Origin of the sequence: Jiangella endophytica, assembly GCF_003427025.1 — a bacterium.
Taxonomy (GTDB): domain Bacteria; phylum Actinomycetota; class Actinomycetes; order Jiangellales; family Jiangellaceae; genus Jiangella; species Jiangella endophytica.
On record NZ_QVAI01000001.1, the window covers coordinates 681020 to 911705 of the forward strand.

Annotated in this window: 186 protein-coding genes, 1 other RNA gene and 1 pseudogene (2 of these 188 cut by a window edge); 111 read left to right on the forward strand and 77 right to left on the reverse strand. The window is 71.9% G+C overall.

Annotated features, from left to right (window positions below; translation table 11 throughout):
- Positions 1-756 carry the 3' portion of a class I SAM-dependent methyltransferase gene (locus DZA62_RS03115; RefSeq protein ID WP_157987433.1) on the forward strand. 435 nt of this gene lie to the left of the window's left edge, so 756 of the gene's 1191 nt are visible here — the last part of the coding sequence; the start codon falls outside the window, past its left edge; its stop codon occupies positions 754-756.
- Here DZA62_RS03115 and DZA62_RS03120 read toward each other — a convergent pair.
- A complete protein-coding gene (locus tag DZA62_RS03120) occupies positions 733-3168 on the reverse strand; it encodes a glycosyltransferase (RefSeq protein WP_116947279.1) in 2436 nt (811 codons plus the stop codon). The two genes, DZA62_RS03115 and DZA62_RS03120, sit on opposite strands and share 24 nt — an antisense overlap.
- 10 nt (positions 3169-3178) lie before the next feature.
- Entirely contained in the window at positions 3179-4969 is a 1791-nt protein-coding gene (locus DZA62_RS03125) for a glycosyltransferase family 4 protein (protein ID WP_116947280.1), read from the reverse strand.
- A 75-nt stretch (positions 4970-5044) separates the two neighbouring features.
- On the opposite strand from DZA62_RS03125, the gene wecB (DZA62_RS03130) reads away from it, so the two are divergent.
- The 7 genes from wecB (DZA62_RS03130) to DZA62_RS03160 all read left to right on the forward strand — a co-directional run bounded on the left by wecB (DZA62_RS03130) (position 5045) and on the right by DZA62_RS03160 (position 17412).
- On the forward strand, positions 5045-6157 hold the full coding sequence (gene wecB, locus DZA62_RS03130) for a non-hydrolyzing UDP-N-acetylglucosamine 2-epimerase (RefSeq protein WP_116947281.1): 1113 nt from the start codon (positions 5045-5047) through the stop codon (positions 6155-6157).
- Positions 6150-8249: an acyltransferase family protein gene (locus DZA62_RS03135; protein WP_198663355.1), complete on the forward strand. Its 2100-nt coding sequence runs from the start codon at positions 6150-6152 to the stop codon at positions 8247-8249. Before wecB (DZA62_RS03130) ends, DZA62_RS03135 begins: the two co-directional genes overlap by 8 nt.
- Positions 8246-10111, forward strand: coding sequence for a glycosyltransferase family A protein (locus DZA62_RS03140; RefSeq protein ID WP_116947283.1), 1866 nt, complete (start codon positions 8246-8248; stop codon positions 10109-10111). Before DZA62_RS03135 ends, DZA62_RS03140 begins: the two co-directional genes overlap by 4 nt.
- Before the next feature lie 75 nt (positions 10112-10186).
- Positions 10187-12397 (forward strand): glycosyltransferase family 4 protein, encoded by a 2211-nt coding sequence (locus tag DZA62_RS03145; RefSeq protein WP_116947284.1) that lies wholly within the window; start codon positions 10187-10189, stop codon positions 12395-12397.
- A gap of 118 nt (positions 12398-12515) precedes the next feature.
- Complete coding sequence (locus DZA62_RS03150) at positions 12516-13235, forward strand: MIP/aquaporin family protein (protein WP_157987434.1); 720 nt, start codon at positions 12516-12518, stop codon at positions 13233-13235.
- A gap of 15 nt (positions 13236-13250) precedes the next feature.
- A complete protein-coding gene (locus DZA62_RS03155; protein WP_116947286.1) occupies positions 13251-15356 on the forward strand; it encodes an acyltransferase family protein in 2106 nt (701 codons plus the stop codon).
- Positions 15357-15531: 175 nt separating this feature from the next.
- On the forward strand, positions 15532-17412 hold the full coding sequence (locus DZA62_RS03160) for a hypothetical protein (protein ID WP_116947287.1): 1881 nt from the start codon (positions 15532-15534) through the stop codon (positions 17410-17412).
- A gap of 37 nt (positions 17413-17449) precedes the next feature.
- Here the strand turns inward: DZA62_RS03160 and DZA62_RS03165 are convergent, their stop codons facing one another.
- A complete protein-coding gene (locus DZA62_RS03165; RefSeq protein WP_116947288.1) occupies positions 17450-18652 on the reverse strand; it encodes a hypothetical protein in 1203 nt (400 codons plus the stop codon).
- Between the two features lie 89 nt (positions 18653-18741).
- On the opposite strand from DZA62_RS03165, the gene DZA62_RS03170 reads away from it, so the two are divergent.
- Positions 18742-19050: a hypothetical protein gene (locus DZA62_RS03170; protein WP_157987435.1), complete on the forward strand. Its 309-nt coding sequence runs from the start codon at positions 18742-18744 to the stop codon at positions 19048-19050.
- Between the two features lie 19 nt (positions 19051-19069).
- Here the strand turns inward: DZA62_RS03170 and DZA62_RS03175 are convergent, their stop codons facing one another.
- A complete protein-coding gene (locus DZA62_RS03175; protein ID WP_116947290.1) occupies positions 19070-19621 on the reverse strand; it encodes a hypothetical protein in 552 nt (183 codons plus the stop codon).
- A 2-nt stretch (positions 19622-19623) separates the two neighbouring features.
- Positions 19624-21819 carry a glycosyltransferase gene (locus tag DZA62_RS36200; protein WP_198663356.1) on the reverse strand — a complete coding sequence of 732 codons (2196 nt, stop codon included), beginning with the start codon at positions 21817-21819 and terminating at the stop codon, positions 19624-19626.
- A 139-nt stretch (positions 21820-21958) separates the two neighbouring features.
- Between DZA62_RS36200 and DZA62_RS03185 the strand changes: the two genes are divergently transcribed.
- Both DZA62_RS03185 and DZA62_RS03190 read left to right on the forward strand, forming a co-directional pair.
- Positions 21959-22576, forward strand: coding sequence for a hypothetical protein (locus DZA62_RS03185; RefSeq protein ID WP_116947291.1), 618 nt, complete (start codon positions 21959-21961; stop codon positions 22574-22576).
- A gap of 385 nt (positions 22577-22961) precedes the next feature.
- Complete coding sequence (locus tag DZA62_RS03190) at positions 22962-23348, forward strand: glycosyltransferase family protein (RefSeq protein ID WP_116947292.1); 387 nt, start codon at positions 22962-22964, stop codon at positions 23346-23348.
- On the opposite strand, the gene DZA62_RS03195 is transcribed toward DZA62_RS03190, so the two are convergent.
- Positions 23326-24057, reverse strand: a complete 732-nt coding sequence (locus DZA62_RS03195) for a TIGR03089 family protein (protein WP_116947293.1) — start codon at positions 24055-24057, stop codon at positions 23326-23328. The genes DZA62_RS03190 and DZA62_RS03195 overlap by 23 nt on opposite strands.
- A 105-nt stretch (positions 24058-24162) precedes the next feature.
- Between DZA62_RS03195 and DZA62_RS03200 the strand changes: the two genes are divergently transcribed.
- Complete coding sequence (locus tag DZA62_RS03200; protein ID WP_408618071.1) at positions 24163-25068, forward strand: DNA-3-methyladenine glycosylase family protein; 906 nt, start codon at positions 24163-24165, stop codon at positions 25066-25068.
- 64 nt (positions 25069-25132) lie between these two features.
- Here DZA62_RS03200 and DZA62_RS03205 read toward each other — a convergent pair whose 3' ends face one another.
- Both DZA62_RS03205 and cofD read right to left on the reverse strand, forming a co-directional pair.
- Positions 25133-26353 (reverse strand): coenzyme F420-0:L-glutamate ligase, encoded by a 1221-nt coding sequence (locus DZA62_RS03205; protein ID WP_116947295.1) that lies wholly within the window; start codon positions 26351-26353, stop codon positions 25133-25135.
- A complete protein-coding gene (gene cofD, locus DZA62_RS03210; protein WP_116947554.1) occupies positions 26350-27339 on the reverse strand; it encodes a 2-phospho-L-lactate transferase in 990 nt (329 codons plus the stop codon). The genes DZA62_RS03205 and cofD overlap by 4 nt, the downstream gene beginning before the upstream one ends.
- Before the next feature lie 1310 nt (positions 27340-28649).
- On the opposite strand from cofD, the gene DZA62_RS03215 reads away from it, so the two are divergent.
- From DZA62_RS03215 to DZA62_RS03225, 3 genes are all read left to right on the forward strand, one after another.
- Entirely contained in the window at positions 28650-28913 is a 264-nt protein-coding gene (locus DZA62_RS03215; protein ID WP_111256351.1) for a WhiB family transcriptional regulator, read from the forward strand.
- Positions 28914-29093: 180 nt separating this feature from the next.
- Positions 29094-33188, forward strand: coding sequence for a glycosyltransferase (locus DZA62_RS03220; RefSeq protein WP_198663357.1), 4095 nt, complete (start codon positions 29094-29096; stop codon positions 33186-33188).
- Positions 33185-34720, forward strand: coding sequence for a DUF5719 family protein (locus tag DZA62_RS03225; protein ID WP_116947297.1), 1536 nt, complete (start codon positions 33185-33187; stop codon positions 34718-34720). The genes DZA62_RS03220 and DZA62_RS03225 overlap by 4 nt, the downstream gene beginning before the upstream one ends.
- Before the next feature lie 31 nt (positions 34721-34751).
- Here the strand turns inward: DZA62_RS03225 and DZA62_RS03230 are convergent, their stop codons facing one another.
- Positions 34752-35213: a metallopeptidase family protein gene (locus DZA62_RS03230; RefSeq protein WP_116947298.1), complete on the reverse strand. Its 462-nt coding sequence runs from the start codon at positions 35211-35213 to the stop codon at positions 34752-34754.
- A 68-nt stretch (positions 35214-35281) separates the two neighbouring features.
- Between DZA62_RS03230 and DZA62_RS03235 the strand changes: the two genes are divergently transcribed.
- The 7 genes from DZA62_RS03235 to ahcY all read left to right on the forward strand — a co-directional run bounded on the left by DZA62_RS03235 (position 35282) and on the right by ahcY (position 42331).
- Positions 35282-35641 (forward strand): DUF3499 domain-containing protein, encoded by a 360-nt coding sequence (locus DZA62_RS03235; protein WP_408617957.1) that lies wholly within the window; start codon positions 35282-35284, stop codon positions 35639-35641.
- A 51-nt stretch (positions 35642-35692) separates the two neighbouring features.
- Positions 35693-37078 carry a phosphomannomutase/phosphoglucomutase gene (locus tag DZA62_RS03240; RefSeq protein ID WP_116947300.1) on the forward strand — a complete coding sequence of 462 codons (1386 nt, stop codon included), beginning with the start codon at positions 35693-35695 and terminating at the stop codon, positions 37076-37078.
- Positions 37075-37251, forward strand: a complete 177-nt coding sequence (locus DZA62_RS03245) for a Trm112 family protein (RefSeq protein WP_116947301.1) — start codon at positions 37075-37077, stop codon at positions 37249-37251. The genes DZA62_RS03240 and DZA62_RS03245 overlap by 4 nt, the downstream gene beginning before the upstream one ends.
- Entirely contained in the window at positions 37248-38273 is a 1026-nt protein-coding gene (locus tag DZA62_RS03250) for an SIS domain-containing protein (RefSeq protein WP_116947302.1), read from the forward strand. The genes DZA62_RS03245 and DZA62_RS03250 overlap by 4 nt, the downstream gene beginning before the upstream one ends.
- A 244-nt stretch (positions 38274-38517) precedes the next feature.
- A complete protein-coding gene (gene manA / locus DZA62_RS03255) occupies positions 38518-39684 on the forward strand; it encodes a mannose-6-phosphate isomerase, class I (RefSeq protein WP_198663358.1) in 1167 nt (388 codons plus the stop codon).
- 42 nt (positions 39685-39726) lie between these two features.
- Positions 39727-40677: a cation diffusion facilitator family transporter gene (locus tag DZA62_RS03260; RefSeq protein ID WP_116947303.1), complete on the forward strand. Its 951-nt coding sequence runs from the start codon at positions 39727-39729 to the stop codon at positions 40675-40677.
- A 205-nt stretch (positions 40678-40882) separates the two neighbouring features.
- On the forward strand, positions 40883-42331 hold the full coding sequence (gene ahcY / locus DZA62_RS03265; protein WP_116947304.1) for an adenosylhomocysteinase: 1449 nt from the start codon (positions 40883-40885) through the stop codon (positions 42329-42331).
- Between the two features lie 6 nt (positions 42332-42337).
- On the opposite strand, the gene DZA62_RS03270 is transcribed toward ahcY, so the two are convergent.
- Positions 42338-43192 (reverse strand): GNAT family N-acetyltransferase, encoded by an 855-nt coding sequence (locus DZA62_RS03270; protein WP_116947305.1) that lies wholly within the window; start codon positions 43190-43192, stop codon positions 42338-42340.
- The gene (locus tag DZA62_RS03275; RefSeq protein ID WP_232827231.1) at positions 43189-44034 is read right to left on the reverse strand and encodes an RDD family protein; all 846 of its coding nucleotides are present in this window, start codon (positions 44032-44034) and stop codon (positions 43189-43191) included. Before DZA62_RS03275 ends, DZA62_RS03270 begins: the two co-directional genes overlap by 4 nt.
- A gap of 106 nt (positions 44035-44140) precedes the next feature.
- On the opposite strand from DZA62_RS03275, the gene DZA62_RS03280 reads away from it, so the two are divergent.
- On the forward strand, positions 44141-47932 hold the full coding sequence (locus tag DZA62_RS03280; protein ID WP_198663359.1) for a S8 family serine peptidase: 3792 nt from the start codon (positions 44141-44143) through the stop codon (positions 47930-47932).
- 273 nt (positions 47933-48205) lie between these two features.
- Here DZA62_RS03280 and DZA62_RS03285 read toward each other — a convergent pair whose 3' ends face one another.
- Complete coding sequence (locus DZA62_RS03285; protein ID WP_116947307.1) at positions 48206-49201, reverse strand: helix-turn-helix domain-containing protein; 996 nt, start codon at positions 49199-49201, stop codon at positions 48206-48208.
- 82 nt (positions 49202-49283) lie between these two features.
- On the opposite strand from DZA62_RS03285, the gene DZA62_RS03290 reads away from it, so the two are divergent.
- Positions 49284-50285 (forward strand): stage II sporulation protein M, encoded by a 1002-nt coding sequence (locus tag DZA62_RS03290; RefSeq protein ID WP_116947308.1) that lies wholly within the window; start codon positions 49284-49286, stop codon positions 50283-50285.
- A 171-nt stretch (positions 50286-50456) separates the two neighbouring features.
- On the opposite strand, the gene DZA62_RS03295 is transcribed toward DZA62_RS03290, so the two are convergent.
- The 5 genes from DZA62_RS03295 to DZA62_RS03315 are packed head-to-tail and all read right to left on the reverse strand — an operon-like array spanning position 50457 to position 56146.
- Complete coding sequence (locus DZA62_RS03295) at positions 50457-51752, reverse strand: DUF58 domain-containing protein (RefSeq protein WP_116947309.1); 1296 nt, start codon at positions 51750-51752, stop codon at positions 50457-50459.
- On the reverse strand, positions 51752-52762 hold the full coding sequence (locus DZA62_RS03300) for an AAA family ATPase (RefSeq protein WP_232827232.1): 1011 nt from the start codon (positions 52760-52762) through the stop codon (positions 51752-51754). Before DZA62_RS03300 ends, DZA62_RS03295 begins: the two co-directional genes overlap by 1 nt.
- Positions 52759-53979: a DUF4350 domain-containing protein gene (locus DZA62_RS36710; protein WP_232827233.1), complete on the reverse strand. Its 1221-nt coding sequence runs from the start codon at positions 53977-53979 to the stop codon at positions 52759-52761. Before DZA62_RS36710 ends, DZA62_RS03300 begins: the two co-directional genes overlap by 4 nt.
- A complete protein-coding gene (locus DZA62_RS03310; RefSeq protein ID WP_116947310.1) occupies positions 53976-54647 on the reverse strand; it encodes a DUF4129 domain-containing protein in 672 nt (223 codons plus the stop codon). The genes DZA62_RS36710 and DZA62_RS03310 overlap by 4 nt, the downstream gene beginning before the upstream one ends.
- On the reverse strand, positions 54644-56146 hold the full coding sequence (locus tag DZA62_RS03315; RefSeq protein ID WP_116947311.1) for a proline-rich domain-containing protein: 1503 nt from the start codon (positions 56144-56146) through the stop codon (positions 54644-54646). The genes DZA62_RS03310 and DZA62_RS03315 overlap by 4 nt, the downstream gene beginning before the upstream one ends.
- A gap of 236 nt (positions 56147-56382) precedes the next feature.
- Here DZA62_RS03315 and mtrA point away from each other — a divergent pair, with 236 nt between their 5' ends.
- The 6 genes from mtrA (at position 56383) to DZA62_RS03345 (ending at position 63830) form a co-directional block, all read left to right on the forward strand.
- On the forward strand, positions 56383-57060 hold the full coding sequence (gene mtrA, locus DZA62_RS03320; RefSeq protein ID WP_046769651.1) for an MtrAB system response regulator MtrA: 678 nt from the start codon (positions 56383-56385) through the stop codon (positions 57058-57060).
- A gap of 4 nt (positions 57061-57064) precedes the next feature.
- Positions 57065-58867: an MtrAB system histidine kinase MtrB gene (mtrB, locus tag DZA62_RS03325; protein ID WP_198663361.1), complete on the forward strand. Its 1803-nt coding sequence runs from the start codon at positions 57065-57067 to the stop codon at positions 58865-58867.
- Positions 58860-60608: an LpqB family beta-propeller domain-containing protein gene (locus DZA62_RS03330; RefSeq protein WP_116947312.1), complete on the forward strand. Its 1749-nt coding sequence runs from the start codon at positions 58860-58862 to the stop codon at positions 60606-60608. Before mtrB ends, DZA62_RS03330 begins: the two co-directional genes overlap by 8 nt.
- 221 nt (positions 60609-60829) lie before the next feature.
- A complete protein-coding gene (locus tag DZA62_RS03335) occupies positions 60830-61690 on the forward strand; it encodes a ComF family protein (protein WP_116947313.1) in 861 nt (286 codons plus the stop codon).
- A gap of 186 nt (positions 61691-61876) precedes the next feature.
- Positions 61877-62515, forward strand: coding sequence for a ribosome hibernation-promoting factor, HPF/YfiA family (hpf, locus tag DZA62_RS03340; RefSeq protein ID WP_116947314.1), 639 nt, complete (start codon positions 61877-61879; stop codon positions 62513-62515).
- A gap of 100 nt (positions 62516-62615) precedes the next feature.
- The gene (locus tag DZA62_RS03345; RefSeq protein WP_116947315.1) at positions 62616-63830 is read left to right on the forward strand and encodes a winged helix-turn-helix domain-containing protein; all 1215 of its coding nucleotides are present in this window, start codon (positions 62616-62618) and stop codon (positions 63828-63830) included.
- A 354-nt stretch (positions 63831-64184) separates the two neighbouring features.
- On the opposite strand, the gene DZA62_RS03350 is transcribed toward DZA62_RS03345, so the two are convergent.
- On the reverse strand, positions 64185-65306 hold the full coding sequence (locus DZA62_RS03350) for a GNAT family N-acetyltransferase (protein WP_198663362.1): 1122 nt from the start codon (positions 65304-65306) through the stop codon (positions 64185-64187).
- 149 nt (positions 65307-65455) lie between these two features.
- Between DZA62_RS03350 and secA the strand changes: the two genes are divergently transcribed.
- Positions 65456-68341, forward strand: a complete 2886-nt coding sequence (gene secA, locus DZA62_RS03355; protein WP_116947317.1) for a preprotein translocase subunit SecA — start codon at positions 65456-65458, stop codon at positions 68339-68341.
- A gap of 477 nt (positions 68342-68818) precedes the next feature.
- Complete coding sequence (locus tag DZA62_RS03360; protein WP_157987436.1) at positions 68819-69781, forward strand: SGNH/GDSL hydrolase family protein; 963 nt, start codon at positions 68819-68821, stop codon at positions 69779-69781.
- On the opposite strand, the gene DZA62_RS35480 is transcribed toward DZA62_RS03360, so the two are convergent.
- Positions 69742-70938 carry an Rv3235 family protein gene (locus DZA62_RS35480; RefSeq protein ID WP_157987437.1) on the reverse strand — a complete coding sequence of 399 codons (1197 nt, stop codon included), beginning with the start codon at positions 70936-70938 and terminating at the stop codon, positions 69742-69744. The genes DZA62_RS03360 and DZA62_RS35480 overlap by 40 nt on opposite strands.
- 241 nt (positions 70939-71179) lie before the next feature.
- Between DZA62_RS35480 and DZA62_RS03370 the strand changes: the two genes are divergently transcribed.
- The 3 genes and pseudogenes from DZA62_RS03370 (at position 71180) to DZA62_RS03380 (ending at position 73059) form a co-directional block, all read left to right on the forward strand.
- Positions 71180-72163, forward strand: a complete 984-nt coding sequence (locus DZA62_RS03370; protein WP_116947320.1) for a patatin-like phospholipase family protein — start codon at positions 71180-71182, stop codon at positions 72161-72163.
- A 23-nt stretch (positions 72164-72186) separates the two neighbouring features.
- Positions 72187-72447 (forward strand): annotated as a pseudogene (locus DZA62_RS37475) (L-glutamate gamma-semialdehyde dehydrogenase); the annotation flags it as partial.
- Between the two features lie 33 nt (positions 72448-72480).
- Entirely contained in the window at positions 72481-73059 is a 579-nt protein-coding gene (locus DZA62_RS03380; protein WP_116947321.1) for a hypothetical protein, read from the forward strand.
- A 1021-nt stretch (positions 73060-74080) separates the two neighbouring features.
- Here DZA62_RS03380 and DZA62_RS03385 read toward each other — a convergent pair.
- Complete coding sequence (locus DZA62_RS03385; protein ID WP_116947322.1) at positions 74081-74578, reverse strand: DUF2505 domain-containing protein; 498 nt, start codon at positions 74576-74578, stop codon at positions 74081-74083.
- A gap of 31 nt (positions 74579-74609) precedes the next feature.
- Between DZA62_RS03385 and DZA62_RS03390 the strand changes: the two genes are divergently transcribed.
- Positions 74610-75413 (forward strand): tryptophan 2,3-dioxygenase, encoded by an 804-nt coding sequence (locus DZA62_RS03390; protein WP_198663363.1) that lies wholly within the window; start codon positions 74610-74612, stop codon positions 75411-75413.
- Positions 75414-75543: 130 nt separating this feature from the next.
- Positions 75544-80430 carry an NAD-glutamate dehydrogenase gene (locus DZA62_RS03395; RefSeq protein WP_116947324.1) on the forward strand — a complete coding sequence of 1629 codons (4887 nt, stop codon included), beginning with the start codon at positions 75544-75546 and terminating at the stop codon, positions 80428-80430.
- Positions 80431-80499: 69 nt separating this feature from the next.
- On the opposite strand, the gene DZA62_RS03400 is transcribed toward DZA62_RS03395, so the two are convergent.
- On the reverse strand, positions 80500-83058 hold the full coding sequence (locus DZA62_RS03400; RefSeq protein ID WP_157987438.1) for an MMPL family transporter: 2559 nt from the start codon (positions 83056-83058) through the stop codon (positions 80500-80502).
- Positions 83059-83210: 152 nt separating this feature from the next.
- Between DZA62_RS03400 and DZA62_RS03405 the strand changes: the two genes are divergently transcribed.
- Complete coding sequence (locus DZA62_RS03405; RefSeq protein ID WP_116947326.1) at positions 83211-83996, forward strand: TetR/AcrR family transcriptional regulator; 786 nt, start codon at positions 83211-83213, stop codon at positions 83994-83996.
- Here DZA62_RS03405 and DZA62_RS03410 read toward each other — a convergent pair.
- The 4 genes from DZA62_RS03410 to DZA62_RS03425 are packed head-to-tail and all read right to left on the reverse strand — an operon-like array spanning position 83993 to position 87562.
- A complete protein-coding gene (locus DZA62_RS03410; RefSeq protein ID WP_116947327.1) occupies positions 83993-85183 on the reverse strand; it encodes an NAD(P)/FAD-dependent oxidoreductase in 1191 nt (396 codons plus the stop codon). The genes DZA62_RS03405 and DZA62_RS03410 overlap by 4 nt on opposite strands.
- Complete coding sequence (locus tag DZA62_RS03415) at positions 85180-85320, reverse strand: ferredoxin (protein ID WP_408618073.1); 141 nt, start codon at positions 85318-85320, stop codon at positions 85180-85182. Before DZA62_RS03415 ends, DZA62_RS03410 begins: the two co-directional genes overlap by 4 nt.
- A gap of 47 nt (positions 85321-85367) precedes the next feature.
- Complete coding sequence (locus tag DZA62_RS03420) at positions 85368-86582, reverse strand: cytochrome P450 (protein WP_198663364.1); 1215 nt, start codon at positions 86580-86582, stop codon at positions 85368-85370.
- On the reverse strand, positions 86579-87562 hold the full coding sequence (locus DZA62_RS03425) for a C-terminal binding protein (protein ID WP_157987439.1): 984 nt from the start codon (positions 87560-87562) through the stop codon (positions 86579-86581). Before DZA62_RS03425 ends, DZA62_RS03420 begins: the two co-directional genes overlap by 4 nt.
- A 282-nt stretch (positions 87563-87844) precedes the next feature.
- On the opposite strand from DZA62_RS03425, the gene prfB reads away from it, so the two are divergent.
- The 8 genes from prfB (at position 87845) to DZA62_RS03465 (ending at position 95538) form a co-directional block, all read left to right on the forward strand.
- Positions 87845-88963 carry a peptide chain release factor 2 gene (gene prfB, locus DZA62_RS03430; RefSeq protein WP_116947330.1) on the forward strand — a complete coding sequence of 373 codons (1119 nt, stop codon included), beginning with the start codon at positions 87845-87847 and terminating at the stop codon, positions 88961-88963.
- A 205-nt stretch (positions 88964-89168) separates the two neighbouring features.
- Positions 89169-89858 (forward strand): cell division ATP-binding protein FtsE, encoded by a 690-nt coding sequence (gene ftsE / locus DZA62_RS03435; RefSeq protein WP_116947331.1) that lies wholly within the window; start codon positions 89169-89171, stop codon positions 89856-89858.
- Between the two features lie 40 nt (positions 89859-89898).
- Positions 89899-90804: a permease-like cell division protein FtsX gene (ftsX, locus tag DZA62_RS03440; protein WP_116947332.1), complete on the forward strand. Its 906-nt coding sequence runs from the start codon at positions 89899-89901 to the stop codon at positions 90802-90804.
- Between the two features lie 671 nt (positions 90805-91475).
- Positions 91476-92921, forward strand: a complete 1446-nt coding sequence (locus tag DZA62_RS37135; protein ID WP_269813840.1) for a M23 family metallopeptidase — start codon at positions 91476-91478, stop codon at positions 92919-92921.
- Positions 92922-92963: 42 nt separating this feature from the next.
- On the forward strand, positions 92964-93437 hold the full coding sequence (smpB, locus tag DZA62_RS03450; RefSeq protein WP_116947333.1) for an SsrA-binding protein SmpB: 474 nt from the start codon (positions 92964-92966) through the stop codon (positions 93435-93437).
- A 7-nt stretch (positions 93438-93444) separates the two neighbouring features.
- Positions 93445-94455, forward strand: a complete 1011-nt coding sequence (locus tag DZA62_RS03455) for a DUF3048 domain-containing protein (RefSeq protein WP_198663365.1) — start codon at positions 93445-93447, stop codon at positions 94453-94455.
- 86 nt (positions 94456-94541) lie between these two features.
- Complete coding sequence (locus tag DZA62_RS03460) at positions 94542-95027, forward strand: hypothetical protein (protein WP_157987440.1); 486 nt, start codon at positions 94542-94544, stop codon at positions 95025-95027.
- 22 nt (positions 95028-95049) lie between these two features.
- The gene (locus DZA62_RS03465; protein WP_116947336.1) at positions 95050-95538 is read left to right on the forward strand and encodes a tetratricopeptide repeat protein; all 489 of its coding nucleotides are present in this window, start codon (positions 95050-95052) and stop codon (positions 95536-95538) included.
- On the opposite strand, the gene DZA62_RS03470 is transcribed toward DZA62_RS03465, so the two are convergent.
- On the reverse strand, positions 95535-97433 hold the full coding sequence (locus tag DZA62_RS03470) for an acyl-CoA dehydrogenase family protein (RefSeq protein WP_116947337.1): 1899 nt from the start codon (positions 97431-97433) through the stop codon (positions 95535-95537). The genes DZA62_RS03465 and DZA62_RS03470 overlap by 4 nt on opposite strands.
- A gap of 339 nt (positions 97434-97772) precedes the next feature.
- Here DZA62_RS03470 and DZA62_RS35485 point away from each other — a divergent pair, with 339 nt between their 5' ends.
- The 9 genes from DZA62_RS35485 (at position 97773) to DZA62_RS03510 (ending at position 109462) form a co-directional block, all read left to right on the forward strand.
- Positions 97773-97943 carry a hypothetical protein gene (locus DZA62_RS35485; protein ID WP_157987441.1) on the forward strand — a complete coding sequence of 57 codons (171 nt, stop codon included), beginning with the start codon at positions 97773-97775 and terminating at the stop codon, positions 97941-97943.
- Between the two features lie 54 nt (positions 97944-97997).
- Positions 97998-98368: a transfer-messenger RNA gene (gene ssrA, locus DZA62_RS03475) on the forward strand.
- Positions 98369-99374: 1006 nt separating this feature from the next.
- Entirely contained in the window at positions 99375-100331 is a 957-nt protein-coding gene (locus tag DZA62_RS03480; RefSeq protein WP_116947338.1) for an AAA family ATPase, read from the forward strand.
- Positions 100328-102940 carry a S8 family peptidase gene (locus tag DZA62_RS03485; protein WP_116947339.1) on the forward strand — a complete coding sequence of 871 codons (2613 nt, stop codon included), beginning with the start codon at positions 100328-100330 and terminating at the stop codon, positions 102938-102940. The genes DZA62_RS03480 and DZA62_RS03485 overlap by 4 nt, the downstream gene beginning before the upstream one ends.
- 228 nt (positions 102941-103168) lie before the next feature.
- Complete coding sequence (locus tag DZA62_RS03490; RefSeq protein WP_116947340.1) at positions 103169-103603, forward strand: hypothetical protein; 435 nt, start codon at positions 103169-103171, stop codon at positions 103601-103603.
- Positions 103604-104581: 978 nt separating this feature from the next.
- Positions 104582-105829 carry an ABC transporter substrate-binding protein gene (locus tag DZA62_RS03495; protein WP_157987442.1) on the forward strand — a complete coding sequence of 416 codons (1248 nt, stop codon included), beginning with the start codon at positions 104582-104584 and terminating at the stop codon, positions 105827-105829.
- Between the two features lie 3 nt (positions 105830-105832).
- Positions 105833-106840 (forward strand): carbohydrate ABC transporter permease, encoded by a 1008-nt coding sequence (locus DZA62_RS03500; protein WP_198663367.1) that lies wholly within the window; start codon positions 105833-105835, stop codon positions 106838-106840.
- Between the two features lie 40 nt (positions 106841-106880).
- Positions 106881-107666, forward strand: a complete 786-nt coding sequence (locus DZA62_RS03505; RefSeq protein WP_232827236.1) for a carbohydrate ABC transporter permease — start codon at positions 106881-106883, stop codon at positions 107664-107666.
- Positions 107667-107692: 26 nt separating this feature from the next.
- Positions 107693-109462, forward strand: a complete 1770-nt coding sequence (locus DZA62_RS03510; RefSeq protein ID WP_116947343.1) for a sulfatase-like hydrolase/transferase — start codon at positions 107693-107695, stop codon at positions 109460-109462.
- Here DZA62_RS03510 and DZA62_RS37140 read toward each other — a convergent pair.
- Entirely contained in the window at positions 109449-110993 is a 1545-nt protein-coding gene (locus DZA62_RS37140) for a helix-turn-helix transcriptional regulator (RefSeq protein ID WP_116947344.1), read from the reverse strand. The genes DZA62_RS03510 and DZA62_RS37140 overlap by 14 nt on opposite strands.
- A gap of 455 nt (positions 110994-111448) precedes the next feature.
- On the opposite strand from DZA62_RS37140, the gene DZA62_RS03520 reads away from it, so the two are divergent.
- The 10 genes from DZA62_RS03520 to DZA62_RS03565 all read left to right on the forward strand — a co-directional run bounded on the left by DZA62_RS03520 (position 111449) and on the right by DZA62_RS03565 (position 126512).
- Positions 111449-111628, forward strand: coding sequence for an LPXTG cell wall anchor domain-containing protein (locus DZA62_RS03520; RefSeq protein ID WP_116947345.1), 180 nt, complete (start codon positions 111449-111451; stop codon positions 111626-111628).
- Positions 111629-111631: 3 nt separating this feature from the next.
- On the forward strand, positions 111632-112228 hold the full coding sequence (locus DZA62_RS03525) for an exosortase/archaeosortase family protein (RefSeq protein ID WP_157987443.1): 597 nt from the start codon (positions 111632-111634) through the stop codon (positions 112226-112228).
- A complete protein-coding gene (locus DZA62_RS03530) occupies positions 112225-113634 on the forward strand; it encodes a glycosyltransferase (protein WP_198663368.1) in 1410 nt (469 codons plus the stop codon). Before DZA62_RS03525 ends, DZA62_RS03530 begins: the two co-directional genes overlap by 4 nt.
- Positions 113631-115316, forward strand: a complete 1686-nt coding sequence (locus DZA62_RS03535; protein ID WP_157987444.1) for a cadherin-like domain-containing protein — start codon at positions 113631-113633, stop codon at positions 115314-115316. The genes DZA62_RS03530 and DZA62_RS03535 overlap by 4 nt, the downstream gene beginning before the upstream one ends.
- 104 nt (positions 115317-115420) lie before the next feature.
- Complete coding sequence (gene wecB, locus DZA62_RS03540; protein WP_116947564.1) at positions 115421-116599, forward strand: non-hydrolyzing UDP-N-acetylglucosamine 2-epimerase; 1179 nt, start codon at positions 115421-115423, stop codon at positions 116597-116599.
- A gap of 184 nt (positions 116600-116783) precedes the next feature.
- A complete protein-coding gene (locus tag DZA62_RS03545) occupies positions 116784-117959 on the forward strand; it encodes a substrate-binding domain-containing protein (protein ID WP_269813843.1) in 1176 nt (391 codons plus the stop codon).
- Between the two features lie 227 nt (positions 117960-118186).
- Entirely contained in the window at positions 118187-119140 is a 954-nt protein-coding gene (locus tag DZA62_RS03550) for an ABC transporter permease (protein ID WP_116947349.1), read from the forward strand.
- 88 nt (positions 119141-119228) lie between these two features.
- Positions 119229-120089: a carbohydrate ABC transporter permease gene (locus DZA62_RS03555; RefSeq protein WP_198663371.1), complete on the forward strand. Its 861-nt coding sequence runs from the start codon at positions 119229-119231 to the stop codon at positions 120087-120089.
- A gap of 81 nt (positions 120090-120170) precedes the next feature.
- Positions 120171-121793 (forward strand): extracellular solute-binding protein, encoded by a 1623-nt coding sequence (locus tag DZA62_RS03560; protein ID WP_157987445.1) that lies wholly within the window; start codon positions 120171-120173, stop codon positions 121791-121793.
- Positions 121794-121808: 15 nt separating this feature from the next.
- Positions 121809-126512 (forward strand): stalk domain-containing protein, encoded by a 4704-nt coding sequence (locus tag DZA62_RS03565; protein WP_116947351.1) that lies wholly within the window; start codon positions 121809-121811, stop codon positions 126510-126512.
- A gap of 18 nt (positions 126513-126530) precedes the next feature.
- On the opposite strand, the gene DZA62_RS03570 is transcribed toward DZA62_RS03565, so the two are convergent.
- Positions 126531-127268 carry a polysaccharide deacetylase family protein gene (locus DZA62_RS03570; protein WP_116947352.1) on the reverse strand — a complete coding sequence of 246 codons (738 nt, stop codon included), beginning with the start codon at positions 127266-127268 and terminating at the stop codon, positions 126531-126533.
- Positions 127265-129070: a hypothetical protein gene (locus DZA62_RS03575; protein ID WP_157987446.1), complete on the reverse strand. Its 1806-nt coding sequence runs from the start codon at positions 129068-129070 to the stop codon at positions 127265-127267. Before DZA62_RS03575 ends, DZA62_RS03570 begins: the two co-directional genes overlap by 4 nt.
- 251 nt (positions 129071-129321) lie before the next feature.
- On the opposite strand from DZA62_RS03575, the gene DZA62_RS03580 reads away from it, so the two are divergent.
- The 12 genes from DZA62_RS03580 (at position 129322) to DZA62_RS03635 (ending at position 142816) form a co-directional block, all read left to right on the forward strand.
- Positions 129322-131763 (forward strand): glycoside hydrolase family 3 C-terminal domain-containing protein, encoded by a 2442-nt coding sequence (locus DZA62_RS03580; protein ID WP_116947354.1) that lies wholly within the window; start codon positions 129322-129324, stop codon positions 131761-131763.
- A 148-nt stretch (positions 131764-131911) separates the two neighbouring features.
- Positions 131912-132691, forward strand: coding sequence for a maleylpyruvate isomerase family mycothiol-dependent enzyme (locus DZA62_RS03585; protein WP_116947355.1), 780 nt, complete (start codon positions 131912-131914; stop codon positions 132689-132691).
- Positions 132692-132798: 107 nt separating this feature from the next.
- Positions 132799-133692, forward strand: a complete 894-nt coding sequence (locus DZA62_RS03590; RefSeq protein WP_116947356.1) for a phosphodiesterase — start codon at positions 132799-132801, stop codon at positions 133690-133692.
- 121 nt (positions 133693-133813) lie between these two features.
- Entirely contained in the window at positions 133814-134695 is an 882-nt protein-coding gene (locus DZA62_RS03595; protein WP_116947357.1) for a MurR/RpiR family transcriptional regulator, read from the forward strand.
- A gap of 31 nt (positions 134696-134726) precedes the next feature.
- Positions 134727-135734, forward strand: coding sequence for a BMP family ABC transporter substrate-binding protein (locus tag DZA62_RS03600; RefSeq protein WP_157987447.1), 1008 nt, complete (start codon positions 134727-134729; stop codon positions 135732-135734).
- The gene (locus DZA62_RS03605; protein WP_116947359.1) at positions 135734-137263 is read left to right on the forward strand and encodes an ATP-binding cassette domain-containing protein; all 1530 of its coding nucleotides are present in this window, start codon (positions 135734-135736) and stop codon (positions 137261-137263) included. The genes DZA62_RS03600 and DZA62_RS03605 overlap by 1 nt, the downstream gene beginning before the upstream one ends.
- Positions 137260-138363 (forward strand): ABC transporter permease, encoded by a 1104-nt coding sequence (locus tag DZA62_RS03610; RefSeq protein ID WP_116947360.1) that lies wholly within the window; start codon positions 137260-137262, stop codon positions 138361-138363. The genes DZA62_RS03605 and DZA62_RS03610 overlap by 4 nt, the downstream gene beginning before the upstream one ends.
- Entirely contained in the window at positions 138363-139301 is a 939-nt protein-coding gene (locus DZA62_RS03615; protein ID WP_116947361.1) for an ABC transporter permease, read from the forward strand. Before DZA62_RS03610 ends, DZA62_RS03615 begins: the two co-directional genes overlap by 1 nt.
- 86 nt (positions 139302-139387) lie before the next feature.
- Entirely contained in the window at positions 139388-140659 is a 1272-nt protein-coding gene (locus DZA62_RS03620; protein ID WP_116947362.1) for a metallophosphoesterase, read from the forward strand.
- Positions 140656-141285: an HAD family hydrolase gene (locus DZA62_RS03625; protein WP_116947363.1), complete on the forward strand. Its 630-nt coding sequence runs from the start codon at positions 140656-140658 to the stop codon at positions 141283-141285. Before DZA62_RS03620 ends, DZA62_RS03625 begins: the two co-directional genes overlap by 4 nt.
- Positions 141286-141311: 26 nt before the next feature.
- A complete protein-coding gene (locus DZA62_RS03630; protein WP_232827237.1) occupies positions 141312-141995 on the forward strand; it encodes an MgtC/SapB family protein in 684 nt (227 codons plus the stop codon).
- Between the two features lie 17 nt (positions 141996-142012).
- Positions 142013-142816, forward strand: a complete 804-nt coding sequence (locus DZA62_RS03635) for a nucleoside phosphorylase (protein ID WP_198663372.1) — start codon at positions 142013-142015, stop codon at positions 142814-142816.
- Positions 142817-143036: 220 nt separating this feature from the next.
- On the opposite strand, the gene DZA62_RS03640 is transcribed toward DZA62_RS03635, so the two are convergent.
- From DZA62_RS03640 to DZA62_RS03650, 3 genes are read right to left on the reverse strand one after another with little or no spacing between them, the layout of a single operon-like run.
- Positions 143037-143729, reverse strand: a complete 693-nt coding sequence (locus DZA62_RS03640; protein WP_116947365.1) for a response regulator transcription factor — start codon at positions 143727-143729, stop codon at positions 143037-143039.
- The gene (locus DZA62_RS03645; RefSeq protein ID WP_116947366.1) at positions 143726-144904 is read right to left on the reverse strand and encodes a sensor histidine kinase; all 1179 of its coding nucleotides are present in this window, start codon (positions 144902-144904) and stop codon (positions 143726-143728) included. The genes DZA62_RS03640 and DZA62_RS03645 overlap by 4 nt, the downstream gene beginning before the upstream one ends.
- Positions 144905-144947: 43 nt before the next feature.
- A complete protein-coding gene (locus DZA62_RS03650) occupies positions 144948-147140 on the reverse strand; it encodes an MMPL family transporter (protein WP_157987448.1) in 2193 nt (730 codons plus the stop codon).
- A 242-nt stretch (positions 147141-147382) separates the two neighbouring features.
- On the opposite strand from DZA62_RS03650, the gene DZA62_RS03655 reads away from it, so the two are divergent.
- The 11 genes from DZA62_RS03655 to DZA62_RS03705 all read left to right on the forward strand — a co-directional run bounded on the left by DZA62_RS03655 (position 147383) and on the right by DZA62_RS03705 (position 158211).
- Positions 147383-148417, forward strand: a complete 1035-nt coding sequence (locus DZA62_RS03655) for a LacI family DNA-binding transcriptional regulator (protein ID WP_116947368.1) — start codon at positions 147383-147385, stop codon at positions 148415-148417.
- Positions 148414-150018 carry an FAD-dependent oxidoreductase gene (locus DZA62_RS03660; protein ID WP_198663373.1) on the forward strand — a complete coding sequence of 535 codons (1605 nt, stop codon included), beginning with the start codon at positions 148414-148416 and terminating at the stop codon, positions 150016-150018. Before DZA62_RS03655 ends, DZA62_RS03660 begins: the two co-directional genes overlap by 4 nt.
- Before the next feature lie 15 nt (positions 150019-150033).
- The gene (locus DZA62_RS03665; RefSeq protein WP_198663374.1) at positions 150034-151320 is read left to right on the forward strand and encodes an ABC transporter substrate-binding protein; all 1287 of its coding nucleotides are present in this window, start codon (positions 150034-150036) and stop codon (positions 151318-151320) included.
- Between the two features lie 71 nt (positions 151321-151391).
- Positions 151392-152270 (forward strand): carbohydrate ABC transporter permease, encoded by an 879-nt coding sequence (locus DZA62_RS03670; RefSeq protein WP_198663375.1) that lies wholly within the window; start codon positions 151392-151394, stop codon positions 152268-152270.
- The gene (locus DZA62_RS03675) at positions 152260-153114 is read left to right on the forward strand and encodes a carbohydrate ABC transporter permease (protein WP_116947370.1); all 855 of its coding nucleotides are present in this window, start codon (positions 152260-152262) and stop codon (positions 153112-153114) included. Before DZA62_RS03670 ends, DZA62_RS03675 begins: the two co-directional genes overlap by 11 nt.
- A gap of 31 nt (positions 153115-153145) precedes the next feature.
- Positions 153146-155482 (forward strand): hypothetical protein, encoded by a 2337-nt coding sequence (locus tag DZA62_RS03680; RefSeq protein ID WP_198663376.1) that lies wholly within the window; start codon positions 153146-153148, stop codon positions 155480-155482.
- Between the two features lie 42 nt (positions 155483-155524).
- A complete protein-coding gene (locus DZA62_RS03685; RefSeq protein ID WP_157987449.1) occupies positions 155525-156376 on the forward strand; it encodes a hypothetical protein in 852 nt (283 codons plus the stop codon).
- Between the two features lie 68 nt (positions 156377-156444).
- Positions 156445-156756 carry a helix-turn-helix domain-containing protein gene (locus tag DZA62_RS37480; protein WP_116947569.1) on the forward strand — a complete coding sequence of 104 codons (312 nt, stop codon included), beginning with the start codon at positions 156445-156447 and terminating at the stop codon, positions 156754-156756.
- Positions 156665-157003 carry a HipA N-terminal domain-containing protein gene (locus DZA62_RS03695; RefSeq protein WP_157987450.1) on the forward strand — a complete coding sequence of 113 codons (339 nt, stop codon included), beginning with the start codon at positions 156665-156667 and terminating at the stop codon, positions 157001-157003. The genes DZA62_RS37480 and DZA62_RS03695 overlap by 92 nt, the downstream gene beginning before the upstream one ends.
- A 169-nt stretch (positions 157004-157172) precedes the next feature.
- Positions 157173-157745, forward strand: coding sequence for a HipA domain-containing protein (locus DZA62_RS03700; protein WP_116947374.1), 573 nt, complete (start codon positions 157173-157175; stop codon positions 157743-157745).
- A gap of 88 nt (positions 157746-157833) precedes the next feature.
- Positions 157834-158211, forward strand: a complete 378-nt coding sequence (locus tag DZA62_RS03705) for a VOC family protein (RefSeq protein ID WP_116947375.1) — start codon at positions 157834-157836, stop codon at positions 158209-158211.
- Positions 158212-158280: 69 nt separating this feature from the next.
- Here DZA62_RS03705 and DZA62_RS03710 read toward each other — a convergent pair whose 3' ends face one another.
- Complete coding sequence (locus DZA62_RS03710; protein WP_157987452.1) at positions 158281-159375, reverse strand: glycoside hydrolase family protein; 1095 nt, start codon at positions 159373-159375, stop codon at positions 158281-158283.
- Positions 159376-159581: 206 nt separating this feature from the next.
- Here DZA62_RS03710 and DZA62_RS03715 point away from each other — a divergent pair, with 206 nt between their 5' ends.
- The 5 genes from DZA62_RS03715 to DZA62_RS03735 all read left to right on the forward strand — a co-directional run bounded on the left by DZA62_RS03715 (position 159582) and on the right by DZA62_RS03735 (position 164534).
- The gene (locus DZA62_RS03715) at positions 159582-160493 is read left to right on the forward strand and encodes a nucleoside hydrolase (RefSeq protein WP_116947377.1); all 912 of its coding nucleotides are present in this window, start codon (positions 159582-159584) and stop codon (positions 160491-160493) included.
- A gap of 36 nt (positions 160494-160529) precedes the next feature.
- The gene (locus DZA62_RS03720) at positions 160530-161834 is read left to right on the forward strand and encodes an ABC transporter substrate-binding protein (protein ID WP_116947378.1); all 1305 of its coding nucleotides are present in this window, start codon (positions 160530-160532) and stop codon (positions 161832-161834) included.
- Positions 161835-161965: 131 nt separating this feature from the next.
- On the forward strand, positions 161966-162796 hold the full coding sequence (locus DZA62_RS03725) for a carbohydrate ABC transporter permease (protein WP_198663377.1): 831 nt from the start codon (positions 161966-161968) through the stop codon (positions 162794-162796).
- Positions 162793-163629, forward strand: coding sequence for a carbohydrate ABC transporter permease (locus DZA62_RS03730; protein WP_116947380.1), 837 nt, complete (start codon positions 162793-162795; stop codon positions 163627-163629). The genes DZA62_RS03725 and DZA62_RS03730 overlap by 4 nt, the downstream gene beginning before the upstream one ends.
- On the forward strand, positions 163626-164534 hold the full coding sequence (locus DZA62_RS03735; protein WP_116947381.1) for a ribokinase: 909 nt from the start codon (positions 163626-163628) through the stop codon (positions 164532-164534). Before DZA62_RS03730 ends, DZA62_RS03735 begins: the two co-directional genes overlap by 4 nt.
- Positions 164535-164557: 23 nt before the next feature.
- Here DZA62_RS03735 and DZA62_RS03740 read toward each other — a convergent pair whose 3' ends face one another.
- Positions 164558-165577 carry a LacI family DNA-binding transcriptional regulator gene (locus tag DZA62_RS03740; protein WP_116947382.1) on the reverse strand — a complete coding sequence of 340 codons (1020 nt, stop codon included), beginning with the start codon at positions 165575-165577 and terminating at the stop codon, positions 164558-164560.
- 67 nt (positions 165578-165644) lie between these two features.
- Between DZA62_RS03740 and DZA62_RS03745 the strand changes: the two genes are divergently transcribed.
- Positions 165645-166772, forward strand: a complete 1128-nt coding sequence (locus tag DZA62_RS03745; RefSeq protein WP_116947383.1) for a nucleoside hydrolase — start codon at positions 165645-165647, stop codon at positions 166770-166772.
- 91 nt (positions 166773-166863) lie between these two features.
- Here the strand turns inward: DZA62_RS03745 and DZA62_RS03750 are convergent, their stop codons facing one another.
- Together DZA62_RS03750 and DZA62_RS35495 are read right to left on the reverse strand one after the other, a co-directional pair.
- Positions 166864-167967, reverse strand: coding sequence for a substrate-binding domain-containing protein (locus tag DZA62_RS03750; protein ID WP_198663378.1), 1104 nt, complete (start codon positions 167965-167967; stop codon positions 166864-166866).
- A 41-nt stretch (positions 167968-168008) separates the two neighbouring features.
- Positions 168009-168161 carry a hypothetical protein gene (locus DZA62_RS35495; RefSeq protein WP_157987453.1) on the reverse strand — a complete coding sequence of 51 codons (153 nt, stop codon included), beginning with the start codon at positions 168159-168161 and terminating at the stop codon, positions 168009-168011.
- Positions 168162-168260: 99 nt separating this feature from the next.
- Between DZA62_RS35495 and DZA62_RS03755 the strand changes: the two genes are divergently transcribed.
- From DZA62_RS03755 to DZA62_RS03785, 7 genes are all read left to right on the forward strand, one after another.
- Positions 168261-169424 carry a mandelate racemase/muconate lactonizing enzyme family protein gene (locus DZA62_RS03755; RefSeq protein ID WP_157987454.1) on the forward strand — a complete coding sequence of 388 codons (1164 nt, stop codon included), beginning with the start codon at positions 168261-168263 and terminating at the stop codon, positions 169422-169424.
- An 81-nt stretch (positions 169425-169505) separates the two neighbouring features.
- Complete coding sequence (locus DZA62_RS03760; RefSeq protein WP_157987455.1) at positions 169506-171269, forward strand: sialidase family protein; 1764 nt, start codon at positions 169506-169508, stop codon at positions 171267-171269.
- A gap of 36 nt (positions 171270-171305) precedes the next feature.
- Positions 171306-172394: a cellulase family glycosylhydrolase gene (locus DZA62_RS03765; RefSeq protein WP_116947387.1), complete on the forward strand. Its 1089-nt coding sequence runs from the start codon at positions 171306-171308 to the stop codon at positions 172392-172394.
- A gap of 22 nt (positions 172395-172416) precedes the next feature.
- A complete protein-coding gene (locus DZA62_RS03770) occupies positions 172417-173775 on the forward strand; it encodes an ABC transporter substrate-binding protein (protein WP_116947388.1) in 1359 nt (452 codons plus the stop codon).
- A 20-nt stretch (positions 173776-173795) separates the two neighbouring features.
- Positions 173796-174764: a carbohydrate ABC transporter permease gene (locus DZA62_RS03775; protein WP_116947389.1), complete on the forward strand. Its 969-nt coding sequence runs from the start codon at positions 173796-173798 to the stop codon at positions 174762-174764.
- Complete coding sequence (locus tag DZA62_RS03780) at positions 174757-175629, forward strand: carbohydrate ABC transporter permease (RefSeq protein ID WP_116947390.1); 873 nt, start codon at positions 174757-174759, stop codon at positions 175627-175629. Before DZA62_RS03775 ends, DZA62_RS03780 begins: the two co-directional genes overlap by 8 nt.
- Positions 175626-176411 carry an SDR family NAD(P)-dependent oxidoreductase gene (locus tag DZA62_RS03785; protein ID WP_116947391.1) on the forward strand — a complete coding sequence of 262 codons (786 nt, stop codon included), beginning with the start codon at positions 175626-175628 and terminating at the stop codon, positions 176409-176411. Before DZA62_RS03780 ends, DZA62_RS03785 begins: the two co-directional genes overlap by 4 nt.
- An 89-nt stretch (positions 176412-176500) precedes the next feature.
- Here DZA62_RS03785 and DZA62_RS03790 read toward each other — a convergent pair whose 3' ends face one another.
- On the reverse strand, positions 176501-179764 hold the full coding sequence (locus DZA62_RS03790; RefSeq protein WP_157987456.1) for a sugar-binding protein: 3264 nt from the start codon (positions 179762-179764) through the stop codon (positions 176501-176503).
- 149 nt (positions 179765-179913) lie between these two features.
- On the opposite strand from DZA62_RS03790, the gene DZA62_RS03795 reads away from it, so the two are divergent.
- Positions 179914-180912, forward strand: a complete 999-nt coding sequence (locus DZA62_RS03795; RefSeq protein ID WP_116947393.1) for a LacI family DNA-binding transcriptional regulator — start codon at positions 179914-179916, stop codon at positions 180910-180912.
- 21 nt (positions 180913-180933) lie between these two features.
- Here DZA62_RS03795 and DZA62_RS03800 read toward each other — a convergent pair whose 3' ends face one another.
- The 6 genes from DZA62_RS03800 to DZA62_RS03825 all read right to left on the reverse strand — a co-directional run bounded on the left by DZA62_RS03800 (position 180934) and on the right by DZA62_RS03825 (position 188038).
- Complete coding sequence (locus tag DZA62_RS03800) at positions 180934-181884, reverse strand: carbohydrate ABC transporter permease (RefSeq protein WP_198663379.1); 951 nt, start codon at positions 181882-181884, stop codon at positions 180934-180936.
- Entirely contained in the window at positions 181881-182822 is a 942-nt protein-coding gene (locus tag DZA62_RS03805) for a carbohydrate ABC transporter permease (protein ID WP_116947394.1), read from the reverse strand. Before DZA62_RS03805 ends, DZA62_RS03800 begins: the two co-directional genes overlap by 4 nt.
- 5 nt (positions 182823-182827) lie before the next feature.
- Positions 182828-184213: an extracellular solute-binding protein gene (locus tag DZA62_RS03810; RefSeq protein WP_116947395.1), complete on the reverse strand. Its 1386-nt coding sequence runs from the start codon at positions 184211-184213 to the stop codon at positions 182828-182830.
- A gap of 116 nt (positions 184214-184329) precedes the next feature.
- A complete protein-coding gene (locus DZA62_RS03815; protein WP_116947396.1) occupies positions 184330-185616 on the reverse strand; it encodes an enolase C-terminal domain-like protein in 1287 nt (428 codons plus the stop codon).
- The gene (locus DZA62_RS03820) at positions 185613-186557 is read right to left on the reverse strand and encodes an NAD-dependent epimerase/dehydratase family protein (protein WP_116947397.1); all 945 of its coding nucleotides are present in this window, start codon (positions 186555-186557) and stop codon (positions 185613-185615) included. Before DZA62_RS03820 ends, DZA62_RS03815 begins: the two co-directional genes overlap by 4 nt.
- Before the next feature lie 578 nt (positions 186558-187135).
- On the reverse strand, positions 187136-188038 hold the full coding sequence (locus DZA62_RS03825) for a sigma-70 family RNA polymerase sigma factor (protein WP_116947398.1): 903 nt from the start codon (positions 188036-188038) through the stop codon (positions 187136-187138).
- A gap of 75 nt (positions 188039-188113) precedes the next feature.
- Between DZA62_RS03825 and DZA62_RS03830 the strand changes: the two genes are divergently transcribed.
- Positions 188114-190300 carry an MMPL family transporter gene (locus DZA62_RS03830; RefSeq protein ID WP_198663380.1) on the forward strand — a complete coding sequence of 729 codons (2187 nt, stop codon included), beginning with the start codon at positions 188114-188116 and terminating at the stop codon, positions 190298-190300.
- A 68-nt stretch (positions 190301-190368) separates the two neighbouring features.
- Here the strand turns inward: DZA62_RS03830 and DZA62_RS03835 are convergent, their stop codons facing one another.
- From DZA62_RS03835 to DZA62_RS03855, 5 genes are all read right to left on the reverse strand, one after another.
- Positions 190369-191421, reverse strand: coding sequence for an ABC transporter permease (locus tag DZA62_RS03835; RefSeq protein WP_116947400.1), 1053 nt, complete (start codon positions 191419-191421; stop codon positions 190369-190371).
- Positions 191418-192482 carry an ABC transporter permease gene (locus tag DZA62_RS03840; protein ID WP_116947401.1) on the reverse strand — a complete coding sequence of 355 codons (1065 nt, stop codon included), beginning with the start codon at positions 192480-192482 and terminating at the stop codon, positions 191418-191420. Before DZA62_RS03840 ends, DZA62_RS03835 begins: the two co-directional genes overlap by 4 nt.
- Positions 192479-194023 (reverse strand): sugar ABC transporter ATP-binding protein, encoded by a 1545-nt coding sequence (locus DZA62_RS03845; RefSeq protein ID WP_116947402.1) that lies wholly within the window; start codon positions 194021-194023, stop codon positions 192479-192481. Before DZA62_RS03845 ends, DZA62_RS03840 begins: the two co-directional genes overlap by 4 nt.
- Positions 194024-194039: 16 nt before the next feature.
- Positions 194040-195044: an ABC transporter substrate-binding protein gene (locus DZA62_RS03850; RefSeq protein WP_116947403.1), complete on the reverse strand. Its 1005-nt coding sequence runs from the start codon at positions 195042-195044 to the stop codon at positions 194040-194042.
- Positions 195045-195176: 132 nt separating this feature from the next.
- Positions 195177-196199, reverse strand: coding sequence for a LacI family DNA-binding transcriptional regulator (locus DZA62_RS03855; protein ID WP_116947404.1), 1023 nt, complete (start codon positions 196197-196199; stop codon positions 195177-195179).
- A gap of 214 nt (positions 196200-196413) precedes the next feature.
- Between DZA62_RS03855 and DZA62_RS03860 the strand changes: the two genes are divergently transcribed.
- On the forward strand, positions 196414-197211 hold the full coding sequence (locus DZA62_RS03860) for a M23 family metallopeptidase (protein ID WP_116947405.1): 798 nt from the start codon (positions 196414-196416) through the stop codon (positions 197209-197211).
- 12 nt (positions 197212-197223) lie between these two features.
- Here DZA62_RS03860 and DZA62_RS03865 read toward each other — a convergent pair whose 3' ends face one another.
- Entirely contained in the window at positions 197224-197565 is a 342-nt protein-coding gene (locus DZA62_RS03865) for a hypothetical protein (protein ID WP_157987457.1), read from the reverse strand.
- A gap of 38 nt (positions 197566-197603) precedes the next feature.
- On the opposite strand from DZA62_RS03865, the gene DZA62_RS03870 reads away from it, so the two are divergent.
- Positions 197604-198053 carry a GntR family transcriptional regulator gene (locus DZA62_RS03870; RefSeq protein ID WP_157987458.1) on the forward strand — a complete coding sequence of 150 codons (450 nt, stop codon included), beginning with the start codon at positions 197604-197606 and terminating at the stop codon, positions 198051-198053.
- A gap of 90 nt (positions 198054-198143) precedes the next feature.
- Here DZA62_RS03870 and DZA62_RS03875 read toward each other — a convergent pair whose 3' ends face one another.
- Genes DZA62_RS03875 through DZA62_RS03915 form a run of 9 tightly spaced genes read right to left on the reverse strand, consistent with a single transcriptional unit; the run spans position 198144 to position 206550 of the window.
- Positions 198144-198842 (reverse strand): GntR family transcriptional regulator, encoded by a 699-nt coding sequence (locus DZA62_RS03875; RefSeq protein WP_198663381.1) that lies wholly within the window; start codon positions 198840-198842, stop codon positions 198144-198146.
- 40 nt (positions 198843-198882) lie between these two features.
- On the reverse strand, positions 198883-199221 hold the full coding sequence (locus tag DZA62_RS03880; protein ID WP_198663382.1) for an L-rhamnose mutarotase: 339 nt from the start codon (positions 199219-199221) through the stop codon (positions 198883-198885).
- Positions 199218-200213, reverse strand: a complete 996-nt coding sequence (locus DZA62_RS03885; protein WP_116947409.1) for an aldo/keto reductase — start codon at positions 200211-200213, stop codon at positions 199218-199220. Before DZA62_RS03885 ends, DZA62_RS03880 begins: the two co-directional genes overlap by 4 nt.
- A complete protein-coding gene (locus tag DZA62_RS03890) occupies positions 200213-201316 on the reverse strand; it encodes a mandelate racemase/muconate lactonizing enzyme family protein (RefSeq protein WP_198663383.1) in 1104 nt (367 codons plus the stop codon). The genes DZA62_RS03885 and DZA62_RS03890 overlap by 1 nt, the downstream gene beginning before the upstream one ends.
- Positions 201316-202173: a carbohydrate ABC transporter permease gene (locus tag DZA62_RS03895; RefSeq protein WP_116947410.1), complete on the reverse strand. Its 858-nt coding sequence runs from the start codon at positions 202171-202173 to the stop codon at positions 201316-201318. The genes DZA62_RS03890 and DZA62_RS03895 overlap by 1 nt, the downstream gene beginning before the upstream one ends.
- Positions 202163-203122 carry a carbohydrate ABC transporter permease gene (locus DZA62_RS03900; protein WP_408618076.1) on the reverse strand — a complete coding sequence of 320 codons (960 nt, stop codon included), beginning with the start codon at positions 203120-203122 and terminating at the stop codon, positions 202163-202165. The genes DZA62_RS03895 and DZA62_RS03900 overlap by 11 nt, the downstream gene beginning before the upstream one ends.
- A 10-nt stretch (positions 203123-203132) precedes the next feature.
- A complete protein-coding gene (locus tag DZA62_RS03905; protein ID WP_116947411.1) occupies positions 203133-204371 on the reverse strand; it encodes an ABC transporter substrate-binding protein in 1239 nt (412 codons plus the stop codon).
- A complete protein-coding gene (locus DZA62_RS03910) occupies positions 204362-205201 on the reverse strand; it encodes an amidohydrolase family protein (RefSeq protein WP_232827239.1) in 840 nt (279 codons plus the stop codon). Before DZA62_RS03910 ends, DZA62_RS03905 begins: the two co-directional genes overlap by 10 nt.
- A complete protein-coding gene (locus DZA62_RS03915; RefSeq protein ID WP_116947412.1) occupies positions 205198-206550 on the reverse strand; it encodes an alpha-L-fucosidase in 1353 nt (450 codons plus the stop codon). The genes DZA62_RS03910 and DZA62_RS03915 overlap by 4 nt, the downstream gene beginning before the upstream one ends.
- 98 nt (positions 206551-206648) lie before the next feature.
- Between DZA62_RS03915 and DZA62_RS03920 the strand changes: the two genes are divergently transcribed.
- On the forward strand, positions 206649-207788 hold the full coding sequence (locus DZA62_RS03920; RefSeq protein ID WP_116947413.1) for an aminotransferase class V-fold PLP-dependent enzyme: 1140 nt from the start codon (positions 206649-206651) through the stop codon (positions 207786-207788).
- Between the two features lie 7 nt (positions 207789-207795).
- On the opposite strand, the gene DZA62_RS03925 is transcribed toward DZA62_RS03920, so the two are convergent.
- From DZA62_RS03925 to DZA62_RS03935, 3 genes are read right to left on the reverse strand one after another with little or no spacing between them, the layout of a single operon-like run.
- Entirely contained in the window at positions 207796-208815 is a 1020-nt protein-coding gene (locus DZA62_RS03925) for a hypothetical protein (RefSeq protein ID WP_198663385.1), read from the reverse strand.
- 14 nt (positions 208816-208829) lie between these two features.
- Positions 208830-209906, reverse strand: coding sequence for a haloalkane dehalogenase (locus DZA62_RS03930; protein WP_198663386.1), 1077 nt, complete (start codon positions 209904-209906; stop codon positions 208830-208832).
- 29 nt (positions 209907-209935) lie between these two features.
- Positions 209936-210808, reverse strand: coding sequence for an NAD(P)H-binding protein (locus tag DZA62_RS03935; protein WP_116947414.1), 873 nt, complete (start codon positions 210806-210808; stop codon positions 209936-209938).
- A 154-nt stretch (positions 210809-210962) separates the two neighbouring features.
- On the opposite strand from DZA62_RS03935, the gene DZA62_RS03940 reads away from it, so the two are divergent.
- From DZA62_RS03940 to DZA62_RS03950, 3 genes are all read left to right on the forward strand, one after another.
- Positions 210963-211472 carry a MarR family transcriptional regulator gene (locus tag DZA62_RS03940; RefSeq protein WP_116947415.1) on the forward strand — a complete coding sequence of 170 codons (510 nt, stop codon included), beginning with the start codon at positions 210963-210965 and terminating at the stop codon, positions 211470-211472.
- Positions 211473-211536: 64 nt separating this feature from the next.
- Positions 211537-211842: a hypothetical protein gene (locus DZA62_RS03945; protein ID WP_116947416.1), complete on the forward strand. Its 306-nt coding sequence runs from the start codon at positions 211537-211539 to the stop codon at positions 211840-211842.
- 11 nt (positions 211843-211853) lie between these two features.
- Positions 211854-212624 (forward strand): nucleotidyltransferase domain-containing protein, encoded by a 771-nt coding sequence (locus DZA62_RS03950; protein ID WP_116947417.1) that lies wholly within the window; start codon positions 211854-211856, stop codon positions 212622-212624.
- Here DZA62_RS03950 and DZA62_RS03955 read toward each other — a convergent pair.
- The 3 genes from DZA62_RS03955 to DZA62_RS03965 form a co-directional block, all read right to left on the reverse strand.
- Positions 212595-212777: a hypothetical protein gene (locus tag DZA62_RS03955; RefSeq protein ID WP_116947418.1), complete on the reverse strand. Its 183-nt coding sequence runs from the start codon at positions 212775-212777 to the stop codon at positions 212595-212597. The genes DZA62_RS03950 and DZA62_RS03955 overlap by 30 nt on opposite strands.
- 379 nt (positions 212778-213156) lie before the next feature.
- Positions 213157-213723 (reverse strand): dihydrofolate reductase family protein, encoded by a 567-nt coding sequence (locus DZA62_RS03960; RefSeq protein WP_116947419.1) that lies wholly within the window; start codon positions 213721-213723, stop codon positions 213157-213159.
- A 2-nt stretch (positions 213724-213725) separates the two neighbouring features.
- The gene (locus DZA62_RS03965; RefSeq protein ID WP_116947420.1) at positions 213726-214535 is read right to left on the reverse strand and encodes an alpha/beta fold hydrolase; all 810 of its coding nucleotides are present in this window, start codon (positions 214533-214535) and stop codon (positions 213726-213728) included.
- 103 nt (positions 214536-214638) lie between these two features.
- Here DZA62_RS03965 and DZA62_RS03970 point away from each other — a divergent pair, with 103 nt between their 5' ends.
- Both DZA62_RS03970 and DZA62_RS03975 read left to right on the forward strand, forming a co-directional pair.
- The gene (locus tag DZA62_RS03970) at positions 214639-215274 is read left to right on the forward strand and encodes a TetR/AcrR family transcriptional regulator C-terminal domain-containing protein (RefSeq protein ID WP_116947421.1); all 636 of its coding nucleotides are present in this window, start codon (positions 214639-214641) and stop codon (positions 215272-215274) included.
- Positions 215271-215867: an AAA family ATPase gene (locus DZA62_RS03975; protein ID WP_116947422.1), complete on the forward strand. Its 597-nt coding sequence runs from the start codon at positions 215271-215273 to the stop codon at positions 215865-215867. Before DZA62_RS03970 ends, DZA62_RS03975 begins: the two co-directional genes overlap by 4 nt.
- A 78-nt stretch (positions 215868-215945) precedes the next feature.
- Here DZA62_RS03975 and DZA62_RS03980 read toward each other — a convergent pair whose 3' ends face one another.
- The 13 genes from DZA62_RS03980 to DZA62_RS04040 all read right to left on the reverse strand — a co-directional run.
- Positions 215946-218948: a beta-L-arabinofuranosidase domain-containing protein gene (locus DZA62_RS03980; RefSeq protein ID WP_116947423.1), complete on the reverse strand. Its 3003-nt coding sequence runs from the start codon at positions 218946-218948 to the stop codon at positions 215946-215948.
- 251 nt (positions 218949-219199) lie between these two features.
- Positions 219200-219874: a GntR family transcriptional regulator gene (locus DZA62_RS03985; RefSeq protein ID WP_116947424.1), complete on the reverse strand. Its 675-nt coding sequence runs from the start codon at positions 219872-219874 to the stop codon at positions 219200-219202.
- Positions 219875-219954: 80 nt separating this feature from the next.
- Positions 219955-220956 carry a proline racemase family protein gene (locus DZA62_RS03990; RefSeq protein ID WP_116947425.1) on the reverse strand — a complete coding sequence of 334 codons (1002 nt, stop codon included), beginning with the start codon at positions 220954-220956 and terminating at the stop codon, positions 219955-219957.
- A 27-nt stretch (positions 220957-220983) separates the two neighbouring features.
- A complete protein-coding gene (locus DZA62_RS03995; RefSeq protein WP_116947426.1) occupies positions 220984-221892 on the reverse strand; it encodes a dihydrodipicolinate synthase family protein in 909 nt (302 codons plus the stop codon).
- Between the two features lie 77 nt (positions 221893-221969).
- Positions 221970-223406: an aldehyde dehydrogenase (NADP(+)) gene (locus DZA62_RS04000; protein WP_116947427.1), complete on the reverse strand. Its 1437-nt coding sequence runs from the start codon at positions 223404-223406 to the stop codon at positions 221970-221972.
- A gap of 111 nt (positions 223407-223517) precedes the next feature.
- Positions 223518-224942 carry an FAD-dependent oxidoreductase gene (locus DZA62_RS04005; protein ID WP_198663388.1) on the reverse strand — a complete coding sequence of 475 codons (1425 nt, stop codon included), beginning with the start codon at positions 224940-224942 and terminating at the stop codon, positions 223518-223520.
- Complete coding sequence (locus tag DZA62_RS04010) at positions 224923-225192, reverse strand: (2Fe-2S)-binding protein (RefSeq protein ID WP_116947428.1); 270 nt, start codon at positions 225190-225192, stop codon at positions 224923-224925. Before DZA62_RS04010 ends, DZA62_RS04005 begins: the two co-directional genes overlap by 20 nt.
- A gap of 124 nt (positions 225193-225316) precedes the next feature.
- On the reverse strand, positions 225317-226471 hold the full coding sequence (locus DZA62_RS04015) for an NAD(P)/FAD-dependent oxidoreductase (RefSeq protein ID WP_116947429.1): 1155 nt from the start codon (positions 226469-226471) through the stop codon (positions 225317-225319).
- The gene (locus tag DZA62_RS04020; RefSeq protein ID WP_116947430.1) at positions 226461-227606 is read right to left on the reverse strand and encodes an ABC transporter ATP-binding protein; all 1146 of its coding nucleotides are present in this window, start codon (positions 227604-227606) and stop codon (positions 226461-226463) included. The genes DZA62_RS04015 and DZA62_RS04020 overlap by 11 nt, the downstream gene beginning before the upstream one ends.
- A complete protein-coding gene (locus DZA62_RS04025; RefSeq protein WP_116947431.1) occupies positions 227603-228619 on the reverse strand; it encodes an ABC transporter ATP-binding protein in 1017 nt (338 codons plus the stop codon). The genes DZA62_RS04020 and DZA62_RS04025 overlap by 4 nt, the downstream gene beginning before the upstream one ends.
- Before the next feature lie 4 nt (positions 228620-228623).
- Complete coding sequence (locus tag DZA62_RS04030) at positions 228624-229553, reverse strand: ABC transporter permease (protein ID WP_116947432.1); 930 nt, start codon at positions 229551-229553, stop codon at positions 228624-228626.
- Positions 229550-230554: an ABC transporter permease gene (locus DZA62_RS04035; RefSeq protein ID WP_116947433.1), complete on the reverse strand. Its 1005-nt coding sequence runs from the start codon at positions 230552-230554 to the stop codon at positions 229550-229552. Before DZA62_RS04035 ends, DZA62_RS04030 begins: the two co-directional genes overlap by 4 nt.
- 7 nt (positions 230555-230561) lie before the next feature.
- Positions 230562-230686, reverse strand: the 3' end of a protein-coding gene (locus tag DZA62_RS04040) for an ABC transporter substrate-binding protein (protein WP_198663389.1). The gene runs 1552 nt beyond the window's last position; 125 of the gene's 1677 nt are visible here — the last part of the coding sequence; its start codon lies beyond the right edge, outside the window; the stop codon is at positions 230562-230564.

Consider the following 230686-nt stretch of genomic DNA (forward strand, 5'->3'; position numbering starts at 1 on the left):
GAGGCCGTCCGGACCAGCCTCGCCGAGACCGGTCAGCGGGTCAGCGCCGCCCTGGACGAGGCCGAGCAGGACCGCCGCATGCAGGACAAGCGGCAGGCCGCCGAGTTGGCCCGGCACGTCCGGCAGACCGAGGCGCTCATCCAGCTCTACGACCGCGTGCAACCGCGCGCCGCCATGCCGTCGTCCGGTGGGTGGGCGCTGGACCCGACCGGAGTGCTGACGCTGCTCGAGGTCGTCCGGCAGCGCCGCCCCGAGCTGGTGCTGGAGCTCGGTTCCGGCACGTCGACGCTCTGGGTCGGGTATGTACTGCAGCAGCTGGGCGCGGGCCGAGTCGTCGCCATCGACCACGAGGAGCGCTTCGCGGAGCTGACCCGCGCCAATGTCGCGGCGCATGGCCTCGACGACGTCATCGACGTGCGGGTGGCGGCGCTCACCGACCCGGGGCTTCCCACGCACGAAACCCCCTGGTACGACCACGCTGCCATGGCCGACCTTCGCGACATCGACCTGCTCGTGGTCGACGGCCCGCCGAAGGCCACCGGCCCGATGGCGCGCTACCCCGCGGTCCCGGTCCTGGCCGGCCAGCTGCGCGACGACGCGGTGGTCGCGCTCGACGACGCCACCCGGCCCGACGAGCGCGAGGTCTGGCACCGCTGGCGCAGGGAGAACGACGGCCTGGACGTGTGGGCCGTGCCGCCTGGCGACGCCCTCAAGGTGCTGGCGCTGAACCGGTCAGCCGGCGACGAGCCGGCGTAGCGCCGCCCGGAACGCACCCGTGCCGTGGTGCTCGTCGGCCCACCGGCGGGCGCGGCGCTGCTGCTCGGCGAAATCGCCGGGCGAACCGTGCAGCCTGAGGACGACGTCGCGGACCTCGGCTGGCGCGCAGTACACCGCGCCGGCGCCGTAGACCGGTTGCAGCGACCGCGGCAGCACGACCACGCAGCCGCTGGCCACCGCCTCCAGCACGGCGGTGCCCGGCACGGCGGCGGAGTCCCGGTCGAAGTAGACGAAGAAGTCGAGCTGCGCCAGGAACGTGCGCACGTCCACCTGGTCGTCGTAGGAGACCCAGTTCGGCGGGAGCGCCGAGCCGCCCAGGACACGGGCCGGAGTCCGGTGCCCGCCGTGCAGCCGGACGTCGATCTCGTCGCCGTCGGGATAGGCGGCCAGCAGGTCTCGCCGCTTGGCCGGCCAGTGGCTCGCATGGTCCGGGACGTGCCGCCCGACGACCGGGCGGCCGGGGCCGGGCCGCCGCACGTGCACCGTCAGACCGGCCGGCTCGAACGGCCGGATCAGCGGCTCCGCGGCGATCTCGCCGAACCCGCCGGACTCGAGCGCCGTGCCGACCCGGGCGCTGCGCGGTACCCAGACGGGCTTGCGACCGAACAGCCGCTGCGCGTTCTCGGCAACGTCCTCGGCGCGGTGGGTGCGGCCCTCCTCGCGCAGCGACACCTCGTCGACCAGGACGGCGACCCGCTCGGCCGCCAGCCCGCGGCCGTCGACGTCGGGGGCGAACTGCAGCGCCGCCGGGTCCTGCACCAGCAGCAGCCGGGTGGCGGCGGGCTGCGTGGCGTGTGAGACCGACACCTCGCCCGCGGCGACCAGATCGAGCACGCGCGCGTCCATCGCCTGGTGGTACCCGTGCCTGGGCGGCGGCTCCAGCGTCTCGCCCTGTGCCACCGCGACGCGCAGCCCGGCTCCGGTCATGGCCCGCAGATCGGCGATGACGGCGTCCGGGTTCCGTTTCCCGCGCCGCCAGTCGCCCAGGACGACGACGTCATACGCGGGCTCGGGTGGCGGCTCGGGCAGCGACGACCACGACGGGTCCGGCAGCGGCAGCATTCGTGCCGCCGGGGCGCCGTTGTAGCGGGCCGGCGCCGACCCGTCGCGGATGCGCCGGTTCCGCTCGCGGTAGGCGTCGCGGTACAGCGTCCGGGTCCAGTGCAGCCAGCCCGGGGAGACGTGCCCGCGCGACAGCGAATCGGCTCGCACCTGGTAGACGGCGAGCGGCAGCGACGGCGGCAGGTCCAGCACCGAGCCGGGCGCGGCAGCGGTCAGCCGCTCGGGGTACTCGACGTCGGCCGAGCGGCGCACCGCGTCGAAGTACCCGGCCAGCTGCAGCGCCGCGTCCCGGCGAAACAGCAGCGACGACGCGTTGACCCGGCCCGGCGGGTACCCGGGGTAGCTGAAGGTGAGGTCGGGGAAGGCCCGCAGCGTGTGGCTGCGCGTCGCCAGCAGCCGTGGGTCGGTGAGCAGCGGCTCCAACTGCCGTTCCAGCCGGCGCGGGTGGGACCAGTCGTCGAAGTCCTGGAACGTGACGAACTCGCCGCGGGCGTGGTCCAGAGCCAGGTTGCGGGCCAGATAGGTGCCACCGTTGGCCGGCGTGCGCAGGACACGCACCCGCTCGTCCAGCGCGGCGACCTCGTCGACGACGGCGGCGAACTCCGGTGGCGACGCATCGTCGACGACGAGCAGCTCGAGGTCACGCCAGCTCTGGCCGAGGATCGACCGGGCGGCGGCGAGGATCCCGGGGCCGGGCCGGTAGGCGGACATCACGACGGTCACCGTGCCACTGCCGGTGGCCGGTGCGGACGCCGTCGCGGCCAGCCGCTCGAACGGCGTCCCCGCAGCGTCGTCGACGGTCACCGGCTCCAGGCCGGCATCGGCGAACGGCGCCGTGAGCCGCGACCCCCAGTCGCCGGCCGGCGGCTCCTCGATGAGGAACGGGTTGACGGCGTCGGTCGTCAGGGCCCAGCGCACCGGCTCGGACAGCTCGGCCACGTCGAGCAGCTCGGTCAGCCGCCCGGGCGCGTCTCGCAGCGTGAGCTGGGCGTACAGCTCGGCCGACGCCGCGTCGAAGGCCTCGATGCCATGCCGGTCCCGGACGAGGTCGTAGGCGGCCAGCGCCGCGCCGGGGTCGGTGGCGCCGCGGCTCAGCGCGGCGATCCTTGCCAGCGCGAGCAGCCAGGCCGGGTCGGCATCGGCCGGGACGGTGCCGGCGTGCAGCCGGTCGAACAGCTCGGCCCGGTCGACGCCGCCGGCCAGCCGGGCGACCAGCTCCGCGGCCTGCGAGCTGCCGATCCGCACGACGGTAGCGGCAAGCGCGCTCGGCGTGCTGCTGCGTGCGAGCCGGGCGCCGAGCTGGTCGAGGAACGCGGTGTCGGCGCTCATACGTGACGGTTCAACCCCGGCTCCGGCCGGTGACGGCGGCGTAGACGGTCGCGTAGCGCGCGGCGTTGGAGGACCACTGCCGTTCCGCGACGACCCAGTCGCGCGCCCGCTTGGCCAGCTCGCGCCGGGCGTCGGCGTCGTCGCGGAGGTCGGCCAGCACCCGGGCGAGTGCGTCGGCATCGCCCGGCGGGAACGAGCGGCCGCGCTCGCCGTCGCCGGCGATCTCGAGCAGCGGATCCAGCGCGGACACGACGACCGGGATGCCCGCCGCCATGGCCTCGAACGGCTTGAGCGGCGTGACCAGCCGGGCGGCGCGCTCGGAGATGCGTGGCACGACGAACACGTCGAGCAGCCGGTAGTAGTCCAGGACGCGGTCGTGCGGGACGCGGCCGGTGAACAGCACCGCGTCGCCGGCGCCCTCCTTCGCCGCGAGCTCCTCGAGCTCGCCGCGACGGTCGCCGTCGCCGACGATCAGCGCGACCGCAGGCACGCCGTCGGCCCGCAACCGCGCGGCGGCGCGGATCAGCGTCTCGTGGCCCTCGCGGCGGTGATCCAGGTTGCTCACGTAGCCGAACACGAACCGGTCGTTCAGCCCCAGTTCCTCGGCGAGGTCGTCGGGCCGCGGGCCGGGCTGGAACGCGGCGACGTCCACACCGTTGGGCACGACGTGGACCTTGGCGGCGTCGATGCCGCGCGACACGATCTCGGCGCGCATCGACTCGCTGAGCGTCACGACGGCGTCGGCCTCGCGCATGCAGCGGGTCTCGGTGGCGATGCGGCGCTCGTACAGCTCGCCGCGTTCGTTCCACGCCGACTCCCGGCTCCACAGCGACTCGAAGAAGCCGCGCACCTCGTACACGAACGGCAGCTCGAAGGCGCGGGCCAGGGCCAGGCCGACGAGCGCCGGCTCGTATCCCCGGTGCCCCGAGTGGGCGTGGACGACCGACGGCGCCACCTCGGCCACGCGCGCGGCTGCGGCCGCGGTGTAGGCATCGAGGAAGACGTCTGGCGGCCCTTTGAGCAGTTGCTTCGTGGTCGCGCCGAGGTGGTGGTGCGGGCTGCCGGACAGGGTCTCGGTGGCCGGGAGCTCGGCGCCGTCGGCCGGGAAGCCGAGCGCGGTGACGACGATCGGGTCGAGGCCGGCCGCCCGCTGGCTGTCGACCAGGTACTGGCTACGCATCGTGTAGCCGCTCTGGCGGTACGGCATCGCGGCCTTCAGCAGGTGCAGGATCCGGCCCTCGACCGGGGCGACCGGCGCGAGCCCGGCCGGGACCGCCGGCAGCCAGTCCGGCTCGGTCTCGCGGATGCGGCCGGCGACGTTGCGCAGCTGGGCGTGCCGGGACGGCGAGTCGTCGGCGCGCACCAGGGCCTCGGCCGCGAGCCGCTGCAGGCTCAGCGCGCCGGCCCGGGCGAACGCGTGCCGGGCGGCCTCCAGGAACTCGATGTCGCGAGCCTTCAGGGGCAGCAGCGCCGCGGCGAACGCGATGGCCCGGTCGTGCGCGCCCTGGTCGCTGAGCTGCTGCAGCTTCGCGAGATCGGCGCCGGCCAGCCGGCCGGTGCCCGTCGCGCGGAACCCGCGCCAGAACTCGCGGGGATAGCGGCCGAGCCGCCAGCCGTGGCGACGTGCGCGGGTCAGGCCACGGGACATCCGCTGCGGCAGCGGGCGGGACCGCTCGACGGTGGCGGTCAGCTTGCCGACCTGGCGGTACAGCTCACGGAGCTCGATGAGGGCGCCGTCGGCGATCAGCTGTTTCGCCGCAGCGTGCGTCGACGATTCGTCGCTGTTCCCATCCGGGGCCATGGTCGGGGAGGATACCCTGTGCGCTGATCGCGCCGTCGCGCTGCGCAAAACGGTTACAACAGATGGAAGGTCCCATTGTCCAGCGAACTCGTCATTCACGTCACCGGCGCGCGCCCCAACTTCCCGAAGGCCGCCCCCGTCATCCGGGCGCTCGAGGCCTTGGGGGTCGCGCAGGAGCTCGTGCACACGGGCCAGCACTACGACGACGCCATGGCCAAGGTGTTCTTCCGTCAGCTCGCACTGCCGCAGCCCGACGTCGACCTCGGCGTCGGCTCGGGCTCGCATGCCCGCCAGACCGCGGCGATCATGACCGGTCTCGAGGAGCTCTTCCTCGAGCGCCGCCCGGCGCTGGTGGTCGTCTACGGCGACGTGAACTCGACCGTCGGCGCGGCGCTCGTCGCGGCCAAGCTCGGCATCGCCATCGCCCACGTCGAGGCCGGGCTGCGCAGCTTCGACCGGACGATGCCCGAGGAGATCAACCGGGTCGTCACCGACCAGCTGGCCGACCTGCTCTTCGCCACCAGCCCCGACGCGCTGACCCACCTCGGCAACGAGGGCGTGCGGGCGGGCCGGGTGCACTTCGTCGGCAACCCCATGATCGACACGCTCCTGGCCAATCTGGACCGGTTCGACGCCGACCAGGCCCGCCGCGACCACGGGCTGACCGGTGACTACGTCGTCGCCACGCTGCACCGCCCGGGCAACGTCGACGACCCCGCCGACGCCGCCGAGCTGGTCAAGGCCATGCACTCGGTGGCCGACCTCGCCGAGATCGTCGTCCCGCTGCACCCGCGCGGACGCGCCCGGCTGGAGGCCGCCGGCCTGTTCGCGCACGACCGCCTGCGGGTCATCGACCCGCTCGGCTACGTCGAGTTCCTCGGCCTCGTGCGCGGCGCGAACGCGGTGGTCACCGACTCCGGCGGCGTCCAGGAGGAGACCACGATCCTCGGCGTGCCGTGCCTGACCCTGCGGCCCAACACCGAGCGGCCGGTGACCATCACCCACGGGACGAACCGCCTGGTCACCAGAGCCGACCTCGGCTTCGTCGCCAGCCAGGTGCTGTCGGCCGGGCGCTCGACGGACTGGCCGGTGCCGCCGCTGTGGGACGGCAAGGCCGGTGAGCGCATCGCGGCGATCATCGCGGCGTTCGTCGATGGCAAGGGGGCTGCAGGGGAGGGTCGTGGCTAGCATCGCCCCCTCGTACCAGCCGACCCGGCGGCGGGTTCCGGACCGCCCGCCGCCACCGCGATTCCGGCCCGACGTCGAGGGTATGCGCGCCGTCGCCGTCGGCATGGTGCTGATCTACCACGCGGGCGTCGGCTTCGTCCCCGGCGGTTTCGCCGGCGTGGACGTCTTCTTCGTCATCTCCGGGTTCCTCATCACCGGCATGCTCATCCGCGAGGTGGAGCAGACCGGGACGGTGTCGCTCGCGCAGTTCTACGCGCGCCGGGCCAAGCGCCTGCTGCCCGCCGCGGCGCTGGTCCTGGGCGTCACCGCGGTGCTGACCTTCCTGATCGCGCCGACCATCGACCGGCGGGTCTTCGGCGGCGACATCGCCGCGGCCGCCCTGTACTTCGTCAACTGGCGGCTGGCCGACCGGTCGGTCGACTACCTCGCCGAGGACGTCGGCCCGTCGCCGGTCCAGCACTTCTGGTCGCTCGCGGTCGAGGAGCAGTTCTACCTGGTCTGGCCGCTGTTCATCCTGCTCATCGCGCTGTGGGTGCGCCGCAACAACGAGCCGCCGCGGGCCTGGATGGGCGTCGGCCTCGCGGCGGTCGCGGTGCCGTCGTTCGTCTGGTCGGTCTACCTCACCTCGTCGAACCCGTCGACGGCGTTCTTCGTGTCGACGACGCGCCTGTGGGAGCTGGCCGTGGGCGCCGGCGTCGCGTTGGGCATGCCCGTGCTGGCCCGCCTGCGCCAATCCGTTGCCGCCTGGATCGCCTGGGCCGGGCTCGGCGCCGTCGGCCTGTCCGCGTTCCTCATCACCACAGAGACCCCCTGGCCCGGCTCCGCGGCGCTGCTTCCGGTCCTGGGCACCGCCGCGGTGATCGCCGGTGGCGCCGCCGCGGGCCGCCGAGGGCCGCTCGTCCTGCTGGGCATCCCGCTGTTCGTGTGGATCGGCGGGCTCTCGTACTCCCTGTACCTGTGGCACTGGCCGCTGATCGTGCTGGCCACCGCACAGTGGGGTGAGCTGCGGGCCTGGCAGGGCCTGCTGATCGTCGCCTTCTCGTTCCTGCCGGCCTGGCTGGCCTACAAGTTCGTCGAGAACCCCCTCCGGCACGCCCGGTCGATGGTCCGGTCGCCGCGGTTCGCGCTGAGCATGGGAGCGAACCTCACGCTGGCCGGCATCGCGGCCGGCCTCGCGCTGGCGCTGTCGATGCCCCAGGTCTCGGCGCCGCCGGCGAACGCTCAGGCCGCGCCGGGCGCCGCCGTCCTCGACGCCGCCGACCCCCGCTCCGACCCCGACGGCGAGCCCGTCGACGAGGCCGACTGGATCACGCCCGACCCGCTGTCCGCCCCGGAGGACGTCCCGCCGGCCTACGACGAGGGCTGCCAGGTCAGCATCGAGTCCGCGGAGGTGGTCGCCTGCGAGTACGGCGACCCGGACGGCGACGTCACCATCGCGTTGGTCGGCGACTCCAAGGCGCTGCAGTGGATCACCGCGCTGGACACCGTCGGGCAGCAGAACGGCTGGCGCATCGTCACCTACACGAAGTCGACCTGCTCGTTCACCACGGCCACGCTCAGCACGAGCCGTGAGGTCTTCCAGTCGTGCACGGACTGGAACGAGGCCGTCACCGATCAACTGCGCGACGACCCGCCCGACCTCGTGCTGACGTCGCAGGGACGCAACCGCGCGCTCAGCGATCCGGACGACCCGGGCAAGGGCGAGACCGTCGGCCCGATGGTCGACGGCCTGAAGGAGCGCTGGGGCCAACTGGTCGACGCGGGCATCGCGGTCGCCGTCCTGGCCGACACCCCTCAGCCGGGCTCGGACGTGTACTCCTGCGTCGCCGAGAACCCCGACCAGCTGACCGAGTGCGCGTTCGACCGTGGTCCGGCCATCGAGGACAGCGCGGCCGAGACCCAGAGCCGCGCGGTCGAGGAGTTCGGCGAGGCCAGCTGGATCAACCTGAACAACTACATCTGCCCCGCCGACTCGTGCGCGCCGGTCATCGGCAACGTGCTGATCTACCGGCAGGGCTCCCATCTCACCGTCACCTACGTGAACACGCTGGCACCCCGCCTCGAGGCGGCGCTGGAGGAGATCGTCGAATGAGCAGTACTGCACGGGGTGCCGTCCGCCGCCTGCGCCGGGCGGCTCGCGAGCTGCGCGGCGTGGCGCCGCGCCCGGCCACGCCGACGCCGTCGCCGGCGCCCGCGGCCGTCCCGGCCGACCGCGGTCAGCAGATCCGGGAGGTCCGCGACCTGCTGCGCGACCACTTGCCGCGGGAGGCCGTCGCGGCCCGGCCCGGCCTGCGGGTCGCGGTGGCCGCGTCGCCGCGCCTGGCGGACGCGCTCGCGTGGGAATGGGACCAGACGGTGCTCGAGCCCGGGCAGTGGTCGGGCGTGCTGGAGCCGGCCGGGGCGGAGCTCGTGCTCGTCGAGGCGCAGTCCGGTCACGTGCCGGGATGGGGTCCCGCGGACGGCGAGCCGGCCCGGCTGGTCGCCGCGGCGGCCGCGCTCGGCCTGCCGGTGGTCGTGTGGGTGACGTCGTCGTCCGGCGACACCGCGGGTCTGGACGCGCTGGTCGACGCCGCGGCGGTGGTGTTCGTCGCCGACCCCGCGGCGGCCGTGGCCTGGCGAGAGCACAAGCCCGACGCCGTCGTCGAGGTGCTGCCTCCGGCGGCCGCGCCCATGCAGCACTCGCCGGTGCTCGTCGGCGGCTCGGACCGGCGGCCCGGAGCGGCGGCGTTCGTGTCCGACCAGGGCGCGCTCGATCCGGTCTCGGTGGCCGGCCTGGAGTCGCTGGTCGCGCCGGCCGTCGGCACTCGCGCACTGCCGGAGCTGCACGCGTGGCGGGCGCGTGGCCGGCGCGGCGCCGTCGGCGCCGAGGCGGTCCTGCCCGCGGCCGTGAAGCCGGTCGCGGTCGGGTCGACCGTCGCGGAGCTGTCCGAGCCGATCGTCGACCACTACCGCGTGTTCGTCGATGCCGCCCGCAGCTCGCCGGAGTCGACGTGGTCGCTGCTCGACGCCGCAGCGGCGCAGACCGCCGTCGTGACCCTGCCGGAGTACCGGGCGGCGCTGCCCGAGGACCTGCGGTCCTACGTCGCGACCGCCGACCAGCCGGTGGCCTTCGGGCGCGAGATCATCGCCCGCCTCGCGCAGCCGGAGCTGCGCGACCGCGAAGCGCTGCAACTGCACCGGGCCGTGCTCGCCGGGCACACGCTGGGCCACCGTGTCGACGCGGTTCTGGCCGCGCTCGGTCGCCCGGTGGCGCCGTTCGACCGCTCGGTGTCCATCGTCGTGCCGACGAACCGCGAGCACGAACTCGACAACGTCTTCGCCAATGTCGCCCGCCAGGCGCACCGCGACAACGAGCTGATCCTCGTGTTGCACGGTCTCGGGTTGGACCACGCCGACCTGCACGCCCGGGCGAAGGAGCACGGCGTCGAACGCCTCCAGGTGATCGACGCCGATTCGTCGGCGGCACTGGGCACCATGATGAACCTCGGCGTCGACGCCGCGAGCGGTCGCTACACGGCGAAGATGGACGACGACAACTTCTACGGCCGGCACTACCTCACCGACCTTGTTCATGCGTTCGCCAGCACTGATGCCGGCATCGTCGGCAAATGGGCCCACTATGTATGGCTACGTTCGGTCAATGCGGTCGTGCTACGTTATGCCGGCTATCAGCACCGGTACTACCGCCTCGTCCAGGGCGGTTCGATCATGGCCGACACCGAGCTCGCGAAAGATCTTCGGTTCAGTGACATCCCGCGAGCGGTCGACACCGACTTCCTCAACCGGGCCTGGGCCTCTGGGGTGAGGACCTACTCATCCGATCGGTTCAACTTCGTCAGCATCAGGGGCACCGATCACGAGGCGCACACCTGGAAGGTGACGGATACGGAAATGATGATCGGCGGTGGACAGGTGGCGTTCTACGGCGATCCGCGTGTCCATGTCGATGTGTAAAGCGATCAGTAAGTTGCAGTCATCGCGGTTCGGTACCATCGTCGCCGACGCATCGGCAGAACCGGGGATTCGTACGTGAACACGCAGTTCCACCGCCGCGGGGGCGCGGCCCGCAGGCTGGCCGGCCGGGTGGCCCTGATCGTCCCGCCGACGAAGGGGCCGTCGCGGTGGGTCGGTTTCGTCGTGCGCACCCGCCTGAGTCAGGCAGGCGACCTCGTCCAGAGCGACCCGGCGCGGATGCTCCGGCTGGTCGAGCCGGTGGCCGAGCTGGCCACCGACGGCGGGACGACGTGGCGGCTCATCGCCGCCGCGCGGGAACGCGGCGGCGACAACGAGGGCGCGCTCCAGGCCGTCCAGCGCGCCATCGACGCCGGCGAGCAGACCGTCGGCACCCTGCTCATGCGGCGGCGGCTGGCGCTGCGGCTCAAGCGCGCCGACGACGCCGACGAGGCCATGCGGCTGCTGCTCGTGACCGCCCCGCGCAGCGCCAAGGAGTTCGGCCGCGCGGTCGATGCCCTGACCGGCGCCGACCTCGACGTCCTCGAGGCCTACGACGCCATGGTGTCGGCGCTGCCGCGGTTGCGGAAGGCCGGCCGCGAGAAGTTCGACGAGCTGCTCGACGAAGCTCGGCTGGTCCGGGCGCACGAGGGCGGTCCCGACGTCTTCAAGCCCGAACTGGCGCGGGTCCTGGGCACCAGCAGCCGGCCGCTGCGCATCGTCGTCCAGGCCCTGGTGCGCTGCCGTGCGTGGCACGAGGTGGCCCGGTTCGTCGCCACCACCCCGCCCAACAGCCCGCAGGTCGGCCCGCGCGGCGCCCGGGCCGGGTTCCCGGTCGCCGAGATCGGCAAGGCCGCCTCGCTGGCACTCGCCGCGGGCAACGCCAACGCCGCCTCGATCATGGCGGCCAAGGCGCTGGTGGTGCGGCCCGACAACGCCGGCTACCGCGCCACCTTCGACAACGCACGCGACCAGCTGACCATCGCCCGGAAGGGCTGGACGTTCCCTCCGCCGGCCGAGGAGACGCCGTACGAGCCGGCACCTCGGGCGGTCCTGTCCGTGCTGTCGCAGTCGCTGCCGATCCGCTCCGGCGGGTACGCCACCCGCTCGCACGGCGTCATCACGGCACTGGCCGGACGCGGCTGGGACATGCGCGCGGTCACCCGGCTCGGCTTCCCGTACGACCGCTGGAAGAGCGCCGACACCACGGTCGTGCCCGAGGTCGACCACGTCGACGGCATCCCGTACCACCGGCTGCTGGAGGACGGCGTACGCCAGTACCCGCAGTTCCCGCTGGCGTCGTACATCGAGCGGTTCGAAGCCGGGGTGCGCGACCTCGCCGTGCGGCACCGGGCCCGGCTGATCCACGCGTCCAGCTTCTACGTCGCGGGCATGGCCGGCCTGTCCGCCGCCCGCCGCCTGGGGCTGCCTTTCGTCTACGAGATGCGCGGCCTCGAAGAGCTGATGAAGGTCTCGCGCGATCCCGCGTTCGACGGCTCCGACCGGCACCGCTTCCTCGACCAGCTGGAGACCGGCCTCGCCCGCGAGGCCGACCGCTGCTTCGTCATCACCGAGGCCCTGGGCCGCGAGATGGCCCGGCGCGGGGTGCCCGAGGACCGCATCGTCGTCGTCCCCAACGGCGTCCACGTCGACCAGTTCCGGCCCGCGGAGCGCGACCGCGCGCTCGAGGCCGAGCTCGGCGTGGCCGGCAAGACCGTCATCGGCTACGTCGGCGGGCTGGTCGACTACGAGGGCCTCGACGTCCTGCTCGACGCCGTCGCGAGCCTGAAGGAGACCCGCGACGACGTCCACGTGATCATCGTCGGCGACGGTCACGCCCAGCGTGCCGTGCACGCGCAGGCCGATCGGCTGCGGCTCGGCGACATGGTCACCTTCACCGGCCGCGTGCCGCACGAGCAGGTCTCGCGTTACCTGTCGCTCATCGACGTCGCGCCGTTCCCGCGGCTGCCGCTGCCCGTGTGCGAGCTCATCTCGCCGATCAAGCCGTTCGAGTCGATGGCCATGGGCAAGGCGATCATCGTCTCCGACGTCGCCGCCCTGACGGAGTTCATCCAGGACGGCGTCACCGGGCGGGTATTCCGCAAGGGCGACGCCGCCGACCTCCGCGACGTGATCGAGCAGCTGCTCGACGCGCCCGATCAGCGCAGGCAGCTGGGCCAGGCGGCCCGCGAATGGGTCGTGCGCGAGCGCGACTGGGCGTCCGTCACGGCCGTTGTCGAGGCCGCGTACGACGAGATGCTGGCGACTTCGAGCACCCCGGTGAGCTGACCACGATGGGCCCGCCGTCACGATAGGGTCCTCGTGACAGGGCGGCGGGCTCGGCCGGGTGGGGGTGACCTACGGTCGCGGCCGAAACCGGAAGACCTCGACAGGAGTGGTGTCGTCGATGACTGACGCATGGATCCGCAACGCCATCGCGGAGGCGGTCGGTGCATTCATACTCATCAGCAGCACGCTGCTCGTCGTCGGCGCCGGCGCCACCCCACGGGCGCTGGCCTACGGGTTCGTCGTGGTGGGGCTGACGGTGGGGCTCGGGCACGTGTCCGGCGGCCACTTCAACCCGGCCATCACCCTCGCCATGCTGCTCGACAAGAAGATCGACGTGCTCGGCGCGGTCGCCTACTGGCTCGCCCAGTTCGCCGGCGCGGCGCTGGGTGCCGTGACCGTCATGCTGACCACCGACCGCGAGGTCGTCGAGGTCGGCACCCCGGTCGTCGCCGACGTCATGACCATCGGCGGGGCCATCGCGCTGGAGGCCATCTTCACGCTGGCCATCGTGCTGGTCGTGTTCGGCGCGGTCGTCGACGACCGCGCGCCGCTGTCGGCCTACCCGTTCGGCATCGGCCTCACCGTCGCCGTCGGCGCCTTCGCCACCGACTCCCTGACCGGCAGCGCGCTGAACCCGGCGAAGGGGTTCGGCCCCGCCGTCGTCAGCGGTCAGTGGGACGGCGTCGCGGTCTGGCTGGCCGGTCCCGTCATCGGCGCCGTCCTCGCCTGGGCGCTGTACCGGTTCGTCATCGCACCGCCCAGCGGCGGGCCGTTCAACCGCCACCGCAACGTGTACCCGCAGCCGGTCCCGCCGCCGGGTCCGTCGTTGCTGCCCTGATCCGCCGTTCGCCCCGTGGTGCCCGCTGCCGTCGCGTCGCCCGACACTGCCTCCGGCCGGTTCCGGGCCCGCCGGCCGGGTACGGCACGTGACGGGCGGTTCCGCGCCGACATCCAGGGTCTGCGCGCCGTCGCCGTGCTCGCGGTGCTCGGCTTCCACGCCGGGGTCCCGTTCCTGGCCGGTGGCTACGTCGGCGTCGACGTCTTCTTCGTCATCTCCGGCTTCCTCATCACGGGGCTGATCCACCGCGAGCTCGAGCAGACCGGCCGGCTCGGCCTCCGGCGGTTCTGGGCCCGCCGCGCGCGCCGGCTGCTGCCCGCGTCCGCCGTCGTGCTGGGCGCGGTCGCGGCCATGACGATCCTCGTGCTGCCGGTCACCCGGTGGGCCTCCACCGCGTGGGACATCGGCGCCAGCGCGCTCTACGTCGTCAACTGGAGGCTGGCCGGGCAGTCGGTCGACTACCTGGCCAGTGACAACGCGCCCAGCCCGGTGCAGCACTTCTGGTCGCTGGCGGTCGAGGAGCAGTTCTACCTCGTGTGGCCGGTGCTGCTGGTGCTGCTGGCCTGGCTGCGCCGACGACGCGGCTGGCGGCTCGACGCCGTCATGCTGGCGGGCATCGCGCTGATCGGGCTGCCCTCGTTGGCGTGGTCGCTGCTCTTCACCGAGGCGAACCCGGGCCAGGCGTACTTCGTCTCGACCACGCGGCTGTGGGAGCTGGCCGCCGGCGCCGCGCTGGCGGTGGTGGCGCACCGGCTGGACCGACTGCCCGGGTGGGCCGCGCACGTCCTCGGTCTGGCCGGCCTCGTCGCCATCGGGTACGCGGCCGTCCGGTTCGACGCCGCGACGCCGTTCCCGGGCAGCGCCGCGCTGCTGCCGGTGCTGGGCGCCGTCGCGGTCATCGTCGCCGGCGGTGCCGGCCGGCGCAGCGCGAGCGCGCGTCTCCTGGGTGTCGCGCCGATGCGCGGCATCGGCACGCTGTCGTATTCGCTCTACCTGTGGCACTGGCCGCTGCTCGTCGGCGCCGCGGTGCTCTGGGGCGACGACGGCACGCTGTCCACGAGCGCCGGCCTGGCTGTCGTCGCGTTCTCCGTCGTGCCGGCCTGGCTCACGTACCGGCTGGTCGAGGCGCCGATCCACCACGCCGCTGTCTTCGCCCGGCGTCCCTCGTGGGCCGGCGTCCTGGGCGTGGCCTGCACGGCCGTCGGCGTGGCCGCCGCCGTGGTCGTGGCGCTCGCGCTCCCGCGGCCCGAGTACGACGGCAACACCGACGCTCCGGGCGCGGCCGCGCTGGGCGACGACCCCGGCTCCGACCCGGACGGACGGCCGGCCGACACCGTCGACACGATGGTTCCCGACGTGCTCGCGGCGCCCGACGACATGGCGATGCTGGACGGCGAGCTGTGCATCAGCGACATCGACGGCACGCGGCTGGAGTCGTGCGCGTTCGGGCCGCCGGACGCCGCCGTCACGATCGCCGTCGTCGGCGACTCCAAGATGCACCAGTGGCTCCCGGCGCTCGAGCGGGTCGCCGCGGAGCGCGGCTGGCGGCTCGTCACCTACCTCAAGAGCGCCTGCCCGCTGACCACGGTCGACGTCGCCTACGAGGGTGAGCCGAACGAGTGGTGCGCCGAGTACAACGACGCCCGGCTGGATCGGCTCCGCACCGACGACTCCCTCGACTACGTGCTGACGTCACAGGTCGCCGGCTACGCCGCGGGGGACGACCCGCAGGACGTCCGGGCGGAGCGGATGGCCACCGACCTGCGCGGCGTGTGGTCCGGCCTGGAGGAGGCGGGCCGCGACGTCGTCGTCATGCTCGACAACCCGAACCCCCAGGGCGACGTCATGGAGTGCGTCGCCACCCACCCGGACGAGCTGAGCGAGTGTGCCTTCCCGCGCTCGGAAGGGGTGCGCGCCAGCGGCGCGGCGCCGCAGCAGGAGGCACTGGACGACCTCGACGACGTGGGGGTGGTCGACCTGCGCGACTTCATCTGCCCGGGCGACCAGTGCCCGGCAGTCATCGGCGAGACACTGGTCTACCGGCGGGGCTCGCACCTCACCGCGACCTACGTCGAGTCGCTGACACCACGGCTGGATGCGGCGCTGCTCGCGGCCATGTGACCATGAGTCTGCGGGCCGGTCGTGACCGGTGGACCGCCGTGATGCGGTTTCCGGATACTCCGCTAGAGTCCTGCTTGCTGGGGACTCGTCGGTCAGCAACGGGCACGGATGACCACGCCACGTCGACGAACGTGCGCGGAGACCCTGTCTACTGCCGACGACGAAGGAGCATGTGATGAGGCCAGACGAGGGCGGCGGGGAGTACACCTCCATCGACGTCGACGCGCTGGGGCAGGCGGTCGACGACCTCGCTGCGACGCTGACCGGATTGACCGACCGCATCAGCGGCCTGGAGACCGACTTCGGGTATTTCGGGGTCGACAAGTCGAACCTGAACAAGCTGCTCGAGGCGAAGAGCGACCTCGAGACCATCATGCCGGACATGCGTCGCCGGCACAGTCTGGCCGTGCAGCTGCTGGCCGAGCAGCAGACCAACGGCTGGGCCGGCGACGGCGTCCTGACCGTGCAGGGCACCGACATCCTCAACGACGACTTCGACTCCGTCGAGGACGCCCAGAACGCCGGCAGCGACCTCGCCGAGCAGGTCAACAACGGCAACGGCGAGGTCCCGCCGGAGGTCTACGAGCAGCTCGAGCAGTACGGCCACGACCCCGACTTCGCCGAGGCCTTCATCAACGGCCTGAGCCCTGAGGCGCGCGGCTTCCTGCTCATCGACGCGGACATCCAGGCTGAGGCGGACGGCAACGACGCGCCACAGCTGGCGGTGGCGAACGTCTTCGCGACGGCGAGCTTCCGGATCGACTACGACGCGGAGTTCGTCAGCGAGATCAACCAGGCCTTGGTCGACAGCGAGTACCCGGGAGAGATTCAGATCGCGGACCGCATCGCCGCGCTGACCCAGCACGGGTCCTGGGACCACGGTTCCCTGGTGGCGTTCGCCGAGGCGGCGCTGCACGGCGACTACGACACCGTCGGACGGTTCACGGACGCGACGGGGGTCTACGCCGGCCTGGCGCGCAACCCGCGGGCCAGCGCCGAGTACATGGCCGAACACCAGGACGACGTCTGGAACCAGGCGCAGGTCATCGGTCCGGTCACCAGCGAAGATGACTTCCAGGCGGCGTTCGCCGCGTTCCTGCACTCGGCGACCATCGACGACACCGGCATCTTCGCGCGCCTGCGGCTGCACGACGAGGACCAGCCCAACCTCGCCGAGCAGAACGCCGCCTACCTGATCAACCAGGTCGGCGCGCAGAAGGAGCCGTTCCCGTTCTTCGACGCCTACCGCGTGGTGTTCGCCGACATCACCGAGGAGTACTGGGACGACCTCGTCTACAGCATGAGCTCGCCGGGCGGTGTGAGCGACAACCCCGGCCGCGACGGCATCGAGGTCGACCCGAGCGCGTGGCAGGCCTTCATCACCGAGGGGATGCGCAACCCCGACGGCGCGGCCCGGCTGCACGAGATGATGTACACCTGGTACGGCGACTACATCCAGGGTGCCGCCGGCTCCGAGAACGGTAACGAGCACTTCTGGGACGACCTCGTGTCGCAGCAGATGGCGGCCGCGTTCCAGGGCTCCTGGGACACAGTCCTGCAGGAGATCGCCGACGACGAGGCGGCCCGTGAGGAGTTCGTCGCCTCCCTCGTCGACTTCGGCTTCAGTCTGGTCCCGCCGGACCCGCAGGCCCTCATCGACATGGGCAAGGACGCCTTCATCGACGCGATGAAGAACACCATCACCCAGGCCATCGTCAACGCCGGCGCCGGCCAGGGCCCGCCGGACCTCAGCTACGACTTCGCCAACCAGCACAAGACCTGGGTGGCGACGGCCGTCGCCGAGTACAACGCCGGAAGCGTCGACCCCTACAATGACGGCGACGTCACGTGGGAGGCCGACCCGGCGTTCTACGAGGAGCTCTACGGCGGGAAATTCACCGACTCGTCCGGCAACGTCATCTCACCGTTCCTGCCCAGCGGCGAGCCCAACCCGGAGTTTCCCGACGACCCCGCCGCGCTGCAGGCCTTCAATCAGTGGGCGCAGGACCCTGCCATGCAGGTCTACATCGGCGAGAACCACCACGGTCGGTTCTGACCGGCCTCGCTGACCGTCCCGCCGCGTCGCGGGACGGTCAGTCGTCGACGTCGAGCGTGACGATGATCTGGCCGTCGTCGCCGGTCGCGGCGACGGCGATGGTGTCGTCGTCAAGCCAGGTCGCCGGGCCGCCGAAGACCGTCGCGACGGTGGCGTCGCCGCCGGGAGTCACGTAGAGCGTGGGGTTCGCGGTCTGCGAGTCGTCGGCAGCCGCGTCGGCGACGGCCTGGGCGCGGTCGCTGCCGTCCTCGACCCGCCACGCGAACGCGTCCTGGTCGATCCCGCTGAGCGAGGTCGCGCTGGCCAGGATCGCACCGTCGGGGTTCACCGCCAGCGTGAGCTGGGGGAAGCCGGCCTGGTAGTCGAGGGTCAGCGCATCGGCCGACCCCGCGAACGGGCCCTCGGTGGCCGCCGGCAGCTGGCCGCCACCGGCCGCGCCGAGCACCGTAGTCGCGCTGGCGTCGTCGATGACATAGACGCTGCGCGTGGTCTGGACGGCGATGCGCTCGCCCGGGCCGGCCGCGATGGCGGACTCGCTGAACAGAGTGAGGTCGGTGGAGTCCGTGCCGTCGGGGAAGAACGCCGCGGCGCTCTCGTCGTCGCTGAGCTCACGGTCGTAGTCGGGGTTGGCTCGGCCGGCGACGGTGCTGAGGGTGCCGTCCCCCTCGACCCGGCGCAGCAGGAACCCAGCGTCGGCCCCGGCTGGGTCGACCTGCTCGGTCAGGAGCAGCCGCCCCTCGGAGTCGACCGCGATGTCGCCGACGTAGCCGAGCTCGGCCTCGGTGGCCGGTTCGCCGTCGGGGGTGACCGGGCCGGGCTGGTCCGCCTCGCCGGCCGGTACGCCCACAGCGGGCTGGAGCTCGCCGTCGGCGAGCTCCAGAACGACGGCATCGCCACCCTCTTGGCCGGCTCGGTCGGGCAGTACGTACACGGTGCCGTCGGGCGCCGCCGCGATCTCCTGGACGGCGCCGGAGTCGAGCTGCAGCTGAGTGGAGCGTACGGCGCCCTCGGAGTCGACCTGGACGAGGACGTGCGAGCCGGTGACGCCCCACAGCGTGCCGTTGCCGTCGGAGGTGAGGCGGTAGATCGGGCCCGGGACGGACGCGTCGGCGCCGGTGCCGTCGGGCTGGTCACCGCCGCCGGCCAGCAGCTCGACCTCGACGCCGTCGTCGTCGGACGAACACGCTGTCAGGGTGGTCAGGGCGATGATGACTCCGATGACCGCTCTGCTGGTGCGCACGTGTTCTTCCCCATCGTCGGCTCGCTCGGGCGTTCGCAGCCGCCATGCTAGCCTCACTGCGAGTGTGACCGAGCAGGAAGCAGGGTGTGATGACTGACGAGCGAATGGTCCCGAACCCGTTCATCTCCGCGATGGAGGGCCTGAAGACCCGCACGTCCAACGCGGTCGAGGACACCCCCAACATGGACGGCCCCACCGGTTCCATCGGCGACGGTCCGGCCTGGACGGGCAGCAAGGCCCGCCAGCTCCACGACGACTACCTCGCGCCCAACGCCCAGCCGGTCAAGACCGCGCTGGGCGAGCTGGTCGGCGACGTCGAGGAGAAGATCGCCACGCTCGATCCCGAGGTCTCCGAGGGCGCGGCGCGCGCCATGCGCATCGACCTGCAGACCCGCTGACGCGGGCCCGTCCGCGGGGTCAGGTCCGCGGGGCCAGCGAGGCGAGCAGCAGCCGCTCGGCCCGGCCGAGCCCGTCCGGCCCGACGATCACCGAGGCGGTGCTGCGGTACGTCGCGAAGACGGTGCCCATCGTCCCCCGCACGTAGTCGTCCCACGACTGCGTCTCGTGCGGCCAGCCGTCCTCGGGCAGCAGCAGCTCGGCCGGGAACCCGTACGAGCGCGCCGCAGCCAGCTCCGGCACGTCCATGACGATCACCGGCCGGAAGCCGGCGCTCAGCACCTGCAGCTGGGCCACGTCGTCGACGACTTCGCGCACCCGTTCCGCCGGCAGGCCGAGCAGCAGCACGAGGACGACCGGCAGCCGCTCGGTGCCGACGCCGGCCAGCAGCCGGCCCGCGGTGACGTCGAGCGGCGTGTGCTGCTTGGAGTCGACGGCGAACAGCCGGTGCACGACCGCGCGGGCGGTGGCGCTGTCGCGGATGCGTGGCACGACGGTGCGCCGGGCGTAGCGGTAGCCGGGGATGCGGCGCATGTGGCGCATGACGCGGCGCGGCTTGCGGCGGTCGGCCATGGTCAGTCCTGCCCTTCGGCGACGAGGCCGGTGAGGATGCGGGCGGCCTCGGCGGCGCCGTTGCCGGGGTCGGCGTCGGCGACGTGCTTCACCATCGGCTCGCCCCGCTCCAGCAGGTCGGCCAGCAGCGGCGTCGCCTGGTCGACGGTGACGATCTCGAGCGCGTGCGCCCAGCCCTGCGCGGACGCGTAACGCGACCGCGCCTCCTGGTCGTCCAGCGCGGTCGACCGGTTCGGCACGAACAGCGTCGGAACGCCGAACCGGAGCAGCTCGTGGAAGCTGTTGTAGCCGGTGGCGCTGACGGCGAGGTCGAACGCGCGGTAGCGGCGCGACAGCGGGAAGTCGCGCACCACGTGCACGTCGTCGCGGCGACCCTGGCCGGTGGCGATCTCCGGCTGGGTCACGCACACCTCGACCCCGAGGTCGCGCAGCGCGGCCACGACCGCGCCGAGGTCGCCGCTGGTGTCGTTGATGTTGCCCGCGCCGAGCGAGACCAGCGCGAGCGGCGCCGACGGGTCGAGGCCGAGGAACGCGCGGGCCTCGGCGCGGGTGTCGAGGTCGTCGGGGTCGAGCAGCGTGACCGGGCCGACGCGGGCCGCCTGGGCCTGTGCGGTGACGCCCTGGTCGGCCGGGCCGGCGAACTCGCCCGGCTCGATGACGAGGTCGAACCAGCTCGACTTCGCCAGCTGTTCGCGGTTCATGCCGGCTCGCCACATGCCTCGTCGCGACCACACCCAGCCGATGCCCGGGTACGCCCTGCGGACCAGCCCGAGCCCCTCGTACGGCCAGGTGCCGTCGAAGACGACGACCGACGGGTGGATCCGCTCGATGGTGGCCGACAACCGGGCGGCGAAGTACGCGTGCCAGCGGGCCGGCTCCAGCCCGGTCGCGGACGCCGACGGCACGTACTCGTACGGGTGCCCGAACCGCCCGACCACCGGCGCGGCCTGCGACAGCGAGAAGAAGTGCGGCTCCAGCGCGGGCGTGCACCGCTCGGCGTAGGCGAGCAGCCGGGTGAGGTGGCCCATGCCGGCGCCGTTGCTGCTGACGAACAGCGCCCGCGGCGGGCGCTCACTGCTCGCTTCGGGACCGGCGAGCGGCGGGGCGGACGGCGCCGGTGTCGCGCTGGGCGCCCCGATGAGCTCCTGCAGCCGGGCGACGTGCGCCTCGTGGCCGTACCGCTCGCGCGCCGTGCGCTGGGCCCGCTCGACCTGCGCGTCGTAGGCGGCGCGGTCGGCGTACAGGCCGTCGACGACGTCGCGGACGTCCTGCGGTTCGGCGTACACGGCGGCGTCGCCGAAGACCGGCTCGAAGTGCGGCGGCAGGACGGCCGGGACACCGGTGGCCAGCGCCTCGAGGATGGTGCGGCCGAACGCCTCGACCCAGCGCGGGTTGTGGAAGTAGACGAAGAAGTCGAGCGAGGCCAGGAAGTCGCGCGGCGGCATCGCGCCGAACGCGAACACCTCCCAGCTCTCCGGCAGGTCGCCGAGCAGGTGCTCCACCGGCCCGGCGCCGCCGAGCACGCGCACCGTCCACGACCCGTCGACGGGGTAGACGGCGCGCAGGGTGGCGGCGTCGGCGGGCCACTTCTGCGGCGACGACCGGCTGTGCCGCCCGATGACGGGGCGCGCGCCGCGCTCGTCGGCGCGGGCCGGGCGGTGCACCGCCCAGGCGTCGACGTCGATGATGTTGACCCAGTCGGTCTCGGCCAGTGCGTGCGCCGGGACCCGGCCGGCGATGGCCTGCCGCACCAGCGGGCCGATCGGCGCCCACAGCGGCTCGCGGCCGAACCGGTGCTTCGCGATCTCGTGCACCGCCTCGGGCCGGTAGTGCTCGTGCCCGTCGATGTCGTACGGCGCGGCGTTGGCGACGATGACGACGTGGTCGGCCTCGACCGGCGGCAGCTGCTCCGCGGCGTGCTGCAGCACCGCCGGGTGCCGGACCACGACCACCTTCGCGCGCACCGGCGCGCGGCCGACCAGCAGCTGCGCCCGGCCGGCCTCGACGGCCCGCCGGATCAGCCGGTTCACCGGCGACACTTTCGCGACCAGCGGGCCGTTCAGGCTGATCAGCCCGGTGGTGTAGCCGGCCCGGGCCTGCGCCGTGATCTCCTCGGCGATGCTGTGCGAGGTGCCGCCGGGGAAGCGGAGGTCCGAGACGTCGAGGACGTCGACAGTGCGGGTGCCGGGAGCAGGCATGGTTCCAGATCGTGCCACACCCGCGGGCCGCTGCCGATTCGGGCTGCGAATCCGGGCAACCCGGCGGGTGGAGCCGGCGTGTAGTGGGCAACACGGCCGTGTTCGTCCCGAATTCCTCCAGCCCGACCTGGGAGCACCCATGATGGAACCCGAGAACCCGACCACGGCCGACGACCGCTCCAGCCGCCGCCGGCTGCTTCGCAGCGCAGGCGTGCTCGCCGGCGGCGCCGTCGCGACCGCGGCCGGTGTCGCCGCCGCCTCGTCGGCGCAGGCCGCCCCCGGCGACCCGGTGCGGCTGGGCCGCGTCAACACCGCCGGCAGCGCCACCACGACGGTCCGCTCGTCCGGAGCGGCGACGCTCGGCGTGCAGCACCGCGGCGGCGGCGACGGCCTGGTGGCGTCGACCGGAGACGTGATGGGTGCGGCCGTGCGGGCGGTGAACACCAACGACGAGCAGCTGATGGGCATCGGCGGCGCGGTGGTCGCCACCGGCGAGAACTGTGCCGCGGTCATCGCCACGACCCACGGCGGCCACGACCCCGCGATCTACGCCTACGGCTACACGGACTCGACCGAGACCGAGCTCGGCAACGCGCTCCACGCGATCGGGTCGGTGTACCTGTCCGGCCCGGTCGTCATCGAGGGTGACCTCTTCGTGGCCGGCACCATCTACTGCGACGACGTCCAGCCGCTCAGCGCGCGGCAGCGCGCCGAGGTGCGCTCCCGGGCCGCGCAGGCACGTCCGTCAGCCGGCTGACGGACGGTCGCCGAGGACCGCGCGGAGCGCGCCGACCGGCGGCTCCGTGCGGTCCTCGGCGAGCACGCGCTCACCGACGTCACCCGGGCGAGACGCACCTCACCCGCGTCGGAGCCGGATCACGGCGAGCTCCCGGCTGCGTCCGGCGCCCACGCGGGTGACGTGCTCCTGGGCCGGGTGGGGCGCATTCGCCTGACTTCGGGGTGTCGGCCAGTCATCCGGATACCCCGAGCCGGCCCCAGGAAGGACCCACCCACCGGCCCTGACGTGCGGAGACCTGGGGGCAGCTCAGGAGGCATGCGCGCGCGCCGCCAGGGCCGCGTCCAGCAGCACTCGCGCGCGGGCGTCGAACGAGTGCACCGTCCGGACCTCCTCGGACACCAGCGTGAGCGCGTCCGGCGGGCAGAACTCGTCCGGCTCCAGCGCGCACAGCGCCATCCAGGCCGGCGTCGACCTGCACGTCTACGGGCAGAACTGGCGTGACGAGATTCCGGCGCGGTACCTGCGCGGCGAGTACCTGGACAACGACGCGGCGGGGGCGGCGTACGAGCGGGCGCGGGTCGTCCTCAACGACCACTGGGCGGATATGCGGGAGCACGGCTTCGTGTCGAATCGGGTCTTCGACGCGGTGGCGGCGGGTGGGCGGGTGGTCAGCGACTCGATCGAGGGCCTGGCCGAGCTGTTCGGACCGGCCGTGCGGACGTACTCGTCGCCGGAGGAGCCTCGTCGCAGTCGGCGCCGTCTGGCCGTCAGGCGGCCGCGGTGGCCGTGACCCGCTCGGCGTCGACGCGAGCGGCACGGCCGGCCGGGTCCTCGTGGCGCACCAGCACCGCCGACCCGCCCACGACCAGCGGCACCAGCAGCGCGTCGACCAGAGCCGTGCCGAGGTCGTCGGTCGCGACCAGCAGCCGGCCACCCGCGCCGGCGCCGAGCTGCTCGGCCCGCTGCCGGGCGTGCGCGGCCAGCCCGCCGAGGGTGTGTACCACGCCGCCACGGTCGAGGGCCGGCTCGGTGTCGTCGGGCGGGAACAGCGGCACGAAGTGGTCGGGATAGCCGGGCACCTCGACGGCGTAGTCGGCGACGCCGGGCGGCAGAGGCTCGGTGAACCGGCCGCCCAGCGGACGCAGCGCCAGCCCGACCACCTCCGGTGCGCTGCCCGCCGCCGCGGCGACGTCGTCCGGGCCGGCGACCGCGACCTGGACGTCGTCGTCGCCCAGGACGACGCAGACGCCGGCCGACCAGCAGGCGGCCGCCCAGGCCAGCGCCTGCCAGTGCGCGGGCAACCGCAGCGCGACCCGTTCGCCGGTCTCGGCGCCCAGCCCGCCGGTGAGGAACCCGGCGGTCTTCGCGACCCAGTTGTCGAAGGTGGTGGTGGACAGTTCGACGCGCTCGCCGGTGGCGTCGTCGTAGAACGTGAGGAACGGCCGCGCGCCGTCGTGCCGGACGGCGGTGCGCAGCAGCTCTGCCGGGGTCTCACTCATACGCCCCAGCCTACGGCGACCACCCACCTCCCGTCTGAGTAGCCAACCGCACGCCGACCTGCGCCGTTGGGGCTGTCGGTGCGTCGTGCTTCACTGGGTGCCGTGATGGAGCGGACGTGGCGGCCGCGGCGCCCGGTCGACGTCCTGGCAACGCTCGGGGCGCACCAGCGCGGCCCGCACGATCCCGCGTTCCAGGTCGACGCCCGCGGGCGGGTGTGGCGCACGTGCCGGCCCGGCGGCGACCCCGCCACGGTGTGCGTCGCGGTGGCCGCGCGCGGCGAGGTCACGGCGACGGCGTGGGGCGCGGGCGCCGAGGCCGCCCTCGACACCGTCCCGCTCTGGCTCGGCGACGCCGACGACCCGGGCGACTTCCAGCCGCGGCACCCGGTGCTGGCCGACGCGTTCCGCCGGTTCCCGGGCACGCTGATCGGGCGCACCGGGCTGGCCATGGAGGCGCTGGTGCCGGCGATCCTGGAGCAGAAGGTCACCGGCACCGAGGCGTACCGCGGCTGGATGCGGCTGCTGCGCAGGTTCGGCGACCCCGCGCCCGGCCCCGCGCCCGACCGCATGCGCGTCGTCCCGCCGTCCGAGGCCTGGGCGCGCATCCCGTCGTGGGAGTACCACCGCGCCGGCGTCGGGCCGCAGCGTTCGCGCACCATCGTCACCGCCGGCCGGCACGTCGCCCGGCTCGAGGAGATCGCCGGGCTGGCCACCGACGACGCCGACCGGCGGCTGCGCGCCGTCCCGGGCATCGGCGTCTGGACGTCGGCCGAGGTCCGCCAGCGCGTCCTCGGCGACGCCGATGCCGTCTCCGTCGGCGACTACGGCCTCCCGCACGCCGTCGCCTACGCGCTGACGGGGGAGCGGCGCGGATCCGACGAGCTCATGCTGGAGCTGCTCGAGCCGTACCGCGGCCACCGTCACCGCGCCTGCGTCCTGCTGCTGCGGGCCGGCGCCACCCCGCCGCGGCGCGGGCCGCGCGCCCCCGTGCGCGACTACCGCCACATGTGAACACGTCAGTGCGGGCCGACGACCAGGTGCACCAGCTCCTGCTCGCCCGCCCGCGGGCGGTACGTCACAGCGTGACGGTGACGGTCGCGACGTCGACGGGCGGATGGTCGGCGGCGGGTTCCGCGGCGTGGCCGATCGCGACCGCGCCGATCGGCGTCCAGCCGGCCGGGAGATCCAGCGCTGCCGTCGCCGCCGAGAGCGCGGGGTCGGGGAACAGCCAGGCCGACGCGAGGCCCTCGGCGCCGAGCGCGATCAGCAGGTTCTCGACCGCCGCGCCCAGCCCGAGCAGCGCGTCGGACCCGTCGACCAGACAGGGGACCACGACATACGGGGCGGTGCCCAGCAGCCCCGCGCCGTCCAGGGCCGACGCCAGCCGGCGGCGGGCCGCGGGCGACTCCAGCAGCACGAACCGCCACGGCGGCGTGTCGATCGGCCAGGGCGCGGAGAACGCGGCCGTGACGGCCTGCCGGACGACGCCGGGGTCGACGGGCGCCGGTGTGAACGACGACGCCGTCCGCCGGGCCTGGACGGCGGCGCGCATCGCCTCGGGGGTGCCCAGCCGGAAGCGGTCCTCGGCGCTCGGCCGGATCAGCGCCGCGATGCCGGGGTCGTCCTCGCGGGGTTCCAGCAGCAGGTGCGGCAGCCCGCGCACGACGGCGACGGGCATGCCGGCCAGCTTGGCGCGGACCAGCTCCGATGCCGCCGCCAGCTCGTCGGCCAGCGCGACGACGGTGACGCCGAGGCCGTTGCCGTAGGCGTCGGTGCTGCCGCGCAGGTCGTCGACGGCGCGGATGCCGGCCGAGCCGACGGCGAAGTCGGTGACGCCGTTGCGCCAGACCCGGCCCGCGGTGTCGGTGACGACGATGCCGACGCGCACGCCGTAACGCTTGGCCAGGCCGTCGCGGAGCGCGCGAGCGGACGCGTCCGGGTCGAGCGGCAGCAGGACGATCGAGCCGGGTTCGACGTTCGACGCGTCGACGCCGGCCGCGGCCATGACGAACCCGTGCCGGGTCTCGACGATGCGGGTGCGCCCGCGCGGCGTCGTCCACTCCGAGATGGTCCTGACCGCCTCGGCGTCGATGGCGTCGTCGCGGTCGATGCCGGTCTTGACGCGTCCCTCGGCCTTGCTGACGATCTTGCTCGTGACGACGACGATGTCGCCGTCGCGCAGCGCGTCGCCGGGCGGGGCCGACTCGAGCGCCGTCGCCACGACGTCGACGAGGTCGTCGCCGGGGCGAACCTCGGGGATGCCGGGCAGTCCGAACGCCTCGTAGCGAGCGCTCACCGGGCCCGCACCTCCTCGGCGAGATCCAGGGCGGCGCGCGCCATGGCCGCCGCCGCGTCGACGTCGGTCATCCAGAGCGGGACGGCGACGCAGCGCACGCCGGCCGCCTCGACCGCTGCCGTGGCCCCCGCGTCGACGGTGTCGACCAGCCAGCCGTCCAGCAGGTCCGCGAACAGCTCGGCGACGCCGGCCGCCGTCGTCGGGACCCCGATGGCCGTCAACGCGGCGTCGGCCATCCCTCGAACCGGTGAACCACCGATGATCGGTGAGACGCCGATGGCGGGGGCCGCCGCGCCCCTGACCGCGTCGCGGATGCCCGGAACGGCCAGGATCGGGCCGATGCTGACGACCGGGTTCGACGGCGGCAGCAGGATCACGTCGGCGCCGGCGATGGCGTCGAGGACCCCCGGTGCCGGCTTCGCCCGGTCCGCGCCGACGAGCACGATGCGCCGGGCCGGGACCTCCGCGTGCAGCCGGACCCACCACTCCTGGAAGTGGATCGCGCGCTCCCGCGCATCTCCCGCCGCGTCGGCCGATTCGTCGTCGTCCCCGGCGGTGACCACGACGTGCGTCTCGACCCGGTCGTCGGTCATCGGGAGCAGCCGGACGCCGGGCTGCCAGCGGTCGCAGAGGGCCTCGGTGACCGCGGAGAGTGGGTAGCCGGCGGCGAGCATCCGGGTGCGGACGAGATGGGTGGCGAGGTCGCGGTCGCCGAGCGTGAACCACTGCGCCTCGGCCCCGTACGCGGCCAACTCCTCCGCGACGGCGAACGTCTCGCCGGCGCGGCCCCAGCCCTGGGACTCCTCGATGCCGCCGCCGAGCGTGTACATGACGGTGTCGAGGTCGGGGCTGACGTGCAGCCCGTGCAGCGTGATGTCGTCGGCGGTGTTCCCGATGACGGTGACCTCTGCGTCCGGTGCGGCCCGCAGCAGCCCCCGGAGGAACCTGGAGCCCCCGATCCCGCCGGCCAGCGCGGTGATCCTCAGCACAGCCACGACCGTACCCGCTGCCACTCGGCCGCCCGGTCCGCGCCCGGTCAGCGAGACGGCCGCCCTTTCATGATCATCAACCGTTGGCGACGTGATGGCGTCGCTGGCGGTTGATGATCATGGAGCACGTGCGGGTGTGCGGGTGTGCGGAGGTCTCCCTTGGCTCGCGGCGGGTCGCGGGTCTCGTGGGCGTGGGACGTTCGCCGCATTCGCGACTCGTCGGACTCTGGCGAGGGGTGCTGGGCCAGGCGTTCTCCTGCTTCACCAGGCAAGCAGGCCTAGTGGAGCGGGAGAACGCCTGGTGAGGCGGCGTGTGCACGCGTGTTCATGGGCGGCTCGGAGTGTCACGAGGGCGGTGGCGGGGCGGTGCATGATCACCGTTCTCACCCCTGGCCCACGCGGTCGACGTCGCCGGGTCAACGGCCGCCGCCGGTCGGGCCGACGGCCGGTCCTGCACCCGTTGACCCTGGGCCACCGGACCACTGGGCCGCCGCAACCCCGGACTCTGGACCGCTGGATCCTGGGCCACGCGAGTCGGGCATCGAGGCGTGCCCGCACTTCCCCCGTCCCCCTGACAGCTGCCCGTTATTGGCCGCGGGTGTGCGGGTCAAACGGTCGTTGCCGGCGCGAAGCGCCCCAGTAGTCCGCTTGAGGCGCGCGGTCGCGGCAAGAGAATGGGGCAGCAGGGGGACGGCGGACCCGGCAGACCCCACGAACGGTGCACCGGCGATGCGGGAAGCCAGAACACCGAGTTGACCGGCGGACCGAGTCGGCCGCGCGGACCGAGTGGACCGGACCAGGTGACGGATTCGAGGAACTGGCCGACGGACCGCGTGCGCTGGGTCGGCCCGGTAAGCCGAGTGGGCCGAACCGGCCAGGGGCTGGGCCGGGTCGAGTGGGCTGGACCGGCCGAGCGGCCCGGAGCCGACTCAGCCGTCCTGGCCTCGATTCACGTCGTCAGGACGGAACCCGCGCGTTCTCCCGGACGTCAACGAGATGGTGCGCTCGGCGGCGTCGCATCGGGTGATCGGCCGTCTGGCGTGCCACGCGGCGGAACGCCTAAGCTCCCGCCTCGAACCGCCGCATCGCTGTCGTAACGAGGCGCCAGCGGGCGGGTCGGCGCGTGCCGCCCAGGCGGAGCGCCGGCAAATGAACGGAGATCTTTAGCACGGTTCCGCTTGACGCGCACGTATTGCACTCATGTAATTTCGAACGTGTCGTTCAAGTGGTCTTGCGGCTTCGACCACCGCGGGACCGCTACGGGGGCCGGCTCATGAGCCGGAGAACCAGGTCGAAGGAGGCGAGCCATGACCGAGTGGGACGAGATTGACCTGCTCTGGGGCGAAGCCGAAGAGATGAGTTGGCAAGAGCGGGCGCTGTGCGCCCAGACTGATCCGGAGGCGTTCTTCCCTGAGAAAGGCGGGTCCACCCGAGAGGCCAAGCGAGTGTGCCTCGGTTGCGAAGTCCAGGCGGAATGCCTGGAGTACGCGCTGGCGCACGACGAGCGGTTCGGCATCTGGGGTGGGCTGTCCGAGCGGGAACGGCGGAAGCTCAAGAAGAGGGCGGTCTGACGGTCGCCCGGCCGGTCGCCGCAATGCTGAACTCTGCCGTTCTCAGGTTCAGCGCGTAAGGTTGGCGGCTGGCACACGGGGTAGCCCGGCCGAGGCACGCTTCGGCCGGGACCGCCACCCCGCACCGTGTGCTCGCAGACCGAATCGCTGGAACGACGACGAGGCATGGCACCGGACCCCTTGACCGCAATCGACAACGGCAGCACGACGCCCAGCGTCTATTCCGACCCGGGCATCGGCGCCGACGCCGCCCTGGACGCGTTCGCCGGTGACATCGGCGAACCGGAGCCGGTCGACCCCACTGAGCTGCTCACGCATGACGTGACGGCCGTGATCGTCGCGCACGACGGCAGCCGGTTCGTCCACCGCACGCTCGAGGCGGTGGCGGCGCTGCGCCGCATGCCCGAACGCATCGTCGCCGTCGACACCGGCAGCCGCGACGAGACCGAGCAGATCCTGACGTCCACCCTCGGCGCGCCGTCGGTCGTGTCGATGCCCCGGTCGACGGGGTTCGGCGAGGCCGTCGCGGCCGGCGTGGCCGCCGGCGACGAGATGACCCAGGCCAGGCAGGGGAGCGGTGCGCTGCGCCGGTCCGACCAGACCCGCTGGATCTGGGTCCTGCACGACGACAGCGCACCGGCGCCCGACGCACTGTCCCGTCTGCTCGAGGCCGCCGTCCGCCGTCCCGACGCCGGCATCATCGGCCCGAAGGTGCTCGACTGGCGCGAGGGCCGCCAGCTGCTCGAGATCGGCCTGACGGTCACCAGCGGCGGCCGCCGCCACACCGGCCTGGACCGCCGCGAGTACGACCAGGGCCAGCACGACGCCACGAAGAACGTCCTCGCCGTCGGCAGCGCGGGCATGCTGATCCGCCGCGACGTGTGGGACGAGCTGGGCGGGTTCGACCCTCGGCTGACGATCTTCCGCGACGACCTCGACCTCGGCTGGCGCGCCAACGAGGCCGGCTACCCGGTCGTCGTCTGCCCGGACGCGGTGGTCTACCACGCCGAGGCGGCCGCGCACGGCCGCCGCCGCCTGGGCGCCACCCGCGACCGGCCGCACCTCGCCGACCGCCGCAACGCCATCTACGTGCTGCTGGCCAACACGCCCGCCCGCTCGCTGCTGTTCGTGCTGCTCCGGGTGCTGTTCATGGGCCTCGGCCGGTCCCTCACGTTCCTGGTCGGGAAGCAGCCGGCGCTGGCCTTCGAGGAACTGGTGGCGCTGCTGTCGGTCATCGGCCGGCCCGACGTGCTGATCCGGGCGCGGGCACGGCGCCGGCACACCCGCCGCAAGTCGCCGTCGCAGCTGCGCTCGCTGTTCCCGCCGCGCGGCCAGCAGCTGCGGCACGCGGGCGAGAACGTCCTCGGCATGATCACCGGGTCCGGCAGCGGCGCGGGCCACGACGTCTCCGGCGGACGGCGCGCGGCGACCTCCGGCGGCGAGGACGACGAGTCGCCGGCCGGCGACGACGGCTGGATCCTGCGCTTCCTGCTGCACCCCGCCGTGCTGATGACGGCGGCGCTGATCGTGGTGACGCTGGTGACGGCGCGCGACCTGATCGGCTCCGGCCGGCTGTTCGGCGGCGCGCTGCTGCCCGCGCCGGCCGCCGCCGGCGAGCTGTGGGCCGTCTACACCGAGTCGTGGCACGGCGCCGGGCTGGGCAGTCCGTCGGCGACGCCTCCGTACCTGGGCGTGGTCGCGCTGGTCGCGACGCTGTTCCGCAACGCCTCGCTGGCCGTCGACCTGTTGCTGATCGGCTCGGTGCCGCTGGCCGGCCTGACGATGTACTTGCTGGTCCGCCGCGTGGTGCAGGCCAAGCTGCTGCGCGTCTGGGTGTCGGCGAGCTACGCACTGCTGCCGGCCATCACCGGCGCCATCGCGGCCGGCCGGCTGGGCACCGCCGTCGCCACCGTGCTGACGCCACTGCTGGTGCTGGCGGTCATGCGGACGCTCGGCACACCGGGTCGCTCGGGCCCGGGCCGGGCCGCGTGGAGCGCCGGTCTGCTGCTCGCGGTGGTCTCCGCGTTCGTGCCGCTGGCCTGGATCATCGCGCTGGCGCTGGCGATCGTCGCGGGTGCGACGGTGTTCCGCGACCGCCGTTCGCTGCTGCGGCTCGGCGTCCTGCTGGCGGTGACGCCGGTGGTGCTGATCCCGTGGACCGGCAGCCTGCTCACCAACCCGATGCTGCTGGTCACCGAGGCCGGCGTCCCGGGTCCAGGGCTGTCCGACTCGGAACTGGCGCCGTGGTCGGTGCTGCTGCAGAACCCCGGTGGTCCCGGCAGCGGCCCGATCTGGCTCGGCGCCGGCATCCTGGCCGCCGCCTGGATCTCGCTGTTCCGCCCGGTCCGCCGGCTGGCCATCGCGACCGCGTGGGTGGTCGTCGGCGTCGCGCTGGTGGCGGGCATCGTGCTGTCGCGCATCGCCGTCAGCGGCCCGACCCTGGAGACCCCGGTCGCCGGCTGGCCCGGGTACGCGACGGTGCTCGTGGCGGGCGGCCTGCTGGTCGCTGCCGCCATCGGTGCGGAAGGCGCCCGTGAACGACTGTCGCGGGCCAGCTTCGGCTGGCGCCAGCCGCTGGCCGTCATCGTCGTCGGTGCCGCCGGTCTCGCCCCGATCGTCGCGGCCGGCTGGTGGGTCGCGCGTGGCGCGGGCGACCCGATCGAGCGTCGCGACCCGGCGATCCTGCCCGCCTATGTCGCCGACGAGGCCGACCGCCCGGAGCGGGTTCGCACACTCGTCCTCAACCGTGCCGACGACGGCCGCATCACGTACGCCCTGCTGCGCGAGGCCGGCCCGCGGCTCGGCGACGCCGAGACCAGCCCGCCGCCGGAAGAGTACGGCCCGCTCGACGACGTCGTCGCCGATGTGGTGTCCGGCCGCGGCGGTGCCGACGGCGCCCGGCTGGCCGAGTTCGCCGTCCGCTACGTCTACCTGCCGCAGCCGTACGACCCCGACCTCGCCGACACCCTCGACACCGTGCCCGGCCTGGTCCGCAGCAGCGCGCCCGAGGGCGCGGCGATCTGGCAGATCGACCAGCCGGTCGCGCGGGTCTGGATCGCCGCACCGCCGGCCGAGGACGGCGCGCCGGCGCCGATGGCCGACGAGAACGCCGAGGTCGTCACCATCCCGAGCGACGAGGTCAATGCCGCCGGCAACGTGCCCGAAGGCCCGGAGGGCCGCCAGGTCGTGCTGTCCGAGCTGGCCGACCCCGGCTGGACCGCCCGGTTCAACGGCACGGAGCTGGAGCCCACGACGTACGGCGGCTGGGCGCAGGCGTTCACGCTGCCGCCGCAGGCCGGCGAGTTGACCGTCGAGTACGAGGGCAACCGGCGCGCGTTCTGGCTCTGGTTCCAGCTCGGCGCGGTCGTGGTCGCCGTCGTCCTGGCGCTGCCCGGGATCCGGCGTGAGCGCGGGGCCGTCGACGACGCCGCCGATCTCGACCCCGACGACACCTCGCCGCGGCTGCCGCTGGCGCCGGTCCCGGCAGGTGCCGGTGCCGAGCGCGAGCAGCCGGTGGCCGCCCGTGGCAGCCGGCGCAAGGGCGCCCGGCGCGGCGCCGAGCCGTCGCCTTCGCCGCGGCCCGCTCCGACTCCGGAGTCCGAGCCCGCGACGGCCGCCGACGGCGGGGCCTGGGTGCCCGGCGAACGCACCCTCGGCGAGCGGTTGCGCGGCCGCCCCGCGACGAAGCAGCCGGCCGGCGACCCGCAGGCCGAGCCCGCGAAGGCGCCGTCTCGTGGACGGGGGCCGCGCAAGCGCTCGGCCCGCGAGCCCGACCCCGCCGACGCCACCGGGTTCCTCGAATCGACCCCGGACGAGGCGCCGTCGCGTGGACGGGGAGCGCGCAAGCGCTCGGCCGGCGAGCCCGAGCCCGCCGACGCCACCGGGTTCCTCGAGCCCACGCCGGACGAGGCGCCGTCGCGTGGACGGGCGCCGCGCAAGCGCTCGGCCCGCGAGCCCGAGCCCGCCGCCCCGGAGGCCGGCGACCCGCTGACCGATCCCGCCTTCGCGGAGCCGGGTCCCGCGCCCGCGCCGCAGCCCGGCGAAGAGCCGCCGCACGCCGTCGGCACCTGGGACCCGTTCGCCCGGGCCGGCGTCGACGACGACGCGCCGCGGGCATCGCTCACCGACGCCTACAAGGGTCGCCGGGCCGGCCGCGCGGCCGAGGAGGCGTCCGACGCCAACGGCGCCGACACCGGTGCCCGCACCCGCCGCGCGCCCGGTAAAAGGGCCGCCGGCAAGCGGGCGAAGGGCCGGCGGCAGGAGGACGAGCAGTGATCAACGCACGTTGGGCCGGCCTCGCGGCCGGCGCCGGGGTGGCCCTCGTCGTCGGCGGGGCGACGCTGATCGGCCCGCCCAGCTCGATCGTCGACGACCACCCGGAGGTCCGCGAGCCGGTCGTCCGGTCGTCGCTGGTGTGCCCGTACGTCGACGGTGAAGAGGCCGGCAGCGCCGAGCTCGGCGTGCTGGCGCTGCCCGGCGTCGACGTCGCCGAGAACGCCGAAGGCGCCGAGCAGCAGCCCATCACGGTCCGGGCGCTGGCGCTGCCGCCTGACCCGGAGAACCCCGAGGCCACCGGCGACCCCGCCGCGGAGGCCGCGACCGAGCCGCTGGTCAGCATCGCCGACCGCGGCGTCCCCTCGATCACCCCGGTCGAGACCGCGGCCGGCACGTCGTACGCCGTCACCGGCCAGGGCGCGCTGGCACCCGGCCTGGCGGCCGAGCAGTCGCTGATCCTCCAGGAGGTCGACCTGCGCGGCATCAGCACGGCGACCTGCACCGCACCCCGGCGCGAGCACTGGTTCGTCGGCGCGTCGGCCGAGGTGGGCCGGCGCGGCCGGCTGGTCCTGTCGAACCCGACCGACGTGCCCGCCGTCGTCGACGTGGAGCTCTGGGACGAGGCCGGGGTCATCGACGCGCCCGGCACCCAGGACATCGGTGTGCCGGCCCGCAGCCAGCGGATCCTGCTGCTCGACGCGCTCGCGGCCGGCTCGGCGACCACCGCCGTGCACGTGCAGTCCAGCCAGGGCCGCATCACCGCCGCGCTCGAGGTCCGCGAGACCGAGGAGATCACGCCGCAGGGCATGACGTACGTCCCGGCGGCGGTGGCGCCGCGCCGCAACCTGTGGATCCCCGGCGTGCCGGGGTCCGGTCAGCGCAGCCTGCGCCTGGTCGCACCCGGCGACACCGACGCCATCGTGTCGATGCAGATCCTCGGCGCCGACGGCGCGTACAGCCCGGTCGACCAGGACGTCATCACCGTCACCGCCGGCACCGTCACCGACATCCCGCTGGACAGCGGTGTCGACCCCGCCGGCATCCGGCTGCAGAGCGACGAGCCGATCACCGGGTCGATCCGGGTGGTCCAGGCGACCGAGGGCGGCCTGCCCGACCTCGCCTACACGTCCGCGTCCGAGCCGCTCACCGGGCCGACCCCGGCGCTGCTCAGCCGCGCGGCGTCGGGCATCGCCAGCACGTTGCTGATCAGCTCGGCGGTCACGACGACGGCGCGGGTCACCGTGCAGACACTCGCCGCCGACGGCACCGTCGCCGAGGAGCAGCCGCTGGAGATCCCGGCCGGCGCGACCGTCCCGGTGGCGCTGACCCCCGCGGGCGACGTGCCGAACGCGACGGTGGTCGTGGTGCCGGAGGCGCCCGGCTCGGTGGTGGCGGCCCGGCAGATCAGCGCCACCGACGACGACGGCGCGCTGCTGGATCTGATGCCGCTGATCTCGCCGACGATCGAGGTGGACGTCCCGGAGGTCGTGGGTGAGCTGCCCGACGTCCCCGAGCCGGCCGACACCCCCTGACGGCACGCTTGCCGATCGGGCCGGACGAGCGTCAGGGGAGATCCTGGCCGCCGTAGGCGGGATCGATCTCTTCAGGCTCGACGCCGAACAGCTCGGCCACCTGCTCGGTGACGACGTCGCCCACCAGCGCGCGCAGCTTGGCGGGGTCGGGGGCGCGGGTCTCGACCGGGCGGCGGAAGATGACGACGCGGGCGGGCAACGCGCCGGTGCCGGCGTAGGCGCGGGCCAGCGGCACCCAGCTGCGGTCCCAGTCGTCGAGGGCAGGGACGTCCTCGACGGCGAACTCGACCTTGGCCAGCTGATCCTGCCAACGGCGGTCGAGCCGCTCGACGGCGGCGATGACGAGGTCGTCGAAGCGCTGCGCCCGCGACACCGACAACGGCGAGTCGGCCGGGGCCAGCGGGCCGCGCATGCCACGCCCGTGCCGGTCGCGGCGGATCCGCGGCAGGCTCACCCCGGAAGGCGTCTCGGGACCGGGCACACGGCGGCTCATTCTGGGCAGACTAGCCGTGTTTGGCGTGCCGTGCCCGGACGACACCGCCCAGACGCTAGCCTTCCCCTGTGAGTCCGATGCGTCGCTGTTCTCGATCAGCCTGTCCGCGGACTGCTGTGGCGACGCTGACCTACGTCTACGCCGACTCCACCGCCGTGCTGGGCCCGCTGGCCACGTACGCCGAACCGCACAGCTACGACCTCTGCGCCGAGCACTCCGAGCGGCTGGTCGCGCCGCGTGGCTGGGAGGTCATCCGGCTGGCGCCGGACCCCGCCGCGCTCGGCCCCAGCAACGACGACCTGCTCGCGCTCGCCGACGCCGTCCGCGAGGCCGGGCGCCGGCCCGAACCCGCCCCGGCGCCGCCGATGGCCGGCGAGGGCGGTGCCCGCCGCGGGCACCTGCGCGCGTTGCCCGACCCCGACTCCTGAGCCTTCGCCCTCCTGCCCCCGCGCCGCCGGGCGGGGAGGTAGGGTCGCTGCGTGCGCGACCTCGTCCCGATCCTCAAGGCCTACGACATCCGCGGCGTGGTGCCCGACGAACTGGACGACGAGACCGTCCGGGCCATCGGCTGGGCGGCCGCGCACGTGCTGGCCGACGGCAGCGGCGCGATGGTCGTCGGGCACGACATGCGGCCCACGTCGCCGCAGCTGTCCGAAGCGTTCGCCGATGGCGTCACGGCGGCCGGCGTCGACGTCGTCATGGCCGGGCTGACCAGCACCGATCAGCTCTACTACGCCAGTGGAGCGCTCGGCCTGCCTGGCGCGATGTTCACCGCCAGCCACAACCCCGCCCGCTACAACGGCATCAAGCTGTGCCGCTCCGAGGCGGCCCCGGTCGGTTACGCCACCGGGCTGGCCGAGATCAAGGCGCTGATCGACGACGGTGTCGACGCGCCCGTCGCGGCCCGTGGCCGGGTCGAGCACCGCGACACCCTGCACGACTACGCCGCCCACCTGCACTCGCTGGTCGACCTCGGCGCCGGCCGGCCGATCACCGTCGTCGTCGACGCCGGCAACGGCATGGCCGGGCACACCGTCCCGGCCGTTCTCGACCTGCCCGGTCTCACGGTCGTCCCGCTGTACTTCGAGCTCGACGGCACGTTCCCGAACCACGAGGCGAACCCGATCGACCCCGCCAACCTCGTCGATCTGCGGGCGGCCGTCCGCGAGCACGGCGCCGACCTCGGGCTGGCCTTCGACGGCGACGCCGACCGCTGCTTCGTCGTCGACGAGCGGGGCGAGCCGGTGTCGCCGTCGGCGCTGACGGCGCTGATCGCCGTCCGCGAGCTGGGGCGGGTCCCGGGCTCGTCCGTCGTGCACAACCTCATCACGTCAAAGGCCGTACCCGAGATCATCGCCGAGCACGGCGGCACCCCGGTGCGCACCCGCGTCGGACACTCGCTGATCAAGCAGACGATGGCCGAGACCGGCGCGGTCTTCGGCGGCGAGCACTCCGGCCACTTCTACTTCCGCGACTTCTGGCGGGCCGACTCCGGCATGCTCGCAGCGCTGCACACGCTGGCCGCGCTGCGCGCCGACGATGCCGGCCGGCCGCTGTCGCAGCTGCTCACGCCGTACGAGCGCTACGCCGCGTCCGGCGAGATCAACAGCACCGTCGCCGACGCCGAAGCCGTCACCGCGCGGGTCGAGGAGACGTTCGGCAAGGCCCCGGACGTCGTCACCGACCGCCTCGACGGACTCACCGTCGAGCACACCGGCACACCGATGTGGTGGTTCAACCTGCGCCCGTCCAACACCGAGCCGCTGCTGCGGCTCAACGTCGAGGGCGCCGACCGCGCCGTCATGGAACGGGTCCGCGACGACGTCCTGCGGGTGGTCCGCGGGCAGGGGGAGGGGGCCGCGTGAGGCTCGATCCGACGCTGCTGCAGGTCATCGCCTGCCCGGTCTGTCACAGCGCGCTGGAACCCGACGACGCCGCCGGCGAGCTGCTGTGCACCGGCTGCCCGCGGGCCTATCCCGTGCGCGATGACATTCCCGTGCTGCTGGCCGACCACGCCCGCACCCGCTCCCTGGAGTGACCCCTGTGTTCTTCGACGGTTCGCTCGACGACCCGGACGCCTTGAGCGTCATCGACCCGGTCCTGCGCGACATCGCCGGCTGGGGCGCCCAGGTCCGCCTCGCCGACGTCGCCTCGGCCGACGTGCTGGCGGCCCTGACCCCCGGGGACCGGCCGCGTGCCGTCGTGGCCGGCGGCGCCGACGGCCGGCTGTTCCGCGCGGTGCTCGAACCGGTCTGCCCGGTCCCGTTCGTCGCCTGGCCGCACAGCGGGCTGCCCGGCTGGGCCGGCCCGCTCGACCTCGTCGTCGTGGTCTGCCGCTCCGGCCAGGGCGAGGACGAGATCTCCGCCGTCGCCGAGGCCCGCCGCCGCGGCTGCGCGCTGCTCGTCGCCGCACCCGAGGGCTCGGCGATGCAGGAGGCCGCGGCCGGCCGCGGCACGACGTTCCTGCCGGCCGGCAGCGCCGACCCGACCGCGCTCGCCGTCCCCGTCCTGCACGCGCTGCACATCATGGGCCTGGGCCCGCAGGTGGAGGCCGAGCCGGTCGCCGCCGCCCTCGACGACGTCGCCGAGCGGTGCGGCCCGAGCGTCACCGCCGACGCCAACCCGGCCAAGGAACTGGCTCTCGGCATCGCCGACGACGTCCCGGTCGTGTGGGGCGGGTCGGTGCTGGCCGCCCGCGCCGCCCGTCGCGTCGCCGAGGCACTGCGCTCGGCCAGCGGCCGGCCCGCGTTGTCGGGCGAGGCCGACCACCTCGTGCCGATCCTCGAGGGCGCACCCGAGACCGACCTGTTCGCCGACCCGTTCGAGGACGGCGGCTCCGCTGCCCTCCGCCCGGCCCTCGTCATCCTCGACGACGGCGCCGGCACCCCGGCCGCCGTCGCCGGCCGGGCCCGCCTCGACGCCGCCGCCGAGAGCGGTTCGGTGCGGGTCCAGGAGGTCCGCGCCACCGAAGGCCCGGACATCGGCCGGTTCGCGGCGTTGCTGGCCACCGGCCGGTTCGCGGCCGCGTACCTGGCGCTCGGCCTCGGCCGTCCGGCCTGACGGTCGGCGCGGCTCACCGCCACGCGCCCGTCGGCTGGCCGCTGGGCTCGCGGTGGTGGCCGCTGGCGTCGTGGTTGGTAGGCCGCTGGTCCCGCGGTCGGTGGGCCGTTCGGCGACGGCCTTCATCTCGCCGTGGTAGGCATGCCCCGCCCCGTTCGGGTGGGTGGCCCACCCTACGGGCGGGCACCGACAGAGCCGGCGTCACGTCTCGGAGCGGCGGACGGGTCAACTAGGCTCTCGGCTCGTGGCCGTGCTTCTGGACAATCCGGTGCGTTCGTATGCGTGGGGTTCGCCGACCGTCATCCCCGAGCTGCTCGGCCGGGCGCCGTCCGGGCAGCCCGAGGCGGAGCTGTGGGTCGGCGCGCACCCCGGGTCGCCGTCGACGGTGGCGGGTGACGGGCGGCCGCTGTCGGCGCTGATCGAGGCCGACCCCGCCGCGACGCTCGGTGACGCCGTCGTGCGCCGGTTCGGGCCGCGGCTGCCGTTCCTGCTGAAGGTGCTGGCCGTCGAGCGGCCGCTGTCGATCCAGGTGCATCCCACCATCGAGCAGGCGGTCGAGGGGTACGACGCCGAGGACGCCGCCGGCCTCGCGCTCGACGACCCGCGCCGCTCGTACCACGACCGCAACCACAAGCCCGAGATGGCGGTCGCCGTCACCCCGTTCGAGGCGCTGGTCGGCTTCGACGACCCCGCCGCGGTCGCCGCGTCGCTGCGGCAGAGCGAGCACACCGACCTCGCCGGTGCGGCCACCGTCCTGAGCGCGAGCGACGGGCTGGAGCGGCTGGTCCGCCGCTGGCTCACCCTCGACGACGCCGCGGCGGCGCAGATCGTCGCGGCGCTGACGGCGGAGGCGTCGGCTCGGCGCGACGAACCGCGGTTCGGGCTGGTGCACCGGCTCGCCGAGGCGTACCCGCACGACCGCGGGCTGCTGCTGGCGCTGTTGCTGCGCCACCACACGCTGGCGCCCGGCGAGGCGGTGTTCGTCCCGGCCGGCGTCCCGCACGCCTACCTGTCCGGCGTCGCCGTCGAGCCGCAGGCCAGCTCCGACAACACGCTGCGCGCCGGTCTGACACCCAAACACGTCGACGCCGCCGAGGTGCTGCGGATCCTGCGCTACGAGCCGGGCGGCGCCGTCGCGGTGACGCCGGTCCCGGCCGGTCCCGGCCTGGAGCTGTACCCGGTGCCCGGCATCGACGAGCTCGGCCTCGGCCGCGTGCGGCTCACCGCCGGCGCGGCCGTGCCGGTCCCCGGGCCGCGGCTGGTCCTCGTCGTCGAGGGGACGGCGGCCGTCGACGGCGTGACGCTGGCGCGCGGGCGGGCCGCGTTCGTCCCCGCCTCCGAGGCGGACGCGACGCTCACCGGCGACGGCGTGGCGTATACCCTGTCCACCGCGCTCGACCGGGCACGATAGTCCCCGACCACGCACGCTCCGGAGCGAAGGAAAACCTGACCCATGGCCACTGAAGGTGGGACCAAGGCGGTCGTCGCGGCCCTGCTGGCGAACACCGGCATCGCCATCACCAAGTTCATCGCGTACGCGCTGACCGGGGCGTCGTCGATGCTGGCCGAGGCGGTGCACTCCGTCGCCGACGCCGGCAACCAGGTGCTGCTGCTGGTCGGCGGCCGGCGGGCCCGGCGCAAGGCGACGCCGGAGCACCCGTTCGGGTACGGCCGGGTCCGCTACGTGTTCGCGTTCATCGTGTCGATCGTGCTGTTCAGCCTCGGCGGCGTGTTCGCGCTGTACGAGGCGTTCCACAAGTACGAAGAGGTGCACGCCGGCCACCCGAACGAGCTGCTGGAGAGCCAGTGGTGGTGGGTGCCGGTCGTCGTGCTGGTCGCCGCGATCGTCATGGAGTCGTTCTCGCTGCGCACCGCGGTCATCGAGTCCGACCGCGTGCGCGAGGGCCGGTCCTGGGTGCAGTTCGTCCGCCGGGCGAAGTCGCCGGAGCTGCCGGTCATCCTGCTCGAGGACATCGGCGCGCTGCTGGGCCTGGTGTTCGCGCTCGTCGGCGTCGGACTGGCGCTGATCACCGACAACGCCTACTGGGACGTCGCCGGCACCGCCGCCATCGGCGTGCTGCTGGTCGTCATCGCGGTGATCCTGGCGATCGAGATGTCCAGCCTGCTGATCGGCGAGGGCGCGGCCGCCGAGAACGTCCAGAAGATCCTCGCCGCCGCCACCGCGGGCGACGACATCGGCCGCGTCATCCACCTGCGCACGCTCTACACCGGCCCGGAGGAGCTGCTGGTCGCGGCCAAGCTGGCGGTCCGTACCGACCAGACCGGCGAGCAGATCGCCGCCGCCATCAACGGCGCCGAGGAACGCATCCGGGCGGCCCTCCCGGAGGCCCGGCACATCTTCCTCGAGCCCGACATCGACCGGGCGGCCGCGAAGACGCCGTAGTTCCGCGACGGGCCGCGTCACGAGGGCGCGGCCCGACGCCCGGCGCCTGCCCGCTCGAAGGGCGCCGGGGTAGACTCCCAGGTGCCACGCCGGCGCAGGTGATGCCGCGGACCCAGATGGGTCGCGCCGGGTCGGACGACTGTTCGGTGCCGCCTCGTCGTGCCCGCGTCCGACCCCTGACCACCATCTTGAGAGGAACCGTTCCATGTCCCTCGACTTCAAGGTCGCCGACCTCTCGCTGGCCGAGTTCGGCCGCCGCGAGATCCGTCTCGCCGAGCACGAGATGCCGGGCCTCATGGCCATGCGCGCCGAGTTCGGCGACAGCAAGCCGCTCTCCGGCGCCCGCATCACCGGCTCGCTGCACATGACCGTCCAGACCGCCGTCCTGATCGAGACGCTGGTCGCACTCGGCGCCGACGTCCGCTGGGCGTCCTGCAACATCTTCTCGACGCAGGACCACGCGGCCGCCGCCATCGCCGTCGGCCCCACCGGCACCGCCGACGCACCGGCCGGGGTGCCGGTGTTCGCCTGGAAGGGCGAGACGCTCGAGGAGTACTGGTGGTGCACCGAGCAGGCTCTGCGGTGGCCCGGCACTGACGCCGGCTCCGGCGGCCCGAACATGATCCTCGACGACGGCGGCGACGCCACCCTGCTGGTGCACAAGGGCGTCGAGTACGAGAAGGCCGGCGTCGTGCCCGAGCCCGCTGACGACGACTCCGAGGAGTGGCGGGTCGTCCTCGGCCTGCTGAAGCGTTCGCTGGCCGAGAGCCAGAGCCGCTGGAGCACGCTGGCGCAGGAGATCCAGGGCGTCACCGAAGAGACCACCACCGGCGTCCACCGGCTCTACGAGATGATGCGCGACGGTGCCCTGCTGTTCCCTGGCATCAACGTCAACGACTCCGTCACCAAGAGCAAGTTCGACAACAAGTACGGCTGCCGGCACTCGCTGATCGACGGCATCAACCGGGCCACCGACGTGCTCATCGGCGGCAAGGTGGCCGTGGTCTGCGGTTACGGCGACGTCGGCAAGGGGTGTGCCGAGTCGCTGCGCGGCCAGGGCGCCCGCGTCGTCGTCACCGAGATCGACCCGATCTGCGCGCTGCAGGCGGCCATGGACGGCTACGAGGTCACCACGCTCGACGACGCCGTCGAGCGCGCCGACATCATCGTCACCGCCACCGGCAACCGCGACGTCATCACCGTCGACCACCTGGCCCGCGCCAAGCACCAGGCCATCATCGGCAACATCGGCCACTTCGACAACGAGATCGACATGGCCGGGCTGGCCGCCGTCGACGGCATCGTGCGCACCGAGATCAAGCCGCAGGTGCACGAGTGGACGTTCCCCGACGGCCACACCGTCATCGTGCTGTCCGAGGGCCGGCTGCTGAACCTCGGCAACGCCACCGGGCACCCGTCGTTCGTCATGTCCAACTCGTTCACCAACCAGGTGCTGGCGCAGATCGAGCTGTTCGCGAAGAGCGCCGACTACCCGCTGGGCGTCTACACGCTGCCCAAGCACCTCGACGAGAAGGTGGCCCGGCTGCACCTCGACGCCCTCGGCGTGAAGCTCACCGAGCTGACCCCGGGGCAGGCGTCCTACCTGGGCATCCCGGCCGAGGGCCCGTACAAGAGCGAGCACTACCGGTACTGACGCGCGTCAGCGGCGCACGAGGCGCACGTTGCGGGCGTAGGCCCGGAAGCCGATCGCCTCGTACGCCGCCCGGGCGGCCGGGTACCCGTCGTCACCGCGGGCGCAGACCCGGGCCTGCCGCGCGCCCAGGTCGCGCGCGACGCGCAACGCGGCCAGCGACGCCGCCGCGGCGAGACCGCGGCGGCGATGCCGCGGATCGGTGCCGACGGGTTCCAGCACGGCGATCTCGCCCTCGACCCACGCGAGCGCCGACGCGGCCGGCGTGCCGTCCGGCGCGACGACCAGCCAGTCCAGTTCGGGACGGTACGACGGCGCCCGCATGACGCCGCGGTAGGCGGCGTCGTCCATCGGCACGGAGAACGCGGCGGCGTGGACGGCGGCCCGTGCGGCGGCGTCCTCCGGCCCGCCGACCGGCCGCAGCGTGTACCCGTCCGGCGGCGGCGCCGGTGCCGGCAGATCGGCGCCCAGCGGGCGGCGCAGGTGTGCGAAGAACCGTCCGTCCTCCTGGCGCTCGTAGCCGTGCCGGGCCAGCTCGCCGATCAGTCCGGTCTCGGCGTCCAGCACTGTCACCGCGCGCCCGCCGAACCACGCCGCGATCTGCGCCGTCAGCGCCAGATGCGCGGGATCGAGCTGCAGGTCCAGGCGGCCGCCGCGGGCCCATGCCCAGGCGACCACGCGCTCGCCGTGTCGCCAGTGCGCCAGCCGCCAGGCAGGGTCCGGGCCCCCGTGCTCGCACCAGAACCACGCCAGCTCGCCCGGATGCCAGCGGCTGGACCAGCTCCACAACCGGCCGGACAGCTGCCGCATCGCGTCCAGCTGGTCCGGCCCGGCGCCGTCGAACCGGTGGTAGCCGGTGCTCACGAGGGCGGGGCGAAGCCACCGTCGGTGCGCGACGGCGCGGGCGGCTGGGCCGGTGGTGCGGCCGGCGGCTGCTGTTGCGGCGGCTGCTGGGCCGGCGGCCCGCCGTAGCGGAGCGTGTCGCGGCGGCGACGTTCGGCGAGCACCGCGGCGAGGTAGTCCCACGGCTGCAGGCCCGGTGGGGGCGGCGGGCTGACCAGGGCGGACACCTCGTTGGCGAGGTCGACGGCCAGCCGCGTGCGCACCTCCGGGGCCAGCTGCGGCGCCCGTGCCAGCAGCGACCGGGCGGCCATGGCGAGCCGGTCGGGCAGCCGCGACAACTCCAGCGACGCCGCCCAGGCGGCCAGCCGGGGGTCGAGGACCGGCGGCGGCGCCGTCGTCGACGGGATGCGCTCACGGATGACGACGGTGCCGGCCAGCACGTCGCCGATGCGCTTGTCGCGCGAGTTCAGCAGCGAGCAGACCATGGCGCCGACGCCGAGGGTGAGCACGAAGTCGGCGAACACCCCGGCCAGCGCGCGCACCAGGGCGTGCCGGAACCGGATCGGGCCGCCGTCGTCGCGGACGACCCGAAGCCCGGCCGCCGCCTTGCCCACCGACTTGCCGCGGGTGAGCGTCTCGATGGTCGTGGGGATGACGACCAGCAGGAACACCGTTCCGCCGATGATCAACGCCGTCGCCAGCGCCTCGTCGATGGCCGACGCGACCTGGGCGAACACCAGCAACAGGGCGAGCCCCGTCACCGCGAGGATCAGCGCGTCGAGCAGCAGCGCGAGCGCGCGCGACGGCAGCTTGGCCAGCCGCAGTTCGAGGGGGACGGCCTCGCCGGTCACCAGGTCGCTCACCCGGCTAGTCTGCCGCAGCCGGGGCGGCTGTCCGAATCGCGACATGTCGCAACCACGGCACCCGCTGCCCGATGACAGCCGCACGCGCGCCCGCCACGGTGGATTCATGTCGAACTGGTCCCCACGTCCGGATGGTCCGATCCGTCCGCTCCGCCTGCGGCCGATCGCCGCTCTGGCGAGCGCGGCTCTGCTGGCGGCCACCGCCTCCGCGAGCGCGTCCGCCGTCCCGTCCGTCAGCGCCGAGCCCGCTCCGGCACGGTCCAGCGCCGCGGCCGGTCCGCAGCAGGCCACGGCCGCCCGGACCACGCTGATCACCGGCGACGTCGTGCACGTGACGGAGTTCCCCGACGGCCGGCGGTCGCTGCGGACCGACCCGGCCCCGGGCCGCGAGGACATCACCGTCCACCAGTTCGAGGTCGACGGCCGATCGCTGGTGGTGCCGGCCGACGCGATCGCGCTGCTGGCGGCAGGCCGGCTGGACGAGGCGCTGTTCGACGTCGACGCGCTGATCGAGCAGGGCCACACCACGTCGCTGCCGCTCATCGCCACGTACGCCGCCGCGGCCGGGATCGCCGCCGCGCCGGTGGGCGCTCAGGCCGGGCCGGAGCTGGAGAGCATCGGCGGCCGAGCCCTGGACGTCGCCGCGGACGACGCTGCGCAGTTCTGGGCCGCGCTGGCGCCCGAGGGCGACGCCGTCACCACGCTCTCCGGCGGCATCGAGAAGCTCTGGCTGGACACCCGCGTCGAGGCGACGCTGGACCGCAGCGTCGCGCAGATCGGCGCCCCGGCGGCCTGGGAATCCGGACTCGACGGCACCGGCGTCACCGTCGCGGTCCTCGACACCGGCGTCGACGCAGAGCACCCGGACCTCGCCGGGCAGGTCGCCGCGGCCGCGGACTTCTCCGGCAGCCCTTCGACCGCCGACCGGTTCGGCCATGGCACGCATGTCGCCGCGACCATCGCCGGCACCGGAGCGGGCGGTGACCCGCAGCGGCCCGGGGTCGCGCCGGGCGCACGGATCCTGGCCGGCAAGGTGCTCGGCGACGACGGCTTCGGCGACACGTCCAGCGTCATCGCCGGCATGGAGTGGGCGGTCGAGCAGGGCGCCGACGTCGTCAACATGAGTCTCGGCGGCGGCCCGTCCGACGGCACCGACCCGTTGAGCGTGGCGTTGAACGAGCTCAGCGCCGCCAGCGACACCCTGTTCGTCGTCTCGGCCGGCAACGACGGCCCGGGCGCGGTGTCCATCGGCAGCCCGGGCAGCGCCGACGCCGCCCTGACCGTCGGCGCCATCGACCGGGACGAGTCGCTCGCCGAGTTCTCCAGCCGCGGCCCGCGCCTCGGCGACCAGGCGATCAAGCCGGACATCACGGCGCCCGGCGTCGGTATCGTCGCCGCCCGTGCGGCCGGCACCGCGATGGGTTCGCCCGTCGACGACCTGTACACGGCCGCGAGCGGAACGTCCATGGCGGCGCCGCACGTCGCCGGCGCCGCGGCGCTGCTGGCCCAGCGATACCCGGGCTGGACCGGGGAGCAGGTGGAGGACGCGCTGGTCAGCACCGCCCGGCCCAACGCGGAGTTGACCCTGGACGAACAGGGCGCCGGCCGGGTCGACCTCGTCCGCGCCGTCGGCCAGCAGGTCTTCGGCACCGGCGGCCTGGGCCTGGGCACGTATGCCGACGGCGACACCGCACCGGTCACCCACGACGTCACCTACACCAACACGACCGCCTCGGCCGTCGAGCTCACCCTGGACCTCACGCTCGCCGGCCGCGACGGCACACCGCCTCCCGCGGGCGCCGTCGACCTCGGCGCCGCGACGGTGACGGTGCCGGCCGGCGGGACGTCCACGGCCACCCTCACCGTGGACCCCGCCGTGCTGGACCGCGGCCGCTTCACCGGCCGGCTCACCGCGGAGTCGGCGGACGGCTCGGTGGCGCTGGCGACCACACTCGGCCTGGTCAAGAGCGCGCCGGTGCGGTCGGTGACGATCAGCGCCGTCGGCCCGGACGGCGAGCCGGCGTTCACCTCGCCGCTGGTGCTGTTCGGCGCGGATCCGCAGTTCGACACCGTCTCGATGCTCCCCACCGGCGGCCCGACGACGTTCCGGCTGGGCGAGGGCGACTACTTCCTGCACGCGCTGATCGAGACCAGGGTCGACGGTGAGGAGACGGCGCACCTGATCGTCGACCCGGACCTCGAGGTCGACGGCGACACCGAGGTGGTGCTGGACGCCCGCGAGACGCGGAAGGTCGAGATCCGGACGCCGCAGCCGGCCGAGCAGCGCGGCATCTGGGGCTACTACACGCATCGGGAGGTCGACGGCCGCCGGATGACCAACGGCACGATGCACTTCGACGCTGTCCGCTCGCTCTGGGTGACCCCCACCGAGGAGGCGACCGGCGGCACGTTCGAGTTCATGTCGCGCACACAGCACGTCGCGCCGCAGCTGACGACCACGGCGACGGCCGGGGCGCCGTTCACCGCGACCCCGCAGCCGCTGAACCAGACGCCGCTGTTCGACGGGCGCCGCACGCTCGACGTCGTCGCGGCCGGCGCCGGCACCGAGAAGGACTACGCCGGCCTGGACGTGCGCGGCAGGGCCGTCGTGGTGTGGCCGCAGACCGAGCCCGACGCGGACCTGCTGTCGGCGCCCGCCGCCGCGGCCGGGGCGGCGCTGCTGCTGGTCGTGCCGCCGGGCGGGCAGGACTGGCCGCAGTTCTGGCAGCCCGCCGGTGACCGGCTGCCGCTGGTCGCGGGGACGCTCGCTCCGGCGGAGGGCCGCGCGATCGCCCAGCGCCTGAAGGACGGCCCGCTGCGCCTGAACGTCGACGGCGTCGCGGCCAGCCCCTACCTCTACGACGTCATGCAGGTGTCGTCCGGGCACGTCGCCGACCCCGTCGTGCACACCGTGAGCGCCGAGAACAGCGCCGTCATCACCGCCGACTACCACGAGCCCGGCGGCGAGCCGTGGTCGAAGGAGCAGCGCTACGGCTGGCGGCCATGGCAGACCGAGACGATCATCGAGCACCAGCGGCCGGTCGGCACCGGGCGGACCCGCGTCGAGTACGTGTCGGCCGGCGACACCGTCTGGCGCCAGCACGTGCTGCCGTACCGCACGTGGGACGAGATGAACCCGGTGCAGTCGGGCATCAGCCACGACCTGCGCAGCTACACGGCCGGCGAGCGGATCGACGAGACCTGGTACGCCCCGCTCGTCCGCCCGGCGATCCCCGCGGGCGTCGAGGGCGCCGACCCGTTCCGCACCGGCGACACGTTGAACGTCTGGATCCCGGAGTACGTCGACACCGGGGCCGGCCACTACGGCCGCGCCGAGCCGGCCGTGTTCGGATCGTCCCCCGACCTCGTCGAGGCCCGCCTCTACGAGAACAACCGGCTGATCGCCGAGGCCGACGGCGTCTGGGGCGCGTACCCGGTGACCCGCGCGTCGGGACGGTACCGGCTCGAGCTCAGCACCGAGCGGAACCTGCCGGACTGGGAGTTCGCCCCGCGCACCGACACCACGTGGACGTTCCGGTCGGCGCGCCCGGCCGACGGCGGCAGCACGGTGCTCCCGCTGATCCAGCTCGACTACGCGGTCCCGGCCGGCCTGGACAACCGGGTGGCGGGCGGTGTGGCGACTCCGCTGACGTTCACACCGCGGCACCCCGACGGACTGGCCGACCCGCCGCGGATCGTCCGGCTGCGGGCGTGGGCGTCCTACGACGACGGCGGCCGCTGGACACCGCTGGCGGTCCGTCCGGACGGCGCCGGCAGCTGGACGGCGACCGAGCGCGCTCTGCGCGGCGACCATGTGTCGCTGCGGGTGGAGGCCACGGACGCCGACGGCAACAGCGTCACCCAGACCGTGGAACGCGCCTACGGACTGCGCCGATGACCCCGGTGTGGACAGCCGCGGGGGCGACTGCGCTGACCGCGGCGGGGACGGCTGCGCTGACGACTGCGCCGGTGACGGCCTGGACGGCTGCGGGGGCGACTGCGCCGATCCCGGTCGCACCCCGCCCGGACCGGGAGGGACCCACCCTACGGGCGGGCACTGACAATGCGGTCGCTGCACGGTCGGCCAGCGGTGTCGCGGCGGCCGCCCTCAGGGCAGCCGTCGTCGGGCCGGTCAGCGTGGTAGGGCCGGCCGCCGTCACCGCAGCCGCCGTCAGGCCAGCCAGCCGCGGCGGGCGACCTGCCAGGCCAGCTGCATGCGGGTCTCGGCGCTGGCCAGGGCCATCAGGTCGCGGATGCGGCGCTGGACGGTGCGCATGCTGACGCCCAGCCGCGTGGCGATCGCCTTGTCCGTCACGCCCGCGACCAGTAGCGACAGCAGATAGCGCTCGTCGCCGGAGAGCGTGGTGGCCGGCCCCGTCCCCTCCCCGGGGCCGGCCATCGCAACGCCGCCGGACAGCTGCAGCGGCGCCGCGGCGGACCAGTAGCTCTCGAACAGCGCGATCAGCGCCGTCAGCAGGTTGCTGTCGCGGACGATCGCGGCGGTCGGCTCGGTGATGCCGTCGCTGCGGGGGACCAGCGGGCAGATCGCGACCGACCGGTCCGAGATCGCCATCCGGATCGGCAACGTCGGCACCGACCGCGCCAGCTCTCCGGCGTCGATGCCCTTGGCGACGTTGTCGATCATGCCCGGTTCCTCGAGCAGCTGGCGTTCGTACAGCACCCGGTAGGCGACGCCGCGGGCGAGCATGTCGAACTCCTCGTCGTTGTCCTCCGACGGCATCGCGACGTGGCCCGCGCGGCAGAACCACAGCATCTCCTCGCGGGTGCCGAGCTGGACCGCGCGGATCCGCTGCCGGATCGCGTCGCCGCCGGTCACGATCTCCAGCAGCTGCCCGGCGTCGCGGCGGCGGGCGGTGGCGAGGTGCTCCTCGGCCAGCTCCGCGACGGCCGACCGGGCCCGGTCCAGCGCCTCCTGCGAGCGCAGCAGCAGCGGCCCGAACGCGACGTCGGGCGGGTTGGCGGCGTACCGCTCGCCGCCGCCCGGCAGCCGGCGGACGAGGCCGCGCGCCGTCAGCCCGTCGACGATCGCAAGGACGTCGCTGCCGGGCAGCCGCGCGACGAGGTCGTCGACGTGCGCTTCGCCCGCTCGCACCAGCAGGCGGTAGGCCTCTTCCTCGCCAGCGGTGATGCCGGTGCCCTCGAACATCGCGCTCCTCCTCGTGGCCGTGGCGGCCGGGTGATGTTCTAGTGTCGGACACAGGCTCGGTGTCGGCGCGGAAGGGACGGAAGTGGACCTCGACGCGTTCGTCGCCGCGCATCGCGCCGAGTGGGACCGCCTCGAGCGGCTGGTCCGCCGCCGCGGCCGGCTGAGCGGTCCGGAGGCCGACGAGCTGGTCGCGCTCTACCGGGCCGCGTCGACGCACCTGTCCACATTGCGCTCGGCGGCGCCCGACCCGGTGCTGCTCGGCCGCCTGTCGACGCTGGTCGCCCGGGCCAGGACGGCCATCGCCGGCGCGCACGACCCCGGCTGGCGCGACGTCGTCCGGTTCCTCACCGTGGGCTTCCCGGCGGCCGTGTATCTGAACCGGCGGTGGTGGATCGGCGCGGCGCTCGCGTTCGCCGTCGTCGCCGTCGGCATCGCCTGGTGGGTGGCGGCGAACCCGAGCGTGCAGGCGTCCATCGGCGCGCCGGAGCAGATCCGCCAGCTGGTCGAGCACGACTTCGAGGACTACTACTCGGCGAACCCGGCCGGCTCGTTCGCCGCCCGCGTGTGGGTGAACAACGCCTGGGTGGCGGCGGCCTGCCTCGCACTGGGCGTCTTCCTCGGCATCCCGGTCGTCTACGTGCTGTGGATGAACGCCGTCAACGTCGCGGCGTCTGCCGGGCTGATGGCGGCGGCCGGCCGGCTCGACGTGTTCTTCGGCCTGATCACCCCGCACGGCCTGCTCGAGCTGACCGCGGTGTTCGTGGCGGCGGGCGCGGGTCTGCGGCTGGGGTGGACGGTCGTCGATCCCGGGCCGCGCAGCCGCGGCGAGGCGCTCGCCGAGACCGGCCGGGCCACGCTGGGGATGGCGCTCGGACTGGCCTGCGTGCTGCTGGTGTCCGGCGTCATCGAGGCGTTCGTGACGCCGTCCGGCCTGCCGACGTGGGCGCGCATCGCCATCGGCCTGATCGCGGAGGCGCTGTTCATCGCCTACGTCTGGGTCTACGGACGGCGGGCCGTTCTGGCCGGCGAGGTCGGCGACATCGATCCCTCCGCCCGCGCCGACACCCTCCCCGTCGCCGGCTGACCCGGAATGATCACGTGAAGTTGGGGTGCTCCCGCTCTACCACCTATGCATACCTGGGGAAGCGGGAAGAGTCCTATGCCAGCGGCGACGTAGGCGAGTACTCGCTTCACCAGGAATGCATGCCTGGTGGAGCGATCACACGCCAACTTCACGTGATCATTCCAAGAGGGGTCAGAGGCGGCCGGTCGCCTTGAGCTCCAGGTAGGCGTCGGCGACGGCGGGCGGGAGGTCCGCCGGCGGCTGGTCGACGACGTGGGCGCCGCGGCGGGTGAGCAGTTCGGCCACCTGCGCGCGGGCGAGACGGTCGTGCTCGGCGGCGGCCGCGGTGTAGACGGCGTCGGAGTCGCCCCGGCCGGCCGCGAGCTCCGCCAGCCGCGGGTCGGCCACCGACGCCACCATGACGGTGTGCCGCCGGGTCAGCCGGCCCAGCACCGGCAGCAGCCCGAGCTCGACGGCGCTGGAGTCCAGCCCGGTGACGATGACGACCAGCGCGTGCTGCCCTGCCCGGGTCATGATCTCGGCCGTGAGCTGCCGGTAGTCGGTCTCCAGCAGCTCCGGCTCCAGCACGGCCAGCGCGCCGACCATGCGGCGCAGCACGTTCGTGGCGTCCAGCCGGGCGACGTCGGCGCGGACCTGCCGGTCGAACGCGAGCAGGTCGACGCGGTCGCCGGCGCGGGCGGCCAGCGTGCCGAGCAGCAGCGCGGTGTCGATGGCGGCGTCCAGCCGCGGCTCGTCGCCGACCCGGCCCGCGGACGTCCGGCCGGTGTCGAGGACGATCAGCACGTGCCGGTCGCGCTCGGGCCGCCAGGTCCGCACGACGACCCCGCCGTGCCGGGCGGTCGCGCGCCAGTCGATGGAGCGGACGTCGTCGCCGGGGACGTACTCGCGCAGCGAGTCGAACTCGGTGCCCTGACCGCGGACACGCACCGCCGACCGGCCGTCGATCTCGCGCAGCCGGGCCAACCGCGACGGCAGGTGCCGGCGGGCCTGGAACGGCGGCAGCACCCGCACGGTCCACGGGACGGCGTGCGAGCCCTGCCGCCCGGCCAGCCCGAGCGGGCCGAGGCTGCGGACCGTCACGCGGTCCGCGGTCCGGTCGCCGCGCCGGGTGGGCTGCAGCACCGTCTCGACCAGCCGCCGCTCACCGGCCGGGAGGTCGACGGCGACGCGGTCGGCGACGACGCCCGCGGACGGCGGCCAGGCGTCGCGCAGCAGGCCGCGGACCCGGCGTCGCCCGGCGTTGTGGACGCTCAGCCGCACCGTCGCCGTCATGCCCAGCCGTGCGTTGCGCTCGCCGTCGCGGGACAGCCGCAGCCCGCGCGGCGACCCGGCCAGCAGCACGTCGGTCAGCGCGAGCGCCAGCACGACGGCCGTCACGCCCAGCACGCCGGCCCACGACGGCGCCGCGGCCGCGACGACCACCGCGCCGATGGCCGCCAGCGCCGCGGCCCGCCCCGTCAGGACCATCAGCGCGGGACGGGGACCGTGGCCAGGACCGTCTCGAGCACGGAGTCGGCGGTGACGCCCTCCATCTCGGCCTCGGGCCGCAGGGTCAGCCGGTGCCGCAGCGTCGGACCGGCCAGCGCCTTCACGTCGTCGGGCGTCACGAACCCGCGGCCGGACAGCCAGGCCCAGGCGCGCGCCGTCTTGAGCAGCGCCGTCGCGCCGCGCGGCGACACGCCCAGCTGCACCGACGGCGACGAGCGGGTGGCCCGGCAGACGTCGACGACGTAGCCGAGCACGTCGGGCTCGACCCGGACGACCGCGACGGCGGCGCGCGCGGCCGCGAGGTCGCCGGGGTCGGCGACCGCCTGCACTCCGGCCGCCGCGAGGTCGCGCGGGTCGAATCCGTCGGCGTGCCGGCGCAGCACCGCGATCTCGTCGTCGCGTTCGGGCACCGTCACCGTCAGCTTGAGCAGGAAGCGGTCCAGCTGCGCCTCGGGCAGCGGGTAGGTGCCCTCGTACTCGACCGGGTTCTGGGTGGCGGCGACGAGGAACGGGTCGGGCAGCGCGCGCGGCCGGCCGTCGACGGAGACCTGCCGTTCCTCCATGGCCTCCAGCAGTGCCGCCTGCGTCTTCGGCGGCGTCCGGTTGATCTCGTCGGCGAGCAGCAGGTTCGTGAAGACCGGGCCCGCGACGAAGGAGAACTCCGCCGTGCGGGCGTCGTAGACGAGCGAGCCGGTGATGTCGCCGGGCATGAGGTCGGGGGTGAACTGCACCCGCTTCGTCTCGACCCGCAGCGTGGCCGCGAGCGTCCGGACCAGCAGCGTCTTCGCGACGCCGGGCACGCCTTCGAGGAGCACGTGGCCGCGGCACAGCAGGCCGATGATCAGGCCGCTGACGACGGCGTCCTGCCCGACGACGGCCTTCGCGACCTCCTGACGGGCGGCGGTGAGCGCAGCTCGCGCGTGCGCGCCGCCGTCGGCGGGCGCGGTGCCGTGCGGCGGTGGGGTCTGCTCGGTGGACGCGTCGGTCACGATGAACGGAGATCCTTTCCGGTGGGCGACGTGCCGGTGGCTCGGGGGACACCGGCATTCTCCAGGGCGTCGAGGTCGTCGGCCAGCCGCACCAGGGCGGCGTCGTCGGCCGGCGGCGGGCCGGTCAGCAGCGCGGCGATCTCCGCGGCCGGCCGGCGGGTGCGGTAGGCGAGCGTCGTGATCAGGGCGTCGACGGCGCCCGGCCCGGCCTCGCCGTCCGGCAGGTGCGCGGTCGCGGCCAGCCGGCGGATCGCGGCCGCGCGCAGCAGTTCGGCGGCGTGCTCGCGGGACCGGCCGCGGCGGTACAGCCGGGCCCGTCCCTCGGTGGTCTCGCTGGCCCGGACGACGACCGGCAGCGGCTCCGGCACCAGCCGGCCCAGCCGCCGGGCCCGCCACACCGCCGCGAGCAGCGCGGCGATCGCCAGCTGCCAGGCGCCGGCCCGGACCCATCCGGGCAGTTCGTCGGTGAACGCGCCCGGCGCGTCGGCGTCCTGCTCCGGGACCGGCCGGTACCAGACCAGCCGCTCCGACGCGCCGAGCAGCCCCAGGGCCAGCGCGGCGTTGCCGTCGTCGTCGAGGTACTCGTTGGTCAGCGGGTCGGCGGTGCCGAGCAGCACGACCTGGCCGCCGCTCTCGGTCGCCGTGACGGCCAGCGCCGGCTCGCCGTCGACGGGGTAGCAGGCGGCGCCCTCGGACCGGCTGACGTCGCCGGTGTAGCCGAGCCCGCCCAGCCGCGCCGACCCCGATCGTTCGGCGACCGGCAGGTCGCAGTGCGGGTCGGCCGAGCCCGGCGCGCCGACCAGGACCGCGGACAGCCCTGGCGCGTAGTCGGGCACCCGCAGCTCCGCGGCGACCAGCACCAACCGCGCGCCGGTGTCGACGAGGCGGTCGATCTGCGTCGGCGTCAGCAGGTCGGGGACCGTCACCAGGACGGTGTCGTCGGGACCCGCGGCCGCGACGGCATCGGCGTTGGTGCGCACCGGCGCGACGTCGACGCCCTGCTCGGTCAGCAGCCGCGCCAGCGCCCGCGCGCCCGGGTTGTCGACGCCCTCGGGATCGAGGTAGCCGCGGCTGGCCCGGCTCTGCACGACGCCCAAGATCACGGCCGTGAGCAGCAACAACACCACGATCGCGAGTGGACGGCGCCAGCGTCGCCAGTGGTCGGCGCCGGTGGGGTCGAGCGGCCGCGACTCAGGCGGCGCGGTGGTCGTGCTCACCGCGGCACCGCCAGGACCGGCCCGTCGCCGTTGTGCCGGGGCCGGGACCGGGGGCGGGCCAGGGCGACGGCGCGGTCGAGGTCGCGCAGCAGGCGGTCGTCGTCCTCGGTCGCCGCCACGCCGCCGTAGCGGACGCCGTCGAACAACCGGGCGCCGGTCTGCATGCCGCCGGCGGGCCGCTCGAGGTCGCCGAGGACGGCGGTCGCCTCGCGGGCCGCCTCGTCGGCGGTGCGGCCGGCCCGCGGGTCGAGGACGCCGCGTTCCTCCAGCCCGGCGACGACGGCCCGGAACCGCTCGACGACGGCGGTGGTCCAGTCGCCGCGGGCGGCGGCGTCGTCGGCCGCGGCGCGGTACTCGGTGGCGCTGCGTGGGCGGCCGGGCAGGACGGCGCCAGGACGGCCCGCGACGCGGCGGGCCAGCGGTCCGGCCCGCAGGATCACGAAGGCGGCGAACCCGACCGCGACGGCCGCGATGATGGCCAGCCCGAGCCGGCTGGACAGGGTGCCCGTGGCGGCGTCGAGGACGCGGTCGACCTGGTCGGCGATCCAGCGCAGCACCCGCGCGAAGACCGGGGTGTCGCGCTCGTAGGACGGCTGCGAGAGCTCCTGCCGGGCGAGGTCGCGGGCCTCGTCGCGGCCGAGGTCGACCGGGATCGACGCCGCGATCACGGCGAGCCCGGGGGCGCTCCGCTGCCGCCGCGGCCATGGAGGTCGACGCCGGCCGCGCGGGCCAGCTCGATGTCGAGGCCCTCGCGCCGGATGCGCCGGTCGATGTACAGCAGGGCCGTGGCCGCCGCGGCGAACGGGGCGGTGATGGTGGCCGAGATCATGCCGGCCAGCGTGTTCAGCACGTACCAGGTGACGGGGTCGTCGCCGGAGCCGGTGCCCAGCATCGACGGGACGCCGAACGGCACCGCCACGACCTGCCCGATGAGGAACGTGATGATCAGGATCAGCAGCAGGATCGCGAACACCCGCCACCACGACGTCCGCACCAGCGTGGCCGACCGCCGCAGCGACTCGACGACCCGGATCGGCCGGGCCGCGCCGCCGACCGTGGACGTCTCCAGCATCAGGGCCGGCGTCGACAGCGCGTAGCGCACGTACAGCCAGATCGTGACCGGGACCGCCGCCAGCCCGAGCAGTACCACCAGCACCGCCGCGGCCGTCCCGCCGATGACCGCCAGGCCGAGCGCCAGCAGCAGCACCACGAGCGCCGGGCTGAAGTAGATCAGGGTGTAGAGCAGGGTCAGCCCGAGCAGCCGCGGCAGCCGGCCCTTCGACTCGCGCCACGCCTGGCCGATGCTGAGGTCGCGGCCCAGCACCGCCTGCCCGACGACCACCGTCAGCACGCCGGTCAGGAACACCGTGGCGATGACGGTGACCAGCCAGCCGATCACCGCCGCCGGGAGGCTGCGGGCCAGCGAGTCGAGCGCATCGGCGTCGGACAGGCCGAGATCGGGCTCGGTGATGGCCTCGCCGAACACCCAGGCCAGGACGCCCGCCGAGACGAGTTGTGTGGCCACCGCGACGACGGCGGACAGGCCGAGCATGGCGGCGAGGTTGCGGCGGATGGTCGTGATGGCGCCGTCGAGGATCTCGGTGACCCCGAGCGGACGCAGCGGGATGACCCCCGGCTTCACGTCGGGCGCCTGCCAGGCCGAACCGGGTCCGGAAGACCAGGCGCCGTAGCCCTGGCCGCCGTAGCCCGGCTGCCCGGGGCGCGGCTCGCCGTAGCCGCCGGGCTGGGCGTGACCGGGGCCGTTCTGGCCTCCGGCGCCGGGTGGGCCGCTGTAGGTGGGCCCGCCGGGCGGGTTCCAGCCGCCCTGCTGACCTGCGGACGGCTGCTGCCAGCCCTGCTGGCCGCGGGACTGGTCCCAGCCGCTGCCCGGACCCCAGCCGCCGGTGTTCCAGCCGCCGTCCGGACCGCCCGGCGCGCTGTCGTCCGGCGTGGTGCCGTCCGGCGCGGTGCCGCCCGGCGTGGTGCCGTCCGGCGCGGTGCCGCCCGGAGCGCCGCCGGCCGGGCCTCCCGGCTGCTGCGGCGACCAGCCCGGATACGGCGGCGGCGTCGGCACGCCACCAGCCGCCTGCCCGGTCCCGGAAGCGGGCGCGTTGTCGTCGCGCGCCGCGTCGTCATCCGGCGGAGACGACCCCGCGATCCCGGACATCGGGCTCCCTTCTTCACGCCGACCGGCCGCTCCGGGCCGATCCGGCGCATGCTCCGCACGCCCCCTGGGCGTTGTGGCCTTCGCCGTCGCGCGCCCGCAACCCGCGGACACGCCGGTCTCGACTCAATCCTGTCACGTCCCGCGAGCACTGCTCAGACGCGCCACCGGCGCGTCTCCGCGGCACGCTGATGAGCGACTTTTTCACTCTGAGGCCCCTTCGGTGTCACGATATGGACATGAAAGGACGTGTGCTCATCGTCGATGACGACACCGCGTTGGCGGAGATGCTAGGGATCGTGCTGCGCGGTGAGGGGTACGAGCACGCCATCATCACGCGCGGCGACGACGTCCTGCCGGCGTTCCGTGAGTTCAAGCCCGACCTCGTGCTGCTCGATCTCATGCTCCCCGGCCGCGACGGCATCGACGTCTGCAAGGAGATCCGCGCCGAGTCCGGCGTGCCCATCGTCATGCTGACGGCCAAGAGCGACACCGTCGACATCGTCGTGGGCCTCGAGTCCGGCGCCGACGACTACGTCGTCAAGCCGTTCAAGCCCAAGGAGCTCGTCGCCCGTGTGCGCGCCCGGCTGCGCCGCACCGACGACCCCAAGCCCGAGACCCTGCAGGTCGGTGACGTCGTCATCGACGTCGCCGGTCACTCGGTCAAGCGCGACGGCCAGCCGATCTCGCTGACGCCGCTGGAGTTCGACCTGCTCGCCTGCCTGGCCCGCCGCCCGTGGCAGGTGTTCACCCGCGAAGAGCTGCTCGAGAAGGTGTGGGGCTACCGCCACGCCACCGACACTCGGCTGGTCAACGTGCACGTGCAGCGGCTGCGCTCGAAGATCGAGCACGACCCCGAACGACCCGAGATCGTCGTGACCGTCCGCGGTGTGGGGTACAAGGCCGGACCTGGGTGAGCGGATGATCGGTCCCGTCGGCGGGGACGGCGCGGGGGCGGCAGCGGCGGGCGCGGGCGCCGACGCGCTGTCGCGGTTCCTGCCGCGCCTGGTCCAGTGGTCGATGCGGCCGTGGCGGCTGGTCCGGGGCGCCTGGCGGCGCTCCATCCAGCTGCGGGTCATCACGGCGACGCTCGCGCTGTCGCTGGTCGTCGTCTCGCTGCTGGGCGTGACGCTGTCGCGGCAGATCACCGACGGGCTGCTGCAGGCGCACGCCGAGGCAGCCGTCGCCGACGCCGCCGCGGGCATCGACAGCGCCCAGCGCACGCTTGCGGTGTCCGACGCGCCGTCCGACGAGCTGCGCCAGACCATCACGCGCATCGTCGAGACGCTCGCCGCCAGCGGCAACACGTCGGCCGCGAGCGACCCGCTCTACGAGATCGTCGTGCTCGGCGGCGAGGGAGCGCGGACCTACCGCTCCGGCGTCAGCCCGATGAGCGTCCCCGGCCCCCTGCGCGACCAGGTCGCCGACGAGGAGCGGATCTTCCGCACCTACACCTCGATCCACTACCTCGACGGCCGCGAGGTGCCGGGGCTGGCGGTCGGCGGGCAGATCACCGACCCGTACGGCGGCGACTACGAGCTGTACTACCTGTTCCCGCTCACCGAGCAGCAGCAGACCATCGACCTCGTCCTGACGGCCCTGGCGACGGCGGGCGTGCTGCTGATCGTGCTGCTCTGCGCGCTGGCCTGGCTGGTCGCGCGGCAGGTCGTCACGCCCGTCCGGCTGGCGGCGCGCATCGCGGAGCGGTTCTCCGCCGGCAAGCTGGCCGAGCGCATGGCCGTCCGCGGCCGCGACGACCTCGCCCGGCTGGCCATGAGCTTCAACCAGATGGCGGCCAGCCTGCAGCACCAGATCGGCCAGCTCGAGGACCTGTCGCGCATGCAGCAGCAGTTCGTCTCCGACGTCTCGCACGAGCTGCGCACGCCGCTGACGACGGTGCGCATGGCCGCCGACGTGCTGTACGAGTCGCGCGGCCAGTTCGACCCCACCGCCGAGCGTTCCGTCGAGTTGTTGCAGGCCCAGCTGGACCGGTTCGAGGCGCTGCTCACCGACCTGCTCGAGATCAGCCGGTTCGACGCCGGCGCCGCCGCGCTGAACGCCGAGCGGTACGACGTCCGCGACGTCATCCACAAGGTGGTCGACGCCGCCACCCCGCTGGCCGTCGAGAAGGGCAGCGACCTGGTCGTCTCGGTCCCGGTCGAGCCGGCGATGGCCGAGATCGACGCGCGGCGCATCGAGCGCATCGTCCGCAACCTCGTCGTCAACGCCGTGGAGCACGGTGAGGGCCAGGAGGTCCGCATCACCGTCGCCGCCGACGACCACGCGGTCGCCGTCACCGTCCGCGACCACGGCGTCGGCCTGAAGCCGGGGGAGTCGTCGCTGGTCTTCCACCGGTTCTGGCGCGCCGACCCCGCCCGCGCGCGGACCACCGGCGGCACCGGCCTCGGGCTGTCCATCTCGCTGGAGGACGCGCGGCTGCACGGCGGGTGGCTGCAGGCGTGGGGCGAGCCCGGCGAGGGGTCGCAGTTCCGGCTCACGCTGCCGCGGCTGGCCGGCGACGACCTGCGATCGTCGCCGCTGGCGCTCGTGCCCGACGACATCGGCGACGGTGGTCTGATCGACGCCAGCGCCATCGGGGCGCCGTACCGCCGCCTGCTGCCGGCCGGCGCTGAGACCGACGACGCGTCCTCGCCGGTCTCGTCCGCGGCGCCGCCCGAGGTGACGCCGTCCGCGCCGGACGAGGACGTGGTGCGCCGTGCGTAGCCGGGTCCTCGCCGTCGCCGTGCTGGCGACCGCCGCCGTCGTCGCCGGGTGCAGCGAGATCCCGACGTCCGGCCCGGTCATCGACGCGGGCGCCGTCGGCCCGCAGCCTGACGAGCAGGGCCGCTACATCGAGGTCATCGAGGCGCCACCACGGCCGGGCATGACACCGAAGGAGATCGTCGACGGGTTCATCGAGGCGATGGCCTCCTACCAGCCCGGCTACGAGACCGCCCAGGAATACCTCACCGACGAGGCCGCCGCGTCGTGGGACCCGTACGCGCGGGTCGCCGTGCACTACGAGGCCAAGCCGGTGACCAACCAGCTCAGCGACAACGTCGTCCACGTCGAGACGACGCCGCGCGGCGAGATCGGCTCCGACGGCGCGTTCCGCGAGGACGTCCCGCCGTCGTCCCCGCCCGACTTCGACCTGCGGCTCGAGCAGGTCAACGGCGAGTGGCGCATCGCCAACCCGCCGCCGGGCATCCTCATCTCCGACTTCAGCCTCGAGCGCGAGTATCAGGCCCGCAACGTGTACTTCTTCGACCCGGGCTTCGAGGTGCTGGTCCCCGACGTCGTCTACCTGCCGCGCACCGCCAACGACGCGACGGCCACGCTGCTGGCCCGCAAGGTGCTCAGCGGCCCGACGGACTGGCTCGCGCCGGCCGTCGCCACGGCGTTCCGCCCCGAGGCCGAGCTCGGCCTCAACGGCGTCCCCGTCCGCGACGGCGTCGCGACCGTCGAGCTGAGCTCGGACGCCGCGCTGGCCGGGCCCGAGGAGCAGGAGCGCATGGTCGCGCAGCTGGCGTGGACCCTCGGCGTGCTGCCCGAGGTCGAGAAGGTCCGGGTGCTGGCCAACAACGTGCCGCTGCTCCAGGGCGACCCGCTCTCGCCGCACGATCCGCCGCTGAGCGCGTATGACCCCTCCGTCCTGCAGTCGGGCACGCCTCTGTACGCCATCGGCGAGACCGGCGTCGTGTCCGTGTCCGACGGTGAGCTGATCCCCGTCCCCGGACCGCTGGGTGAGCAGGCCGACGCGCGCGAGGTGGCCGTGAACCTGGCCGGCAACCGCGGCGTCGTCATCAGCGGCGACCACACGACCGTGCGGGTCGCCTCGTTCGGCGAGGACGAGCCGCTCGACGTCCTCTTCACCGGCGTCGATCTCACGTCGCCGGCCTGGGACCGCACCGGCCTCGTCTGGGCCGTCGACCACGGCGTCGACGGGCCCGGCATCGTCGTCACCCGCCCCGACGGCCAGCCCGTCGCCGTCACCGCGCCCGACCTCGCCGGCAGGGACGTCGAACGCCTCGCCGTCTCGCCCGACGGCACCCGGCTCGCGCTGGTCATCGGCGGCGAGGCCATGGTCGCCAACGTCATCCGCGACGCCGACAGCGACGCGTCGATCCGCATCGACCAACCGCGGCCGATCGGCCCCGCCGGCGTCGCCCGCGACGTCGCCTGGAGCTCGACCAGCCCGTCGTGGAGCGCCGCCGACACCGTCGTCGTCCTGCTGGAGACCGAGTCCAACACCGGCGACACGACGGTCGAGCCGTACAACGCCGCCCTGTCCGGCCAGGAGACCCTCCCGCGCGGCGGCCTCCCGGCCGGCGACGCGGTGCAGGTCGGCGCGGCAGCCGGGCTGCCCGTCGTCCTCGAGTCCGGCGACGGCGTGCTGTACGTGCAGCGGTCGAGCAACGCGTGGTCGGAGATCGGCCCCGCCCGCAGTCCGGCCTACCCGGGCTGACGGACCGGCGGCGGCCGGGTAGGCGGGCTCGCCTGGCCTGCGCGGCCCGCGTCGTCTGTCCAGCCAGGTGGACCCGTGCGGTCCGGTGGGCTGGTGCGACTCGGTGGGGGCTGTGCGGTTCGGTGGGGGCTGCGGTCCAGTGAGGGCTGCGGTCCGGTGGGGCTGTGCGGCCCGGCCGGACTTCGCCGGACCCTGTCGGACCCGTCGGGCATCATGGTTCCATGATCGTTTTCGCCGCCTCCACGAGCCGCATCGACCCGGCGCCGCCGGCCGGGCGGCGTGGGCTCGCCGGCCTGCGCCGCACCGTCGCGCGAGTCGGGCATGCGGCCGCCGACCTCGCCCTCGGCAGCGTCTGCGCCGGCTGTGGCGAGCATCCCGGCCTGCTCTGCCCGGCCTGCCGCGCCGCGCTGCTCGGGCCGGCGTCGTGCGTGCGGGCCGTCCCGGGCCGGCCCGATCTCCCCCTCGCGGGCGCCGCCACCTACGCCGGTTCCGTCCGCGCAGCGATCATCGAGCACAAAGAGCACGCCCGACTGCCGCTGGCCGCTCCCCTCGGCGACGCCCTCGCGGTCGCCGTCACGGCCCTCCTCGCCGCCGACGTCACCGCAGCTGCCGCCGCCGAGGTCGCTGCACTCGGCCCCGTCCGCCACGGCCCCGTCCGCCGCGGCGCCGCTCTGGGTCACACCGGGCTCGGCAGCGCCGGGCTTGGCGATCGCCCCGTGGTGCTGATCCCCGTCCCGTCGGCGCGGTCCGCGGTGCGCCGCCGCGGCCACGACCCCGTCCTCCGGTCGGCCCGCCGAGCCGCCGCCACCCTGCACCGTTCCGGTCAGCGAGCCACCGTCGTGGCCGGGTTGCGGCACCGGCACCGGGTGGCCGACCAAGCCGGTCTCGACCGGCGCGAACGCGAGCACAACCTGCAGGGCGCGCTCGTCGCCGCCAGAGCCGTCGCCGGGCGCAGCGACGGCTGCTGCGTGGTCGTCGTCGACGACATCGCGACCACCGGCGCCACGCTGCGCGAGAGCGCCCGGGCGCTCGAGGTCACGGGCGTGCGGCCATGCGGCGCGGCGGTCATCGCGGTGGTGTGACGCCCACCGCCGCTAGCAGAAATCAAGGGGTTCCATGTGTACGGCAGACGACGAACGGCTAACGTTTGTTCATGGCACCCATTGTCGATCCTCGACCCCACGAGGAGGGCCGGGTGCGAATCCCGGTGACGCGAGCGCATGGGTGCTGCTCGACCGTCTGTCCCCACGACGACCGGGAGGTTTCGAGTGGATATTGTCATCAAGGGCCGTCACACGACCGTGCCGGAGCGGTTCCGTAACCACGTCGCGGAGAAGCTCTCCAAACTCGACAAGATCGGCCACAAGGTCATCCGCGTGGACGTCGAGATCACGGCCGAGGCCAACCCTCGACAGACCGACCAATCCGAGCGGGTCGAACTGACCTTGCACTCGAAGGGCCCGGTCATCCGGGCCGAGGCGGCCGCCGCCGATCGGTACGCCGCGCTCGACCTCGCCACGGACAAGCTGGTCGGACGGCTGCGCAAGGCCGCCGACCGCCGTCGAGTCCACCGTGGCAGCCGCACGCCGATCTCGGTTGCCGCTGCCACCGCCGGTCTCGACAGCGTCGGTGCCATCCCCGCGCAGGCGACCCCCACCGCCCCCATGGCCAAGGCCGTCACCGCGGTCGAGGAACCGCCTGACGCCTACGCCGTCCCCGACTCCGGCCCCATGGTGGTCCGTGAGAAGACGCACCGGGCCGAGCCCATGACGCTCGACCAGGCGCTCTACGAGATGGAGCTCGTCGGCCACGACTTCTACCTGTACGTCGACGCCGACTCCAAGATGCCCAGCGTCGTCTACCGGCGCCGCGGCTACGACTACGGCGTCATCAGGCTCGACGTCTGACCTGTCCGCTCCACATCGGCACGCCCCTCGTCCGGGGGCGTGCCGATGATCGTTCCACGGGCCGCCCGACCCTGTCGGTGCCCGCTGATAGCTTCGCGAGATGGCTCGAGAGAAGCTGACGAACGCGGCGGCCCGGCGGGTGGCGCTCGCGGCCCAGGGGTTCGCCGACCCCCGGCCGCCGAGCCCCGACCGCCGCGCCATCCGCCGCGTGGTCGACCGCGTCGGCGTGGTGCAGATCGACTCCGTCAACGTGCTGTCGCGCTCGCACTACCTGCCGTTCTTCAGCCGGCTCGGCCCCTACCCGCGCGCCGAGCTCGACCGTGCCGCCAACAAGTCGCCGCGCATGCTGTTCGAGTACTGGGCGCACGAGGCGTCCATGCTCCCGGTCCGCACCCAGCCCTACCTGCGGGCCCGCATGGCCCGGGCCGACCAGCTCGCCTGGGGCGGCATCCGGCGCCTGGCCAGTGAGAAGCCCGAGTTCGTGGCCTGGGTGCTCGACGAGGTGAAGCGGCTCGGCCCGGTCACGGCCGGCGAGATCGAGCACGACGCCCCGCGCGAGAAGACGGACTGGGGCTGGAACTGGTCCGAGGTCAAGACGGCGCTCGAGTACCTGTTCTGGTCCGGCGAGGTCACGGCGGCCGGCCGCAACGGCTCGTTCGCCCGGCTCTACGACATCCCCGAACGGGTGCTGCACCGCGACGTCCTCGCGGCGCCCACGCCGACGCCCGAAGAGTCGTTCCGCGAGCTGGTCCGCATCGCCGCCCGCGCCCACGGCGTCGGGTCCGAGCAGTGCCTGCGCGACTACTTCCGCATCTCCGTCGCCGGCGCCAAGACGGCCATCGCCGAGCTCGTCGACGCCGGTGAGCTGCTGCCGGTCACCGTCGAGGGCTGGAAACGTCCCGCCTACCTCCACCGCGACGCCCGCGTCCCGCGCCGGGTCGACGCCCGGGCGCTGCTGAGCCCGTTCGACTCGCTCATCTGGGAACGGGCCCGCACCGAGGCGCTGTTCGGCTTCCGCTACCGGCTGGAGATCTACGTCCCGCCCGACAAACGCGTGCACGGCTACTACGTCCTGCCGTTCCTGCTCGGCGACGAACTCGTGGCCCGGGTCGACCTCAAGGCCGACCGGCAGGCAGGCGTGCTGCTGGTGCAGTCGGCGTGGGGAGAGCCCGGCTCACCGGCCGACACCCCCGACGAACTGGCCGACGAGCTGGTCTCGCTGGCCGGCTGGCTCGGCCTGTCCGGCGTCACGACCACCGGCCGCGGTGACCTCGCCGCTCCGGTGCAGGACGCGCTCGACCGCGCTGCCGCCTGACCCGGACGCGCGTGTCGGCCCAGCTCACCACCAGGCCTTCCGACGCCCCCGCCTCGCCAGCGGGCATCGTCCCTGTCCGCTTTCACACGGCCGGCCGATCCCAGCCGGATCGAACGCCGTTGCCGGATCCGCCAGGTCAGCCGACCCACGCCGCGGCGTTCCCGCCCGGGGCCGCGCGCGGGTCGGAACCGCAGGCCGCGGCCGCCGCCCGCAGCCGTGCGGCAGCGGAGCGCCCGGCCGAACCCGGTCGGATCTCACGCCTCGCCGGCACAGCAGCCGCCACATCGCGCCGTCGCTGCGTGGCCGGCGCCCTGCCCGAACCCCGCGGCTGCCGTTGACCCGTGGCCCCGCAGGTCAGGGCCGCGGGTCGTCCGAGAGCAGGTCGTACCAGTGCAGGTCGAGCACGACTCCGCCGCGAATGCGCTCGCCCGCCCGCTCCACGCCGAACGGCCGGAACCCGGCCCGCTCGATGACCTTCCGAGACGCGTCGTTGCCGGTCACGTGCGCGATCACCAGGCGCCGCAGGCCCAGCCCGCCGGCCGACGCGGGTGCGAACGCGTGCCGCACCATCAGCCCGACCGCCTCCGTCGCCACGCCGTGTCCTCGCGCGTCCGGGTGCACCCAGTACCCGATCTCGGCCCCGCCGTCGTGCGTCAGCAGCCCCATCAGCGAGAACGCGCCGATCGCCGGGCCACCCTCGGGCAGCGCCGCCGCCCAGTGGATGCCCCGTCCGGCGGCCGCCTCCTCCTCACGGTCGCGGATGTAGGCACGCGCGATCTCGCGCGTATACGGCGACGGCAGCCCGCCCAGCCAGTGCTGCGTGACGGGGTCGTTGCAGGCCTCGACGACGGCGGCGGCGTCGGACTCGGCGAACCGGCGCAGCGCCACCCGCGTACCGGCCAGCGTCGGAACGTCCAGCCACGGCAGCAGCGGGCGCATCGGCTCGCCGGCCGCCAGCGTCCCCACCCAGGTGTCGCGCCGGATACCGCGCTGGGCGATGCCGCCGCGGACCTTGCCCTCGATGCGGAACCCGCAGGCCCACGCCACCCGCCGCGACGCCCAGTTGCCGACGACGGCCCGCCAGTGCAGGTGCGTCAGCCCGGGCCCGACGTCGGCGAAGGCGTACTCGGCCACCAGCCGGACCGCCCGCGACACCAGCCGGTCGCCACGGGACTCGGGGGCCACCCAGTAGCCGATCTCGGCGGTGCCGTCGCCTCGCGACCGCAGCCCGATCATCCCGTGGACCCGCCGGTCCTCCGGCGAGCGGATGGCCCAGACCAGATCCTGTTCGGTCTCCCACCCGTGGCGGACGGAGTCTTCGACGAAGCTCTTCGCGTGCTCGTGGCTGTACGGCGACGGCAGCGTGGTCCAGCGCTGGATCTCGGGGTCCTGGCACAGCTCGGTGATGCGGTCGATGTCGGCGGCCACCGGCACCGCGAGCAGCAGGCGCTCTCCGCGGAGCTCGAACGGTTGCACGCCTTGCATCCTGCCCGCTGCCGCGCTTCGAGGTCGAGTCGTTATCTTTTCCGTGACCCGACGTACCATGGGTCGACGGAGCCTCTGTACCTCCCCGGAGCCACCGGGCGCGACCAACGCCCAAGCCCGCTGCATAGGAGTTGACCCGCGTGCCTGTTCTGCTCGACAAGATCCTCCGTGCCGGCGAAGGCAAGATCCTCAAGCGCCTCGAGGCGATCGTCAAACAGGTCAACAGCATCGAGGACGACTTCACGTCGATGTCCGACGACGAGCTTCGCGCCATGACCGACGAGTTCCGCACGCGCCTCGAGGCCGGCGAAGAGCTCGACGCGCTGCTGCCGGAGGCGTTCGCGACGGTGCGCGAGGCGGCTCGCCGGGTCATCGGCCAGCGGCCCTACGACGTCCAGGTCATGGGCGGCGCGGCGCTGCACCTCGGCAACATCGCCGAGATGAAGACCGGTGAGGGCAAGACGCTGGTGGCCACGCTGCCGTCGTACCTCAACGCGCTCACGGGCAGGGGCGTGCACGTCATCACGGTCAACGACTACCTGGCGCGCTATCACGCCGAGTGGATGGGCCGCATCCACCGCTTCCTCGGGCTCGAGGTGGGCGTCATCCTCAACGGCCTCACGCCGGCCCAGCGCCGCGAGGCCTACGGCGCCGACATCACGTACGGCACCAACAACGAGTTCGGCTTCGACTACCTGCGCGACAACATGGCGCAGCGGGTCGAGGACCAGGTGCAGCGCGGCCACCACTACGCCATCGTCGACGAGGTCGACTCCATCCTCATCGACGAGGCCCGCACGCCGCTCATCATCTCCGGCCCGGCCGACCAGCCGACCCGCTGGTACACCGAGTTCGCGAAGGTCGCCCAGCGGCTGCGCCGCGACACCGACTACGAGGTCGACGAGAAGAAGCGCACCGTGGGTGTGCTCGAGCCCGGCATCGAGCGGGTCGAGGACTGGCTCGGCATCGACAACCTCTACGAGAGCGCCAACACCCCGCTGATCCAGTTCCTCAACAACTCCATCAAGGCCAAGGAGCTGTACCGGCGCGACAAGGAGTACGTCATCAAGGACGGCGAGGTGCTCATCGTCGACGAGCACACCGGCCGCATCCTGGGTGGGCGCCGTTACAACGAGGGCATGCACCAGGCCATCGAGGCGAAGGAAGGGGTGGAGATCAAGCAGGAGAACCAGACTCTGGCGACCATCACCCTGCAGAACTTCTTCCGCCTCTACGAGAAGCTCTCCGGCATGACCGGTACGGCCATGACCGAGGCCAGCGAGTTCGACAAGATCTACAACCTCGGTGTGGTCCCGATCCCGCCGAACCGCCCGCTGGCCCGCATCGACCAGGACGACGAGATCTACCGCACCGAGGACGCCAAGTTCGACGCGGTGGTCGAGGACCTCGTCGAGCGGCACCAGAAGGGCCAGCCGGTCCTCGTCGGCACCACCAGCGTCGAGAAGTCCGAGCGGCTGTCGCAGTTGCTGCGCAAGCGCGGCGTCCCGCACGAGGTCCTCAACGCCAAGCAGCACGAGCGTGAGGCCGCCATCGTCGCGCAGGCCGGCCGGAAGGGCGCGGTGACCGTCGCCACCAACATGGCCGGTCGCGGTACCGACATCATGCTCGGCGGCAACCACGAGTTCATGGCGCAGGCCGAGCTGAAGCAGCGCGGGCTCGACCCCATCGAGAACCCCGAGGAGTACCAGGCCGCCGAGGCGGCGACCCTCGAGAAGCTCGAGGCGCAGGTCGCGGCCGAGCGCGACGAAGTCCGCTCGGCCGGAGGCCTGTACGTGCTGGGCACCGAGCGGCACGAGTCCCGTCGCATCGACAACCAGCTGCGCGGCCGGTCCGGCCGTCAGGGCGACCCGGGTGAGTCGCGCTTCTACCTCTCGCTGCAGGACGACCTCATGCGGTTGTTCAAGAGCGAGTGGGTCGAGATGATCATGCGGACGTTCAACCAGCCCGACGACGTCCCCATCTCGCACAAGCGCGTCAGCAACGCCGTCAAGAGCGCGCAGACGCAGCGCGAGGCGCAGAACTTCGAGATGCGCAAGGACGTCCTCAAGTACGACGACGTCCTCAACCGTCAGCGCCAGGTCATCTACGACGAGCGCGGCCGCGTCCTGCACGGCGAGGACCTCCACGAGCAGGTCACCGGCATGCTCGACGACGCCGTCACGGCCTACGTCCAGGGCGCCACGGCCGGCAACTACCCCGAGCACTGGGACATGGACCAGCTGTGGACGGCGCTCAAGACGCTGTACCCGGTCGGCGCCACCAGCGACGAGATCGAGCAGGAGGCCGGTGGCCGCAACGCGCTGACCCCGGTCGGCCTGTCCGAGCGGCTGGTCGACGACGCGCACGGTGCGCTCGAGCGTCGCGAGAGCGAGCTCGGCACCGAGGTCATGCGCGAGCTCGAGCGCCGGGTGATGCTGACGGTGCTCGACCGCAAGTGGCGCGAGCACCTGTACGAGATGGACTACCTGCGCGAGGGCATCGGCCTGCGGGCGTTCGCCCAGAAGCAGCCGCTGGTCGAGTACCAGCGCGAGGGCTTCGACCTGTTCGTCGCCATGATGGACGCCATCAAGGAAGAGTCCGTCGGCCTGGTGTTCAACCTCGAGGTCCAGGTGCAGGCCCCCGGCGACGGCGCGGCGCCCACGGCGCCCGGTGCGCCGGTGGTGCAGGCCAAGGGCCTCGGCGGGGCGCAGCGGCCGGCACAGCTGCAGTACACCGCCCCCACGGTCGACGGCGATGCCCGCGTGCAGCGGCAGGTCGAGCAGGTGCGTCCTGCGGCTCGCCAGGCTCAGGCTGCTGCCGGTGCCGGTGCCGGTGCCGGTTCCGCTGTGGCGTCCGGCGCCAACGGTGAGCGCGGCTCGCACGCCGCCGCTGCCGACGACGACGAGCTCGACTTCAGCAACGTGTCGCGCAACGCGCTGTGCCCGTGCGGCTCGGGGAAGAAGTTCAAGCGCTGCCACGGCGACCCGCGGCACGCCACGCAGAGTTCGGAGCAGTCGGCGAACTGACCGGATCGCCGGCGGGCCTTGGTGGCGACAGCCCCGGCCCGTCGGCGTCTCGCCGCCCAGCACGCTGTTCACGGCATGCCGTTCACGGCCGTGGGACGCTGCCGCCGCGGCCTGTTCGGCGATGGACCGCCCGTCGATCGGCAGTCCCGGCCCGCCGCCCGGCCGTCGTCGGCGACCTCGGCTCCGCGACACGCTGCCCCGCGGCCTCGGCCGACCGGCCGTTCGCCATGCGCGGCCCCGCCGCCCACCGCAGTCGCTAGCCAGTGATGCCGCGCGCCGGTCTGTTCGCTCGTCCGATGACGGTCGGTGCAGTGCCGTTGTCACGCCGTTGCCCACCCCGTCAGCTGTTGTTGGGGAGAACGTGTCCCGCATACGGCTTCCGTCCGCTATCGTCCATTGTGACGCTCGGTGATACCGGGTGTCACATTCCCCGGACGGCGGATGGGAGGAGCGGCCGCGATCGGCCGCGCAGCGCTCATGACACAGACCTCGACCACCCACCATCAGCGATCCCCTCGCTCCATCGCCAGAACGGCCGTCACGCTCTGCGTGGCGGCCGTCGTGCTGGTGGGGGCGGCCCTCGGCGCGGCGGCGGACGCGTCGGCAACGGAAACGGCGGAGGCGGCAGACACGCCGTCGGCCGTCATCACCCTGGGCGACTCGTACTCGTCCGGCCTGGGCGCCGGCGGTTATGTCGACGACTGCGACCGCACGCCGCAGGCCTGGAACAACCTGATCTTCGGTGGCGACGTCACCGACCGGACGCTGCTGGCCTGCTCCGGCGCCAGGATCGCGGAGGTGACGCAGCAGGTGCAGCAGCTGGCCACGATCCCCGGCGCCGGCGACCGGCTGATCACCGTCACCGTGGGCGGCAACGACGCGGGATTCGCCGACCAGCTGGTGAACTGCCTGGTGTCGTTCCTGTCGTGCACGCGCCGCGAGGCCGAGCTGACGACGTTGATCAACAGCCTGCACCAGCCGCTGGTCCAGCTCTACGACGCCGTGCAGGCGGCCGCGCCCGGCGACGAGGTGATCGTCGGCGGATACCCGATGCTCGTCCCCGACCCGGCCGTGCGCAGCGACTGCCCGGCGCTGACCGGCCTGCTGTCCGACTCCGAGCGGCAGATGATCCGCCGGCTCGGCGTCCTGCTCAACGACGTCATCGACAACGCGGCCGCCGAAGCCGGCGTCGAGTCGGCGTCGGACGAGGTCGCCAGCATCTTCGACGGTCACGAGGCGTGCGCCAACGCGGCCGGCGACTGGCTCTACGGGCTGAAGATCTCGTGGTCCGCCGACAACGAGCCGACGATCGCGAGCGCATCGCCGTACCAGCCGCAGTGGGACGTCGCGTCGTCGTTCGTTCGCGACTCCTTCCATCCGACGGTGAACGGCCAGGCGGGCTACGCGGACGCGTTCGAGGAGGCCTGGGCCGGCCGCTGAGCCCGGATCGCCTGCCGCCCCTGGGCGTCGCGCCGGTCGCCGCGACCGGCGCCGCGCTTGGGGCGGCGAGGCGGGCCGGGATCGACGACCTCGAAGGCGGTGCACAGCCACCGCCCGTCGTCGGCCTCGAGGCGCACGGCCACGGCCCGTACCACCGGCCCCAACTGCACGACGACGCTCGCCTCGGCCACTGACGCGGACACGCGGCAGACCCGGAGCGAACGGATCCGCGGCCGCACGGTGGGCGCGTCGTCCTGGGCGACCGCCTGGCGGTTCAGCTCGCGGTAGACCGGCTCGGCGGTCCATCGGACGAGCTGCTGCACCGGACGGCGGCCGTGCAGGCATTCCAGCGCCGACTGGGCCAGCCTGGCGGTCCACCGTCGCGGATCCGGCAGCTCGTCGGCGCTGGGACGGTGTCGTCGTTGCCTTGCCGCCGTGGCGGTCCGCCCGTCCGCCTCGGCGCCGACGGTTCCGGTCGGGTCGGCGCTGCCGGTCGGACCAGCTGGTCCGGACCGGCCTGCTGCGCCGGCAGTCGGGTCGACCGTGACCGGGGCGGCGGCAGACCTGCGCGACGGCGAGACGGGGGTGGTCGGCGCGCCGGCTGCCGAGGGTGACGATCCGGACGGTGTCTGGGCGCCAGCCGGCCGGCCTGGTTCCGAGGCGCGCGGCTCCGAGGCTCGCGGCGAGCCGGCGGCCGGCGTTGCGGTGTGTGCGGGTGCTGCGGCGCTGGCCGACGTGGCCGGTGCCGGCGCCGGGACATCGGCGGGCATGGTGGCGCTGAAACCCGCTGGGCCTCGGGCGGCTGGCGGTCCGGGAGCCGGAGCAGACGCCGTGGCGCGGGCCGGGGGTGGGCCGGACGAGGCGCCGGGCGAGGGAGCGGACGACTCGGGGCCGGGATAGCGCAGCCACAGGCTGTCCGCGACCGCCGGCCCGCCGATCGGCCGCAACCGATCCTCGAACGCGTCGGGTTCGAGATCGAGCGGCAGCGTGCCCTGGATGGGCGTCCCGGCGGCCGGCGGCCCGTCAGGCGCTCGCCGGTCGCCGTGGGGGAGCGCTATGCCGAGTTCGTCGTCGAAGGGCGGGTCGGTGACCGGCAGCGGCAACCGGCGTACCCGGCTCACGTACTGCCCCGGCGGCGCGGACGTGGCGGCGGTCATCGAGTCCTCCTGGTGAGTGGGTTCATCGGCGTCACGAGCATCGAAACCAGGGAGCACCGGGAGGGTCAACGGGGTCGCGGCAGCGGGCAGTTGCCCGCCGGTCCGGGCAAGTCGGGCAACCTCTGGCGGCCGTCGGATCGGCGAACGGGCAACCGTCGGAGGGCACCGGGCAATCACGGCTCTGTCACATTCCGACCATTGATGCGTGGCACGAACCACTCTGTTACAGCAGAATTAACGGATGGAGGCCAGACGTCATGCGCGACCGCGGCGGGGCCTGGTGCTCGGCGGCGGCGGTGTGCTGGGTGCGGCGTGGATGGTCGGCGCGCTGAGTGCCATCGAAGAGTCGACCGGTGCCGACCTCCGGTCTTTCGACTACATCCTCGGCACGTCGGCGGGCTCGGTGCTCGCCGCGCTGCTCGGAGCCGGCGTCGACGCCGAGCAGCTGCGTGACCACCAGCTCGGCAACCCGACCGCGGGCCCGCTGGCCGACCATACGTGGGACTACGAGACCGCCACCGGCGGCTCGCGCCCGCAGCTGCCCCGGTTCGGCGTCGGCTCGCCGGCGATGGTCCGGCGCAACGTCCGCCGGCTGCGCCGCATGCCGCCGACGGCCGTCCTGTCCGCGCTCATGCCGGTCGGCCGGGGCTCGCTCGACGGCGTCGGAGACCTGGTCGATGCGGTCACGGGGCCCAACGCCGGGTGGTCGCCGCATTCCGGGGTCTGGATCGTCGCCATGGACTACGAGACGGGCCGCCGGGTCCCGTTCGGCCGGGCGGGCGAGCCTCGCGCGTCGCTGCCGCAGGCGGTCATGGCGTCCTGCGCCATCCCCGGCTGGTTCGCGCCGGTGCTCATCAACGGGCACCGCTACGTCGACGGCGGCACGTGCTCCGCCACGTCGGTCGATCTGTTCGGCGGGCTCGGCCTCGACGAGGTCTACGTCGTCGCGCCGATGGTGTCGTTCGAGCTCGATCACCCGCGGGCGCTGCTGCCGCGGCTGGAACGACGCTGGCGGCGGCGCTGCACCCGCCGTTGCCTGCGTGAGGCGGAGAAGCTGCGTGCCGCGGGGACCGACGTCACGATCCTCGGTCCCGGCCCGGAGGACCTCGCCGCCATCGGCGCGAACGTCATGGACACCGGGCGGCGGATCGCCGTCCTGGAGACGTCCATGCGCACGTCAGGGGCGGCGCTCGCGCAGGGCCACTCCTGGGCCGACGCGGGCTGACGAACGGCAGGCGCCGTCGACGTCTGACCGGCTCCGTCAGCGTGCAGGCCCGTACGGCTGTCGCGCATACCATGGAGGCGCTACGCTTCGCAGCCGGTAGCTTCTACACCAATGACAATCCCACCGGTGCGGTCGTCAGGTGACAGCCATTCGGTGGAAGTCGGGCCAGTGGGACGAATGACAAGGCGGGTTCGGTGCAGAATCTTCTACGGTGGACGAGCACTCGAGCCGTGAAGGAGACGTTCGTCCCCGTTGCACGCGCACGAGTACCCGCACATGGGTGAGCCGAGAGATGAGAACACGAGGTGTCAAGCGTGATGGATGACCGGCTGTCGACCAGGCCGTACGTCGCACGAGCGGTGCGGCTGCTGTCCCAGCCCCGTCGGAGTCCGGCCGACGGCGCACTGGTCACCGCGGTAGCACTGCGGCTGGCCTCCCTCGACAGCGACAGCGAGACGGCCGAGCGGCTCGTCGCCGCGTCCGACCGGGTGATGGCCGGGGTCGCCGGCCTCATCGGGGAGCAGGCGCCGGCGTCGGACTGGAGCGACACCGCCGAGGCGCTGGCCCTGATGATCGCCGGTCGGCCGCTGCAGCGCGGTCACCTCATGGCGGCGCGGGCCACGCTCGGCACGGCCGACAAGGTCATCGACCTGTCCGACCGGCTGCGTCGCACCGCCGAGGAGCCCATCGACCGCGACGACCTCGGCCGCGCGCTGGCCATGGCCGTGACGGGCCCGGCCGAGCTCGCCGAGGCGCTGCTCGAGCGCGAGACGACCGACGCCGCGGCCGCACCGGCCGCTGAGGCCCCCGCGCCGCGTCAGCCGGGACGCCGGGCCGGCGCCGCGGAGCGCAACGTGTCGCTGCGCGCGCTCGACGGCGGCGTCCCCGGTCGTTGAAGGGGCGCTCCGCCTCGTCGTTGACGGCCGGGTCGCGGTGCTTCCGCGGTGATGGGTGATTTGACGGAATCGGCTCACTCCGGGCTGCGGTACTCCCGAAGACAGCCGGGCGACCCGTCGTCGGACACGCATGTCCGCCCGTCCCGTCCGCCGTTCCGCGGTGACGTGCGCCGCAGCGCACGCCCGCCGAGATCGCCGTCGCGTGCACGCTGCGGGCGCATGGTCCGCCGTCGCCCCGGCGACCGTTCGCCGACCCCACCCTGGCCGACGCACGCCCTGAACCGGCCACACGGGGTCCGGAATCCGCGCCGTGCGCCGTAAGGGCGAGCCCGTACGCCGGCGGAGTGCCGTGACCCGCCGAGGTGCTCCCGAGTCCGCGTGGTGCGCCCTGCGAGCGACGTGAGCCGCTGCTCCGGCCGGCTGCCGCGGACGCACCGACCCCGAGGAAGTCGGCAGAGCGGCGAACTCACCGAGTGCGCCTGCGATTGGCCTCGACGTGCGGTTCACCTCCGCGGTCCGTACCGGCCGGTTGGGCACGGACCTGCTCGGAGCGGCGATGCTCGGCGTGTCCGAGACCCTGTCCGCCGCGATGCGCGCCTGGGTGTCGTTCTGCGCCGCCGGAGACTCGGCTGTCCCCGCTACTACTGGACGACTGGCGCACCCGGGTCTGGGCACTCCCTCCGGCGGCGCGCCCGGGCCGGCGGCGGCCTCCGGCGTGATCGGGGATCACGAGTCCGGCTGCCGGACGGGACTGCGGTCACAGGCTGCTCGCCAGACTCACCGGCTGCTCCCGGCCGACAACGGCTGGCAAGGTTCTGCCCGGGCCGCGACCCCGCGCCACGAGTGCAGCCCTGCGGGGCACAGGTCGCGCCCGACCCCGGTGCCTCAGGCGCCGGCCCGAGGCCCGGCCAGCGACCGGCCCGGAGGCCAGGCCGGCGATCGGCCAGCCCGTCCGAGGCCTGGCCGAACGCCCTGGCCACGACGGGACTGTGCGCGCCGGGCCCGGCGCCGAGGCCGCAGGTCAGCGCCTCCCGGCCAGCCAGTCGCGGCCGACCCGCTCCTCGATCCTCGCCGCCTCGGTCAGCCCCTGGTGCACCGCCTGCTCGATCTTCCCGCCGACGAGGGGGACCGACGCCTTCAGCAGGCCCTTGATCGTCAGGACGGTCGAGGCGCCGCCGTTGGCGACCAGGGTCATGGTGCCGGTGGCCTTGACCGGCGCCCCGGACATCTCCAGTGCGATGCTGCCTTCACGCGACCCGTCGGCGGCCGCCGGTCCCCAGATGTCGCGCTGCTTGATGTCGATGGTCTCGCCGACGAACCGGCGGACGAAGTCGGGGACGTCGGGCGGCATCACCCGTAGCAGGTCGATGGTGACGCGGTCGCCGTCGCGGCGGACGGTGACTTCGTGCCGGATCGCGTTGGCGGCCATGGTCTTCTTCTCGATGTAGGCCTCGTCGGTCAGCATCGCGAAGACCGCTGCCGGATCGGCGTCGAAACGCAGCTCGCTGTACAGGTCCATGGCTCCACATCCTGACCCATACGCTGTCGAGGTGACACCCGACCAGGAGATCAGCCCTCCGTCCGCACAGTTCGGCGAGGACGGTGCCCGGCTCAGCTACGGCACGTACCTGCGTCTCACGCAGCTGCTCGACCAGCAGCGTCTCGAGACCGATGCTCACGACGAGCTGCTGTTCATCACCATCCACCAGGTGTACGAGCTGTGGTTCAAGCAGCTGCTGCACGAACTGGAGTCGGCCCGGCAGGCGATGTTCGACGACCGCCTGTGGTGGGCCCGGCACCTGCTGACCCGGGTGCACGAGATCGAGCGGATCCTGATCGAGCAGGTCGGCGTCCTGGAGACGATGACGCCGCAGGACTTCCTTCAGTTCCGCGCCCGGCTGGCGCCGGCCAGTGGCTTCCAGTCGGTGCAGTTCCGTGAGCTGGAGTTCCTCTCCGGCGCGAAGGACGCGGCGTTCCTGCGGCGCTTCCGCGGCCTGACGGAGGACGAGGCGGCGCGGTTGAACCGCCGTCTCGACGAGCCCACCCTGTGGGACGCGTTGGTGGCGGTGTTGCGCGCCCACGATCTCGCGGCCGGCACGGACGACGAGGTCAGCGCCTCGCTGCGGACGGCGGCGCACGACCGCGGCGGTTTCGGCGACGTCTGGGAGCTGGCCGAAGGGCTGATGACGCATGACGAGCTGGCCGCCGGATGGCGGGCCCGGCACGTCACGATGGTGGAGCGGATGATCGGGACGAAGACCGGCACCGGCGGTTCGTCGGGCGCCTCCTACCTGCGCAGTCGCCTCGACTTCCGCTACTACCCGCTGCTCTGGGAACTGCGCTCCTGGCTCTGACCGACCCCCGGATCCCGTGAGTTGATCAAGGAATGAGGGGTCCGGGCAGCGGGCTCGATGGCGAGCTACTAATGTTCTGAGAGGTTCCGCACAACGACGTGTGGAGTCTCGCTCCGGGGGTTGGTGGAACATGCGTAATCGGCTCGACGAAGCCAAGTCAGAGCTCCTCGCCAAAGCTGCTTCGGTCGGCGACCGCGGGAGCCGCGACGAGGACGAGGCCTTCCTTCGCCGGTACTACCGGCACGTCGCCGCCGAGGACCTCGTCGACCGCGACGTCGTCGACGTGTACGGAGTCGCCGCTTCGCACCGGCGCTCGGCCCAGCTCCGCCCGCAGGGCACCGCGGTCGTCAACGTCTACACGCCGACCATCGACGAGCACGGCTGGGCGTCCGGGCACACCATCGTCGAGGTCGTCATCGACGACATGCCGTTCCTGGTCGACTCCGTCACCATGGCGCTGGCCGAGCACGACCACGCCCTCCGCCTCGTCGTGCACCCGCAGCTGGTGGTCCGCCGCGACATCACCGGCCAGCTGGCCGAGATCCTCGACCTCAACGAGAACGACCCGCGGCGCGACGCCGACACCGTCGTCGAGTCGTGGATGCATGTCGAGATCGACCGCACCGACGACCCCGACGACCAAGCCGCCATCGAGCAGCTGCTGCGCGACGTCCTCCGCGACGTCCGCGAGGCGGTCGAGGACTGGCCGCGCATGCGCCAGCGGGCCATCGACATCGCCGACGAGCTGCAGAGCCCGCCGTCGTCGATCACGCCGCCCGAGGCCGACGAGGCCCGCGAGCTGCTGCACTGGCTGGCCGACGACCACTTCACCTTCCTCGGCTACCGCGAGTACCAGCTCGACGAGGTCGAGGGCGAGGACGTGCTGCGCGCGGTCACCGGCACCGGCCTGGGCATCCTGCGCTCCGACCAGGACCTGTCCGGCTCGTTCGGCAAGCTGCCGCGCGAGGTGCGGGCCAAGGCGCGCGAGAAACAGCTGCTGGTCCTGACCAAGGCCAACTCGAAGGCGACGGTGCACCGCCCGGCCTACCTCGACTACGTGGGCGTCAAGTCCTTCGACGAGTCCGGCGAGGTCGTGGGCGAGCGGCGCTTCCTGGGCCTGTTCACGTCGGCCGCCTACACCGAGAGCGTCATGCGCATCCCGGTGCTGCGGCGCAAGGTCCAGGAGGTCATCCAGCAGGCCGGCTTCGCGCCGTCCGGGCATTCCGGCAAAGACCTGCTGCAGGTGCTCGAGACGTATCCGCGCGACGAGCTGTTCCAGATCCCGGTCGAGGAGCTGCTGCCCACCGCGCTCGCCGTCGTGCACCTGCAGGAGCGGCGGCACCTGCGGATGTTCGTCCGCCGCGACGACTACGGCCGCTACCTGTCGTTCCTCGTGTACCTGCCGCGCGACCGCTACAACACCGACGTGCGCGAGCGCATCCAGCGGCTGCTGCTGGCCGCCACCGAGGGCGACTCCATCGACTTCACCGCGCGCGTCGGCGAGGCCGCCCTGGCCCGGTTGCATTTCGTCGTGCGCATGAGGCGCGACCAGGACCTGCCCGGCATCGACATCCCGGCGCTGGAGAAGCAGCTGGTCGGCGCCACCCGCTCGTGGACCGACGAGCTGTCCGACGCGCTGGCCGAGCAGGTCGGCGAGGAGGGCGCGGCGAAGCTGCTGCGCCGCTACCGCCAGGGCTTCCCCGAGGGCTACAAGGCCGACTTCCCGGCGCGGACGGCAGTCGCCGACGTGCGCCGCCTCGAGGAGCTGCCGGCCGAGGACGGCCTGGGCATGAACCTCTACCAGCCGGTCGGCGGGCTGGCCACCGACCGCCGGTTCAAGATCTACCGCACCGGCACGCCCATCTCGCTCACCCAGGTGCTGCCGATCCTGTCGCGCATGGGCGTCGAGGTCGTCGACGAGCGGCCGTACGAGATCATCCGGCGTGGTCACGACGCCGAGTCCACGGCGTACATCTACGACTTCGGGCTGCGCTACCGCGGGCTGCGCGCCACCGAGGCCGACCGCCTCAAGGTGCTGTTCCAGGAGGCGTTCGCCGCGGTCTGGCGGGGCGACGCCGAGAGCGACGGGTTCAACGCACTGGTGCCGCAGGCCGGGCTGTCGTGGCGACAGGCGTCGATCCTGCGCGCGTACGCCAAGTACCTGCGCCAGACCGGCACGACGTTCAGCCAGAACTACCTCGAGGAGGCGCTGTCCGGCCACGTCGAGGTGGCACGCATGCTCGTCGACCTGTTCGAGATCCGGTTCGACCCCGAGCGCTACGACGAGGGCGACGCCGGCCGGGCGGCCCGGCAGTCGGCCGCCGACCAGGTCACCGAGCGCATCGACGAAGCCCTCGACCAGGTCGCCAGCCTCGACCAGGACCGCATCCTGCGCTCGTTCCTGCGGCTGGTGAAGGCGACGCTGCGGACCAGCTACTACCGCACCACCGTCGGCGGTCCGCAGACGGTGACCAGCTTCAAGCTGGACTCCCGGTCGCTGCCGGACCTCCCCGATCCGAAGCCGATGTACGAGATCTGGGTCTACTCGCCCCGGGTCGAGGGCGTGCACCTGCGCTTCGGTGCCGTCGCCCGCGGCGGGCTGCGCTGGTCCGACCGCCGCGAGGACTTCCGCACCGAGATCCTCGGCCTGGTCAAGGCACAGGCGGTGAAGAACTCCGTCATCGTGCCGGTCGGCGCGAAGGGCGGTTTCGTCGGCAAGCGGCTGCCCGATCCCGCCGTCGACCGCGAGGCGTGGCTGGCCGAGGGCGTCGAGTGCTACAAGACGTTCATCCGGGCCATGCTCGACATCACCGACAACCGCGCGGCCGACCGCAGCGTCGTCGCGCCGCCGAAGGTGGTCCGGCACGACGGCGACGACCCCTACCTGGTGGTCGCGGCCGACAAGGGCACCGCGGCGTTCTCCGACATCGCCAACGACGTGTCCAAGGAGTACGGCTTCTGGCTCGGCGACGCGTTCGCGTCCGGCGGGTCGGCCGGCTACGACCACAAGGCCATGGGCATCACCGCCCGTGGCGCCTGGGAGTCGGTGCGACGGCACTTCCGCCAGCTGGGCCGCGACATCCAGGCCGAGGACTTCACGGTCGTCGGCATCGGCGACATGTCCGGCGACGTGTTCGGCAACGGCATGCTGCTGTCCGAGCACATCAAGCTGGTGGCCGCGTTCGACCACCGGCACATCTTCCTCGACCCCGACCCCGACCCGGCCGAGTCCTACGCCGAGCGCCGCCGCCTCTTCGAGCTGCCGCGGTCCAGCTGGAACGACTACGAGCCCAAGCTGATCAGCGAGGGCGGCGGCGTCTACCCGCGCACGGCGAAGACGATCAAGCTGTCGGCGGAGGCCAAGCGGGCGCTGGGCATCGACGCGTCGGTCGAGACGGTGACGCCGCCCGAGCTGATGCACGCCATCCTCGGGGCCCCGGTCGACCTGCTGTGGAACGGCGGCATCGGCACGTACGTGAAGGCGTCGGCGGAGTCGCAGGCCGAGGTCGGCGACAAGGCCAACGACGCCATCCGCATCGATGCCAGCGACCTGCGTGCGCAGGTCGTCGGCGAGGGCGGCAACCTCGGCCTCACCCAGCGCGGCCGCATCGAGTTCGCTCTGAAGGCACCGTCCGGCGGCCGAATCAATACGGACGCCATCGACAACTCCGCCGGCGTCGACACCTCCGACCACGAGGTCAACATCAAGATCCTGCTCGACGGCGTCGTGCGGGCCGGCGACCTCACCGAGAAACAGCGCAACGAGCTGCTGGCCGACATGACCGACGAGATCGCCGACCTCGTGCTGGCGAACAACTACGGGCAGAACATCGCGCTGGCCAACGGCGTCTTCCAGGCGCCGAACCTGGCCCACGTCCACCGCTCCTACCTCGCCAAGCTGGAGAGCCAGGGCAAGCTCGACCGCGCCCTGGAGGCGTTGCCGACCGACCGCCAGCTGGCCGAGCGCATGGCCGCCGGCAAGGGCCTCACCAGCCCGGAGCTGTCCGTCCTGTTCGCGTACACCAAGAACCTCATGTACGAGGAGCTGCTGGCCGGCGGCATGCCCGACGATCCGTACCTCGGCGCCGCGCTGCACGCGTATTTCCCGAGCGCGCTGCGCGACACCTACGGCGAGGTCATCGACGACCACCCGCTGCGTCGCGAGATCATCTCGAACGTCGTGGTCAACGAGCTGGTGAACACCGCCGGCACGACGTTCGCCTACCGACTGGGCATGGAGACCGGCGGGACGGTCGAGGACCTCGCCCGCGCACACACCGTCGGTGGCGTGGTCTTCCAGGTCCCGGACCTCATGGTCGCGATCAAGGAGCTGGACAACGTCGTGTCGTTCGACGTCCAGACCCGGATGCGGCTGGAGGCGCGGACGATCACCGAGCGGGCGACCCGCTGGCTCACCGTCAACCGCCGGCCACCCATCGACATCGCCTGGCAGATCGGCTTCTTCGAGGAGCCGATCGCCCGGCTGCTGGTCGCACTGCCCGAGGTGCTGTCGGGCCGTGAGCTGGACCTCTACCACGAGCGGCTCGAGTCGCTGGCGGCCGACGGCGTGCCGGAGCCGCTGGCCAATCGGGTGGCGGTGCTGCCGCCGGCCTACGCCGGGCTCGGGATGGTCGAGAACTCGCTGGCCACCGGCACCGACCTGCTCGAGGTCGCGCGGGTGCACTTCACCCTCGGGGCGTTCCTCGAGCTGGGCCGGCTGCTCGAGCGGATCATCTCGCTGCCGCGGCGCGACCGCTGGCAGACCATGGCGCGCGCCGCCCTCCGCGACGACCTCCACGCGGTCCAGGCGGCGCTGACGGCGCAGGTCATCCAGCACACGCACGAGGAGGAGGCGCCGCAGCACCGCGTCGAGGCGTGGGCGGGGCAGGACGAGGTCGTCGTCGCCCGGACCCAGGACATGCTGCGCGAGATCGTCGAGGGCGACAGCTTCGACCTCGCCCGGCTCTCGGTCGGCCTGCGCGCCGTCCGCGGGCTGCTGCGTCCCGACGCCACGTAGGTCCGCTTCGCACGGACGACGACGGCGGCCACCCCGTGGTGCCTGGGGTGGCCGCCGTCGCCGCGGCCGTCAGCGGACGGGGACGAGCTCCGGCTCGTCGGCGTCGCGGGTGGGGCCGTCGCCACCGATGTCCGCGTCGCTCAGGTACACCTCGGGCCGGCCCTCGACGTGCAGCTGGGGCAGACGGCGCTCCAGCCACGATGGCAGCCACCAGTTCGCCCGTCCGAGCAGGTGCATGACCGCCGGGACCAGCAGCATGCGCACGACGGTGGCGTCGACCAGGATCGCCGCGGCCATGCCGACCCCGATGACCTTGAGGAACACCTCCGGGCTCGGGATGAACGCCGCGAACACCGCGACCATGATCGCCGCCGCGGCCGTGATGACCCGGCCGGTTCCGGCCAGCCCCTCGACGATGGCGCGGGCGTTGTCGCCGGTCCGCGTCCACGCCTCGCGCATGCGGCTGATCAGGAACACCTCGTAGTCCATCGAGAGTCCGAACAGCACCGCGAAGACCAGCACCGGGATGAACGCCGGCATGGGCGTCTCGGTGTCGATGCCGATCAACTGCCCGGCCCAGCCGCCCTCCAGCACCAACGCCACCACCCCGTACGCGGCGGCGACGGAGAGCAGGTTCATCAGCGCGGCGGTGATCGGGATGACGATGCTGCGGAACGACACCAGCAGCAGGATCATCGACAGCAGCACGACACCGCCGATGAGCAGCGGCAACCGTTCGGCCGTGTTCTCCGTCGAGTCGATGGACGTGGCCGTGACGCCGCCGACGTGCACCTCGACGCCGGCGCCCGGGAGCACGTCGTCGCGCAGGGTGTGCACGAGGTCCTCGGTCGCGGCGTCCTGCGGGCCGGTCGTCGGCAGGACGGTGATCAGCGCGGCGTCGTCGGCCTCGTTGACGACGGCGGGCATGGCGACGGCGACGCCCGGGGTCGCGGTGACCGCGTCGGTGAGCGCCGGCAGCGCCGCTTCGTCGCCGGGGTCGTCCAGGTCCGCGACCAGCAGCAGCGGGCCGTTCGCGCCCGGTCCGAAGCCCTCGGACAGCAGGTCGTACGCCTGCCGCGACGTGCGGTCCTCCTGGTTGTTGCCGGCGTCGGGGAAGCCGAACCGGACACCCAGGAACGGCGCCGCGAGCGCGAGCAGCAGGCCGACACCCACCACCGTCGCGATGATGCTGTGCCGGTCGACCAGCCGGCCCCAGCGCAGCCAGGTCCGCGACGGCTCGACGTGCCCGCCCGCGGCCAGCTCCGCCGTCCGCCTGCGGCCCAGCGGCAGCCGGAGCCGGTCGACCCAGCCGCCCCAGAAGCCGAGCAGCGCCGGGAACAGTGTCGCGGCGGCGGCCATGACGACGAGGACGGCGACGATCGTGACCAGCGCGGCGCCCTGCATGAACGACAGGCCCATCGCGAACAGGCCGAGCATGCTGACCATGACGGTGCTGCCGGCGACCATGACCGCGCGGCCGGCGGTGTCGAGCGTCGCGACGGTGGCCCGCTCCGGGTCCAGCCCGGCGGCGCGCCACTCGCGGAACCGCGTCACCATGAGCAGGACGTAGTCGATGCCCAGCGCGATGCCCATCATCGTCGCCAGCGCCGTCGACCAGTCCGGCACGTCGACGACGGCGGCGACCAGCCCGGTCAGCATGCCGCTGAGGGCCAGCCCGGCGATCGCGACGATCAGCGGCAGCCCTGCCGCGACCACCGAGCCGAACGTGATGAGCAGGATCACCGCGGCTGCCGCCATGCCGATCGCCTCGGAGCCGATCTCGCCCTGCTCGGCCAGCGCGACGGTCTGCCCGCCGAGCGCGATCTCCAGCCCCGGCCGCTCCGCGGCGTCGGCCATGGCCAGCAGTTCCTCGGTCTCCTCGACCGGCATGTCGTCGGGCAGGACGACGTCCAGGTTGACCGTCGCGACGAGGATGTCGCCGTCCTGGCTGATCCCGCCCGGCGTCGTGTACGGATCATCCACGGCGACGACGTGCGGCTGTGTCCGCAGCTCGTCGAGCAGCGTGGTGACGTCGGCCTGGACCGCGGGATCGGCGACGCCGCCGTCCGCCCGCACGACGACGTCGATGGTGTCGCCGGACTGCGCCGGGAAGCGGTCCTCCAGCAGGTCCTGCGCCTGGCGCGAGTCCGAGCCGGGTGCGGAGTAGTCGGCGGTGAAATCGCCGGAGAAGGCGGCCGACAGCCCGAACGCGGCCGCGATGGCCAGCACCCAGGCGCCGACCACGACACCGCGCCGCCGATAGGCGACGCCGGCCAGCCGGCCGAGCACGCCGGGTCGCAGGGGAGCGCCGGAGTGGCCGTTCCCGCCGGAGTGGCCGTTCCCGCCGGCGTGATCATCTGCGTCGCGCCGGCCGCTCCCCTTGGACCGGCCGCCCCCGCTGGGCCGGTCCCGGGAGTCGGCTCGGTCGTCGGTGTCGCGCCAGCCGGCCGTTGCCGGTCGGCTCGCGGCGTCGGGTCCGTCGGGTCGGTCGGCCGGGCTGAGGTGGCCGGCCGCCTCGGTCTCGTCAGCCGTACCGAGGTGGTCGTTCGTCTTCGGCTGGTCCGCCGCGCCAACCCCGGGAGGCGTCGCGGACCGGTCTGCGTCGTCAGTGGTGGTGGGCTCGTTCATCGTCCTGCCCCTCGAAGCGTTACGTGACGTAGCGTTAGAACTGTTACTCGACATAACAAACACGAGGCGGCTAAACTTGTCAAGAGGCTTCACATCTGTGAAAGTGCTTCACGCATTGCCGCCGTCGTGACATCACAAGGAGGTGGGCGCAGATGGTCGGTCAGATCCCGCAGCCCGGTCGCGAACCGGAGCGACCGCCGTCGCGGCGCGAGCGCGCTCGCGCCGCGACCATCGAGGAGATCAAGCAGACCGCGATGGGCCTGATGCGCGAGCAGGGCACCACCGACTTCCGGTTCTCCGACATCGCGCGGCTCATGGGCATGACGGCGCCGGCGCTGTACCGCTACTTCGCCGACCGCGACGAGCTGCTCACCGCGCTCATCGTCGACGCCTACGACGACCTCGGCGATGCCGTCGCGGAGGCGCGCGACCAGATTCCCGTCGACGATCCCGGCGGCCGCTTCGCCGCGGTCGCGCAGTCCTATCGCCGCTGGGCGCGCGAGGAGCCGCAGCGGTTCGCGCTGATCCTCGGCCTGCCGGTGCCGGGCTACCACGCTCCCGAGGAGGGGCCGACGTCGGAGGCGGCGAAGCGCGCGATGGCGCAGCTCAAGTCGCTGTTCTACGAGGCCATCCAGGCCGGCGTCCTCCGTCGACCCATGCTCACCGACGACGACGGCAGCATCACCCGCATGCTCGCGGAGCACCACAAGGTGAAGGACACCCCCATCGATGGCCCGCCGGTGCCGCCGGAGACGTTCCAGGCCATGCTGCACTGCTGGGCGAGCATGCACGGCTTCACCAGCCTCGAGGCCTACGGGCACCTCGACTGGCTGCCCGACGAGGTGCGCGACGCCGTTTTCGAGTCCAGCATCCGGCTGGTCGCCAGGGTCGCCGGCCTGCCCGAGCCCGGTGGCCTGCCCCGACTGAGCGACGACTAGGCCGCGAGTGCGTCCTGCCAGGGGACGGCGCCGGCGACCAGCGCCCGCGCCCGCAGCAGCTCCCGCGGCGACCGCCAGCCGAGCACGCCGACGACCCGCTCGCCCCGTCCGTAGACCGCGACGAACCGCCGTTCCTCCAGCGATCCGCTGAGCACCGCGAACCGGTCGGCCCCGGCGGTCTGGCCGTAGGCCTGGATCTTGGTGTCGTACTGGTCGCTCCAGAAGTACGGCACCGGTTCGTACGGCTGCCCCGCGCCCAGCATGGCCCGCGCCGCCGCCATCGCCTGTTCGGTGGCGTTGGTCCGGTGCTCGATCCGCAGTCTCGTGCCGTGCGTGCGGTGGAACCAACGGGCGACGTCACCGGCGGCGAACACCCCCGGTCCGGCCTGGCACATGGCGTCGCACCCGACGCCGTCGGCGAGGTCGAGCCCGCTGCCGTCGAGCCAGCCGGTCGCCGGGGCGGTGCCGATCGCCACCAGCACGCAGGTCGTGCTCAGCGACGTGCCGCCGGCGAGCCGCACCCCGGTGACCCGGCCGTCGTCGTGGTCGATGCCCCGCACCGTGACGCCCAGGCGGAGGTCGACGTCGTGCTCGGCGTGCAGCTCCCCGAGCAGACGCGCCACGTCCGGCCCGACCTGACGGACCATGGGTGCGGGCGCGGGGCCGACGAGGGTGACGGGGATGCCCAGGCCGCGCAGCGTCGCGGCCGCCTCCGCCCCGAGGAACCCGGCGCCGATCACGACCACTCGCCCGGCGGCATGCGCCGCCTCCTTGAAGGCGAGGGTGTCGTCGATGGTCCGCAGGACGTGGACGCCGCGCAGCCCGTCCGTCCCCGGCCACGTGCGCGGGCGCACGCCGGTGGCGATCAGCAGCCGGTCGTAGGCGACGTCGGCGCCGCCGGCGCGCACCGTCCGCCCGGCCGGGTCGAGGGCCGTCGCCGCCACGCCCAGGTGGCAGGCGATGCCCAGTTCGTCGTACCGATGACGGGGGAGCAGCTCGAGCCGGTCCGCCTCCCACGCCCCGGAGAGCAGCTGCTTCGACAGTGGCGGCCGGTCGTAGCCGAGGTGGGGTTCGGCGCCGATCACGACGACGTCGCCGTCGAACCCGTCGGCCCGCAGTGACTCCGCCGCCGTCAGGCCGGCCGCCGAGGCGCCGACGACGACGATGCGCCGCGGCGGCGCCGTCACGCCTCGACCAGGATCGCGCGCGCCGGGCAGAGCCGGGCGGCGAGCTGGACGTCGTCGGTCAGTCCGGCCGGAGGGTCGGTGTCGAGCAGGACGGCGAGCCCGTCGTCGTCCTGGTCGAAGACGTCGGGGGCGGCCATGACGCACTGCCCGCCGCCGACGCAGCGGTCGATCTCGACGATGATCTTCACGGCTGCTCCTCCCAGGTCACCGGCAGCGCGGTGAGACTCAGGAACGCGTACTCCTTGATCGACAGGGAGTCGTCGTCCGCGGCCAGGCGCAGCGACGGGATGCGGCGGAGGACGGTCTCGATGACGGTCTGGAGCTCGACCCGCGCCAGCGGCTGCCCGAGGCACTGGTGCACGCCGTAGCCGAAGGCGACGTGGTGCCGCGCCTCGCGATGCAGGTCGAACCGGTCCGCGTCGGCGAAGGCGCCGGCGTCGCGGTTCGCGCCCGCGACGGCCGTGATGACGCCGTCACCGGCCTCGATGACATGACCGCCGATCTCGATGCGTTCCGTCGCCACGCGCGTCGGTGAGATGTGGAAGATGCTGATGTAGCGCAGCAGTTCCTCGACGGCGCCGGGCACCAGCGACGGGTCGGCCCGCAGCTCGCGCAGCTGCTCCGGGTGGCGCAGCAGGGTGGCGATGCTCATCGCGATCATGTTGGCCGTGGTCTCGTGGCCCGCCGTGATGAGGAGCCGGACCGCCGCGATGAGCTCCTCCCGGCTGACGGTGTCGCCGCCGAGCTGATCGGCGACGAGCTCGCTGACGAGGTCGTCGGCGGGCTCGTGCTGCTTGCTGGCGATCAGCGCGTCGGCGTAGGCGAGCATCTCCTCGGTCGCGTGCAGGACCTCCTCGGGCGGCGTCGTCAGCGTGTTCCGGCGGTGGTCGAGCGCCTGGATGCGATGACGGTCCTCGAACGGCATCCCCAGCACCCGGCAGATCGTGCGCGCCGGCACCTCCAACGCCAGCGCCGGCACGAGGTCGGCGGGTGGGTCGGCCGCCAGCAGGTCCGACACCAGCTCGTCGACGATCTGCTGGACCATGGGCCGGAGGGTCTCGACGCGCTTGACCGCGAAGTACCTGGTGAACACCCGCCGCAGCCGTCCGTGCTCGGGCGGGTCCATCGTGATGAAGGTGCGGCCGGACCGCTCGAGCGCCTCGCGACCGGCGGTCGGGAACGGGAAGCCCGGATGCCCGCGGTCGGCGCTGATCCTCGGGTCCGCCAGCAGCGACCGCACCGCGTCGTAGCCGGTGGCCAGCCACGCCGTCCGGCCGTCCCACAGCCGCACCTGTGCCAGGCCGCCGTCGTCGCGGATGGTGGCGTATCCCTCGGGCGGGTCGAACGGTGTCGGCCGCGTCATCGGAAAGGTGGGCAGGGACTCGGAGGTCTGGGTCACGATGTCACCTCGCTGGTCGGTGCGGTGCGCGTTGCCGGATTCAGGACGTGCGGACGGACCCCGCGCTGGACGAAGTCGAGGGCGATCCGGGCCGCCGTCGTGCCCAACTGCTCCTCCGAGCCCTGGGAGTACCAGGCGACGTGCGGGGTGACGACGACGTCGGCCCGGTCGAGAAGGGCGGCCTGCGGGGTGATGTCGAGCTCGTCCTCCAGGACGTCCAGCCCGGCGGCCCGGACGGTGCCGGCGTCGAGCGCCTCGGCGAGCGCGGCGGTGTCGACGAGGCCGCCGCGAGCGGTGTTGACGATCACCGGTGCCCGGCGCATCCGCGCGAACGCGGGACGGTCGAGCAGGTGGTGGCTGCCCGCTGTCAGCGGTGCGTGCAGGCTGATGACGTCGCTGGTGGCCAGCAGCTCGCCGAGGGAGACCGGCAGGACTCCGGCGCGGTCGAAGGACTCGCGGCCGATGAAGGGGTCGTGGGCGGCGACGGTCATCCCCAGCGCGTGCGCGCGTACGGCCATCGCCGTGCCGATCCGGCCGAGCCCGACGATGCCGAGGCGGCTGCCACGCAGGCGCATGACGGGCGGGCGGTCGACGGAGATCCAGTCGGACCGCGTGGACGCCTGGAAGTGGGCGAGCCGGCGGGTGGCGGCGAGCATCAGCAGGACGGCGTGGTCGGCCACCTCGTCGGTCGCGTAGTCGGCGACGTTGGTGACCATGACGCCGAGCTCGGTCGCCGCGTCCAGGTCGATCCGGTCGGTGCCGACGCCCGCGCGCACGACCAGGCGGAGCCGGGGCAGCGACGCGAGCAGCGCCCGCGAGACCTGCGCGCCGCCGACGACCAGGGCACCGGCACCGGCGGCGTCGGCGAGTGCGGCCGCGTCCGGTTCGTCCGGCAGGACCACGTACGGCGCGGCGGCCTGCTCGAGCGTCCGCAGCGCGGCGGGGAGGAATGGCGATGCGGCCGCCCAGACAGCGATCACCGTCGTGCCGTCCTGGCGCGCCGAGACACCCGCGCAGGCGTGGCATGTCGTTCCATGACCGCAACCTAATGTTGCCTCCATCGGGCGTCAAGGTTCGAATTGATGGTCGGACATGCCTGATGACAGCGCTCTTGTGGGCGGTGTCGCGAGCGGCGGCGAACATGGAACGGTGTGCAACATCGCCCGTACTGCAGCCGTCCTGGCTGTTTCGGCCCAGGTCGGGGACCCGGTCGGCCGTCGTCGTGCCAGGAATCTCAGCTGCAGCGCGTACCCTTGTGCGACGTGGCAGCACGTGACGTAGACGCCGAGATCGCGGAACTCTCGCAGACCCTGGCCAGCATCGAGGACGTACTCGAGCCGGAGAAGATGCGCGAGCGCATCACCGACCTCGAGGCGCACGCTGCTGCGCCGGACCTGTGGGACGACGTCGAGCAGGCGCAGCAGGTCACGAGCCAGCTGTCCTATCTGCAGGCCGAGCTGCGCAAGGTCACCGAGCTGCGCCAGCGCATCGAGGACCTTCCGGTCATGGTCGAGCTGGGCCGCGACGAAGGCGACGCCGACGCGATGGCCGAGGTCGAGCGCGAGATCGACGACCTCCGCAAGGTGATCTCCGATCTCGAGATCCGCACGCTGCTGTCCGGCGAGTACGACGAGCGCGAGGCGGTCGTCACCATCCGGTCCGGCGCCGGCGGCGTCGACGCCGCGGACTTCGCCGAGATGCTGCTGCGCATGTACCTGCGCTGGGCCGAGCGGCACGGCTACAAGACCGAGGTCCTCGACACCTCCTACGCGGAGGAGGCCGGCCTGAAGTCGGCGACGTTCGAGGTCAAGGCGCCGTTCGCGTACGGCACGCTGTCCGTCGAGGCGGGCACGCACCGGCTGGTGCGCATCTCGCCGTTCGACAACCAGGGCCGTCGGCAGACGTCGTTCGCGGCAGTCGAGGTCATCCCGCTGATCGAGACCACCGATCACGTCGACATCCCCGAGACCGACATCCGCATCGACGTGTTCCGGTCGTCCGGTCCCGGCGGGCAGAGCGTCAACACCACTGACTCCGCCGTCCGCATCACCCACCTCCCGACCGGCCTGGTCGTGTCGATGCAGAACGAGAAGTCGCAGATCCAGAACCGCGCGGCCGCCATGCGCGTCCTGCAGTCCCGGCTGCTGCTGCTGCGCCGCGAAGAGGAGCAGGCGCAGAAGAAGGAGCTCGCCGGCGACGTCAAGGCGTCGTGGGGCGACCAGATGCGTTCCTACGTCGTCCACCCGTACCAGATGGTGAAAGACCTGCGCACCGAGCACGAGGTCGGCAACCCGCAGGCCGTGTTCGACGGGCAGATCGACGACTTCCTGGAGGCCGGCATCCGCTGGCGCAAGCAGCAGGAGCAGGCCGAGGAACAGTGAGCGCGATTCCCCTTTCCCCTGTGGGACCAGCCGCCGCCGGAACCTCGCGGCCGGCGCCGCTCCTGCAGCCGTACGGGAACCTTCGCGGCGCCACGCCGCGTTGGTTCTCCCAGCGTGCGGTGTCAACCGGACGTACACTCACAGACGAGCTTCAGGCGGTCAGGGCCATCGCAGGAGCGTCTGACATCCACATCGGCGAGGCATCGTGATCCTTTTCGACAACGTCAGCAAGTTGTACCCGACGCAGAACCAGGCAGCGCTCGAGAGCCTGACCCTGGAGATCGAGAAGGGCGAGTTCGTCTTTCTCGTCGGGCCGTCCGGGTCCGGAAAGTCGACCTTCCTCCGGCTGACGCTGCGCGAGGACAAGCCGACGGCGGGCCGCATCCGCGTCGCCGGCAAGGACCTCCACCGGCTGTCGAACTGGAAGGTCCCGCACCTGCGCCGCCGCATCGGCACCGTCTTCCAGGACTTCCGGCTGCTGCCGAACAAGACGGTGTTCGAGAACATCGCGTTCGCGCTGCAGGTCATCGGCAAGCCGCGCCGCCAGATCAACCGCGACGTCCCCGCCGTCCTCGAGCTCGTCGGGCTCGACGGCAAGGAGGACCGGCTGCCCGACCAGTTGTCCGGTGGTGAGCAGCAGCGCGTCGCCGTGGCCCGCGCGTTCGTCAACCGGCCGTTGATCCTGCTGGCCGACGAGCCCACCGGAAACCTCGACCCGGCCACCAGCGTCGGCATCATGAAGCTGCTCGACCGCATCAACCGCACGGGCACGACCGTCGTCATGGCCACGCACGACCAGTCCATCGTCGACCAGATGCGCAAGCGCGTCATCGAGCTCGAGCACGGCAAGCTGGTCCGCGACCAGTCGCGCGGCGTCTACGGCTACACCCGCTGACGCCGCCCTTCGTCCCGAACCCGCCGACCCGGAAGAAATCATGCGCTTCCAGTACGTCCTGTCCGAGATCACGACCGGCTTGCGCCGCAATCTGACGATGACCATCGCGCTCGTCATCGTGGTGGCCATCTCCATCGCGATGCTGGGCGCGGGCCTGCTGATCCGGTCCCAGGCCGAGACCACCAAGGGCTACTGGTACGACCGCATCGAGATCTCGGTGTTCATGTGCAACGAGTACTCCACCGGGGCCGGGTGCGCCGACGGTGCCGTCACCGACGCGCAGCGCGACACCATCCGGCAGACGCTGGAGTCGCACCCCGAGGTCGACGAGGTCTTCTACGAGAACCAGGAGCAGGCGTTCGAGCGGTTCAGCGAGCAGTTCGACGACTCCGACATCGGCGGCATCATCACGCCCGACCAGCTCCCCGAGTCGTTCCGCGTCGCCCTGCAGGACCCCGAACAGTACGACGGCGTCGTCTCGGCGGTGTCCGGCCTGCCCGGCGTGCAGGAGGTCACCGACCAGCGGCAGCTGCTCGAACCGCTCTTCCGGACGCTCGACGGCTTCCAGCTGGTCGCGTTCGCCATCACCATCATCCAGATCGTCGCGGCGGTCCTGCTCATCGGCAACACGATCCGGCTGGCCGCGTTCAACCGCCGCCGCGAGACCGGCATCATGCGCCTGGTCGGCGCGTCGAACTTCTACATCCAGTTGCCGTTCATCCTGGAAGCGGCGATCGCAGGTCTGCTCGGCTCGGTCCTGGGCATCATCGCCCTCTTCGTGGGCGTCGAGCTCATCGTCGGCCGGTTCATCGCGCCCAATCTCCAGTTCACGTCCTGGGTCGACAGCGCCGACGTCTGGGCGGCCACGCCATGGCTGCTGGTGGCCGGCGTGCTGTTCTCGATGCTGGCGTCGTTCGTCACCCTCCGCCGCTACCTGCGGGTCTAGCCTCGCCCGTTGATCATGGGCGGACACGTGTCATGAGGCCTTCTCCCGCTTCACCAGGCATGCGTTCCTGGTGAGGCGGGAGTTCGCGATGCTCCGCGAGATCATTGCGGCCGGCGGGTGGATCGGGACCGCGGCTGCGATGCCCGAGGCCTGTCCAGACTCGCCCCGTCGCCCTGATGGCTGCCACGTTCCTGGCCGCGGTGCCGTGGGTCACGCGGCCGTCGTCGGCGCGAAGCGCCTCCAGAGTCCGCTCGAGGCGCGGCTGCACAGACGCGTCCTTGGCAAGGTCCAGTGTCGCTTGGCCGTCCGACTCGTCCCGGTTTGCGGGGCGGTGAACCTTGCCAAGATGACCGGCCCGCATGAGGCCTCCACTGGAGGCGCTGATGGCGGCGTCGACCGAGCCGCGAGTCGTCCGAAGAGGGACTCGTCCGGGCGAGGACGAGGCGCGCCGTTCGGCTGTGCACGCGGGTCCTGATCCCGCCGGGAACGCGCCGCGCCAGCCGACCCCACGGGCCGCCGGTGGCGGCATCCGGCGCCACCGGCGATTCGCGAAAGATGCCCGTCTTGTGCGCTCGCCTGCGGAAATGACAGTCATGTAGTTAACGCGGCCTGCTTCGCGGCCAGAGTGAATGGTGTTACGGTCTTGCACGAGTGGTGCGAAGGGGGCCGCTGTGAAGGCTGTGACAAGAGAGACGTCGTGGGCGCGACGGCTGACCGTACTCGCCGTCACCGTCGGCGTTCTCTGCACCGGTCTGAGCCAGTCCTGGGCCACGTCGGACGCGGAGCGCCGGCTGAAGGACACCCAGAACAGCCTGGAGCACGCCCAGGACCAACTCGCCCACTCCACCCAGGCGCTCGCCGACGCTACGGCGGCCTATCAGGCGGCGTCGGCGCAGTTGCCGGCCGCGGAGGCGACCCTGGCCACCGCTCAGCAGGGCCTGGCCACGGCAGAACACGAGCTCGAGGTCGCGCGCGGCGAGGTCGCCGCGGCACGGGCAGCCGACGAGGCCGCGGCCAAGAAGCTGGCCGAGGCCGAGCAGAAGGTGAAGGACCAGGTCGCCAAGATCGACGACGTCACGGAGCGGATCGACGGCAAGCGGGCGTCGATCAGCCAGGTCGCCGTGCAGGCGTACACCCGCGGCGTCGGCGCCGACCTCGCCAGCCTCACCATCCTCATGCAGGCGGACAGCATGGACGCGCTGGCGGCCCGCGCCGCGGCGTCGTCGTCGGTGCTGACCGCCGAGAACACCATCCTGACCGACCTCAAGGACGACCGCGTCGAGCTCGCCAACGAGCGGGTCGTCCTCGAGGACCTGGAGGCGGCGGCCGAAGAGGCCCGCCAGCAGGCCGCGGCGACGCTGCAGACGACGGAGCAGCGCGAGCAGGAGGCCGAAGCGGCCCGAGCGACGGCTCAGGCGGCCAACGACGCCGCCACCGCGGCGAAGGCCGAGGTCGATCAGCTCGTCTCCGCCCGCGACGGAGCCATGACGGCGGCCCAGGCGGCGCAGGTCGAGGACCAGCAGCAAACGGCGGTCTGGGCGGCCGAGCGGGATCATATCGAGGCCGAGATCGCCGAGATCCAGCGCCGGCAGCAGGAGCAGGCCGAGCAGGAACAGGCCGAGCAGGAGCAGGCCGAGCAGGAGCAGGCCGAGCAGGACGACGGCGGCGGCGGTGGCAACGGCGGTGGCGGCGGCGGTGGCGGCGGCGGTGGCGGCGGCGGTGGCGGATCCGTCACGCTGGCCTTCCCGACCGCGAACCCGTACGTCACGTCGCCCTATGGCATGCGCGTCCACCCGGTCACCGGCATCTACAAGCTGCATGACGGCACCGACTTCCGGGCCTACTGCGGCACGCCGATCCGCGCGGCCGCCGCGGGCACCGTCGAGTGGGCCTATTACCGCGGCGCTTACGGCAACCAGGTGGCCATCAGCCACCGGCGGATGGTGTCGACGTACAGCCATCTCTCGCGGTTCGCCGTCAGCGACGGGGAGAGCGTCTCGCAGGGCGAGATCATCGGCTACTCCGGCACGACCGGCAGCTCGACCGCCTGCCACCTGCACTTCATGCTCTACGTCGGCGGCGAGCGCGTGAACCCGATGAACTACCTCGGCAGCTAAACGCAGTCGTCTCCAGGGCCCCGGAAGTGCGATCCTTGGGGCATGGCACGAGAGCGCGGACGCACCGTGGTGGCCCAGAACCGCAAGGCCCGCCACGACTACCACATCGACGACACCTACGAGGCGGGCATCGTCCTGACCGGCACCGAGGTGAAGGCGTTGCGGGCGGGCAAGGCGTCGCTGGTCGACGGGTTCGCCGAGGTCCGCGACGGTGAGGTCTGGCTGCGCAACGTGCACATCCCCGAGTACGACCTCGGCACGTGGAACAACCACGCGCCGCGCCGCTCCCGCAAGCTGCTGCTGCGCAAGGACGAGATCAGCAAGTTGATCGGCAAGACCCGCGAGACCGGGTTCACGCTGGTGCCGCTGTCGCTGTACTTCAAGGACGGCTACGCGAAGATCGAGCTGGCGCTGGCCCGAGGCAAGAAGGCCTACGACAAACGGCACACCCTGGCCGAGCGTGAGGCCAAGCGCGAGGCCGAGCGCGCCATGGCCAACGCTCGCCGCAAGCGCTGAGCCCGCGGTGAGCCTGCGGCGGCGGGTCCCGACGGTGTCAGCCCTGCTCCTGGCGGGGGTGCTGCTGGTCGCCGGTTGCGGCGGCACGGCGAACCCGGCGCCGTCGCCGTCCGTGCCACCCACCTCGGCCACCGCCACGCCGACGCCCACACCGGCGCCGGCCTGGCCGCTGACCGGCCTGCCCGCACCGTCGGCCGCCGACGCCGCGAAGCCGGCCCTGGTCGTGAAGATCGACAACACCGCGTCGTCGGCGCCGCAGCTCGGGCTGTCGTCCGCCGACCTCGTGGTCGAGGAGCTGGTCGAGGGCGGGCTGACCCGGCTGGCCGCACTGTTCCAGTCGACGATGCCGCCCGTTGCCGGGCCGGTTCGGTCGGTGCGCACCACCGATGCCGGCATCGCGCTGCCGGCCGGCGGCGTGCTGGTCGCGTCCGGTGGAGCGGAGCGGGTGCTCCGCGCGCTCGACAAGGCCGGCGTGACGGTCCTCACCGGCGGCGGCAACGGCCTGTCCCGCGACCACAGCCGGCCGGCGCCGTACAACGTCATGCTCGACCCCGCCGAGGCGTTGGCCGATCTGCCCGCGGGTGCCGGCGTCCCCACCGGCGCGTACCTGCCGTGGGGCACGCCGCCCGCGGGCCGGCCGGTCGGCGGCGCCGAGGTGACGTTCTCCGCCGCCCGCACCTCGAGCTGGACGTGGTCCGACGGCGTCTGGGTGCTCGACGGCGACCACGCGGCCGGCGGCGACCGCTTCGGCCCGGCGACGGTGCTGGTGCTGCGGGTCGCGCTCCGCGACGCCGGCTACGAGGATCCGGCCGGCAATCCGGTCCCCGAGACCGTCCTCGTCGGTTCCGGCGCCGCGACGCTGCTCACCGCCGGCGCCGCGGTCGACGGCACGTGGTCCAAGGAGTCGGTGGCGGCGCCGCTGACGCTCGCCGACGCCGCCGGCGCGCCGCTGCACGTGCCGCCGGGCCGGGTATGGATCGAGCTGGTCCCCGACTCCGGTTCGGTGACGCTGCGCTGAGTCGCGAAAGTGCGAGGTAAGTCCCGCGCAAGCGGTCGCCTCGACACTCGTGGTCGTCACGTCAGACCCATGAGCTGGAGGACCACATGACTCAGCGACGATCGACCGGCAGGTTCCGGCGGCGCCTCGCCTTGGCGGGTGTCGCGATCGCCCTGGTCGGCACGATCTTCCCGGCCAGCGCGGCCGCGTACCCGACGAGCCTGCGGCCGGGCGACTCGGAGCTGTGTTACGTCAGTCCGGGCGACCGGCCCTCGTGGATCAGCGAGAGCACCAAGAACAACGCCGGCTCGGCGACCTTCTACGAGCGTGGCGAGATCCTGGAGGTCACGGACACCGCGTCGAACGGGTGGCGCACCGTCGCCCTGTTCAGCTGGTGCGAGGGCGGGCTCTACGGCATCGGCACCTTCCGTTCCTACCTGCACCGCGACAGCGGACCCAACGAAGGACCGACGGACGTCCAGAGGTACGACTTCGAGTTCGCCGAGGGCCGGATGGTGCTCCTCACGGTCTGCGAGAAGAAGGACGGCCGGTTGCGCAACTGCTCGCCGACGGTGCGGATGGGCTCCGCCTGACGCGCTGTGCCAGGCTGGCCCGATGACCGACGAGGACTGGGAACGACGCGTCGCCGCGGCCTGGGCGTCCATCGACGAGTACGACGAGGACGCGTTCCGGGCGGTCATCGGTGGCCTCGCCGCGGAGCTGCCGGACGGTCACCCCGTCGCGGCGTTCGAGCGGGCCTGCGCGTACGACTCCACCGGCCGGCCCGACCTCGCCGAGCCGCTCTACCGTGCGGCGCTGACCGGCGAGCTCCCCGGCGAGCGCCGTCGCCGGGCGGTGATCCAGTTGGCCAGCAGCGTCCGCAACCTCGGCCGCCCGCAGGAGAGCATCGACCTGCTCACGGCGGAACTGGGCCGCGGCTCGGACCACCTCGACGACGCCGTCCGCTGCGTGCTCGCGCTGGCGCTCACCGATGCCGGCCGCGAGCGCGAGGCGGTCTCCGTCGCCGTCGGCGCGCTGGCCCGGCACCTCCCGCGCTACCAGCGCTCGATGGCTGCCTACGCGAAGGCACTGGCCGATCCCTAGAACGCGCGGCGGGCGACGTTCTCGGCCGGCTCCTCGGACGGCGCGAACTGCGCGATCCAGGGGCCGGTGCCCTCGCTCTGGTCGAGCACGTCGGCCTCGAACCAGGTGTGCTCGCCGGCCAACACGGCCTTCGCGAGCGCCTCGTCGGCGCCGTCGGTGTTGTGCCACAGCGCGTCGAACAGCCGCTCGACCCGCAGCCGCGCCTGCCGCGAGAAGACGTCGGCCAGCTGGACGGCGCCGGACTCGGGCAGCATCCGTGCCCGCACGCACGACGCCGCGATGGCGAACAGCTCGGCGCCGATGTCGACGATGCGGCCGAGGAAGCCCTGCTTCTTCTCCAGTCCGCCCTGCCAGCGGGCCATCGCGTAGAACGTCGACCGCGCCAGCCGCCGCGACGCCCGCTCGACGTAGCGCAGGTGCGGCGCCAGCACGCCGAAGTCCTGGTACGACGTCGGCAGCTGGCCGGCGCCGGTGACCAGCTGCGGCAGCCACTTCGCGTAGAACCCGGTGGCCCTGACCGCCGCCTTCGCCTTGCCGGGCAGCGCGACGTCGGGGTCGATGACGTCGCCGGCGGCCTGCAGGTGGGCGTCGACGGCCTCGCGGGCGATCAGCAGGTGCATGATCTCCGTCGATCCCTCGAAGATGCGGTTGATGCGTACGTCGCGCAGGATCTGCTCGGCGGGGACGGCGCGCTCGCCGCGGGCCCGCAGCGACTCGGCGGTCTCGTAGCCGCGGCCGCCGCGGATCTGCACCAGCTCGTCGGCCACCAGCCACGCCGTCTCGCTGCACCACAGCTTGGCCAGAGCCGCCTCGATGCGGATGTCGCGACGACCTTCGTCGGCCAGGTGTGCCGAGAGGTCGAGGACCGCCTCCTGCGCGTACGCCGTGGCCGCGATGTAGGACAGTTTGTGCGCGACGGCGGCGTGCCGGCCGACCGGTCGGCCCCACTGGACGCGTTCGGCCGACCACTCGCGGGCGATCTTCAGACACCATTTCGACGCCGCCGTGCACAGCGCCGGTATCGACAGCCGGCCGGTGTTCAGCGTGGTCAGCGCGATGCGCAGGCCGTCGCCCTCGCGGCCGATGCGGTTCTGCGCGGGCACCCGGACGTGGTCGAGGCGGGTGACGCCGTTCTCGATGCCCTTGAGCCCCATGAAGGCGTTGCGGTGCTCGACGGTGATGCCGGGGGAGTCGGCCTCGACGACGAACGCCGTGACGCCGCCCTTGCCGCCGTCGTGCTCGGGCACCCGCGCCATGACGACCAGCAGCTCCGCGATGACGCCGTTGGTGGTCCACAGCTTGGTGCCGCTGAGTTCGTACCCGTCGTCGACCGGGACGGCTTCGGCCGCGAGCCGAGCGGGGTCGGAGCCGACGTCGGGCTCGGTGAGCAGGAACGCGCTGATGGCGCCGGCCGCGCACCGCGGCAGGAAGGCGCGCTTCTGTTCCTCGGTGCCGAACAGTTTCACCGGCTCCGGCACGCCGATGGACTGGTGCGCCGACACCAGCGCGCCGATCGACGGGTGCACGCCTCCGAGCAGCATGAGCGCGCGGTTGTAGCCGACCTGGGTGAGCCCGGCGCCGCCGTACTCGCGCGGGATCTTCATGCCGAAGACGCCGGCCCGTGCCAGCGCCTTGACGTACTCGTCCGGGATGAGCGACTCGCGCTCGATGACCGCGCCGTCGAGCTCGTCGCAGACGCCGCGCAGCCGGTGCAGGAACGCCGCCGTGGCGGCTTCGTCGTCGGGCGACTGCGATGGATGCGGATGGATGAGGTCGAGCCGGAACCGGCCCAGATACAGCTCTCTGGCGAACGACGGCTTGTCCCACCGCGTCTCGCGGGCCGCCTCGGCGACTCGCCTGGCCTCCCGCTCGTCGACCTGCTGGGGGGTGGTCATGCCCGCCTCCTTCGTCGGTGGCGTGTGTCCCCATGTTACCCGCTGGTAGCGGTCGCAACGCGAAGCGCTAACTGTCCGGCGGTTGTACGCGCGGGCCGCCGAGCAACTGGGCGAGCGCGGCCGGCTGCTGGAGCTGTCCAGGCCCGACGACTGGGAGGCCGCGCTGCGGCTGCAGCGCGCCGGCTACGTCCGCGCCGAGACGCCGCTCGGTGCGTCACCGGGTGCGCCGCCGCTCTACGCCATCGACGACGGCGACCGCGCCGTCCTGCTCGGTCGGCGAAGGGGCACACCGGCCCGGTCGACGCGCGCGACCTGCGTGAGCTGCACCGCAAGGCAGCCTTGCTGCCGCGCGAGCCCGGCGACCCGCGGCTGGCGTTCTGGTTCCGCTCCGGCCTCTCGCCCGACCTCGCCGCCGCCGGCGTCTGGGGCTTCGGCCCGGCCGACGTCCTGGCCGACGTCCTGGCCGACGTGCTCGCCGACGGGGAATCTCGCTCGCCCGGCCGGCGTTGAACGATGTAACCTGGTCGGACCTTCGGGTGCGCCCGGGGGGTTGACAACTACAGAGGGGCTGAGCGGTTTCGACTTCGTTCGTCGAACCAGGGGAAGCGGGCCGAGGAGGCCGCGTTATCTCGTTAACGCTCGCGGCAAACGTTACAAGTGCCAACGCTAAGCGCACTGACTTCGCTCTCGCCGCCTGAGGCAGAGTAGGAAGTCTGTCGACCCGGGGATGTCTCCGCCCCGGTGTTCGGCATCATTAAGGGGACTCACCGACCGGTACGGTCACGGGACCGGTAGGGACACTTACGTGGCTGGGCTCGTCACGGTGAACTCGCCTGTGTGATCACCGGAGCCAAGTAGAGGCATAGCAGGCTGCGCCCGGAGAAGCCCTGGAGAAGCGTCGAAGGACCCGGGTTCGATTCCCGGCAGCTCCACACACGTGGAAGCATCGGCACCCCCTGTGGGCCCGTTGACCAGTTGGTTTTCGGGTCTGAGGGGGTGCCGATCGCGTTGAGCGGACTCAGCCCGGTACGAACCACTCTCGCTGTCGGCGCCGGATCGCGAATCCGAACCGGCTCGATAGCAATAGTCGGGCGGCCTGGGTCGTCTGGAGGTGTTGATCACTCATCTTCTTCTCGCCTCGTCCGTGTCGCGACTTCACGCTTGCGGACGACCGGTAGGAGGAGTGCTGCCAGGGCGCGCACGGCTTCATCGCGCTGCTCGTCGGTCATGGGAATGACGGTCGGAGGCAGGATCTTGACCTCGCGTCGTGGGCCTCGGCGCCGGATGGGTTCAGGGCGATCAGGACTGGGCATCGGTGTCTCCACAGGACGGGTCTCGGCGGCGCGTTGCTGCGCTTGCAGGCAACTGTCTGGTACCCGGCTTTGGCAGGACCAGCCGTCCGTGGGTTCCACCTCCAGCGAACTCTGGCGTCGCGAGGCCCGGTCAGACTGCGACGACTGGTCGTGGGAGGCGCGTGCCGAGCTCGCGCACATCGACGACCTCGCCGACCGTCGGCGATTCGCTGGCTGCGTCGTGGTTGCGGTGCACGCCACGACGCTGTCAGCGATATCGCACAGGAGGTAGGCGGCCACTAGCCTGGAACACCTGTTCGCTCGCCGAGCGAACCCCTGGGACAATCCGATCCCCAGCCGTTAGCCTGCCATCCAGCGCGCGTACCACAGCTGACGCATCCAGCCGTGGCACGATCCGGGCCAGAGTTCCCATCGCAGGATCGACGTGGCGAGAGCGCCGCCGGGCAGGTCCGGAGGACAGGCGGGCTCGACCACGGGTGCAGGTGGCGAGAGGCGGGGCTTTCGCGTGTCTGAGTGTGGCTGCAAGACTTCCACCAGCCGTTGATGATGTCGGCGCGGCTCAGTAGCCTCTGAACGCCGAAGGTTAGGATCAAACCGGATGACAGTTGGCGACTGATGGGGGCGGGAGATGGCGCGCGCAGACCTGCTTCTTGATCTCGTAGAGGCCGAGCGACGTGGCGATCGCGAGCGCTTCCGTGTCCTGGTCGAGGCAGTGATCGCTGAGGAGCGAGCCAACCAGCATCATCTGCTCGCCGACCGTCTCTCCGAGCTGATCACCACGACGGGGCAGGGCGTCATGCGCGATGACCGTGCTGCGGCGATCCGTGATCTTGTGCAGGAGGTCGTTCCGAATCGTCGGCTGCATGACTTGGAACTTGCGGCGGTTCCGAGGCGGGTAGTTGCGGAGCTGATCGAGGAGCAACAGCGTGCCGAACTGTTGCGAAGCTACGGGATCGAACCACGTAACCGAATCCTCCTGTCCGGGCCGCCAGGCAACGGGAAGACCAGCGTCGCCGAGGCCATCGCTTCGGAGTTGATGCTGCCGTTCTACATGATCCGCTACGAAGGAGTGGTTTCCAGCTTTCTCGGAGAGACCGCCGCGCGGCTCGACAACGCCTTCGAGTTCGCACGCACCCGCCGTTGCGTCCTGTTCTTTGATGAACTCGACACCATCGCCAAAGAGCGTTCGGACGAACACGAGACTGGCGAGATCAAGCGCGTCGTCTCGACGTTACTGCTCCAGATCGACCGACTACCGGCACACGTCGTCTTCGTCGGCGCGACCAACCACAGTGAACTCCTGGACCGCGCTGCATGGCGTCGGTTCCAGGTTCGTGCCAACCTCGAACCACCCAGCCGGTCCCAAGCCACCCGGTTCCTGGAGCGGCTCGCCGCACGACTGGGCGGTGACCTCGGCTTCGCTCCACGCACGCTGGCCGACAAACTCGCAGGGGCAAGCTTCGCCGACCTCGAAGAGTTTGCTCTCGACGTGCGCCGCAGGTCAGTGCTCGAGCTGCCGGACAGCGACCTCCGAAAGATCGTTCAGGAACGTATTGAGCACAGGCGCGATCAGGCGGCGGGTTGACAGGGGAGCGTCGGCCGCTGCTGGCTTTTGGCCCGCCAGCCGCTGGTGACCGACCCTCCCAGCGCCCCCGCGACATGCCGCGATTGTCCAAACCTGGCGCCCGTCGGCAAGGGGAGCGGCTGACGCCCCAGTTCCGCCAACTCGTCGAGGCGTTCGAGGCGGAGCGAGCGCGTTTCGCTGCTGACATGCCCGATGAGGTGGATCCGGCATTGGTTGTCGTGTTCGACCTTGCCGGCAGCGTCAAGGACTTCCGCAACGCGATCGATCGGATCGAGGGGCTGGAGTTCCTGTCCGAGCTGCTCGGCGATCGCGCCGATCCCGATGACGACTTCCATATGACCGAGCGGAACAAGGGGCGCACCGATGGCGCCGTCCCGCACTCGCTCTACCTCGTGATGTCCAACGCCAGAGCGATCGATGAGCTGCTGCGCCTGTTCGAGCTCTGGAAACAGGACCAGTCGGTGACCTTCACGCACGGGCTCGGCAAATTCAAGGCGGCATTCGAGCAACTGACCGCCATCCGACGGTGGGGGCCGGAAGACAGGATTCGAGAGACGGGGCTGCTGGTGCACTGGCAGGAGACCCTCGACCTCATTGGGCAATCCACTAGCCCCGTCGTGGTCGAGGTCGAGCTGTGGCATCGACGCTCCGCTGAGGCGCGCACCGCCGCCGAAGCGCACGTCGAACGTGTCGTCGCCGACAGCGGCGGGCGAGTTCTCGACCGCTCTCAGATCGGTGAGATCGGCTACCACGCATTACTAGTGGAGCTGCCCATCCAACAGGTCCAAACGGTCCTGAACAACGGAGCTGGGTCGATCCGACTGCTCACGACCGACGAGGTCATGTTCGTCAGCCCGTTCACGCCTATGAGCATCGCACCGCCCACTCTCGACCCCGTAGACGAAGTGCGACTACCGCCCGGGGTACGAGTCAACGGGCTTCCCCGAATCGCACTCCTGGACGGTTTGCCCTTCCCGAACCACGACGCCTTGACCGGCAGACTGGTGATCGACGATCCCGACCGGGTCGGCGAAGACTACCCAGTATCCTCTCGCAACCACGGAACCGCGATGGCTTCACTCATCCTCCACGGCGACCTCTCAATGCGCGAGGAACCGCTGGATCGACCCCTGTATGTGCGACCCATCATGCGGCCCCACGAGTTCGCCGCCAGCAACGAGCAGGTCATCCCGAACCGGCTGCTCACCGACTTGCTCCACCGAGCCGTCAAGCGGATTGCGGAAGGAGAAGGCGGCCGGGACGCGATCGCCCCGAGCGTCCGGATCGTCAACCTCTCCATCGGCGCGCAGGCCAGAGCTCTCGTGCGGAGGATGAGTCCGGTCGGTCGTCTTCTCGACTGGCTAGCCCACTCCTACAACCTGCTGTTCGTCGTCAGCGCCGGCAATTACCTCGCTCCCATCACGATTCCCGTCGATGCTGCGGGTGACCCGGCCACGGCTCGGTCGGCGGCGACTCGCGCGGTCTACGACGCGACCATGTTGCGGGGCATCCTGCCCCCAGGCGACGCCCTCAACGCCCTGACAATCGGCGCGACCCACGATGACGGGTTCGGCGACATCAATGTGCCCGACACCGCGTGGGACATCACCGACCAGGGCGCGCCCGCGCACTACAGCGCGACCGGTCCAGGGGTAGACCGCTCCGTCAAGCCGGACATTTACCACGTCGGAGGCCGTGCGCTTTACACCCGCCCGGTCATTCAGCCGGGCAGCGACTCGGTCAGCATAGATCTCGCGCAGTCTGCAACGACCGGGCCCGGGCTCCGGGTCGCCGCTCCGGGACGAAGAGGCGCAACGAATACCACGGCCTTTACCACAGGCACCAGCAACGCTACTGCGCTGGTCACCCGCGAAGCCGACCGCCTGTTTGACATTCTTGAGGCCGCACCGCCCAGTGCCGGCGACGACCCGCTTCCAGATGCGCAGTACCACCCCCTCCTCGTGCGCGCGCTCTTGGCGCATGCGAGCGGCTGGGGCCAGTGGGGAACGAGGCTTCGCGGTGAACTCGGCCTTAGCAACCAGCAAGCTCGCCGCCACCTCACAGCGCTACTTGGATACGGAGGGCTCGATACCGCGCGGCTCGGGGGGGCTGCGACGAACCGTGCGGTTCTGATAGCCGGCGGCCATATCGCTCGCGACCAACGCCACACGTACGAACTCCCGTTGCCGCCGTCACTCCGCTCCCGGGCGGAATGGCATCGCTTCACGATCACGCTCGCCTACATGGTGCCCACTGTCGGCCACCTCACTCGGTATCGCGGCGCAAAGGTCTACTTCGCCACGCCAGACACCAATCTCGCAGCAGGAGACCGAATCGACGCCGAACACAACACTGTCAGGCGGGGCAGCCTTCAGCACGAGATAGTCGAGGGAGCCGGGGCGATGGTGTTCGGCGACGGTGGCGCTTACCCGATCCACATCGAGTGCATGGATGACGCCCAACGACTCCGAGCTGGGAACCGGGTTCGCTACGCGCTCGTCGTCTCAATCGAGACCGCCGTGGAGACCTCCACCACGATCCACGAGGAAGTGCGTGCAAGACTGCGCCAGCGGGCCCGAGAACGTGCCCGCGAGAGAGTGCAGGGCTGACACCGATGATGCCTCGCCATCTCGATGGCGTGGCTTACTCCGCCTGTATGTTACCTGTGCCGTCGCTGCGGCAGAGGTGATCGAGCGGTGGTCACGGGCATCTACGACTGCCTTCGATACAGCGCAATCATCGCTACAACTCTGCACTTCGTCGTCCCCGTCGACGACGGCACGTCTCACCGTCAGCGGCAGGCCCACACGCGGAAGTGAACGGCAAAGATGGCTCCTATGGCGTCTCATGAAGAGGTCCTTGCGCTGCACCGGTACTTTCTGCAGGCCAACCAGATGCGTGTCTACTACGACAACCGATTAGCCCAGGAGGGAGTCGCCTCGGTCGACGACGACCGGTGGGCGCAACAGTGGATCGATATGTGCCTCTGGTATGCGTGCCTGTACATTGTGATAGAAGGATGGAAGCAGCTCGACCTCTCTGACGATGGCGTTGATGCACTTCTCGCGTCGCCCAGTGTGGGCCTCTTGAGGAGATTCCGGAACGGAGTCGTCCACTTTCAACCAACGTACTGGGACGACCGGTTCTCCGAGTTCCTTTATGAAGGGCAGGGCGCGGCTGCTTGGGCGCGGGCCGTGAATCAGGCTATGGGGCGCTACTTTCTTGGCTGGTTCCAAGCTGAACGGGGCAGAGATGGTCCGGGACTTGATTGAATCGGAATGGGTGGAGCGATCCGCTACGCGCCCAGGCGGTTCACGCAGCTCGCCGACTCGCCGGCGATCACAGCCGGGTGGTTGCCGCCCTCGACGTCAGCGGCATGCAGCCAATAGCAGAAGGGTTCGCTGATCCCGAAGTCCTTGATGATCCAGGCTATTGGAGCCTCCCAACGCGGGCCACGGCCATGACATCCTCGCGGAACTCCTTCGGACGGGGGTCTGGGCACGTTCGACATCCACTCAGCGACGCCCTGCCGGCGCCACAGATCAGGTGTCGCTACTCGTGCGGCAGACCCATCTGGCATACGTGGCTCTGGCGAGCCGCGACTGTCCCGGCATTCGTGAGCTGAAACCTGCCGCCGCTCCATCGAAGAAGTCCCCTTCGTGCCATCCGGCGAAGCGTCTTGTAGATGGTGCCACGAGCGTAGCGTGCGCCGCGTTCCGCAAGGGCGCGGTCGAGTTGGTCGGCGGTCACCGCCTGACCCATCGAGTTCGGGTCGGAGGCGAGGAGGGTCAGGATTGCCTCGTGGCATGATTCTGCGCGTATCTGCAGGTCACGCAGCTGGATAGGCGGTGCTTGGACCGTCAATGTGCGGTTCGTATCAGGAGGCATCACCACCACAACAGCCGAAGCGGCTGGTCAGAACTGATTCTGGCCGGCCGCTTCGTCATGTCGCGACCACCCGGCGGTTCACGGCCCCTGGCGCTCTGTAGCGTGCGCGCACCCAGCCATGGCCGTGTGGCGCAGGTCACACCGTCCTTCGCGTGCAGTTCTCGCGGCCCGACGACTCAACACTCACGGGGGGTCTGGCCGAGGGGCCTCTCCCGGATCGGCCGCCTCTGCCAGCTGTTCCGGCGGCCGTCCGTGCAGACACCGGCATGGGCGCTCGGGACACACGGAGGATCATGGTGCGCCGCACGATTGCGCTTCTCGCCGCGTTCATGGGATCGACCACCATCGTCGCAGGTTGTGGGGTGGACGACCTCTCGACCACCTCGGCGACGCTGACCTATTGGGTCGCGCCGATGACCAGCTCCCTGGAGCAGGACGAGGCCGTCCTCGAGCCGATCCTGGACGAGTTCACCGCGACGACCGGCATCGAGGTCGACGTCGAGGTCGTGCCGTGGAGCACGCTGTGGGATCGGATCATGGCCGCCGTCAGCAGCGGCCGAGGCCCGGACGTGCTCACCATCGGCAAGGCATGGACGGCGTCGCTGCAAGCCACCGGCGCGCTGCTGCCGTTCACCGACGACGTGATGGACGAGATCGGCGGAGCGGACAGGTTCGTGCCGGTGACGCTCCGATCCGTCGGTGTGTCCGGCGAGCCGCCCGCTGCCGTTCCGCTGTACACCACCGCGTACGCGCTGTTCTACAACACGACGCTCTTCGAGGCCGCCGGCATCGCTGCCCCGCCGGACACCTGGCAGGAGTTCGTCGACGACGCGAAGCGTCTGACCATCGACACCGATGGTGACGGCGAACCAGATCAATGGGGCGTCTCGATCGTCGGTGGCAGTGGCATCACGGCCACGCACCAGGCGTTCATCCTCGGCCGTCAGCACGGGGGCTCGCTGTTCGACCGCGACGGCAACCCTCAGTTCGACAGCTCCGCACAGGTGGCCGCGGTTCGGCAGTACGTGTCCTTGATCGCGACCGAGCACGTGGTCGCGCCCGGCAATGCCGAGTACACCTCTGCCCTCGACGCCATCGATCAGTTCGTCGCCGGCGGGGCGGCCATGTTCTTCGGCCAGTCGATTCACCAGAGCGTTCTCGCCGACATGGGTTTCGCGGACTACGCGGTCGCGCCGCTGCCGGTGCTGGATCCGCTTCCGGCGGGCGGCCGCGACACCCGGACCTTCGTAGGCGGTGCCAACCTCGCCGTGTTCGCGAACACCGACCACCGCGACGCCGCCCTCGCCCTGGTGGAGTTCCTCACCAGCCCGGACGTCCAGGCGGACTGGACTGCTGAGACCGCCACGCTCCCGGTGGTGACCGCCGCCTACGACGAGGACGACCTGGACGACGCTGCTCGCGTCTTCGCCACCATCCTGCGCGATCATGCCGAGCCGATGCCGCAGGTGCCCGAGCACGCCCAGATGGAGATCCTGGTGGGTGGCGCCATCACGGACCTCATGGCGCGGGCCGCCACCGGTCCGGTGACCGAGGACGACATACGGGCGGCTCTCTCCGAGGCCGACGCACGACTGACGGCGACGCGTTGAGCCGTGGCGGATCGGTCCTTCACCGCACGGCGAAGTCACCGCTTCACCGGAGTCCGCGGGGGCGCGAGGCGATGGCTGCCCTATGCACTGATCGGGCCGGCGCTCGTCGTCGAGCTCGTGGTGCACGTCGTGCCGATGGCGCTCGGCATCTGGTTCAGCCTCACCGGGCTGGATCGATCGACGATCGGCGACTGGACCGGAGCGCCGTTCGTCGGTCTTCGGAACCTCCGCACCGGACTGGATCCGGCCGGCCCGATCGGGGCCGAGCTCTGGGCGACGCTGGCTCGGACGGCGATCTTCGCGATCATCGTGGTGACCGTCTCGTGGTCGATCGGTGTCGTGGTCGCGTGGCTCATGGCGTCGGAGTTCCGCGGGCGGAGCGCGCTACGGGTGCTCTTCCTGGTGCCGTTCGCCGTTCCGGGATTCGTGGCGGCCATCGGGTGGTCGTTCATGTTCAGCCGGGACTACGGCGCCGTCAACCAGCTCCTCGTCGACGGTCTGGGCGCTGTCTCGGATCGGCCGTTCTGGTTGATCGGAGACAACGCGTTCTGGGTGGTGGCCGTCGTCTGGATCTGGAACGTCTGGCCGTTCGCGTATCTCATGTCGTCCGCGGCGATGTCGGCGATTCCCTCGGACGTCCATGACGCGAGCGCGCTCGACGGGGCCGCGCGCTGGCGGCAGTTCTGGAGCATCAGCCTGCCCCTCATCTGGCCGGTCAACGCCGTCGTCATCCTGGTCATGTCGCTGTGGGCGTTCAACGAGTTCGGCGTCGCCTACGTGCTCTTCGGCCCTCGACCACCGGAGTCGGCGACGTTCGTCGCGAATCTCGTCCATGGCCACTCGTTCACCGATGCCGCGTTCGGGGTCGGCGCGGCGATGAATCTCCTGGTCGCCGGATTGTTGCTGATCGGCGTCCTCACCTATGTGCGGATCGCACGGCGCTGCGGCTGGTGCTCGTCGTGGCGCTGTCGGTGCTGGGCGCCGGTCCCCCGCGAGGGCCGCCGTGCATGAGGGTGCGGGGTTCCGGTGGTTCCGCAGGGTCGCGTTGACGGTGATCGCTCTGCTGACCGCGGCGCCGCTCTGGGTCATCGTGTCGTCGTCGGTCCGGCCCCTCGCCGACGTGCGCGGACCGTTCCACTGGATACCGAGGAACGTCACCCTCCAGCCGTATCTCGACACCTGGTCGACCATCGGGCTCGGGCGCTACCTGGTGAACAGCGTGATCGTCGCGAGCGCGGCGACCGTGGCGTCCGTCGTCGTCTCGGTGTTCGCCGCCTATGCCGTCTCCAGGATCGACTTCGTGGGCCGGCGGGCCTTCGGTCTTCTGGTGCTGAGCGCGCAAGTGCTGCCGGCCATGTTCGTCTTCCTGCCGTTGTTCATCGTGTACGCCTCTCTCGACAGGTGGTGGGGTGTCGGTCTGATCGGGTCGTACGGCGGCCTGATCCTGACCTATCTCACCTTCTCCCTTCCGGTCTGCATCTGGGTGCTGACCGGTACGTTCTCCGGCCTGCGCCGCGACCTCGAGGACGCCGCCGCGATGGACGGACTGGGCCGGGTCGGGACACTCCTGCGGGTGGTGGTGCCCATCGCGCGGCCGGCCCTGGCGGCGGTCGCGGTGTTCTCGTTCGCCCTGGCCTGGAGCGAGGTGATGATCGCGTCGGTACTGACCACCCAGGACACCAGAACGGTGGCGGTGGGCCTGCAGTCCTATCTCTCGGCTCCGTCCGTCCTGTGGAACCAGCTGATGGCGGCCTGTGTCATCAGCTCGATCCCCGCTGTGGCCGGCTTTCTGAGCATCAGGCGGTTCGTGATGCGCGGTTGGTCGCAGCCGCTGTGATTCCACCACCGACCGGGAGGACCCCCGTGCGCGCTGTCATGCTGATGTTCGACAGTCTGAATCGCCAACTGCTCCCGCCGTACGGCGGGACGGACGTCTCGGCGCCGAACTTCGCCCGCCTGGCCGAGCGGGCCGTGACGTTCGATCGGTTCTACGCCGGGTCGTTGCCCACCATGCCGGCTCGTCGCGAGCTCCACACGGGACGGCACCACTTCCTGCACCGAGGCTGGGGCCCGCTCGAGCCCTTCGACGACTCGATGCCCGCGCTCCTGGACTCGGCCGGCATCCACACCCACCTGACGTCGGACCAGCCGCACTACTGGGAGGACGGCGGCGCGACCTACCACACCCGCTACACGACCTGGGAGATCCACCGCGGGCAGGAAGGCGACCCGTGGAAGGGCGTCGTGGACTCAGGTGTCGCCTCGATGGCCGACCCTCGGGCCGCGCAGCGCCGGCAGGACGACGTCAACCGTCAGTACATGGCGACCGAGGCCGACCATGCGCAGACCCGCACGGTCGACGCGGGAATCCACTTCCTGGAGACGAACCACGACGCGGGCGGGTGGTTCCTGCACATCGAGCTGTTCGACCCGCATGAGCCGTTCTTCAGCCCGGACCACTACCGGAAGCGCTACGAACAGGACGACGACGGCCCGCGGTCCGACTGGCCGACCTACCAGAAGGTGGTCGAGGACGCGGCTCAGGTCGACCACGTCCGCCGTGAGTATGCCGCGCTGCTGAGCATGTGCGACCACTCGTTGGGGCGGCTGCTCGACGTCATGGACGAGCACGACATGTGGGCCGACACGATGCTCGTCGTCAACACCGACCACGGCTTCTCGCTGGGAGAGCACGGCTGGTGGGCGAAGACGTTCCAGCCCCACTACCAGGAGCTGGTCCATCTGCCGATGTTCCTGTGGGATCCGCGCACCGGCCGCAGGGGCGAGCGATGCGACGTGCTGGCGCAGACCATCGACATCGCGCCGACCCTGCTCGGATTCTTCGGCCAGCAGGCGCCGGCGGACATGCAGGGCACGGACCTGGCCGGCGCCGTGGGGCAGGGCACACCCGTGCGTGACGGCGCCCTCTTCGGCATGCTCGGCGGGCACGTCAACGTCACCGACGGCCGCCACGTGTACATGCGCAGCTCGGCGACCGAGGCGAACGGGCCGATCGAGGAGTACACCCTGATGCCGACCCGTATGCGGAGCCGCTTCTCGGTGCAGGACCTGCGCGGCTGGGAGCCGGCTGAGCCGTTCGGGTTCACGAAGGGCGTGCGGACCATGCGGATCGCACCATCGGTACGTGTGGTCAACTCCTGGCGGCACGGAACGATGCTGTTCGACGTCGAGAACGACGCCGCGCAGGAGCGTCCGGTGATCGACGACGACGTCGAGCTGAGACTGGCGCAGCTCCTCCACCGGCGCATGAGGGAGAGCGAGGCGCCGGCCAGCCAGTACGTCCGGCTCGGGCTTCCGGAGAGCGGCGACCTCTCGGCCGAGCACCTGCTCGTCCGGGCCCATGCGGAGCGATCCGCGGAGTCGGCCGCGCCGCTGCCCACACTGGCCGAGCTGCCCGTCGTCGACCTGCTGCAGACTCCGCTGCGCCGGCTGCTCGGTGACCGCCGGGCGTCCTCGGTCATCGAGAAGCACCTCCCGGAGCTGATCGAGACCGAGCCGATGGAGCTGTCGCCGACCGCGAGCCTGCTCGGGCTCGCCCGCGGGGGATCGATCTCCGCCGCCCAGCTGGTGCGGGTGGCCGACGATCTGGCGAAGGTGCTCAGGGCCCCGTGAGAGGCGGCAGAAAGCCCTTGTTCCGGGCCGCGACGACAGCTTCTTCGCGGGTGTTCACGCGCAGCTTCCGATAGATGTTCTTGCGATGGTTGCGGACGGTGTCGGGCGAGAGGTGCAGTGCCGCCGCGATGGCGGGAATCGTCTTGTTCATGACGAGGAGTTCGAGCACCTGCCGTTCGCGCGCGCTGATGCCGGAGAGTGGCCTGGCTGAACGGAACGGCGTCGCGGGAAGGGCTGCCAGCTTCCCGAACACCGCGCCGGCCCCCGGGGTGTTCGAGGCGGCCAGCTCATCGCGGACCTGTTGATCGGTGAGCGTCAGGGTGAACAGCCACTGATCCGGTGACTCCAGCATGTCGACGGCGGCTCGTCGGATCACGCCTGCCCGTTCTTCGTCCCCCGGGCTGGAGCGGATGCTGCTCCCGGCATGGAGCAGGAGGAGATTGATCCGGTCCCTGATCGACGTGCCGGCCGGCCAGTGGTCGGACCGCGTGAGCGTGCGCACCATCGTCTCGCGGCGGAGCACATCGTTGAACCTGGCTCGGGTGACGATCTCGAGGGGGTGGGAACCCATGGTCCGGATCAGCTGCTCGGCGTGATCGGTGTCGCCCAGGCTCAGCCAGAGTTCCGCCTCCGTGGTGTCGAGCATGATGCGCAGCAGCCCGCCGGCGGCGACCCGGTAGCGGAGCTGGGTGGCGCGGAGCCGGTGGATCTCGTCGATCACCACCTGTTGCGTCCCCAGCAACAGAGCCGCCCTGGCTCGCACATGGATCAGGCACGCGCTGCCCACGTCGTCGGGCATGAGCGTCCGCGACATGCTGTTGTGGCGGTGGTACTCGGCCCAGTCGAGTCGGTCGAGGGCGAGCAACGCGCGCGCCGCCACCAGCCAGGACCGCTCGAGCGAGTGATACATCCAGCCGTCGGTCTCGTCGTCGAGGCCGGCGGCTCGATGCACCCAGTGTGCGGCGGCCTGTGCCTCCCCGCGCAGCGCGAAGACGAAGGCAAGATGTGCGGCTGCCGCGGCCCGGCGAGCTCCCGGCATCCAATAGGTGATCTCGAGGTACTCCGCCGAGCGGCGCAGCTGACCGGCGAACAACAGACTGACGCCCAATTGGAGATAGACACCGTCGCGATGGTGTGCGTCGGCGTCGTCGAGGGACTCGATCCGATCGGCGAGGTCGATCAGTTCGTCGAATCGGTTCCGCCGGCGCAGCGCGACCAGCAATGCCGCCAAAGCGCTCATGCGCGTATGCGGGTCGCCGATCAGGTGGACCGAACGAAGTAAGGGATCGAGGTGGCGATCGCCGCGGAGACGGTCGCCCGGGGTGGACTTTCGGATGGCCTCCGAGCCGAGCACGAAGATCGGATGCTTCGCCGCGATCTCAGGCGGGACGATTGCGGCCGCGTGCCGCAGGAGTTCTCCGTTCGTGCGGACCAACAAGGGCCAGTCGCGGTCGAGAATGCGCGCGACGGCGGCGGCGTCGCCTCTGTCGACCGCCGCTCGGAGCTCGTCCTCGACCGTGGTGCCGTCCACCTCGTTCCCCCCTCCCGGCAGCGGAGCCTATACCGGATCACCGGTGTGTTCGGCGTCACATCGCTGCCGTCGTCCGGCATCACCGACTGCCTCATCAGGCATGCCTTCGAGGTGGATATGTGGATATGAGTGCTATGTCTAAATTTTTCCACCGTTATGTCCGACTCGAGTGATCGGTGATGTCCACACAATAGCGACCGTACAACCCCTTGATTCGGACGGGCTAAAGGGGGGCTAGCGCTATCGGCGGGTGGGCTATTTAACGCGATAACCCTTCCGATTCCCGATATTTCCGCGATAGGTATTTTCCCGGCGCTCGGGTGGAGAAATGAGCGGGTGGGCACGGGTGGATACCCGGCTCAGAAAAGAGAGAGCGCCTGCGCGTCGGAAAGCAATGGCGTTCGGGGATCGGCCGCTGACGTGGCGCCGTGCCACGTCGCTGGAGGGAGCAGACGATGTATCACACCCCAGGGATCACGACCGGTATCGGCTCGGGTGCCGCCGGAGCCGGAGCGCTCGCCGCGACGGGAGCGACGACCTTCGCCTACGTGGTCGCCGGCGTGACGCTGATCGTGGGTGGCCTGCTGCTCCTGCGCACGACGCGCATGCGCCGCGCCGCGACGAACCAGGACTGACCCGTGTCCGCTGTGGAGGTTCGCGCGGTCTCCGCGCCGTTGCCGTCCTCGTCCCGGGTCGTCCGCCTGGTCCTGGCCGCCGGCCTCGTGCTGCTCGGCGCCCACCTCGTGCTGAACGCCGCCGCGTTCCGGCTCTTCGAGGCCCGTCTCGCGGGTCTGGTCACCGGGGCGGTCCTCGATCGTGAGGTCCGCACGATGACCGCCCAGCCGGCCTTCGTCTTCGAGCGTGTGGCCGGCGACGAGTCGACCTGGTTCGCACTCCACATCACCTCGCAGTGCAGCGCGTTGTTCTTCCTGGTCCCGCTGGCCCTCGTCGCGGCCTTCGTGCTGCTCTCGGGCCGGTCGACGATCCCGACGCTCGTCGTCGCGGTCCTCGCCGCCGGCGTCCTCCTCGAGCTCGTCAACCTCGCGCGCATCGAGGCGTTGGTGCTCGTCGTGGTGCACGGTGACCCCTCGATGTTCCGCTGGGTCCACGACACGGTGGGGTCGGCGGCGATGCTCGGTGGCTTCACGATCGCGCTGCTCGTCTTCTTCCGGCTCGGCTTCTTCGGGCGCCGGGCTCGAGGCCGTCACGCACCTGAGGCCGGGGGGACGACGTGATCGTCCTGCAGACGGCCGCGAGCGTCGTCATCAGCCTGTCGATGGTCTATTTCCTCATGCTGATGGGCGCCGGCCTGGTCCAGCTCCGGCGCTCGCGCGCACGCCTCGGGGTGCAGAGCGCCGCCACTTACGGTTCCGAACGTGCCGACGTCCCGGCCGCGATGCCGGTCTACTTCCTGGTGCCCTGCCTCAACGAGGAGGCCGTGATCGGGCAGACCGTCGCGGGCCTCACGAGGCTGGCCGGGACGACGACGCTCGTCATCGACGACGGCTCCGACGACGACACGGCGCGGTGCGCGGAACAGGCCGGAGGATTCGGCGTCGAGGTGCTGCGCCGAGAGCTCCCGGAGGCCCGGCGCGGCAAGGGCGAGGCCCTCAACGCGGGGATCGCCTGGGTGCGCCGCCGGGTGGCCGACCGTGGCGAGGACCCAGCGCGGGTCGTCGTGTGCGTCATGGACGCCGACGGGCGGTTGTCCGACGGGGCGCTGGACCACGTGCTGCCGCTCTTCGCCGACGAGAAGGTCGGCGGCGTGCAACTCGCGGTGCGCATCCGCAACCGCGGCTCGTTCCTGACCCGGTACCAGGACTACCAGTTCTGGGGGATCGCCGCGGTCACGCAGTTCGGACGGCAGGCCACCGGGACGGTGAGCCTCGGCGGCAACGGCCAGTTCGCGCGGTTGTCGGCCCTGAACACGGCCGGAGCCAAGCCCTGGTCGGCCTCGCTCACCGAGGACCTCGACCTCGCCATCACCCTCGCGCTCGAGGGCTGGGAGCTGCAGACGACGCCGCACGCCTCCGTCGACCAGCAGGCCGTGGAGAAGCTCCCGCAGCTCATCCGCCAGCGCACGCGCTGGTACCAGGGCCACATGATGGCGATCCGCCGGCTTCCGGAGATCTGGCGCTCCCGGGACCTCAGCAACGGGAAGGCCCTCGAGCTCACCTCGTACTGCCTGGTGCCCTGGCTGCTGGACCTGCCGTGGTCGATCCTCTTCCACTACTGCCTGCTCATGCTCGTGCTGCGGTGGGACCAGATCTCGATCGTCGCCGGTGGCGACGGCACCGCGGCCGTGGTCCTCGCCGCCGCGTTCTACCTCTTCGCCTTCGCGCCGGCACTGGTCACCGGGTGGGTCTACCACCGGCGAGACCGGAGGTGGGGCCTGCTCAAGAGCCTGGCGATGGCCAACTCCTTCATCGTCATGAACTACCTCTCCTTCACGTGCGTCTGGCGCGCGCTGCTGCGGATCCTGCGCGGCCAGACGTCGTGGGACAAGACCGCGCGAGTCCGCGAGGCCGGTGCGCGTCCGGCCACGCCAACCATCGTCACGACCGGGCGCGCAGGGCGCCCGGGAGTGCAGACCGTCGGGGGCGCAGGGCTCTCGGCTCGACAGGAAGAGAGAACTCGATGAGAACGACACTACGGAGGGCATCGCGGGTGGTCGCGACGGCCGGCGTGTGTGCGGGGCTGGCGCTCTCGGGCTCTGCCATCGCCGTCGCCGAGCCCGCGACGGGCGACGGCACGCAGACGAACCTCCTCTACTCGGCCGACGGCGGGGCGACGTGGTCGGACTCGGTGACCGCGCAGCGGGGCGAGCAGGTGTTCGCGCGCCTGTTCTACAACACGACGAAGACCACGGACGTCGCCGGCGCGTCCCTCACGACCCAGATCCCGGACGGGTTCGCCTACGTGCCGGGCAGCACGCGCAACGTGCTCGCCCCGGAGGGCAACCTCGCGACCGGGACCGCCGGTTCGGGGGCGAAGGTCGCGACCATCGCCGACTCGGTGTGGTCCGGTGGCACCCTGACGGTGTCGCCGTCGGCCGGCTTCAACGGTGAGTCGAACGCCTCGCAGAGCGGCGTGCTGCGCACCGGCATCAAGCGCTACCTGAACCTGCAGGAGTGCGTCTTCACCTACATCGACCCGACGCCGCCCAACGACTACGACACCCGGATCATCGGTCCGGGCGGGAGGAGCGCGAACTCGAACGTCTCCAACACCGCCGACGCCGCCGCGGCCTGTGGCCCCGGGAGTGGCGTGTACACCGATCTCACGCAGTCACGGGTCCGTGCGATCGACCTGCTCGGGAATCGGTACCTGAACCTGCACCAGTGCAACTACGTGGCCTCGAACGCCGGCACGCCGGTGAACAACTTCGACAACCGGATCGTGGGTGCGGGCGGCCGCTCCAGCGGGACGAACGCGTCGAACACGCCCGACACCTCGCCGAACTGCGGCACCGGGGACGCGTTCTACACGAACGAGCCGAGCACCTTCGTCGCGGCGGTGGACCTGCTGGGCAACCGCTACCTGAACCTCCAGCAGTGCGTGTACTCGCACGCCGACGGCCAGACCAACCTGTTCGACAGCCGGTGGATCGGCGCCAACCGGGCCCGCACGGCGAACACGAACGCGTCGAACACCCCGGACACGACCGCCGCCTGCGCCAACACGTCCGGCGCCTACGAGGGCACCGTCTCCAACCAGGTGGCCGCACTGGACCTGGTCGACCCGGCGCGCGGTACGGGCTACGTGCAGTTCACGCTCACCTCGGAGGCGCCGGAGACGCCGGCGTGCGGGGAGACGGTGTCGCTGCCGGAGGTCTCGTCGACGCGCACGGGCACGCTGAGCGGTCCGGGCACCGGTGCGCCGGCGTCCTCGGCAGACGTGACGCTCGCGGCGTTCGAGGAGACGGGCGACGCGTGCTCGGACGAGTTGACGGCGAACCTCGACGAGGAGACCACTCCGCGGCGCGCGCCGATCGACATCGACGTGCTGGCCAATGACGACGTCCCGGACGGCGTCACGGTCGAGGTGTCCGGGCCGACGTCGGGCCCGTCGGGCGGCTCGGTCGTGCTCAACGAGGACGGGACGTTCACCTACACGCCTGACGACGACTTCTGGGGGACGGACACGTTCACCTACACGATCACCGACGAGGACGGGAACTCGTCGGTCGGCACCGTGCGGGTCACGGTGACCGAGAACGAGGACGGCACCCCGCTCGTCGCTCCCGGCGCGGCACTCGTCGCCGGGCTGCTCGGCGCCGGGCTCCTCGGCCTGCGCCGCCGCCGCGAGGCAGCGTCGCACTGACCTGACGCACCTCGCCAGTGACGGGGTGCCCGGCCGCGGGCTGCCGGGCACCCCGTCGCACCACGAACACGCACCGGAACGAACGACATGGGGGAGCAATGGCGATGCACGTGACCGACGGACGCAAGCGGGTGGCGTTCCTCTACGGCACCAGGCCGGAGGCGATCAAGATGGCACCCGTGGTCGCGGCGGTGCGACGAACGCCGGGCCTGGTTCCCGTCGTCGTCACATCGGGGCAGCATCGGGAGATCCTGGACCAGGTCAACGCCCTGTTCGGCATCGTCCCCGACCACGACCTCGCGCTGCTGCGGCCGGGGCAGACACTCGACGGCGTCGTGGCCGGGGCACTGCGCGGGTTCGGCACCTACCTGGACGAGGCACCGGTGGACGCGGTCGTCGTCCAAGGGGACACCAGCACCGCGTTCGCGGGAGCGCTCGCGGCCTACCACCGTCACATCCCGGTCGTCCACGTCGAGGCCGGGCTGCGGACCGGGGACCTGTACTCGCCGTTCCCGGAAGAAGGGAACCGGCGGTTCGTCGGCGTCGTGGCGGACCTGCACTGCGCTCCGACGCGGGCCGCGGCGGCCAACCTGAGTGTGGAGAACGTGCCCGCCGGCCGCGTCATCGTCACGGGCAACACCGTGATCGACGCGCTCATGTGGGCGGTCGAGCACCAGCGGGTGACGGAGAACCCGCTCATCGATGCCGCGATCGGGCAGGGGCGGCGGATCGTCACGGTCACGCTGCACCGGCGCGAGTCGTGGGACGGTGGCATCCGCGAGGTCGCGGCGGCCGTCGCCCGCGTGGCCCGCCGGCAACCCGACGTGCTCGTCGTCCTCCCGATGCATCCCAACCCCGTCGTCCGCGCGGAGCTGCGACCGCTCCTCGACCCGGTCCCCAACGTCCATCTCGCCGAGCCGATGAGCTACGCGCCGTTCTGCCGCCTGCTCGCCTGCTCCACGGTCGTCGTGACGGACTCCGGCGGTGTCCAGGAGGAGGCGCCCGCCCTCGACGTGCCGGTGATCGTCACCAGGGAAACGACGGAGCGGCCGGAGGCGGTACAGGTGGGCGCCGCCCTGCTCGTCGGGACGGACCGGGACCGCATCGCCACGACACTGGAGAAGTTGCTCACCGACGACCTCCTCCACAAGCGCATGGCGTCGGCGCCCAGCCCTTTCGGCGACGGGCGCGCAGCGGACCGCATCGCCGCGGCGGTCAGCGACCTGCTGTCCGTGCGCCGGCTCGCGGACGTGGGCGACCGCGTGGGCACGTCCGCCTCGTAGTCGTCTCGGCGTTTGATCGCGTTCATTATGTTCAGTTATTCTCCTAGTGCGCACGCGTGTGGGCCGGCATGCACACCGTCTGGACATGAGGAACGCAATGGCACGAGGAGCGCACGACGATCCCGGGACCGGGAACGCCGACAGCGATGCGCCGCAGGTGCAGGCGATGGTGGCGCTTCCTCCGATGAGCTCGGACTCGAGGCACGAGGTGCTCGTGGCACGTGCTCGGGAGCGCGGTTTCGCCCGGGTGGCGGACCTCGCCGCGGAGCTCGGCGTCTCTGGCATGACCATCCGCCGCGATCTCGACCTGCTCGAGAGTCGCGGGCTGGTCAAACGCGTCCGTGGTGGCGTCGTCGCAGGTCACGGCACGTCCGGGGGTGCGACGTCCGAGTTCGCCGAGGTCGATGCCGCGGCCGAGACGCAGGCCCGCCACATCGGCGTGCTGGTCCCTGACCTCGGGTTCTACGCCGGCGATCGTGGGCCGGGCGTCGCCCAGGCCCCCGATGCCCGGTACTACTTCCAGCAGGTGCTGGCGGGCGCGCGCGCAGAGCTGGAGAGAGCGGGCGTTCGCGCGCGCCTGATGTTCTCGCCGATGCCCGAGCGTCTCGATTCGGCCGCCTCCGGGGTCATCCAGGCGCACGAGCGCCGGCTCGTGGACGAACTGCTGACCTCCGGCGCGAGCGGCCTCCTGTTCAGCCCCAATGGCACCGACGGCTCCATGGACGACTACCTGGAGTGGCTGAGCGCCTTGCCGATTCCCGTCGTCCTGATGGAACGCGAACTCGCGGCCGACTCCATCGCGCCGAAGATCTCGTCGGTGCGGACGGCGCACGAGGTCGGCGTGCGCATGGCCGTCACTCACCTGTACGAGCAGGGACATCGGCGGATCCTCGTCCTGCGACATCTGCAGTCGCAGACAGCCGAGTCCATCCATCAGGGCTGGCTACGGGTGGCGGCCGCACTCGACCTCGATCACGGTCTGACGCTGGCCGTCTCGGACCTGGCCGACTGGCCCGCGGAAGCGACGGTCGACGCGTTCTTGCGTGAACAGCTCGAACGCGGTGTCACAGCGATGCTGTGCCACAACGACAACAACGCGTTCATGGTCCTGCGACGGCTCCAGGCCATGGGTCTGCACGTGCCCCGCGACGTCTCACTGATCAGCTACGACGACGACTTCGCCGAGCTCTTCGATCCGCCGATGACGGCGGTCGCTCCGCCACGCCAGTACGTGGGACGGCTGGCTGCTCGGCTGCTGGCAGACCGCTTCGACGGCCTGCCGGTGGGTGCCGCGCACGTGCGGGTCGAGCCGGGGCTGGTGCTGCGCCAGTCGGTCGGTCGCGCGCCCTCGTCCGTCTGATTCCCCGCCCGGCCCGGCAGGTCCCCTTCCCGCGCCCGGGCGCGCCGGCGCGGGCTCCTCGTCCTCGCGACGGTGGCGGCGTCGCCCGTCGCTGCCGCGGCCGCCACTCGAGCCTGCCCGGCGCTCTTGACACGGTCGAGACCGATCGTTCAACATGTTCCATGTTGCACACGAGGTCGAACTTTTGAACATCCCCTGATTCGAGGGCGAATCGAGAGGAACCGCCGATGAGCCGAGCCGCGGTCCCCGTCGCCGTGCGGCGCCCGCATTCGGCCCGCGAACGGTTCCGGCAGAACTGGCCGCTCACCCTCTTCCTGATCCCGGGCACGATCGTGCTCGTCACGTTCCACTATCTGCCGCTGGCCGGGAACGTCATCGCTTTCAAGGACTATCTGCCGTTCGTCGGGATCGCCGATTCGCCCTGGGTGGGCTGGGAGAACTTCCGTGTTCTCGTCAGCGGCGATCCTGCCTTCGTCAACGCGCTCACGAACACGCTCGTCATCACGCTGGTGCAGACGATCCTGGTCTTCCCGGCACCCATCGCGCTCGCGCTCCTGCTGAACAGCCTCGTGTCGGAGCGGGCCAAGCGCGTGGTCCAGACGGTCGTGTACCTTCCCCACTTCCTGTCGTGGGTGGTCGTCGTCGCGATCTTCCAGCAGTTCCTCGGCGGTTCCGGGATGCTCAACACCTGGCTGCGTGGCAACGGCGGCGACGGCCTGCAGATCATCGGGAATCCCGACACGTTCATCGCGCTGCTGACGTCTCAGGTGATGTGGAAGGACACCGGATGGGCGACCATCCTGTTCCTCGCGGTGCTGTCGACCATTCCGCAGGAGCTCTACGAGGCCGGCAGCGTGGACGGTGCCTCCCGGACGCGGCAGATGTGGCACATCACGCTGCCGGCGATGCGCGGCATCATCATCCTGCTCCTCATCCTGAAGCTCGGTGACTCCCTCACCGTCGGGTTCGAGCAGATCCTGCTCCAGCAGGCCGCCGTCGGCACTCACGCGTCGGAGGTGCTCGACACGCACGTCTACAACAACGGCGTGATCGGCGGGAACTGGGGCGTGTCGGCGGCGGTGGGGCTGGTCAAGGGAGTCGTGAGCGTGGTGCTCGTCCTCGTGGCCAATCGTGTCGCCCACATCTTCGGTGAGGACGGTGTCTACCGCCGTGGCAGTTGATCAGACCGAGGTCGTGGCGCCCGCGCCCAGGCGCACCACCGTGCGGCCGGTCCGGCGTCGGGGCCGCCGCATGATCGGCGGGCAGCCGATGCCTCGACCCGTCGCCCGGGTGGTCAAGGGCATCGTGCTCACGATCGTCTGCGCGCTGGTGATCATTCCGTTCCTCGGGATCTTCGCGACGTCGGTGGCTCCGGCAGGCCAACTCGCCGCGAACAACGGGTTCGTGCTCTGGCCCGAGGCGTTCAGCCTCGACGCCTACCGATCGATCCTGAGCGGCGGAGTGGTGTCCGGCGCCCTCGTCATCTCCGTCGGCGTGACACTCGTCGGGACCGCGTTGTCGTTGTCGGCCACGGCACTGATGGCCTACGCCCTTGCCCGGCCGAGCACGATCGGACGCGCCCCGGTGCTGACCCTGCTGCTCCTGAGCCTGCTGTTCACGCCCGGAATGATCCCCACCTATCTGATCGTGAAGCAGATCGGGTTGCTGGACTCCCTGTGGGCACTGATCCTGCCCTCGATGTTGTCGGCGTTCAACGTCATCGTGATGCGATCGTTCTTCCAGGGCATTCCCGGCGAGCTGATCGACTCGGCGAAGATCGACGGTGCGACCGAATGGCAGATCTTCCGGTTGATCAGCCTGCCGCTGTCGAAGGCCGTGCTCGCCGTCATCGGCCTCTTCTACGCCGTCCAGTACTGGAACGCGTTCTTCAACGCGCTCCTGTACCTCAATGACTCGTCCCTGTGGCCGCTGCAGATGGTGTTGCGCACGTACGTCGTGAACGGCACGAATCTCAGCCCCGCGGACCTGGGCCCGACGGAGATCCTGCCACCCCAGCCCGCGATCCAGATGGCGATCCTCGTCGTCTCCTTCCTCCCCATCGTCTGCGTCTACCCGTTCCTGCAGAAGTACTTCGCGAAAGGCGTGCTGACCGGCGCCGTCAAGGGCTGATCGGTCACCCGCGACGGGCTGCTACCGGCTCGTCGCCCCTCCCGGCACCGTTACCCGAACCCCTCAGCGTGGAGGTTCCTCGTGTCCCCTCTCGATCGACGACAGTTCCTCCGCGGCGCCGCAGGCGTCGCCGGGCTCTTCTCGTTTCCGGCGCTGCTGTCGGCCTGCGGCGGGTCCGGTTCGCCGGCCTCGTCCGGAGGCGGCGGATCGGCGGTCGCGCTGCCGACCTACGTGCCGTTCGACGGCGTCACACCGGACCTGGCGGGCGAGGCCGGGCGCAGCGACCCGGTCTACTTCCGTTACCCGGCGAATCCGGCCCGCCTGCACGACGCCGTCCCCGGTGACGGCGCTCCGTTCTCGGCCCTCGTGATCGCCGATCAGGCACCGCCCGCCCTGGCGGACAACGCCTACTGGCAGGCGCTCGACGAACGCCTGGGTTCCCCGTACGAACCGGTGTTCTCCCCAGCGGCGGACTACGCCAACAAGTTCGCGACCGTGACGGCGGGCGACGACCTTCCGGACTTCTACCTGATCCTGCCGACCGCACCGGCGATCCCGCAGCTCCTCGCGGCGAAGGCCACCGACCTCTCCGAGCAGCTCAGCGGCGACGCCGTCGAGGCGTACCCGGGCCTGGCGAACCTGCCGACCGAGTCGTGGCGGGGCACCGTCTTCGACGGGCGCATCATGGCGCTGCCGATCACGCGCGGTTTCTCGACGAGTTGGATCATGTACAAGCGGCTGGACGTCCTGGAGCCGCTCGGCCTCGGTCACGACCCGACCAGCTATGACGAGTTCGTCGCCATGCTGACCGAGGCGAACGACCCCGCGTCGAGCCGGTGGTCGCTGGCGTCCCTGCCGACCGACTTCATCCGCCAGATGCTCGGCATCCCGAACCAGTGGTCCGAGGACGCGGGGGAGTTCACCAGCGCGTACGAGCACGAAGCTCAGGAGGAGGCGCTCGAGGGGGCGCGACGGATCTGGGAAGCCGACCTCATCAACCCGGACGCCCCCGCAACTCACGACTCCCAGCAGCGGGAATGGCTGCTCAGTGGCACCAGCCTCTTCGTCTGGAACACCCTGAGCGGCTGGGCCACCGTCGCCGGAGGCGGGGGCCAGGTCGACGGATACGTCGGCTCGGCGATGGTCCCGTCCGGATTCGACAGCGGCACCGGCACGCCCTACCTCGGCAACCCGAACCATTCGATCGTGGCCATCAACAAGGCCAGCGGCGATCGCGTCGAGACGCTGCTCAAGATCGCCGACTGGCTGGCCACGCCGTTCGGGACGGAGGAGTGGCTGTTCCGTCAGTACGGCATCCTCGGTGAGCACTACACCATGGGCGCCGACGGTCTGCCCGTCACCGACGCCGACCGCGCACCGGAGAAGGGGCTCGGGCAGGGGTACGTCAGCGCCCCACCCAACGTCTCGATGTCGGCGGACAAGGACCTGATCACCCGGCGGCACGAGTTCGAGCACACCTGGACGGAGAACGCGATCCCGAACCCCGCACTGAGTCTCTACTCGGAGACGCAGAGCCGGCAGGGCGCCGCACTGGAGACGGCCATCAAGGCGGTCGAGGCCGACATCGTGCTCGGTCGTGCCCCGGTGTCGTCGTGGCGGGACGCGGTCGCCGACTACCTCTCCGGCGGCGGCGACGCGATCAAACGCGAGCTCGCACAGTCCTACCAGGCCAGCAACGGCTGAGAGCGGGGCCGGGCCATGACGCGACTCCACTCGACGACGAGCCGGACCGGCGAACGGACCACCACGCGCCGGACCTTCCTCCAGGTCGCCGGCGCTCTCGGCGCCCTCGCCGCTGCCGGGTCGTCCACCCCGGCATGGGCTGCTTCACGCGCGACCACCGCGACGAGCCCCTCCGGGTGGCCTTCGGACCTGCCGGGGACCCTGCTGGACGAGACGTTCGCCTTCATGGTCGATTTCGACCCTCGTGGCCTGACGGCGTCCGGCTGGGAGCTGCGTGACCTCGCCGGCCGCATCAGTTATGCGTTCGGCACCTGGATGCGTACCCAGGACGCGTCACCCGAGCTCGGGACCGGCCTGTACAAGACGTTCCGCGCGGTCACCGCCGGCCGGCTGATCTGGGACTTCCGGTTCGAACCATTGAGCCCGATCGACGGAGCGTCGTTCATGCTCACGTCGGCCGGCCGGCCGGCCGTCGTGCTCGCCGTGGCGGACGGCGAACTGACCTATGTCGTCGACGCCGGTCCAGTCAGCCTCACGGCCGTCGTGGAGGGCGATGTCTACGGCGTCCGCGTGATCACCGACCTGACCGCTCGCACGGTGGACGTGATCGTCAACGGTGCGAGCCTTGTCTCAGGTGCGGCGTTGTCCAGCGACCGAGGCACGCTCGACGGCGTCCATCTCACGAGTGGGACAGACGCCGCCGGCGACATGTACCTCGGCCCGATCCGGATCGTGGCGAACCACGAGCTGATGGAGGACTTCGTCGCCGTCGCGCCGGGTTCCGTGCCGGATCACTGGACGACGTCCGGCGAGGTGACGGTCGTCGACGTGTCCCACTCCCGTCGCGCGGACAACTTCTGCGCCGCGATCGCCTCGTCCACCGCGTCCACGACGACCATCCCCATGCCTCCTGTCGAGCAGCCGTTCGTCGCGGAGGTGGCGTTCCTCGCCGAGTCGGTCCCGGGTGGACTGGAGATGGTGATCACCCCGGGTTCGGGGATCGAGGTGCGGCTGAAGGTCGCGTCGTCGCAACTCTGGATGCGGGCTTCGGGCGGCGGCGACCGGCAGGCGTCATTCGTGAACTTCGCCAATCGCATCTGGCATCACGTCCGCGTCATCGTGTCCGGTGGTGTGGCCGACCTCTGGCACAACGGCAAGAAGCGACTCACCGGCATCGTTCTTCCCACCGTGAGCGGCGGATCGCCGGGTGTCGCGATCAGCCTCCCCGGCGGGGGCAGGGTCCTCGTCGACGACCTTCGCGTTCGGGCGTGGAACGGGTATCCCGACGACTACGTGCCGGAGCCGCAACCCGTCGCCACCGGTGACCAGCTGATCGGCGTCCAGTCCTGCAACCTGTGGCGGGAGGGATATCACCGCGGATGGGACGTCATCAACCCGCATCGCGAGCGCAGACCGCTCCTGGGCTACTACGACGAAGGGGATCCGGAGGTCGCCGACTGGGAGACGAAATGGCTGGCAGAGAACGGCGTCGGCTTCCAGATGTACTGCTGGTACCGGCCGCAGGGAGGCAAGGGCACGCCCATCAAGATGCCCCGTCTCGGCATGCACCTCCACGAGGGCTACTTCGCGTCCCGGTGGAGCGAGCACACCCGCTTCATGATCCAGTGGGAGAACTCCGGTGAGCCGACGGACTCCGAGGACTTCCGGCGCCATCTCGTCCCGTTCTGGCTCGAGTACTACTTCAAGGATCCGCGCTATCTCCTGATCGACGGCCGGCCGGTGCTCGCGATCTACAGCATGGGGAAGCTCGTCGAGCATTTCGGCTCCGTCACCGCCGCCCGTGCGGAGCTCGACCACCTCGAAGGCGTGGTCGTGTCGGCCGGTTTCCCGGGGCTCGCCGTCATCGGCAACAGCGCCGGCACCTTCCCCGACCTCCAGCTCGACGGCGAGTACTCCTACACGCGGAAGGGGTACTTCGACACCCAGACCGCGGCCATGCTGCAGCGGCGCCAGTCCACGCCGACCGACGTCCTGCCGACGGTCGCCCACGGCCGTAACGACGTCGCCTGGAACGGCCCCGGTGGTGAGTACGCCACGCCGCAGGTGTTCGAGCGGATCCTCCGCTGGGCGAAGGACGAGTTCATGCCGGCAGCACCGGACGGAGCCCTGTCGCGGCGCCTGCTCCTGCTGGCGAACTGGAACGAGTTCGGCGAGGGCCACTTCCTCTTCCCGTCCGCACTGGCCGGGTTCGGCTATCTCGAGGCGGTGCGCCACGTGTTCGGCGCCACGCCCGGACCCGTCAACGTCGCCCCGACACCGGCCCAGGCGCGTCGTGTCGGCGTGCTGTACCCCGAGGGCCGGGTGCTGCCGGCCGCCGTCGGCGAGGAGCCTCCGAAGACGGACGAGTTCACGTACGCCTGGACCTTCGACACCGACGGCGACCTCGAAGGCTGGACCGACCTGCACGGCACCATCGACGGGTTGCGGGTCGAGGGCGGCGCGCTGCGCGGCACCGCGACCACGGCCGACCCCGTCGTGGCCACACCCGCCGGACTCGCCCTCGACGCGGCCGACCACCCCTACGTACGGGTGCGCCTGCGCACGAGTGTGCCGACGGAACAGGAGCTGTACTTCGCCCAGACCGATCGACCGGACTTCTCCCGCGAGCGCGGCATCGTCTTCCACGCGGATCCGGACCCTGACGGATGGGTCGAGGTCGACGTGCCGATGTGGCGCTGTCCCACCTGGCAGGGAACCATCTCGCAGCTCAGGATCGATCCCCTCGTCACGGCCGGGGACTTCGCCATCGAGGAGGTGCGGGTCATGAGGTCGCCGTCGCCGCCACCCCGTGTCGTCATCAACGGTCAACGTCGATCCGACGTCCCGATCGAGGCCGGCGGCGGTGGTGTCCTCGTCGCGGCGCTGCCCGTGATGAAGGTCCTCGGCCGTCGCGTGGAGTGGGACCCGACGACCCTCGCCCTCCGGGTGCTCAACGGGCAGAGCATCGTCGAGACGACCATCGGGCGACGGGCGGGACGCCTCGATGACCGGCGCTTCGTGACGAGGGTGGCGCCGCAGCTCGATGAGCACGGGTGGCCGATGCTGTCTCCGGCGTTCTTCACCGAGACCATGGGAGCCACCGCCGAGTGGGACGGCACGACGCTCACCCTCGACGTGCCACCTCCGCCGGTGACGACCTTCCGAGTGGCCCCGGACGGCAGCGGCGACTACCTGTCACCCGCTCTCGCGGTGGCAGCCGTCGTCGACTCCGGCCCCGAGCGTCCTTACGTGATCGAGGTCGAGGCCGGTACGTACACCGAGACCGAATGGACCGTCCCGCCGTACGTGACCATCCGGGGTACGAACCGGGACACCTGTGTCCTGGCCGGTGCGCTGCCCGACGACGCTACGGACGCGGCGATCAGCTCCACGTCGACCGTGTGGTTGAAGCAGACCGCCACCTTGGAGAACCTGACGATCACGGCGCGGAACATGCGCTATGCCGTCCACTCCGAGAGCTCTGGCAACAACCGTGACGCCAGCCACCTGGTGCGCAACTGCCACATCGAGCATGCGGGGAACGACGGCGCCCGGACCTGGCGTCGCGCGCACCCGGAGAGCGGACTGTCGGCGTCGGCGGTCTGGAGCTCGGACCGTCCCTGGGGCTACGGCTCGGCGAGCGGCCTGACCGCCGAGTTCGTCGACTGCACGTTCGTCGGCGTCAAGGAGCCGTGGTACGTCCACACCAACAAGGACTTCGCCGCGCCGAACGTGAACACGCTGTCCGGGTGCACGTTCCGGCAGACCGGGCCGTTGACGGCCTCGGCGCTGACCGTGCAGTCGCTCGGTTCCGGTCAGCGCGACGTCGTGACCATCTCGGGCTCCGTCTTCAACGGCGTCTACCTGCGTCATGACGACCGGCCCTGGATCTCCGAACGCGCTGAACGGCAGCTGGCGAACCACGCGGAGATCGCGCTGACCCTGACCGACTGCACGCCTCTCGGTTACCGCCCGAACCTGCGGGGAAGGGCTCTGCGCCTCACGGCCCTGGACGCGGCCACCGACGCCACGATCGCTGTCGGTGGTTCGGCCGCGGCCGTGCTCTTCGGGTCGCCGACGGTGCGACCCGGCGGAGGCGGCGTCGCCGGCTACGTCTTCGGATCATGGGACATCTCCGGCATCCTGGCCGGCCTGCGCAACGACGTGGCGGTGGCGAACACCCTCGGGCGGCGACTCGGTGACTGCCGGAGCGCGCCGCTCGAACTCGTCGTCACGGCGGGATCAGCGGGTCCGGTGGTCGTGCCGTTGGCCGAGGACTTCACCGGCGCCGACAACCAGACCGTGATCGGATTGATCAACCAGGCGCTGGACGGCCTGGCCGTGGCGTCGGAGTACGACGTCGGAGCGGGGGAGACCTACCCGGCCTTCACCGACCGCGAGGTCCAAGGGGTGAACGTCGGGGCCGCCGGGATCGCGCGATGGAGCGCCGTCGCGGTCGTCGACGGCGGCATCACCCTCGTCGCTTCGGGGCCGGCCGGCGGAATCTCCATCGAGCAGCTCGCGCCGGGGCGATCGGGGCGCGTGCTGCTTGCGGGCATCATGTGGAAGGCCCAGCTGCGCGGACTCGAGGACACGACGATCCCGCAAGGAGCGACCGTGTACCTCTCCGACGACCGGCCGGGGGAGTTCGCGCTGACCGGGACGCGAGTGTTCGGCCAGGCCGTCATCGACGACTGGGTCCCTTTCGACCTTCGCTGACGACCGCGCGGAGGGTGCTCAATCGGGGAGGTCGTCGAACGCACGCAACGCGACGCCGCGTTCGACGGCCGCCTCGAGCACGCTGCGAAGGCGCTCGGGCGTGATGAAGTTCCGTCCGCCGGCCATCCCGTCGTCGTGGCCGGCGATGTCGTGCGCATAGAGACACAGGCTGCGCCCGGATTCGGCCGCGCCGTCGAGCAGGCTCACGACCACGGCCGAGTCGTCCGGGTTCGCCGTACCGCGACGCCCGACATCGATGCCACGCGCGGCGATCACTCGTGGGCAGTGCGCCAGGGCGGGATCGAACAGCACGTCATGCGCCGAGGCGTCGGCCGCCCGTGGAGAGGTCGCTCTGATCCAGGAGAAGTGCTGGAGGAGGATCGTGTCGGTCTCGGTGGTGCGCCGGCCGTACGGGTAGGCGAAGTCGCGGCGGCCGAGGCCGCGGGCGGCGAGACCGCTGATCGACGGAGCGATCTCGGCCGAGGCGTATTCATCGGCATCGTGCTCGGCGAGGAAAGCCGGGGCGTCGAGGTGACGCAGGCCATGGGATGCCACGGCGTGGCCGTCGGCCGAGAGCCTGCGCAGCATCGTGGCCTCGGCATCGGACAGCCCGTCGACATGGGAGACGAAGAACGTGACGCGGGCGTCGAGCTCGAGGAACAGCTCCCGTTGCGAATACCACTGGCCCACGCTTCGGTCGTCGAAGGTGAGATAGAGCGCCGGGCCGGCGGCGCCGCCGCGGTACGGGCCGGTCATCGGCCCGACCCGGTCAGCCGGTAGCGCACGCGCAGGGGTTCCGGCCGGAGCTGGCGGAACTCGACGATGCGTCGCACCGCGCCAGGGTACGGATCGTCGCCGTCGGAGACACTCAGGTTGCCGTCGGTCCCGTCGAAGTCGATCGTGAACCGGGCGCCCGTCGACCGCGCGTCGACGTGGACAGCTCCGTCGCCGACCCACAGTCGTTGATCGCCCCGGAGGACGACCGGGATGCGCTGGGTCAGGGCGGTGCTCCGATAGGCGGTCATGGTGATCGTGTGGTCGTCGAAGACCCAGTCGTTCTGCTGGACGTTGGCGCCGTCGTGCGTGCGCAGGCCCACCTGGGAGACCGCGGCCGACGGATCGGCCAGGAGCGGCGAGTTGGGCGGCGGGCCGTCGAAGAACTGGGCGAATGCGTCGTCGTCGGCCATCTCCTGGCCATCGGGGCCCAGCGTCGTCCACACCTGCCTCGACGGTCCGTTCATTCCCTGCACCACCGCGCCGAGCTCTGGATGCCACAACAGGCCGGGTCCGGTCCTGACGCGGTCGCCGGCACGCAGGCCCAAGGTGGCGCACAGGTAATAGCCGGGCCGGCGGACGAACAGGAACTGCTGGTGGCGCGCATCGTGGCTCAGCTCCGTCCAGCGATCGCGGGAGAGGTAGGGCAGTCGCGCCTGGGCTGCCTGTTGGAGGGTGCTCGATGGGTAACCGTCGGCCGCGGCATCGTCGAGCAGACGGGTGCTCGTGCCCGTGGTGATCGGTTCGATCGGCTCGTCGCTGGTGGCCCACCGCCGTTGCATCGCGTCGTGGTCGTCGCGCGTGGCCACGAACGCCGCAAGATCCGGCGCCGAGTCGCTCAGCGAGGCGGTGCGGGCTCCGAACCGGGTGTGATCGGCGGCGACGGACGTGACGGGGGTCGAGGTCCTGGCGTTCGCCGCGACGTTGAGCATGTACACGCCTTCGCCGGGTTCGAGAACGGCGTTGCGCGCATACCAGTCCACAAAGCGGCGCACCGCGCCGTCGATCGGCGGGATGTCGTCCCTGGCCGCGAGGTCCGCCAGTCGCGGGAGCATCACGGTCATCGAGTAGCCCAGGTCGGTACCGGTCGGTTCGTGGAAGAAGCCGGCCGCCGACTGGCCCGTGCACAGCAGGTGGGTGAGGCGTTCGACGACCCGGCGACGTCGCTCCGGGTCGAGCGGGTCCGCCAGCGGCTGGTGGCCCTGGGCGACGTCGAGGAACCGAAGTGCCCCGGCGAGGGCGCCGGTGGGCTGGTTGACGATGGGGGTGTAGTCACGCCACCAGACCTGCGTGTTCGCGGGAGTCGCGTACCAGTCGACGGCCTGTCGGACGGCCCCGGCGATCGGCGCGTGGAGCACGGTGAGCTCGTCGGCGGCCACGAGCAGCTCGAGCGACGAACCGAGGGACTCGATGGCGAAGCCTGTGGCCGAGCGTGAGTGTTGCTCCGGGGCGTACTCGGGCCAGGCGCCGCTGGCGTGCTGGAGCTCGAGATATCGATCGAGGGCGGCATGGGTCCGCTCGCGCAGCGCCTCGTCGCGGTAGTAGGGGTTCCACGGGCGCTCGCGGGTGAGGAACCAGACGAGGATCGCCGAGTACTCCTGCACCCTGGCGTCGAACGGCCGGTCTCCCGGCCGCCACCACCCGCCCGTGATGGCGCCGCGCGGGTCGTCGGCGACGCCGTTGGCGATGTCGGCGAGTGTCACCAGGACGGCCGCGAGACATTGCTCGCGGCCGGCGAACGAACGGCGGTCTGGAGGCGCTGCCAGCGGGGCGACCAGGTGCATGGGCCAAGTATGGCAGGCCATGAGCAGTGTGTGCGATACTGCCCACACATAGTTCAGTAATGAACATGCCGACCGTGGCGGCCGCTGGAAGGCGCGATCCTCACCGGCGCGACCCGAACTCGTGATCGTCGAGGAGCGTTGTGAGGTCCACCACCGCAACGGGCCCGGTTCGGGTCGCCGCCCACGCCCGTCGGCGGGCGCGTCTCTGCGACCGCGCCGTCGGTGACGGATCGACAACTCAGGAGGAAGCGATGACCCCCAGTCGCGAAGTCGGCGACCACGTCCTGCGTCCACTGGCCGGGAAGCTGACCCTGGAACAGAAGGTCCGGTTGCTCACCGGCGCGAACATGTGGAGCACGCATCCGGAGCCGGCGATCGGCCTGCGCCGGGTGGTCGTGTCCGACGGTCCGAGCGGCGTGCGCGGCGAGACCTGGGACGAGGGCGACCCCAGCCTCAACCTGCCGTCGGCGACGGCGCTCGCGGCCACCTGGGACCCGGCGATCGCCTACCGGTTCGGCGCCGTCCTGGCCGCCGAGGCGCGACGCAAGGGCGCGCACGTCGTGCTCGGCCCGACGGTGAACCTGCACCGCAGCCCGCTCGGCGGCCGGCACTTCGAGGCCTACTCCGAGGACCCCTTGCTGACCTCGGATCTCGCGGCGGCGTACGTCCGTGGCGTGCAGGACGGCGGCGTCGGCGCCTGCCCGAAGCACTACGTCGGCAACGACGCCGAGACCGACCGCTACACGGTCGACGTCATCGTCTCCGATCGAGCCCTGCGTGAGCTGTACCTCGCTGCGTTCGAGGACACCGTGGTGCGTGAGCGGCCCTGGACGGTGATGGCCGCCTACAACGGCGTGAACGGTGCCTCGATGACGGAGAACCCGCTGCTGGCGGACCCGCTGTGTGGTGAGTGGGGGTTCGACGGCGTCGTGATCTCCGACTGGGGCGCCGTGTACCGGACCGCGTCGTCGGCGCGAGCGCGCCTCGATCTGGAGATGCCCGGACCGCACGGGGTCTGGGGCGAGCGGCTCGTCGAGGCGGTGCGGGCGGGCGACGTGCCCGAGGAGGCGATCGACGAGAAGGTGGTGCGCCTGCTCCGGCTGGCCGCCCGCGTCGGTGCGCTCGACGGCGTCGACGCGGCGGCCGGCCCAGGCGTTGTCGCCGCTCCCGGCGGTGCCGCGTTCACCCGCGACGTCGCCGCGGAGAGCGCGGTGCTGATCCGCAACGCCGGCGTCCTGCCCTGGGATCCGGCCGCACTGCGCTCGGTCGCCGTCATCGGGCATCACGCGCTGGTCCCGAGCACGCAGGGCGGCGGCAGCGCCATGGTGATCCCGCCGCACGTCGTCTCCCCACTCGAAGGGGTGCGCGTGGCGCTGCCGGACGCCGACGTCACCTGGAGCCTCGGCGCACTGGCCCAGGCACGCGTCGTCCCGCTGCCGCTGGACCGGCTGACCGATCCGGAATCCGGCCGGCCGGGAGTCCGGGTGCACGTCTTCGACGAGGCCGGAGAGATCGTGCGCGCCGAGCGCAGGGTGTCGGCCGACCTCAGCCACCTGGTTCGCGACCTGCCGCCGCGAGCGGCCTCGCTGCGGCTGATCACACGGTTCCGGCCCGCGGTGACGGAGACGGCGCACCTGGGCGTCACCGCCGTACGCGGCGTGCGACTGCGTCTCGACGGGCGGCTCCTGATCGACGAGGTGCTCGAACCGCCGGCCGCGACTGTGCTGCCGCCCTCGGTGTCGGTACCGGTCGAGCTCACGGCGGACCGCGAGGTGGAGCTGGTCGTCGAGACCGACCTGCCGGAGCAGTCCGACCACATGCCGTTCTGGCTGGTCCTCGGCACCGATGTCGGCACCGCCGCGCCGGAGGACGAGGTGGCGGCCGCGGTCGAGGCGGCCCGCGCCGCCGACGTCGCGCTGGTCGTCGTCGGCACCAGCCCGCGACTGGAGCGCGAGACCGTCGACCGCACCTCGCTGGCCCTGCCGGCCGGGCAGGACGACCTGGTCCGGGCGGTCGCGGCGGTCAACCCGCGTACCGTCGTCGTGGTCAACGCCGGGTCGCCGGTGCTGCTGCCGTGGCGCGACGACGTCGCCGCCGTGCTGCTGACCTGGTTCGGCGGGCAGGAGTACGGGCACGCGCTGGCCGACGTGCTGCTCGGCGCCCGCGAGCCGGGCGGCCGCCTCCCGACCACCTGGCCCGCGGCCCAGGCCGACGTGCCGGTGCTGTCGACGACACCGGCAGACGGCCGGCTCGCGTACGACGAGGGCATCCACGTCGGCTACCGCGCCTGGCTGCGGTCCGGCGCCGCCCCGGCGCTGCCGTTCGGCTCGGGCCTCGGCTACACGACGTGGGAGCTGGGCGAGCTGTCGGTGCCGGCCGCGATCACCAACGGCGACGGGGTCGACGTCATTCTGAGCGTCACGAACACCGGGGCGCGCGCCGGCAAGCACGTCGTCCAGGTGTACCTCTCCCGCGACGACAGCGCCGTCGACCGGCCGGTGCGCTGGCTGGCCGGGCACGCCGTCGTCCGCGCCGGCGCCGGCGCGGAGCAGCAGGTCACCGTCCGGATCGGGGCACGGGCGTTCGCCCACTGGACCGACGCCGGCTGGCGCACCGAGCCCGGTACCTTCACCGTCCACGCCGGCCCGCACGCCTGGCACCTTCCCCGGGTCGCACACGTGTCCGTGACCTGAGCGAGCCCGGTCCGGGGACGTCTCGACCGATGAAGCCGTCCGAGCCCCCCGCGTGCCCGGCGGATCAGCACCAGTCGTTCGACTGATGCGGACCGGCCGGTCCCGCTCCTAGCATCGCCGGCATGAGAGAGCACTCGGAGGTGCAGCGATGGACACGTCCGCGTATCTGAACGTCGTCGTCGAACAGACGAACACGTTGGCAGGCTGGGTGCACGGGAGGGACGCGGCTGCCCCGGTGCCGACCTGTCCGAAGTGGACGCTGGCCGATCTCGTCGACCATGTCGGCGCGACGCAGCGGATGGTGGCGATGCTCGTGGGCGAGCGGATGACCGAGCCGAGCAGCGCGTACGCCCGCTACGTTCCGGGTCCGGCCGATCCGGCCGAGTGGAGCGCCTGGCTGATCGACGGCGCGGCCGAGGCGAAGCAGGCGTTCGCATCGGTCGCCGACGACACGCCGGTGTGGGATCCGTCCGGTGGCGACGCAGGCGTGCCGTTCTGGTCCCGCCGGCTGTTCGGCGAGGCGTGCGTGCATCGCGCGGACGCGGCCGCGGCGCTCGGTATGCGCTACGAGCTGGCGCCGGAGTCTGCCGTCGGGGCCATCGAGGACTGGCTGGACACGATGACGTCGCGCGGCTACTGGGAGAACAGGCCGGACTTCGCCGATGCGATGCGCGGCGACGGCCAGACCCTGCACTTCCACGCGACCGACGCGTCCGGGGAGTGGCTGGCACGCCGCGAACCGGACAGCGTCGTCCTGGAGCGCACGCATGCGACGGCCGACGTCACGGTCCGCGGCCCCGCCGCCGAACTCCTGCTCGTGGTCAGCAGGCGCCGCCCGCTGGACGCGGCTCCCGGCCTGGAGGTGCAGGGCGATCGGGCCCTGTTCGACCTCTGGATCGAGCACATGGACTGGGTCACCGACGGCTGACCACGCGTGGGCGCGATCTCGCGCCCGCTGCGTGACAGGGGTTCACGCGAGCTGTGCGCCAGCACCTACGGTGGGGGCGTCCAGCTCGCGTTCGTCCAGGAGGAGCCTTGTCGGCCTTCGGCCAGTACCCCGCGCCCGACTTCACCCTCGTGCATCTGAGCGATACGCACTTCCTGGCGGATCGAGAGGCGCTCTTCGGCCGCGTCGACACCGATCACGCGCTGGCTCAAGGTCTCGAGCGCCTGACGCAGGAGGTCGAACGGGCCGACGCGATCGTGGTGACCGGGGACATCGCGGACCGGGGTGAGCCCGGAGCGTACGACCGCGTGGCCGCCGCGGTCCGGCCGGCCGCCGAACGGCTGGGCGCGGAGGTCCTCTGGGTGATGGGCAACCACGACGAGCGGCCGGCCTTCGCCGAACGGCTCTACGGCGCGGCGTCCGCCGAGCCGCAGAACAGGGTGACGACCATCAACGGCCTGCGGGTGGTCGCCCTGGACTCCAGCGTGCCGGGCTACCACCACGGCCGGCTCGACGACTCGCAGCTGTCGTGGCTGGCCGACGTCCTGGCCGAGTCCGCGCCGCACGGGACGGTGCTGGCTCTTCATCACCCGCCGCTGCCGAGCCGGGTGGGTCTCATGGGCCTGGTCGAACTGCGCGATCAGGAGCGCCTGGCGGCCGTCCTCGACGGGACCGACGTGCGGATCATCCTCGCCGGTCACCTGCACTACTCGACGTTCGGCACGTTCGCCGGCATCCCCGTCGCGGTCGCGGCCGCCACGTGCTACACCATCGACCCGCTGGCCGGACGCCGCGCCCTGGTCGGCGTGGACCGCGATCACGCCTTCTCGATCGTCGAGCTCTACCGGGACCGCGTCGTGAGCTCGGTGGTTCCGGCCGCCCCGGCCGAACCCGTGACCGGCTACTCCGCCGAGTTCATCGCGAGGCTGGCCGCGATGACGTCCACCGAACGGGACGAGGCGTTCTCGCGCAAGACGCCGTAGCCGCACCCCAGTTCTCGCCTGCCGTTCGCCGTCGCGTCACCGCGCATCCCTTGCGGAATCTGATTCCGCCTGCAATCCTCATGCGGAACATTGTTCGATCCGAGGATGCGCAGAGGAACCGATGACTCACGACAGGTCCACCTCCACCGGCGGCGACGCCGCCGGCGTCGTCTCCGAACGGGTCCGTGCTCAGCTCCCGGCGCTGCCGACAGCCGAGGCGCGTGTGGTCAACGCACTCCTGGCCAGCGGGTCCGAGGCCATCCACCTGACGGTCTCGGACGTGGCCGAGACCGCCGGCGTCGGTGTCGGCACCGTGGTGCGCGCGTGCAAGTCGGTCGGCTTCAAGGGGTTCCAGGACGCCAAGATCGCGCTCGCGCAGGACCGCATTCAGGCGGGGACGCCGGTGCAGGAAGGCGTGGACGCCTCCGACGCACCGTCGGCGATCCTGCGCAAGCTCGCCGCCTCGACGGACGACGCGCTGCGCACCGCTCCCGGAAGCATCGACGCGGAGGCGCTCGAGCGGGCCGTCCAGCTCCTGGACGGCGCGCAGCGGATCCTGTTCCTCGCCGTGGGCACCAGCGCTCCGCTCGCCCAGGACGCCTCCTACCGGCTCGTCACGATCGGGCTCGACTCGTCCGCCCCCGTCGACGTGCACACCCAGCACGTGCAGTCCCGGCTGCTGCGCCCCACTGACGTCGCCGTCGTCGTCTCTCACACCGGTTCGACCACCGAGACCATCGCGGCCGCTCGGGCGGCGCGTGAGGCCGGCGCCCCCGTCATCGCGATCACCAGCTTCTCCACCAGCCCGCTGACCGAGCTGGCGACGGTCGCCCTGGTCGCCGGCAGCCGGGAGACGGAGTTCAGGGTCGAGGCGATGACCAGCCGATTCGTGCACCTGCTCATCCTCGACGGCTTGTACGTGTCGCTGTACCTCAGGAATGCCGAGCGATCGAGGGCCGCCCAGACGCTGATGGCGGACGCGCTCGCCGAGCACCGCTTCTGACTGGCACCACCTTTTCAGCATGGAGGAGACCATGAACACGACTCGCACCCGCGCTGCCGTGGCAGCCGGCCTGCTGGCCGCGACGTCCGGGCTGCTGTCCTGCTCGGCGGAGGACGCCACGAGCTCGTCGGCGGAATCGTGCGGCTTCGCCTTCGTCATGCAGGACCCGATGACCGGCAGCACCGCCGAGCAGACCATCAAACGCGGGCTCGACCGCGCGGCCGACGAGCTGGGCGTCGAGGTCGACATCACCGACGGCACCGGCCTCGCCGGAGTCGCCGACAATCTCCGGGCGGCGGCGGCCAAGGGATGCTACGACGCCATCGGCGTCCCCTTCTTCGCCAACGGCGACGCTGTCACCCAGGTCGCGGCCGAGTACCCCGACCAGGCCTTCTACATCGCCGGCGGCATCGCCAGCGGCCCGAACGTCACGTCGTTCAACGCGGCGAACGAGGAAGGCACCTATGTCGCCGGAGCGATGGCGGCCGCCATGACGGAGTCGGGGACCATCGGCGTCATCATCGGCGACGAGTCGCCCACCCTGCTCCGCTACAGCGACGGCTTCGCGGCGGGCGCGGCGAGCGTCGACCCGTCGGTCGAGGTCATCACCACCGCGGTCGGGTCGTTCACCGACCCGGCGAAGGCCGGCTCCATCGCGACCAGCCAGGCCTCGGCGGGTGCCGACGTCATCTACAGTGCCGCCGGCTCGAACCTGCAGGTCTACGCACTCGGCGAGGAGAAGGGCTACCGCACGGTCGCCTCGGACCTCACGGACTGGGCGACGGTCAAGGACACCCTGCCCGCGCTGGCCTTCATCGCCGCGCCGACCGAGGACAACCTCAACTTCGCCATCGTCTCCGCGTACGTCGACGGCTCGGTTCCGGGTGGCGAGACGCGCGAGCTGGGGCTGCAGGACGACATCTTCGAGATCCCCTACGTGACCGGCCCGGCCAGCGACGACTTCGAGCTTCAGGCGGAGGTGATCGAGGCGGGCACGACCGCCTACGACCACATCCTCTCCGGCGGCTCGGCCGGCTGATGACGTCGCACTCCGCGGATCCGCCCGTCCACGTCAGCGCCGTCGGCCTGGCCAAGTCGTTCGGCCCGGTGCGAGCACTCCGGCGGGCCGACCTGACGGTGACCGCCGGCCGCATCTCGGCGCTGGTCGGCGAGAACGGCGCCGGGAAGAGCACGCTCATGCAGCTGATCTCCGGCGACCTCAGCCCGGACTCCGGTGCGCTGGACGTCAGCACCCGGGTCGGCCTGGTGCGCCAGCAGCTGTCCACCGTCGACGAGCTCTCACTGCTGGAGAACATCGTGTTCGGGGCCGAGAGCGCGGCCGGCACCGGTTCGTTGCCGCGCCGGCTGGTCGGCGGCATCAACTGGAGATCTCATCGAGAGGGCGTCCGTGACCTGATGGCCCGGACCGGTCTCGTCGTGCCTCTGGCCAAGCCCGCGGCCGAGGTCCCGGTCGGCGTCCGCCAACGCGTCGACATCCTCTCCGCCCTCTACCGAGGAGCGCGCTGTCTGCTGCTCGACGAGCCCACCACCTACCTCACGCCGCGCGAGGTCGACAACCTGTTCGAGGTCATGCGCGACCTCGCCGCCGGGGGTATGAGCGTCGTCTTCATCAGCCACCGGCTGCGCGAGGTGGTGCAGCACTGCGACGAGGTCAACGTCCTGCGCAGGGGCGAGAGCGTCCTCCACCTCCCGGCGGCCCCGTTCGAGCTCGGGCAGATCGGCCGGGCCATGACCGGCGGCGAGGACGCGGCCGGTGACGTCGCGGACCCGGTCGGCGCCGCCCGCCCGGCCGCGGGCGCCGCGGGCGCGCCGATCCTCGATGTCGGCGGGCGCCTGTGGGTGCGGTCCGGCGAGATCGTCGGCATCGCCGGGGTCTCCGGCAACGGTCAGAACGAACTCCTCGACACCATCGCCGGTCTCGAGCGCGATGCGCTCCACCTGCCGCTGACGATCGACGGGCGCGACGTGTCGAGGTCGTCGACGCGCTCCCGGCGGGCCGCCGGCCTGCGCTTCATCCCGGAGAGCGTCAAGGAGTCGGGCTCGGCTCCCACCGCCAGCATCACGGACAACGTCATCTCCGCCGTCCCGCCGCCCTCGGTGCGTGGCCGCTTCGGCCTGCTGCGCCGGGCCACCGCGGACCACCTCGCCCAGTCGCTGGTGGAACGCGCCCGGGTGGTGGCGAGCAGCACGCGGCAGCCCGCGAGCGAGCTCAGTGGCGGGAACCTCCAGCGGGTGGCGGTGGCACGTGAGCTCGGCGACGGCGCGCGCGTCCTCCTGGCGCACGAGCCGACCCGGGGAGTCGACTTCGCCGGTGTCGCCCTCATCCATGCACAGCTCCGGGAGTTCACCGGCCGCGGCGGCGCCGTTCTCCTGGTCACCTCCGACGTGGACGAGCTGCTCGCGCTCAGCGACCGGGTGCACGTCATCGACCGCGGCCGGCTCAGCCGCAGCTACGAGCGCGCCCAGCTGACCCTGGGGCGTCTCGGCGAACTCCTCGGCGGCCTCGGTCACGATGCCGCGGCGGCCCGGCCTCAGGAGGGCCCATGATCGACGCACGACGAGTACTGACGATCGTCCTGGTCGCGGTGCTCGGCCTGGCGGTCGTCGCCGTCCTGCTCGCCGCGCTGCAGGGCGTCGACCAGGTCGCGCCCGGCTTCGCCTCGTTCTTCGCCGGAATCGGCGGGACCGACACCGCCCTGGCCTCGACCGCCCGGACCATGACCCCGATCCTGCTGATCGCGGTGTCGGCCAGTGTCTCGATCCGGGCCGGGCTGTTCGACGTCGGCCAGGTGGGCCAGTACGTGATCGGTGGCCTCGCGGCGGCCACCGCGGGCACGGTGCTGCCCGGCCCGGGCGTCGTGGTCGCCATCGGGTCGCTGCTCATCGGCGCCCTGGCCGGCGGGATCTGGGCCAGCGCGATCGGCGGGCTGGCCGTGGCCACTCGCGTCCAACTGGTCGTCCTCACCCTGATCGCCAACTACTTCGCGGACGGTCTCGCCCGCTTCATCACCCGCACGACCCTGCAGGATCCGGACGCGCACAGCATCGTCGCGACGCGGATGATTCCGCAGGACGCGTGGCTCCCGGTGCTCATCCCGCGGACGTCGCTGCACCTCGGCTTCGTCATCGCCATCGCCGTCACGGTCGTCGTCTGGGCGGTCGTCCGCTACACGGTCGCGGGGCATCGCCTCACGATGTACGGCCGGAACCCGAGGTTCGCGACGCTCGCCGGCGTCGACTCGCGTCGCTACCCGTTGACGGTGCTGCTCGGCAGCGGATCGATCACCGGCCTCGCCGGCGCCATCGAGGTCTTCGGCGTGTACCACCGCTTCCAGGACGGGACGCTCGGCGGGCCGAGCTCCGTCGCGTGGACCGGCCTCACCGCGGCCATCCTCATCCCCAGCGGCCTGCTGATCATGCTTCCCGCCGCGTTCTTCCTCGCCGCTCTCACCACCGGCCTCGCAGGTGTCCAGCGCGACATCGGGATCACGGCGGGCATGGGCACCCTCGTCCAGGGTGTGCTGATCGTCATCGCCGCCGTCGCGCTGAGCCGGCAGACACCGCGCGCACGGACCGCCGGCAGACCCGCGCCCGCACCACCTCCGGCACGCGAACCGGCCATGAGCGCCGTCAAGGAGGAATCCTGATGGGCTTCTGGTTCAGTGCGGACCTCTGGCAGCTCACCCTGCAGGCCACGGCCGCGCTGCTGTTCGTCTCCTTCGGCGTGTACCTGCCGATGCGTGCGGGGGTGCTGGTGCTCGGCGCCGAGGGCGCGATGCTCTTCGGATGTTTCGGCGCGATCGCGGCCCAGGTCCTGACCGACGGTGGCGCGCTGGCCGGGCTGCTCGGCGCGGTCGCCGCCTCCACCTGTGCCAGCGCGCTCTTCGCCGCCGTCGCGATCAGCGGCCGCGTCAACCCGATCGTGACCGGCATCGCGCTGAACTTCATCGCGGTGGGCGGCACCTCGGTGCTGACCGCCGTGCTGTTCGCGGGTGAGGGAACCATCGTCACCCCCTCGCTGGAGCCGCTGCCGCGGATCGAGCTGCCGATCGTCGAGTCGGTGCCGTGGCTCGGTGACGTGGTGAGCGGGCAGACCATCGTGCTCTATGCCGCCGTGCTCACCACGCCCCTGCTCGCGCTGTGGCTGAACCGCACTCGCGGCGGGTTGACGACACGCGTGGTCGGCAGCGCGCCGGCCGTCGCCGTCGCCGCCGGGCGGTCGCCGGCGCGCACGCAGTGGATCGCCCTGGTCGTCGGCGGCGTGTTCATCGGGCTCGGCGGCGCCCAGCTGGCCCTCGCCTCGGCGGCGCAGTTCTCCCCGGGCATGACCAACGCCCGGGGATTCATCGCTCTGGCGCTCGTCCTGATCGCCGCCCAGCGGCCCTGGCTGCTCCTGCCGCTGGCCATCACGTTCGCCTACTTCGACACGCTCGGCTTCAACCTCCAGAACATCGGCCTGCCGACGGAACTGTCCGGGGTCCTGCCGTACGTCGCCATCATCGCGATGCTGGCCGTCCCCAGCATCGCTCGCCGGTTCCGCCCGGACGCCGCGGCCGAGGCCGGCGGAAGCCGGGTGGTGCCGTGACGGCGCGTTCGTCGCTGCCTCCTCGCCGGCCCGATACCAGGGTTCGTCTGATCGCCTCCAACGACCTGCTGTGCACGGTCGCGCCGATGCCGACCAGCCACGGGCGAGCCGGCACCGTCGACGGCATCGTCGACGTCCTCGACCAGGAGAGCCGTCGCGGCCCCGTCCTCTGGCTGGATGCGGGTGACTTCACCGGCGGCCCGCTCTGGTCCCTGACCGGACGGCGGGACTGGGCGCTGGTCGCCGACCTGCCGATCGGTGCCGCCGCAGCCGGCAACCACGAGTTCGACGAAGGGATCGAAGCGGCCCAGGCAGGTGCGGACGCCGTCTCGTTCCCGCTGTTGTGCGCCGACGCCGACGCCGGCCTGCCGTCGACCCGCCTGATCGGCACGGCTGCCGGCATCGTCGGCGTGATCGGCCTGACCCACCCGCAGGTGCATCGTCTTGCCCCCGGTCCGACGCCGGCCGGCGACCCGGCCGGCATCGTGCGCGGCCACGCACAGCAGTTGCGGGAGGCCGGCGCGGACTGGATCGTCGTGTTGCAGCACGACGGAGTGCGGTGGTGGCCGGACACCTCGCGGCCGTCGCGCGCGGGCGTGCGCAGCGACCGGTGGATCGGCGACATCCGGGGCTGGAGCTCCAGTGCCGACGCCGTCCTCGGTGGACACACGCTCGGCCGCTGGGCCGGCCGGCACGGGACCACCGTCGTCGGCCACGCGCACCCGTTCGCGGCCTCGCTCCTCGTCGTCGACCTCACCACGTCGGGAGCGACGCCGGCCGGATTCGTCGCCGTTCCGCCCTCCGCACCTGGTTCGGCGCCCCGGCGCACGGCCGCCGAACGGCTGGCCGCGGCGTCCGCCGAACGCATCGGCACCAACCCGACGGCGTTGACCAGCGTGCCCGGTGCCGGCGGGTACCTACCGTCGGTCGTCGCCGACGCCTTCCGGTCCACGGACCGCGCGGACTCCGCATTCGTGCCACCGCACGCGTTCTTCACCCAGGCGCCCGTGGACGGCGCGAGCGCGGCCCTCGCCGCAGGGGCCGTCAGCGAGCTCGACGTCCACCGCCTGTTCCCGTTCCCCGACGACGCGGTGGCCGTCGTCGGCATCGAGGCCGGAGACCTGGGCCGGTTGAGACAGGCCCACGACCGGCGGACCGATCCGCGGGCGTCAGACAACGACCACCTGTGGTGGAACTGGAGCCGTACGCCGGCCGGAGTCAGCAACCTGAAGGAGAACCCACACACCGTGGCCATGCTCGAACACGTACGCCCCTTGGCCGAGACCTGGCTCGGACGTCAGCTGACGGTCGAGGACCGATTCAGCGCCCGGGACGCGATCAGGGGGTTCTTCCGATGATCGCGCCGCCGCGACCGCCGGCAGCCGTGGCCGTCGACTGGAACGGAACCATGGTCGACGATGCGGAGCGGGCCTGGCGAGCCACCCGCACCGCGCTCGCCGCGGTCCAGCAGGAAGCCCTGGCACCCGCGACGGCGGACGCCTTCCGGGCCGCCTTCGAACTGCCGATGGACGCGTACTTCGCCGCACTCGGCGTCCCTGCCGACGTCACCGGCCGATGCGTCGACGCATGGAACGTGGCCATGGCCGAGTCGACCACCACCCTCGCCCCCGGCGCCCTGCAACTGCTCAGTACCGCCGACGCCCTCGGTGTGCCCGTGGTGGTCGTCAGCGGCGCCGATGAACGGGTGGTCCACGGCGACTGCACGGCCCTCGGGCTGACGGACCTGATCAGCGAGGTCCACGGCAACGTCCATCCGAAGCGGAGGATCCTGCGTCGCTACCGTTCGAACGGGCCGCTGGTGTACGTCGGCGACACCCGGTACGACGTCGCGGAAGGTCTCACGGCCGGCGCCTGGACCGTCGCGGTCGACTTCGGCTACGGCAGCCGGTCCGATCTCGCCGATGCCCACACGATCGTGAGCGACCTGCGCGATGTCGCACGGCTGCTCAGCGGTGTTCCTTGATCGGCATCCGCGGTGAGGTGCTGTGGGTGTCGAGCACCGTCCAGGACGAGCTGATCCTGCTCGGTCTGGCTTTCGTCCTGTGCGGAGCGATCGGCGTCGAGCGGCAGCTGTCGCAGAAGAGCGCCGGCGTGCGTACCCACCTGCTCGTCGGCATGGGGTCCGCCGGATTCACCCTCATCTCCGCGTACGGGTTCGCCGGAGTCGACGCGACGACGGCGATCATCGACCCGTCACGCATCGCCGCCCAGATCGTCTCCGGCATCGGGTTCCTCGGCGCCGGGGTGATCTTCATGCGCCGCGACGTCGTGCGCGGCCTGACCACGGCGGCCACCATCTGGCTGACGGCGGCGGTCGGCATGGCGTGCGGTGCCGGGCTGGTCGTGCTGGCCGCGTCGCTGACCGTCCTGCACATCGCGGCGGTCACCGTCGTCGCGCCGCTCACCCACCGCCTCCGCGGCGCCGCCGATCGCGCCACCCTCACCGTCCGCTACCTCGACGGGCGGGGCGTGCTGCGCGGCATCCTGACGGTCGCCGCCGACATGGGATACCAGACCACCATCCGGTCGACCGAACAGATCCGGCCCGACGGGCGGCCGGAGGTCATCGCCCGGATGCAGTTCCGGGGACGACCGCCGCTGCAGCTGCTGATGGCGGAGCTCTCCGAGGTCGCCGGAGTCGAACGCGTCGCGGTGGCCCACGAAACGGAATGAACGACAGGAGAGGACGCATGACCCAATATCACCTGAAGCTCCGAGAAGGCGACGTCGCGCCGTACGTGCTGCTGCCGGGCGACCCCGGACGAGTGCCGGTCATCGCGGCGACGTGGGACACCGCCGAGAGGATGGCCGGCAACCGCGAGTACGTCACCTACACCGGCACGTACAAGGGTGCGCCGATCAGCTGCACGTCGACGGGCATCGGCGCCCCGTCGACCTCGATCGCGATGGAGGAGCTCGCGCGCTGCGGCGCCAGGACGTTCCTCCGCGTGGGCACCTGCGGCACGTTCCAGGACGATGTCGCGAACGGAGACATGGCGATCTTCGACGCCGCGATGCGCCTCGACGGAGCGTCGCGCGCCTATGCTCCCGTCGAGTACCCGGCGGTCGCGCACCACGAGGTCGTCCAGGCGGCGATCACCGCGGCCCAGCGCCTCGGCCTTCCGCACCACGTGGGCATCACGAGGAGTGCCGACACCTTCTACGCCAGCCATCCGCGCCCGGGGTCCTCGTTCAACGACTTCCACCAGAGCTGGTGGGCCGGTCAGTTCGACGACCTCCGCCAGCTCAACGTCCTGGCCGGCGAGATGGAGGCCAGCATCGTCCTCGTCCTTGCCCGCGCGTGGCGGCTTCGCGCCGGCGGCCTCGCCGTGGTCATGGACAACATCCGCAACGTGCCCGGGGAGTCCGCGGTGTTCGACCCGCAGACGCAGCTCGATCATGGGCAGGACCACATCGAGCGGCTCGCTCGGCTCGCGAACGAGACCGTGTTCGCGCTGTTCGAGCACGATGCGCGGACCCGGCCGGCTGGCTAGCCCGCGTTCCGGAGCCGTCCGGGGCGATCAGGTCCGGACGGCCGTCGGAGTGGCCGAACCCGGCAGATCGACGGCGACCACCCGCCCGGCTGCCGCGACGCGGTTCCAGATGTGCCGGAAGGCCCAGGGGCTCCGACGGTCCTCGCCCTGCTCGCCGCCCCGCCCGCCCAGCACGGAGCCGAACCCTCGCGCGCCTGACCGGACGTTCCCGGTGCGGCGGCTACTCGCGCCCCGGGCGAGGCGACGGTGCGGCGAGTGGCACCAGGCCGTTCTGGTAGGCGATCACGACGAGCTGGGCGCGGTCCCGGGCGTGCAGCTTGGTCATGGCGCGCTGCACGTGGGTGCGCACGGTGAGCACGCTGAGCTGGAGCTCGCGCGCGATCGCGTCGTTCGACCTGCCGTCCGCCGCCATCTTCATGACCTCGAGCTCGCGGTTGGTGAGGTCGCGGAGACCCGGTGCGGCGGCCGCGGGGCGCGGTGGTGGGGTGGCGAGGAACCGGGCGATGAGCGCTCTGGTCGCGCCGGGCGACAACAGGCTCTCGCCGGCGGCGACGGTTCGGATGGCCTCGAGGAGGGTGTCGGTGCTGACGTACTTGCCCAGGAATCCGCTGGCGCCGCCCCGGAGTGCGCGGGCGACGTGCTCCTCGTTCTCGAAGGTGGTGAGGATCAGCACCCGGGTGCCGGCCAGTTCGGGGTCGGCGCAGATGGTCTCGGTCGCGGTGAGCCCGTCGGTTCCGGGCATCCGCACGTCCATCACGATGACGTCGGGACGGTGAGTGCGGGCGAGGTCGACGGCCTGGGCCCCGTCGGCGGCCTCGGCGACGACCTCGAGGTCGTCGCAGGAGTCGATCAGCATGCGGAAGGTGCCGCGCAGCAGTGCCTGGTCGTCGGCGAGGAGCACGCGGATCGTCATGGCGTCACCCCGGCGCCGGGCAGCGGGAGGGTGGTCGTGACCTCGAAACGAGCGTCGTCGTCATCGCTGACGCGCAGGTCGCCCCCGACCGCGTGCGCACGCTCCCGCATGCCGATGATCCCGTAGCCCCGCCCGGCCGCGGTGCCCACACGGTGGTCGTTGGCCACGGTGATAGTGAGGCCGGAGCGTGCGTAGCGCAGGACCAGCGAGGCGTGCGCGGAGGCGGCGTGCTTGGTGGCATTGGTCAGCGCCTCCTGGATGATGCGGTAGGCGGTGAGGTCGACCCCGGGCGGCAGGTCGCGGCGCTCGCCCTCGACCCGCAGCCGCACCGTCAGGCCGGCGGAGGAGCAGGCCTCCAGCAGGCCGGGAAGCTGGTCCAGCCCCGGCGCGGGTTCGAGCGTCTCGGCCTCGGGCCCGGCCTGACGCAGCACACCGACGGTGTCGCGCAGTTCGATCATCGCCGCCGAGGTGGTGGACCGGAGGTCGGAGAGGATCTGCTTGGTGAGGCCCGGATCGGTCTCGAGCAGGTGCGCGGCGGTACCGGCCTGCGCGTTCGCCACGGCCATGTGGTGCGCCACGATGTCGTGCAGGTCGCGGGCGATGCGCATGCGTTCCTCCGCCACACGGAGCCGGGCCTCCTCCTCGCGGGTCCGCTCGGCGTGCTCGGCGCGTGCGCGGACGGCCTCGAGCCAGGCGTGCCGGAGCCGGGTGCGGCTCCCCAGCGCCATGGGGAGCAACAGCCACAACGCGGGCCCCAACGCGCGCAGCGCGATCATCTCGTCGAAGTCGTCGACTCCGACGGCGGCGGCGACGACGAGGGCGGTCGCGATGCCGCCGTGGATCCACGTCGTCCGGGACGTGGACGTGGCGGCCAGCCAGTACAGCGCGACCATCAGCGGGGCCAGCAGGAGCGGGGTGAGCAGGTAGCCGAGAGCGCCGAGGACGACGGCGCACAGGGTGGTGACCACGACCGCGATCCGTGGCTGCCCACGCGCCTTCAGCAGGCTCAGGCAGGCCAGCCCGGCCACCACCCCGCCGACCCAGAGGTCGTGCGACGGGCCGTCGCCGGGGCCGACGACGCTCACCCCGAGCGCGGCGCCGAGCAGCAGCGCGAGCACGATGACCACGTCGGTCAGCCGCGGACGCCGCTCGACGTACTCGTCCAGGTCGACCATCGGCTCGTTCCCCTCGTCCTGCCGGCCACCGCTCCGGCCTCGATCATCTCCTGAGCAGGGCGGCACTGTCAGCGTCTGCCCGATCGTCGCGGTGCAGGCTCGCGCCCTCGACGTCGACGCGCGGCAGGATCCGGTCCAGCCGGCCCGGCAGCCACCAGGCGCGCCCGCCCAGCAGCGCGAGGACGGCCGGGACGATGGCCAGCCGCACCACGAACGCGTCGAGGAAGACCGCCGCGGCGAGGCCGAAGCCGAGCATCTTGATGAACGGATCGACCTCGACGACGAATCCGGCGAACACGGCCATCATGATCAACGCGGCCGCGACGACGACGCGGGAGCTCTGCCGCATCCCGGTGACGATCGCCGCGCGCGGCTCCTCGCCGCGGACGTACGCCTCCCTCATGCGCGAGACCAGGAAGACCTCGTAGTCCATGGCCAGCCCGAACACGACCCCGATCACGAAGATCGGCACCGCGCTCATGATCGGGCCGGTCTGCTCGACGCCCAGCAGGCCCGCGGCGAATCCCTCCTGGAAGACGAGGACGACGGCGCCCAGCGCGGCCAGCACGGAGAGCAGGAAGCCCAGGGCCGCCTTGACCGGGATCAGGACCGACCGGAACACCACCAGGAGCAGGAGCACGGCCAGCCCGACCACGGTGGCGAGATACGGCACCAGCGCGCCCTGGATCTTCGCGGACAGGTCGATGTCGATCGCCGTGGTCCCGGTGACCGTGAACGTGGCATCCGTACCCTCGGTGACCTCCGGCCGCCCGTCGCGCAGTGCGTTCACCAGATCCGTGGTCGCGGCGTCGGTGGGGCCGGTGGCGGGGACGGCGTCGAAGAACGCCGTGTCTCCGGCCTCGTTGAACTGCGGCGGCGAGACCGAGACCACCCCGTCCGTCGCGGCCACCCGGCCCGCGATCGACGCGACGGCGCCCTGCGGGTCGGCCGCGTCCCTGGCGTCGACGACGATCATCAGCGGGCCGTTGAAGCCCGGCCCGAACGCGTCGGCGAGCTGGTCGTACGCACGGCGCTCGGTGGCCGAGGTCGGCTTCGCCTCGTCCCCCGGCATCCCCAGCCGCAACCCGGTCGCCGGGATGGCCAGCGCGCCGAGCAGCACCACACCCAGGGCCAGGACCGCCACGGGGCGGCGGAGCACGAACCCGGCCCACCTGGGTGCGCCGCCGGACTGCGGAACAGCCGCGTCGGGATCGGCGCGGCGCGCGGAGCGGGACAGCACCTTGTCGGGGACGAACCCGATGACCGCAGGCACCAGCGTGAGCGCCACCAGGACCGCCACCACCACCGCCGCGACCGCGGCCAGCCCCATCTTGGTCAGCATCGGCATACCGACGACGGTCAGCCCGGCGAGCGCGATGACCACCGTCAGGCCCGCGAACGCCACGGCGGAGCCGGCCGTGCCCACCGCCAGCCCGACGGCCTCGATCGCGGGCCGTCCGCGGCCCCGTTCCTCGCGGTAGCGCGCGACCACGAACAGGGCGTAGTCGATCCCGACGGCCAGACCCAGCATGAGCGCCAGTGTGGTGGTCGTCGTCGACAGGCCGAGCGCGTCGCTGAGCGCGAGCAGCGACAGCAGACTGACCGCGACCCCCAGCAGTGCGGTCAGCAGCGGCAGACCGGCGGCCACCAGTGACCCCAAGGTGACCAGCAGGATCACCGCCGCCAGCGAGATGGCGATCAGCTCGGCGACGCCGCCCGGGCCGCCGGACTCCAACGCGTCGCCGCCGGCCTCGACGGTCAGCCCGGCCGCCCTGGCGACGTCGGCGGCGGCCCCGATCTCGTCCTTGCTGTCGGCCGTCACCCCGCTCGCGGGCACCGTGTACAGCACGCTCGCGTGCGCCGTCGACCCGTCGGTGCTGACCGCGTCGGACTCGAACGGGTCGGCCACCATGGCCACCTGGTCGCCACCGGAGAGCTGCCGGACCGCCGAATCGATGCCCGACCGGAACGGCTCCGCGGTGACGTCCTCGCCGTCCGGGGCCACGAACACCACCGTCGCGCCGCCGGCCTCCGCCGCCAGGCCCGGGAACCGTTCCCGCATCAGCTCGAAGGTCTGCTGCGACTCGGTGCCCGGCATCGAGAAGTCGTCGTCGGGGACGGAGGGTGCGGTCACCGCCGCGAAGACCGCGCCGGCCAGGACCAGCAGCCAGGCCAGGACCACCGGACCCCGGCGCCGGAACGCGAATCGGCCGAGTCGAGCCAGAATCATTGCCACGAGACGTCTCCATCTGAAGTGCGTGAAGACAGCACCGTCCCAGTGACGACCGGCCCGTGTCGTCGTGCAGGTCACGGCAGTTCGGTACGTGATTCGCACCATCGGCCGACGCCCGCACTCATGCGACAGCAGTAGTCCGTGCGTCGGTTCCCCGAGTCTTGCCGCGCCGCCGCGGCGCGTGCTACCGTCTCGCTCCAGATCGATAATCCGTATTATCACTGTATTAACGAGGCAGGCGGGACATGGGCCGCAAGGTCACTCAGCGCGAGATCGCCCGGATCGCCGGGGTCAGCCAGGCGACGGTGTCGTTGGTCCTCAACGACCGCGACTTCTCCAACGTCCGGATCCCGGAGGCCACTCGCGAGCGGGTCCGGCGGGCGATCGAGCAGACGGCGTATGTCGCCGATCCTGCCGCGCGCCGGCTGGCGGGCCTGGACAACAAGATCATCGGGGTCTTCACCTACGAACCCGCGCTGTCGCACGAGAGCATGGACTTCTACGGGCCGCTGCTCAACGGCCTCGAGCAGGGCGCCGAGCGGCTCGGGTGCGATCTGCTCTTCTTCACCTCGTCGCCCGTCGTCGACGGCAAGCGCCGCATGTTCGACAAACGGACCCGGCTGCGCCTCGCTGACGGGTGCATCCTGCTCGGGCAGGAGATGGACGGCGACGAGCTGCGCAAACTCGTCGACGAGGGCGTCCCGTTCGTGGCAGTCGGTCGCAGGGACGAGCCCGACGTTCCGTACGTGGGGATCGACTACCGCACGCTGGTCGCCGAGCTCGTCGACAGTGTCGCGGAGTTGGGTCACCGGGGCGCCGCCTACGTGCACCTCGGCCGGACCAGTCCGTCGTCCGTCGACCGCCTGGCCGGGATCGAGCAGGCGCGGAGCCGGTCGGCGATGCCGGTCACGCTGATCGACGTCTCACAGCAGCCGTTGCCGGCCGTCGCCGAGACGATCGCGGCGAGTGGCCTGACCGCGGTCGTCGCGCAGGACTCCTTCGTCGCCGAGGCGCTGGCGCATGAGCTCGGCGAACGGGGCGTGTCCGTCCCGCGGGAGATCTCGCTGGCCGTCGCCGGTGAGGTCGAAGGGCACGCCGTCGCCGGCCACCGGCTCTCGGGTTGTCATCTGCCCCGGATCGAGATCGCCGGAGAGGCGCTCGCCGTGCTGCAGCAGCTGATCGGCGGCGCGGAACCGCCGTCGGACGTCGACACGCGGGTGCTGCTCAGCGGGTCGGTCGTGCCGGGCGAGACGCTGGTGCGCCCGGAGGCCGTGCGATGACGGCGCTGACGACCGACGTCGTCGTCGTGGGCGGCGGGCTCGGTGGCGTCGCCGCCGTGCTGGCGTCGTTGCGCCGGGGACTGCGGGTGGTGCTGTCCGATCCCCACCCGTGGCTGGGCGGGCAGCTCACCGCGCAGGCGGTGCCGCCGGACGAGCACGCGTGGGTCGAGCAGTTCGGCGTGACCGCGAGCTACCGAGCGCTGCGCACCGGCATCCGGGACTACTACCGGGCGCACTATCCGCTCACCGAGGCGGCTCGGCGCGATCCTCACCTCAACCCCGGGCTCGGCCGGGTGAGCCGGCTGTGCCACGAACCGCGGGTGGCGGTCGCCGTGATCGAACAGCTGCTGGCGCCGTACCGTTCGACCGGCCGCCTGGTCGTCCTGCAGCCCTATGCCCCGGTGGCGGCGGACGTCGCCGGCGACACCGTCAGGTCCGTCACGCTGGCCGCCCTGGACGGTGGCGAGGAGGTGGTGGTCGAGGGCCGCTTCGTCCTCGACGCGACCGAGACCGGCGACCTGCTGCCGCTGACCGGAACCGCGTACGTGGTCGGCGCGGAGTCCCGCGCGCAGACCGGGGAACCCAGCGCCCCCGAGTTCGCGGACCCCGAGAACGTGCAGTCGGTCTCCTGGTGCTTCGTCTTCGACCACGTCGACGGCGACCACACGATCGAGCGCCCGGACGACTACGACTACTGGCGGTCGGTCGAACCGGAGTTCTGGGGTGCGCCGCTGTTGTCGTTCACCGCCCCCAACCCGCGCACCCTGCAGCCCGAGACGAGGACGTTCCAGGTCAACCCGGCTGTCGACGAGGCGTGGATCAGCAACGATCCACGTTCCGACGCCGGCAGCATGGACCTCTGGGAGTTCCGGCGCATCGCCGCCCGCAAGACCTTCGTGCCCGGCGCATACGAGAGCGACATCGTGCTGGCGAACTGGCCGATGCTCGACTACCTGGACGGGTCGATCATCGACACCGACAAGGCGGACCTGCATCTGGACCGCGCCAAGCGCCTGTCCCGGGCCTACGTGTACTGGCTGCAGACCGAGGCCCCGCGCCCCGACGGCGGCAGGGGCTGGCCCGGGCTGCGGCTGCGAGGCGACGTCACCGGCACGGACGACGGGTTCGCCCAGGCGCCGTACATCCGTGAGTCGCGGCGCATTCGAGCCCGCACGACGGTGGTCGAGCAGGACGTGTCCGTCGCGGTGCGCGGCCACGGACGTCCCGCCACGTTCCCGGACTCCGTCGGCGTCGGGATGTACCGCATCGACCTGCATCCGTCGACCGGCGGCGACAACTACATCGACGTCGAGTGCGCGCCGTTCGAGATCCCACTCGGCGCGCTGATCCCGCAGCGGACGGCCAACCTGCTCGCCGCGGCGAAGAACATCGGGACGACACACATCACGAACGGCGCCTACCGGCTCCACCCCGTGGAGTGGAACGTCGGCGAGTCGGCCGGTGAACTGGCCGCCTTCTGCCTGGGGGAGTCGTTGCTGCCCCGGGACGTGCACGAGGACGACGCCCTCGTCCGCCGCTTCCAGGCCCGCCTCGCCGAAGCGGGCATCGAGATCCACTGGCCCGAGATCGTCGGGTACTGAGCAGAGGAGAAGTGCATGATGAGCGCAACGAGGCGCGCCGGCACGGCCGTGGCCGCCGCACTGATCGCCACGTTGACCGCCTGTGGAGGGTCGTCGACGTCGCAGCAGCCGACCGAGGAGCAGACGTCCGCCGCCCCGGGCAGCGTCGACCTGCGGATGACGGTGTGGACCTCCAACGAGGAGCAGCTCGCCCTGTTCCAGTCGATCGCCGACGACTACCGGGCCGACCATCCGGAGATCGGGAGCATCACCTTCGAGAGCCTGCCGTTCGAGGACTACAACAGCACCCTGACCACGCAGATCGCCGGTGGCAACGCCCCCGACCTGGCCTGGATGGGTGACCTGTCGAAGGACCTGATCCAGTCGTCCGCGCTGGTCCCGCTCACGGAGACGCTCGAGGCCACCGAGGGCTGGGACTACGGCGACCTGGTGGGCAGCGTCACCGCGGAGTTCAGCCAGGACGGCGAGCTGTACGCCTACCCGTTCTCGAACTCGCCGTTCGCCCTCTACGTCAACACCGACCTGCTGGCGCAGGCCGGCCAGACGCTCGACCCGGCCGCCCTCACCTGGGAGCAGGTCAACCAGGTCGGCGCCGCGGTGAACGCCGCCACCGGCAAGGCCGGCTTCGTGGTGCGCGACTTCGACTACTCCGCCTGGAACATGCTGGGCACGGTCTGGCCGGGCTGGGGTGCGGCCGCCTGGAACGAGGACGGCACCGAGTGCACGTTCGACAGCGACGAGATGGTGCAGGCCTTCGAGTTCCTGCACACCGCGGCCTTCGTCGACGGCTCGATGCCCGGACCGGGGACGACGGTCGACTTCTTCGCCGGCGACTCCGCGTTCACGGTCGCGCAGGTGTCGCGCGCGGCGCTGCTCGACGGGTCGTTCGGCTACGAGGTGTACCCGCTGCCCAGCGGCCCCGCGGGTGACTACTCGGTCATCGGCCAGGCCGGCGTCGGGGTGCTCACGTCCAGCGACCACGTGCAGGAGGCCACCGACTTCCTGGCGTTCATGACCAATCCCGAGAACGCCCGGCTGCTGGCCCAGTTCTTCCCGCCGCCGCGGGAGTCGCTGCTGACCGGCGAGCAGCTCGCGGAGGTCAACACGAAGCTCACCGCCGAGCAGCTGCAGGCCGTGGTGGTCGATCAGCTCCCGGGTGCGGTCACGCTGCCGAACCACACCAACCCGGCCGAGATCGCCCAGAAGGGCAAGGCGGCGCTGGACGCCCTGTGGACCCAGGACGCCGACGTGGCGGCGGTCCTGTCGGAGGTCTGCACCGCGATCGAACCCCTGCTGAGATGAGCACGACGGCGATCTCCGCTCGTGACACGCCGCCCGGCGCCCCACCGGCGCGCCGGGGGCGCGGGACCACGATGAGCAGCCGCCGCCGTGACGCGCTCGCGGGCTATCTGTTCATCGCGCCGCAGGTCGTCGGCGTGGTCGTGTTCGTGCTCGTGCCCGTCGGCCTGGCGATCTACTACAGCCTGAACGACTGGAACATCTTCACCGGCGAGATGACGTTCAACGGCGGCGCCCACTACTCGGAGCTGGCCGCCGATCCACAGCTGCCGCGGGTTCTGGGCTCCACCGCCGTGTTCGCCGGAGGGGTGGTGGTGCTCAACCTGACGCTGGGCCTGCTGCTGGCCGTGCTCCTGAACCGCAGGCTGCCCGGCGTGACCGTGTTCCGCACGATCTTCTTCTCGCCGGTGGTCGTCTCGGTCGTCGCATGGACGCTGGTCTGGGGCTTCCTGTTGCAGGACAACGGGGGCGTCAACGGGCTGCTGGAGGTCGTCGGCATCGACGGGCCGAACTGGCTCGTGCAGGGCCCGACCGCCATGGGCGGTGTGGTGTTCACGCAGGTGATCCGCAGTGTCGGCATCAACATGGTGCTCTTCCTGGCAGCGCTCCAAGGTGTTCCCGGCCAGCTCTACGAGGCGGCGCGCATCGACGGAGCGAGCAGCTGGACCATCTTCGTCCGCATCACGCTGCCGCTCATCTCACCGACACTGCTGCTCACCGGCATCATCACGATCGTCGGAGCGCTGCAGGCCTTCGCGCAGATCGCCGTTCTCACCCAGGGCGGACCCGGCATCTCCACCACCGTCCTGGTCTATTACGTCTTCCAGACGGCATTCGAGTTCAACGACATCGGGTACGGGTCGGCGCTGGCCCTGGTGCTGTTGTCGTTCGTCCTGATCCTGACGATGGTGCAGTGGCAGCTCCGCCGGAAATGGGTCTTCCATGAGAGCTGACACCGCCACCGTGGCTCGCCGCGGCCGGACCGTCGGCTGGTGGCTGGTCCTCGCGGTGCTCTGCGTGCCGTTCGCCGTGCCGACGATCTGGATGATCGCGTCGTCGTTCAAACCGCTGAGCGAGATCTTCGCGTCACCGCCGACGTTCTTCGCCGCGAATCCGACGTGGGCCGCCTACTCCGAGGTGTTCACGTTCCAGCCGTTCGCCCGGCAGTACTTCAACAGCGTGTACATCGCGATCGTCGTCACGCTGCTCGTGATGCTGGTGTCGAGCCTGGCCGGCTACGCGTTCGCGCGGATCTCGTTCCCGGGCCGCAACCTGCTGTTCCTCGTCGTGCTGGTCGGGTTGCTGGTGCCGAGCGAGACGACGATCGTGCCGCTGTTCCAGATGTTCAAGTCCGTCGGCATGATCAACACGCACTGGCCGCTGATCCTCGTGACGGCGTTCGCCGCGCCCTGCGTGCTGGCGACGTTCATCATGCGCCAGTTCTTCATCTCGCTGCCGATCGAACTGGAGGAGGCGGCCCGGCTGGACGGGTTGGGGCGGGTCGCCACGTGGTGGCGGATCTGCCTGCCGCTGGCCAAGCCGGCGCTGTCGGCGGTCGCGATCCTCACGTTCATGTCGTCCTGGAACCTCTACCTCGAACCGACGGTCTACCTCACCACCCCTGAGCTGTTCACGCTGCCGCAGGCGCTGACCCGGTTCACCGACGCGTACGGCGGCAACATGTGGAACGTCCAGCTGGCCGCGGCGACGTTGACCGTCGTGCCGGTGCTGATCGTCTTCCTGCTGGCCCAGCGGCACTTCGTCGAAGGGCTGGCCCACTCGGGCCTGAAGGGCTGAGCCGAAACCCCACTCGAAGGGCGGATCAACGATGATCGAGCAGACTTCCCGGATGCCGTCGCGGCGGCAGGTGCTGCGCGCCGGATTCGCCGCCGGCGTCCTGACGCTGCTGCCGCCGAGCCCGGTCCGGGCCTCGGCCGCCGGCGGTGTCGTCACCATCAGCGCCGACGGGATCAGCGTCACCGGCAGCCCCGGCGGCCAGATCGCCGTCCGCGACGGCGGCGGGACCCTGCGGATGCACGGCTCGAAGTTCCAGACCAAGGACACGGTCACGGGCATCCAGACGTCGGTCGGCGGCACACCGAGCCTGGTCACGCTCGACGACGGCACGCAGGCGCTGCGGATGGACTACGTCATGCCCGCCGCGGCCGGGGCGATCACGGTGTACGGCCTCTTCACGGTGACGACCCGGCGGGTGCACTTGCAGTGGCACGTGTCCGGCTCGGCCACGCTGATTCCCGACGGATTCCTGTTCAGCCGGGCGATCGACGGCCCGGTGGAGCCCGACAGGTTCGTCCCGCTCAGCCAGTGGACCCGCGACGCCGGCGGCGGTGTGCCGTACGAGTCGTCCGTGGGCGTCGCCTACGCCTCGACCTGGGACACCACACACGGACTGCTCATCCTCGAACGGTCGCGGACGTCGTGGACCTCGTCGACCTGGGTGCACGCGCCCGGGGTCGTGGTCGACGCGACGAGCGCCACCACCCAGGCCGAGCTGATCCTCAGCGACCTGCGGCCGACCGCCGCGGCGGCCGTCGGCCAGGGCCGCGAGCTGGCCGTCGAGCTGTGGACGGACCAGCCGTTCGGGCTGTGGGACGGCCCCGGCGCGACCATGGCCGTCAACGTGCAGGTGGCCAACGGCGGCCCGGACGACCGCACCGTCGACCTCGTGTGGTGGGCTCGCGACTTCGACGGCGCGGTGCTGGCCTCGCGGACGGTGAGCGTCACCGTCCCGGCGCAGCGGACCCGCGATCACGTCTTCACCCTGACGGCTCCGGCCCACGGGAGCGTCGTCACCGAGGTCGCGGCCGTCGGCGGTGGCGACGAGGCGTTCGCGCGCACCACCCTCACCGTCCTGCCGGACTTCGAGTACCAGGCCGGTGAGGAGAGCATGTTCGGGATCGCCAACTACCCGTGGCTGCAGGTCCCGTCCGCCACCGCCCTGCTGGACCTGTGGCAGCGCGTCGGCATCAAGTGGGTCCGCATCGCCTATGACGGCGGGCCCGGTCTGCCGCCGGCCGAGTTCGACCGGCGCGGCATCCTGCACAACGTCGAGCTGCAGCCGTCGCTCGAGGCCACCGCGGAGCAGGCCCGCGCCTGGGCCGTCGCGAACACGCAGATCGCCATCGACGCAGGGGCGCGCTACTTCGAGGTCGGTAACGAGCTGAACCGGCCGTGGAACACCGGTGTGACCGCCGAGCAGTACATCGAGAAGGCGCTGCGGCCCGTGCACGACGAGGTCCGGGCCCGCGCCGCCGACCTCAAGCTGCTCAACTGCGGTCTCGCCGGCATGGACCGGCCGTGGCTGGAGCGGTTCCACCAGGCCGGCGGCTGGGACCTCATCGACGGCGTCGCGTTCCACCCCGGCCGCGGCAACTTCACCGCCGACTACGTCCCCGGCGGCGACGGCGGCGGCTGGGACCCGGGCGCGACCGGCGCCTACTGGAACTACCTCGGTGGCCTGCGCCAGCTCAAGGAGCTGATCGCGCAGTACGGTCCCAAGGAGATCTGGATGACCGAGGCCTACGCCTGCACCCGTCCCAACGCCTGGTGGAACGACTCCTACCGCCACGCCGCCGAGAACGTGCTCCTGTCGCTCGCCCTGGCCAAGGCCGAAGGCGTCCGCTGCGTGAACTGGTACCAGTTCCACGACAGCCGGCTCGGCAGCCCCCAGGTCGCGGACCCGTCCGATGTCGAGTACCACTTCGGCCTCACGAACCGCGACACCAGCGCGAAGCCGTCGCTGCTGGCGTACGCCACCGCTGCCCGGCACCTGGACCAGGCGCGGTTCGTCCGCTGGCTCGACTTCCCGGACGGGACCACCAAGGGCCTGCTGTTCGACGTGCCGGGCGCGGGCCAGGCGGCGATCCTGTGGAACCGGTCCGACGGGTATGTCCTCAACACCGACGGCGCGCGCACCGACTGGCGGTATCCGGCGCGCGAGGTCTGGGTCGACACCTGGCCGACGAAGGTCGAGCTGACCTTCCCCACCAGGGCGGACACGGTGCGGCAGGTCGACTGCATCGGGCAGGAGACGATCCTGTCGCCGAACCGGGGGTCGGTGACCGTCACCCTCGACGGCGCGCCGCGCCTGTTCTACGGCCTCGACCACGACCGGCGGTTGCGGCCGAGCCGGCCGCGGCGGTAGGACGATCCTGGTGTGCAGCTCGAACCGGCCGGGAGGAGATCGGTGGCTGAACCGCTGACGGGTGACGGTGCGGCCCACGATCGCCGTCCGGCCTTCTCCACGACCGATCGGCGCGGGCGCATGACCTGGCCCGCCGCCGAGCCCAGGCCGGGAGTCGTCGTGTGGACGTTCCTCTGCGTCGTGTTCTGGGGTGTCGTGGCCGGGGCGCTGTTCGCGCGGCTGTTCGGCGCGCGGCTGCCGGCCGTGCTCGAGGACGCCTCCGTGACCTGGTGGGTCGTCGGCGGGATCGTCACCGGGTACCTCGCGCTGTGGGCGGCGGTCACGCTGTACGGGCGGGCCAAGGGCCGGTTCGGGCAGTCGCGGGCCGGCTCCCTGCTGACGCAGAGCGCGGTCGCCGGCGGCATCGCCGCCGGCACGTCGTCGGTGGTGGTCTTCGCCGTCGAAGCCGATGAGCGGACCGCGCGGGAGGTGCTGACCAACTCGAACATCGTCACGTCGGCGCCGGCCCAGCTGATGCTCGCCGTCGCGCTCACCTTCGGCCTGTGGTGGCTGTTCGCCACCACCCGGCTGCCGTCCGCGCTCCGTCACGCCGCCCGCCGCCGGACCGCGCTGGACGACCTGCGCCGTCATGGCGTCGATCATGCCGGCACGCTGCGGGAGGTGACGTTCTCGAACAGCTGGATTCACGACCAGCCCGAGTTCACCGTCGTCATCGGCTTCGACTCCCGGGAGGTCGAGGCCTACATGCTGACGACCTCGGAGCGGGTCCCGGTGGTCGGCAGCCGGGTGATCGTCCGCACCGGACGCTCCCACGTGACGCTCGTCGACCTCGATCCCGCCGTCGAGCCGGTCTTCGAGGCCGACACCCGGCCCTTCGAGGCGCCGATGGGCTGACCGATCAGCCAGAGTGCCGCCGTACGGCGGCAAGCAGGAATGTAGCCGTACGGCGACAGAAGAGGGCGATGCTGACGGTCCGGGAGGCTGCGGCCGCTGTACGCGAGCTGCGCGGAGAGCAGGGCTGGAGCCAGTCCGAGTTGGCGGCTCGCGCCGGTGTCTCGCGCTCCTTCGTTGCGGATTTCGAGGCGGGTGAGCCCACGGTCGAAGCATCGAAGCTGTTCGACGTCTTCCAGGCACTCGGCTTCGAGATGGCTTTCGGAGCCTCCAAACGGGGGACGTGCGCTGGTGACGGGACGGTACCTCGACGTCCATCTCGACGGGCGCCTGTGCGGCAGGCTCACGCAGTCCACCAGCGGGAACGTGACGTTCGAGTATGACAGTGCCTACCGCGCATCTGACGATGCGACGCCACTGTCACTCTCGATGCCGCTCACAGCAGCGGTCCATAGGAAGCGCGCGGTCATGCCCTACCTGCAAGGGCTGCTCCCGGGCAGTGAAGAGGCGCTGAGGTCGATCGCACGCCGCTACTCGGTCTCGGCCAACATCCCGTTCGCGCTGCTCGAGCACGTCGGCATCGATGCCGCCGGCGCGATCCAGCTGGTGCCTCCAAGCGCGACGGCATGAGACGCAGTCCTCGAGCGCCACCACGTGCGCCGGGTCGGCGACGATGAGGCGGCGACCATGCTGAGCCGGGTCGTGTCCGAATACGCGGAGGGCGCGCCCTACTACGACGCGGGTGGTCGGTTCAGCCTCGCCGGCGCCCAGCCCGAGATCGGTCTCCACAAGCTGCCCGATGGCTCGTGGGGCGTCCCCGAAGACGCGACCCCCGCCACGCACCCGCGCAGTGGTCAAGGGGCAGTGGCGGCGACTCCATCAAGAGGATCTCTGTCAAGCCCTCCGCGTTCCGCCGTCCAAGAAGTACCAGCGTCTCGACGGCGGGCCCGGTGTTGCGGACATCGCAGGTCTGATGCGCTCCCTGCCGTCGGCGGCAGATCGTCGCTCGGCCGGAACGGCGTTCTCTCGCGCACTCGTGGTCAACGTGATCGCCGGGTGTACCGACGCCCATGCCAAGAACAACTCGCTGATGTTGGAGCGGCGCTCCGTCCGGTTGGCGCCGCTCTACGACCTCTTGAGCTACGCCGCGTACTCGGACGGCTCCGCGTCCATCGACAGCGCCATGAGCGTCGGCGGCGACTATCGCTTGCGCAGGATCTCGGCGGCGAAGCTCGAGCGGGCCGGGGCCATGTTCGGCGTCGACGCCGCCGAAGCCGCCGAGATCGTCGATACGACCCGAAAGGGCCTCCGTCCCGCGGTCGCCGATGAGCTCCTGCTCGGGCTGCGAAAGCTGCCACTGGCACTCACCTGAAGGACCTCCGGCCCGCGGCGCTTATGCCGGTCGCGACGTGCTGACCGCACCACGCAGCGATCCGCCGGTCGGGGAGCAGGATGGAGGCATGATCGGACGCCTGCACCATACGGTGATCGACTGTCCCGGCCCGGGCGACCTGGCGGAGTTCTACGCCGAACTGACCGGCCTGCCGATCACGTACCGAAGCGACGACTGGGTCGTCATCTCGCGCGACCAGACCTCGTCGGGGATCGCGTTCCAGCGTGCACCGGACCACCGTCCGCCGCGCTGGCCGGACCCGGCCCACCCACAGCAGTTCCATCTCGACGTCATGGTCGACGATCTCGACGTGGCCGACGTGGAGGTGCGGCGGCTCGGGGCGCGCCGGTTGCCGGCGGGCGACCACGTGTACGCCGATCCGGCCGGCCACCCGTTCTGCCTGATCCCGCGACCGGCCTGGGCGCCTCCCGTCCACGCCGGGTGAGCCGAGCCGGGCCGGCGTGCGACTCGTGCGCCGGCCCGGCCGGCTACAGGTCGAGGGTCCCCGTCACTCTCACCTGACGGTCGCCCAGCGCCCGGTGATCGACCAGAGGTCGTAGGAGTACAGCGAGTCGCAGGTCGCCTGGCTCCAGTCCGGGTCGTCGATGGTGGGCAGGCTGGAGCAGGAACTGGTGAAGACGACCTCGACGGTGCCGGGGTCGGCGAGCCGGCCGTGCCACGTCCGGGCCAGGCCGGCGTTGTGGTTCCGCGAGAATCCGGTCAGCTCGCGGTCGATGTCGCCCAGCGGTTCCCACGTGCCCGTGCCGGAGAGGACGTTCGTCAGGCTCAGGCGGGCGACCTGCACCGAGGGACCGATCCACCAGGGGTTGTCGGTGGGGTAGGGGTGCTGTTCGCGTACGGCCACCACGTTGCGCCCGGTGCGGTCGAGGGCGATGTCGAACCCGTTGAGGTAGTCGGGCGCACCGTCGGCGCCGGTGAGCCCGTCCGTCGGCAGCAGGACGGGTGGGCTCACCCGCAGGCGCTCCACGACCGAGAGGTCGACGACGCTGGCGTAGGCACGGGTCGAGGTGTCGCCACGGGTGTAGGTCAGCAGCACCCGCCCGGAGGCGCCGGAGAGGGAGACGGCGGACGGCTGACCGGCGCCCCACTGGTCGATGCGCTCCGACGTCACGATCGGCTCCAGGTACTTGACCCACGGCCCGTCCGGGTCGGTCGCGAAGGCGACGCCGACCTGGTTGTGCGCGCTCGCGTCCACGTCGTTGCCCAGGTAGAACATCGCGTACGAGTAGCGAACGCCGCCGTAGTGGAACCGTCCGGCGACGACGCTCGGGTCACAGGTGTGGAAGCTGTCCCAGGCCGGAGAGGCGGAGGCCTGCAGGACGGACCTCGTCTCGGTCACGACCCCGTCGACGCGCTTGGTGAGATAGATGTGGTCCTCGATCACTCTGGACCGGTCGTTGTGGCACGACCAGATCCACTCGGTGTCCCCGTCGCGCACCACTGACGGCGCGTAGGAGTAGAACCCGGGCTCCGGTTCGTACACCGCCGCCAGCGACGCCGGGTCCCAGGTGACCCGATCGCGGGCCGGACGGGCGTTCGCGTCGTCCTCGGCCGCTGCCGTGCCCAGCGGGGCGAGCAGGGCGCTCACGCCCATCACGGTCGCCAGTGCGCAGGCTCGCCTGATCGTGCGGAAAGGTGCCATCGATGGCCTCCATCCTCCGTCGTTACCGGGGGTCTACTCGTGATGCGCTATTCGAGTAGAGTCATGCTTGCGGCAGCGAGTCTACTCGAATAGCATGCGTCGACGGTCGATGCGACGACCGCTCGTGATCACAGCGCTACAGACGGGAACCCATGACCCACGACAGCTCGGCGGCACAGCACGGCGCGGACGTGGCCCACTCCTCCTTCGCTCTCGACACCGACATCGGCACGGACGTCGACGACCTGCTCGCGCTCGCGATGGTCCTGGGCTCGCCGGAGCTGGGGATCTCGGCCGTGACGACGGTGTACGGGGACGTGGACCTGCGCGCCAGGATCGTCGCGAAGGCGTTCGCGACGGCGGGCCGGACGGCGCCGCCGATCGCCGCCGGTGAGCCGGACACGCTGTCCGGGCGGCCGGTGTGGTGGCCGGGACACGAGGGCTCCACCATCGCCGACCTCGCCGAGCAACGCTACGAGGCACCGAGGGACGCCACCGCGGAGCTCGCGGCCAGCGCGACCGTCGTCGCCATCGGCCCGCTCACGAACGTCGCCGTCGCGCTGCGCCGGCCCGAACGGGTGACGAAGCGCATCGTCATGATGGGTGGCGAGTTCCGCGCCGGCGTCGTCGAGCACAACATCCGCTGCGACGTGACCGCCGCCGCCGAGGTCTTCGCCTCGGGCCTCGACCTCCTGGCCGTGGGGCTCGACCAGACCCAGCGCGTCCGGCTCGGGCGGGCCGAGCTGGACGCCATCTCGTCCACGGGACCGCTCGGTGCGCTCATCGGCGCGGAGATGCGCCGCTTCTGGGCGTTCACCGATCAGGACTTCAACGTGCCGCACGATCCCATCGCCGCGCTCACGCTCGCTCGTCCCGGCCTCTTCCGGACCGAGCGCGGCACCGTCACGGTCGAGACGGAGGGCGAACACCCTGGGACGACCCGGTTCGCCGCCGACCCGCGCGGGCCGCACGAGGTCGTCGTCGACATGGACGTGCCGCGGGTGACCGACGAGATCGTGCGCCGGATTCTCGCCGCGGCGCAGAACGCCTCCACCACAGCCTGACATCCATCCCAGCATCACTCGAAGAGGAGAAACGCCATGGGACAGCCCACCACCCGGACCCTCTCAGTCGCCGCCGCGATCGGCGCGGGACTGCTGGTGCTCGCCGGATGCGGCGGGTCGGCGACGAACAGTTCGGGTGGCGGCGACGAGGAGATCACCCTGACCTTCGCGAACGCCGACCCGGCCGAGACCTGGGCCGCGGTGATCGAGGGGTTCGAGGAGCAGCACCCCGGCATCACCGTCAAGCAGCTCAACATCCCCTACGCGCAGTACACGAGCACCATCAACCAGCGGATGGGCTCCGGTGGCGAGGGGATCGACCTCATGGTCGTCGACGCCGGCGGCGCCGCCCTGGACTGGAACAACCGCGGCTACCTCGCCGACATCACCGACCTGCGCGAGGACGCCATCGCCGCCGCCGTGAGCGAGAGCATGGTCACGGCGCGTGAGGTGGACGGCAAGCTGCTCGCTCTCGCGCCCTGGACCACCTCGCAGTTCCTCTACTACAACGTCGACGTCCTCGCCGCGGCCGGTGTCGAGGCGCCGCCCAGCGACCCGGCGACGCCGTGGACCTATGAGCAGCTGACCGAAGCGGCGCGGGCGGTCCAGAGCGCCGGCGCGGCCGAGTACCCGCTGCTGTTCGACCAGTGGGACACGTACTACCAGCTGCAGATGATGGGCGTCTCCGCCGGCGGCGGCGACGGCATCGACGCCGACGGTGTCGTGGACTTCTCCGACGACGGCTGGCAGCACGCCCTGAGCTGGTATCACGGCCTCTTCGAGGACGGTCTCTCGCCGCGCGGCATCACCAACGACAAGAACGGCGCCCTGTTCCAGGAGGGCAAGGCCGCCTTCATCATCTCCGGCCCGTGGGGCGTGAGCGTGGCCAACGCGGGCGGCATCGACTACGGCGTCGCGCCGGCGCCCTATTTCGAGGGCGGGGAGGCGGCGACCTCCACGGACTCGTGGGCGGTGGGCGTCTCGTCGAAGACGGAGAACCTCGACGCCGCCAAGGAGTTCCTCCGCTACCTGACCATCGACCCGGACGGCAACGCTCAGGCGGCCGAGGTGGCCGGCATCACGCCCACGAACAAGGAGGCGTTCGCGGCCTACGTCGAGCAGGTCAACGCGTCGGCCGGTGCGGCGACGGCGGGCTTCGGCGCGATCCTGCAGTACCAACTCGAGAACAACGCCGTGCACCGCCCGACCGTGGTCGGCTACAGCGTGTTCGAGCCGGGCGCGGGGCAGTTGTTCTCCGACATCCGCAACGGTTCCGATCCCGCCGAGCGCGCCGCGCAGGCCGACGAGGAGATCACCGCCCAGATCGAGCGCTTGCGGTGATGCGCCCGGCGACGGCGACGCGGCGGACGGCGCGCTCCACGGGGCGCGCCGTCCGGCGGACGGGCCCGCGGCCGTCCGGCTCCGGCCGTCGGCGCAGCCGAACCGTCCGGACCACGCTGGTGGCCTTCGCCATGCTCAGCCCCGCGCTCCTGGCTCTGGTGCTGATGCGGGTCGTGCCCATGATCAGCGCGGTGAACCAGAGCTTCCGGCACGTCTCGCTGGCGACCGGCGATTCGGAGTTCGACGGTCTGGCGAACTACACCCATCTGCTCACCGATCCGGGGTTCCACTCCGTGCTCGTGGTGACGCTCGTCTTCAACCTCGTCCTCAACCCCGCGATCGTGGTGTTGTCGACCGCGCTGGCCCTGCTCACCGCGCAGCGACTTCCACTCGTGGGGTTGTGGCGCTCCATGATCTTCGTGCCCGCGGCCGTGCCCGGCGCGGTGGTGGCGCTCATCTGGAGCACCGCCCTGGAACCCGACGGCCTCGTCAACGCGCTGCTGGAATTCGTGGGCCTGCCGCCCCAGCCGTTCCTGACGTCGTCGAGCCAGGCGGCGTTCTCGATCGGCATCATGGTCACCTGGGGTGCGCTCGGGTACTGGATGATCTTCGTGATCGCCGGCCTCAAGGACATCCCCGACTCGCTCTACGAGGCGGCGGCGCTCGACGGCGCGGGCTGGTGGCGGCGCCTGGTCTCGATCACGCTCCCGTTGCTCAAGCGGCCGATGGCGTTCGTCCTGATCGCCTGCACGGTGGGGTCGTTCCTCCTCTTCGCGCCCGTGCAGATCCTGACGAAGGGTGGGCCGAACGGGTCGACGAACCTGATCATGTTCGACATCTACAACCGGACGTACCTGCTCGGTGACGTCGGGGTCGGGCAGGCGGAGGTCGTCATCCTGATGCTCCTGCTCGCGGTCATCGTCGCCGTCCAGTTCCGGCTCCTGCGGGAGGAGAAGGCATGAGGCGCTCGCGCGGCGGGACCATCGTCCTCACGACCGCGGCGGTCTTCGCCGCTCTCGCGGTCTTCCTCCCCGTGTGGTGGGTGTTCGTCTCGTCCACCCGGCCGGGAAACAGCTACGTCGAGCACATGGCGCCGCTGTCGTGGCTCGCGTTCGTTCCCGTGGGCGGCGACCTCACGAACTACTCCGGGCTGTTGTCGGGGCCGTTCCTCACGGGCCTGTTCAACAGTTTCCTGGTGGCCGGGCTCACGATCGCGTTCGGCCTGGCGATCGCGGTCCCGGCCGCGTACGCCCTCGCGACGATCGACTTCCCCGGACGCGGCATCGTCTTCACCTTCATCGTCCTGGTGGCGATGATCCCGTTCGACGCCATCGCCATCCCGTTGTCGGGTCTGTTCCAGGACTGGGGGCTCAGCGACTCCTATGCGGGGCTGGTGCTGCCCGCGCTGGCCAACGGCTTCGCGATCTTCGTCCTGCGCCAGTTCTTCATGGGGATCCCCTCGGAGCTGCTCGAGGCGGCCGAGGTCGACGGGCTCGGCCGGATCGCCACCCTGTGGCGCATCGTCCTGCCCTTGTCGAAGCCGGCGCTCATCGGCGCCGGCATGATGCTCTTCCTGTCGCAGTGGCAGGCGTACCTGTGGCCGCTGCTGATCGGGACGTCACCGGAACGCCAGCTCGCGCCGATCGCGCTGGCCAACCTCAGCACGTTGTTCACCGTCGACCTCGGGCAGATCTTCGCCGGCTCCTTCGTGCTGACGATCATCCCGATGATCCTGCTGCTGTTCTTCCAGAAGCAGTACACCGAGTCGCTGTCGACGACGGGGTTGAAGGGATGACGGCGCGGATCGTCGTCGTGGGCTCGCTCAACGTGGACCGCACCTACCGGGTCGATCGCCTGCCCGCGGCGGGGCACACGATCCACGCGACGAGCCGCTCGACGGCGGCGGGTGGGAAGGGCGCGAACCAGGCCGTCGCCGCGGCGCTGCTCGGCGCCGACGTCGCACTCGTGGGCGCCGTGGGCACCGACGCGGGCGGCGACGACCTGGTGGCGTCGGTCGCCGCGGCAGGGGTCGACGTCACGGGAATCGTGCGGGTCGACGCGCCCACGGGCGAGGCCGTCGTCCTCGTCGACGCGGACGCGGAGAACCTCATCGTCGTCAGCGGCGGAGCGAACCTGCGCCTCGACGCCGCGGCGGTGACCTCGGCGATGCGCGAGGCGCGGTTCGTCGTGACCGGGTTCGAGGTCCCCGACGACGCGGTCGTCGCCGCCGCGGCGCGGGCCGGCGAGCTCGGGGCGCGGTTCGTCCTGAACCCGTCGCCGATGCGACGGCTGCCCGGCGGCCTGCTCGGTTCCGGAGCGGTCCTCGTCGTGAACGAACACGAACTCGCGATGCTGGTCGGCGACCGCCGTCCGGTGGGCGAGGGCGCGCAGGAGGCGAGCGAGCGGTTCGATGGCTGCGACGTCCTGGTCACGCTGGGCCCGCGCGGTGCACTGCTCTACGACGCGTCGACCCGCCGCCGGGCCGAGATCGTCGCCGCACCGGTCGACGCCGTCGACACCACCGGATGCGGCGACGCGTTCATGGGTGCGCTGGTCGCCGGGCTGGCCGCGCACCTGGACCCGGTGGAGGCGGCGACCCGCGCCGTCGAGGCCGGTGCGTTCGTGGCGACGCGACCCGGGGCGCAGAGCTCCTACCCGACGTCCGAGGACCTCCTGCGGTGGCGCCGCGCTGCTCGGTGACCCCGGGGCGCGGTGACCTGTGTTCAGCCGGCCGGCGGGCACCCGCACGACGCGCGGACCACGAGACGGACGGGGACGTGGCCGGCCGACGCGGGCGCCGTCCGCCCCAGGACCGCCTGGAGCGCGGCCTCCGCGATGGCGGGGACGGGCTGTTCGACGGCGGTGAGCGGCGGGTCGCTGAACACGGCGTCGTCGGTGCCGTCGAACGACACCACGGCGAGATCGTGCGGCACCGAGATCGCGAGCTCTCGCGCCGCGGCGAGCAGGCCGAGCGCCTGGACGTCGGACGCGACGAACACGGCGTCGGGGCGGGGTTCGCGCGTCAGGAGATCGATCGCCGCCTCATGACCGGCGACCCGGCTGTACTCCGCCTGCCGGAGCAGCGCGGGGTCGGCGGGCGAGCCGGCCTCGGACAGCGTGGCCTCCCAGCCCGCGCGCCGCTCGTCGGCGCCGGGTGCGCCTGCCCGCCCGCCCAGGTGCGCGATGCGCCGCAGCCCGTGCCCGAGGAGGTGGGAGACGGCCAGCCGCGCGCCGCCTTCGTTGTCGACGATGACGGACAGCTGGCCGGGCTGGCTGCGCTGGTTGAGGTACACCGTCGGGGTTCCGTTGACCTCGGCGACCGAATCCGGCGCGAGGCTGACGATGATCAAGCCGTCGATCTGATGGCTCACCAGTGACTCGATCTGGGCACGTTCCCGTTCGGGGTCGTCATCGGAGTCGCCGAGCAGCAGGGCGTACCCGGCGGTGAACGCCTGGTTCGACAGCTCGCGGGCGAGCGCGCCGAAGTAGGTGTTGCTGACATCCGGGACGACGAGGCCGACGGCCTGGGCGCGCTGGAGGCGCAGTGCCCGGGCGACGGCATTGGGCCGGTAGTCCAGCTCTCGCATCGCCGCCAGGACCTTCTCCCGGGTGGCGGCGGCCACCGGGCGCGGACCGTCGTTGGTGACATAGCTGACGACGGCGGTGCTCACGCCGGCCAGCCGGGCGACGTCGGTTCGCGTCGGGGCGCGGCGGCGCTCCGTGCGGCCGGGAGTGTCCATCATCGAAACCTGCACCTTTCGTCGTGCGAGGAGTATAGGAGCAGGGTATCTATTCGAGTAGACTACGCCTATGCCGACCCCCGTGATCGTGGTCACCGACCTCTATCAGCCGCCCGAGGACCCAGGGGACAACTTCGACCTGCTGATGCCGTTCGGGCTCGATCGGATCGACCTGCGAGCGATCGTCCTCGACGTGTCGATCGAGAAGCGCGAGTCGGTCGGGGCGGGTGTGCCGGGCTACCCGGGGCCGCGGGAGCCGGGCGTCATCCCCGTCACGCAGCTGAACACCCTGTTCGGCCGGCAGGTGCCGTACGGGATCTCGCCGTTCGCCCGCATGCGCACCGTCGACGACCAGCTGCGCGACGTGCCGCCGTTCCAGCAGACGGGCCCCGAGCTCCTGCTCGACACCCTGCGCGCGTCCGGCACGCCCGTCCACCTCATGTCCTTCGGCTCGGCCCGCCCGATCGCGGTCGCCTTCAATCGGGACCCGGCGTTGTTCCGTGAGAAGGTCGCGCGCATCCACCTCAGTGCCGGGTCGACGACGCTGGACTACCTGGAGTGGAACGTCTACCTCGACCCGCTGGCGATCATCCGGCTGGTCGACGCGGGTCTGCCGCTCGCGCTGTACCCGTGCGCCACGGAGGTCGACTGCTTCTCCTACGGCGTGCACAACACGCTCTGGTGGTTCGACGACCTGCGCTGGATCGACGACCTGCACCCGGCACTGAAGCGCTACCTCCTCTACGGGCTCGGCGTGTCGACGCGGATCGACTTCCTGCGAGCGCTCGACGAGGACCCGCCGGCCGAGGTCGCCGAGCGCGTCTTCGGCCGGCGGCACGCGGTGTGGGAGACCGCCGCCTGGATCGAGGTGTCCGGCTCTGCCCTCGTGCGCCACCAGGACGGCTCGCACGAGATCGTCGCCGCGGCCGACGTCGCGCCGGGCGACGTCGTCGTGCGGAACGAACTGGTCCCCTGCAGGGCCGCCTCGCATCCGACCGGTCTCTACACCTTCGAGCCGACCGCCCGGACCCCGAACGCGCACGTGTTCGTCCGCGACGATCCCCGCGACTACGAGCGGGCGCTGCGCGAGGCGCTGCCCCGCCTGTATGCCTCGTTCACCCCGGAGGGCTGGCTCGGGTCGACTCTCGGCCCGCTGCGCGACCCGGAGCCGCGGCAGTACGCGGGCTCCCTGAGCTGACCTCCGCGGCACTCTGGCCATCGATGGTTCCTGGGCGATGCCGGCCGGTGGCTGAGCCGTGAGAGCGCCGGCGCCACTGGGCCGGCGGGTGTCAGCCGGTGGTACGGCCCCCGGGCGGAGCGCACGAACCACGGTCGGTGAACATCGGCTGGATGAGCACGTGCTGGATCGTGGCGGTGCTGTCGAGGCCGAGATCGTGCGCCATGCGGGCGGCCGTACGGCCGAGCACGGACTTGACGGGTGAGCTGGACGTCAACGGCGGGTCGGTCAGCTGTGCGATCTGGTCCTCGTTGGTGATGACCGAGAGGTCCTCGGGGATGCGCCAGCCCCTGGCCCGGACGGCGTGCACGAGGTCGAGCGTCGCCTGGTCGCAGTGGCTGATGATGCCGGTGACGCCCGCGTGGTCGATGCCGGCCAGGATGTCGTCCAGCACCTTCCGCGGCGGACTGAGCGTGGCCCGCGGGTCCAGGAGGAGAATCGCGTCCTCGAGGGCGTAGCCGGCGTCGGTGGCCGCCCGCTGCCACAGCGTCTCGAGGTTGACGCCCACCTGGCGGAGTCCGTGGGTGACGAGTGCCACTCGCTCGTGGCCGAGCCCGCGCAGGTGGCGCAGGCTCATCTCCCAGCCCTTCTCGTAGGCGGTGCGCACCGATGACAGCGCCTGCCCGGTGGCCGCGTCGGCGATGTCGCGCTCGAGGAGCACCACCGGGACGGGCAGTTCGAACAACCACGAGGTGACCTCGGCTGCCGCCGGGTGGACGAACGTGGGAGCGTAGATGATGGCGTGAGCGCCGGCCTCGACGAACTGCTGGCAGATCTCCCTCTCCCTGGCGAGGTCGTAGTTCGACACCATGACCGACGCCGGCACACCTTCACCGCTCAGGGTCTCCTTGCATCCCTGGATCACCGGGGCGAAGTAGTAGTCGGCGGTGGGCACGACGATGCCGACGTGACCGGTGTCGAGGCGTTCGCCGTCGGCGGCCGGAGCCGGGTCCTCGGCGGACCTCCTCAGCACCGCGCCGCCGTGCACCTGGCGCAGCAGGCCCTCGGCGTCCATGGCCATGAGATCGCGCCGGATGGTCATCTGGGAGGTGTTGAGCTCCGCGGCGAGCTCGCGCACGCGCACCGCTGAGTCCCCACGTAGCTTCGCGAGGATCTTGAGCCGGCGTTCGTCGGCCAACTGCGTCTGCTTGCCCACCGTCGAGTCCTTCATCCCGTGTGATCGAGTCGGAACGTGGGTCACAGCGTACCGTGATCAGCCGCGGGTGTTGGAAAATGTGAGAAAAAGCGCATCGATTCGGGTTGGTCGTGAACCAGCCTGGGCCTGCGCTGATCGATCCGGCTCGCCACGATGTCCACATCCACGGCGAGTTCAGGCCTGCCGAGCTGCATCGATGGACTCCTGTTTAATGTTGGTATTGACACATAAACGAACATGTCACTAGCTTGCTCTCCCATGCGAACCAGCTCGCTGACGGAGGACGTGCTTCGGTGAAGATCACCAGTGTCGAGACGCTCAGCGTCGGCTCCCGGACGCCCGGGAACGGACGCCTCACCAACCGCAACTTCCTGTTCGTCCGGGTGCACACCGACGAAGGCCTGGTGGGGCTGGGAGAGGCCACGCTGGAAGGACACGACAACGCCGTCCGCGGGATGATCGCCGATCTGGAGCCGCTCCTGCTGGGTGAGGACCCGCGGCGGATCGAACACCTCACGCAGGTGATGATCCGGCAGAAGTTCTGGCAGGGCGGCGTGATCAAGGGCAGTGCGGTCGCGGGTGTCGAGCTCGCGCTCTGGGACATCCTGGGCAAGAGCGTCGATCTGCCCGTCTACCAACTGGTGGGCGGGGCCAGTCGCGATCGCATCCGCTACTACCTCAACGGCTGGTCCGGCGGCGCGGTGGAGCCGGCGGAGATCGGCGATCGCGCGGTCGAGGCGTTCGACCAGGGGGAGCGCGCCTTCAAGTTCAGCCTCGCCCTGCCCTCGTGGCCGGTGCGCGACCGCGAACTGTTGCGCACGCTGGAGGGTGCGCTCGACGCCATCCGCACGGGTGTCGGCTCGGAACCGCTCGTGATGTTCGACGGTCATGGCCGGTACGACGCCGATCAGGCCATCGCGATGGCGGCGGTGCTCGCCGACTTCGAGTGCTACTTCTTCGAGGAGCCGGTCCAGCCGACGCGGGTCGAGGACACCGCCCGGGTGGCCCGCCGGGCGACCGTGCCGATCGCCGCCGGCGAGCGGCTGGCTCGGAAGGGCGAGTTCGTCGATTATTTCCGCGACGGCGCGATCTCCGTCGCGCAGCCCGACCTGGCACACTGCCACGGCTTCGGGGAGAGCCTCAAGATCGCCGCCATCGCCGACGGCTTCGGCGGATGGATCGCACCGCACGGCCCGATGAGCCCGGTCCTGACCGCGATCTCGCTGCACCTGGACGCCGTGATCCCGAACTTCCTCATCCAGGAACGGCTGCGCAACAGCACTTGGTGCGAGTCGTTGATCACGGAGCCGTTGCGGCCCTCCGAGGGCTACCTGCCGCTGCCGCACGGGCCCGGCTGGGGCATCGAGCTCGACGAGGACGTATGCCGCGCCCACCCGCCGATCCAGGTCGACATGCCGCGGCTGTTCCGGCCCGACGGCAGCGTCGCCGACTGGTGAGCACCCACCCGAACCGCCGCTCCACCGCGTCACCCATCCCCGGACACCACCGGACACCAACGACACAAGGAAGTGATCGTGATGGCGTGGAACCCCCGCATCAGCCGTCGCCACCTGATGAGCGGCGCCGCCGGACTGACCGGCGCCGCGCTCCTCGGCTCCGGGCCGATCCGCGGCGCCGCCGCGGACCCGCTCGCCCCTGAGGCCGCCGCCCTCGGCGCCGGCGGGCCACCGCCCGGCACCGTGTCGCTCGAGTTCGATCGACGGGCCTATGTGGAATTGGACGCCGCGATGCTGCACACGCAGAAGGCGACCTACCCGCGGATCAAGCTGCTGCCGGACGGCCGCTACCTGCTGCTCTACCAGGACGCCCAGATCGGGTGGAACATCTTCTGGTCGCTGAGCGACGACCTGCGCACCTGGTCCGATCCGCAGAAGCTCTTCGCCGCTCACAAGGTCATGGACGGTCAGGACGACCAGGCGTACTCCACCGCGGACGCGGTGGTCCTGGCCAACGGCGACATCCTGGCGGTCTGCTCGTACCGGGCCAGCAAGAACTTCTACAAGATCTGGGACGTCTCCGGGCTCGCCATGCGCAGGAGCACCGACAACGGCGCGACGTGGGACGAGGAACGAGTCGTCTACGTGGGCCCCAACTGGGAGCCCTACCTCTACCAGCTCGCCTCCGGCGAGGTGCAGATCTACTTCAGCCACATCGCCCCCAAGATGGCCGTCGAGAACACGCCGCACTCCTCGGGCGTCGCGATCATCCGGTCGTTCGACGACGGCGCGACGTGGGTGCCGGACGTCGTCGCGTACCCGTACGCGGCCGACCGGGTCGCGCAGCAGTACCGGACGACGTCCGAGAACGGCGTCAAGATGTTCACCGACCAGATGCCGAGTGTCATCGAGACCGGCCCGCCCGGCCGGATCGCTCTGGCTGTCGAGTCGGCGCAGCCCGAAGGCGGCCCGATGCGGATCTCGCTGATCCACACCGACCGGAACTGGCCCGACGCCCTCGACATGGACGAGACGGGACCGGCCGATCGGTCGAACAGCGTCTTCCCCGGCGCCGCCCCCTACCTCGCCCGGTTCCCCACGGGCGAGACGGTGCTCGCGTACAACACCAACTCACGCCAGTACCTCCGGCTGGGTGACAGCGAGGCCCGGACGTTCGGCGAACCGCACGACTACCTGCCGGGCACCGGCTACTGGGGCAGCATCGTCGTGACGGGCGACCAGACGCTGGTGAGCTCGATGGCCTACGTGAAGTCCACCGGCAACGCCCTCATGATCGGCACGCTGCACCTCAATCGCGCGCTGACGGTGCACCAGTTCCCGCGCCGGGCCACCGCCGACGTGCGGGTCTGGCCGGAGTCGTCCAGCCGGCTGTTCCTGGGCGGCGACAGCCAGGCGCAGGCGACGATCCGGGCCGGCCGGCACGGCAGCACGCTGCTGCTGCGGCTGGAGCGGCGCGACGACCACGTCGACGACGGCGACACGGTCACGATCCATCTCGCGTCCCGGCGGACGGCCGGCCGGCGGCTGCGCCTCACCGTCGACGGGCGGGGAGCGGTGAGCGTGGCGACCTTCGCCGGGGGCGTCTACACCGACGACGGCGAGACCGTCGTGACGTCCAGGCCGGTCGAGCCGGCCCACGACGACGCCGTCGCGTGGGAACTCGCCGTACCGCTGGCGCCGATGCGGCCGCACGGTGCGGAACTGGGCGTGACGGCGACCCTGGCGAACGTCGACGAGCCCGGCGGCACCGCCGTGACGACCAGCCTCGTCGGCGTGGACCTCGACGATCCGCGGACGTGGTTCGACCTTCGACTCGGCGGCTGAACGCAGCCGTTTCAGTACACACGGGAGTGGACAGACATGAGCAGATGGACCGCCGAGCGTGCCTGGGAGTGGTACCGGGCACGCCCCTGGATCCGCGGCTTCAACTACGTGGCCAGCGACTGCGTCAACCGCATCGAGCAGTGGCAGGAACTGGACCACCAGGAGAAGAGCAAGACGTTCGACCGCGAGTTCGAGCTGGCCGCCCGGGCCGGGTTCAACGCGATCCGGTCGATCCTGCCGTACGAGGTGTGGCGCGACCAGCACGACGGCTTCATGGAGCGGCTGGAGGACTTCCTGGCCACGGCCGGCCGCCACGGGCTGAGCGTCATGATCGTCTTCGGCAACGACTGCACGGTCCCCGCGAAGTACTACACGCCGCCGGTGCTCGGCCCGCAGCCGGTCGACTGGGGTTATCACGGTGGCGTGGCGCGCTCGCCCCATGACGTTCTCGACGCGCACGGCTTCAGCGTTCTGGACGTTCCGGAGGAGGCCGAGGGGTTCGGCCGGATGGTCGACGAGATCGTGGGCCGCTACGCCCGCGACGAACGTGTCAACATCTGGGACGTCTTCAACGAGCCGGGCAACAGCCGGCGCGAGTCGCGCAGCCTGCCCGCGATGCAGCGATTCTTCGAGATCGCCCGGGCACACGACCCCATCCAGCCGCTGACCGCGGGCCCATGGCGGGTCGACCCGTGCGGCGAGCTGTCCGAGATCGAGCAGGCCGCGCTGGAGCTGTCGGACGTCATCTCCTTCCACGACTACGCCGGCTACGGCCGTTCGGTTCAGATCCTCGACCGGCTCAAGCGTGAGGGGCGTCCGTTGCTGAACACCGAGTGGCTGCACCGGATGCAGGGGAACGACGTCGCCAGCCACCTCCCGCTCTACTTCCTGGAGCGGGTCGGTTGCTACCACTGGGGCTTCGTCGCGGGCAAGAGCCAGACCTACGAGCCGTGGGAGGCGATCTGGCGGCGCAAGGAGTCCGGCGTCGGCGAGCACTACGACTTCACCAAATGGCAGCACGACCTCTTCCGGCCCAACCTGCGGCCGTACGACCCGCGCGAGATCGACACGTTCCGCGAGTTCTTCGCCCTCGCCGACGACCACTTCGCATCCGGTCGCTGGTGAGCCGGCTCACGCACAAGGGAGTGTGATCACATTGTTCGCTCAGCAGATCAGCCGGCGTGCTCTGATCGGCGGCGCCGCGGCCGTGGGCGCAGCCCTCCTGGCCGGCTGCGGCAAGGAGGAGCAGGGGCCGAGCCGAGGCTCGTCCGGCGAAGGCGTGCTCAACGTCTGGGGTGCGCTCACCCTGGACCGCGGCGTGGGCGCGCTGCTCGACGCCTTCAAGAAGGAGCACCCCGGCATCCAGGTGAACTACACCCAGTTCACCAACAACTCCGACGGCAACCTCAAGCTGGACACCTCGCTCCAGGGCGGGGCGCCCGTCGACGTGTTCTTCTCCTACGGTCCCCAGTCGGTATCGCGCCGCACCGCGGCCGGCTACGCCAGGGACCTCACCGACCTCGCCGGCAGCGACGAGGTCGCCAAGCAGTTCACTGCCACGGACCCGCAGCTCACGGCGCTGTTCGACGGTCGGCTGTTCGCGATACCGACCGTCTACAACCCGTACCTGGTCTATCTGAACCAGGACATGCTCGACGCGGCGGGCATCACCGTGCCGGAGGACTGGACGGTTCAGGAGTTCCACGACATCGCCGAGGAGCTCTGTGGCGGGGCGTACGCGGAGTTCGCCACCTACAAGACCCTGGCCATCGCCACCATGGGCCTGGGCGGCGACGCGCAGGTGACCCCCGATGGCACGTCGTCGAACTTCGACCACGAGCTCTGGCGCCGGCAGTACGAGCTGGAGCTGGCGATGGAGCGCGACGGCACGCTGTTCCCGATCACGAGGGTGCTCGCCGAGAAGGTCGACCTGTACGCGCAGTCGTACTTCCTCTCCGGCGACCATGCGTTCTACCTCGACAACCCCGCCACGCTGCGGTTCGTCAAGGATCAGGAGAACTATCCGCACGACTTCCGCACGACGTTCCGGCCCATGCCCTACCTCGAACGTGGCCGGGAGCAGTGGAACCAGGGCGGCTACGAGGACTCGGTCCAGATCTCGGCGAAGACGAAGTACCCGGAGGCCGCCTGGACGTTCGTGCGGTACTGGCTCGGCGCCGGCGCCGAGCAGCTGCTGACCGCCGGCAAGATCTCGCCCGCCGGTATGCCCGCGCCGGGCGCCGGAGCCGACGCGCTGCTGCCCGGACTCCTGGGAGACGCGCGCGACGACCTCTTCGACGTCGAGGCGTTCACCCGGGTCGCGTTCGCGGAGGACATGAAGCTCAGCGTCACCACGCACACGGCCGGACTCTCGGAGATCGGCACGATCCGCAAGTCGCTGGACGAGCAACTGCGGCTGGGCGAGATCAGCGTCGACGAGCTCCTCACCCAGCTCAAGGAGCAGGCCGACGCCGCCATCGCCAAGGACCTCGAGACCAACGCCTGAGGGCGTGGAGGGACGTCGACATGTCGGTCGCGACCAAGGCGGGGCCGGAGCCATCCGCCCGGCCCACGGCCCCCGCGAAGAAGGGCCTGGTCAATGGCATGCGCTGGTGGGTGCCGTGGTTGTTCGTCGCCCCGTCGCTGCTCGGGCTGATCGTCTTCCTGCTCGTGCCGCTGATCGGCGGCCTGCTCATCTCCTTCACCGAGTGGGACGTCATCTCGGGGCTCGACGGCATCAACTGGGTCGGACTGGCCAACTTCGAGACGCTGCTCGGCGACGAGCAGTTCTGGGCGGCCACCTGGCGCACGGTGATCTACGCCGGCGCCAGCGTGCCCCTCACCGTGCTGCTCGGCCTGGGACTGGCCATGGCGCTGAACCGGCCGCTGCCGGGCCGGGCCGCGCTACGGGTGATCTTCTTCCTGCCCGCGGTGGTCAACGTCATCGCCATCGGCTCGGTCTGGCTGTTGCTGCTCAACCCCACGTCGGGCCTGCTCAACCAGGGACTGCGGTGGTTCGGCTGGGACTCGCCGCCGGGGTGGATCACGTCGCCCGACTCCGCTCTGCAGGCGCTCATCCTCATGGCGGTGTGGGGCGGCAGCGGCTACATCTCGGTGATCTACCTGGCCGCGCTCCAGGAGATGCCGCAGGAGCTGTACGAGGCGGCGCGCCTCGACGGGGCAGGGCGGATCAGGCAGTTCGTCACCATCACCTGGCCGGCGCTGCTGCCGATGACGACCTTCCTGACCATCACCCAGATCATCGGGCGGTCACAGACGTTCGGCCTGATCGCGTTCATGACCAGCGGTGGTCCCGGCGACTCCACCACGGTCCTCTCCTACTACATGTACCAGAACGGCTTCATCTACTACCGGTTCGGCTACGCGGCCGCGATGGGCGTGATGAGCCTGCTCGCCGTGCTCGTGCTCACCCTGCTGCTCTGGCGGTTCCAGCGCGGCCGGACGCTCTACGGCGAGGAGGATCGCGATGGTTAGCGCCGTGGCGCCCGCGGACCGGCGGCTGCGACGCAGGCGCCGGACCGCCCGGGCCAAGTGGCTGGCCGGCGGTGTGGCGATGTGGACGCTGGCGCTGCTGTTCCTGGCGCCGTTCGCCTGGATGCTGTCGTCCTCGCTGAAGCCGGACATGGACGTGTTCGCCGTCCCCATCCAGTGGCTGCCCGCCGACCCGCGGTGGAGCAACTACACCAGGGTCTGGACCGGCGCCCACTCGATGGTGCACTACTTCGTCAACTCCGGATACGTCGTGGTGGCCCGTGTGGTGGGCGAGGTGACGCTGGCCGCGCTGGCCGGCTACGCCTTCGGCCGGCTGCGCTTCCGCGGCCGGAACCTGCTGTTCCTGGTCTTCCTCGCGACGTCGATCGTCCCGGCACAACTGCTCCTGGTGCCCCGGTTCATGTTCTTCCGCGAGATCGGTCTGTACGACTCGCTGTGGGCGCTCATCCTGCCGAGCCTGTCGTCGGTGTTCGGCACGTTCCTGCTGCGCCAGCACTTCGCGTCCGCCCCCGCGGAGCTGGGGGAGGCCGCCCGCATCGACGGCGCGAACGAGTTCCAGATCTTCCTGAGGATCTATCTGCCCATGGCCAGGCCGATCCTGGCCGCCTACGCGATCCTGGTCTTCGACGCGTCCTGGAACGACTACGAGACACCGCTGGTGATGCTGTCCAGCGACGAGAAGTACACCGTTCCGCTGGGCCTCACCCGGTTCATCTCCGACGACGGCACGGTGTCGGCCGCGCTGTCGATGGCCGGGTCGGTCTCGTCGGTGGTGCCGATCCTGATCTTCTTCCTGATCTTCCAGCGCCACTTCCTGAAGTCCATGGCCCGGGCGGGGCTGCGATGACCTGTCAGGCGGCCGGCGCCGGTGCGGGGCGCTTCGCCGGCGCGGTGGCGCTGGTCTCCGGCGCCGGCTCCGGCATCGGCGGCGGGGTGGCCCGCCGGCTGGGCGCGGAGGGGGCCGACGTGCTGGTCACCGATCTCGACGGCGGGTCCGCCGCCCAGGTGGCGGACGAGATCGGCGCCACGGGTGGCGCCGCGGCCGCGCAGGTCCTCGACGCCACCCGCCCGGAGGACTGGCGCACGATGGCCGGCCGGGTGGCCGAGACGTACGGCCGGCTGGACACGCTGATCCTCAACGTCGGACGCAACGAACCCGCCCGGCTGGAGGAGCTGGCCGACGAGCAGTGGGACCGTCAGCTGCGGCTGTGTCTGGACTCGGTGTTCTACGGGGCACGGGCCATGCTGCCCCTGCTCCAGCTCAGCCGGGGCTCGATCGTCGTGACGTCGTCGATCCACGCCCTGGTCGGGTTCCCGGGTTTCCCGGCCTACGCCGCGGCCAAGGGCGGTATCGGTGCCCTTGTGCGTCAGCTCGCCGTCGACAACGGGACGACGGTACGCGTCAACACGGTCCTGCCCGGCGCCGTCGAGACCCCGTTGTGGGCACGTCGCACCCCGGAGTTCCGGGAGAGGGTGGCTCGCCTGACGCCGATGCGCCGGCTCGGCCGCGTGGACGAGGTGGCCGCGGCGGTCGCCTTCCTCGCCTCGTCCGACGCGTCCTTCATCACCGGTCAGAGCCTGGTCGTCGACGGCGGGCGGACCATCTCGTCCCAGGAGGACGCTCTCTGACGGCTCCGGAGGTCGTTCGGCGCCGCTGACGAGCGGAGGATCCGGGGGCGGTTGCGAACCCCGGATCCTCCGCGGTCGGTGGCGGCCGGTCAGCCGTCGGTCAGCCGCAGCGCGGTGAAGAGCGCGCCGTCCTTCGTCTCCGCTACGCCCGCGCCCCACGTGTACCAGCCCCGCCGCCCGGTGCCGTCGTTCTCGTTGAGCACGGCGGTGAGGCCGAGCAGCCGGTCCTCGGGGTGCACGCCGAGCGCGTCCCAGCTGACCGACAGCTCGTAGACGGTGGTGCCGGCGGCGTCGTCGCGAGTGACGGCGGCCCTGATCCCGGTGGTGTCCGGCGCGACGTCGGTCGGCAGCCAGCGGGCGACGTCGACCGCGCCGGCGTCGGTGAGGGCGGCGCCGACCTCCTGGACGACGGCGTCCTCCCCGGGCACCCCGGCGGCCGCGCCGAGCTGGAACCCGTCACCGGCCCAGATGTCGGGGCCGCGGCCGGGCTGGGCATGGACGTCGTCGGTGATCGCGGCCGTGAGGTACAGGGCGTCGTCGTCGTGGGTCAGCCACAGCCGGCCGGAGAGGTCGGCGTCGCCGCCCCACCCGTCGATCACCCGCTGCGCGTCACCGGCGAGCTGCACCGGCGGCAGGGCGGCGACCGCCGCGTCCACCGCGCCGTCGACCACCACCGACGCGGCCGGCACGTCGTGCACCTCGGGGACGGGGAGCAGCGTGCCGCTGGTCGTGGCCGTGGTGGTCGCGACGGCTGTGGCCGTCCACGGGGTCGCCTCCGTGAGGGTGACCGGGACGTCCAGGCTCGCCACCTCGCCCGGCTCGACGACGGTGCCCTCCAGGCCGCTGGTGTGCTCACCGGCCACGTCGACCTGCACCGCGGCCAGCTCGACCGGCACGTCGGCGTTGTTCGTCGCGCGCACCCGCAGCACGTCGGCGCCGTCGGCCAGTTCGGCATGCGCGCCGGTGAGCGCGATCGCGTCGACGACGTCGGCGCGCGCGGTCAGGTAGGCGACGTCGGCCGAGCCGCTGCGCACCGTCGCCGACCACACCCGCTCGCCGGGCATCGCCGCCGCGGGCAGCCGCAGGTCCAGCCCCGCCTGCTCGTGCGGCTTCACCCGCGCCCGGACCGTCTCGCCCCCGGTCTCCAGCCGCACGTTCAGCACCCGCCGGCCGTCGGAGTTGTCCACGGTCCAGTGCGCCGGCACCGGCGCCCCGACCGCGCCGCCCGACGCCTCCAGTGTGTACGTCGTCGAGACGCCCACGCCGGTGATCGGGCCGGACACGTACACCGGCTCCGGGCCCACCGACACGTGCACCGCGCCGTCGGTGCCGGGGGACAGCACGTGCTCGGCGCCGTAGAGGTCGGTGACGGTGACGTCGCCGGTCGCGGTGAACGCCAGCGCGCCGGCCTGCGCGCCGGACGACGTCCACGCCGCGTGCAGCTCGTCGCCCGACCCGGCGTCGAGGACGACGTCGTGGACGCCGGTGGCCGGGGTCTCCTCGCGCAGGAACGGCTTGCCGGCGATCGTCCTGGTGAGGATCGCGTTGGCCACGTAGGCCGGCTTGGGCGTGTAGGCGCCGCGCTCGTCGGCCTCGTTGCGGATGATCCCGAACCGGTGCTCCACCTCGTCGGAGTCGGTGCCGTCGTCCTTGAAGTCGTACGTGGTGTACCGCTCGACCCCGTTCGCGATCGCGAGCAGCTGGGATCGGGTCAGGTTGCGGGCCTGCACGGTCTCGCTGACGGCGCGCGGTGACGTGCCGGTGGGCCAGCCGTGCTCGGACATCAGGATCGGCATGTCGGGGTGCCCGGCGGCGGCGAAGATCGACCGCAGGGTCTCCAGGTGGGCGATGAAGCCCTCCGGCTCGCCGGGGTACACGTACGGGTGGGTCGAGAAGGCGTCGACGTGGTCCAGGCCGCCGAGGTCGACGAACTCCTGCACCCACGCCTGCCAGTCGTTCATCGGCGCCAGCGCGCCGGCCACCAGATAGGCGTCGGGGTGCTCCGCGCGGACCGCCTCGCTCGTAGTCCGGACCAGGCCGAAGTAGTTCGCGGCACTGCCGCCGGCCGGGCCGGTCAGGTCGCGCCAGTTCCACTCGTTCCACAGCTCGTAGATCGTGTCGTCGGTGCCGAACCGCTCCATCGACGCCAGCGCGTACCGCGCGTAGGCGTCCCAGCCCTGCTGCGTCGCCGGAGCCTCGCCCTCGTGGTAGAGCGGGTTGCCGTAGGCCAGGATGTTGAAGAAGTCGACGCCGTTGGCCTCGAAGGCGTCGGCGTACGCCTCCACCTTGGGCGTCCAGTCGAAGACGCCCGGGGTCCGCTCCTGCTGCGCCCAGTACGCCTCGTCGCGTGCCGAGGAGAACCCGGCCCTGGCGACGAGGGGGATGGTGACCGGGTCCCACGCCTGGCCGTAGTGCGTCGAGACGCCGATGCGCCGGTCGGTGGTGGCGCCGGGGTCGAACGGATCGAGGATCGACAGGTCGGTGCCACCGGTGGTGACGACGCCGTCGGCGCCGGTCGCGACCAGGTCGACGGCGTACCAGCCGACGTCGGTGACGTCGAGCGGGAGCTCGCCACCGAGGTCGGCCACGGCCGCCGCACCCGACTCGACGGGGGTGCCGTAGGCGTCGCGGACGGTCCAGGACAGCTGCTCCGCGGTGGTGCTGAAGCCGATCCGCACCGGCTGCCCGGCGTCGAAGGCGTTCCCGACGGCGACCGGCTCGATCGCCAGCGTCGGCGCCGTCCCGGCCGCGAGGTCGACGGCGACGTCGTCGATCAGCAGCGTGCCCGTGGGGCCGTCGGTCAGCCGGAAGTGGTCCACGAGTACTGAGACCTGGGTGAGCGGGCCCTGCCAGACGCCGTCGCCGTCGCCGCCCCAGGTGATGTGCTCGGTGCCGCCGCCGAGGTCGGCGACGGTGAGGTCCTGCCAGGCGCCGTTCGCGGGGTCGAGGTCGAGCCGCTGCTGGTGTGCCTCGCCACCGGCCTCGATGGCCCGGACGACGATGGCGGTGAGGTCGGTGGAACGCAGCGAGAACCGCAGCCGCTCGGCGTCGATCGACGGAACGCCGCGGACCAGTTCGACGATGCCGTCGGGCATCTGGACGTCGAGGCGGGCCGAGGCGGCGCCGCTGCGGGCGTCGTCGGTGGTCCTGGTGACGGTGCCGGTGGCGCTGCCCCCGGTGGCGACGAACCAGGGGGTCGTGCCGGTCTCGAAATCACCGAGAGCGACGCCGGCGGTGACGGAGGCGTCGGACGGCTCCGCCGCCGCGCCGGGGGTGAGGCCGGCCAGGGCCGCGGTGACGGCGGCTCCGGTGGCGACGGCCATGAGTCGGGTGAGGCGTGGTGGGGGCGACATGTTCGTGCTCCTCGCGCAGTCGTCGTTGACAGGTGAGCAACCGCTTGCGCAACCGGTGCCGAGTGTGGCTCAGCGTCCGGCGCCGTGTCAAGGGTGGCCGCGGCTGCGGGGTCACGCTGGCAGGTGGCCGGACGCATTAGGATGGGCGCATGACAGAGCGGCAGAGTGTGACGTTGAGCGACGTTGCGGCCGTGGCGGGGGTGTCGGTGTCGACGGCCTCCAGAGCGCTCAACGGAACCGGGCGGGTCTCCGCCGAGACCCGCGAGCGCATCGAGGGGGCGGCCCGGCGGCTGGAATTTCGCCCCAACGCGCTTGCACAATCGCTTGCGCTCGGCCGGAGCCGCACGGTCGCCATCCTCACCGACCGGGCGACCAACACGTTCTCGATGCCCGTGGTCATCGGCGCCGCCGGTTACCTGGGTGCGCAGGAGCAGGCGGCGCTCGTGTGCGACGCACGGCTGAACCGCCGCGACATGGCCGAGCGCATCGGCGAGCTGCGGGCCCGGCGCATCGACGGCGTGGTCGTCGTCGGCGACGGGCTACAGGGCCTCACCCGGTCCGTGACCACCGAGTTCACCGTTCCGGTCTCCTACGCGTTCACGCTGTCCGACGACGACGACGACGCGATGTTCATCCCCGACAACGCGGGAGCTGGGCGGATCGCGGCCGAGCACCTGCTCGGACTCGGCCGCACCCGCATCGTCCACGTCACCGCCGCGGGCGACGACATCGCCGTGCGGCAGCGCGCCGACGGGTTGCTGCGCACCCTCGACGCCGCCGGCACCGGCCTGACCGGCGAGGTCCTGTACGGCACCTGGCGCGAGAGCTGGGGGCGCGAGGCGGCACAGCGCGTCGTGGACGAGGCGTGGGACGTCGACGCCGTGTTCTGCGGCAACGACCACATCGCCCGAGGCGTCGAGAGCGCGCTGGTCGCGGCCGGGCGCAGGGTGCCCGACGACGTCGCGCTGATCGGCGTCGACAACTGGGAGGGGCTGATCCTCGACCAGAGCACCCAGCACCTCACCACCATCGACGTCGGGCTCGCCGCCATGGGCGAGGCCGCCGCGGCTCACGTGCTGGCCGGCGAGGAGCGGCCGGGCGTCCACTACCAGCCGCCGACGCTGATCGTCGGCGACACCAGCGCGTGACCACACGGGCAGCACGTCCGCTCACTCCTTGATGGCGCCGGCGCTGCCGGCGGCCCGCAGGAACTGACGCTGGAAGGCCAGGAACAGCACCACGGGGATCACCACCGAGATCAGCAGCGCGGCCATGAACACCCCCAGGTCCGTCGACGACTCGATCCTGGGCAGCGCGACGGAGATCGGCTGCAGGTCGGGGTCGGGCAGCACCAGCAGCGGCCAGAGGAAGTCCTTGTAGGCGCCGATGATCGTGAGCAGTGACACGACGCCCAGGATCGGCCGCGACAGCGGCAGCACCAGGCTCCAGAAGATGCGGACCGCGCCCGCTCCGTCGATGCGCGCGGCATCGAACAGCGTCGGCGGGATCGACTGGAGGAACCGCGACACCAGCAGCACGTTGAACGCGCTCGCCGCCGCCGGCAGCCACACGCCCCAGAACGTGTTCAGGAGGTTCACGTTCAGCACGGGCAGGTCGATGACCGTCAGGTACAGGGCGACCAGCGAGATGACCCCGGGGATGAACAACGTCGCCAGCACGGCCGCCGACACGACCCGCGCGTACGCCGGTTTCAGGATCGCGATGCCGTAGCCGCCGGTCATCGCGACGAGCACGCCGAAGAACCACGTGCCCGCGCAGATGATCAGCGTGTTGCGCAGGTAGGTGCCGAAACGGATCGTCGTCCACGCCTCGGTGAGGTTCTCCCAGTGCACGCCGGACGGCCAGAGCCCGAACGGGTCCGAGAGCGTCTCCGTCGACGTCGACGTGGCCGCCTTGAACAGCCAGAACAACGGCCCTGCGCAGGTGACCACCAGGCCCAGCAGGATCAGCACGCCGGCGATCGTGACCGCGACGCGGACGTGCGGGACCTGGCGGTCCATCCCGGAGAGGATGCTGCGCTCGGTGTCGAGTGCCCGGGTGCGTGCGCGGCCGCGCGACGGCGTCGTCGCGCCGGCCGGGGGCGTGCCGATGGTCGTCATGAGGAGCTCCAGCGTCGGGTGGCCCACAGGTAGGCGGCGGAGAGCACACCGAGGGCGAGCGCGAGCAGCAGGCTGAGTGCGGTCGCCCGCCCGTAGTCGCCGGACACGAACGCGTACCGGTAGATCAGCAGCAGGACCGTGAGGCTGCGGTTCTCCGGCCCGCCGCCGGTCATGATGTACGGCTCGGTGAACACCTGGAACGTCCCGATCAGCTGCAGCAGCAGCATGATCAGGAGGATCCCGCGCAGCTGCGGGAGGGTGACGTGCCAGAACCGCCGCACGACGCCCGCGCCGTCGATCTCGGCGGACTCGTAGAGCTCGGTCCGGATCGTCATCAGCGCGGCGAGATAGATGATGACCGCGGTGCCGAAGCTCGCCCACGTCGCCTGCACGACGATCGCCGGGATGACCATGTCGCCGCTGTTCAGCCACTGGAACGGGCCCAGCCCGACCCGGCCGAGCACGGTGTTGAACAGGCCGGCGTCGTCGGGCCGGTAGAACGTCTTCCACAGCAGGACGGCGACCACCGGCGGGATGACGACGGGCAGGTAGGCCAGCACCGACGCCAGGCCGCGGGTGCGCCGCAGTTCCGCGACGAAGACCGCGAGCAGGAGCGGGACGGGGAAGCCGATCAGCAGGGCGATCAGCGTGAACACCGTCGTGTTCCAGACGGCCGTGCCGAGCAGCGGATCGGCGAGCACGCGCTGGAAGTTCTCCAGGCCGACCCATTCGGTGACGATGAAGTTGGTCTGCTGCAGGCTCAGGACGAGGCTGCGAGCGATCGGCCACCACGAGAACAGCGTGAAGCTCAGCAGCAGCGGCAGGAAGAACAGCAGCGTGGTGAGACCGCCGCCGCGGACCCAGGTGACCGGGGTCCGGCGGCGGCGGGCGGTGCCGGTGCGAACCGGCGCGCGCGGCTCGGTGTCGAGGGCGACCATGCGGATCAGCCGGCGTCGATGGCTGCCTGGTGGGTGCTCTGCGCGTCACCGAGCAGCTGGGCGATGTCGGCGTCCTCGCGGGTGAGCACCGCCTGGACGACGGTGTCGAGCGTCGCGTACAGCTCCTGGGCCTTCACCGCGGGCTCCGGGATCAGCGGGACCTCCTCGACGGTCGACAGGTACAGCTCGAAGTTCTCGCGCGGGACGTTGACCTCGGCGGCGATCCAGTCGAGGTACTGGGCGTAGAGCTCGGCGTCGACCACGGGCAGCTCCGGTGCCCCGATCGCCAGCCCGTCGGCGGCCGACGCCTCGGCGTTCGCGACGGCGACGGTCTCGTCGGTGTACTTCTGGAAGTGGTAGAAGTCGATCCACTCGAGCGCGGCCGCGATCTCCTCCGGCGTCGCGCGCGGGTTCACGACGGCGATCGTCCCGCCGCCGAGCGTGCCGATGCCGTCGTCGGCCTGCGGCAGCGGCGCGACGCCGAAGTCCTCGGCCGGCATGCCACGGTTGACCACCATGTTCGAGTAGTTGTCGGCGCCCTGCACCAGCATGCCGACCTGGCCCGACGCGAAGGCGTTCACGGCGTCGTCGTAGTTGAGCAGGAAGTTCGACCCCATGGCGTCGTCGTCCCAGCGAAGCGAGCGGTAGAAGTCGAGCACGGACTCGGTGGCCGGGTTGTCGACCGTCGCCGTGCCGCCGTCGTCGCTCTCCAGCGTGCTGCCGAACGCGTAGGACATGGTGGTGAGGATCCAGCCGCCGGTGTTGTCCAGCGTCATGGTCGCGAACCCTTGGGCGTCGGTGCCGGCGTCGATCGCCTGCGCGGCGGCCCGGACGTCGTCCCAGGTCTGCGGCGGTGCGTCGGGGTCGAGGCCGGCCTGCTCGAACAGCGAGCGGTTGTAGAGCAGCCCCATCGTGTAGGCCGCGATCGGGACGCCCCACACGCGGTCCTCGCCGTCGGTGACGACCTCCATGACGGTGGGGCTGAGACGGTCGAGGGCGTCGGTCTCACCGAGGTGGTCGGTCACGTCGGCGACCTGCCCGCGGCTGATCAGTGCGCCGATCTCGGTGAACGGCACCTGCATGACGGTGGGCATCGTGCCGCCGGCGAGCATGGCCTGGAAGGTGTCGGCCTCCCACTCGATCTCCTGCGCCTCGACGGTGATGTTCTCGTGGTCGGCGGCGAACTCGTCGAGACGGCGCTCGAACGCCTCTCGTTGTTCGGGGAACTCGGTGGTCGGCATGTTGCTCACGCTGATGGTCACCGGGGCGTCCGGGTCGGCCGGTCCGCCGCCGGAGCTGGGCTCGGAGTCGTCGCCGCAGGCGGTGACCGAGAGCGCGGTGGTGAGCGTGATCGCGAGGGTGGTGGACAGCCGTACGTAGCGCCTCGTCATCGAGACTCCTTCGAGTGGACCCGGAACTCTCCGTCCGGGTGGTCGGCCGGTCTGACGTCACGCGGAGAGGGACGCGCTACCACCTCCCGGGTGCGTCGCGTGGTCCTGGCTGCGTGTCATGGCGCGATCAGCCCGCCGTCGAGCCCGCGCACGCCGGCCGCCCACGCGTCGTGGCCGCTCAGGCCGGCGGGGAACCTGGCGGCGGCGCTCTCGTCGAGGTCGATGCCCCAGCCGGGCGCCTCGTTCGGGGTCAGCCAGCCGTTGCTGATGCGCAGCGTGCCGGGGAACACCTCGTGTACGGCGTCGGCGTAGACGTGGCCCTCCTGGATCCCGAACGCCGCCGACGTGACGTCGAGCGCCACGTTCGCGGCGGCGCCGACCGGCGACGTGTCGCCGGGGGAGTGCCATGCGGTGCGTACACCGACGAGCTCCGCCGCGGTGGCCAGCTTGCGGGCCGGCGTCAGCCCGCCGATCGCGGAGACGTGCGAGCGGATCAGGTCCACGCCGCCGCCCAGCACCAGCCGGGTCGCGTCGGTCATCGACGTCGTCAGCTCGCCGACCGCGATCGGCACCGGCGACGCGCGGCGCACCTCGGGCAACGCGTCCCAGTGCTCGGGCGCCAGCACGTCCTCGAGGAAGAACAGCCGGTACGGCTCCAGCGACCGCGCGAGCAGCACCGCCTGTTTCGGCGTCAGCCGGGAGTGCACGTCGTGCAGCAGCGCGACCTCGTCGCCGAGCCGCTCCCGCGCCGCGGCGAAGAGGCCGGGTGTGGTGCGCAGGTAGTGGTCGACGCTCCAGCCGCGCGGGAACGGCGCACCCGTGAGCGTGTCGCCGTCGAGTCGCGGGCTGCCGTACGTGCCGAGCCCCGGCTGCGACACCTGCAGCCGGATGTGCCGCCAGCCGGCGGCGACGTAGCGCTCGGCGTCGTCGAGCGCGCTGCCGACATCCGGGCCGGCCGCGTGGATGTAGGTGTCGGCGGCGGCGCGGACCTTCCCGCCCAGCAGCTCGTGCACGGGACGGCCGGCCCGCTTGCCGGCGATGTCCCAGAGGGCCTGGTCCAGGCCGGAGATCGCGTTGTTGCCGACCGGCCCCTCACGCCAGTAGGCGGAGAACCGCGCCAGCCGGGTCAGGTCCTCGATGTCGCCCGGGTAGCGCCCGATGACCAGCCGCGCGAGGTGCTCCTCGACGTAGGTCGCGACCGCCTTCCACCGCTGGGTGAACGTCGCGCAGCCCAGGCCGTACAGGCCGTCGTCGGAGGTGTCGACCCGCACCACCACCAGCGGGATGCCTTCGGGTGCGGTGACGATCGCGCGCACCCCGGTGATGCGCACGTCCTCGGGGGCGTCCCAGGGCGCGGCGAAGGCGGGGTCGCTCGGGGCCGGATGCGAGACGGTCGCGGTCACGGAGTCACTCCTGCGGTGGTCGGGGCCGGTTCGGGGGCGTCGGACGGAACGTGCACGGAGTAGCGCGGGGTGAACCCCAGCGCCGTGCTCGCCCGGGTGGTGTCGATCAGGCTGCCGCGGCCGGTGATCGACCGGCGGCGGGGGACGTCCGGCGCATAGGCGTCGAGGAGTTCGCCGGAGTCGGCGTCGATCAGCGTGTCGCGTGCCGAGACACCGACCACCAGGGAACCGCTGACCGGGGCCGTCAGCGCGGCCACGACGGCGCCGACCGCGTCGCGCAGATCGAGGTAGGACCAGCCCTCGCGGACCAGTTGCGCGTTGCCCGGCTCGCGGCCGGCGCGTTCGGCGAACACGCGCAGCTCGTGCCATGCGTTGACGTGCGGGAAGCGGAGCGCCACGACCGGCAGGCCCCAGTGGCTGGCGACCATGCCGGCGGTCAGCTCGTCGCTGTACTTCGACAGGGAGTACCAGTCGTCCAGCTGCACCGGGACGTCCTCGTCGATCGGGTAGTAGGCGGTCGAGACCGCGTGGTGGTTCATCGGCACGCCGAAGGCGTTGATGCTGCTGGCGATGACGGCGCGGCCGATCTGCCCGCCGGTCGCCGCCTGGGTGAGGACGTTGAAGGTCGCGCCGGTGTTCGTCCGGTAGACGTCGTACGGGCGGGCCAGGTCGCGGTGCGCGATCGCCGCGAGGTGCACGACGGCGTCCGCGCCGTCCAGCGCCTCGGCGACGTCGGACTCCGCGGTCGCGTCGCCGGTCACGACCCGGTCGGCCTGCGACGGCGCCGCCCACGACATGGACAGCGCCGTGATCCGCACCCCGAGTCCGGTCAGCGCCTCCACCACGGCCCGGCCGATCTTGCCGTCCGCGCCGGTGACGAGGACCCGCCCGGGCAGCGGCGCCCGTGCTCCGGCAGCGAATCCCGATGGCCCGTTCGTCACCCAGTCCTCCGATCTGCCGCACGGTCGCCCGAGTTGCGGAAGCGCTTGCGCACGGCAGTCTGGACCCGGTGCCACCAAGCTGTCAAGGGTCGAGATCGAGTCGCCTGGGGCGTTGAACAAGCGTTTGCGCAGACCGGCGTATCGCCCGCGGAACGCGGCGCCCACCCGGACGGGAGCTCACCCGACGGTCACGAGCCCGGCCGCCTCCGCGGCGACGCGCGCCGCCCGCCTCGGCGTCGACGACGTGCCGGCAGGCCAGTGGTGAAACGCCTGGGACGGGAAATCGTCGGCGATGACGCGTGGCGTCGCCGAGGTGGTTGGTGCGGCGTCGTGCACGTAGCGGCCGGTTCGCCGGGGAGCTGCGACGGTTGGCCGTCCCCCTGCTGCCCATCTTCTGACGCCGCGTGCGCCCGCCTCACGTTCGCGCTCTCCGGTGTGGGCTCGGCTCTCCCGGCGATCTGGGGTCCTTGCCTAGTCGTGTGTTCGCTCTGCGAGGCATGCACGCCTGATGGTGCGGGAGAACGCCTGGTGAGGTGGCGGATCGTTGATGATCATCGGCCACGTGTGGTGGCGCCCGGTCAGGAGCGGGCACCCGGCACGTGGGTGAGCTTGTCCGGATTGCGCACGCCGTCGATCGCGGTGATCCGGCCCGCGTCGACGGTGAAGGCGATCACCGTCAGCACACCGTCGCCGTGACGGACGGCGATTCCGGGGGCTCCGTTGACGTCGGCGGCGTGCACCTCGAGGTCGGCCCGGCCGTAGTGCAGCAGCGCCGACGCGACCCGGCCGGCGCCGTGCACGATCCTCGGCAGCGTCGAGACCTTGCCGCCGCCGTCGCTGCGCAGGACGACGTCCGGGTCGAGCAGTGCGATCAGCCCCGGCAGGTCGCCCTGCCTGCAGGCGGCCATGAACGCGTCGACCAGCTCGCGCTGCTCCGCGCCGGTGGCCGGGATCCGCGGCCGCGCGCCCTCGACGTGACGGCGGGCCCGTGAGGCCAGCTGCCGCACGGCCGCCGGCGACCGCCCGACTACGTCGGCGATCTCCGGGAACGGCATGCTGAACACGTCGTGCAGGACGAACGCCGTGCGCTCGGCCGGCGAGAGCTGCTCGAGGACGACCAGCAGGGCCATGCTCACCGACTCGTCGAGCGTGACGCGGTCGGCCGGGTCGTGTTCACGGGCCTCCACCAGTGGCTCCGGCAGCCACGTCCCGACGTACTGCTCGCGCCGGGCCCGCGCGCTGCCGAGTGCGTCGAGCGCCAGCCGGCTGACGGTGGTGGTCAGCCAGGCGGCGAGGTCGCGGACGGCGCCGGGGTCGGCCAGCCCGCGCAGCCGCAGCCACGCCTCCTGGACGCAGTCCTCGGCGTCGGCCAGCGAGCCCGTCATCGTGTAGGCGACCCGCAGCAGCCGCGGGCGGTTGGCCTCGAACGACCGCGCCAGTAGCTCCTCGGTCGCCAGCGGGTCCCGGTCCGTCACTCCCATGTCCGGTTGACGACGCGGCCGCCTGCACTGTGACACGCCGATGTCACACCTCGCCGGGCTGCGTCGTCAACAAGCATGACGCTGCCACAGCTGAACCGAGAAGAAGAGACCACGCCGCCACCCGAGCGGCCGGGGGTGTTCGTCCGCCTCGCGGGGTTCGCGCATCGCCGCCGCCGGCTGGCACTGGTCCTGTGGGTGGCCGTGTTGGCGGGGGTCTGGGCGATCGCGTCGATGGCCGGCGACGACTACCGCAACGACGTCTCGATGCCCGGCACCGAGTCGCAGGCGGCGGCCGACCTGCTGGCCGAGCACGGTGCCGCGCGGGCCGGCGACACGCTGCAGATCGTCCTGCACGCCGAGAGCGGCCTGCGGACGCCGGGTGTCGAGGAGCGCGTCGCGGCGCTGCTCGACGAGGTCGCCGGCCTGCCGCGGGTGGACGGGGTGGTCAGCCCGTACGACGACGCGGCCGCCGTCGCCGCCGACGGCACCATCGGCTACGCCACCGTCATGCTCGACACCGCGTCCGACGACATGCCGGTGGCCGACACCGAGCGCATCCTCGAGACCGTCCAGGCAGCCGAGGGTGACGGGCTGCAGGCCGAGCTGGGTGGCGACGCGGCCCGGCTACTGGCCGAGGCCGAGACAGGCGTCGGAGAGATGGCCGGTCTGGTGGCCGCGCTGGTGATCCTGGTGTTGATGTTCGGCACCTTCATCGCCGCCGGCCTCCCCATCATGATCGCCCTCTTCGCGGTCGGCTCGACGGTCGGCATCATCGTCCTGGCGTCGCACGTCTTCACGATCGCGTCCTGGACGCCACCGATCATGTTCCTCGTCGGCCTCGGCGTCGGCATCGACTACGCGCTGCTGATCTTCGCCCGCTTCCGGGCCGAGCTCGTGCGCGGCGTCGCACCGGAACGGGCCACCGTCACGGCCATGGACGCCGCGGGCCGCTCGGTGTTCTTCGCCGGCTGCACCGTCATCCTGGCGTTGCTCGGCCTCACGGCCCTCGGCCTCGGGTCGATCCAGGGCATGGCGCTGTCGGTGGCGCTGACCGTGCTGATGACGATGCTCGCCTCGCTGACCCTGCTGCCCGCGCTGCTCGGCATCTTCGGCAACCGCTTCGCCCGCCAGTTCACCGCGCGGGCCGAGAAGCGCAAGGCCAGGGGCAAGGCCGAGGACGGCGAGGGCTGGCGCAGGCTCGCGGCGGCGGTGCAGAAGCGCCCGCTGGCCGCACTGGTGGGGGCGGCGGTGCTCCTCGGCGCCCTGGCCTTCCCGGCGCTGAGCATCCGCCTCGGCTTCAACGACGCGGGCAACGACCCGAGCGACTCCACCGCCCGGCAGGCCTACGACCTGCTGTCCGACGGCTTCGGCCCCGGGTTCAACGGGCCGCTGCTGATCGTGACCGACGGCGGTGACGGCAGCGCCGAGGAGGCCGCCGCCGCGGCGGCGCGGACCCTGGGCGAGACCGAGGGCGTCGCGGCCGCCGCGGACCCGATTCCCACCCCGGACGGCGAGGCCGCGACCGTCCTCGTCTACCCCGCTTCGTCGCCGCAGGACGAGGAGACCACGGAGCTGGTCGCCACCCTGCGCGACGACGTGCTGCCGGGGCTGACGGCGGAGAACGGCGCGGAGTACCTCGTCGGCGGGGCCACGGCCGCGTCCGAGGACTACGCCGGCAAACTCGGCGACCGGATGCCGCTGTTCATGATCATCGTCGTGGGGCTGGCGATCGTCCTGCTGATGGCGGTGTTCCGATCGGTCCTCATTCCGTTGAAGGCCGCGTTCCTGAACCTGCTCAGCATCGGTGCCGCGCTCGGCGCGATGAAGCTGGTCTTCCAGGACGGCGCGCTGGGCTTCGAGGGCGGCCCGATCGAGGCCTACGTGCCGGTGATGATCTTCGCCATCGTCTTCGGTCTCTCGATGGACTACGAGATCTTCCTGATCTCGCGGATGCACGAGGAATGGGTGCGCGCGGGGGAGAAGGATCCGTCGCGCGCCGTACGGGAGGGCCTGGCCCACACCGGCGGCGTGATCACAGCGGCCGCCTCTATCATGATCGTGATCTTCGCGGCCTTCGTCCTCAGCCCGCAACGGCTGCTGCAACAGACGGGCTTCGCCTTCGCGGTGGCGATCTTCGTCGACGCGGTCATCATCCGTTGCATGATCGTCCCCGCGGCCATGCAACTGCTCGGGCGGCGGGCCTGGTGGCTGCCGTCGCCGCTGGCCCGGCTGCTGCCGAAGGTGCAACTGGAACGCGGCTGAAGGTCGTCAGGACCGCCACCCGGGCGTCGTGGAGCCGCTCGGGCGGCCCGCACCTCGCGCTCGCCCGGCTACCCGGTCTCCGACCGGCGCCGGGCGAGGACGCGCTGCAGGATGACGAAGACCAGCAGGATGCCGCCGGTGATGATGGTCGTCATCTCCGGGCGGATGCCGCCGTCGCGGGTGATGAGGACGTTCATCAGGCCGAGCACCAGGGCGCCCACCACCGAGCCGAGCACGAACCCGGTCCCGCCGGTGAGCAGTGTGCCGCCGATGACGACCGCCGCGATCGCGTCCAGCTCCCAGCCGATGCCGGTGATGTTCTGGGCGCTGCCCAGCCGCGAGGTGTAGACGACGGCGGCGATGCCGGCGAGCGTCCCGCTGATGACGTAGATGCCCAGCTTGGTGGCCGGGACCGGCAGGCCCATCAGCGTGGCCGACTGCTCCGAGCCGCCGATCGCGTAGACGGTGCGGCCGAACCGGGTCCGGTGCAGCACGAGGAACCCGAGGACGACGATCACGATGGCGGCGACGACGCCCGGCGTGATCACCAGGTCGTTCACCTTCTCGCCGTCGATGATCTTCAGCTGGGTGGCCAGATCACGGATCGCGGAGTCGTCGGCCAGCCGCTCCGGGACGGTGCTCAGCATCGACGCGAGCCCGCGGGCGAGGAACATCGTCGCCAGGGTGGCGATGAAGGGTTGCACCCCGAAGTACTGGATCAGCACGCCCGAGATCAGCCCCAGCACCGAGCCGATCAGCACCATGACGAGCACGGCGGCCATCGGATGCCAGCCCGCGTTGGACAGCATGACCCCGGCGACACTGCTGAACGCGATGACGGCGCCCACGGACAGGTCGATGCCGCCGGTGAGGATCACGAACGTGAGCCCGACCGCGAGGATGATCAGGTGCGAGTTGTTGACCAGCAGGTTCGACAGCGTGTTGAACTGCACGATGCGGCCGTACGCGGCCTCGCCGTAGATGATCATGCCGACGAAGATGAGCAGTGCCGCCACCGTCGGCAGTGCGCTGAGGCGCGCGCCCAGCCGGTCGGCCAGCGAGGGGCGCGACGGCGTGGGGCCGGGTGCGGACCCGGTCGGCGGTCGAGTCGTGACGGTCATGCCGCAACGGCCTCCTTCTGCGACTGCGCCCGGAGGGCACGGCGGTGTCGGAACAGCGACCGGACGCGCTCGGACTGCAGCAGGCAGAGCACGACGATCACGATGGCCTTGAACGCCGGTGTGGCCGAGGCCGGGATGCCCAGGAACACGACCGTCTTGTCCAGCGTCGCGATGAGCAGCCCGCCGATCACGGCGCCGCCGATGGAGAACTTGCCGCCGGCCAGCGACGTCCCGCCGATGACGACGGCGAGGATCGCGTCCAGCTCCAGCTGGTAGCCGGTGCGCGACACGTCGACCGTCATGACGCTGGCGGTCGCGAACACGCCGGCGATCCCGGCCAGCAGGCCGCTCACCGAGTAGACGGTGAGCTGCAGGCTGCGCCGCTTCACGCCCGCGAGCCGGCTGGCCCGCGAGTCCATGCCGATCGCCTCCAGCATGAGCCCGAGTGCACTGCGCCGCACGAGCAGCCACACCAGCGCGACGATGGCGATCGCGAGCAGGAACACCACGGGCACGCCGACGACGTAGCCGTTGGCCAGCCAGGCGAACGAGTCGTTGTCGGCGGTGGTGTTCTGCCCGCCGGTGATGACCTTCGCGATGCCCCGGCCGGCCAGCATCATCACCAGCGTGCTGATGAACGGCTGCAGCCCGACGACGGAGACGAGGAAGCCGTTCACCGCGCCCAGCGCGGTCGCGATGCCCAGCGCGATCGCCAGCGTCAGCGCCGCGTTGCCGGCACTGCCGTCCATGCCGCGCAGCAGCTCCATCGACACCGCGCCGGCCACGACCATGATCGAGCCGACGGAGAGGTCGATGCCGCCGGTGGCGACGACGAGGCACATGCCGACGGCGATCATCAGGATCGGCGCGGCGGCGCGCAGGATGTCGATGAGGTTGCCGGACAGCCGCCCGGTCTCGCCGTTGTAGCCGACGGAGAGGTACCCGGGGTCGGCGACGACGTTGATCGCCAGCAGGGCCGCGATCGCGATGACGCCCCAGAACGCCTGGTTGCGCACGATCGCTCCGCGCCCGGCGGCCAGCCGCGCGGCCAGGTCGCTCATTCGGAGTCACCTTCCTCGTCGTCGCCCTCGTCGGCGATGACGGCGACGATGGTCTCCGCCGTCACGTGCGGGCCGTTCTCCAGCTCGGCGAGTTTGCGGTGGTCCTTCATGACGATGATGCGATCGCTGAGCCGGACCACCTCCTCGAGCTCGGAGGAGATGAACACGACGGCCACACCCTTGGCGGCCAGCGCGGCGACGGCGGCCTGGATCTCCGCCTTGGCGCCGACGTCGATGCCGCGGGTGGGCTCGTCGAGGATGAGCAGGTCCGGCTCGGTGGCCAGCCAGCGGCCCAGTAGCACCTTCTGCTGGTTGCCGCCGGAGAGGAACTTGATCGGCCGCTCCGGGTCGGCCGGCCGGACGTTCAGCTCGGTCAGGTACTTGCGGGTGAGCGCGTCCTGCTCCTTGCGCGACAGCGGCCGGAACCAGCCGCGCTTGGCCTGGACGGCGAGCACGAGGTTCTCCCGGACGCTGAGGTCGCGGATGATCCCCTCGTCGCGCCGGTTCTCGCTGGAGAACGCGATGCGGTGCGCCAGCGCGGCGGTCGGCGTGTGGATGTCGGTCTTCCTGCCGCGCAGCCACACCGTCCCGCTGTCCGGCCGGTCGGCGCCGTACAACAGCCGGGCCAGCTCGGTCCGGCCGGAGCCGAGCAACCCGGCGAGACCGAGCACCTCGCCCTGGTGCAGCTCGAGGTCGGTCGGCTCGGACGAGCCCTTGCGGCCGAGGTCCTCGGCCTTGAGCAGGGGCTCGCCGCGCGGCTCGTAGTGGTGCGACTGCCGCTCGCTGCCCAGCGAGCGCAGCGTCGCGAAGTCCTTGCCGATCATCTTCGAGATCAGCGTCGTGCGGTCCAGCTCTCGGGTCGGGTATTCGCCGACGAAGCCGCCGTTGCGCAGGACGGTGATGCGGTCGCTGATCGCGTAGACCTGGTCGAGGAAGTGCGTGACGAACAGGATCGCGACGCCCTGGTCGCGCAGCTTGCGGATGACGGTGAAGAGGTTGGCCACCTCGTTGGCGTCCAGGCTGGAGGTGGGCTCGTCGAGGATGAGCACCTTCGGCCTGGTCACCATGGCCCGGCTGATCGCGACCAGTTGCTGGATGGCCAGCGAGAGCGTGGCGAGCGGGCGGCGCAGGTCCAGCTGCTCCAGCCCGAGCGTGGCCAGCACCTCGGCCGCCGCTCGGTGCGTCGCCTTCCAGTTGATGCCGAACGGGCCGCGGACCTCGTGTCCCAGCATCACGTTCTCGCCGATGGACAGGTTGGCGCAGAGGTTGACCTCTTGATAGACGGTGGCGATCCCGGCCGCCTGGGCGTCGGCGGTGCCGCCGAAGCGGCGCTCCTCCCCGGCGACCAGGATCTGCCCCTCGTCGATCTTGTAGACCCCGGTGAGCGCCTTGATCAGGGTCGATTTGCCGGCCCCGTTCTCGCCCATGAGGGTGTGCACTTCGCCCGGGAACAGGCGGAAGTCGACCGCGTCGAGGGCCTTGACCCCGGGGAACGAGATCGAGATGCCGGTCATCTCGACGATCGGTGGCGCTCCGGTCATGACGGCTCCAGAGTCCTCAGTACTTGCGGCTGGGCAGCGCGGCCGTCGCGGCCTCCGGCGAGTCGAAGGTCTCGCTCGGCACGATGATGTACGGCTCGACCTCCTCGCCGTTGAGCACCTTGTCGACGACCTCGAGCAGCGTCTCGCCGAACAGCGGGTTGTACTCGGCGACGAAGCTCAGCCGGCCCTCGGAGAGCGCTTCGAGCGCCGGCTTCGTGCCGTCGATGGTGGCGATCTGGACGTCGACACCCGGCGTCAGCCCGGCCTCCTCGACCGCGATCGCGGCGCCGAGGCCCATCTCGTCGTTCTGTGCGAACACGATCTGGATGTCGTTGTTGTTGGCCCGCAGAACGGTCTCGAAGACGCTCTTGGCTTCTTCGGTGGACCAGTTGGCGGTCTGCGCGCCGATCTTCACCAGGTTCGCGGCCGAGCCGACGGTGTCGTCCCAGCCCTTGTTGCGCTCGTTGACGACGGAGACGCCGGCCGGGCCCTCGAGCACGAAGTAGTTGGCGCCGTCGGGGAACGCGGAGACGGCCCACTCGGCCACCGACGTGCTGACCTCGTAGTTGTCCGGCGCGATCCGGGTGACGTAGAGGTCGGTGTCGTCCGGCTCGATGCCCCGGTCGACGAGGATGACCGGGATCTCGGCCTCCTGGGCGCGGCGCAGGGAGTCCTCCCAGCCGGCGCCCTCCGTGGCGGACAGCAGGATGACGTCGACGCCCTCGTCGACGAACGACGTGAACGCGTCGATCTGGGATCGCTGGTCGAGGTTGGTCGCGGGCGCGTACTTCAGCTCGAAGCCGGCCTCCTCGGTGAACGTGTCCTGGACGTTCGCCTCGTTCGCCTGGCGCCAGCCGCCCTCGGGGCCGACCGCGACGAAGCCGACCGTGACGACGTCGTCGCCTCCGCCGTCGCCTCCGCTGGTGCTGGTGTCGTCGTCGCCTCCGCCACATGCGGCGAGACCCAGGGTGAGTGCCCCGGCGACCGCGAAGGCCCGTGCGACTCGTGCGGTGCTGCGCATCGATCTCCTCCTTGAGACCCGTGCCTTCCGGCGTGGTTCGTGGGGGTGTCTACGTGGACATATCGGGAGAACGGGCGAGATGTTACCGGGAACACGCAGGCCATGCAAGATGTGAAATTGTACTGTTTGACGTCACATACTTCGAGGCCCGGCGGTCGACTCGCGCACGATGAGCTCCGGTGCAATCCGCGAGCGCCGCTCGGTGCTGCCGCCCTCGAGCGCGGCGACGAGGATCTCCACCGCGAGCGCGCCGAGGGCGTGGAAGTCCTGCCGCACCGTCGTCAGCGTGGGCAGGAAGTGCCGCGACACGGGCAGGTCGTCGAAGCCGACGACGCTGACGTCCTCGGGGACGCGGATGCCCCGGTCGCGGAAGCCGTGCAGGATGCCGAGCGCCATCTGGTCGTTCGCGGCGAAGATCGCGGTGAACGGCGGCAGCTCGTCGAAGGCGACGGCGAACTCGTAGCCGGAGTCCGCCGACCAGTCGCCGACGAACGCCGGCGGGATGTGTAGTCCGGCCTTCTTCAGATGGGCGTGCCAGCCGCGCTCGCGCGCCCGGGCGTCGAGCCAGTCCAGCGGCCCGGCGACATGCGCGATCTCGCGGTGGCCGAGGTCCATGAGGTGCTGGACGGCGAGTGTGGCGCCCAGGCGCTGGTCGACCGAGGCGGTGAGGAAGTTGGCGTCGTCGTCGGCCTTGACGATCAGCGTCGGCAGGCCCTCGGTCAGCTCGCGCAGCACGTCGACGGAGGACGCGCGCGGCGCGATGACGCAGAGGGCGTCGATGCCGTGCGCGGTCAGGTAGGCGACCGCCTCGCGTGGCCGCACGCCGTCGTCGTCGGGAGAGGCGGCGACCGAGCTGACGGAGTAGCCGGCCTCGCGCGCGGCGTGCTCGACGGAGCGCAGCGTGCTGTCGGGGCCGATCTCGACCGGCCGGTCGACGATGACGCCGATGCGCCGCGACTTGCGCGTCGCGAGGGCCCGGGCGGCGCTGTTGCGCTGGTAGTTCAGCTCCTCGACGACACGCAGGACCTTCTCGCGGGTCTCGGGGCGGATGTTGGGGTGGTCGTTGAGGACGCGGGAGACGGTCATGTGCGAGACGCCGGCGAGGGACGCGATAGACCGCAGGTTCGGCTTGTCCTCCGAGCTCCCGGCGCTCATCTTCCCCTCCCACGCTCTGCACGGAACACGCGGCGGCACGGTGCCGGGACTCCGGCCGACGCCGGTCTGATCGTACGTCTCGGCGCCGTGACGTTACCGGGAACATAGCCTGCGCGACAATCCCGCGCCGTTTCGCCGCGCGCTGACATATGTCATGACCTCTTGCTCAGTTACTCACGAATCCGCAGCTCATTGCGTTGTTAGGCTCGCAGCCATGCGGGTTCTCACGTGGCTGCACGGCCCGGCGTTCGCGACCGGCGCCGTCGCCGTCATCGTCAATCGGTCGGGTCTCGGGCCGCTCTGGTACACCGGGGCCGGCCTGCTGCTGTTCGGCCTGATCGCGCGCTGGCTGTCGACACGCGCGCAGCGGCCGCGCAGCGGGGCCGAGCCCGCGCCCGTCGCCATCGGGCTGCCGCTGGCCGGGCGGTGGACCGCGCTCAACGGGCCGGAGACCAAGGTGCCCAGCCACACGCACGCCCTGGCGCAGACCTACGCCATCGACCTCGTCCTCCGGCCGGCGCCGGACCCGGTCTGGTTCCTGCCGATCGCCCGCCGGCCCGACGCCTACCCGGCGTTCGGTGCGCCGCTGCTCGCCCCGGCCGACGCCCGCGTCGTCATGGCCGCCGACGGGCAGCGCGACCACCTGACCCGCACCTCGCTGCCGGGGCTGCTGTACCTGTTCCTCGAGGGCTTCGTCCGCTCGCTCGGCCGGCCCCGGCACCTGCTCGGCAACCACGTCGTCCTCGACCTCGGCGACGGCGTGCACGCGGTGTACGCCCACGCCCGGCGGGGATCGCTGCGGGTGGCGCCCGGCGACCGGGTCGTCGCCGGCCAGCCGCTCGCGGAGTGCGGCAACTCCGGCAACTCGTCCGAGCCGCACCTGCACTTCCAGCTCATGGACGGCCCGGACATCGCGACCGCCCACGGTCTCCGCTTCACCTGGCGGTACCAGGACGGCGACGGCGTCGCCCGCGACGGTGTCCCCGCCGACGGGTCGACGATCGCCGCATGAGCCCGGCCGGGCTCAGACCTCGCTCTCCACGGCGTGCGGGTCGACGACGTGGGCGCTCTCGTCGCCCGCCGCGACGACCCGCTCCGGCCGGAAGCCGGTGAGCAGCGACGGTGAGGTGCCGGTGACGATCTCCTCGGCGGCCAGCCGCCCCATGACGGCGCTCAGCATGGCGCCGCTGTGCATCGTCATCATGTAGAGACCGGGGACGCCGTCCCCGTAGCCGACCTCGGGCAGGCCGTCGAACGGGTAGGGCGGGACGGTGATGCGCACGCGCTCGCCCTGCGTCCGGGCCGGGTCGATGTCGGCGACGCCGTGCGCGCCCGATGTCGAGACCGAGACGCCCACATCGCTCATCAACGGCCCGTTGCGGCTGCCGGCGGCGTGGGAGCCGGGTGGCGGTGCCGTCACGGGGCGCGCTGCGGGAGTCGTACGAGGTCCGCATCGCCGTCGAGTGCGACGCCGCCCGGCTGGCGGCGGAGCGGTCCGCGCCCGAACCGGAGCTGGTCGGACCGGCCGACCTCGCCCGCCGGTCGGTGGCCCGCGCCGAGGCACCTGACCCCGAGGGCTTCTGGGAGCTCGACCGCGAGTTCCATCCGTACCTGGCCGGTCTCAGCGGCAACGCCCGGCTGCGTGCCGTCGTCGAGGACGCCGTCGACCTCGCCTGGATCCTGCGCCGTCGCGACTCCCCGGCCGCCGAGGCCGCGGTGGGCTGCGCCCGTCAGCACCTGGGCGTCCACGAGGCGGTTGCGACAGGCGACCCCGCGCGGGCCGAGGCAGCGATGCGCGAGCACCTGACCCAGGTCCAGGACCTCGTGCTCGCCGCGTTCACCGCGCCGCTCTGACGCCGTACCTCCCGAGGCGTTCTCCCGCTTCCCCAGGAATGCATGCCTGGGGGAGCGGGAGCACCCCTCCTTGACGTGATCATTTCCGGGTCAGTCGTCGACGTGCGGGGCCATGCGGGCGTAGGAGTGCTCGATGTGGTCGAGCATGGCGGCGGTCGCGGCGTCGGCGTCGCGGCGGCGCAGCGCGTCGAGGACGGCCTCGTGCTCGCCCGAGGTGTCCTGCTCGATGCCGTGCTTGAAGTACAGCCGGTACAGGTGCAGGTGCGAGCGCAACCGGACGACCGCCTCGGCGAGCAGGTCGTTGCCGGAGTGTTCGGCGATGATGCGGTGGAAGTGGGCGTCCTGGTCGGCGAAGTCGCGGTAGTCCTGGTAGCGGCTGCCCTCGTCCTGCGACGACGACGCGCTGGAGCGCATGTCGTCGGCCAGAGCCTTCAGGGACGCGACCGTCGCCGGGGTCATCCGGCCGGCGGCCAGTCCGGCGGCCGCCGGCTCCAGGATGCGGCGCATCTCGAACAGCTTCCGCAGCCCTTCGGCGTCCAGCAGCGGCGCCGCCGTGTACCCGCGCAGCGGCCGCTTGACCACCAGGCCTTCGGACTCCAGCCGGGCCAGCGCCTCGCGCACCGGCGTGGGGGACACGTCGAAGTCGCGGGCGATGCCGTCGATGCTGACCTTGGCACCCGGCTCGATCCGGTGATCCATGAGCAGGCCGAGGATGACGTCGTAGACGTCGTCGGCCAGCGCCCGCCGCTCGGGCACGAGACGTGCCGCGTGATCGGGGCCGATGGTCACAGCATCATCCTAACGAGACGAAGATCGGGAACGGTCCTGCTCAACCGGCCTGTCGCTGCCGGCCGAGGTCCCACACCCGCGGCAGCGGGGCGGGTGCGTCGTCGCCGCCGCCGAGGAAGTGGCCGACGAACCGGCCGATGTGCGCCTGCCAGCGCACGTTCGCCGGGTCGTCGGCCAGCGCCCGCATGGCCGCGTCGAAGTCGTCGCACTCGACCAGGTGGAACAGCCGGTCGCCGACCCGCCAGATGGTCCACTCGTGGATCCCGAATCGGGCGAACGACGCCACCAGGTCGTCGGGGATCCGCTCGTGCTCCCGGTCGTAGTCCAGTTCGCTCCCCGGTCGCAGCACGGAGTGCAGCGCCACGCGCATTCGTGTCATCCCTTCACCTCGGCGTCGATGGGCACGTCGGCCCGCAGCAGGCCGGCGTCGATCAGCTCCGCCCAGACGTCCGGGTCGACGGGCTCGGCGGCCAGCGCGGCGTTCCGGGTCACCTGCTCCGGCGACTCCGCCCCCAGCACGACGGTGGCGACCGCCGGGTGGGCGAGCGGGAACCGCGCCGCCAGCACGGGCACCGTCGTGCCGTACCGCTCGGCGACCGCGGCGATCCCGAGGACGCGGCGGACGACGTCGCCGGTGGCCGGCGCGTAGTCGTAGCGCGCCCCCTGGGCCGGCAGCGGCGTCGCCAGTATGCCCGAGTTGAACACGCCGGCGGCGGCCACCGACACGCCGCGCTCGACGGCCAGCGGCAGCAGGTCGTCCAGCGCGCTCTGGTCCAGCAGCGTGTACCGGCCGGCCAGCATGACGACGTCGAGGTCGGTGTGCCGGACGAAGTCCGCGAGCATCGCCGACTGGTTCATCCCGGCGCCGTAGGACCGGATCACGCCCTGCGACCGCAGCTCCTCCAGCGCCGGGAACGCGCCGTCGAGCGCCTCGCGGTGGTGGTCGTCGGGGTCGTGGACGAGCAGCAGGTCGACGCGGTCGAGCCCGGTGCGCCGCAGCGTGTCCTCCAGCGAGCGGAGCACGCCGTCGCGGGAGTAGTCGCGCACCCGCAGCCGGGTCGCCGGCACGTCGAACAGCTCGGCGTCGCGCTCGCCGGCGTACGCCTCGTTCGGCACGATCAACCGGCCCACCTTGGACGACACGACGATCTCGTCGCGCGGGAAGCCGGCCAGGCTGCGGCCCAGCCGTTCCTCGGCGAGGCCGAGCCCGTAGTGCGGCGCGACGTCGAAGTACCGGATGCCCGCCGACCACGCGGCCGGGACGCACCGCGGCCACACGTCGGCGGGCAGTGCCTGGTACAGGTTGCCGAGCGCGGCGACGCCGTACCCGACCGGCCCGACCCGCAGCCCACCCCGTCCGAACGCGCGCATCAGGCCACCCGCAACCCGTCGAGCGCGTCCACGTCCCAGGCGATGCCCAGCCCGGGTTCCGACGGCGCCACCGCGTCGCCGTCGGCGATGGCCATCTCGGCCGTGGTGACGGCGCGCAGCTGCGGGATGTGCTCGACGTACAGCCCGTTGGGGACCGCGCAGGCCAGCGACACGTGCAGTTCCATGAGGAAGTGCGGTGCCACCTGGACGTTGAACGCCTCGGCCAGGTGTGCCACCTTGAGCCACGGCGTGATCCCGCCGATGCGCGCGACGTCGACCTGCACGATGCCGGCCGCCTCGGCGGTGAGGTACTCGCGGAACTGGCCCACGGAGTACATGCTCTCGCCGACGGCCACCGGAATGGTCGTCGATCGCGCCAGCCGGCGGTGTCCCGCGACGTCGTCGGCCGGCAGCGGCTCCTCCAGCCAGAACAGGTCCAGCGGCTCGAACAGCGCCGCCCGCCGGATCGCCTCGGCCGCCGTCATCGACTGGTTCGCGTCGACCATGAGGTGCAGGTCCGGGCCGACGGCCTCGCGCACGGCCCGCAGCCGCTCGGCGTCCTCACCGGCGTGCGGCTTGCCGACCTTGACCTTCACCCCGCGCAGCCCGCGCCGCTTCGCCTCGGACGCCTGGGTGACCAGCTCGTCCGGGGTGAGGTGCAGCCAGCCGCCCTCGGTGTCGTAGAGCGGGACGCGCGGCCGGGCACCCCCGGCGGCCACCCACAGCGGCAGCCCGACGGCCCGGCAGCGGGCGTCCCAGACGGCGGTGTCGACGGCGGCCAGCGCCAGCGCCGTGATCGGGCCGACCGTCGTCGCGCGGGTCGCCGCGTAGAGCGTCGACCACACGTCCTCCGGCCGGCCGGCGTCCAGGCCGACGAGCAGGCCGAGCAGGCTCTCGCGCAGCAGGCTGAGCACAGCCGCGCCACCGGTCCCGATCGTGTAGCTGTACCCGGTGCCGGTGACGCCGTCGGCCGTGCGCACCGTGACGAGGATCGTCTCCTGTTTGACGAAGGACTGGACGGCGTCGGTGCGCACCGTCTCGACCGGGACGTCGCACAGCCAGGCCTGCGCCTCGACGATCCGCAGCGTGTCGCGTGTGGTCACTAGCGTCCTCCGAATCCACCCATGCTGACGCCCTTCATCAGCTGCCGCTGGAGCAGCACGACGATGAAGAGCGAAGGGACGACGGCGATGGTCGACGCCGCCATGACGAGGTTCCACTGCGTGCCGTGCTCACCGGTGAACATCGTCAGGCCGAGCGGCACGGTGGCCTTGTCCTGCGTGTTGATGACGATGAGCGGCCACAGGTAGGAGTTCCAGTAGCCGATGAACGAGAACACCCCGAGCACCGACAGCGGCGCCCGCAGCTGCGGCAGCAGCACCGACCACAGCGTCCGCACGCGCGAGGCGCCGTCGATGCGGGCCGCCTCCTCGTACTCGACCGGGATGGTGAGGAAGAACTGCCGCATGAGGAAGGTGCCGAACGCGGTGAACGCGAACGGGATGATCAGCGCCGCGTAGGTGTCGACGTACCCTGCCTCGTTCATCATGATGAACAGCGGGACGACGAGCACCTCCTGCGGCAGCACCAGCGTCGCGACATACAGCAGGAACAGCCGGTCGCGGAAGCGGAACCGCAGCCGCGAGAACGCGTACGCCGACAGCACCGCCACCACGACCGACAGCGCCGCGCCGGCGATCGCCACGAAGAACCCGTTCGCGATGAACCGGCCGAACGGCACCAGCGTCCACGCGTCGGAGAAGTTCTGCCAGCGCACCTCCGACCCGAGCGCCGACCCGCTGAACACCTCGTTCGACGGCTTCAGCGCGGTCAGGAACATCCAGATGAACGGGAACGTGAACAGCAGCGCGACGGCGGCGACGGCGGCGGTGTTCAGCCAGGTCAGCGTCGTGCGGCGACGGTGTGCGCGGCGCCGCGTGGCCAGGGCCTCACTTGTCATAGTTCACCCACCTGCGCTGGCCGGCGAACTGGACCGCCGTCACCAGCATGACGACGACGAACAGCATCCAGGCGATCGCCGAGGCGTAGCCGAGCCGGTCGAAGGAGAACCCGTTCCGGTACAGGTAGAGCACCAGCGTGTTCGTCGACTCGCCCGGCCCGCCCTGGGTCAGCACCTGCGCCTGCACGAACACCTGGAAGGCGCCGATCATCGTCATCGTCGATGCGAAGAACAGCGACGGCGAGATCATCGGCAGGATCGTGTAGCGCAGCCGCTGCCAGGGGTTGGTCCCGTCGATGCGGCTGGCCTCCAGGATCTCCTTGGGGATCGCGGTCAGCCCGGCCGTGATGACGACGACGTTGTAGCCGAAGGACTGCCACACCGACATCGCGATGACCGCAGCCAGCGCGAACCGGGAGTCCGACAGCCACGACTGCCCCTCGATGCCGACGCCGCCGAGCGTGCTGTTGAGCACGCCGTCGTCGGACAGCATCAGCCGCCAGACCAGCGCGTTCGCCACCATCGGCGTGATGACCGGCAGGAAGAACACCACCCGCCAGATCCCCGCGCCCTTCATCCGGGTGCCCAGCCACAGCGCGATCGCGATCGCCAGCGCCAGGTTCAGCGCGGTGTAGACGAACGCGAAGACCAGCGTGTTGGTCAGGGCGGTGAAGAACGCCGGGTCGCCGAAGAGCTTCGTGTAGTTGTCCAGGCCGATGAAGACCGGCGTGCCGAACAGCGGCCACTCGTACAGGCTGATCAGCGCCGATCCGGCCAGCGGCACGACGATGAACAGCAGGAAGCCCAGCAGTCCGGGCGCGAGGAACAGCCCGGCGACCGCGCTGTCGTCGCGCCGGCGCCGCGTCCGCCGTGCCGTCGCCGGCCGGCCGCCGCCGTGCGGGTCCGGGGCGGACGGCGGGGCTGCCGCCGTCCGCGCTCCCGTCGTCACTTCCACGCGATCAGCCGCCGACCGAGTCCTGGATGGTCCGCAGGATCTCCTCGGCGCTGCGCTGGCCGCGGTAGCCCTCGACGCTGTACTGCGTCATCAGCGTCTCGACCTGGTTCCAGGTCGGCGTCGTGACCTGCGCCGTCGCGTTGCCGAGCAGTGCGGTGACGACATCGGCCGCGCCGGGGGCCTTGCCCTCGGCCCAGGCCGGCAGCGCCTCGGCCCGCGCCGGGACGATGCCGCGGGACGCCGCGAGCGACTCCTGCACGCCGGTGGAGGTCAGCGCGACGATCGCCTCGAACGCGTCGTCCGGCCGGTCGCAGTTGGCGGCGATGCCGAAGCCGGACCCGGCGGTCATGCCGTGCGGCCGGCCGCTCGGCGAGGGGACGATCGTCACGCCGAGGGTGAAGTCGGCCGCCTCGTCGAACGTCCCGTACATCCACGGTCCCTCGATGAGCATGTCCACGTCGCCGCTGGTGAACGCCTGCTGGGCGACGTCCGCGGCGTCGGCGGCGTTCGGCGGGTTCGCGATGCCCTCGACGGCGACCAGGTCGAAGTAGTCCTGGAGCTGTGCGACGAAGTCGGCGTTCGTGAGGTCCAGGTCGCCGTCGCCGTTCAGCCAGGACGCATCACCGGCGGTGGCCCATGCGGCCGGGATGAACATGCCCGGCGTGACGGCCAGCGCCTTGTGGTCGTCGGTGGTCAGCGCCGTCGCGTCGGCGAGGAACCGCTCCCGCGAGTATTCCGGGCCCGGCGGGGTGAGACCGGCGGCGGTGAACGCGTCGGCGTTGTAGAACAGCACGACCGGCTCGGCGTCGTACGGGATCGCCCGCAGCGAGTCGTCGACCGTCATGCCCTCGAGCATCGACGGGTCGACCTCCGACAGGTCGAAGTCGTGCTTCTCGACCAGGTCGTCCAGCGGCATCAGCAGGCTGCTCAGCTCCTGCGCGCGGGCCGCCTGCGTGGTGAGCAGGCAGGGCGTGTCGTCGCCGGAGAGCCGGGTCTTCACCTTGGTCCAGTAGTCGGCGAAGCTCGGTCCCTCGATGGTGACGTCGAGGTCCGGGTCCTCCTTCTGCGCCTCGCTGACGAACGACTCCCACTGCTCACGGTCGCTCTGGCTGCTCACCCAGGTGTAGAGCTGCAGCGGGCCGCCGGTCGTCGACGTGCTGTCGTCGCCACCGCCGCAGGCCGTCAGCGTGACGGCGAGTCCGGCGACGGCCGCGACCGTCGTGGTCAGGTGTCTCACGTGCATGGCTTCCTCCGTTGGAAGTAGACGCGGCGAGCGGTGTCCGCGAGGACCGCCTGCTGGTCTGTGTCGGTGAGCTGCCGGGTGGCGTCGAGCGCGACGTCCAGGACGTCGGCGTAGCTCGCGGCGAGCGTGCAGACCGGCCAGTCGGAGCCGAACATCGTCCGGTCCGGGCCGAACAGGTCGATCACCTGGCGGGCATAGCGGACGACGCCCTGCTCCCGCCAGCGGGCCGGGTCGGCCTCGGTGACCAACCCGGAGATCTTGCAGCTGACCTGAGGAAACGTGGCCAGCTCGGTGAGGCCGGCGAGCCAGCCGGACCAGTCGCCGGACGCGATGGCCGGCTTGGCCGCGTGGTCGACGACCAGCTGGAGGCGCGGCTCCGCCCTCGCCAGCTCGAGCGCGGCCGGGACCTCGCGGCCGCGGATCAGCAGGTCGAAGGGGAGTCCGCGGTCGCGTAGCGCCGCGAGCCCGCGGCGGACGTCGGGGCGCAGCAGCCACCGCGGGTCCGCCTCGTCGTGCGTCTGGTGCCGGACACCGGCCAGGCTCGGGTGGGCGAGCGTGTCGTCGACGTCCGGCGCCGTCAGGTCGGCCCAGCCGACGACGCCGGTGACCGGGTTGGCGTCGTCGGCGGCGACGTCGAGCAGGTCGCGGGTCTCGCCGGCGTCCGCGACCGCCTGCACCACCACCGTCGCCGTCACGTCCGTGCCCGTGAGGGTGGCGGCGAGGTCGTCGGTGCCGAACCGGCGGCGCAGCGGCGCCGCCGGCCCGGTCATCCAGGGATACGGCCGGACGGCCGGGTCCCAGAGGTGGTGGTGCGCGTCGACGATGCTCACGCGAACTCCACGGCCACCACATCGATCAGCGCGCCGGTCGGGTCCGGCGCGGGGATGCGGATCTCGCCCAGCGGCTCGGCGGTGTCGTCGCCGCTGACCTCGTGCACCTCGAACGCCACCTCGTACGGCAGGGCCGCGCCGGAGCCGACCAGCCGGACGTTCGCGACGCGGCGCACCGGCAGACCGCGCACGACGATCTCCTCGACCGGCCGGTTCACCAGGTGCAGGTAGACGACGCCGTCGCGGGCCGTCGTCGGGCCGTAGAAGTCGACGCCGGTGGTCGGGACGGTGCCGACGACGGCCTCGGCGTGGCCGGCCAGCCAGCCGCCGATCGCGTCGAGCCGTTCGGCCTGCTCCTCGACCAGGCTGCCGTCGCCGCGCGGGCCGACGTTGAGCAGCAGGTTGCCGCCGCGGCTGACCACCTCGACCAGGCTGACGGCGAGCGAGTGCGCGGACTTGTTCTTGGTGTCGGTGGGACGGTAGCCCCACATCTGGCCGATCGTCAGGCACAGTTCCCAGGGCCCGTCCGGCGCCGTCAGCGGGAAGGCCTGCTCCGGTGTCCTGTAGTCGCCCTGTCCGGGCAGCCGCTCGTTGATGACGACGTCCGGCTGCAGGCTCTTGATCAGCCGGCGCAGACCCGCGGCGTCCCATTCCTCGGGGGAGCGCTCCCACTCGCCGTCGAACCAGAGCAGGTCGACGGTGCCGTAGTTCGTCAGCAGCTCGGTGAGCTGGCCACGCAGGTGGTCGAGGTAGCGGGCCCACTGCTCCGGGGTCGAGCGGCGGTGCCGGTCCGAGGCGACCGGCTTGCCGGCATTCTCCGGGCGCCCGGCGGCCGGCCAGTGCTCGGCCGGGTACGGGCGGTCAGCGTCGGTGAACGCGGGGTAGTCCGGGTGGTGCCAGTCGGAGAGGCTGTAGTAGAAGCCGACCCGCAGACCCTCGGCCCGCACGGCGTCGGCGTACTCGCGCACGATGTCGCGGCCGAACGGGCCGTGCTCGACGCCGAAGTCGGAGTGCTTGGTGTGGAACATCGAGTAGCCCGCGTGGTGGCGGGTGGTGAAGACGACGTACGTGGCCCCGGCGTTCTTGGCCAGCCGCGCGAGCTCCGTGGCATTCCAGCGCCGAGGGTCGAACGTGGGGGCGCTGGACTGGTACTCGTCCACCGTCACCGGATCCTCGGGCTCGTCGACCCCGGGGATGATCGAGCGCCCGACCAGCGGCCAGGAGATCTCGATGCCCTGCTGACTGGCGTGGTCCCAGTGGACGAAGATGCCCAGTCCGGCTCCGGTGAACCACTCGCCGCCGGGGATCCGCGCCGGTTCACGGACGATGCTGCTGATGGGGTCGGACACCGAGCCTCCTCCTTGAAGCGTGTTTCCTATAGGGTAGAGGAAACAGGATTTTCGTCAAGAGTGGATTTCCGTGGCCCGGGCCGGGGGAGGATGACGCCGTGACCTCCGTGTGGCAGCCCAGGCCCGACCTGTGGTCCCTCGACCCCGCCGTCCTGCACCTCAACCACGGATCGTGGGGTGCCGTGCCGCTGGCCGCGCAGCGCGAGGCGGCACGGTTGCGGGCGCGGAGCGAGGCGAACCCGGCGGCGTGGTTCCGGGCGCTGCCGGAGCGGGTCGCGGCGGCGCGGACGGCTCTGGCCCGGTGGGCGGGCGCCGACGAGGCCGGGTTCGCGCTGGTCCCGAACGTGAGCACGGGCGTGACGGTCGCGTTGGCGGCCGTCGACGTGCCGGCCGGCGGGCGCATCGTCGTCACTTCTCATCGCTACGGCGCGGTGCGGTTCGCGGCGGAACGGTTCGCCGCGCTGCGCGGCGCCTCGGTGGTCGAGGTGCCGGTGCCGCTGACCTCGTCCGCGGACGAGGTGGTGGCGCTGGTGTCGCCCGCGGTGTCCGGTGCCGACGTCGTGCTGCTGGACCAGATCACCTCGGCGACCGCTTCCGTCGTCCCGGTGGCCCGGCTGGTGGACGTGTGCCGGTCGGCCGGCGTGCCGGTCATCGTCGACGGCGCGCACGGGCCCGGCCTGATCGAGGCGCCGGTGCCGGAGGGCGCGGACTTCTGGGCCGGCAACTTCCACAAGTGGGCGTGCGCGCCGCGCGGGACCGCCGGCCTCGTCGTGGCGCCGCGGTGGCGGTCGCGGACGCTGCCGCCCGCGGTCTCCTGGTCCGAGCACGGCACGCTGCAGCAACGCTTCGACTGGCAGGCGACGGCCGACTACGTGCCGTGGCTGGCGGCGCCGGTCGCTCTGGACGTGCTGGCCGAACTGGACTGGCCGGCCGCTCGCGCGTCCGTGTCCGGGCTGGTCGCATCGGGGGCGGAGCTGGTGGCGAAGGCCATCGGCGGCGACGTGCCCGAGCTGGCGGCCCCGGCCCCGACCATGCGCCTGGTCGGCCTGCCGCCGTCCATCCGGATCGACGACAAGCCGGCCGAGGAGGCGTTGCGCGTCCGGATCGCCCGCGACGCCGGCGCCGAGGTCAACGTCACCGTGCACGACGGACGGGCGTTCCTCCGCCTGTCGGCGCACGCCTACACCGGCCCGCGCGACTTCGAACTGCTCGCCGCCCGGTTGCCCGCCGTTCTCTGACCGCGGGCTAACCCGCCAGGGCGTGGTGGGCCGCGGGTCGTACACGCCGGCCGAGCGCGACGAGCGCCAACCCGGCGACCGCCCAGGCGACGAGCACCAGCACCGGGCCGCCGGCCGCTGCCCCGTCGAAGTACGACGTCGATCGCAGCAGCGTGCCGCCCGCACCGGCCGGGAGCGCCTGGCCCAGAGCTCCCCAGCCGGTCGGCAGCAGCTCCGGAGCCGAGGAGACGCCGGAGATCGAGTTGCCGATGAGGAACATGACGACGGCGCCCAGGCCGATGCCGGCCGGGCCGAGCAGCGCCACCAGGCCGGTGATGGTCAACGAGATCGCCGCGACGATCAGCGCGACCGCCGCGGCGTTGGCCCAGGCGCTGCCCTGGAGGGCGCCGAGCCAGGCCTGCGCGACGAGCGTCACGACCCCGCCCGCGGCCACGGCCGCGACCAGCGCGCCGGTCACCCGTCGCCACACGCCCGTCACCAGGAACGACATGAGGATTCCCACCACCATGCCGCCGAGCACCATGGGCAGCGCGGCTGCGGTGAAGGCGGCGCCGCGCGGGTCGTCGCCCGGCAGCGGGACGAGGTCCTCGACCGCCGGGGCCGCCACGGCCGGATCCGCGAGCCCGGCGAGCAGCTGTGCGACCACGGGGCTGCCGCCCGACGCGGTCAGGACCCGGCGCTCTCCTGTGGGCTCGACGACGATCGCGCCGTAGACCTCACGGTCCTCGATGAGCCGGCGGGCCTCGTCGGCGTCGGCTGCCGCCCGCAGGTCCAGCGCGTCCGGCATGGCGTCGCCGAGCTGCCGCTCGACCCGATCGGCGGCGTCGGCGGAGCCGACGAGGGCGACGGGCACGCCGCGCGGGGCCGACTCGGCCGGCGGCCACGCGAACGCCGTCACGAGCACACCGACCAGGACGGCGAAGCCGAGCCCGAGGCCGATGACACGCCGCCAGCCGGTCGGCGCGGGGGACCGCCGGGTGGATGCGGCCGGTGCGGTGTCGTCGGTGCTGAGTTGGTCGAGTTCCATGGTTCTCCTTGTGGTCAGGGCCGGGTGCGGGCGATGAAGTCGTCGATGGCGGCCGCCACGTCGCCGGGCTTGTCCTCCTGGAGGAAGTGGTGCGCGTCGGCGATGACGCTGTGCGGCTGCCCGGCGGCGCCCGGGACGCGGCCGCTCAGCTCGTCGTGGCGGCCGCCGCTGACGTGGTCGTTCGCGCTGAAGACGCACAAGAACGGAAGGTCCAGCGTCTCCAGCACCTCCCACGCCGCCTCGAACGCCGGGGTCGCCTCGTCGGCCGGCGTGAGCGGGATGAGCACGGCGAAGCGGCGGACGCCGTGCTGGTAGCGGTCGTCGGGGAACGGCGCGTCGTAGGCGGCCAGGACCGCCGGGTCGAGCGCCGACGTCGTGTAGCCGGCGACGACGTCGGACACGGCGAGCGGGTTCGTGCGCTGGGTGAACTGCAGCCAGGTGGCGAGGTGCATCCAGCCCTCGGCGGGGATCTCCTCGCGACCCGTCCGCAGGCCGGTGTTCATCGCCACGACCCGGCGGAACCGGTGCGGCTGCTCGGCCAGCAGCCGCAGGCCCAGCGTGCCGCCCCAGTCGTGGCAGACCATGGTGACGTCGCGCAGGTCCAGCCGTTCGACCACGGCCTCGGTCAGCCAGTCCAGGTGCTGCTGATAGGTGTAGAGGAAGCGGTCGGTGGGCTTGTCGGACTTGCCCATGCCCACGAGGTCCAGCGCCACGCACCGGTGCCCGGCCGCCACCAGGGGCGGGATGACGTGGCGGTACAGGTAGCTCCACGACGGGTTGCCGTGCAGCAGCAGGATCGTCTCGCCGGATGCCCGGACCGGCCACGCAGGCCGTTCGTCGAGGTAGTGCATCCGCACGGTGGTGTGCGAGCCGTCGCCGAGCCGGACGCGCAGGTGGTGCGGCGCGAACGGATAGTCCGGCAGACCGGCGAAGCGGTGGGCGGGCGTCCGGAGCACCTTCGGGCCCGTCGCCTCGGCCGGCTCGTGGTCGTCGGCGGCCGCGGCGGCCTGGACGCCCGGGCCGGCGGCCAGTGTCCCGGCAGCCGCCGCCATCGTCCCCCTCAGCAGCCTCCTGCGGTCGATCTCGGTCATGGTGGTCTCCTCTGGAGTCGATGCCGAGGTCATCGGCGCTCCGGCTGGTCGGTGAAAGCGGCGGTGTGGTCGGCGACCCACTGGGCGAACGTGGCGGCGGGCCGGCCGAGGACCTTCTCCACGTCGTTCGAGGGCGGCTGCGCTGTGCCGGCGAGTCGCCCGTACCTCGCCACCAGCGCGACGACGAACGGCTCGGGCAGGCCGTGCGCGACCAGGCGATCGACGGCGTCGGCCGGAGCGAGCTCCTCGTAGCGCAGGGAGCGGCCGAGGACGTCGCCGATGACGGTGACCATGTCGGCGTGGGTGAGCGACTGCGGTCCGGTCAGCTCCACCCGCCGGCCGACGAGATCGTCGGTGAGCAGGGCGTGCGCGGCCACGGCGGCGATGTCGCGCTGATGGATCGGGAGTTCGCTGACGTCCGGGTACGCGTACCGGACGACGTCCCCGCCGCGGATCTGGGCGCCCCACATGGCGATCGTGTTGGCGGCGAAGAAGCTCGCACGCAGGCTGGTCCACTCGAGGCCACTGCCGGCGGCGGCCTTCTCGGCCTCGCGGTTGCGGTCGCCGGCGAAGCGCGACGGCTGCTCCGACGGGTCGTCGTCGACGTTCGTGGCCGAGAGCGCGACGATCCGCCGGACCCCTCGCCGTCGCGCCAGGGCAGCGAGACCGGTGGCCGCGTCGCCCACGGCGCGGGGATGCAGGAACAGGGCCGTGACGCCGTCGAGCGCCTCGGCGACGGTGTCCGGCCGGGAGGGATCGCCGGCGACGACCTCGACGCCGGCCGGAAGCCCGGCCGCCGCCGCTTCGCGGCTCACGGCGCGCACCTCGGCGCCCGCCCCGCGCAGCAGATCGACGAGCGGCCGTCCGACCGTCCCCGTCGCTCCGGTCAGCAGGATCATGATGTCTCCTCGAAGTACTCAGCGATTCGTATAATACGAGAACCGTAACATCTATTTTGAGTTCCGTATCTTATGAGAGGCGTCACAGTGCACCTGCGATAACCTTTGAGTCGCGGACGATATGAAGGCGGAACGAAGCGGGCGAAGGGCGCAGCCGATGACCTCCACCACCACTGGCGAGGACGCCGACGCCCGCCGTCGCCGTCGCCGGTCCGGCGCCGCGATCAAGGAGTCGATGCGCGAGCTGAGCGTCCAGCTGTCCCTGCTGAACCACCAGATCAGCGCGTCCTTCGACCTCCGCGACACCGACTTCGACTGCCTCGACGTCATCAAGCGTCACGGCCCGCTGAGCCCCAGTGCGCTGGCGCGGCGCACCGGGCTGCACGCCGCCACGCTGACCGGCATCCTCGACCGCCTCGAACGGGGTGAGTGGATCGCCCGCGAGCGCGACCCCGCGGACCGCCGAGCCGTCATCGTCCGCGCCCGCCGCGAGCGCAACCCCGAGCTGTTCCGCAAGTTCGCCGGCATGAACCACGCCATGGACGGCCTGCTCGACGACTACACGCCGGACGAGCTCGATCTGCTCGCCGACTTCCTGCGGCGCACGGCCGACGCCGGTCGCGACGCCACCGACGCCCTCGTCGAGGGTGGGCGCACGGCCGGGTGAGCAAGCCGGCGCTGCTTGGCCCGACCACCGTGGCCATGTCCGAGGTGCGGAGTAGCGTCCAGTCATGGCGGACGCGGGGCTGCGGCGACGCGCGGTGCTGGCCGCCGGCGCGCTCGTGACGCCGCGCGACCCCGAGCTGTCGGCCGGCCTCGTGTGCGTCGAGGTCGCCGGCCACGACCCCGCCGACGTCGTCGAGCACCTGCTCGGCGAGCGCATCGTCGCGTCGGTGACGCCGTACCGCGAGGCGTACGTCCGGTTCGGCACCAGCATCGTCACGACGCCCGAGCAGGTCGACGCCGCCGTCGAGGCGGTCGCCGGACTGGCCGGTGAGCGTGACGGGATGAGCGAGCTGGGTGCTCGGCTGATCTAGGCTCGTCTCCCGTGTTCACCCGCAACGAGCGCACGGCGCTGCGTGACGAACTGGTGGCGGCCGCCCGCGCCGACCACCGCATCGCCGGCGCCGCCGTCACCGGATCGGCGGCCGGCGGCGCGGAGGACGGCTGGTCCGACGTCGACCTCGCGTTCGGGCTGGCCGACGGTGCCGACCAGGCGGTGGTGATCGGCGACTGGACGGCGGCGATGTACGAGCGGCACGGTGCGGTCGCCCACCTCGACTCGCCGCGCGGCGGCACCATCTACCGGGTGTTCCTGCTGGCCAGCACGTTGCAGGTGGACATCGCGTTCGCGCCGGCGGCGGAGTTCGGCGCCATCGCGCCGACCTTCCGGCTGCTGTTCGGAACCGCCCGCGAGGTGCCGGCCGCGACGCCGCCGGAGGCCGGCGAGCTGGTCGGGATGGGCTGGCTGTACGCGCTGCACGCGCGGTCCAGCATCGAGCGAGGCCGCGGCTGGCAGGCGCTCTACATGATCAACGGTCTGCGCGACCAGGTGGTCGCGCTGGCCTGCCTGCGCCACGACCTTCCCGCCTGGCAGGGCCGCGGCGTCGACGGCCTGCCCGAGGCGGTGACGCGGCCGCTGCTCGACGCGCTGGCCGGCGCGCTCGACGACGCCACCCTGCGCCGCGCGTTCGCCGTCGCGACCGAGGCGCTGCTCGCCGAGGCCCGTGACGTCGACCCCGGTCTGGCGGACCGGCTGACGGCGCCGCTGCGGGCGCTGACCGGCGGCTCAGCCGCGCCGGGCGAGGAACTCCACTAGAGCGGGGTCGGCGGAGGTGAAGCGGTCGACCTCTTCGCCGCCGTCGCAGCGGCACAGGGCCACGGTGACGCCGGCCGCCGTGCGGGCGACGACGCGCCACTCGCCGCCCGCGTCCTCCCAGCGGGTCACCACGCCGACCGGGTCGTCGCTCATGCACTCAGCCTAGGCGCGGTCGCGTTCGAACGATCTCTCGTGGTCGTGGGCGATGAGGGAGCGTCTGGTCGGGGCGCTGGTTCTTCAGGTGTGGAATCGGTGTGGTCTGCCTTGGCAGCGCCCGGCCATGTCCTTGGCTAGGTCCACCGTCGCTCGACTGTCCGACTCGTACGGGTTTGCGGGGCGGTGAGCCTTGCCAAGGTGACCCGTCCGCATGAGGCCCGCACCCCGGAGGCGGGGCCATGAGGCGTTCGGGTGCATCACCAGGCATGCATGCCTGGTGGAGCGGGAGAACGCCTGGTGGTGCACGCGATCGTTGACGATCATCGCTGTCCACCAGCACGCTGCCGCCCCACCGCCGGCAATCGGACCACTCAGCCTAGGTGCGGTCGCGTTCGAACAGCGTGATCAGGACGCCCTCGCCGACGGTCCGCGACTCGGTGAGCCGCCACCGCGTGCGGTCCGTCGTCTCGCCGAACAGCCGGCGGCCGTAGCCCAGTAGCACCGGGTACGTCATGAGGTGCAGCGCGTCGACGAGATCGTGCTCGAGCAGCTCCTGCGCCAGCCGGATGCTGCCGGCGACCTGCAGTTCGCCGTCGACCTCGTCCTTCAGCTTCGCCACCTCGGTGGCGACGTCGCCGCGGACGACCTGGGTGTTGTTCCACGCCAGGTCCGTGAGCGTGCTGGAGACGACGTACTTGCGCATGCCGTTCAACTTGTCCGCCAGGACGCCCTCCTCGCTCGGCCAGGCGGACGCGAAGCCCTCGTACGTCACCCGGCCGAGGAGCAGCGCTTCCCCTGCGAGCGCCTCGTCGACCTTGAACTGCTCGCCCTCGTCGCCGCTGTCGAAGTCGAAGGACCAGTTCTGGTACTTGAACTTCTCGCCGCCGGGCGCCTGCACGACCCCGTCGAGGCTGATGAACTCCGTCACGACGATGCGTCCCATGATCAGGCCTCCCGCACGAACTCGCGCAGCGCCGGCGCGAGCACGTCGGCCGTCGTGCCGTGGTTCTCGCCCGGCACGGGCTTCAGTGTGGCCGTCGGCAGCAACTCGGCGACGGCCCGCGGACCCGGGATCAGCGTCGGCCAGGTGTCGATGCCGTGCATGACCAGCACGGGGACGTCGATCGAGGCCCACCGGTCGGCCGGCAGCGGGTTGCCGGACATCGTCGTGCCCATGATCCGGCCGTCGTAGGCGATGGTGGGTGCGATGCCCAGCATGACCGGCCAGAAGTCGCTCTGGCGCAGGCCCTCGACGTCCGCGGGCGACGCGCCGGCGGCGTCGAGCATGAAGATCTCGACCGCGTCGCCGGGCCGCCCGGCCGCGTTGGCGGCGTCGAGACGCTCGACGTAGTCCGACGGCAGCGGCGGGCGGACGTCGTCGACCACGAACGGCGGCTCGAAGACCGCGACGTGGCTCACCGGCACCAGCCCGGACGCGGCCGCGTCCAGCGCCAGTACGCCGCCGGACGACCAGCCGAAGAGGACGGCCGGGCCGCCGCCGGCGTGCTCGACCAGCGCGGCGAGGTCCTCGATCTCGCGCTCGACGGCGTACGGCGCGGTGTCGGTGCTGTTGCCGCGGCCGCGGCGGTCGTAGGCGTAGGTGCGGAATTCGTCGGCCAGCAGCCCGCCGGTCTCCGCGTTCAGCGGGTTGATGGCGGTGTAGCCGGTGGCGCCGTCGATCATGATCAGCGGCCGGCCGTCGCCATAGGTGTCGAACGCGATGGTCGTGCCGTCCTTGGAGGTGACCGTGCTCATCTCGTGCTCCTGGATCTCGATGGTGGCTCGGAACTAGACGGTACAGTACTCACATGAGTACGGAACTGTCTAGTACTCTGCGCTGAAGGAGTGAGGAGAAGGCATGGTTCTCGAGGACGTTGAGGAAGGCCGCACGGCGCGCAAGCGACGGGCCATCATCGAGGCAGCCACCGAGGTGTTCCTCCGGCACGGCTATCTGGGCGCCAGCATGGACCAGGTGGCGGCGAAGGCCGCGGTCTCCAAGCAGACGGTCTACAAGCAGTTCGCCGACAAGGAGCACCTGTTCGCCGAGATCATCGCCGGCCGCACCAACACCCTCGGTGACCGGCTGGCCGCGGTCTACGCCACGCTCGACGACGCCACCGAGGCGCGTCCGGCGCTGCGCGAGGTCGGCCATCAGTTGCTGCAGAGCCTCAGCCGGCCCGACGTGCTGCAGCTGCGCCGTCTGGTCATCGCCGAGGCCGACCGTTTCCCCGACGTCTCCGGCACCTGGTGGGAGCGGGCCTTCCATCCGTCGCTGGTGCTGCTGGGCGAGGCGCTGCGGCGCATGGCCGACCGCGGGCTGCTGCGCGAGCTGGACGACCCGACGCTGGCCGCGTACCACCTCGCCGGCCTGGTCATGTACAAGCCGATGAACCGGATGATGTTCGCCGGCACCGCGGCCGTGTCGCCGCCGGACGAGCTGGAGCGGCTGGCCGATCGCGCGGCCGACGTGTTCCTGGCGGCCTACGGAGCGTGACGCCGCGGCTGATCGTGCTCAACGGGCCGCCGGCCGTCGGCAAGTCGACGCTGGCCCGCCGCTACGCGGCCGAGCACCCGCTGACGCTCAACCTCGACGTCGACCGTGTGCGCGACCTGATCGGCGGCTGGCGCGACGATGCGGGTGCCGCCGGGCTGCTGGCGCGCGCGATCGCTGTGGCGGCGGCGCGGACGCACCTGCTGGCCGGGCGTGGCGACCTCGATGACGGCCGCGACGACGCTTTGGCACGCGGCCCGGCGACGCCCGGCGGCGGCTATGACGTCGTCGTGGCGCAGTTGGTGGCGCGGCCCGGGTTCCTGGAGCAGCTCGAGGCGGTGGCCGAGGAAGTAGGCGCGACGTTCCACGAACTGGTGCTGATGGACGCGAAGCCGGCCGTCCTGCGCCGGTTCGCCGCACGCGCCCGGACGACCGCCGGCGCGCCCGACGCCGAGCCGGCCGAGGTGGCAGCGCTGTATGACCGGCTGACGGCGCACCTGGAGAGTCGGCCGCGCGTCGTCGTCGTCCCGGCCCGGGAGAGCGCGGTCGACGAGACGTACCGCCGGCTGCTCGCGCACCTCGACGACGAGGGGTGACGGAGGTGCGCCGGCCCGGGCTGCGGTCCCGGTCCGGCGCACCTCCCCGCGGGCCCGTATGGCCCGCCGCGGGCGGCGTCAGCCGGCCCGCAGGTCTTCCTGCGCCCGAGCGGCCGCGACGAGGACGTCCTGCCGCTCGCGGCGGGTGAACCGGCCGGCCGCCTGCCACTGCGCCGACACCTCTTCGACGCGGCGGACGAACTGGCCGTGGGCGGCGAACGGCGCGGCCGCCCAGACCTTGTCGAGGAAGCTGTCGCCGTCGTCGTCGCGGGTCTCGTTGGAGACGCCGGAGTCGACCGAGCCGAACACCACCTTCGGCTCGACCCGCTTGTAGTACACGTGGTGCGCGTCGTTGATGCCGACGTACAGCGGGCGCAGCGTGTGCTCGTGTGTGGCGAAGAAGTTCGGCTCGTCCAGCGCCTCGACGGCCGCGGCGAGGTCCCCGTCGAGCTTGAGCCGCGGGTAGAAGGTGAACTGCCGCCACTCGCGCGACCGGTTCAGAGCCGGCAGCACCAGCGGGCCGTTGAGGATGCTCTCGACCTGCGGGTCGTCCAGCGCCCGCTCGGTGTGCAGGCTGAACGGCATCGCGATGTCGATGCGGTCGCCCGGCGCCCACGTGCGGTCCAGGGTCAGGTACGTCCCCGGCTCGGCCGCGACGTCGGCGGCGGCGCCGTTCACCGTCACGGTGAAGCCGCGCCGCACCCAGTACGGCACCCGGAGCTTGACGGCGAGCGGGCCGCTGCCGTCGACCGTGATCGACGTCGACTCCTGCCGCGGGAAGTCCGTCACCTGCGTGACGGTGAACCCCTTCTCCGTCCAGTGCAGCGTGGAGGCGATGTAGAGGTTGACGTACAGCGTCGAGCCGTCCGCCGACTGCGCGTAGATCGTCTCCTGGTACTTCGTGTGGTTCTCCATGCCGGTGCCGCCGCAGCAGGTGCCGTTGTTGCCGAAGCCGCGGGTGGCGCCCGGGTGCGCCGGCAGGAAGTACGTCACCTGCGGGTCGCTGGCGCTGTCGTTGTCGCGGCGCGAGCCGAGGATGTGGTTCGTCAGGCCACGCTCGTAGTAGTCCATGTACGCCGGGTCGGGGTTGTGGAAGTACAGGTTCCGGGTCAGCTTCAGCAGGTTGTAGGACGAGCAGGTCTCGCCGCCGCCGCTGGTGGTCCCGGAGGTCGCGCTCTGGTAGTGCAGCGACTCGGAGATGTCGCCGCGTGGCTGGAACAGCTCGGGGTTCGTGTTCTCGGGCCGCCCGGGCGCCGCGCCGTACTGGCCGCCGGCCGAGCCGTGGCTGAACATCCGCTGCGGGATGATCATGTGCCAGAAGTTCTCCGCCGCCGTGTAGTACTCGGCGTTGGCGGCGGTGTCCTGCTCGTAGATGCGCAGGTAGCCGGTGAACTGCGGCACGTGCTGGTTGACGTGGATGCCGGTGAGCACGTCACGGTCCTCGATGGCGGCCGGCAGGACGGTGCGCCGGTTGTCGAACGCCTTCGCCGCGGCCAGGTAGTCCGCACCGCGCTCGGGGTCGGTCGCGATGGCGGCGAGGTGGGCGAGGTTCTCGTTCGACCCGCCGAACTCGCCGGCGATGTGCAGCGACCACATCCGGTTGAGGTTCTCGCGCGGGACCTGCGACAAGCGGCTGTGCACCCAGTCGCCCATCTTGGTGACGATCTCCAGCGCCCGCTCGCTGCCGGCCAGGTGGTACGCGTCGATGAGGCCGCGCATGATCTTGTGCAGCGTGTAGTACGGCGCCCAGATACCAGTGCCGCTGTAGGTGGTGAACTCCTCCAGCCGGATGAACTGCGCCTCTGTGTACGCCGACAGGAACCCCGGATGCCGCCGCCCGTCCGTCGCGCCGAAGAACTCGCCGTGCCGGCCGTGGCCGGACGAGTCGGTGATCGCCGGACCCGGTGCCTCGTCGAACCGGTACCAGGCGACGTCGGCGCTCGCCGCCGCCGGGTCGGCGGCGACAGCGGCGACCTCCGCGGGGTCGAGGCCACGGCCGAAGAGCTGGAACTCGTCCACCAGGCCGTTCAGGAACTTGATGTTGACCTGCGGGAACTGCGCCCGGCCGATCCAGTTGTCCGGCGTGCTGCCCAGGTCCGACGGCGACAGGCTCAGCTCGCCGCTGCCCGCGGCGACCCCGTTGACGTAGATGGTGCCGGTGCCGCCGGACTTCACGATGGCGACGTGTGCCCACTCGCCGGCCGGCAGCGCCGTCGTCGCCTGGACACGCTGCTCGGCGGCCGCGCCGCCGGTGGTGATGGCGAACCGCGGGCCGGTGTCGTTGTGCACCGACAGGTACATCCGCGACAGCGAGTCCGTCGCGGCGTCGCCGGGGTGGCCGAAGTCGAACAGGCGCGCGTTGTCGTCGCGCACGGCGAGGTTCACCCACGCGGCGACGGTGAAGTCGGTGAGGCCGCCGACGATGCCGACCGGCAGCCTGATGAAGTCGGCGTCGCCGGTGATGTGGCCGTTCGGCGTGCCGGTGAGCCGGATCGCCGTCCCATTGCGTCCCGCGGGCCGCGGCGTCGGACGGGCGGCCTGGGCGGCGAACGCGTCCTGGCACTCGCCCAGCGCGCCGACCATGTAGTCGAGCTTGTCCTTGAAGATCTGCTCGCCGGTCGACGCCCACGACTGCGCCAGCAGCGTCAGGAAGTGCCCGCTGAAGTGGCCGCGCAGGTTGCCGTCGGGCGACTCCCAGCTGCCGATCGGGTTGACGCCCTTGTGGTCCAGCCCGGCGGTCACGCGGAAGCTGCGCAGCATGCGGTCCGGGCCGCGCTGGTCGTCACGCACGCCGTTGACCACGCTGGGGCCGTACTCGCGGGCGTAGTTCAGCAGCCGGTTGCGCTTCTCCTTGAAGACGCTGTCGCCGAGCGTCACCTGGCTCAGCGTGAACGGGCGTACCTGCCAGCTGTCCGCGAGCGGGAGGGTGGGCTGGCTCGTAGCGGCCGCGGCCGCGGCCGTGGCGGAGGCGCTGCCGGGCGCGGCACCGGCGCTGCCGGCCGCCATGGTGCCGACGGCCGGTGCCGCGGCCGCCAGAGCCCCCAGGCGGAGGACGGTGCGCCGGGACAGGTCCTTCTTCATGTGGTTCTCCTTGTCCGGGGAGGTGCGATCCGACGGGGTTCGGAGTCGAGCGCTGTTAGCGGTAACAGCGTTGAAAGATGTGACATGGTACTGACCGGACGAAAGGGGCGTCAAGGGTGGCGCATCATGCCGGCATGCGGGCCGCGGTGCGACGCCGAGGTGCTCGTCGACGGTCGGCACGAGGACTTCTCCCGCACCACGAGGCAGGCGGCCTGGTGGGGCGGGAGAAGTACTCGCTGATCGTTCTGAGCTCAGTCCTCGCGGCCGGCCCACTCGCGCCGGATGTGGCCGATGTGCGTGCGCATGAGCTCCTGCAGCTGCTCCGCCTCGCCGGCCTCGATGAGGTCGCACATCAGCTGGTGCTCGCGAGCGCTGGCGACCAGCCGTCCGGACGAGGCGAGCGTCGAGAGGCCGTAGAGACGGGTCTGCGCGCGCAGCTCCTCGACGATGCGGACGAGGCGCTGGTTGCCGCTGGCCGAGAGCAACCGGACGTGGAACTCGCGGTCGGCGCCGATGTAGTTGATGAGGTCGCCGTCCGCCGCGGCGTCGACGATGGCGGCCGCGAGGTTGCGCAGGTGGGCCAGCTCCTGCGCGGAGATCGCCGAGACCGCCTGGGCGGCGATGGGCGGCTCGAGCAGCTCGCGGATCTGGGTGATCTGGTCGAGGTCGGTCTCCGACATGTCGGTGACCTTGAAGCCCTTGTTGCGCACGACCTCGACCAGGCCTTGTTTGACGAGGTCGAGCATCGCCTCGCGGACGGGCGTGGCGGAGATGCCGAAGCGTTCGGCCAGTCCGGGGGCGGAGTACAGCTCCCCGGGCTTCATCTCGCCGGACACGATGGCGCCACGCAGCGCGTCGGCGACCTCTTCTCTGACGCTCATCCGCCGTGCGAAGGACGGCAGAGCCAACTGCCGCAGTTCAGCCATCTGTGGTCCCTCCGGTGTTGCACGGCGGCCGAACGTCACGGCGACGTCGCGTTCGTGCGAGATATCCCACCTCTTCAACCCTAAAGGAGAAAGCCCTCGGGAAAGGGATCTGTGGGGTCGAGGAAGTACTGTGCCGTTCCTGTCAACCAAGCGCGCCCGGTGACTGTAGGTATCACCGCGGGAAGCGTTCCGACGCTCGACTCGCCGACGAGACGGGCCACGAATCGGCTGCCGATCAACGATTCGTTGACGAAGTCGGTGTCGAGCGGCAGTTCACCGCGGGTGAAGAGCTGGGCCATGCGGGCCGACGTGCCGGTGCCGCAGGGTGAGCGGTCGAACCAGCCGGGGTGGATCGCCATGGCGTGCCGCGACCGGCGGGCGTCCGAGCCGGGGTCGACCAGCTGGACGTGATGGCAGACGTTGATCTCCGGGTTCTCCGGATGGACGGGCGCGTCGTGCTCGTTGATGGCGTCCATGATGGCCAGCCCGGCGGCGAGCAGCTGGTCCTTCTGCGCGACGTCGACGCGCAGGTCGAGCTGGCCGGCGTCGAGGATGGCGTAGAAGTTGCCGCCGTAGGCGAGGTCGTAGGTGACGGTGCCCCAGCCGGGGACGTCGACCTTCGCGTCGAGGCGATCGGTGTAGGCGGGGACGTTGCGGATGGTGACGGACTCGGCGGCGCCGTCGCGGACGGCCACCTCGCAGACGACCAGTCCGGCCGGGGTGTCCAGCCGGATGGTGGTGACCGGCTCGGTCACCTCGACCATGCCGGTCTCGACCAGCACGGTCGCGACGCCGATGGTGCCGTGCCCGCACATCGGCAGGCACCCGGACACCTCGATGTAGACGACCCCCCAGTCGGCGTCGGGCCGGATGGGGGGCTGGAGGATCGCGCCGCTCATGGCGGAGTGCCCGCGCGGCTCGAACATGAGCAGCCGCCGCAGGTGGTCGGAGTTGGCGATGAACCACTGGCGCCGCTCCTCCATGGTGGCGCCGGGGAAGGTGCCGACGCCGCCTGTGACGACGCGCGTCGGCATTCCCTCGGTGTGCGATTCCACGGTGTGGAAGATCCGCTTGGATCGCATCGTCGCTACTCCTCGGTGGTCCTGAATTCAGGCTACGGTCGCCGAGGAGAATTCTGCGGCGATGCGCTGCGTGAGCTCGCGGACGGTCGCGGCGCTCTCCGGCAGCATGGGCTGCCGCGGCTGCCGGACCGGGCCGCCCCCGAGGTCGAGGACGTCCATCGACAGCTTGATGGCCTGGACGAACTCGGTGTGGAAGTCCCAGCGCAGCAGCGGGTGCAGCGTGCGGTACAGCGGCAGTGCGGTGTCGAGGTCGTGTGCCAGCGTGGCCTCGTACAGCCGGACGCTCTCGCGCGGGAAGACGCTGGTGAAGCCGGAGATCCAGCCCTTGGCGCCGGCCAGGCCGACCTCGACGACGGAGTCGTCGGTGCCGATGAGGATGTCCAGCCCGGGGGCCAGCTCGCCGATCTCGTAGGAGCGTCGCGACTCGCCGGTGAACTCCTTGACGCCGACGATGAGGCCCTCGTTGTACAGCTCGGACAGCAGCGCGGGGGTGAGGTCGACCTTGGTGTCGATGGGGTTGTTGTACGCCGACACCGGCAGGCCCGCCTTGGCGACCTCGCGGTAGTGGTCGACGACCGAACGCTCGTCGGCGCGGTAGGAGTTCGGCGGCAGCGCCAGGACGACCTCGGCGCCGGCCTCGCCCGCCTGCTCGGCCCACTGGCGTGACTCGCGGGCACCGTACGCCCCGACGCCGGCCATGACCGTGAAGCCCTCGGGTGCCGCCTCGACCGCAACTTCGACCATCTTGGCCCGCTCGTCGGACGTCAGCACCTGGTACTCGCCGAGCGACCCGTTGACGCAGACGCCGTGGCAGCCGCCTTCGGCGAGCCAGCGCACGTGGTCGGCGTACCGGTCGAAGTCGACCGACAGGTCGTCACGGAAGAACGTCGGGGTGGCAACCAGAACGCCGTGCCAAGGCTTTTCACGACCGTTCATGTGAGGCTCCATTTCTATACTATATAACATTTCACTCATGTGTGTAGAACAGGGAAAGCGGGACTAGCTACGAAATTTTAAGTCTGCAGAATGCCGTCCACTCGACGCGGAATGCCCGGATTCGCCTCGCGCAGCTCCTCCGGAAGCACGTACTCCGGCGCGTTCTGGTACGAGATCGGACGCAGCCACCGGCGGATCGAGGTCGGCCCGACGGAGGTGTGCGCGCTGAGCGTCGCCGACGGGTACGGCCCGCCGTGCTGCATGGCCCACGTGACGGCGACGCCGGTCGGGAAGCCGCCGAAGAGCAGCCGGCCGGCTCGCCGCCGCAGCGTCGTGTGCAGCCGGTCGACCAGCTCGGTCTCGCTCTCGCCCGCGTGGACCGTCGCGGTCAGCTGGCCGTCGAGGCGGTCGAGTGCGGTGAGCAGCTCGTCGGTGTCGCGGTACTCGATGACCAGTGCGGTCGGGCCGAAGCACTCCTCGAGCAGCTCGGCGTCGAGGTCGGCCGCGGCGACGGAGAACACCACCGGTCGGCCCAGCGCGGGGTCGTCGCCCTGGCCGTCGCCGAGCGTGCGCAGCCGGCCGTCGGTGCGCCGCCGCTCGGTCTCGCGTTGGAAGGCGTCGCGGATGGAGTCGTTGAGCATCCGGCCGGCCGGGACCTCGGCGAGCTTCGCGCCCAGCGCGGCCCGCAGTTCGTCGCCGCCGTCGCCGGCGGGCGCGAACAGCAGGCCGGGCTTGGTGCAGAACTGGCCGACGCCCATGGTGATCGAGCCGACGTAGCCGGCGGCGAACTCCTGGGCCTGGCCGGCCGCCACTTCGGGCGTCACGACCAGCGGGTTCAGGCTGCCGAGCTCGCCGTAGAACGGGATCGGGCGCGGCCGCGCGGCGGCGATGTCGGCGAGCGCCCGGCCGCCGCGGGTGGAACCGGTGAAGCCGACGGCCTGCACGTCGGGGTGCTGGACCAGCTCGGTGCCGGCTTCCAGGCCCTCGACCAGGCCGAGAGTGCCCTCGGGCAGCTTGGCCTCGGCCAGGCCGGCCCGCATGGCGGTGAAGGTGCGCCGGCTGGTCTCCGGGTGCGACGGGTGCGCCTTGACGACGACGGGGCAGCCGGCCGCGAGTGCGGACGCGGTGTCGCCGCCGGGCACGCTGAACGCGAGCGGGAAGTTGCTGGCGCCGAAGACGCCGACGACGCCGACGGGAACGAGCATGCGGCGCAGGTCGGGCTTCGGCCCCATGGGGGTGTCGCCGGCATGGTCGATGGTGGCCTCGGTGTACGAGCCCTCGCGCAGCACCTCGCCGAACAGCCGCAGCTGGTACGTGGTGCGGGTGAGCTCGCCGTTCAGCCGGGTGGTGCCCAGCCCGGTCTCGGCGTCGGCGGTGGAGACGATGGCGTCGCGGTCGTCCTCGAGCGCGGCGGCGACGGCGTCGAGGGCGTCGGCCCGGCCGACGCGGCCGGCCTGCTCGAACGGCGCGGCGGCCTCGGTGGCCGCGCCGACGGCGTGATCGACGTCAGACATGCATGAGCCTTCCAGGTTCGGTGCGGGGTGGGTCGGCGACGAGCGCTCCGCCGGGCGTCGGGGGTCGTCGTCGTGTGCTTCCTGCAGAATATCTTAGTGACATGTGAAATGTCACTGTTGTCCGGTGTGACCGGCGTCGCCCGCCAGCCGGCCGAGTGAGATCGGAGCGGCGATCGGACGTTCGCTCACCCCCTGGAGGTCGAGCGCCGACACTGCTGATCCACAGGCCGACGCGGTCAGGCAGGCCGTGGCGTAGCCACACACCCGCCCTTGACACCATCCCATGCCGGCCCGGCTCAGCAGTTTCGCCGTCCGCGGGTCGGTCGCCCCGAGGTCCTCGACCGCGGCCCGCACCTCGCCGGCGGTCACCTCCTCGCACCGGCAGACGAGCGTGTCGTCGCCCAGCCAGGTCTGCCAGCCGTCGCGCACCGGATGGACGGCGTGCATGGCCGCGGCGAACCGGCGCAGCGCCCGCCGCCTGCGGCGCAGCCGGGCCGGCACCGCGGCGGGCCCGGCCCCGGTGGTGGCCGTAGCGGCCGCCGTCCCGGCGATCTCGCCCTCGGCGACGGCCAGTGCCGCTCCGCCGACGCCGCAGGCCTCGCCCGCCACGTAGACGCCTGGCACCGTCGTCCGCTGGTGCTCGTCGACCTCGACGACGAGCGAGCCGTCGGCGTCGACGCGAGTGCCGACGCCCAGCGCCAGCGGCAGCTCCAGCTGCGGCGTGAACCCCCAGCCGACGGCGACGGCGTCGCACTCGACGACCCGCTCCGACCCGGGCACGACGCGCCACTCGTGGTCCAGCTTCGCGACCGTGACGGCCTCGACGACGTCGTCGCCGTGCGCGGCGACGACCGCCTGACGGGCGTGGAACGGCACGCGGTGCCGGGCCAGCGCGGCGGCGTAGCCGGCGCCCTCGGTGAGCTTGGCCGCGACGCGTGCGACCGCACCCGCGTGCCGCGCCCAGCCCGCGGGACCGTTCGCCTCGTAGACGCCGACGACCCGCGCGCCGCGGGCGGCCAGCCCGGCCGCGACCGGCAACAGGAACGGCCCGGTGCCGCCGACGACCACGCGCCGGCCGACCAGGACCTCGTTGCCCTTGAGCAGAGCCTGGGCGCCCCCGGCGGTGTACACGCCCGGCAGGTCCCAGCTGCGGAACGGGACCTGCCGGTCGTACGCGCCGGGGGCGAGCACCAGACTCCTCGCGGCCAGCTCGGCCGTGCCCCGAGGGTCGTCGCCGGCCACGGACCGGACGACGAACCCGTCGGCCGCGGAGCCGGACATCGTCCACACGTGGTGGCCGGGGAAGGTGACAGCACCGGCCGCACCGGCGACGAGCGCACGGAAGGTGCGCAGGTCGTGGTGGAGGTCGGCGACCGCTCCCAGGTCGCCGGGCCGGTGCCGCCAGTACTGGCCGCCGGGCTGACGCCCGGCGTCGATCAGGGCGACGCGCGCCCCACCCGCGAGCGCCGCCGCGGCCGCGGCCAGCCCGGCCGGGCCGGCGCCCACCACGGCGACGTCATACGGCGAGGTGGCCACGGCCGTCTCCTTCCTGTGTCCGCACCACCATCGTCTCGGCCGCCGGTACCAGGCAGGCCCGCTGGTTGGGGACGTCGTCGATGGTGACCAGGCAGTCGAAGCAGACGCCGATGCCGCAGAACACTCCGCGCGGGCGGCTCTCGCGGCGGGTCGTCCGCCAGGACCGCACCCCGGCCGCGACCAGCGCCGCGCCGACGGTCTGCCCGTCGGTGAACGGGACGTCGCGCTCGTCGAACTCGAACTCGGTCATCGGTGGCTCCCTCGGCTCCGCCCCGCCACCGCCGCCACGTTGATCTTGGAGTTGTTCGGCGTTCCCGCCCTGGAATGTCCGATAGATGGCCGAACAATTCCAAGATCAACGTGGGTGGGGGCGCTCATGCCGCCACCTCCGGGCCGAACCTCTCCGGCCGGAACGGCGCGACGTCCAGGTCCGGACGCTCGCCGTCGACGAGCTGGGCGATCAGCCGCCCGGTCGCCGCGGCCAGGCCGATGCCGGCGCCCTCGTGCCCGCACGCGTGGTAGAGGCCGGGCGCCCGCGGGTCCGGCCCGATGACCGGCAGGTGGTCGGGGCAGTACGGCCGGAAGCCGCGGTAGGTGCGGATGACCTGGACACCGGCCAGGACGGGGAACAACGCGACCGCCTGCGCGGCCAGCGCCCGCAGCACCCGCACCGACAGCGTGCGGTCGTAGCCGACCCGCTCGCGGCTGGCGCCGATGAGGATCGTGCCGGCCTCGGTGCCCTCGATGACGGGCGACGTCTGCAGGTCGGCGTCGTCGCTGGCGACGTCGGCGACGTACTCGGCCGCGTAGACCTTGTGCCGGACGATCCGCGGCAGCGGCTCGGTCACCAGGATGAAGCCGCGACGGGGGAGCACCGGCACGTCGACGCCGGCCAGCGAGGCGATCTCGCCGCCCCAGGTGCCGGCCGCGTTGACGACGGTGCTCGCGGGCAGGTCACCGGCCGACGTGCGCACGCCGGTCACGCGGTCGCCCGAGCGCAGGAACCCGGTGACCTCGACGCCGGTGCGCACCCGCGCGCCCTTGGCCCGGGCCGCCCGCAGCAGCCGGGCGGCAGCCAGCATCGGCTGGACCTGCGCGTCGCCGGGATACAGCACGCCACCGGCCAGCGACGGCGTGAGATGCGGTTCGTGCTCGGCCAGTCCGCCGGCCGGCACGACGACGGTCTCGATGCCCGCCGCGCTCTGCTCGGCCGCGAGCGCCACCAGCGCGTCGAAGCCGGCCGGGGTGGACGCGACCACGAGGCCGCCCTTGGGGTCGTACTCGAACCCGCCCACCTCGACCGCCAGCTCGCGCCAGAGCCCGGACGACAGTCGCGCGAGGTCCAGCTCGGCGCCCGGCGGCTTGTCCGAGACCAGGATGTTGCCCTCACCGGCGCCGGTGGTGCCGCCGGCCACGGAGCCGCGGTCGACGACGGTGACCGACCGCCCGGACCGCGCGGCGTACCAGGCCGTGGCGGCGCCGACGACCCCGGCGCCGATCACCACGACGTCGGCGGCGTCAGTGGGCACCGGGAGGCCCTCCGGGGGTGAGCCCGCCGGCGACGTGCGCCTCAGTGGCGTCGGCAGCCGCCTCGATTCCGCTGGTGTCGTCGGCGGCCGGGGTCAGGGCGACCTCCTCGGGCTTCACCTCGTGCGGCGTGATCGTCCCGGAGAGGATGTCCTCGGCGAAGTGACAAGCCACCTTGTGCCCAGGCGCCACCAGCGGCAGTTCGCGCAGCGCCGGGCGCTCGGTGTCGCACTTCGTGGCCTGCTTCCACGGGCACCGCGTGTGGAACCGGCAGCCGGTCGGCGGATTCGCCGGCGACGGCAGGTCGCCCTGCAGCAGGATGCGGCTGCGCGACCCCTCGACGTTCGGGTCCGGCACCGGCACAGCGCTCATCAGCGCCTTCGTGTACGGGTGCAGCGGCTGGCGGTAGAGGTCGGCGGCCGGCGCCTGCTCCACGATGCCGCCGAGGTACATGACGGCGACCGTCTTGCTGATGTGCCGGACGACGGCGAGGTCGTGCGCGATGACCACGTAGGTGAGCGAGAACCGCTCCTGCAGCTCCTTGAGCAGGTTGATCACCTGCGCCTGGATCGACACGTCCAGCGCCGACACCGGCTCGTCGGCGATGATCAGCGCCGGGTTCAGCACCAGCGCCCGGGCGATGCCGAGACGCTGCCGCTGCCCGCCGGAGAACTCGTGCGGGTAGCGGTTGACCACCGACTCCGGCAGCCCGACGACGTCGAGCAGCTCGCGGATGCGCTTGGCATGGCCGGCCGCACCGCCCGGGATCTTGTGCGCCCGCAGCGGCTCGGTGAGCAGCGACTCCACGCTCTGGCGCGGGTCGAGGCTGGCCATCGGGTCCTGGAAGACCATCTGGAACTGGCGGCGGACGGCGCGCATCCTGCGCTCGCTGAGCGCCAGGATGTCCTGGCCGTCCAGCGTGACCGAGCCCTTCGTCGGCTCGATCAGCCGCATGATCGCGCGGCCGAGCGTCGACTTGCCGCAGCCGGACTCGCCGACCAGCCCGAACGTCGTGCCGGCCTCGATGTCGAGGTCGACGCCGTCGACGGCCTTGACGGCGCCGACGGTGCGCTGGAACAGCGTCCCGGCCTTGATGGGGAAGTGGACCTCGAGGTCACGGACTTCGAGCAGACTCACCGGGCCACATTCCCTTCGTGCAGGCTCACGTCCTCGCCGACCGGCCGCAGGCAGCGGACCGGATGCGGCACGATCGGCGTGCCGAGCTCGGTCACCGCCGGCGGACCGGACAGGCACTCGGCCACCGCTCGCTCGCAGCGCGGCTGGAAGGCACACCCACGGTCCCACGCGACGGTGTCGCGCGCCGAACCGGGAATGGTGTGCAGCAGGTCGGCCGGATCGTCGTCGTCGATGCGCGGGATGGACTGCAGCAGGCCGTCGGTGTACGGGTGCGACGGCCGGGCGAACAGGTCCTTCGTCCCCGCCGACTCGACGATGCGGCCGGAGTACATGACATGGACGTCGTCGCAGAGACCGGCGACGACACCGAGGTCGTGGGTGATCATGATCATTCCGCAGCCGCTCTCGGCGACCAGCGTGCGCAGCAGGTCGAGGATCTGCGCCTGGATGGTGACGTCGAGCGCCGTCGTCGGCTCGTCGGCGATCAGCAGCTTCGGCCGGCAGGCGATCGCGATGGCGATCATGACCCGCTGGCGCATGCCGCCGGAGAGCTGGTGCGGGTACTCGCCGAGTCGGCGGACCGGGTCGGGGATGCCGACCCGGCGCAGCAGCTGCTCGGCCTCGGTCTTCGCCTCGCCCTTGCTCAGCCCGGCGTGCCGGGTGAGCACCTCGACCAGCTGCTTGCCATTGGTGACCACCGGGTTCAGCGACGTCATCGGGTCCTGGAAGATCATCGCGACGTCACGACCGCGGACGTCGCGCAGCTCGCGCTGGTCCATCGAGGTCAGCTCGTTGCCGTCCAGGGTGACGGTGCCGCCGACGCTCACGCCGCGGGACGGCAGCAGGCCCATGACGGCCAGCGACGTCACCGACTTGCCGGACCCGGACTCGCCGACGATGCCGACGGACTGGCCCGCGGCGACGTCGAACGTGACGCCGTCGACGGCCCGCACGGGCTGCTGGCCGGAACGGGTGAACGTGACGGACAGGTCGCGCACTTCGAGCAGCGTCATCGGGTCACCGCCGGAACTTCGGGTCGAGGGCCTCGCGCAGCGACTCGCCCACCAGGGTGAAGCCGAGCGCGGCGAGGACGATGGCCAGGCCGGGGTAGATCGCCAGCATGGGCGCCGACGTCAGGGTGTCCTGTGCGTCGGTGAGCATGCGGCCCCACTCCGGCGCCGACGGGTCGCTGCCGGACAGGCCGAGGAAGGCCAGCCCGGCCGCCTCGACGATGGCCAGCGCCAGGGTCAGCGTGCCCTGCACGATGACCGGGGTGAACGAGTTCGGCAGCACGTGCCGGAACACGATCGCCGAGCGTGAGATGCCCAGCGAGCGCGCCGCCAGCACGTAGTCGGCGCCGCGTTGCCCGAGCATCTCGCCGCGCAGCAGCCGGGCGAAGATCGGCACGTTCACCACCGCGATCGCGATCATCACCGAGGTGAGGCTCTGGCCGAGCATCGCGGCGACGGCGATGGCGAACAGCAGGCCGGGCACCGACAGCATGATGTCGACGAACCGCATGACCGTGGTGTCGACCCAGCCGCCGAACGCGCCGGCCAGGACGCCGAGCGCGATGCCGGCGACGGCGCCCAGCGCCAGCGCGACGACGCCGATCAGCAACGACTGCCGGGCGCCGTAGATGATCCGGGAGAACACGTCGCGGCCGAGCGGGTCGATGCCCAGCCAGTGCTCGGCCGACGGGCCCGGGTACTGGCCCGGGCGGACCTGGTCCAGCCAGGAGTTGTCCGTCGGGGAATACGGCGCGATCAGCGGCGCGAAGACCGCGACCAGGACGAAGACGGCGATGAGCACCATGCCCACGACCGCCATCGGGTTGCGCACCAGCCGGCGCAGGGCCTCGCGGCCTAGGCTGGACGGCGGCCGCGCGGCCGCCTCCGCCGGGGCCGGTCCGCCCGGCTCGCCGGCGACCACCTCGTTGACGCTCATGAGACCCTCACCCGCGGATCGAGCAACCCGTAGACCAGGTCGACGATCATGTTGATGACGACGTACACGACGGCGATGACCAGGATGAACCCCTGAATGGTCGGGAAGTCGCGTTGCACGATCGCGTCGGCCATGAACTTGCCGACGCCGGCGAACGCGAACACGGTCTCGGTGAGCACCGCGCCGGCCAGCAGGACGCCGAGCTGCAGGCCGATGACGGTCGTGACCGGCAGCATCGCGTTCTTCAGCACGTGCCGCCGGGTGATCGTGCCCGGCAGCAGGCCCTTGGCCTCGGCGGTGCGCACGTAGTCCTCGTTGACGACGTTGAGGACCGACGCCCGCGTGATGCGGACGATCACCGCGAGCGGGATGGACGCCAGTGCCACCGCAGGCAGGATCAGGTGCTGGATGGCGTCCCAGCTGGCGTCGAGATTGCCGGTGATGATCCCGTCGAGGACGTAGAACCCGGTGGGATGCTCCGCCCGGGCCCTCGGGTCGGCCCGGCCGGCCGTGGGCAGCCAGCCGAGCTCGACCGAGAAGACGTACTTGAGGAGGTAGGCGAGGAAGAAGATCGGGATGGTCACGCCGAGCAGCGAGCCCGTGACGGCGAGGCTGTCGACCCAGGTGCCGTAACGCCGGGCCGCGAGGTACCCGAGCGGTATCCCGACGCAGACGGCGATCAGCAACGCCGCGACGGCCAGCTCGATGGTAGCCGGGAACCGGCGCAGCATCTCGTCGATGACCGGCTGTCCGGTCTGCAGCGACGCGCCGAAGTCGAGCCGGACGGCCCGCCCCAGGAACTGGAGGTACTGCTCCCAGAGCGGGCGGTCCAGGCCCAGCTGCGATTCGATCGCCGCGACGGCCTCCGGCGTGGCCCGTTCTCCCAGCAGCGCTTGTGCCGGACCGCCGGGAAGGGCTCGGACCCATGCGAACAGCAGGACCGAGAGACCCAGCAGGATCGGGACGAGCAGGAGAAGGCGCCGGACGATGAATCTCAGCACGTGTCGATCAGCCCTCGATGTCGACCAGCTTGAAGTACTCGAGGCTGACCGGCGACGGGGTGTAGCCCGTGATGTCGCCGGCGAGCGCGAGCAGCGGCTGGTTGTGGACGAACGGGACGCCGGGGATGTAGT

Bases quoted from the DNA above. Each gene is read 5' to 3' on its own strand.
- DZA62_RS03800 (WP_198663379.1), bottom strand. From the start codon at position 181,884: ATGACGACCATCGGCACGCCCCCGGCCGGCGCGACGACGCCGTCGCGC.
- DZA62_RS03840 (WP_116947401.1), bottom strand. From the start codon at position 192,482: ATGAGCGACCTGGCCGCGCGGCTGGCCGCCGGGCGCGGAGCGATCGTG.
- DZA62_RS03170 (WP_157987435.1), top strand. From the start codon at position 18,742: ATGACTGACGAGCGAATGGTCCCGAACCCGTTCATCTCCGCGATGGAG.
- DZA62_RS03285 (WP_116947307.1), bottom strand. From the start codon at position 49,201: ATGTTCGAGGGCACCGGCATCACCGCTGGCGAGGAAGAGGCCTACCGC.
- DZA62_RS03895 (WP_116947410.1), bottom strand. From the start codon at position 202,173: ATGACAAGTGAGGCCCTGGCCACGCGGCGCCGCGCACACCGTCGCCGC.
- DZA62_RS03825 (WP_116947398.1), bottom strand. From the start codon at position 188,038: ATGGGAGTGACGGACCGGGACCCGCTGGCGACCGAGGAGCTACTGGCG.
- mtrA (WP_046769651.1), top strand. From the start codon at position 56,383: ATGAAAGGACGTGTGCTCATCGTCGATGACGACACCGCGTTGGCGGAG.
- DZA62_RS03175 (WP_116947290.1), bottom strand. From the start codon at position 19,621: ATGGCCGACCGCCGCAAGCCGCGCCGCGTCATGCGCCACATGCGCCGC.
- DZA62_RS03700 (WP_116947374.1), top strand. From the start codon at position 157,173: ATGGCTCGTGGGGCGTCCCCGAAGACGCGACCCCCGCCACGCACCCGC.
- DZA62_RS03585 (WP_116947355.1), top strand. From the start codon at position 131,912: ATGGACACGTCCGCGTATCTGAACGTCGTCGTCGAACAGACGAACACG.
- DZA62_RS03845 (WP_116947402.1), bottom strand. From the start codon at position 194,023: ATGACCGGAGCGCCACCGATCGTCGAGATGACCGGCATCTCGATCTCG.
- DZA62_RS03215 (WP_111256351.1), top strand. From the start codon at position 28,650: ATGACCGAGTGGGACGAGATTGACCTGCTCTGGGGCGAAGCCGAAGAG.
- DZA62_RS04010 (WP_116947428.1), bottom strand. From the start codon at position 225,192: ATGACCGAGTTCGAGTTCGACGAGCGCGACGTCCCGTTCACCGACGGG.
- DZA62_RS03200 (WP_408618071.1), top strand. From the start codon at position 24,163: ATGGAGCGGACGTGGCGGCCGCGGCGCCCGGTCGACGTCCTGGCAACG.
- DZA62_RS03905 (WP_116947411.1), bottom strand. From the start codon at position 204,371: ATGCACGTGAGACACCTGACCACGACGGTCGCGGCCGTCGCCGGACTC.
- DZA62_RS03615 (WP_116947361.1), top strand. From the start codon at position 138,363: ATGGGCTTCTGGTTCAGTGCGGACCTCTGGCAGCTCACCCTGCAGGCC.
- DZA62_RS03315 (WP_116947311.1), bottom strand. From the start codon at position 56,146: ATGTCCGGGATCGCGGGGTCGTCTCCGCCGGATGACGACGCGGCGCGC.
- mtrB (WP_198663361.1), top strand. From the start codon at position 57,065: ATGATCGGTCCCGTCGGCGGGGACGGCGCGGGGGCGGCAGCGGCGGGC.
- DZA62_RS03380 (WP_116947321.1), top strand. From the start codon at position 72,481: ATGGATGACCGGCTGTCGACCAGGCCGTACGTCGCACGAGCGGTGCGG.
- DZA62_RS03335 (WP_116947313.1), top strand. From the start codon at position 60,830: ATGATCGTTTTCGCCGCCTCCACGAGCCGCATCGACCCGGCGCCGCCG.
- DZA62_RS03720 (WP_116947378.1), top strand. From the start codon at position 160,530: ATGGGACAGCCCACCACCCGGACCCTCTCAGTCGCCGCCGCGATCGGC.
- DZA62_RS03810 (WP_116947395.1), bottom strand. From the start codon at position 184,213: ATGACGAGGCGCTACGTACGGCTGTCCACCACCCTCGCGATCACGCTC.
- DZA62_RS03860 (WP_116947405.1), top strand. From the start codon at position 196,414: ATGCGGGTTCTCACGTGGCTGCACGGCCCGGCGTTCGCGACCGGCGCC.
- DZA62_RS03580 (WP_116947354.1), top strand. From the start codon at position 129,322: ATGACCCCCAGTCGCGAAGTCGGCGACCACGTCCTGCGTCCACTGGCC.
- DZA62_RS03535 (WP_157987444.1), top strand. From the start codon at position 113,631: ATGAGAACGACACTACGGAGGGCATCGCGGGTGGTCGCGACGGCCGGC.
- DZA62_RS35480 (WP_157987437.1), bottom strand. From the start codon at position 70,938: ATGACCGCCGCCACGTCCGCGCCGCCGGGGCAGTACGTGAGCCGGGTA.
- DZA62_RS03990 (WP_116947425.1), bottom strand. From the start codon at position 220,956: ATGCGATCCAAGCGGATCTTCCACACCGTGGAATCGCACACCGAGGGA.
- DZA62_RS03120 (WP_116947279.1), bottom strand. From the start codon at position 3,168: ATGAGCGCCGACACCGCGTTCCTCGACCAGCTCGGCGCCCGGCTCGCA.
- DZA62_RS03930 (WP_198663386.1), bottom strand. From the start codon at position 209,906: ATGACCGAGATCGACCGCAGGAGGCTGCTGAGGGGGACGATGGCGGCG.
- smpB (WP_116947333.1), top strand. From the start codon at position 92,964: ATGGCACGAGAGCGCGGACGCACCGTGGTGGCCCAGAACCGCAAGGCC.
- DZA62_RS03125 (WP_116947280.1), bottom strand. From the start codon at position 4,969: ATGGCCCCGGATGGGAACAGCGACGAATCGTCGACGCACGCTGCGGCG.
- DZA62_RS03185 (WP_116947291.1), top strand. From the start codon at position 21,959: ATGATGGAACCCGAGAACCCGACCACGGCCGACGACCGCTCCAGCCGC.
- DZA62_RS03705 (WP_116947375.1), top strand. From the start codon at position 157,834: ATGATCGGACGCCTGCACCATACGGTGATCGACTGTCCCGGCCCGGGC.
- DZA62_RS03140 (WP_116947283.1), top strand. From the start codon at position 8,246: ATGAGCAGTACTGCACGGGGTGCCGTCCGCCGCCTGCGCCGGGCGGCT.
- DZA62_RS03230 (WP_116947298.1), bottom strand. From the start codon at position 35,213: ATGAGCCGCCGTGTGCCCGGTCCCGAGACGCCTTCCGGGGTGAGCCTG.
- DZA62_RS03345 (WP_116947315.1), top strand. From the start codon at position 62,616: ATGGCTCGAGAGAAGCTGACGAACGCGGCGGCCCGGCGGGTGGCGCTC.
- DZA62_RS03370 (WP_116947320.1), top strand. From the start codon at position 71,180: ATGGAGGCCAGACGTCATGCGCGACCGCGGCGGGGCCTGGTGCTCGGC.
- DZA62_RS03595 (WP_116947357.1), top strand. From the start codon at position 133,814: ATGACTCACGACAGGTCCACCTCCACCGGCGGCGACGCCGCCGGCGTC.
- DZA62_RS03835 (WP_116947400.1), bottom strand. From the start codon at position 191,421: ATGACCGTCACGACTCGACCGCCGACCGGGTCCGCACCCGGCCCCACG.
- DZA62_RS03550 (WP_116947349.1), top strand. From the start codon at position 118,187: ATGAGCCGAGCCGCGGTCCCCGTCGCCGTGCGGCGCCCGCATTCGGCC.
- DZA62_RS03880 (WP_198663382.1), bottom strand. From the start codon at position 199,221: ATGACACGAATGCGCGTGGCGCTGCACTCCGTGCTGCGACCGGGGAGC.
- DZA62_RS03940 (WP_116947415.1), top strand. From the start codon at position 210,963: ATGACCTCCACCACCACTGGCGAGGACGCCGACGCCCGCCGTCGCCGT.
- DZA62_RS03745 (WP_116947383.1), top strand. From the start codon at position 165,645: ATGCCGACCCCCGTGATCGTGGTCACCGACCTCTATCAGCCGCCCGAG.
- DZA62_RS03730 (WP_116947380.1), top strand. From the start codon at position 162,793: ATGAGGCGCTCGCGCGGCGGGACCATCGTCCTCACGACCGCGGCGGTC.
- DZA62_RS03765 (WP_116947387.1), top strand. From the start codon at position 171,306: ATGAGCAGATGGACCGCCGAGCGTGCCTGGGAGTGGTACCGGGCACGC.
- DZA62_RS03735 (WP_116947381.1), top strand. From the start codon at position 163,626: ATGACGGCGCGGATCGTCGTCGTGGGCTCGCTCAACGTGGACCGCACC.
- DZA62_RS03415 (WP_408618073.1), bottom strand. From the start codon at position 85,320: ATGGCCGCCCCCGACGTCTTCGACCAGGACGACGACGGGCTCGCCGTC.
- DZA62_RS03785 (WP_116947391.1), top strand. From the start codon at position 175,626: ATGACCTGTCAGGCGGCCGGCGCCGGTGCGGGGCGCTTCGCCGGCGCG.
- DZA62_RS03925 (WP_198663385.1), bottom strand. From the start codon at position 208,815: ATGGAACTCGACCAACTCAGCACCGACGACACCGCACCGGCCGCATCC.
- DZA62_RS03980 (WP_116947423.1), bottom strand. From the start codon at position 218,948: ATGAAGAAGGACCTGTCCCGGCGCACCGTCCTCCGCCTGGGGGCTCTG.
- DZA62_RS04025 (WP_116947431.1), bottom strand. From the start codon at position 228,619: ATGACGCTGCTCGAAGTGCGCGACCTGTCCGTCACGTTCACCCGTTCC.
- DZA62_RS03150 (WP_157987434.1), top strand. From the start codon at position 12,516: ATGACTGACGCATGGATCCGCAACGCCATCGCGGAGGCGGTCGGTGCA.
- wecB (WP_116947564.1), top strand. From the start codon at position 115,421: ATGCACGTGACCGACGGACGCAAGCGGGTGGCGTTCCTCTACGGCACC.
- DZA62_RS03660 (WP_198663373.1), top strand. From the start codon at position 148,414: ATGACGGCGCTGACGACCGACGTCGTCGTCGTGGGCGGCGGGCTCGGT.
- DZA62_RS03555 (WP_198663371.1), top strand. From the start codon at position 119,229: ATGCCTCGACCCGTCGCCCGGGTGGTCAAGGGCATCGTGCTCACGATC.
- DZA62_RS03465 (WP_116947336.1), top strand. From the start codon at position 95,050: ATGACCGACGAGGACTGGGAACGACGCGTCGCCGCGGCCTGGGCGTCC.
- DZA62_RS03575 (WP_157987446.1), bottom strand. From the start codon at position 129,070: ATGCACCTGGTCGCCCCGCTGGCAGCGCCTCCAGACCGCCGTTCGTTC.
- DZA62_RS03520 (WP_116947345.1), top strand. From the start codon at position 111,449: ATGTATCACACCCCAGGGATCACGACCGGTATCGGCTCGGGTGCCGCC.
- DZA62_RS03955 (WP_116947418.1), bottom strand. From the start codon at position 212,777: ATGAGCGACGACCCGGTCGGCGTGGTGACCCGCTGGGAGGACGCGGGC.
- DZA62_RS03395 (WP_116947324.1), top strand. From the start codon at position 75,544: ATGCGTAATCGGCTCGACGAAGCCAAGTCAGAGCTCCTCGCCAAAGCT.
- DZA62_RS03655 (WP_116947368.1), top strand. From the start codon at position 147,383: ATGGGCCGCAAGGTCACTCAGCGCGAGATCGCCCGGATCGCCGGGGTC.
- DZA62_RS36200 (WP_198663356.1), bottom strand. From the start codon at position 21,819: ATGCCTGCTCCCGGCACCCGCACTGTCGACGTCCTCGACGTCTCGGAC.
- DZA62_RS03725 (WP_198663377.1), top strand. From the start codon at position 161,966: ATGCTCAGCCCCGCGCTCCTGGCTCTGGTGCTGATGCGGGTCGTGCCC.
- DZA62_RS03625 (WP_116947363.1), top strand. From the start codon at position 140,656: ATGATCGCGCCGCCGCGACCGCCGGCAGCCGTGGCCGTCGACTGGAAC.
- DZA62_RS03885 (WP_116947409.1), bottom strand. From the start codon at position 200,213: ATGCGCGCGTTCGGACGGGGTGGGCTGCGGGTCGGGCCGGTCGGGTAC.
- DZA62_RS03985 (WP_116947424.1), bottom strand. From the start codon at position 219,874: ATGGCTGAACTGCGGCAGTTGGCTCTGCCGTCCTTCGCACGGCGGATG.
- DZA62_RS03400 (WP_157987438.1), bottom strand. From the start codon at position 83,058: ATGAACGAGCCCACCACCACTGACGACGCAGACCGGTCCGCGACGCCT.
- DZA62_RS03995 (WP_116947426.1), bottom strand. From the start codon at position 221,892: ATGAACGGTCGTGAAAAGCCTTGGCACGGCGTTCTGGTTGCCACCCCG.
- DZA62_RS03640 (WP_116947365.1), bottom strand. From the start codon at position 143,729: ATGACGATCCGCGTGCTCCTCGCCGACGACCAGGCACTGCTGCGCGGC.
- DZA62_RS03600 (WP_157987447.1), top strand. From the start codon at position 134,727: ATGAACACGACTCGCACCCGCGCTGCCGTGGCAGCCGGCCTGCTGGCC.
- DZA62_RS03470 (WP_116947337.1), bottom strand. From the start codon at position 97,433: ATGACCACCCCCCAGCAGGTCGACGAGCGGGAGGCCAGGCGAGTCGCC.
- DZA62_RS03960 (WP_116947419.1), bottom strand. From the start codon at position 213,723: ATGGGACGCATCGTCGTGACGGAGTTCATCAGCCTCGACGGGGTCGTG.
- ftsX (WP_116947332.1), top strand. From the start codon at position 89,899: ATGCGCTTCCAGTACGTCCTGTCCGAGATCACGACCGGCTTGCGCCGC.
- DZA62_RS03795 (WP_116947393.1), top strand. From the start codon at position 179,914: ATGACAGAGCGGCAGAGTGTGACGTTGAGCGACGTTGCGGCCGTGGCG.
- DZA62_RS03570 (WP_116947352.1), bottom strand. From the start codon at position 127,268: ATGACCGGCCCGTACCGCGGCGGCGCCGCCGGCCCGGCGCTCTATCTC.
- DZA62_RS03715 (WP_116947377.1), top strand. From the start codon at position 159,582: ATGACCCACGACAGCTCGGCGGCACAGCACGGCGCGGACGTGGCCCAC.
- DZA62_RS03565 (WP_116947351.1), top strand. From the start codon at position 121,809: ATGACGCGACTCCACTCGACGACGAGCCGGACCGGCGAACGGACCACC.
- DZA62_RS03965 (WP_116947420.1), bottom strand. From the start codon at position 214,535: ATGAGCACGGTCACCTCCAAGGACGGCACGACCATCGCGTTCGACACC.
- DZA62_RS03855 (WP_116947404.1), bottom strand. From the start codon at position 196,199: ATGAGCGCCGGGAGCTCGGAGGACAAGCCGAACCTGCGGTCTATCGCG.
- DZA62_RS03675 (WP_116947370.1), top strand. From the start codon at position 152,260: ATGAGAGCTGACACCGCCACCGTGGCTCGCCGCGGCCGGACCGTCGGC.
- DZA62_RS03480 (WP_116947338.1), top strand. From the start codon at position 99,375: ATGGCGCGCGCAGACCTGCTTCTTGATCTCGTAGAGGCCGAGCGACGT.
- DZA62_RS03610 (WP_116947360.1), top strand. From the start codon at position 137,260: ATGATCGACGCACGACGAGTACTGACGATCGTCCTGGTCGCGGTGCTC.
- DZA62_RS03620 (WP_116947362.1), top strand. From the start codon at position 139,388: ATGCCGACCAGCCACGGGCGAGCCGGCACCGTCGACGGCATCGTCGAC.
- DZA62_RS03360 (WP_157987436.1), top strand. From the start codon at position 68,819: ATGACACAGACCTCGACCACCCACCATCAGCGATCCCCTCGCTCCATC.
- DZA62_RS03790 (WP_157987456.1), bottom strand. From the start codon at position 179,764: ATGTCGCCCCCACCACGCCTCACCCGACTCATGGCCGTCGCCACCGGA.
- DZA62_RS03645 (WP_116947366.1), bottom strand. From the start codon at position 144,904: ATGGTCGACCTGGACGAGTACGTCGAGCGGCGTCCGCGGCTGACCGAC.
- DZA62_RS03760 (WP_157987455.1), top strand. From the start codon at position 169,506: ATGGCGTGGAACCCCCGCATCAGCCGTCGCCACCTGATGAGCGGCGCC.
- DZA62_RS03545 (WP_269813843.1), top strand. From the start codon at position 116,784: ATGAGCTCGGACTCGAGGCACGAGGTGCTCGTGGCACGTGCTCGGGAG.
- DZA62_RS03195 (WP_116947293.1), bottom strand. From the start codon at position 24,057: ATGAGTGAGACCCCGGCAGAGCTGCTGCGCACCGCCGTCCGGCACGAC.
- DZA62_RS03405 (WP_116947326.1), top strand. From the start codon at position 83,211: ATGGTCGGTCAGATCCCGCAGCCCGGTCGCGAACCGGAGCGACCGCCG.
- DZA62_RS03490 (WP_116947340.1), top strand. From the start codon at position 103,169: ATGGCGTCTCATGAAGAGGTCCTTGCGCTGCACCGGTACTTTCTGCAG.
- DZA62_RS03160 (WP_116947287.1), top strand. From the start codon at position 15,532: ATGAGGCCAGACGAGGGCGGCGGGGAGTACACCTCCATCGACGTCGAC.
- DZA62_RS03605 (WP_116947359.1), top strand. From the start codon at position 135,734: ATGACGTCGCACTCCGCGGATCCGCCCGTCCACGTCAGCGCCGTCGGC.
- DZA62_RS03635 (WP_198663372.1), top strand. From the start codon at position 142,013: ATGACCCAATATCACCTGAAGCTCCGAGAAGGCGACGTCGCGCCGTAC.
- DZA62_RS03805 (WP_116947394.1), bottom strand. From the start codon at position 182,822: ATGGTCGCCCTCGACACCGAGCCGCGCGCGCCGGTTCGCACCGGCACC.
- DZA62_RS37480 (WP_116947569.1), top strand. From the start codon at position 156,445: ATGCTGACGGTCCGGGAGGCTGCGGCCGCTGTACGCGAGCTGCGCGGA.
- DZA62_RS03460 (WP_157987440.1), top strand. From the start codon at position 94,542: ATGACTCAGCGACGATCGACCGGCAGGTTCCGGCGGCGCCTCGCCTTG.
- DZA62_RS03295 (WP_116947309.1), bottom strand. From the start codon at position 51,752: ATGGTCCTGACGGGGCGGGCCGCGGCGCTGGCGGCCATCGGCGCGGTG.
- DZA62_RS35495 (WP_157987453.1), bottom strand. From the start codon at position 168,161: ATGCAGCTCGGCAGGCCTGAACTCGCCGTGGATGTGGACATCGTGGCG.
- DZA62_RS03830 (WP_198663380.1), top strand. From the start codon at position 188,114: ATGACGCTGCCACAGCTGAACCGAGAAGAAGAGACCACGCCGCCACCC.
- DZA62_RS03740 (WP_116947382.1), bottom strand. From the start codon at position 165,577: ATGATGGACACTCCCGGCCGCACGGAGCGCCGCCGCGCCCCGACGCGA.
- DZA62_RS03665 (WP_198663374.1), top strand. From the start codon at position 150,034: ATGATGAGCGCAACGAGGCGCGCCGGCACGGCCGTGGCCGCCGCACTG.
- DZA62_RS03970 (WP_116947421.1), top strand. From the start codon at position 214,639: ATGGTTCTCGAGGACGTTGAGGAAGGCCGCACGGCGCGCAAGCGACGG.
- DZA62_RS03670 (WP_198663375.1), top strand. From the start codon at position 151,392: ATGAGCAGCCGCCGCCGTGACGCGCTCGCGGGCTATCTGTTCATCGCG.
- DZA62_RS03865 (WP_157987457.1), bottom strand. From the start codon at position 197,565: ATGAGCGATGTGGGCGTCTCGGTCTCGACATCGGGCGCGCACGGCGTC.
- DZA62_RS03260 (WP_116947303.1), top strand. From the start codon at position 39,727: ATGGCCACTGAAGGTGGGACCAAGGCGGTCGTCGCGGCCCTGCTGGCG.
- ahcY (WP_116947304.1), top strand. From the start codon at position 40,883: ATGTCCCTCGACTTCAAGGTCGCCGACCTCTCGCTGGCCGAGTTCGGC.
- DZA62_RS04030 (WP_116947432.1), bottom strand. From the start codon at position 229,553: ATGAGCGTCAACGAGGTGGTCGCCGGCGAGCCGGGCGGACCGGCCCCG.
- DZA62_RS04000 (WP_116947427.1), bottom strand. From the start codon at position 223,406: ATGTCTGACGTCGATCACGCCGTCGGCGCGGCCACCGAGGCCGCCGCG.
- DZA62_RS03280 (WP_198663359.1), top strand. From the start codon at position 44,141: ATGTCGAACTGGTCCCCACGTCCGGATGGTCCGATCCGTCCGCTCCGC.
- DZA62_RS03385 (WP_116947322.1), bottom strand. From the start codon at position 74,578: ATGGACCTGTACAGCGAGCTGCGTTTCGACGCCGATCCGGCAGCGGTC.
- DZA62_RS03680 (WP_198663376.1), top strand. From the start codon at position 153,146: ATGATCGAGCAGACTTCCCGGATGCCGTCGCGGCGGCAGGTGCTGCGC.
- DZA62_RS03780 (WP_116947390.1), top strand. From the start codon at position 174,757: ATGGTTAGCGCCGTGGCGCCCGCGGACCGGCGGCTGCGACGCAGGCGC.
- DZA62_RS03945 (WP_116947416.1), top strand. From the start codon at position 211,537: ATGGCGGACGCGGGGCTGCGGCGACGCGCGGTGCTGGCCGCCGGCGCG.
- DZA62_RS03850 (WP_116947403.1), bottom strand. From the start codon at position 195,044: ATGCGCAGCACCGCACGAGTCGCACGGGCCTTCGCGGTCGCCGGGGCA.
- DZA62_RS03775 (WP_116947389.1), top strand. From the start codon at position 173,796: ATGTCGGTCGCGACCAAGGCGGGGCCGGAGCCATCCGCCCGGCCCACG.